Source organism: Vibrio sp. IB15, from assembly GCF_016406055.1.
Taxonomy (GTDB): Bacteria; Pseudomonadota; Gammaproteobacteria; order Enterobacterales; family Vibrionaceae; genus Vibrio; species Vibrio chagasii.
Genome location: NZ_JAEFCE010000001.1, coordinates 1 through 172,039, shown reverse-complemented (window position 1 = coordinate 172,039; position 172,039 = coordinate 1). Strand labels below are relative to the sequence as shown.

Annotated in this window: 161 protein-coding genes and 8 pseudogenes; 88 read left to right on the top strand and 81 right to left on the bottom strand. The window is 43.6% G+C overall.

Features of this window, described 5'->3' with window-relative positions:
• A partial coding sequence (locus JC606_RS00840; protein ID WP_198777602.1) for an IS110 family transposase occupies positions 1-541 on the bottom strand: 541 nt, incomplete at its 3' end.
• Between the two features lie 138 nt (positions 542-679).
• Here JC606_RS00840 and JC606_RS00835 point away from each other — a divergent pair.
• The 17 genes and pseudogenes from JC606_RS00835 to JC606_RS00760 all read left to right on the top strand — a co-directional run bounded on the left by JC606_RS00835 (position 680) and on the right by JC606_RS00760 (position 10,960).
• Positions 680-1,777: a hypothetical protein gene (locus tag JC606_RS00835; RefSeq protein WP_198777601.1), complete on the top strand. Its 1,098-nt coding sequence runs from the start codon at positions 680-682 to the stop codon at positions 1,775-1,777.
• Between the two features lie 115 nt (positions 1,778-1,892).
• A complete protein-coding gene (locus JC606_RS00830) occupies positions 1,893-2,468 on the top strand; it encodes an NADPH-dependent FMN reductase (RefSeq protein ID WP_198777600.1) in 576 nt (191 codons plus the stop codon).
• A 157-nt stretch (positions 2,469-2,625) separates the two neighbouring features.
• Complete coding sequence (locus JC606_RS00825; protein ID WP_198777599.1) at positions 2,626-2,910, top strand: MazG nucleotide pyrophosphohydrolase domain-containing protein; 285 nt, start codon at positions 2,626-2,628, stop codon at positions 2,908-2,910.
• A gap of 177 nt (positions 2,911-3,087) precedes the next feature.
• Positions 3,088-3,585 (top strand): annotated as a pseudogene (locus tag JC606_RS00815) (GNAT family N-acetyltransferase).
• Positions 3,586-3,711: 126 nt separating this feature from the next.
• Entirely contained in the window at positions 3,712-4,134 is a 423-nt protein-coding gene (locus JC606_RS00810) for a GNAT family N-acetyltransferase (protein ID WP_198777597.1), read from the top strand.
• Positions 4,135-4,533: 399 nt separating this feature from the next.
• Positions 4,534-5,271 carry an SDR family NAD(P)-dependent oxidoreductase gene (locus JC606_RS00805; RefSeq protein ID WP_137406395.1) on the top strand — a complete coding sequence of 246 codons (738 nt, stop codon included), beginning with the start codon at positions 4,534-4,536 and terminating at the stop codon, positions 5,269-5,271.
• A gap of 150 nt (positions 5,272-5,421) precedes the next feature.
• The gene (locus JC606_RS00800) at positions 5,422-6,057 is read left to right on the top strand and encodes a hypothetical protein (RefSeq protein WP_233090014.1); all 636 of its coding nucleotides are present in this window, start codon (positions 5,422-5,424) and stop codon (positions 6,055-6,057) included.
• Positions 6,058-6,189: 132 nt separating this feature from the next.
• Positions 6,190-6,723: a DUF6817 domain-containing protein gene (locus JC606_RS00795; RefSeq protein ID WP_137406397.1), complete on the top strand. Its 534-nt coding sequence runs from the start codon at positions 6,190-6,192 to the stop codon at positions 6,721-6,723.
• A gap of 145 nt (positions 6,724-6,868) precedes the next feature.
• Positions 6,869-7,324 carry a GNAT family N-acetyltransferase gene (locus tag JC606_RS00790; protein ID WP_198777595.1) on the top strand — a complete coding sequence of 152 codons (456 nt, stop codon included), beginning with the start codon at positions 6,869-6,871 and terminating at the stop codon, positions 7,322-7,324.
• A 440-nt stretch (positions 7,325-7,764) separates the two neighbouring features.
• Complete coding sequence (locus tag JC606_RS00785) at positions 7,765-8,391, top strand: LysE family translocator (RefSeq protein ID WP_198777594.1); 627 nt, start codon at positions 7,765-7,767, stop codon at positions 8,389-8,391.
• 219 nt (positions 8,392-8,610) lie between these two features.
• Positions 8,611-8,766 (top strand): hypothetical protein, encoded by a 156-nt coding sequence (locus JC606_RS23635; protein ID WP_443083676.1) that lies wholly within the window; start codon positions 8,611-8,613, stop codon positions 8,764-8,766.
• Positions 8,767-9,023, top strand: a pseudogene (locus JC606_RS23630) (RraA family protein); the annotation flags it as partial.
• Positions 9,024-9,056: 33 nt separating this feature from the next.
• Complete coding sequence (locus JC606_RS23625; RefSeq protein ID WP_004742199.1) at positions 9,057-9,248, top strand: hypothetical protein; 192 nt, start codon at positions 9,057-9,059, stop codon at positions 9,246-9,248.
• Positions 9,249-9,412: 164 nt separating this feature from the next.
• On the top strand, positions 9,413-9,835 hold the full coding sequence (locus JC606_RS00775) for a hypothetical protein (RefSeq protein WP_137406399.1): 423 nt from the start codon (positions 9,413-9,415) through the stop codon (positions 9,833-9,835).
• Positions 9,836-9,879: 44 nt separating this feature from the next.
• Positions 9,880-10,293 carry a hypothetical protein gene (locus JC606_RS00770; RefSeq protein ID WP_137406400.1) on the top strand — a complete coding sequence of 138 codons (414 nt, stop codon included), beginning with the start codon at positions 9,880-9,882 and terminating at the stop codon, positions 10,291-10,293.
• Between the two features lie 61 nt (positions 10,294-10,354).
• The gene (locus JC606_RS00765; protein ID WP_137406401.1) at positions 10,355-10,687 is read left to right on the top strand and encodes a YnfA family protein; all 333 of its coding nucleotides are present in this window, start codon (positions 10,355-10,357) and stop codon (positions 10,685-10,687) included.
• Between the two features lie 57 nt (positions 10,688-10,744).
• On the top strand, positions 10,745-10,960 hold the full coding sequence (locus JC606_RS00760; RefSeq protein ID WP_137406402.1) for a DUF6434 domain-containing protein: 216 nt from the start codon (positions 10,745-10,747) through the stop codon (positions 10,958-10,960).
• Positions 10,961-11,045: 85 nt separating this feature from the next.
• Here the strand turns inward: JC606_RS00760 and JC606_RS00755 are convergent.
• From JC606_RS00755 to JC606_RS00660, 20 genes and pseudogenes are all read right to left on the bottom strand, one after another.
• A pseudogene (locus tag JC606_RS00755) lies at positions 11,046-12,240 on the bottom strand (TolC family protein); the annotation flags it as partial.
• Positions 12,234-12,578 (bottom strand): annotated as a pseudogene (locus tag JC606_RS00750) (efflux RND transporter periplasmic adaptor subunit); the annotation flags it as partial. The pseudogenes JC606_RS00755 and JC606_RS00750, both read right to left, overlap by 7 nt.
• Positions 12,579-12,677: 99 nt before the next feature.
• Positions 12,678-13,536: pseudogene (locus JC606_RS00745) on the bottom strand (LysR family transcriptional regulator).
• Between the two features lie 177 nt (positions 13,537-13,713).
• The gene (locus JC606_RS00740) at positions 13,714-14,373 is read right to left on the bottom strand and encodes a sugar transferase (protein ID WP_102426233.1); all 660 of its coding nucleotides are present in this window, start codon (positions 14,371-14,373) and stop codon (positions 13,714-13,716) included.
• Positions 14,374-14,382: 9 nt separating this feature from the next.
• Complete coding sequence (locus JC606_RS00735) at positions 14,383-15,570, bottom strand: glycosyltransferase family 2 protein (protein WP_198777593.1); 1,188 nt, start codon at positions 15,568-15,570, stop codon at positions 14,383-14,385.
• Positions 15,567-16,667 carry a glycosyltransferase gene (locus tag JC606_RS00730; protein ID WP_137406404.1) on the bottom strand — a complete coding sequence of 367 codons (1,101 nt, stop codon included), beginning with the start codon at positions 16,665-16,667 and terminating at the stop codon, positions 15,567-15,569. Before JC606_RS00730 ends, JC606_RS00735 begins: the two co-directional genes overlap by 4 nt.
• Positions 16,668-16,945: 278 nt before the next feature.
• Positions 16,946-18,370, bottom strand: a complete 1,425-nt coding sequence (locus tag JC606_RS00725; RefSeq protein ID WP_198777592.1) for a GumC family protein — start codon at positions 18,368-18,370, stop codon at positions 16,946-16,948.
• Positions 18,367-19,485, bottom strand: coding sequence for a glycosyltransferase (locus JC606_RS00720; RefSeq protein WP_137406406.1), 1,119 nt, complete (start codon positions 19,483-19,485; stop codon positions 18,367-18,369). Before JC606_RS00720 ends, JC606_RS00725 begins: the two co-directional genes overlap by 4 nt.
• Positions 19,478-20,263: an acyltransferase gene (locus JC606_RS00715; RefSeq protein WP_102422959.1), complete on the bottom strand. Its 786-nt coding sequence runs from the start codon at positions 20,261-20,263 to the stop codon at positions 19,478-19,480. The genes JC606_RS00720 and JC606_RS00715 overlap by 8 nt, the downstream gene beginning before the upstream one ends.
• A gap of 93 nt (positions 20,264-20,356) precedes the next feature.
• Positions 20,357-21,730, bottom strand: coding sequence for an O-antigen ligase family protein (locus JC606_RS00710; RefSeq protein ID WP_198777591.1), 1,374 nt, complete (start codon positions 21,728-21,730; stop codon positions 20,357-20,359).
• 197 nt (positions 21,731-21,927) lie between these two features.
• Positions 21,928-23,058 carry a glycosyltransferase family 4 protein gene (locus tag JC606_RS00705; protein ID WP_233090011.1) on the bottom strand — a complete coding sequence of 377 codons (1,131 nt, stop codon included), beginning with the start codon at positions 23,056-23,058 and terminating at the stop codon, positions 21,928-21,930.
• Positions 23,039-24,547, bottom strand: a complete 1,509-nt coding sequence (locus JC606_RS00700) for a sigma-54-dependent transcriptional regulator (RefSeq protein WP_137406410.1) — start codon at positions 24,545-24,547, stop codon at positions 23,039-23,041. The genes JC606_RS00705 and JC606_RS00700 overlap by 20 nt, the downstream gene beginning before the upstream one ends.
• Before the next feature lie 205 nt (positions 24,548-24,752).
• The gene (locus JC606_RS00695) at positions 24,753-25,157 is read right to left on the bottom strand and encodes an Hpt domain-containing protein (RefSeq protein ID WP_137406411.1); all 405 of its coding nucleotides are present in this window, start codon (positions 25,155-25,157) and stop codon (positions 24,753-24,755) included.
• 372 nt (positions 25,158-25,529) lie between these two features.
• A complete protein-coding gene (locus JC606_RS00690; RefSeq protein ID WP_137406412.1) occupies positions 25,530-26,762 on the bottom strand; it encodes a quaternary amine ABC transporter ATP-binding protein in 1,233 nt (410 codons plus the stop codon).
• Positions 26,755-27,654, bottom strand: a complete 900-nt coding sequence (locus tag JC606_RS00685) for an ABC transporter permease (protein WP_137406413.1) — start codon at positions 27,652-27,654, stop codon at positions 26,755-26,757. The genes JC606_RS00690 and JC606_RS00685 overlap by 8 nt, the downstream gene beginning before the upstream one ends.
• 155 nt (positions 27,655-27,809) lie before the next feature.
• Complete coding sequence (locus JC606_RS00680) at positions 27,810-28,802, bottom strand: ABC transporter substrate-binding protein (protein WP_061034074.1); 993 nt, start codon at positions 28,800-28,802, stop codon at positions 27,810-27,812.
• A gap of 529 nt (positions 28,803-29,331) precedes the next feature.
• On the bottom strand, positions 29,332-30,021 hold the full coding sequence (locus JC606_RS00675) for a tyrosine-protein kinase family protein (RefSeq protein WP_061034073.1): 690 nt from the start codon (positions 30,019-30,021) through the stop codon (positions 29,332-29,334).
• A complete protein-coding gene (locus JC606_RS00670) occupies positions 30,021-32,120 on the bottom strand; it encodes an SLBB domain-containing protein (protein WP_137406414.1) in 2,100 nt (699 codons plus the stop codon). Before JC606_RS00670 ends, JC606_RS00675 begins: the two co-directional genes overlap by 1 nt.
• Positions 32,117-32,950, bottom strand: coding sequence for an OmpA family protein (locus JC606_RS00665; RefSeq protein WP_198777590.1), 834 nt, complete (start codon positions 32,948-32,950; stop codon positions 32,117-32,119). Before JC606_RS00665 ends, JC606_RS00670 begins: the two co-directional genes overlap by 4 nt.
• A gap of 63 nt (positions 32,951-33,013) precedes the next feature.
• Positions 33,014-33,343 carry an STAS domain-containing protein gene (locus tag JC606_RS00660; protein ID WP_137406416.1) on the bottom strand — a complete coding sequence of 110 codons (330 nt, stop codon included), beginning with the start codon at positions 33,341-33,343 and terminating at the stop codon, positions 33,014-33,016.
• Positions 33,344-33,673: 330 nt separating this feature from the next.
• Between JC606_RS00660 and JC606_RS00655 the strand changes: the two genes are divergently transcribed.
• On the top strand, positions 33,674-34,519 hold the full coding sequence (locus JC606_RS00655) for a DNA ligase (RefSeq protein ID WP_198777589.1): 846 nt from the start codon (positions 33,674-33,676) through the stop codon (positions 34,517-34,519).
• Positions 34,520-34,653: 134 nt separating this feature from the next.
• Here JC606_RS00655 and JC606_RS00650 read toward each other — a convergent pair whose 3' ends face one another.
• Positions 34,654-36,024: an MATE family efflux transporter gene (locus JC606_RS00650; protein WP_198777588.1), complete on the bottom strand. Its 1,371-nt coding sequence runs from the start codon at positions 36,022-36,024 to the stop codon at positions 34,654-34,656.
• A 142-nt stretch (positions 36,025-36,166) separates the two neighbouring features.
• On the opposite strand from JC606_RS00650, the gene JC606_RS00645 reads away from it, so the two are divergent.
• Positions 36,167-36,775, top strand: a complete 609-nt coding sequence (locus tag JC606_RS00645) for a riboflavin synthase subunit alpha (RefSeq protein ID WP_198777587.1) — start codon at positions 36,167-36,169, stop codon at positions 36,773-36,775.
• A gap of 100 nt (positions 36,776-36,875) precedes the next feature.
• Here the strand turns inward: JC606_RS00645 and JC606_RS00640 are convergent, their stop codons facing one another.
• Together JC606_RS00640 and JC606_RS00635 are read right to left on the bottom strand one after the other, a co-directional pair.
• Positions 36,876-37,079, bottom strand: a complete 204-nt coding sequence (locus tag JC606_RS00640; RefSeq protein WP_102422986.1) for a CPXCG motif-containing cysteine-rich protein — start codon at positions 37,077-37,079, stop codon at positions 36,876-36,878.
• A 58-nt stretch (positions 37,080-37,137) separates the two neighbouring features.
• The gene (locus JC606_RS00635) at positions 37,138-38,004 is read right to left on the bottom strand and encodes a fructosamine kinase family protein (RefSeq protein WP_137406420.1); all 867 of its coding nucleotides are present in this window, start codon (positions 38,002-38,004) and stop codon (positions 37,138-37,140) included.
• Between the two features lie 505 nt (positions 38,005-38,509).
• On the opposite strand from JC606_RS00635, the gene JC606_RS00630 reads away from it, so the two are divergent.
• A complete protein-coding gene (locus JC606_RS00630) occupies positions 38,510-38,854 on the top strand; it encodes a DUF3802 family protein (protein WP_008217871.1) in 345 nt (114 codons plus the stop codon).
• A gap of 114 nt (positions 38,855-38,968) precedes the next feature.
• Here JC606_RS00630 and JC606_RS00625 read toward each other — a convergent pair whose 3' ends face one another.
• Complete coding sequence (locus JC606_RS00625) at positions 38,969-39,454, bottom strand: C40 family peptidase (protein WP_137406421.1); 486 nt, start codon at positions 39,452-39,454, stop codon at positions 38,969-38,971.
• Positions 39,455-39,558: 104 nt separating this feature from the next.
• On the opposite strand from JC606_RS00625, the gene JC606_RS00620 reads away from it, so the two are divergent.
• On the top strand, positions 39,559-41,613 hold the full coding sequence (locus JC606_RS00620; RefSeq protein ID WP_198777586.1) for a methyl-accepting chemotaxis protein: 2,055 nt from the start codon (positions 39,559-39,561) through the stop codon (positions 41,611-41,613).
• Positions 41,614-41,734: 121 nt separating this feature from the next.
• Here the strand turns inward: JC606_RS00620 and JC606_RS00615 are convergent, their stop codons facing one another.
• Together JC606_RS00615 and JC606_RS00610 are read right to left on the bottom strand one after the other, a co-directional pair.
• A complete protein-coding gene (locus JC606_RS00615; protein WP_137406423.1) occupies positions 41,735-42,070 on the bottom strand; it encodes an AzlD domain-containing protein in 336 nt (111 codons plus the stop codon).
• Positions 42,071-42,072: 2 nt separating this feature from the next.
• On the bottom strand, positions 42,073-42,810 hold the full coding sequence (locus tag JC606_RS00610) for an AzlC family ABC transporter permease (protein WP_198777585.1): 738 nt from the start codon (positions 42,808-42,810) through the stop codon (positions 42,073-42,075).
• Positions 42,811-43,112: 302 nt separating this feature from the next.
• Here JC606_RS00610 and JC606_RS00605 point away from each other — a divergent pair, with 302 nt between their 5' ends.
• The 3 genes and pseudogenes from JC606_RS00605 to JC606_RS00595 all read left to right on the top strand — a co-directional run bounded on the left by JC606_RS00605 (position 43,113) and on the right by JC606_RS00595 (position 45,543).
• A complete protein-coding gene (locus tag JC606_RS00605; RefSeq protein ID WP_004742245.1) occupies positions 43,113-43,493 on the top strand; it encodes a RidA family protein in 381 nt (126 codons plus the stop codon).
• 40 nt (positions 43,494-43,533) lie between these two features.
• Positions 43,534-44,807 (top strand): annotated as a pseudogene (locus JC606_RS00600) (L-cysteine desulfidase family protein).
• An 88-nt stretch (positions 44,808-44,895) separates the two neighbouring features.
• Positions 44,896-45,543: a helix-turn-helix transcriptional regulator gene (locus JC606_RS00595; protein WP_198777584.1), complete on the top strand. Its 648-nt coding sequence runs from the start codon at positions 44,896-44,898 to the stop codon at positions 45,541-45,543.
• Positions 45,544-45,569: 26 nt separating this feature from the next.
• Here the strand turns inward: JC606_RS00595 and JC606_RS00590 are convergent, their stop codons facing one another.
• Entirely contained in the window at positions 45,570-46,367 is a 798-nt protein-coding gene (locus JC606_RS00590; RefSeq protein WP_137406426.1) for a sterol desaturase family protein, read from the bottom strand.
• A 68-nt stretch (positions 46,368-46,435) separates the two neighbouring features.
• Between JC606_RS00590 and JC606_RS00585 the strand changes: the two genes are divergently transcribed.
• Entirely contained in the window at positions 46,436-47,182 is a 747-nt protein-coding gene (locus JC606_RS00585) for a tRNA-uridine aminocarboxypropyltransferase (protein WP_137406427.1), read from the top strand.
• 163 nt (positions 47,183-47,345) lie between these two features.
• Positions 47,346-48,254 carry an N-acetylglucosamine kinase gene (gene nagK, locus JC606_RS00580; protein ID WP_102426447.1) on the top strand — a complete coding sequence of 303 codons (909 nt, stop codon included), beginning with the start codon at positions 47,346-47,348 and terminating at the stop codon, positions 48,252-48,254.
• A 129-nt stretch (positions 48,255-48,383) separates the two neighbouring features.
• On the opposite strand, the gene JC606_RS00575 is transcribed toward nagK, so the two are convergent.
• The 6 genes from JC606_RS00575 to JC606_RS00550 form a co-directional block, all read right to left on the bottom strand.
• Complete coding sequence (locus JC606_RS00575; RefSeq protein ID WP_137406429.1) at positions 48,384-48,650, bottom strand: DUF2960 domain-containing protein; 267 nt, start codon at positions 48,648-48,650, stop codon at positions 48,384-48,386.
• Between the two features lie 217 nt (positions 48,651-48,867).
• A complete protein-coding gene (locus JC606_RS00570) occupies positions 48,868-50,685 on the bottom strand; it encodes a bifunctional molybdopterin-guanine dinucleotide biosynthesis adaptor protein MobB/molybdopterin molybdotransferase MoeA (protein WP_198777583.1) in 1,818 nt (605 codons plus the stop codon).
• Positions 50,685-51,269: a molybdenum cofactor guanylyltransferase MobA gene (gene mobA, locus JC606_RS00565; RefSeq protein WP_017112061.1), complete on the bottom strand. Its 585-nt coding sequence runs from the start codon at positions 51,267-51,269 to the stop codon at positions 50,685-50,687. The genes JC606_RS00570 and mobA overlap by 1 nt, the downstream gene beginning before the upstream one ends.
• Positions 51,247-51,966: an energy-coupling factor ABC transporter ATP-binding protein gene (locus tag JC606_RS00560; RefSeq protein WP_198777582.1), complete on the bottom strand. Its 720-nt coding sequence runs from the start codon at positions 51,964-51,966 to the stop codon at positions 51,247-51,249. Before JC606_RS00560 ends, mobA begins: the two co-directional genes overlap by 23 nt.
• Before the next feature lie 10 nt (positions 51,967-51,976).
• Positions 51,977-52,675, bottom strand: a complete 699-nt coding sequence (locus JC606_RS00555; RefSeq protein ID WP_008217899.1) for an ABC transporter permease — start codon at positions 52,673-52,675, stop codon at positions 51,977-51,979.
• Positions 52,676-52,871: 196 nt separating this feature from the next.
• Positions 52,872-53,678, bottom strand: coding sequence for a substrate-binding domain-containing protein (locus JC606_RS00550; RefSeq protein ID WP_061034058.1), 807 nt, complete (start codon positions 53,676-53,678; stop codon positions 52,872-52,874).
• 302 nt (positions 53,679-53,980) lie between these two features.
• Here JC606_RS00550 and JC606_RS00545 point away from each other — a divergent pair, with 302 nt between their 5' ends.
• The 3 genes from JC606_RS00545 (at position 53,981) to JC606_RS00535 (ending at position 59,339) form a co-directional block, all read left to right on the top strand.
• Positions 53,981-55,444: a sigma-54-dependent transcriptional regulator gene (locus JC606_RS00545; protein ID WP_198777581.1), complete on the top strand. Its 1,464-nt coding sequence runs from the start codon at positions 53,981-53,983 to the stop codon at positions 55,442-55,444.
• Positions 55,434-57,461, top strand: a complete 2,028-nt coding sequence (locus JC606_RS00540) for a sensor histidine kinase (RefSeq protein WP_137406432.1) — start codon at positions 55,434-55,436, stop codon at positions 57,459-57,461. Before JC606_RS00545 ends, JC606_RS00540 begins: the two co-directional genes overlap by 11 nt.
• Positions 57,462-57,719: 258 nt before the next feature.
• A complete protein-coding gene (locus JC606_RS00535; protein ID WP_137406433.1) occupies positions 57,720-59,339 on the top strand; it encodes a methyl-accepting chemotaxis protein in 1,620 nt (539 codons plus the stop codon).
• A 124-nt stretch (positions 59,340-59,463) separates the two neighbouring features.
• Here the strand turns inward: JC606_RS00535 and JC606_RS00530 are convergent, their stop codons facing one another.
• A complete protein-coding gene (locus JC606_RS00530) occupies positions 59,464-60,354 on the bottom strand; it encodes a mechanosensitive ion channel family protein (protein ID WP_137406434.1) in 891 nt (296 codons plus the stop codon).
• Between the two features lies 1 nt (position 60,355).
• Positions 60,356-62,701 (bottom strand): ATP-binding protein, encoded by a 2,346-nt coding sequence (locus JC606_RS00525; protein ID WP_198777580.1) that lies wholly within the window; start codon positions 62,699-62,701, stop codon positions 60,356-60,358.
• A gap of 461 nt (positions 62,702-63,162) precedes the next feature.
• Here JC606_RS00525 and JC606_RS00520 point away from each other — a divergent pair, with 461 nt between their 5' ends.
• Positions 63,163-64,746 (top strand): ABC-F family ATPase, encoded by a 1,584-nt coding sequence (locus JC606_RS00520; protein ID WP_137406436.1) that lies wholly within the window; start codon positions 63,163-63,165, stop codon positions 64,744-64,746.
• A 173-nt stretch (positions 64,747-64,919) separates the two neighbouring features.
• Here JC606_RS00520 and JC606_RS00515 read toward each other — a convergent pair whose 3' ends face one another.
• Positions 64,920-66,809, bottom strand: coding sequence for a methyl-accepting chemotaxis protein (locus JC606_RS00515; protein WP_198777579.1), 1,890 nt, complete (start codon positions 66,807-66,809; stop codon positions 64,920-64,922).
• A gap of 278 nt (positions 66,810-67,087) precedes the next feature.
• The gene (locus JC606_RS00510; protein ID WP_137406438.1) at positions 67,088-67,912 is read right to left on the bottom strand and encodes a formate dehydrogenase accessory sulfurtransferase FdhD; all 825 of its coding nucleotides are present in this window, start codon (positions 67,910-67,912) and stop codon (positions 67,088-67,090) included.
• 397 nt (positions 67,913-68,309) lie between these two features.
• Here JC606_RS00510 and JC606_RS00505 point away from each other — a divergent pair, with 397 nt between their 5' ends.
• The 11 genes from JC606_RS00505 (at position 68,310) to cobB (ending at position 79,868) form a co-directional block, all read left to right on the top strand.
• Positions 68,310-68,771, top strand: a complete 462-nt coding sequence (locus JC606_RS00505; RefSeq protein WP_102424329.1) for a DUF3305 domain-containing protein — start codon at positions 68,310-68,312, stop codon at positions 68,769-68,771.
• Positions 68,761-69,408 (top strand): DUF3306 domain-containing protein, encoded by a 648-nt coding sequence (locus JC606_RS00500; protein ID WP_137406439.1) that lies wholly within the window; start codon positions 68,761-68,763, stop codon positions 69,406-69,408. The genes JC606_RS00505 and JC606_RS00500 overlap by 11 nt, the downstream gene beginning before the upstream one ends.
• A 301-nt stretch (positions 69,409-69,709) precedes the next feature.
• Positions 69,710-71,377 (top strand): 4Fe-4S dicluster domain-containing protein, encoded by a 1,668-nt coding sequence (locus tag JC606_RS00495; protein WP_198777578.1) that lies wholly within the window; start codon positions 69,710-69,712, stop codon positions 71,375-71,377.
• Positions 71,378-71,386: 9 nt separating this feature from the next.
• Positions 71,387-72,025, top strand: a complete 639-nt coding sequence (locus tag JC606_RS00490) for a TorD/DmsD family molecular chaperone (RefSeq protein ID WP_137406441.1) — start codon at positions 71,387-71,389, stop codon at positions 72,023-72,025.
• Positions 72,026-72,103: 78 nt separating this feature from the next.
• Positions 72,104-72,304 (top strand): twin-arginine translocation signal domain-containing protein, encoded by a 201-nt coding sequence (locus tag JC606_RS00485; protein WP_008217926.1) that lies wholly within the window; start codon positions 72,104-72,106, stop codon positions 72,302-72,304.
• A 10-nt stretch (positions 72,305-72,314) separates the two neighbouring features.
• A complete protein-coding gene (locus tag JC606_RS00480; RefSeq protein ID WP_137406443.1) occupies positions 72,315-75,170 on the top strand; it encodes a formate dehydrogenase subunit alpha in 2,856 nt (951 codons plus the stop codon).
• Between the two features lie 11 nt (positions 75,171-75,181).
• Positions 75,182-75,790: a formate dehydrogenase FDH3 subunit beta gene (gene fdh3B, locus JC606_RS00475; protein ID WP_004742271.1), complete on the top strand. Its 609-nt coding sequence runs from the start codon at positions 75,182-75,184 to the stop codon at positions 75,788-75,790.
• Between the two features lie 13 nt (positions 75,791-75,803).
• The gene (locus JC606_RS00470) at positions 75,804-76,877 is read left to right on the top strand and encodes a formate dehydrogenase subunit gamma (RefSeq protein ID WP_137406445.1); all 1,074 of its coding nucleotides are present in this window, start codon (positions 75,804-75,806) and stop codon (positions 76,875-76,877) included.
• Complete coding sequence (locus JC606_RS00465; protein WP_137406446.1) at positions 76,861-77,277, top strand: hypothetical protein; 417 nt, start codon at positions 76,861-76,863, stop codon at positions 77,275-77,277. Before JC606_RS00470 ends, JC606_RS00465 begins: the two co-directional genes overlap by 17 nt.
• Before the next feature lie 375 nt (positions 77,278-77,652).
• A complete protein-coding gene (locus tag JC606_RS00460) occupies positions 77,653-78,873 on the top strand; it encodes an ammonium transporter (RefSeq protein ID WP_198777577.1) in 1,221 nt (406 codons plus the stop codon).
• A 260-nt stretch (positions 78,874-79,133) separates the two neighbouring features.
• Positions 79,134-79,868 (top strand): Sir2 family NAD+-dependent deacetylase, encoded by a 735-nt coding sequence (cobB, locus tag JC606_RS00455; RefSeq protein ID WP_137406448.1) that lies wholly within the window; start codon positions 79,134-79,136, stop codon positions 79,866-79,868.
• 68 nt (positions 79,869-79,936) lie between these two features.
• On the opposite strand, the pseudogene JC606_RS00450 reads toward cobB, so the two are convergent.
• From JC606_RS00450 to potA, 6 genes and pseudogenes are all read right to left on the bottom strand, one after another.
• A pseudogene (locus JC606_RS00450) lies at positions 79,937-80,778 on the bottom strand (GGDEF domain-containing protein).
• 97 nt (positions 80,779-80,875) lie between these two features.
• The gene (locus JC606_RS00445; RefSeq protein WP_008217941.1) at positions 80,876-81,913 is read right to left on the bottom strand and encodes an extracellular solute-binding protein; all 1,038 of its coding nucleotides are present in this window, start codon (positions 81,911-81,913) and stop codon (positions 80,876-80,878) included.
• 180 nt (positions 81,914-82,093) lie between these two features.
• A complete protein-coding gene (locus tag JC606_RS00440; RefSeq protein ID WP_128160546.1) occupies positions 82,094-83,128 on the bottom strand; it encodes an extracellular solute-binding protein in 1,035 nt (344 codons plus the stop codon).
• Between the two features lie 149 nt (positions 83,129-83,277).
• Complete coding sequence (gene potC, locus JC606_RS00435) at positions 83,278-84,048, bottom strand: spermidine/putrescine ABC transporter permease PotC (protein ID WP_004742279.1); 771 nt, start codon at positions 84,046-84,048, stop codon at positions 83,278-83,280.
• Positions 84,048-84,905, bottom strand: a complete 858-nt coding sequence (gene potB / locus JC606_RS00430; protein ID WP_105024887.1) for a spermidine/putrescine ABC transporter permease PotB — start codon at positions 84,903-84,905, stop codon at positions 84,048-84,050. The genes potC and potB overlap by 1 nt, the downstream gene beginning before the upstream one ends.
• Positions 84,889-86,004, bottom strand: a complete 1,116-nt coding sequence (gene potA, locus JC606_RS00425; protein ID WP_137406449.1) for a spermidine/putrescine ABC transporter ATP-binding protein PotA — start codon at positions 86,002-86,004, stop codon at positions 84,889-84,891. The genes potB and potA overlap by 17 nt, the downstream gene beginning before the upstream one ends.
• Before the next feature lie 330 nt (positions 86,005-86,334).
• Between potA and JC606_RS00420 the strand changes: the two genes are divergently transcribed.
• The 4 genes from JC606_RS00420 to ttcA all read left to right on the top strand — a co-directional run bounded on the left by JC606_RS00420 (position 86,335) and on the right by ttcA (position 89,957).
• Positions 86,335-87,150, top strand: coding sequence for a membrane protein (locus JC606_RS00420; RefSeq protein WP_004742282.1), 816 nt, complete (start codon positions 86,335-86,337; stop codon positions 87,148-87,150).
• Positions 87,143-87,994 carry a glucosaminidase domain-containing protein gene (locus tag JC606_RS00415; protein WP_137406450.1) on the top strand — a complete coding sequence of 284 codons (852 nt, stop codon included), beginning with the start codon at positions 87,143-87,145 and terminating at the stop codon, positions 87,992-87,994. The genes JC606_RS00420 and JC606_RS00415 overlap by 8 nt, the downstream gene beginning before the upstream one ends.
• A 122-nt stretch (positions 87,995-88,116) precedes the next feature.
• Positions 88,117-88,767, top strand: coding sequence for a DUF2987 domain-containing protein (locus JC606_RS00410; RefSeq protein ID WP_137406451.1), 651 nt, complete (start codon positions 88,117-88,119; stop codon positions 88,765-88,767).
• A gap of 296 nt (positions 88,768-89,063) precedes the next feature.
• Positions 89,064-89,957: a tRNA 2-thiocytidine(32) synthetase TtcA gene (ttcA, locus tag JC606_RS00405; protein ID WP_008221945.1), complete on the top strand. Its 894-nt coding sequence runs from the start codon at positions 89,064-89,066 to the stop codon at positions 89,955-89,957.
• 121 nt (positions 89,958-90,078) lie between these two features.
• On the opposite strand, the gene uspE is transcribed toward ttcA, so the two are convergent.
• The 10 genes from uspE to ccoN form a co-directional block, all read right to left on the bottom strand.
• Complete coding sequence (gene uspE / locus JC606_RS00400; RefSeq protein ID WP_008221946.1) at positions 90,079-91,029, bottom strand: universal stress protein UspE; 951 nt, start codon at positions 91,027-91,029, stop codon at positions 90,079-90,081.
• Positions 91,030-91,161: 132 nt separating this feature from the next.
• Positions 91,162-91,908, bottom strand: coding sequence for an FNR family transcription factor (locus JC606_RS00395; RefSeq protein ID WP_017632474.1), 747 nt, complete (start codon positions 91,906-91,908; stop codon positions 91,162-91,164).
• A gap of 86 nt (positions 91,909-91,994) precedes the next feature.
• A complete protein-coding gene (locus JC606_RS00390; RefSeq protein WP_137406452.1) occupies positions 91,995-92,669 on the bottom strand; it encodes a sulfite exporter TauE/SafE family protein in 675 nt (224 codons plus the stop codon).
• A complete protein-coding gene (gene ccoS, locus JC606_RS00385) occupies positions 92,659-92,895 on the bottom strand; it encodes a cbb3-type cytochrome oxidase assembly protein CcoS (protein ID WP_102425549.1) in 237 nt (78 codons plus the stop codon). Before ccoS ends, JC606_RS00390 begins: the two co-directional genes overlap by 11 nt.
• Positions 92,895-95,267: a heavy metal translocating P-type ATPase gene (locus JC606_RS00380; RefSeq protein ID WP_137406453.1), complete on the bottom strand. Its 2,373-nt coding sequence runs from the start codon at positions 95,265-95,267 to the stop codon at positions 92,895-92,897. The genes ccoS and JC606_RS00380 overlap by 1 nt, the downstream gene beginning before the upstream one ends.
• A 5-nt stretch (positions 95,268-95,272) precedes the next feature.
• Complete coding sequence (locus tag JC606_RS00375; RefSeq protein ID WP_137406454.1) at positions 95,273-95,752, bottom strand: FixH family protein; 480 nt, start codon at positions 95,750-95,752, stop codon at positions 95,273-95,275.
• A gap of 85 nt (positions 95,753-95,837) precedes the next feature.
• Complete coding sequence (gene ccoP / locus JC606_RS00370) at positions 95,838-96,812, bottom strand: cytochrome-c oxidase, cbb3-type subunit III (RefSeq protein ID WP_061033419.1); 975 nt, start codon at positions 96,810-96,812, stop codon at positions 95,838-95,840.
• On the bottom strand, positions 96,812-96,988 hold the full coding sequence (locus JC606_RS00365) for a CcoQ/FixQ family Cbb3-type cytochrome c oxidase assembly chaperone (RefSeq protein WP_004742291.1): 177 nt from the start codon (positions 96,986-96,988) through the stop codon (positions 96,812-96,814). Before JC606_RS00365 ends, ccoP begins: the two co-directional genes overlap by 1 nt.
• Positions 96,989-96,997: 9 nt before the next feature.
• Complete coding sequence (gene ccoO / locus JC606_RS00360; protein WP_004742292.1) at positions 96,998-97,618, bottom strand: cytochrome-c oxidase, cbb3-type subunit II; 621 nt, start codon at positions 97,616-97,618, stop codon at positions 96,998-97,000.
• 11 nt (positions 97,619-97,629) lie between these two features.
• The gene (gene ccoN, locus JC606_RS00355) at positions 97,630-99,063 is read right to left on the bottom strand and encodes a cytochrome-c oxidase, cbb3-type subunit I (RefSeq protein ID WP_008221953.1); all 1,434 of its coding nucleotides are present in this window, start codon (positions 99,061-99,063) and stop codon (positions 97,630-97,632) included.
• A gap of 252 nt (positions 99,064-99,315) precedes the next feature.
• On the opposite strand from ccoN, the gene JC606_RS00350 reads away from it, so the two are divergent.
• From JC606_RS00350 to JC606_RS00340, 3 genes are all read left to right on the top strand, one after another.
• Complete coding sequence (locus tag JC606_RS00350; RefSeq protein WP_198777576.1) at positions 99,316-99,681, top strand: hypothetical protein; 366 nt, start codon at positions 99,316-99,318, stop codon at positions 99,679-99,681.
• Positions 99,682-99,792: 111 nt separating this feature from the next.
• Positions 99,793-100,977, top strand: a complete 1,185-nt coding sequence (locus JC606_RS00345) for an FIST signal transduction protein (RefSeq protein ID WP_137406455.1) — start codon at positions 99,793-99,795, stop codon at positions 100,975-100,977.
• Positions 100,977-102,701, top strand: a complete 1,725-nt coding sequence (locus JC606_RS00340) for an ATP-binding protein (RefSeq protein WP_198777575.1) — start codon at positions 100,977-100,979, stop codon at positions 102,699-102,701. The genes JC606_RS00345 and JC606_RS00340 overlap by 1 nt, the downstream gene beginning before the upstream one ends.
• Positions 102,702-102,948: 247 nt before the next feature.
• Here the strand turns inward: JC606_RS00340 and JC606_RS00335 are convergent, their stop codons facing one another.
• Positions 102,949-103,221: a helix-turn-helix domain-containing protein gene (locus tag JC606_RS00335; RefSeq protein ID WP_076670448.1), complete on the bottom strand. Its 273-nt coding sequence runs from the start codon at positions 103,219-103,221 to the stop codon at positions 102,949-102,951.
• A gap of 225 nt (positions 103,222-103,446) precedes the next feature.
• On the opposite strand from JC606_RS00335, the gene JC606_RS00330 reads away from it, so the two are divergent.
• From JC606_RS00330 to JC606_RS00320, 3 genes are all read left to right on the top strand, one after another.
• Entirely contained in the window at positions 103,447-103,632 is a 186-nt protein-coding gene (locus tag JC606_RS00330) for a hypothetical protein (protein WP_176681174.1), read from the top strand.
• 6 nt (positions 103,633-103,638) lie between these two features.
• Complete coding sequence (locus JC606_RS00325; protein ID WP_198777574.1) at positions 103,639-104,247, top strand: hypothetical protein; 609 nt, start codon at positions 103,639-103,641, stop codon at positions 104,245-104,247.
• Between the two features lie 952 nt (positions 104,248-105,199).
• A complete protein-coding gene (locus JC606_RS00320; RefSeq protein ID WP_198777573.1) occupies positions 105,200-105,592 on the top strand; it encodes a hypothetical protein in 393 nt (130 codons plus the stop codon).
• 72 nt (positions 105,593-105,664) lie between these two features.
• Here JC606_RS00320 and JC606_RS00315 read toward each other — a convergent pair whose 3' ends face one another.
• A complete protein-coding gene (locus JC606_RS00315) occupies positions 105,665-106,120 on the bottom strand; it encodes a hypothetical protein (protein ID WP_198777572.1) in 456 nt (151 codons plus the stop codon).
• A gap of 235 nt (positions 106,121-106,355) precedes the next feature.
• Here JC606_RS00315 and JC606_RS00310 point away from each other — a divergent pair, with 235 nt between their 5' ends.
• The 18 genes from JC606_RS00310 to JC606_RS00225 all read left to right on the top strand — a co-directional run bounded on the left by JC606_RS00310 (position 106,356) and on the right by JC606_RS00225 (position 115,289).
• Positions 106,356-106,565 carry a transcriptional regulator gene (locus tag JC606_RS00310; RefSeq protein ID WP_004737993.1) on the top strand — a complete coding sequence of 70 codons (210 nt, stop codon included), beginning with the start codon at positions 106,356-106,358 and terminating at the stop codon, positions 106,563-106,565.
• 169 nt (positions 106,566-106,734) lie between these two features.
• Positions 106,735-106,989, top strand: coding sequence for a hypothetical protein (locus tag JC606_RS00305; RefSeq protein ID WP_198777571.1), 255 nt, complete (start codon positions 106,735-106,737; stop codon positions 106,987-106,989).
• Positions 106,986-107,345: a hypothetical protein gene (locus JC606_RS00300; RefSeq protein WP_198777570.1), complete on the top strand. Its 360-nt coding sequence runs from the start codon at positions 106,986-106,988 to the stop codon at positions 107,343-107,345. The genes JC606_RS00305 and JC606_RS00300 overlap by 4 nt, the downstream gene beginning before the upstream one ends.
• A gap of 13 nt (positions 107,346-107,358) precedes the next feature.
• Positions 107,359-107,865: a hypothetical protein gene (locus JC606_RS00295; protein WP_198777569.1), complete on the top strand. Its 507-nt coding sequence runs from the start codon at positions 107,359-107,361 to the stop codon at positions 107,863-107,865.
• A 125-nt stretch (positions 107,866-107,990) separates the two neighbouring features.
• On the top strand, positions 107,991-108,647 hold the full coding sequence (locus tag JC606_RS00290) for a type IV secretory system conjugative DNA transfer family protein (RefSeq protein ID WP_198777568.1): 657 nt from the start codon (positions 107,991-107,993) through the stop codon (positions 108,645-108,647).
• 251 nt (positions 108,648-108,898) lie between these two features.
• Positions 108,899-109,702: a major capsid protein P2 gene (locus JC606_RS00285; protein WP_105023483.1), complete on the top strand. Its 804-nt coding sequence runs from the start codon at positions 108,899-108,901 to the stop codon at positions 109,700-109,702.
• Positions 109,703-109,713: 11 nt separating this feature from the next.
• Entirely contained in the window at positions 109,714-109,989 is a 276-nt protein-coding gene (locus JC606_RS00280; protein ID WP_198777567.1) for a hypothetical protein, read from the top strand.
• Positions 109,990-109,998: 9 nt separating this feature from the next.
• Positions 109,999-110,151, top strand: coding sequence for a hypothetical protein (locus JC606_RS00275; protein WP_004739082.1), 153 nt, complete (start codon positions 109,999-110,001; stop codon positions 110,149-110,151).
• Positions 110,148-110,357 carry a hypothetical protein gene (locus JC606_RS00270; RefSeq protein WP_198777566.1) on the top strand — a complete coding sequence of 70 codons (210 nt, stop codon included), beginning with the start codon at positions 110,148-110,150 and terminating at the stop codon, positions 110,355-110,357. The genes JC606_RS00275 and JC606_RS00270 overlap by 4 nt, the downstream gene beginning before the upstream one ends.
• Positions 110,339-110,770 carry a hypothetical protein gene (locus JC606_RS00265; protein WP_198777565.1) on the top strand — a complete coding sequence of 144 codons (432 nt, stop codon included), beginning with the start codon at positions 110,339-110,341 and terminating at the stop codon, positions 110,768-110,770. The genes JC606_RS00270 and JC606_RS00265 overlap by 19 nt, the downstream gene beginning before the upstream one ends.
• Positions 110,763-111,458 carry a hypothetical protein gene (locus JC606_RS00260; RefSeq protein ID WP_198777564.1) on the top strand — a complete coding sequence of 232 codons (696 nt, stop codon included), beginning with the start codon at positions 110,763-110,765 and terminating at the stop codon, positions 111,456-111,458. The genes JC606_RS00265 and JC606_RS00260 overlap by 8 nt, the downstream gene beginning before the upstream one ends.
• Positions 111,455-112,060, top strand: coding sequence for a hypothetical protein (locus JC606_RS00255; RefSeq protein ID WP_198777563.1), 606 nt, complete (start codon positions 111,455-111,457; stop codon positions 112,058-112,060). The genes JC606_RS00260 and JC606_RS00255 overlap by 4 nt, the downstream gene beginning before the upstream one ends.
• Positions 112,057-112,326 (top strand): hypothetical protein, encoded by a 270-nt coding sequence (locus JC606_RS00250; protein WP_198777562.1) that lies wholly within the window; start codon positions 112,057-112,059, stop codon positions 112,324-112,326. Before JC606_RS00255 ends, JC606_RS00250 begins: the two co-directional genes overlap by 4 nt.
• Positions 112,323-113,114 (top strand): hypothetical protein, encoded by a 792-nt coding sequence (locus JC606_RS00245; protein ID WP_198777605.1) that lies wholly within the window; start codon positions 112,323-112,325, stop codon positions 113,112-113,114. Before JC606_RS00250 ends, JC606_RS00245 begins: the two co-directional genes overlap by 4 nt.
• A 158-nt stretch (positions 113,115-113,272) precedes the next feature.
• Positions 113,273-113,437 carry a phage tail assembly chaperone gene (locus JC606_RS00240; protein ID WP_443083677.1) on the top strand — a complete coding sequence of 55 codons (165 nt, stop codon included), beginning with the start codon at positions 113,273-113,275 and terminating at the stop codon, positions 113,435-113,437.
• 17 nt (positions 113,438-113,454) lie between these two features.
• Entirely contained in the window at positions 113,455-113,874 is a 420-nt protein-coding gene (locus tag JC606_RS00235; protein WP_198777561.1) for a virion protein, read from the top strand.
• Between the two features lie 91 nt (positions 113,875-113,965).
• Complete coding sequence (locus JC606_RS00230; RefSeq protein WP_198777560.1) at positions 113,966-114,187, top strand: hypothetical protein; 222 nt, start codon at positions 113,966-113,968, stop codon at positions 114,185-114,187.
• A gap of 382 nt (positions 114,188-114,569) precedes the next feature.
• Positions 114,570-115,289, top strand: a complete 720-nt coding sequence (locus tag JC606_RS00225; RefSeq protein WP_198777559.1) for a hypothetical protein — start codon at positions 114,570-114,572, stop codon at positions 115,287-115,289.
• A gap of 8 nt (positions 115,290-115,297) precedes the next feature.
• On the opposite strand, the gene JC606_RS00220 is transcribed toward JC606_RS00225, so the two are convergent.
• A complete protein-coding gene (locus tag JC606_RS00220) occupies positions 115,298-115,711 on the bottom strand; it encodes a DUF3653 domain-containing protein (RefSeq protein WP_105023494.1) in 414 nt (137 codons plus the stop codon).
• A gap of 871 nt (positions 115,712-116,582) precedes the next feature.
• Here JC606_RS00220 and JC606_RS00215 point away from each other — a divergent pair.
• A pseudogene (locus tag JC606_RS00215) lies at positions 116,583-117,014 on the top strand (outer membrane beta-barrel protein); the annotation flags it as partial.
• Between the two features lie 315 nt (positions 117,015-117,329).
• The gene (locus JC606_RS00210; RefSeq protein ID WP_198777558.1) at positions 117,330-117,932 is read left to right on the top strand and encodes a DUF2971 domain-containing protein; all 603 of its coding nucleotides are present in this window, start codon (positions 117,330-117,332) and stop codon (positions 117,930-117,932) included.
• A gap of 93 nt (positions 117,933-118,025) precedes the next feature.
• Here JC606_RS00210 and JC606_RS00205 read toward each other — a convergent pair whose 3' ends face one another.
• The 4 genes from JC606_RS00205 to matP all read right to left on the bottom strand — a co-directional run bounded on the left by JC606_RS00205 (position 118,026) and on the right by matP (position 120,594).
• Positions 118,026-119,246, bottom strand: a complete 1,221-nt coding sequence (locus JC606_RS00205; protein ID WP_137406459.1) for a hypothetical protein — start codon at positions 119,244-119,246, stop codon at positions 118,026-118,028.
• Positions 119,247-119,389: 143 nt separating this feature from the next.
• On the bottom strand, positions 119,390-119,701 hold the full coding sequence (locus JC606_RS00200; protein WP_137406460.1) for a hypothetical protein: 312 nt from the start codon (positions 119,699-119,701) through the stop codon (positions 119,390-119,392).
• Between the two features lie 105 nt (positions 119,702-119,806).
• Positions 119,807-120,115 carry a DUF3634 family protein gene (locus JC606_RS00195; RefSeq protein ID WP_061033439.1) on the bottom strand — a complete coding sequence of 103 codons (309 nt, stop codon included), beginning with the start codon at positions 120,113-120,115 and terminating at the stop codon, positions 119,807-119,809.
• Between the two features lie 23 nt (positions 120,116-120,138).
• Positions 120,139-120,594, bottom strand: coding sequence for a macrodomain Ter protein MatP (matP, locus tag JC606_RS00190; RefSeq protein WP_137406461.1), 456 nt, complete (start codon positions 120,592-120,594; stop codon positions 120,139-120,141).
• Between the two features lie 189 nt (positions 120,595-120,783).
• Here matP and JC606_RS00185 point away from each other — a divergent pair, with 189 nt between their 5' ends.
• Together JC606_RS00185 and fabA are read left to right on the top strand one after the other, a co-directional pair.
• Positions 120,784-122,436: an AAA family ATPase gene (locus JC606_RS00185; RefSeq protein ID WP_137406462.1), complete on the top strand. Its 1,653-nt coding sequence runs from the start codon at positions 120,784-120,786 to the stop codon at positions 122,434-122,436.
• A gap of 70 nt (positions 122,437-122,506) precedes the next feature.
• Positions 122,507-123,022 (top strand): bifunctional 3-hydroxydecanoyl-ACP dehydratase/trans-2-decenoyl-ACP isomerase, encoded by a 516-nt coding sequence (gene fabA / locus JC606_RS00180; RefSeq protein WP_137406463.1) that lies wholly within the window; start codon positions 122,507-122,509, stop codon positions 123,020-123,022.
• A 251-nt stretch (positions 123,023-123,273) separates the two neighbouring features.
• Here the strand turns inward: fabA and rmf are convergent, their stop codons facing one another.
• From rmf to JC606_RS00110, 14 genes are all read right to left on the bottom strand, one after another.
• Positions 123,274-123,447: a ribosome modulation factor gene (rmf, locus tag JC606_RS00175; RefSeq protein ID WP_004742306.1), complete on the bottom strand. Its 174-nt coding sequence runs from the start codon at positions 123,445-123,447 to the stop codon at positions 123,274-123,276.
• Between the two features lie 162 nt (positions 123,448-123,609).
• The gene (locus JC606_RS00170) at positions 123,610-125,322 is read right to left on the bottom strand and encodes a DUF3466 family protein (protein ID WP_198777557.1); all 1,713 of its coding nucleotides are present in this window, start codon (positions 125,320-125,322) and stop codon (positions 123,610-123,612) included.
• Between the two features lie 9 nt (positions 125,323-125,331).
• Positions 125,332-127,248, bottom strand: coding sequence for an ABC transporter ATP-binding protein (locus JC606_RS00165; RefSeq protein ID WP_198777556.1), 1,917 nt, complete (start codon positions 127,246-127,248; stop codon positions 125,332-125,334).
• On the bottom strand, positions 127,226-127,486 hold the full coding sequence (locus JC606_RS00160; RefSeq protein ID WP_081090360.1) for a glutaredoxin family protein: 261 nt from the start codon (positions 127,484-127,486) through the stop codon (positions 127,226-127,228). The genes JC606_RS00165 and JC606_RS00160 overlap by 23 nt, the downstream gene beginning before the upstream one ends.
• A 25-nt stretch (positions 127,487-127,511) precedes the next feature.
• Positions 127,512-129,632: a bifunctional 23S rRNA (guanine(2069)-N(7))-methyltransferase RlmK/23S rRNA (guanine(2445)-N(2))-methyltransferase RlmL gene (rlmKL, locus tag JC606_RS00155; RefSeq protein ID WP_198777555.1), complete on the bottom strand. Its 2,121-nt coding sequence runs from the start codon at positions 129,630-129,632 to the stop codon at positions 127,512-127,514.
• A 507-nt stretch (positions 129,633-130,139) separates the two neighbouring features.
• The gene (locus JC606_RS00150; RefSeq protein ID WP_198777554.1) at positions 130,140-130,691 is read right to left on the bottom strand and encodes a cell division protein ZapC; all 552 of its coding nucleotides are present in this window, start codon (positions 130,689-130,691) and stop codon (positions 130,140-130,142) included.
• Positions 130,692-130,911: 220 nt separating this feature from the next.
• Positions 130,912-131,922: a quinone-dependent dihydroorotate dehydrogenase gene (pyrD, locus tag JC606_RS00145; protein WP_137406466.1), complete on the bottom strand. Its 1,011-nt coding sequence runs from the start codon at positions 131,920-131,922 to the stop codon at positions 130,912-130,914.
• 305 nt (positions 131,923-132,227) lie between these two features.
• Positions 132,228-137,069 (bottom strand): NAD-glutamate dehydrogenase, encoded by a 4,842-nt coding sequence (locus JC606_RS00140; protein ID WP_137406467.1) that lies wholly within the window; start codon positions 137,067-137,069, stop codon positions 132,228-132,230.
• Positions 137,070-137,297: 228 nt separating this feature from the next.
• On the bottom strand, positions 137,298-137,516 hold the full coding sequence (locus JC606_RS00135) for a DUF2835 domain-containing protein (RefSeq protein WP_081090361.1): 219 nt from the start codon (positions 137,514-137,516) through the stop codon (positions 137,298-137,300).
• Positions 137,517-137,722: 206 nt separating this feature from the next.
• Positions 137,723-140,329 (bottom strand): aminopeptidase N, encoded by a 2,607-nt coding sequence (gene pepN / locus JC606_RS00130; protein WP_198777553.1) that lies wholly within the window; start codon positions 140,327-140,329, stop codon positions 137,723-137,725.
• 218 nt (positions 140,330-140,547) lie between these two features.
• On the bottom strand, positions 140,548-141,231 hold the full coding sequence (locus JC606_RS00125) for a hypothetical protein (protein ID WP_198777552.1): 684 nt from the start codon (positions 141,229-141,231) through the stop codon (positions 140,548-140,550).
• 260 nt (positions 141,232-141,491) lie between these two features.
• The gene (gene prc, locus JC606_RS00120) at positions 141,492-143,486 is read right to left on the bottom strand and encodes a carboxy terminal-processing peptidase (RefSeq protein WP_198777551.1); all 1,995 of its coding nucleotides are present in this window, start codon (positions 143,484-143,486) and stop codon (positions 141,492-141,494) included.
• A gap of 17 nt (positions 143,487-143,503) precedes the next feature.
• Positions 143,504-144,127: an RNA chaperone ProQ gene (proQ, locus tag JC606_RS00115; protein ID WP_004742319.1), complete on the bottom strand. Its 624-nt coding sequence runs from the start codon at positions 144,125-144,127 to the stop codon at positions 143,504-143,506.
• A gap of 97 nt (positions 144,128-144,224) precedes the next feature.
• Entirely contained in the window at positions 144,225-144,698 is a 474-nt protein-coding gene (locus JC606_RS00110) for a GAF domain-containing protein (protein WP_008224656.1), read from the bottom strand.
• 89 nt (positions 144,699-144,787) lie between these two features.
• Between JC606_RS00110 and JC606_RS00105 the strand changes: the two genes are divergently transcribed.
• From JC606_RS00105 to rsmF, 4 genes are all read left to right on the top strand, one after another.
• Positions 144,788-146,584 carry an ABC transporter ATP-binding protein gene (locus JC606_RS00105; RefSeq protein ID WP_198777550.1) on the top strand — a complete coding sequence of 599 codons (1,797 nt, stop codon included), beginning with the start codon at positions 144,788-144,790 and terminating at the stop codon, positions 146,582-146,584.
• Between the two features lie 54 nt (positions 146,585-146,638).
• Positions 146,639-147,922, top strand: a complete 1,284-nt coding sequence (locus JC606_RS00100) for a paraquat-inducible protein A (protein ID WP_137406472.1) — start codon at positions 146,639-146,641, stop codon at positions 147,920-147,922.
• Positions 147,909-150,566, top strand: coding sequence for a PqiB family protein (locus JC606_RS00095; protein WP_198777549.1), 2,658 nt, complete (start codon positions 147,909-147,911; stop codon positions 150,564-150,566). Before JC606_RS00100 ends, JC606_RS00095 begins: the two co-directional genes overlap by 14 nt.
• Positions 150,567-150,726: 160 nt before the next feature.
• Positions 150,727-152,148 carry a 16S rRNA (cytosine(1407)-C(5))-methyltransferase RsmF gene (gene rsmF / locus JC606_RS00090; protein WP_137406474.1) on the top strand — a complete coding sequence of 474 codons (1,422 nt, stop codon included), beginning with the start codon at positions 150,727-150,729 and terminating at the stop codon, positions 152,146-152,148.
• 100 nt (positions 152,149-152,248) lie between these two features.
• On the opposite strand, the gene JC606_RS00085 is transcribed toward rsmF, so the two are convergent.
• Entirely contained in the window at positions 152,249-153,157 is a 909-nt protein-coding gene (locus JC606_RS00085) for a CvfB family protein (protein ID WP_008223483.1), read from the bottom strand.
• A gap of 28 nt (positions 153,158-153,185) precedes the next feature.
• Between JC606_RS00085 and JC606_RS00080 the strand changes: the two genes are divergently transcribed.
• Positions 153,186-154,541, top strand: coding sequence for a hypothetical protein (locus JC606_RS00080; protein ID WP_061033454.1), 1,356 nt, complete (start codon positions 153,186-153,188; stop codon positions 154,539-154,541).
• A 102-nt stretch (positions 154,542-154,643) separates the two neighbouring features.
• Here JC606_RS00080 and JC606_RS00075 read toward each other — a convergent pair whose 3' ends face one another.
• Positions 154,644-155,129 carry a PaaI family thioesterase gene (locus JC606_RS00075; RefSeq protein WP_102425695.1) on the bottom strand — a complete coding sequence of 162 codons (486 nt, stop codon included), beginning with the start codon at positions 155,127-155,129 and terminating at the stop codon, positions 154,644-154,646.
• Positions 155,130-155,304: 175 nt separating this feature from the next.
• The gene (locus JC606_RS00070; protein ID WP_137406476.1) at positions 155,305-156,192 is read right to left on the bottom strand and encodes a putative PEP-binding protein; all 888 of its coding nucleotides are present in this window, start codon (positions 156,190-156,192) and stop codon (positions 155,305-155,307) included.
• A gap of 208 nt (positions 156,193-156,400) precedes the next feature.
• Here JC606_RS00070 and JC606_RS00065 point away from each other — a divergent pair, with 208 nt between their 5' ends.
• Together JC606_RS00065 and JC606_RS00060 are read left to right on the top strand one after the other, a co-directional pair.
• Entirely contained in the window at positions 156,401-157,459 is a 1,059-nt protein-coding gene (locus tag JC606_RS00065; protein ID WP_198777548.1) for a 3-deoxy-7-phosphoheptulonate synthase, read from the top strand.
• A gap of 12 nt (positions 157,460-157,471) precedes the next feature.
• Complete coding sequence (locus JC606_RS00060) at positions 157,472-157,954, top strand: YajQ family cyclic di-GMP-binding protein (protein WP_004742331.1); 483 nt, start codon at positions 157,472-157,474, stop codon at positions 157,952-157,954.
• A gap of 157 nt (positions 157,955-158,111) precedes the next feature.
• On the opposite strand, the gene JC606_RS00055 is transcribed toward JC606_RS00060, so the two are convergent.
• On the bottom strand, positions 158,112-159,053 hold the full coding sequence (locus JC606_RS00055; protein WP_137406478.1) for a precorrin-2 dehydrogenase/sirohydrochlorin ferrochelatase family protein: 942 nt from the start codon (positions 159,051-159,053) through the stop codon (positions 158,112-158,114).
• 480 nt (positions 159,054-159,533) lie between these two features.
• Between JC606_RS00055 and JC606_RS00050 the strand changes: the two genes are divergently transcribed.
• From JC606_RS00050 to JC606_RS00025, 6 genes are all read left to right on the top strand, one after another.
• Entirely contained in the window at positions 159,534-160,562 is a 1,029-nt protein-coding gene (locus JC606_RS00050) for an amino acid ABC transporter substrate-binding protein (RefSeq protein ID WP_061033459.1), read from the top strand.
• 147 nt (positions 160,563-160,709) lie between these two features.
• On the top strand, positions 160,710-161,915 hold the full coding sequence (locus JC606_RS00045; RefSeq protein WP_137406480.1) for an amino acid ABC transporter permease: 1,206 nt from the start codon (positions 160,710-160,712) through the stop codon (positions 161,913-161,915).
• Position 161,916: 1 nt separating this feature from the next.
• Entirely contained in the window at positions 161,917-163,014 is a 1,098-nt protein-coding gene (locus JC606_RS00040) for an amino acid ABC transporter permease (RefSeq protein WP_004742335.1), read from the top strand.
• A gap of 22 nt (positions 163,015-163,036) precedes the next feature.
• Positions 163,037-163,801 (top strand): amino acid ABC transporter ATP-binding protein, encoded by a 765-nt coding sequence (locus JC606_RS00035; protein WP_004742336.1) that lies wholly within the window; start codon positions 163,037-163,039, stop codon positions 163,799-163,801.
• 221 nt (positions 163,802-164,022) lie between these two features.
• A complete protein-coding gene (locus JC606_RS00030) occupies positions 164,023-164,691 on the top strand; it encodes a Bax inhibitor-1 family protein (RefSeq protein WP_004742337.1) in 669 nt (222 codons plus the stop codon).
• A 124-nt stretch (positions 164,692-164,815) separates the two neighbouring features.
• The gene (locus JC606_RS00025; protein ID WP_008223499.1) at positions 164,816-165,145 is read left to right on the top strand and encodes a TusE/DsrC/DsvC family sulfur relay protein; all 330 of its coding nucleotides are present in this window, start codon (positions 164,816-164,818) and stop codon (positions 165,143-165,145) included.
• A 44-nt stretch (positions 165,146-165,189) separates the two neighbouring features.
• Here JC606_RS00025 and yccX read toward each other — a convergent pair whose 3' ends face one another.
• Positions 165,190-165,477, bottom strand: a complete 288-nt coding sequence (yccX, locus tag JC606_RS00020) for an acylphosphatase (RefSeq protein ID WP_198777547.1) — start codon at positions 165,475-165,477, stop codon at positions 165,190-165,192.
• Between the two features lie 88 nt (positions 165,478-165,565).
• Between yccX and JC606_RS00015 the strand changes: the two genes are divergently transcribed.
• Both JC606_RS00015 and JC606_RS00010 read left to right on the top strand, forming a co-directional pair.
• Positions 165,566-166,969, top strand: coding sequence for a methyl-accepting chemotaxis protein (locus JC606_RS00015; RefSeq protein WP_198777546.1), 1,404 nt, complete (start codon positions 165,566-165,568; stop codon positions 166,967-166,969).
• Between the two features lie 150 nt (positions 166,970-167,119).
• Positions 167,120-168,313, top strand: a complete 1,194-nt coding sequence (locus JC606_RS00010) for a class I SAM-dependent methyltransferase (RefSeq protein WP_008223506.1) — start codon at positions 167,120-167,122, stop codon at positions 168,311-168,313.
• Positions 168,314-168,368: 55 nt separating this feature from the next.
• Here JC606_RS00010 and JC606_RS00005 read toward each other — a convergent pair.
• A partial coding sequence (locus tag JC606_RS00005; RefSeq protein ID WP_198777545.1) for an Ig-like domain-containing protein occupies positions 168,369-172,039 on the bottom strand: 3,671 nt, incomplete at its 5' end.

Sequence of the window (172,039 nt, the reverse complement as noted above, 5' to 3'; positions counted from 1 at the left end):
GATCGGTCAGCCACCGTAGATGCTTTTTAGACCAGTTATCATTCACCGTCGCTTGGATATTATTGCGAAGAAGAAAGCCTTTGAGTTGGAACTTTGCGTCTTTGAGATCTTTCATAGCCGTTTCTCTGGCACGTGATAGGTCTCGAATGGCTTCATCTTCTGCTTCCGGAACATAGATGGGTGTGAGCTCTTCGGCTTTTAACAGCTTGGCGAGCTTTGCAGCATCTCGTTTGTCAGTTTTAACTCTATCGCCTGGCTTCTTAGGTATAAGTGATGGAGCGACGACATAGCAGCAGTGTCCAAGGCTCGTAATCAGGCGATAAGTCCAGTAACCACATGGTCCAGCTTCATAGACAAAGTGCAGAGTGGCTTTTGGATACTTGGATTGCAGTTGCTTGGCCAATTTAATTAGCGCGGCCTTATTGGATTTAATACGGCCTAACTGTTGTGGGTTTGCCCCTCGATGTTCTTGTAAAACAGCGTCTTGAATAAATGACTTATGCGTATCTAAGCCAATGAAAATTATGCTATCTTTACTCATGCTAGCCTCCAAATTTAGTTGTTTAACGCACTAATTATGGCTCTGGCTTTCAGCTAACCCACGATATTGGAGGCTAGCACCTTTCGTGGGGGTCATTATGTCTATGCATTTCTCATTTTCAAACATTAAGGAGGTTAAATGGCTCAAGGTATTATTTCCGATAATTGGTCTCTCGAAGATATTTCAAACTTATTCATTCGTGGTATGGAAGATATACATGCTGACGAAATAGTTGTTCAAAATGATGAACATCAGTACAAACCCGTTAGTTATCCATCGATTCAGACGGAAGCGTTGTTCGACTTTCTCACCGATTTGGTTCTACGTGATGAAATTTTAGTCGAAGAAAAGTTTGAACATGCATGGGTTAGAACACAAAGTCCAATTTTAGCGGCGAGGAGTTTAGGCGTAGTAAGAAGCTATGCGTTTTTGCAAGAGCCTCATAAGTTGGTCGAGCCGCGTAATCGCATTATTGAACATATGAGTTCGACTGAGTCTCTTAAACTTGCTCACCAAGAAAATGTTCTTAGTTGGAAAGAAGCGAATCAAGTTCAGTACCCTGTGTTATCTGCAACGATGTGGGGTGGCGCTGGAATGTGCGCAAGAAGCTTTGTCTACGAGAAAAGCTATACTCCACACCCTCTAAGAAAAAGATTCTTTGTTAATTCAGGCTTTATGTTGCCATCTGCCGATGCGCTCCATCAACTGACATCATTTCTAAATGATGAGCAGATGAAGGTATCAAAAAAGGTTTATGGTACGGATGCTTTGTATTCTTTATTTGTAAACATGCCAGCTATTCCGATCCGAGTGATTCAAGAATCAAACTCGCCTAGCCAGATGATTGCAGTTGCATTAGAAATGCGAGATGACTTTTTAAAACTAAGAGAGTGGTTAAAGTTATTTCAGAACGCACTATCTCAAGATGATGTTAAAGAAATTGCTAATTATCGTAAGCAGTTAGATTCAGTGTCAGACTATGTTAATGCAAAAATTGGATTAGGGTCTGCTCAGAAACCTGTAACAATGGAAGCTGGTATGGGTATCTTTAAAATGGTTACTCAAGCTAACCCTGTTAATACTCTAAAAAACCAGTTTGGTATTCGAGCAACCTTAAATGGTCTTATTTTCGGTTCAAATGGTAAGCCTGAGATAAAGAAATTTATCAATATGTTTGATCAACGGGGTACAGCTATTGGGTATGACATTGAGCAGAACTTTACAAAAAATGCATAACAAAGCCATCAATTTGATGCATTACACTGCGCATTCTTGGTTTGAAGTTTGGCGGGTTTTGTAAGTGCAGTGGGTGCACAACTTATGGCGGCGTTAGCATTCGGCAGGAGGTAACATGTACATTTTGGTAGTAAGTTCGAGCTTGGATCCAAACAGTCGAAGTCGTCAAATCGCTAAGCTATGTATTGATGAACTACAATCGTTGGATAGACAAGTTAAATTTGTTGATTTGGCCGAACTTAATGTGCCAAATTTTGATAACGACAAAATATATCAGACAGAACAATATAAGGCGTTACATAAGTTAACGTCTGAGGCGAGTGGTATCGTTTTATGTAGCCCAATTTATAATTGGGGGTGTTGTTCTGAGTTAAAGAAATACATTGAATATGTTGGGTCTACAACTCCTGATGGTAGTTTAACTGGCGCGCTCTTCGATAAAGTCGTGACGTTTGTAACCACAGCGGGGCTACCTCATAGTTACATGGCTGACTCTGCGCTCTCGACGTCACTAAGCATTGATTTCAAGTGTATTATCAATCCCTACAACTTGTATGTTCATAATCGTCACTGGGTCAATGATACCCTTTCGGATGAAAGGCTACCCAGGCTTGAAAAGTCAATGAAAGTAATGGACGAGCTCTGTAGTTTATTGAGTGCTAGAACATATAAGTCTGGGTGGGAACTGTGATGCATACAATCTGTTTAAAAGTGATTCGTAATGCTTGGCATTTTTGCTATGCGTAGGTATTAGTGTGTAAGGTGGTATGCGGCGGCTTCCGTATTGCGTTGCTCATACCTCAACGGGACGCTATACACTTTATGAAAGATGATACAAAAAGGATGTTATGAAGTTATCTGAGTTACAAAGTCATATAAAAGAATTCGATTATGCTCCAGAGCAATCTGAACACTATTTTTTAAAACTAATCGAAGAAGTTGGCGAATTATCGGAATCTATTCGCAAAGGTAAACCTGGGCAACCAACTCTAGAACAACTCAAAGGTTCAATCGCAGAAGAGTTATATGACGTCTTGTACTATGTTTGTGCTTTAGCCAATATTCACGATGTAAACCTTGAGAAAACGCATGAACTAAAAGAAGTTTTGAATAAGGTTAAATACAACCGATAGGACGCGTATAACAAACCGTTCAAGAATGATTTGCAACGCGTGGCATTTTTATCATGCGTTGGTTTTAGTGATTAAGGTGGGATGCGGCGGCTTCAGTGTTGCGTTGCTCACCCCTTAGCAGGGTGTTATGAAATAAGGAGAGTTCAGCAATTGAAGATACAAACAGACAGATTAGAAATGGTTCAAATTACTGCTGATGACTGGGGTTTATTCCAGTCTCTGAATCAAGACCCAGCAGTAATTAGCCTATGTTTTGATGAACCATCACCCGAGGCTATTTAGGAAAGCTTTGAGTCGAGGCTTCCTGCCTGGAATAAAAGCTCTGATCATTCGTTGTGTCTGACCATGGCTTTGAATGAGACGGGTGAAAAAATTGGCGTTACCGGTTTTCGAATAACTGAGGGTAAAGCTGAAGTTGGTTACTTAATTCTGCCTAAATATCATGGTCAAGGTTTCGGAACGGAGTCCTTAAAAGCTTTGCTTAAGTCAGCTTCAAAGGGACAAGGTATTCGAATGTTTGGCGCTATAGTGACTGAAGGAAATATAGGTTCAGAGAAAGTACTTACTAAAAGTGGATTGTCTTTGAAAGAAGTAGTGCCAGAAGCTTATAAAATAGGCGGTAAGTTGTACGTAGACCACATCTACAGCTACGAAAATGTTGTTTCATATCAATAAATTTAATAAGATTCGCAACACTTGGCACTTTAGGTTTAAATCAGCTTTAGTATTTACAGCACAATGCTTCAAGTAGGTGGTAGCGTTGCTCACTATTTAATTTGGTGTTATTCAAATGGAGAAAAAATGAGAATTTTTGAAGCCGATAGCTCTATGAAAGATGCTGTTGGTCAATTCTATAAAGAGCAGGGCTATCATAGCGCTTGGTCTAATACTGAAAGAGCATTTATCTGCCTCAACGATGGTGCGATTATCGGCTCAGTGAAAGTTGAGCTTATTAATGACGTGACGATACTCAGGGGCATGTACATTGCGAGTGAGTTTCAAGGTCAAGGTCTAGGACTTCAATTTCTTAAGCACATTGAGCCTGTTTTAAATTTGCGTACCGCCTATTGTATGCCGCTTGTTCATGTAACAGATTTCTACAAGCATATTGGCTTCAATGAGGTTGAAGAAAGTCGGTATCCTGGGTTTCTACAACAACGTTGTGAAAAGTATCGTGAAATGGGGTATGCGATTACAACGATGCGTCGTGAAAAATTTGCATAACAATCTGCTTAAGAGTGATTCACAACACTTGGCATTTTTACTATGCGTTGGTTTTAGTGTGTAAGGTGACGACAGATTGAAGGGAAGTTGGCGTTGGGTGTTTTAATACTAACAATTGGCCCAGCATTCGCTCTAGATCTAATCTTCAGCGAGTACCATCTTCCAAAGGTTGGTCATGTGGTTAGTTTTAGCTTAGGTGTTATTCTTTTATATGGTTTTCAACAACGTGGTAAAACTTGCTACTAAATTGGCGATTAAAATTGATTCACAATGCATGGCATTTTCACTATGGGCTTATTTAAGGCGTTAAGGTGGTATTCAGAAGGATCTATGTTGCGTTTTTCACCACTTAATGCAGCATGATTGGTCACTATACATATCTAGAAAAGGAGTTCAAACTTGAAAGTAGCTTTAGTAACTGGTGGTTCGAAAGGTATCGGACTAGGTCTCGTTCTACGCCTAGTAGAATTGGGTTATAGGGTTGTCACGTGCTCACGTTCTGAAGCAGGGTGGGGGAAAGTGCTTGCTATATATCCAGAATTAGACGCTGTGGATCATAGGGTTGTAGATATTGCTGACCAAGAGCAACTAGCGGGTCTATTCTCCTATATTGAATCCGAATATAAGAAACTAGATATTGCAGTAAATAACGCTTCTCCAGCGCTGGTTTCACGAGGTTATCTACATAAAGTTGACATCGAATTACTTAAAGAAACCCTCAATGTGGATTTCTTGTGTCAGGCTTTATGTCTGCGAGCAGAATTAAAGTTAATGGGGCCTGGCTCAAACATAGTGAATTTAAGTTCGGTGAATGGCCTTAGACCAACGCCAAATGCATCAATGTACAGCGCGTCTAAACATGCTTTGGAAGGATTAACGCGCTCAGTTGCACTTGAGAGTATTGGATCTGGTATTCGAATTAATGCGGTAGCGCCAGGTGTAACATGGACCCCACGTTGGGAAGAGCGCCAACTGGAAAATGAAAATATCCGCTCGGAGGTATCTCAAGCCGTTCCCATGAAGCGGTTTGGTTGTACCAATGAGATAGTAGACGCAATAGAGTTTTTACTTTCAGACAAGGCTACTTATATAGTAGGGCACACATTGGTAGTAGACGGTGGTTTGTCTTTGGCATAAATGGCGATAATCTGTTTAATATGATTCACAACATTTGGCGCTTTTCGACGCTTTGCGTGTAGTGTTGAAGGTGGTGTAGCTGAGTCCGATGACAACGTGCTCACTACCTTTGTTTACCGTTATTCAAAAATTTCGAGGGTATTGTTGACTATGTTTCCAAAGTTGAGACAGCCAGAAGGTAGTTTGTATTGTGGACCTTATTGTATTACTGCTTATTTAAAAAGTATGGATAAATTACCCCTTAACTCGCCTCTTAAGCTACATAAATTTGATGCGGTGCAGGTTTCATTCACGGGGGCTCCTGTCGAAGTTAATGGTTTAGAAGAATTGAAAGACTTCGCTTTTGAACTCTATAAGATCACGGGAATAATTACTCCCGGCGAGTACCCAGAATACATTGAACACTCCGGCTACAATTCATTAGGAGCAATGCTCTATGTTCTTCGTCAATTTGGCATAGAGTGTGAGGTACTTATTAGAGATGCACAAACGGATGAATATTTGCGGCGAGTTTTCCCTATCGAATTTGAGCTAATTGAAAAGCTGGGTGTTTCAACAAAAGTTTTGTCGTTAGGCAAGTCGACACCCAACAACACAATGTTGATATCAGTTATCAGGGTCAATGGTTCACTGCATTACGTACTTAACGATGCTAAGGGCAACTGGTTTGATTCAGGTATAACTGGTACTAGAGCCGAGTGGGACTCAATTGAGAATTGGCACACTGCAGCTAACAAGCGTGAAGGCGCTGCTTGGTTAGGGATATCAATTCGAGTCAAATATTAAGTACAAAACAAACTACCTAACAAAGATTCTCGCGCTTGGCAGTTTCAGCCTCATCTTTATGACCACACGAAATTCAGTTCAAGTGGTATGGCGTAATTATTCATTGGCTGGTTTTTAACCTTAAGGAGATTTATGGACAAATTTTTGATGCTTCAAGAACTTGGTGCGGGTGACTTTCAGCACCTTAACGGTTCATTGGAAGCACACTTGAAAGGAACTGAACAAGTTCTAATTAACTGGGGTAGTAGCGAGCTACTTCAAATCGCAGGTCTCTTCCATGCCGCGTATGGAACAGCAGGTTTCGATGAAAATATGGTGTCGTTAAGCCAGCGTCAAGACATAGCACGAATTATTGGTAATGATGAAGAAGCATTGGTTTATTTGTATTGTTCATGTGACCGAGACTATGTATTTCCTCAATTTGGTAAAGTGCCAGAAATCGAGTTTAAAGACAGATTTACTGGTTCAATATTCAAACTCGAGAGTGCAACGGTGAAGTTGTTTTGCGAGTTAACGGTCGCTAATGAGCTAGAGCTTGTCTATAACAGTGAAGAGTTCAAGCTCAAATATGGTTCTGAGCTATTTGAACTGTTCCAAGGTATGGATAGCTACTTAAGCTCCGAGGCAAGAAAGGCGTACAAATCAGCATTGTCGAATTTTGCATAACATTTGTTCAAGAGCGATTCGGCACGTATGTCATTTTCCATCCAATAGTTGAGTTCGATTTCTACGATGGTAAGGTGAAGCTTTGTCGTCGCATTGCTAATACTTAAATGCGGCGTAAGTAGTCAGAAGTAAAAAGGATTTATAGATGGAATTAAAGTATCGTTCAGCTGAATTTGAAGATTTGGAAAGCCTTGTTGCTTTGCTTTCAAATGACCTACTTGGTAGTAAACGAGAAGATGCGTCTATTCCGTTGAATCGTGGCTATATTGAAGCGTTCGAAGCGATTACCCGAGACCCAAACAACGAATTATTGGTTGTTGAACTGGAAGGCGCTCTAGTCGGGATGCTTCAACTAACCTTTATTCCGTATCTGACACATATTGGTAGTTGGCGCTGTCTTATCGAAGGTGTTCGAATCCATAGTGACTATCGTGGACAAGGTTTCGGTGAGCAAATGTTCGGACACGCTATCGAACTGGCAAAAAACAAAGGCTGTACAATCGTTCAGTTAACAAGTGACAAGCAGCGCCCTGATGCCATCAGGTTCTATGAGAAACTTGGATTCAAAGCAACACACGAAGGGTTCAAACTCGCGCTGTAGGATATCTGCTAACCAACTATTTAGTGAATTGCATCGCTTTTGATCATGCTTTGCGTTTCATTGCTTACTGTAGAATTGGCTGTTGCTTTCAAAATATAAAAATGAACCCTTTTCTCATTTTAAGTTATTGAAATTGCGATAGTGCCACGCGTTCTTTTTTCAGCCCAATTTCGTCTCTCAATTGTAGCAAAGTTTTCTAGCCACCCGTCTCACTTTTTTACTCAACCTCTTTCATATTATCTCAATTTTCAATATGTTTGCGCACATGAATTTAAGTGGTGAATTTATCGATATATTGCTTAAGAATTGTTTGTCGTGCATGAATTTTTACTTTGCGGTGTTTTATTTGATTTGGGTGCTGCCCCTTAACTTTTGTATTGTATCGTTCAAACCTTTTCGATTCGCCATACCACAATGTGCTTAAAATAAGAGGAAAAGAAATGGATTTAAATTCAGTGCTATTATTTGTGGTTGCTTGCCTGGCGATCAATATGATTCCAGGGCCTGATGTCATCTACATTGTTTCAAATACAATGAAAGGAAAGATGGTGAGTGGAATGAAAGCTGCTGTTGGCTTGGGTGTTGGTTACTTCATCCATACTTTAGCCGCATGCTTAGGCTTATCCGCAATAATTTTGAGCTCTGCTTTAGCTTTTAGTGTTGTGAAATGGCTAGGTGCTTTGTACTTGGTGTACTTGGGTATTCAGTCCCTAATCTCAATGTGGCGAGGGGGTAACAAAATTGTTGTGAGTGAAAACGCCGATACCGAGAGAAGCGTATTTGTTCAAGGTGTCATTGTTAGCGTTTTAAACCCAAAGGTTGCACTCTTTTTCCTTTCGTTTCTGCCTCAATTTATTGATACATCAGTTGGCTCTGCTTCAACACAATTATTGATACTTGGTTTGTTGTTTAGTGCGTTAGCAACACTATGTAATGTTTTATACGCCTCAGTGGGAAGCTGGGTGTTTAGTCGACCAAATTCTGAACGTTATTCTCGAACACTTGAGGGTGTATCTGGTTTTTTGCTTATTGGGTTGGCAGGTAAAGTTGCAATCAGCGAGCGCTAGTCACATAACATAAGTACCAATTCGATTTAATATACTCGGCAATCTCTGTTTGCCGAGTTCTTCTCGCTTTAATACATCAATACAAAGTTAATTTGCATAGTCGTTATCGTGTTATGCATTAACAGGTAATACGGTTTTTTCGATGACAATGGGCTAATACTAGATTCACTTTGCTTGGCATTTCTTGGGTTAAGCATGGTTCAAACAAGGAGTGTAAATATGAAGCAAGACTTTTCTACATTAGCGACAACCGAGTACGGAAACATATTGGGTAACCAGTACTTTATGGATTTCAATATTGGTCCTCTTTGGCAGGACATGCCGCGAATTTGTGGCGAAGCTTTTACGGTTCAGTTAGCTGCTGGTGATAACTGAATGCTTCATTCTGCAATATACGAAGCACCAAAAGGCTCAATCATTGTCGTCGATGGCGTTGATAGCGAATATGCAGTAGCAGGAGGCAATGTATGCGCAGTTGCTAAGAGCCGAGGCATAAAAGGCTTTATTATTGACGGTGTTATTCGGGACTTAGGTGAAATTACAGACATGAAATTCCCAGTTTTGCTAAAGGTGTTCATCCAGTTCCGGGAAAAAAAGAGGTTTATTCTGAACTAGGTACTGAAATTAGATGTGGAGGCATAAACGTCTCAACGGGAGATATCATTGTGGCTGATATCGAGGGAATTGCTGTTATTCCTCAGTCCAGAAAAGATGAGGTATTTTTAATGGCTTCAGAGAAGGCCAATAAAGAAGCCTCGTTAACATTGGCTCAGTGGGAAGAGAATCATAAGGCGAAGATCAAGCAAGCAATAATCTGTGCGAAACAAAAACAAAGCGTGCAAAATGATGTAGGTTGACCCAAAGATTTAAGGCTTACGTTACATAAGATTCACCAAAGACTGAGTCTTCTATCGAGTTGTTGAGATATAAGTGCATTTCAGATGCGCTGTTTTTGGTAATTAACGTTCCCTGTCGATTATCGACTTTTTCTTCAAGCTAATTACTAAGACAGGGAACTGAAATGAACAGATTAACATGGACTGCACTTGCGCCGCTTTTGCTATCAATGGCCATGGTGTTTAGCACTTATAGTTATGGAAGCGAGAGTGGGTTAGAAGCGTTCACTGTCTCTTTGGTGTTGTCTGCGCCTTTAATTTTTACCTTTTTGCTCGTTTTCTCATTTTGCCAAGATGGCGCTGCTGACAGGCATGCGTTACTTGGAACCATTGCCATTTGTATGCATCTATCTACGGTATTGTTACATGTTTGGTGGAATGGGTTCATGTTCACCGATGTGACCAGAAACGACGATTTAGGGCCAGCACAAGGGTACTCTGGTTTGATACTTTGGCTGGGTAGTATCAAGGCAATGATCATTGGCGTCGCTGTTGGAGTCTGCGCACATTTCGTGACTCGAATGGTTAGAAGGCTGGTCTTCAGATAAGATTACGTAGCTTACCAACACCTCTAACAAAAGGAGTTTGAAGTATGTTTTATAGCAAGGAGCTCAACAAAGGGTTGCTCTTGATCCTCATTGTGCTTAGCGTGTTTATTGTATTTGCATCTGACAACGGCTTCGGAGCCTTGTTTGCCCTGTCGACAAACGCTTTAATTGCGATTCTCTTTTTCTCCATGACGATTGAGCTAAAAGGCGACACACTGACTTGGTATTTCGGTTTTGGTTTTTGGCGTAAGGCTGTGAAGGTATCTGATATCGTCGAGACATCGTTTTATCAAACTAAGTGGTATCAAGGTATTGGTATCCGAATGTTGAGTGATGGATGGCTGTATAACGCATCAACAGGCTCAGCAATAAAGCTAAGCTTAAGCGTTGGAAAAAACATTTATATTGGTTGTAAAGACGCACAAGGTTTGAAGGTTGCGTTGAGTAAAAGCAGTTAGTCGAATGAAGTGACTAACTGTGTGAATGATCTGGGTTGGTTTTAACGGGTACAGGTAAATTGTGATTGAATTTAAAACGGTAGGTCTTTTTGTACTTACGGCGATAGCGGAAATAGTAGGGTGTTATTTACCTTACCTTTGGCTAAGGGAAGACAAGAGTGTTTGGTTACTTATTCCGGCGGCCATCAGCCTTGCCGCATTTGCTTGGTTACTCACGCTACACCCTACAGCAACAGGGCGAGTTTATGCGGCTTACGGTGGTGTGTACATCTCAGTCGCACTGGTATGGCTGTGGCTTATCGATGGTGAGAAGCCAACAACGTGGGATCTAGTTGGTGGTTCGGTGGCGCTGCTTGGTATGGCGATTATTATGTTCGCACCAAGAAACGTGTAATTAGACGCTGTTCCGGCGCAATTTGAATTGATTATTTTCAAGAAGGAATGAGAGTACATGACAAAGGTTGATTGGCACAAAAATCTTATAGATGAGAACACGTTAATCACAGATAGCTATAAAACGACTCAGAATGTCCGTCGATATTTTAAATCCCAACTTGGTGAACAGTTTAAGTTTGATCGTGATTTCATGTTTTGGATGAAAAGCTCAACGGGATTAACGATGGGTGATGCCGTACAAGAGTGGGCGAAGCGCAACCAAGCTAAGTAGTCACGTTTGTATGAATAGAAAAATACCGCTGATTGATTCAGCGGTATTTTTTGTTTATTGCTTTGGTGAATTGTGTGTCGGTCTTTTAATTTACAGCAGCTAACTCGACATTTTCTGTATTGTTAGAGACTTTCCAATCACCACCGAGTGCTTTATATACAGCGATAGTGCTGTTCGCGGTTTGTAGCTTGGCGGCCTTGCATCATCTTTGGTTGTCTTTGTGCATCTAACACAGACAAGTAATCAACAAGGCCAGCTTTGTACAAGGATTTTGCCTTATTGACGGCGTTATCGACGGCGAGGGTGGCTTCATCAATACGCTTTTGATTCTCTTGGCTGCGACCGTACGCGAACAAGCTTGAATCTACTTCAGCGAATGCGCTGTCTACCGAATGTTGGTAATTAAGTGCTGCTGAGCGGAATCTTGCTTCATTCATCTCGACCATGGCTTCACCGCGGCCACCATCAAACACATTCCAACTAATACCCGCTGACGCAGCCCAACCGAATGAGTCGCTACTGAACAAGTCGTCAAAACTTCCAGCGGTAACGCCAGGTGTACCCGTTAAGAAGAACTTTGGATAACGATTGGCAATACTCGCACCAAGTTCCTCGTTGATAGCGGCCATTTCACGTTCTGCGATGCGAATGTCTGGGCGCTGTTCCAATAAATCTGAAGGGATGCCTGTCGGGATAACGTCCTTCATTCTTGGCAGAGTATAGTCACCCGCTAAACGCTGATTAATGTTCGAAAGTGACTCACCTAGTAATACCACCATACGCTGCTTGTGAACTTGTTCTGCAATTTCTAGCTGAGGAACAATAGATTCCGTTGCAGCGAGCATCGCTTTGGCCTGTGTCAGATCTAACCCAGAGCCATAACCGCTTCGAACCACTTTGGTGACGAGTTCAAGCGTTCGTTGTTGGTCTTGTATGTTCTCCATGGCGATTGCTTTGCGTTCTTGAGCGCCACGGTATTGAAGGTAGTTGTGGATCACGTCTGCGGTGATTAACGTATTTAACCCCGATTGGAAGATTTCGGCTTGTTCGACACGAATCGAAGCTGCGTTTGCTTGTCTGTCGATGCGTCCAAACAGGTCCATTTCCCACGCGATGCTCGCGCCAAGAAAACCGCCATCGTGTTGTGCCTCCAGCAATGACATACCGGTTGCTGATTCAACCGCATCTGACGCGCCAAATACTGGGCCGAGTAGGGAGTCATTCTCACTCAGTTGATAGTTGTAGTAACCACCACCGACATTCACGGTCGGTACTCTAAAGCGCGAGCTTGCAGCTCCTCTAATGCAACTTGGTAATCGTGTGGGTCGAGTTGAGCGATAGGCTGACCTTTTTGCACTCGATCGCCCGTTTTAACGAGCAATTCTTGTATGGTGCCGAGAACACGGAATGCCACGCCTGCGGTTTCTACTGATTGAAGCTTCCCTGTGAAGGTTTTACTCGACTGTTGAGATGCAGATTCAAGTTGGATAACTTGAATTGGACGCTCTTCCGTTACTTTAGATGAATCTGCAGTTGGCTCCGTAGAAACAGAATGGTTGCAACCGAAAAGAGGGAGAAGAGTGGCTGCGAGTAGAGAGTAGCGATAGATGGACATCATGAATTGCTCCTAAATATTGATGGAGCAATTCTATCGAGATGAAGACTAGAGATAATCAGTGCTAACGTTATAACACTGTCATAAAAATCGAGACAATAGCTATAGTTTTGGTAGTTCTTGTAACAAGAAATCAATCAATAATTGACTCGTATGGCTCAACGCTTTTCGTTGTGGATAAAGAAGCCAAGCTTCTTCTTGTTGCATGGTGTGATCAGGAAAAAGGTTAATCAGTGACCCTTCTTTAAGCTCTTGCCTCACCATGAGTTGTGGCAATAACGCAATGCCTCGGTGCCGCACCGACGCTCCTTTCACAAAGCCGATACTGTCACTAACGATAGACGGCTCTACTTTGATGACTTGATTTGATATTTCCCACTCTTTATCGATGTCACCACTTGGCCAACGAAAACAGACGAACGGAAATTTCGCTAACTCCTCAAGGGTGGCTGGCCTGCCGGTTTTAGCGATGTATTCTGGGCTAGAAACGAATATACGCTGTAGATCCATTACTTTACGTGCAACTACATTTGAGTCACTTAAACGACCGCCATGCATTGCAAGGTCTAACCCTTGGCGATACATGTCGATAAAACCGTTACTGATGCTGCGAATATCGAGTTCAATTTCTGGGTAGAGATCTTGGAACTTGAATAGGGTGGCTTGGACGATACCACCGGTCTCTGGAAGCAAACCGATTTTGACTCGACCATGAGGCACTTCTAGTAAGTTTGATGCCACGTGATTGGCTTTTTCCAAAGCACCCAATGCTTTCAACAGCTCGTTGTAATACAACTCGCCAGACTTGGTAACCGATAGGCTGCGCGTTGTACGGAAAAACAACTGTATATTGAGTGATTTCTCTAAATCATTGATTCGACGACTGACGTGCGTTCGCTGCAGCGGTAAAGCTTCCAAGCTCAACGACGATAGTAAATAATTTAAGACCTTCAATTTTCATAGCAAAGCGGCATTGAATACAAAGTGGGAATGTTCACGCGGCATCGTATATTAAATGGTATCTAAAATCGAAAAAAAACAATGAGTAGTTAATGACTCATTGGTTTTGATAGGACATAAATCAAAAAGTGCAGAATTACCCGTGACCGAATCTGATAAATGACTGCAAAGTCGATTTTTAGCGACCTCGGCCATCAACCATCACAACGATCGTTTTTGTGATAATGCGTAGGTCAGTCGCAATCCAAGATTTTACAGAGCATAGGCTTAATGCGTAACTGTGGTCGAATCCAACTTTACGGCGCACGTCTTCAATACAAGTGTCATAGCCTTGATTAACTTGTGCTAGCCCTGTGATACCAGGCATAACGCCATAAGTACGGTCAGCAAAGTAAGGAATCTCGTTTTCTAACTTCGTGTAGAAAGTTGGGCGTTCTGGGCGTGGACCAATTAGAGACATTTCACCCTTTAGCACATTGAATAACTGAGGGATTTCATCAAGTCGAGTTTTTCTTAAGAAGCGACCGACCGGCGTAATTCTGGGGTCGTTTTGTGTAGCCCAAACCGCACCAGAGCGAGACTCCGCATCTTCGTACATGCTTCTGAATTTCATGATCTCAAAGATTTCCATTTTCTCTGGTGTTGATTTACCGACGCGAAGCTGCCGATAAAGCACTGGACCACGAGAAGTGAGAACAATGGCTAGAGCAATGATAGGGAACACTGGTGACAAAATAATAAGTGCAACCAATGAGACTACAAAATCGAAGGTACGCTTCGCACGAGAGACTTTGTGTTGGTATAGGTTTTGATTTGATTGTTGGTCGATATTAATCATGGTCAATCCTTAACGATTTGCACGAGTCCAAGGTGAGTTTTCTAATCCAAGTAGGTAGCGTAAGCCACCGATGAAGTTGGCATAATGACCAACCACTAAATAAGAGATTAATGAAACAGGTTTGGTGACTAGGCGTTTCGGTAATATGCAGCCAAGTAAGCCAATGATGTATATCGCAATCTGTGCCCACAGCAGTGCTTCAAACACTAAATAGTGATTTAGGAGAGCTGAGCACACTAAGCACATGATCATCAAATAGGGGGTCAGTAGGCGTAGCCCTTTACCTGAAAAGAAAGCGAAAGCGATGCCTTTGAACTTAGGACTGAACAAGCCGAATAATCGGATAGCTTGCTGCATGTTACCTGCCGAGATACGTAAGCGACGTTTGAAATCGGTTTTGAGGTTTGACTCTTCAAGCTCCAGTGCAACCATTTGAGTTTCATATTCGGCGATATAGCCTTGCTTGACGATTTGCATCGGTAAAATGAAATCATCATTAATGGTATTGAGTGGCAGTGGTTCGAAAAGTGATGTTCTAAATAAGTAGAAGGCGCCATGAGAACCTAAGCTGGACCCCAAAGATGCTTCACACTGTTTCACTGCCGTTTGATATTGCCAATAGGTGTTTTCACCTTCGTTTCCTGTCGGGCATAACAGATAAGTAGCGTTAACGACACCAACCTTGTCACTTTCGAAGTGAGCAGCGGCAATTAAAAGTGCATCCAATGATATCAGGGCTGACACGTCACTAAGTGCTGTGATGTCGCTGGTTATGTTTGTCACTTCTTCGTTTACTACTGAGACTTTACCTCGGTTCTGAGTGTGTTCATGTATCTCGAAATGGATGTCACTGCACATTGCTTCTTGAATCGTCATCTGAGCAATGTCGACAGTATTATCAGTGCAGCCATCACACGCGATAATCACTCGTAGCTTCTTTTTCGGATAGTCGAGAGAAGCTAGGTTACGGACTTTATCTGCTATCCATTGCTCTTCGTTAAATGCCGGTACAAGAATGGTGATGCTTGGTAACGTACAATCTTGTTTTTCATCTTTGTAGCAGCGATGGCTTTCTTCTACTTGACGTGCTGGATGGCCTTTCGCATACCAGCGTAAAAGGATCGGATACGCTGCATGGTGATAGACAATCAACATTCCGGAAAACAAACACAAACCGGCTAATACCCAATCAATCATGCGCAAGCTCCTTGAGAAATATTGTCGTAAGACGCGACCATTTTCACTATATCGAAGTTGTCGAGAACATATTGGCGCGGTGATAGGACGCGTTGCTGCTGGCCCTCTAGCAGAGCGTTGGCTAACTCAATAATGTTTCCTTTTTTTACCAATGTGCCACTAATTGGACATAGCGTTTCATCCACTGCACCAACATCCATGGCTACCGTAGGAATATTGCAAGCTTGCGCTTCTAACGTAGACAGGGGTAGACCTTCGTGTCGTGAAGGAAGACAGAAAGTATCGAGCGAGCCATAAAATGTGGTCATGTCTTCAACTAACCCCAGAAATATTATGCGATCTTGTAAACCAAGTTTTGTCGTTAACGCTTCTAATTGGGTTCGCTTTGAGCCGTCGCCTGCAAACGCAACAATGAAATTAGCGGGAAGAAAGGAGAGCGCTTTGATAAGTTGATCTTGTCCCTTCACATGTTCTAAGCGTCCAGCACAGCCAACAATGTGTTTATCGTTAGGTAATTCGAGCTTTTGTCGAGCAATTGCTTTGGGCGTTGGCTTGAATTTATCGCAATCGACACCGTTTTTTATAGTGATGATATTGTTGTATGAAAAAGTATGACGAAGTTGGTCATAGACACGGGTCGCGTCAGCAACTAATGTCGGTTGAGCGGCTTTTAAAGCAAGGGCTTGAAGTCTTCGGCGCTTGTTGTTTTTTAAATGCCATGCGTCGTGCTCTGTATGGATTCGGGTTGGGACCCCCGAAATTCTCGCGGCATATCCAGCGTAGAGCAATGGACCAATGTGATGCGTATGGACGACGTCCGGGCGTATGACTTTAAAAGCCTTAATGAGTTTGACGATGACGCCGATTTGAACGCCCGGTGCTTTATCTAAAAACACGATCTGGTTTTGATACGGTTGTAGTTTCGGCCAATTTTTTATCGCTTCATCTTTGGTTCCTTCTAAGCTAACGATTAGTACTTGGTCGAGTGGCTTTGCAAGACGTAACAAGTCGAGAGTGAGTGTTTCTAAACCTCCTGGCGCTAGGTGCTGAACCACATGTATGACTTTCTTACGTTGGTTTGTATTTGGCTTTTCCATAATGCGGCTCCTTGCACTGACGTTTTAAGTCTTTTTGCTAAACATATTTGTTGTTATGACTGCAAAGTTGCACGTGCCGTGCCAGAAAATAAATTAAGTTTAATCAATGGCTTAATTTGATTTGGTGTCTGTTGATTTTACATTCTCAAAATAGGAATCAAAAGACAATCGACAGCGAGAGGAATCGGCTCAAATCTCCAATGGAACAACAATGGTGTTTATCGCTAAAAAAAGAGCACCAACATCAGGTTGGTGCTCGTTTCGTTAATAGTGAGCCCTTAGTTCATTTTCGGGATTACCGTTAAAACCGAAACGCCCATGATCGCTTCAATATCACTTTTTCGTTTGATCGATGAGTCAAACAATTCGAACAGTATCGCTAACCCCGCACCCAAGCCAATGCCTGCGATCAGACCTGCTAGGATGAATATGAAGGTCGGCATATTCGATTTAATACTCGGGGTGTAAGGTAAGTCGATAATCTTCACACGTTTATTTTCTTCGAACACACCTAGCGAGCCAGTTAACTGAGCCATCTCATAACGTTCATTAAGTTCATCGAATAGTTGTCGCTTAACTTCTACATCACGCTGCAAACGGTACATTTCTTTTGCGTTGTCACCGAAGTTGTTTGCCTTGTGTTCCAATTCAAAAATCATGGTTTTAAGGCTTTTTGTCTCTTCTTTTAATGACTCATAGCGCCCCCGAACAAGTTGAAGGTTATGAAGTTGAGTCACTAAAAGAGGTTGCGTGTCGGAGAGTTTGTCTCGTGAAGTGCTACTCGCAATATCCCACAATTGGTCGCTGTTCATTCCGGGTTGCTTCTGTGCGAGCAGTGTTTTTCTTTCGTTCTCAAGACGTTCCAATTCCAGGACCTTCGCCTGTACAGCACTGTGTTTATTGGTGTACTTTGCTTTTAGTAAGGTTAACGAACTTTGTGTGTCAATAATCTGATCTTCTAATCGGCCGATAACAGGATTGGTTTTTGATAGTTGTTGGTCAATCGACCCTAGGCTTTTTTCAACACCTGATAACTCGGCTTGTTTCTCGGCTAGGGTTTGCTTTAATGAAGCCAATCGATTCAAGCTTTGGCTTTGAACCTCAGGAGTTGAGTGTACATTTTCATTAATATATCTCGCTAACTCTTCTTCCGCCTTTGCCAGTTCAGCGCTTCGTTCGTCGATGTGAACTCTAAGGAAACTACTCGAGTCTTGGATCGACGAACGTTCTGGAGCCAATATTTGCTCAATAAAATGCTCGCTGACGGAACTAAGTGTCTCTTCCATACCGATCGGCGTGTTAGAGGTAAGACTTATCTTTAAGAAATCTTTACCCATTTGAGTAACAGATAAACGTTCCGACAAATCAGTAATGATCTCTTGTTTTTGAGCTTCCGACATATTAGGTGTTGTTAGCTGAAGTTCTTCTGCCACCGAATAAAGAACGTGACGGCTGTGTAACAGGGTTCTAAGTGCGCTCATTCTGTCTTTAAGCATGGTAGAAACGGCGATGTCCTCAAGAAATGGATTCATTTTCGCGGTTTCTTGTATCAGCATACTGGTGTGCGAATCGTATTTTGTTGGCGCAAGTTTACTCACACCAAACCCCACAAATGGCAAGATAAGAATAGGGATTACAATCACGTAGCGCTGACGCCACATCCCGTTCAATATGCTTAATAAACGCAGCTTGAGATTGTTCATAATAGCTCCAGCATCCAATGTACGAAGTTGCCACGGTTTTTCCAGCTGTCTTTTTCTACGATAGAGATCGGTGAGTGAGTGAGTTGGCGAGCGTTGTTAAGTGCTTGGATCATTTCCTGGGCATTATTGATTGCTGTAACGTACTTCTGATAAGACGCCATGGCAGGGAATGGTGTTGTTACTATGGGTGTGCCTGCAGCTAAGTATTCCATCAGCTTAAGGGGGCTACACGCTTGTATTTGCTCATTGTCTACAAAGGGCAGCAAACTAATATCCCAATGTTGTGAGTAACTTGGTAAGGTGTGATGTGGTCTTGGGCCAAGGTAATGGACATTGTGTAACTTTGGTAACATTAGCGTATCAAGCTCGTTAGGCCCAATGAATACAAAATCCCATTCAGGCATTGCGTGAACAACATGTCCGATCATGTCATAGTTTAGCCACTTCGACAGGCTGCCATAAAACCCTGCAATCGGACGATGACTACTTGGCAGGTCTTCAGCTCTGGCTACTGGTGTAGAAAATAGCTCAACATCAACGCCGTGTGGAAGAAGCTGCGTTTTACATTTAGGAAACTTTTTCACTAACTCTTTACTCGCTGCGAAAATCAGATCCGCTTTATCGATAAGTTTAGATTCGTGCTCAGCGACAGTTTGGTGATCAACGCCTGCGAGCGCACTGAAATCATCGCCGCAGTAATAAACCACAGCAGACTCCCCCAGATGCCCACACAGATCAACTGCAGTAGGAAGTGATGTCCACAGGATTGGGGCTTGTAAGTTAAGCTCTTCAATTATTGGTTTTAACTGTTTCAACATCATCATTTGAGCGAGCTTGCGTGAAGTGTATGATGCAGGAGCAGGGATGGTTCTCAAGTTGACGACTTTAATGTTGCTGAGGCCCGCAGAGTCCGACATGTTCTGGGTGATTGCGTTGGTCTTACCAAACAACTTATTGAATGCACGTGTTACATCTTTCACGCTTAAGCGCGGCTGTCTGAGGCCAATAGAGTTAATCCAAAGTACTTTATGTGTTTTAGCTAGTTGGCGAACTAAGTGCTGGGTTGACGATGGAAGTCCGCCGAAGTCTTCACCGAATACGATTAAATCACGCATGGTCACCTCCGTGAGTCTCAAATGCATCAAAAACATCCGACTCTGTCACTTCTACGGATTTTATTTCCCCAACCACTCGTGCGGGATTACCTGCGGCAATAGAGAATGGGGCGATATTTTTGGTTACAACGCTACCGGCAGCAATCACGGCACCTTCACCAATTGTCACGCCGCCTTTGACAGTTACATTGGTCCCTAGCCAAACATCTCGCTCTAGTATGATGTCGCCAATCTGTTGTGGGTCATCACCTTCACCGTTTGCACGACGTGTCGCATCAAGTGGGTGGCCAGAATAACCAAAAAGAAAGGCACCGCCAGCAATTCGGACATTGTCGGAAATAATCACTCGTTTGCCTACCGCGATAGTTGATTGCCAACCCACATCAACATTATTACCAATTGACAGTAACGGATGTTCCAAACCGTCGAGCGGCTGCGTACACCCTGAAAATGTGGTGTGACCCGATATACGACAGTCATTCCCAATTGAAATTTGCAGTGGTCCACTTACGAAAGGTAGGCCTCCATACAAATATAGGCGCTTACCACACTGTGCGACTCTGCCTTTGAACGCTGGGGTCCAGTAGCAAAAACGAGTAAATCCCCCGATGACATTCACAATCAATTTGTGTGTTTGATACAGGCAACGATTGAAGATCTGAGGTGTAGGGAGCTCGGCGCTTCTGATGTTTTTCAAAATGAAAAAAACATTTCTAATTCGAGAATTAGGGTGAAACTTAAGCCAGTGTTTAAATTGATGGATGCTTGCTGACGTCATAATGAAATTCCTTCTCTGTTGTTATATAGAAGTACTTTCATATTATGTGCCATATACTAAAGCCCATATTTTCAATGAGTTAAGGTTTGGCTTTTAGATTTTCTCATTTTGACAAGCAGTTTGAGATACGTTTGAAACGCAAACTGTGAGTGCTGCAAGGATGTAAATCGGCCAGTTGAAGCCCTGAGTTAGAAAAGTGCCGGACACAATGGTACCTATCAGGCCTGCGTAGACCGCGTAGGCGACAGCATTGAGTTCTGGTGGGACATTGGAACCCGCAGTTTTAAGTCGCGCCAAAGTGGCACGAGAGGTTTTGATCAGAGATACGATAAGCCCTACGAAAATGATCAACCCAATAAATCCAGTTTCAGCTAAAACGCCAAACCAGGTGCTGTGCACAGCATGATTTAATCCATCCCAATAAGCGCTATAAAAAAAGTAGTTAGAATAGAAGTTATTTAGTCCTACGCCGGTTAATGGGTTGTCTAACGCCATTTTGAACGCCGCTTCCCACGCGTAGATTCGCCCCATGGCGGATTCATCAATCCCTTCTTCGGCGGCACCACCTGAAGCTCTGTCTGATATTCCGGCAACTAAGTAAAGGACGACTGCGGCAATTGCTCCGCCAGGCATTAACAAGAGTTTAGAGTGAACCCACTTCCAAGCAAATATACCAATCACGGCAATACACCCTAATAGTCCCCCACGGCTCTGCGTTGCGATGATAGCAGCGAGCAGTAACACACAAACGAAGCCACTTATAATTCGTTTAAACAATGGGATTCCGGAAGTGCTGGCTTGACTGATAGTAAATGCGAGAGGGAACATTAATACCAGCGCCAAATCGTTAGGGTCTCCGAGCATTGACCCAAAATCACGACCTATGGTTACGCGTGTGCCTTCAACTAAACCAATACCGTTGATTGAGTTGTAAACCGCGATGGTACTGACCAGAGCCCCCGCGTATATGATCATCATCGCCGTTTTCGCAAGATCCTCGGTGGTATTCACTAGCCACATGATCGCGAGTGTCATAACGATAATTTTCCAATAAATCCCTTTAAACTCAGCTAATGCGATCGGCCTATTCGATGCGAATACGATACCAATGATGGTAAGAACCCAAAATATGGCGAGCCAATTGAAAGAGTGATGCCAGAAGATTTTCAGCTCTTTACTGACGAACGCATGCCAGAGTAGAGCAGACAGTGCGCCTATAGAAAGCAACAAAGGGATTTTCATCGGATAGAGGACGGGAAGTGCTTCGTGAATTCTAAAGAATGAGAAGACTACGAACAGTAGAACAAAGTAAAACGCTCTGTTAACAACGAATAGAGCACCCAAAGGTATAAAAGCAAGTACTATGACAACGACCGGGTGAGGAACGAGATACCAAGCAGCACCAATAACAAGGCTTAGGAATGAGAGCCCTAAAATTAGCGGTGTTCGGTTAACTTGGTCTCTCATTGTAAATCCCTAGCGTTTTTTATTATTCAACTAAAGACATAGCAAGGTGAATGCCACATACCAACTGATACTAAGTTATTGTATTTGTGTTCAATTTAGATTTTTCTAAAACGTTGAGTTGAGGCGGGTCAAAATGAGAATCAAATTGGAAACGCGCTTGCCATTGTTATTTGGATTGAATCTATGGTGTGGCAATGTTATGCACTGTAGCAGGCTAGGATCTGGGGAATAACAGCTTGTGGAGAGTAATGCTTGCGGATGGTCGCTTTGGCTTTCATTCCCATAGTCTGCTTGTCTTGAGAAGGGAGTTCAAACCAACTCGTTAAACATGCAGTGAGTTCGCTTTCATTTGTAGCGATGTAACCATTGTCTTCATGCTGAATCAGCTGCGATAGATTACCAACGTTGGTCGCTATAACCGGTATGCCACGAGCCATGGCTTCTAATGCCGCCATAGGTAGACCTTCGTAACGAGATGGTATGACTAAAACATCAATGGTTTTCCATGCATTGTCCATACTGGTTTGGTGTCCATGGAACGTTAAGTTATTTGGTTTACTCTTTTCTAGCGTTTGCCTTTCAGGACCATCTCCAAATAGGTGAAACTTATGATTAGCCGCAAACCGTGCAAGAGCAACAAAACGGTCTGGCGCTTTTTCGTGGCTTAAACGGCCAACAAAACCTACGTGATAAATTTTGTCACTGTTGCCTGCGTCATCTAAATGTTCAGAAGTCGCTGTGCAATCAGGGATCGCAATAAAATTATTAAGCAGGGTGGTTTGCCACGGAATCTTATTTTGTATCTTGTTGCTGACAACAAAACAGTGATTAGACAGGAATCCAGTATATCTATCTAAAAAATCGTAGAGCCAAACTTTGCCTTTAGGTGTTTCGCCTGCGTGATACGTCGATATTTGACGAGGCTTACAATGGCTTGGGGTCACTAGCTTCACCAGTTTACTCACAATGCTTGCTTTGTAGCCATGAGCATGGACATGCGTGGGTTTATATTGCGTGATTGCCAGTTTAAGTTGCGAAACTGAATTGGTTTTACTTGGCGCTAAGTCGTTAAGGTGACTGTAAGGCAGGTCTAATTCTTTTAAGCGTGTTATCACTGGGGGAAGAGGAGCAAACTTGGTGAGCAGGACGACTCTAGCTTTGCGGTTATGTTTAAGTAAACCAAGGGCGAGCTCAATGACATGCGTTTCAATTCCACCAAAGGTTTGGCTATCGATGAGCAGCCAAATCTCTTCAGGTTCAGGAACTAAATGCCCCTGAACCTGAATTGGTTGAGCTTGAGTATCCAAATTAGGCTTGGTTACACTCATCTTCAGACTCCCAAGCCTGTTTCTTACGGTAAACAGTGGAAGGACTCAACTCCAATAAAACGGCAGCGTTTAACACATTTCCATCACAATGATTGATCGCATGTTGAATGGCTTCGCGTTCTATCTGCCACATTGGACGTATCGCACCGTCACTAGTGGTAAATGCCGGTGTCATTGGATCATTTGTGTCTTGAGAGACAGATGAACGCTCAAGCTCTTCTGGTGTGACTGGAGGCAGCTTACCTTCTTGAACAACTGGCGACACAGCTTCGACAACAGCGCTACGTATTGGCGTAACGCTTTTTGAGGTTGTAGCGTCTGCTTTATTGATCGGAGCAGGTAACATCTCTTTGGTTACACTGGTTTCATTGTTTAACACTACGATGTTGCGAATGATGTTTTGTAGCTGACGAACATTGCCCGGCCATGGATAGCGCTTAAGTAAACCTTGTGTCTCTTTATCGATAGACTTGAATTTCTTCTTGTCTTGTTTGGCGTAAAGTTTCAAAAAGTGGTTAGCTAGAGTGACAATGTCACTTCCTCTTTCTCTCAGCGGTGGCATCTCAATAGGCACCACATGTACACGATAGTAAAGGTCTTCACGGAATCGACCTTCTTCTACTTCGACGAGAGGGTCACGGTTAGTCGCACAGATGATTCTGACATCTACTTTGATTTCTCGGTTGCCACCTAACGGGGTAAAAGTCCCGGTTTGTAGGAATCGAAGGAGCTTTTTCTGCATTTCCGATTCCATTTCACAAAGTTCATCCAGAAACAGTGTGCCACCGTGTGCTTGCATTGCAGCACCTTTACGATCGGTTGTTGCACCGGTAAATGCGCCTTTGACATGACCGAAGATTTCGCTTTCCATTAAATCGCGGGGAATAGCACCACAGTTGATGGCAACGAATGGTTTATCACCACGCTGACTCTCTTGGTGAATAGCCTCTGCGCATACTTCTTTACCTGTCCCGCTCTCGCCATTGATGAACACACTTGCGGTTGTCGGAGCAACTGAGTCGATGATTTTATAAACGGCTTGCATCGGTAAACAAGAACCGATGAAGTTATGGAAACGGTCACGATCGAATTTGCTTTGAATATTGTCGACTAGATTTTCGAGTTTGGCTCTGCGCAGATGTAGGTTAACCGATGTTTTTAGGCGGTCGGCTTGAATTGGCTTTTCTAAGAAGTCTTCCGCACCGCGCTGAATTAGGTCAACGGCAATGTTCACTGAACCATGGGCTGTCGCGATGATTGCAGCGGTTGGGATGTCGTTATCACTGATCCAATCTAATACCTCTTCACCTGGCATATCAGGCAGTTTTAGATCGAGGATGACCAGTTGTGGGACGTGTCTCTCTATAAATGTTTTTGCTTCAGCTCCAGTTTCGACATGAAATATGTCGTATGGCTCGTCTTTTACGTACTGCTTGTAAAGTACGGCGAGGGAGGTGGAGTCTTCAACTAACAATACCTTAGGGCGCATTGTGTAATTCCTTTTGAAACTTTATCCTAACCAATCAATAACATAGTGATGTTTGAGCGTAGATACGAGTCGACTGTCTTTGTTACTTACTGGGCGCGCTGTCTTATTTGAGTTTAGTCTGTTTACGCGAACAGATGACCATGAAACGTAAATCGGTAATGACTATGTTGAGCTATTTAACTAATTTATATCTAGTGAAAGAGCGTTAACTAAAACCGGCTTCTTTTCTTTCTAATAACGCGTTGATTGAACGCTCTGCAAGTTCGATTAACTCGCCAACCTGCAGAAAGGCTTGTTCATGATGCGCTTCTAAACACTGCTGTTCTAATGCTCTTGCTAACTTACCTAAAGGCCGGTTACCTAGCGAAAGTGCGGTACTACCAAGGGTATGGACTTCAAACTCGAGCGTTTGAGCGTCGTTGTTGCTAACTGCTTCTTTAATGGTGAGTAAACGAGCCTGTGACTCTGTCACATAGTGGTCGATTAAAATTGAAATAATCTCCGGACTGGTATCTCGAACCATCTGTTCAAGTACGCTTTCATCCACAAGCTCTTCATTTTGTTGCTTATTTTCACCTGAAGGTGTGTCTGACGTTAAAGTCGAGTTCATCAAACTAAGTCCTTTTATTGAGCTGTAAATCCTTACATCATCGAGAAGTCTAATACTCGTTTGCACTCTTAAGTTTTAGTCATTTTCTGGAATAATTTCAACTGGTTGCCTTATAAACAGCAGAATAAATCGACATTAAGCCATGCTTGTGGCTATCTTTGTGATAAACCTAACGGATTGATTATACGTATTTTCACTTACAAAACATGAACTTAGGTGTGTAATAGGAGAAGGGCTTGGACTCTAGTGCTAAAAAACCTCGTTTCCTCAAAATCTAGCAAACTAAATAAAAAGGCCACCCTGTTGCTGAATAGTGGTGGCCTAAGTGTTAATAAAGTAATTGGTTACGCCTTTGTCCAAGTTGGACTTGGACTAAGACGCTTTGTCAATTTTTGGCTTTGGGATAGGTTCTACTTCTTCCTCGCTTGTTTCTGAGAAGATGTCGGCAACAGCGCTTCTCTCTAGTTCACCTTTGAGGTTCCCATCTTCGTCCACGACCGGAAGAGAATAGTCGCAAGACATGGTGTCTGGCAGAACTTCTTCAATCACTGCATCAGGTAATACCGCAGGAACTTCTTCGTAGATCTCATCACTGAAATCGTGAACCGAAGAATCTTCAACTGCGTCTTGTAAGCTCTCTTTTGTGACCAAACCTTGATAGCCATCGTCAGTAACGTGATAAGCGTAATCGTGCTTGAGCATCTTCATTTGAGCCAATGCACCTTCGATGGTCTCTGAGGTGATTCGATACAAAGGAGGCTGCATAACTGTTTCTACAGTCAAAGCACGAGCGCGATTCACGTCTTTTACGAATGCCTCAACGTAATCATCGGCAGGGTTAAGTAGGATTTCATGAGGCGTGCCTTGCTGTACTAACTCGCCATCTTTAAGGATAGCGATGCGGTCACCTAGGCGGAGGGCTTCGTCTAGATCATGGGTGATGAAGACAATGGTTTTATGGAGTTTCTCTTGAAGTTCAATTAACTGATCTTGCATTTCGCTTCGAATGAGAGGGTCGAGTGCAGAAAAGGCTTCATCCATTAACAAAATTTCAGCGTTAGTACACAGGGCGCGTGATAAGCCGACACGTTGTTGTTGACCACCGGAAAGTTGGGCAGGGTACTGATTACCATACCCTTTCAAACCTACGGTTTCCAACCACTCATTTGCTTTTGATAGGCGCTCATCTTTCTTGATACCTTGGACTTCCAAACCATAGGCGACGTTCTCAACCACAGTTCGGTGTGGCATCAACCCAAAGCGTTGAAATACCATCGACATTTTGTGACGACGAAACTCTTCCAGTTCTTTGGTATTCAAGCTCATTACGTCGATGCCTTCTACCGTGATTTTACCTTGAGTCGGGTCAATTAAGCGGTTGAAGTGACGGATGAGTGTTGATTTACCTGAGCCTGAAAGCCCCATAATCACAAAGATCTCACCGCGATTTATCTGAAGGTTAATTTCTTTAAGGCCAACGGTATGACCGGTGTCGGCGAGAATCGCATCTTTATGCTCGCCATTCTTAACGCGGTCCATTACGGACAGAGGTTTAGACCCAAACACTTTGAACAGGCCACTAATTTCGATTAATGGTTTAGTCATGTCTGAACCCTCCTAGGTGGGCATTGGTTCTACGCGCATAAGCCTGTGATGCTCGGTCAAACAGAATCGCGAGTGCAACAATGGCGAAGCCGTTCATCAAGCCTAGAGTGAAATATTGGTTGGTAATCGATTTAAGGACCGGTTGTCCTAAGCCTTTAACACCAATCATAGACGCAATAACCACCATTGATAGGGCCATCATGATGGTTTGGTTTATACCTGCCATGATGGTTGGCATTGCCAGTGGTAACTGAACGCCCCATAAACGCTGTTTCTTGCTCGCACCAAAAGCAGTCGCAGCTTCTAACACTTCTTTATCGACTAAACGAATACCTAAGTTAGTTAATCGAATCACAGGGGGGATTGCGTAAATAACCACTGCGATAAGACCTGGAATTTTACCAATACCAAGCAGCATAACCACTGGGATTAAGTAAACAAACGCAGGCATTGTCTGCATAATATCCAGCAGTGGTGTCACGATCGATTGTGCGCGATTAGAACGCGCCATGGCGATACCAATAGGAATACCTAGGAAGATAGAAACTAAGGTACACACAGTGATGATGCTGAGTGTCCGCATTGTGTCTTCCCACATACCAAAGTAGCCGATGAGAAGTAGAGATAGCACACAACCTAGAGCCAATTTCCAAGAGCGACTGGCGGCATAAACTAAGCCCGTGCAAACGCCAAGAACGATCAGCCAAGGGGTAGAGATGAGAAGTTTTTCAAACCAAACTAGGAAGGAAAGAAGAGGGTCAAATAATGATTCGATCATTTCTCCGTATTCACGGGAAAACTCACGATATGCGCCGTCTAGCGTCTTTTTAATTGCTCGCAAATCAGAGCGTTCCATTTCCGGGAAGCTCGATAACCAATTGCTGTCAGCCATTTTATATCCTTATAGTTCGGAGCCACTTGTTCAACACACTAAAATGCGATGTGAACAAGGCTCCGAATTACGAATAACATCAAGTATAGCGACGTTATTTCCATTGTATTGAAGCGTAGCCATAGACAAATATAACTACTCTCTAAGCATTGTTATTAAAGCTCAGCTTCAACCTTTTTTGCGACTTCTTCAGAAACCCATGGGTGCCATACTTCTGGGAATTCACTCAAGAAATGTATGCTCGCTTCTTCACCATCCGCTTGGTTGTCTTCCATCCAAGCTAGTAAAGCATTCATTTTTTCGTTGGTGAAACCACGCTTAGTAAAGTAGTCGTACGCTTCCGGTGCGCGCGATGCAAAACTTTCAGTGGTAATGGTGTGGACAGGAGAAGGCGGGTACATGGTTGCTTTAGGAGATTCACAGCCTTCTTGGGTCGTACAGCTGATAAATTCTTCTTTATCAACACCACTTCCAAAGTCGACTTTTACCATGTCATATTTGCCAAGAACTGCAGTTGGTGCCCAGTAGTAACCGAACCAAGCTTCTTCACGTTCATAAGCTTTCGCGATAGATCCAGATAAACCAGCACTTGAGCCAGGGTCTACGATGGTAAAACCGCTCTCTTCTAGGTTAAGTGCGTCAAACAGGTTAGCGGCACTGATTTGACAGTTCCAGCCTGCTGGACAGCTGTAAAATGCGGATGTATCTGGGTCTTCAGGGTGCTTGAACAACGCAGCGTTCTTACGTACACCTTCGATTGTTGCCATTTCTGGGTTTTGTTTAACTAGGTAAGCAGGAACCCAAAAACCCTCTTCACCACCATTTACAAGAGCTTTACCTGCGTAGCGAAGACGTTTCTCTTCAACACCTTTATCAAGAGCGTCTTTTAGGCTGTTACTCCATAGTTCCGGTGCAACATCTGGTTGGCCTTTTTCAATCATGGATGTGCCGGTTGGCATAGTGTCGCCAGGGATGAGTTCGGCATCGCAATCGTAACCATGCTCAAGGATGAATTGGTCGATGTTGGCGATAAGAGTTGCAGAGTTCCAGTTCATGTCTGCGATTGTTACGCTGCCACATTCTCCAGCGTTAGCATGACCACTGGCTGCTGCAACTAACAAAAATACGGAGCTTAACTTGTATTTCATATTGAGTTTCCTTTCTCTTTAATAATACAACCGAGCTAGTCAAAGTCTGTTGACTAACTGAATTGCTCGATGGTGATCCTTTCCATGTTTTGAACCATTTGAGCAGAAGGAGGGATGGGGGAAGTGTGTGAATCAATCAGCAAACCAATACAGCAACAAAGCATAAGTGTGATTTGCTTGATTTATCCACGGTGTTTCACCGCCATCGGATAACTTTGTCAAACTATTACAAATTCTTCAAAAACCACCTCTATTTATAATCTTAGGGACTATTCGTACGAATTCCATCTTTTACTCTATTTACATGGCACTTTAACAGGCTGTGTCACATTACCACCAAAGTTAGCCGGTTTGTGTTGATCTTTGAGGCGTTTTCAGGTGAGATGACCACTAATTATGTGCATGAAATGCATTGAATGGTCGCAAAAATCTTATTTTCTATATTAAATTCGCCAAAAATTAGAAAATACGATTAATGTGCGATTTGAGGAAGTAATTGGCATTAATTCACCTGCTAGCAGGATACATTCTACATCGGCAGGTTCAAAAACTCGTTCCGATAGAGTTTATTAGCTAGACGCTCACGTAGCTTAACTGGGATAAACTTCATTCGGTTTATCTGTCTAACCAGTTCTTGTGCAAAGCTTGGCGTATCCTTCATATTCATGATGCAGCCCGTTAAGGAGATAGTCTGAGCATCGAGAAGCTTCTTAGCTTGCTCGAGATGATGAGACGATGTATCTCCGTAAGCGACAACAAGAAGCGTTGAATCACAGGCGCTAGCTACTGATTGAGCTGGGATATTACCTTTATTTATGTTGAGTAGCGGCGAAGTATCGATGATTACGCGGTCGTATTTAACTAGCCATTGAGCAACAGCCTGCTTTAATGTCGATGGATCTTTGTATGCTAACTGCGTCGATGCGACTTGCGGTGCGGGTACCCCGATAAACGTGCGTTGTGATTCAACATGCTCAATAAGCTGACCTGATTGTTCCTCTTCAAGCATATTGAGGTTCTTAAAAGCTGGGTTGAACAGGTTAAGGTCCACATACAGTGTAGAGTGACCCGCTAACAAGAAACGCTCGGCGAGGGCAGTTGCGACCGATGTTACGCCGTCACCTGAATGACAAGCAGTAACACAGATAGAGCGTTGTTCGTTTAATTCAGACGCCAAATAGATTTGCTCAACTTCGGCATGCGTTGCTGAAATAGTCATTATAACGCTCCTATTAGTACAATCGTGGTAGTAATACGTAGTATGTCCTCTAGGCCTACACGGGCTTTTTCCATAAAACTGTCACGACGGTCTGGAATGTAAATGGTGTCTCCAGCGCGCAAAACCGGTAGGTTATAAATGTTGGCTGTTTTACTAAATTCAACCAGGTCGAAAGTGCGAGCTTGTCCTTGGCAACAAGACATATTTACAATGGTAATCTTCTCAACGTATGCATTGTCAGTAGGGCCAGCCGCTTCAGCTAAGATATCTAAAATCGTCATGTTATCGTTAAACACATAACGGCCGGGGTTATTAACTGCCCCTAGCACACGCACGGTTTCTTCTTTTGGCTTGTCTAGCCAGTTTTTGTTCTTCTCAGGGATATAGATAGTATCGCCAGTAGTGACATTCGGTAGTAACGATTCATCGCCTGTTTCAAAATACAAAGACAGATTAAGCTTGCTGACCTTGGCGTAAGGTTTATCACGATGGGTCACACGAATATTGTGTATGTCTGCATCTCCAGTAGGGCCGTCGGCCGCAGACAAGATATCTAGGAAATGCATGTCTTTAGTGAAACGGTAACGGCCCGGTGCGTTGACTTGTCCAAAAATGTAAATAGACGCATCAGAGCTTTGGCGAACCCATTGTGATTTATTGTCTGATGGGTCTTGCGGTAAATCGTGTACACGAACGATTGAGCCAGCAGAGATATAGGGCATTTGGTCTCGTGGTGCACCGTTTTTAATAAACTCATCTAAATCGAATACCACGAGCTTTCTGCCAGTCACAATCTCAATTTTTGTAGTATCAGCGCGTAGAGTTGGTCCTCCGACATGCGCGAGTAGGCCCATGAAGTTCATTTCGTCTGACCACTCAATTCGACCAGGTCGGTTTACTTCACCAATCACGTTAACGGCTCTGTCTGGAGCGATCTTCAACCAAGATTTTTCGTTCATATCCGTTTTCTCAGGAACAAAAATCGCATCACCAGCTTTAATGTTTGGTGGGTTTGAGTTCGGTAAGCCTTCGGTATAGGCGGCTAAATCGAATCGAAGTACTCGACCATCGGCTTTGATAACGCGGATTTGGCGAGACTCAGCGAAGCGAGTAGGTCCACCGGCGTTAGCCAAGATATCCATGAAGGTCGCGCCTTTTTTTCCTTCAAAGGCACCAGGTGCTGCCACTTCGCCCATTACATAAACCATGTTCGCACCGGATTTAATCTCTTCTTCCTGTTTTGGCACAAAAATGGTTGAGCCCGGGCGTAGCACTGGCAGTAGACTTTCGTCGCCAGAATCAAGGTAGCGCTTAAGGTTGAATAGCGTTGGAGTATTGTTTGAGATGACGCGGATTTGTTCGACACTGGCGTAGCGAGTTACGCCGCCAGAGCGCATTAAGACATCAACGAGATCGGTATTTTCTTTATAAGTGAATGAACCAGGTGCGTTGACCTCACCGAAGACTTTAATTGAACTTCTTGAATCCGCGCTGTCACCCGAGTTGGCAAGCTTAGCAGGATCAAATTCTTGTTCAATATTACCAACCAGTGGTGAAGCAGGGACAAATAGAGAATCAAGTGATTGCAGTGTAGGCAGGTAGTCCTCATCGCCAGAATCTAAGAAACGCTTGTAATTAAATTCTTTACGTTCTGCGCCACGCTTTAAGATTAACTTGTCCAATTGAGCCCCAGAACGTAAGCCTCCAGCCGCGTACAGCGCCATTTGGACGCTCGAGCCCAAAGCCAAGGTGTATTCACCCGGTTGCTCGACGTAACCTTGAACGTAGATAATGATCTGCTGTTCTTTCACATAAACAGAAGCATTCGACAGATCTTTATAAGCCGTCGCCAGTGACTCTAGAACGACTTTATTCAACTGTTCTTTATCGTAGCCTGCGACGAACACAGTACCCACTTCAGGTAGAGTGATTCGACCGCGTTTATCCACTTGATAGCCTTTGTTTAACTCGCTCTCTCCAGGCACATTCACTTGGATAAGATCACCGACTTGCACTGCGTCTGAAAAGTCGTCGTTGGCATGTACCAAAGTCGCAATGAACATCGATAACGTGATAAGTAACGCAATCAGTAATTTCATAGTGAGCTCCCCATCTTAGCCGCGTTTTCAGGGGAGATTACTTCGATACTCACTCTGCGATTGGTTAAGCGTGTACCTTCGGATTCACCTTCAAATAGTGGTACGGTTTCACCTACCGAGACGGCTTTGATACGGCTTGGACTTAGACCAAAGATAGTGAGATAGCGCTCAACTTGTTGCGCTCGGCCTAGGGCTAATTTGTCGTTGTATTCTTCTGAGCCTGTCGCGTCTGCATGGCCTGTCACTATTAGCTCTAGCGACTTGTTATCTTTTAAGATGTAAGACGCCTCTGCAAGCTTACCCATGTATTTGGGATTCACTTCGATAGAGTTGTGTGCGAATTGATTGTCGACGTTAAGTAGATCGTACAGTTGTTGAATTATCGACAGCTGCATACGGAATTGGTTTTCGTTCTTTGGAGGTTCACAACGCGCTTGTGAAGTTACATAGTCAAGTTGAAGCTCAAGTTCGTTTAGGCGTTTTCTTTGGATAACCAAATCGTTAGCCGCATCTAGAAGTAGGCCTCCTTGAAGCTCACGAGCGATGCGATTTTGCTTCTCGATGGCTTGGACAACCGCTGCGGGGAAGCACCAACGCACGCCTTCTTGAATCAGCGCATCCAAATGCAATTTAGCAAGTTGCCAATCAAAACGTAAGCCATGCTCTGGACCTAACGGTTCGTCAGGCATAACCGGAGAGAAGTCAGAATTCTGATAGTTCATCGAATCATAACTCTCGGCCAGTCCGCCAGTGCCGTGTTCTGGGTAACTTGTGCAACCCAGAACTAGCACAGACAGAGATAGGGCTATATAGTTTTTGATTGTATTCATGCCAACGTCCTTTGTTTTTCGCTTTTTATTATTATTCTTTGTTACTTCTAGCTTAGTGGATCTTCATGAATTTGTAGGATTTTTTGAGTTAACAGGAATAGCGTGTCCAATTCGTAGGAGGTTCATGATTTCCAGCGGTTGGCCTGAAACGTTTTCTAATCGCATATTACGTTCACGTTCAGTTAGGCGTTTGAACATGTAAACAATCGCACCCACACCTGATGAATCAAGAAATTCGACCTGACTGAAGTCGACTTCGATCTCTTGATGACCGTCATTAGAAATCACGTCATCAATGTCGGTTTGGGCATCGCGACTGCCTGCCGCGTCTAAATCACCAAAAATTGAAAGTGTAAGTGTTGTTGTGTTTAGGTCAATCCTACGTAGTTCCATAGTCTTATCTCCTTTTGTTCATGAGTTTACAAAAGCACTGAATGTGCCAACTTTTTTGCCCCTACATATCAATAACTTATAGTATTTGGTTTTTAGTGTTTCATATTGAGAAAGGTGATTTCTCAATATGAGAACTAAAAATGGTCGGATTTTTGGGAGGTGTAACGAATTGATTTTGCGAATGAAACGTCACTATGGATAAGGTTGATGTATTGATCGCATCTTAGAGCAAAGATTGAATGATGAATGGCTAGAACACCTAGGATAGAAAGTAGATTTGAGCAAAGTGCTCAATACTTCTAACCGCTCAGGTACAAAAGGAATTTTGAAATGAGGCTAACCAGCTTGGCTATAGCAACACTGTGCGCGTTTTCTACGTTTCCTTCTCATGCTTCGTATCTGCCTCCAGCACAATTGGTTTTAGCAAATACTTATAAGCAAGGTATAGATGTGTCTGAATATTGGACCAGCGAAAAGCTTGATGGCATCAGGGCTTTGTGGGATGGAAAGCATCTTTATACCCGGAATGGGAATCGAATTTATGCGCCTAAGTGGTTTGTTAAAGAGTTACCGGATGTTCACCTTGAAGGAGAACTGTGGGCCGGAAGAGACAATTTTCACTTAGTCCAAACAACAGTCTTAGACCACATTCCAAGTGATACGGCGTGGCAAGAGATCGAATTCATGCTGTTTGATATGCCAGGTGCGGCGGGCGACTATCAGAAACGTTACTACAACATCTTGCACTGGGTAAGAGTGATAAACGAACCGCACATTAGGTATGTGGAGCACACACCTATTACAAGCGAAGAGGCATTGTTTCATCAACTTGATAATGTCGATGAAATTAAAGGCGAGGGGTTGATGCTTCGTAAGATTACCAGCCGATATCAGGCGGGAAGAAGTAATGACTTGTTAAAACTAAAACGACATCACGATGCAGAAGCGACCGTTATTGGCTATAAAACAGGAACTGGTAAGTATAAGGGGATGATGGGCTCAATTTTAGTACACACAGAAGATGGTGTGGAGTTTTACATTGGAAGTGGCTTCAGCGATAAGATACGATTGTCTCCTCCTGAAATTGGCAGTCGAATTACCTTCCGTTACAATGGCTTCACTCAAAATGGTAAGCCGAAGTTCGCTAGGTTCGTTAGAGAGAAAAGTGATTATTAAACACTTGTGGATAAGCATCATGAACAAGCATTGCTGATAACTATTTTGGACACGGAAAAAGTGTGTACATGGAATAAAAAAGAGCTCTGATTATCAGAGCTCTTTTGTTTAATTAACTTGTCTTTAAGAAGCGGTTAGCGAGAGCCGAACTCCAACTGTACTCCATCACTTTGTTTGTGCATCCAGTGCAAACGCATACCAAGCATAATTGCTGCTGAAGACAAACCAATAATGAAGCCAATCCAGAAGCCGTGTGCGCCCATTGGTTTAACAATCCAATCCGTCATCCCTAAGATGTAGCCAATCGGCAGACCAAGCAGCCAGTAAGCGATAAAAGTACGATTAAAGATTGAACGCATATCTTTATAACCACGAAGTGCACCCGCAGCGATGACTTGAATTGCATCTGTACATTGGTATACCGCAGCAAAAATCAGGAGCTGCATCGCAATGGTAATTACTGCTGTGTTTTCCGTGTAAAGAAGTGACACTTGCTCTCTAAACAACACGGTGAGTGCCGCTGTGATAAATGCTGTTACCAAGCCAACAATGATACCGACGTGAGTCGCAATTTTAGCGCCTTCAGTGTTGTTCTCACCTAGCTTATGACCAACACGGATACTAACCGCAGCACCAATGCTCATCGGGATCATGAATACCAATGAAGAGAAGTTAATCGCAACTTGGTGCGCCGCTACGATCAATGAGCCGAGTGGGGCAACTAACAGCGCAACCACCGCAAACAGCGTCACCTCAAAGAAAAGTGCTGCAGCGACTGGGAAGCCGAGCTTGAATAAACGAACTTGAGCTTTTAACTGAGGTTTATGGAATTGACCGAAAATGTTGATTTTAGCCAAACGCTTAGAAGTCAGCACATAAGTAAACAGTAAGCCAAACATTATCCAATAAACGATAGCGGTTGCTACGCCACAACCAACACCGCCAAGGGCAGGAGCACCAAGCTTACCGTAAACAAACATCCAGTTAAGCGGAATGTTTAATAACAGGCCAATAAAACCAATTACCATTGCAGGCTTAGTCAAAGACATACCATCAGTGAAACTTCTTAAGGTTTGGAACAACAAGAAAGCAGGCACTGCAAACATCACCGCATTCATATAGCCGATGGTCTTTTCTGCCATTAAGGTTTCAATATCCATCAATTGCAAAATGGCTTGAGTTTGGAAGAGAACGCCAATAATTGGAAGCGAAAGTACAAGCGCTAAGAATGCACCTTGCTGAATCTCAAAAGGAATCTTTACTTGGCGACCAGAGCCATTTAGTTGTGCGACCACAGGCACTAACGCCATAAGTAATCCGACACCAAACAAAATTGAAGGAAGCCAAATACTTGCCGCTATTGATACCGCTGCCATATCGATAGCACTGACGCCACCGGCCATAACGGTATCAACGAAACTCATGCCGGTTTGCGCGATAGATGCGATCAATACTGGCGTCGCAAGTTTGATTAGATTTGAGGCTTCTTCTTTGTAACGATGCACAAATAACTCCAGATGAGACAGAAATAAGAGACAGAATGAATATTCAGAAGGAATCAGAGACACTGATCGTTAAGCTTCCATTGGACGAATCATAAAGAAATGTCACAATAACTGCCATAGTAAAATGCTAAATAGGAAACTTATGTTTACAGGTATCGTTCAAGGCATGGCAACACTGGTTGCTATCAATAAAAAAGAGTTGTTTCAGACTCATACCATTGAGTTGGTTGATGAAATGGTAGAGGGATTAGCGATTGGCGCTTCTGTTGCTCACAACGGTTGTTGTCTAACTGTGACAGAAATTTCAGGCAACCAAATTTCTTTCGACCTGATGCAAGCCACACTACGTTTAACGAATTTAGGTGCTCTAAATGTCGGCGATAAAGTGAACGTCGAGCGCGCTGCGAAATTTGGAGACGAAATTGGTGGACACAGTATGTCTGGTCACATTTCGTTAATGGCTAAGTTAGTAGAAGTCATCAAAACAGAAAACAACCGTACACTTTGGTTTGAACTACCAGAATCATCAATGAAATATGTTCTAAGTAAAGGGTACATAGGTGTTGATGGTTGCTCACTAACGATTGGTGAAGTGGAAGAGAACCGTTTCTCCGTACATTTAATCCCAGAAACGCTAAATCGCACGCTATTTGGTGGCCGTGAAGTCGGTGACGAAGTAAATATCGAGTTTGATCCTCAAACTCAAGCGATTGTTGATACTGTGGAACGCGTACTAGCAAATCAGAAGTAACTAACAGCCCCGTTCAATTTGCGTTGTTCGATTTACGCAGATCGCTAAATTAAAAAGAGCACCCATGTGCTCTTTTTTGATCTTGAGTGAAAATCTTGGATTAAAACACCTGCTCATCGTCGGCATCGATCGACAGATTGATTCTGTCTCGAACTTCGTCGATTTGCATATCTAGGTGGATGGCATTGCAACACGCAGGGCAGTCATCGTAAAAGTCTTGGCTGCCATTTGAGGCATCGAGCGTTATATTAATACCGTGCCCGCAATGAGGGCAGGAGACATGTTTCTCTGTGTATTTCTGCATGACAAATTCTCCTCAAGCTAACTTATACCACCTGACTGCTTATCTATTGTGATAAGTATTACACAGCCTGAATCTTCTGAATGCACGCTTCTGTTTGTGCCAGATATTCACCGCCAAATTGATTACAGTGATTAAGAAGGTGGTACAAATTGTAAATGTCTTTTCGATCAGTATAGCCAACGTCAAGCGGCATGACGCTTTGGTATCCTTCATAAAACTCAGGTGGGAAGCCCTGAAACAATTCAGTGAGCGCTAAATCACACTCATGGTCGCCCCAATAACAAGCAGGGTCGTAGCAAATAGGACCAAATGCTGAATTAGCCACATTACCATTCCAAAGATCACCATGAAGTAATGAAGGGCGAGGGTTGTGGCCAGCAAGTCTCATGTTCACCATCCCAACAATGTCGTCAATATCCCCGAACTCGATACCTTTCTCCTTTAGCAGCTGGAGTTGGAATCCGATGCGTTGTTCTGAAAAGAAACGGCCCCATTTTTTATGCCAGGGATTTGGTTGAAGCGTGCTGCCGATGTAATTGTCTTGGTCGCAACCAAACTCTTTTTGCTCACCCCATTGATGAAGTTTGGCAAGCTGGACACCAAAGTCATAACTGTTGTTGCCTGTCTCAAGTGGTTTGGTAGGCAGATAGTTAAGAATGATAAACGAGCACTCTTTAGTTTTACCAATCAGCACGAGCTCAGGTACGTAGACTGTTGAAGTCTCCCTTAATAAACGTAGGTTCTCAGCTTCAATCTCAAACTTAGGTAGGAACTCTCGCAGATTCACCTTAACGAAGTAACGTTCATTACCGTCGCTGATCATATAGCAATCGTTAATGTCACCATCGGGAACCTTAACGCGCTCGGTAATCTGAAAATTGAATAAGAGTGTGTCTGAAAGCTGTTGAGAAATGGCCTGCCACATAGGAAATCCTCAATGAACTGTTGGAGTGAAATACTATCGTTTGATAGCAATAGTTTAGGACAAATCTGAGTGATTTATAGACGTTCTGGTCAATGTTCTCAGCACTAGTACAAGACAGTACAGATCAATTAACAGTTTTGTGAACTCTGACTGTGTGAATGCCTTTGATAAATCAGTAACAAGTGAATTACCAATCGCAAAATAGTTGGAACAAATATCACGTGCGACACCAAATAACCTTACTTCCACTAGAAAATCAATAATAGCTTGGTATGGTTGACGCGCTATTGCTAAAGAGAGCTTTGAGATGTTGTGGTTTGAGCAGCACGGTAATTATTATTGAGTCAGCAGCTTCGCGTATTATTGATTCAATTTTGAACTTAAATACTAACAAAGATCATTTTAATCCTCGTTATAGCAATAAAATGATGACAAATGACTTCATATACATAGTATTAGCCTAATACGTATTAATCTGCCTTAGAGCTTAAAACGGAGATTTATTGTGGTTGTAGAAACCGATGGCTACCTAGCTTTGATCGAGCACTTATCATTTAACCTAGATGTATTTACTAACGGTAACGGTGATACTGGAAACGAAAGTGTCGAAGACATAGTAACTGACATGATTTCAAGCAACATTATGGCGATCTTCGAGCAAAACCCTGAGCTGCATTCAAGTGTACGTTTTCAGTTGCTTAAAGAAGCGGATGCCGTGGTTGCTGATCTAGGGGAAGTGCTTGCAGGCGTGTGGGCTAAGAAAGCGACGAACGAACAGATTGTTTTTTTGGATGAATATATCGCATTGGTGAAGAACCTGTTTGATACTGCAGTAGCAAAATACGATTAACCTCTATTCGTCTTTACTGACTATTTTTGTGGTTAGTACTCTTTATTGATGGGACTGAAAGCGTAGCACCTCTATGAGGTTGCCTTTAATTCGATTGGTGGCCTCGCAAATACACTATATGCGCCTAAAGTGCCAAAATTTAGAAGCCCAATATGGGTTATCTAGCCTAGATATAATCACACCTTTCGATGTAGAAGCATGTAGGAACTGGTTATTCCCCAAATATACACCTACATGCCTAACGGTGAAAGACGTCTTGAAAAACACCAAATCTCCACTCTTTGCTTGTTCATAAGCGATTTCAACGCCTTGTTTACTCAGATCTTTTGTTGTTCTTGGTAATGCTTGCTGTGTCGCATTTTGCACGGCAATTTGAACAAAAGCTGAACAATCCACGCCTCTGAATGAAGTTCCACCGAAGTGATAAGGTACGCCTTTCCACTGCTTGTACACACCCATATAAGCATTAGTAGTCAATTGTTCTGACTTTGATAGAGGTTTATTTGCAATTTGGCTGTTTTTAGAAGGGGATGGTGCTGAACTACAAGCGGTTAATGTTGCGAAAGTTATTGTAACTGCAAGCATTTTTCTGAATTTCATATGTAACTCTTCTGAAAGAAAACTGAAATAAAAGCGTAATGAAGGGCTTCTAGTATACCGACTAACTTAAGGATATCTCTTTTTGTAGTCAAACTGGATTTCGCATGACTGACACCAATTTATCGGTAAAACCCTCACGTTATACATTCTCGCTCATTCAAACGGTGAGTGCCGTATTTATTTCGATCCTTCTACTTGTCAGCTTTTTATCTATGGTCAGTATTCGTGGCATAGATCGAGTAGGAGGTTACTTTGATACTCTGTCTGAACAAGCTCTGCCACTCGCTCTGCATAACGCAGAATTAACACAAAGCGTATTAGAACAAGTAAAACTACTCACTTATAGCACCCAATCGACTGACTTAGATACACTAAACCAAACACGTAATTTGATCGATGAACTCGCTGTAGAGAGTAACAACACGCTCGAGGAACTCCTTTTTATCTCCCAATCTTTTCCTGATGCGATTTCTCTCGAACAAAAGCAAAGCCTTATCGACGATATGGCACGGCTACAACAAATGACCAACACGGTTCTTTCTGCACAAATTGAAATACAAAGTAAGCAAAATCTGATCGACAGTAAAATTGCTGAGTTTCGTTACGGCGTAGGTTCTATCGGTCCTGAAATGAATCGTATTAGCTCCTTCTTAGTGGAAGATAATCCAGAAGCGAGTGACGCGGCCAACCGCTTTACGTCGAGTGCATCTGCGATGGCCAATACTTTCTTAATGTTGATGATGCAAAACGACCTTGAGAAAGCAGAAGATGAATATCGTCAATTGAGGAACCGAATCGCAGGTCTTAATTTGGCCTACAGTGATTTCTCTGATTGGCATCCGGACATTGCAGAGTTCGCGAGCCTAATCGCCCCTTATGAAATGGTAAAAGAAGGCTTTACAGAAGAGGGCGTCATCAAGCAAATATTGCTTAAGCTAGAGTTAGTTAAACAGCAAGAGCAAAACTTAGCGCAAGTGATTGGACTAGCGAATACGGTGATTAATACGCTCAATCAGCTATCGTCGACAGCGTCTCAATTGATCGATGAAAGTGAACTGGTCGTAAATCAAACCATTACTAACATTGACCGCGTGTTATTCATTAGTGGCTTAGTGATTGCCATGATCATTATTACATCGTGGCTAATGCTGCGTCGTTGGATGAACAAAGGCTTAAAAAACATTACACGCCAGTTAACGTCACTTGCAGAACATGACTTTTCGAAGCAGAGCGAGTTGCTTGGCCCACTCGAACTACAAGTCATCACCTCTAAACTTAATACGGTTGTCGGTTCAACGGCCGATTCTATACGTTTAGTTACTCGAAATTGTGAAACGCTTTATCAGACCGCAGAAGTGAGTCACGACGCTGCAGAGCAAACCAACTTAAGTTTACATGAGCAGAATGAATCTCTACAGAATATGATCACCACAATCACACAACTTGAAGCGTCCATTGGCGAAATCGCTCGTATTTCAAACGCATCGAATGATGATGCTCAGGTCGCAGAAGATGAGTCGGTGAGTGGTAGCCAGGTTATTGGTTTAAACCAAGAGCGCTTACAAGCTTTAGAACATTCTTTGAATATGAACGAGCAGTCAATGGCTGATCTGGATGGACGAGTGAAGCAAATCCGTGAAATGGTCGACATGATCAGTGGTATTGCAGAAAACACCAATCTGTTGGCATTGAATGCCGCGATAGAAGCAGCGCGAGCGGGAGAACAGGGCCGTGGTTTTGCGGTAGTTGCAGATGAAGTAAGGAAATTAGCGAGTGGTACGTCCCAACAGACCACCAATATCCGCAATATGATGAATGAGCTGGTGGCGGCGGCGGATCGTTCTCGTACGTCAGTTACTGAATCACGAACTGAAATGGCGAATGCACTACAAGCGAGCTGCGATGTAAAACAAGCTTTTGAAAAGATTGAAGTTGCAGTTAACCAGATTAAAGGCCGCGTCGAGCAAATTATGGTCGCAACTGAGCAACAGGCTCGTGCAACTGTTGATGTGACACACTCAATCACGCGCGTATCCGAGCAGGGCGAAAATACTAAACTGCAACTTGAATCCATGATTGAAAGTTCTGAGCAAGTCGGTGAAATCGCAGGCCATCAACAAGCTATGCTTCATAAGTATCAATTCGACGCAGAGAAATAGCCTTGCTGCTTAAAACACCTAGCGAAGTCACAAACTGCCTCGTCCGAAAACACTAAAATCCGAAAAGCAAAAAGGCAGAGTTCACGCTCTGCCTTTTTGCTTGTACCTAGTCTTCTAATTCTTACATGAAAAAGGTAGGCATGACGTGTTTGAAAAATATTAGCGAAGCAACGCCACTGATTACCACCCAAATCAAATCGAAGCGCAGGCTCACAAGCGTACAAACAATTGCGGCCAATACTTTTGGGTTGTGTAGATCAAATTCCATATCTGGCCCTGCACCTAATATCTCGACAGCAATAATCGCAGGTAAAACCGTAACCGGAACAAAGCGCAGCGTCTTTTTGAATCGTTCCGACATCTCAAACTTACCAGCTAAACCAATCACTGAGAATCGAATAACAAAGGTTGCCGCTGCCATCGCAAGAGTAATAAGAATAAAAGTCGTAGTATTCATTGTTATGCCACTCCACGTTCTTGAGTTAATAGGTCATTTTGGATCGCTTCTTGTTCCGCTTGTTCAGTCGACAGGTCCATTCGGTAGCCTGCGTACACCCCAACAACGGCAGCAATTACAAGGCCAAGAGAGTAGGGAAGTTCTGCAAGAAGCACCCCAGTAAAGGTCGCGACAATGGCTGCAACAATACATTCACGGCTTTTAACTTGTGGAATTACGATAGCGATAAAGGCTGCGACCATCGCGAAATCCAATCCATAGTTAGCAATTTCAGGGAACGAAGAACCAATCAGTACGCCAAGGAAATCTGCCACTACCCAGTTAACCCAAAAACCACCCATTGCCGCTAAATAGAACCAGTGTCGACTTTCACCTTCTTGCTTCATCTCATTGATCGTTGCTGCATAGACCTCATCGGTAAGGCCGTAGGACATCAACATACGAACGTGAAAGGGATAGGGTTTCATGTGCTCTGACATTGAAGCGCTGTATAGCATATGGCGCAGGTTTATGATGAAGGTCGTAAACATGATGACCACAATACTTGCTGATGACTGAACTAGCCCTAACGCCACCATTTGTGATGATCCGGCAAAAACGGTGAAAGACCATAAGGTACTCTGAGTAACGCTCATCCCTGCGGTAATACTGACCGCTCCCACAATGAACGAAAATGGAAATGCACCAACGCATAAAGGGAAGATTGCTCTTAACCCTGCCTGGATTTGTTGATTATTCATGACATGCTCACCCTAGATAAAAATTCAAATTTATTTGCAAATTATGGTGGGAATCGTATTGACGAATGAAATTATTTTCAAATCAAGATTAAAATTTATTTGATTTAGATCGGTATTTTGAATTCAGTAAAATAGGAGTATGCCCTTGAGTTATTTATAATCAATAGCTTAAAATAGCTTTCATTTTTGAGATCTTTGATTGAATGATTTTTCTAGTATTTTTTGCAACTATTTTTGCATTTTATTGTTTTCAGTGTTTAAACTGTAGTTGAAATATTTGGCAAATCTGAATAGGAAGAATCATGAAAGAAATCATTACAGCAAATCAAGCGCCGGAAGCCATTGGTCCATACTCACACGGTAACGCATTCGGAAACCTTGTTTTCACATCAGGTCAATTACCTGTGTGTAAAGAGAAAGGTGGTGTTGTAGAAGGTGGCGTGAGTGAGCAATCTCGTCAGTCACTACTTAACCTCCAATATGTTTTACAGGCTGCAGGCAGCGACCTAGACCAAGTACTAAAAACAACGTGTTACTTATCAGACATTAATGACTTTGCAGCTTTCAATGAAGTGTACAAAGAGTTCTTTGAAAAAGACTGTCCTGCACGTAGCTGTTTTGCAGTGAAGGATCTTCCTCTAGGCGTGAAAATCGAAATCGAAGCGATTGCTGGTCGTAAGTAGCTGCTCGTAAATAATTGAAGAATAGTGTGAGGTCCTTACTATGAAACACCAATGGCAACAGTATAAAGAGATTTTGAATACCGTCGTGAAGCCAGCGCTTGGCTGTACAGAACCCATCTCCGCAGCTTACGCTTGTTCTGTTGCGGCCAAGATGCTTGTGGGTGCACCCGATAAAGTTCGCGTGTATGTATCGGATAATTTATACAAAAACTCTATGGGCGTGTTTGTTCCGGGGACAGGAAAAATTTGCCTACCCATAGCTGCAGCCGTGGGTGCGATTGGTGGGGACCCACACGCTGGCTTGGAAGTATTGGCGAACATCAGCGAAAAGATGTCGAAAAAGCACAAGCGTTGATTGACGCAGGCCAAGTCAGCGCACACCGTAAAGATGTAGACGAATTCATCTATTGCTATGCGGAAGTAGAATCTGAAGGTCAAATAGCGGCCGTAGAAATCAGTGGCGGTCATACTCATATCATCAAAAAAACCTTAAATGGAACCGTTCTATTCAGCCAAGATTGCGATCAAACAATACCAACAGGTTCTATCTGTGATGGAATCGATATTGATATTGGTAGCATCTACAACTTTGCCACCAGTGCGGACTTCGACGATATTGCTTTTATACTCGAAGCATCGGCTCTCAACGGCAAGCTGTCAGAAGAAGGGTTAGCTCATGCCTATGGGCTTGAAGTCGGGCGCACTATGGTACAAGGCATTCAATTAGGCCTAATGGCAGAAGACTTGATGAATAAGATCGTCATGCAAACGGCTGCCGCGTCTGATGCTCGAATGGGCGGTGCGACGCTACCTGCCATGAGTAACTTTGGTAGCGGTAACCAAGGGATAGCTGCAACAATCCCTGTCGCGGTTATTGCCGAGCACTTTAAAGCGACTCAAGAGCAATTGGCACGAGCATTAATCATGAGTCACTTAGGTGCGATTTACATTAAGTCGCATTATCCACCGTTGTCTGCATTTTGTGGGAACACAGTCACGAGCGCTTCAGCGGCTATGGCGATGGTGTATCTTGCAAAAGGATCATTTGAGCAAGGCTGCTACGCGATTCAAAATGTACTGAGTGATTGTTCAGGCATGGTGTGTGATGGCGCTAAGTCTACCTGCGCAATGAAAGTGAAAACCTCAACCAGTGCTGCAGTTAATGGTTTCTTAATGGCAATGCGTTGTAATGAGGCACACAACCAAGGCATCGTTGCTGATGATGTTGAGACCAGTATCCGCAATATTGGAAAATTGGTTACCGCTGGTATGAGTGTTACAGACTCTACGATTATTGATATAATGTCAGCGTAATCAAACGTTTTTGATTCAAACTATTTTTAAGACGAACCGCTTGGTAATTTTTACTTAGCGGTTTTCTCGCCAAAAGAGGAAGGACTCCGTGTTCGAATTATCTCAAAGTGACTATGACATCTTGCACGCAATCGAGAACATCGTTGATGGCATCGCCGCAATGTATGGCGAGCATACCGAAGTGTTACTACACAGTTTAGATGTTCGTAATCCTTCGATTATTAAAATTGCGAATAGCCACGTCACCGGGCGAGAAGTAGGGGCTCCAATTACTAATTTAGCATTGATAAAGCTCACTCAAGGTAACGATGTTTCGGGCGCTTACATGACAAAATGTCCCGATGGCAAAACCTTACGCTCAATGACGACCATCATTCGAAACCCTCAACAACAAGCCATTGGTTTGTTGTGTATCAACACCAACCTCGACGCACCATTTCAAGAAGTGATGCATTCACTTGTCCCTTGTTTGCTACCACATGTCGATCGTCCTCAAACGACGCCCGAAACCTTTGCGCGTAGTAATGAAGAGATGATGCACAGCTCAATCGAAACGGTAAGAGAACAGGTAAGTAATGACGCAGACATCGCGCCATCGAAGAAGAGCCGAGAGATTGTCACTCGATTACATGAAATGGGGATTTTCGACTTGAAAGACAGTGCCCAAATTGCGGCAAAAGGACTCGATATCTCTATCCATACCATCTACCGCTACCTGCGCGAGCTAAAAGCCTAACGTTTGTTGGTTAGCTATCTCTCATTCTATTTGTTCTGGTTGTATCTAAATGGCTGGGTAATCAGTTTATCTAGCCTCTGTTCCTTCCCATCACGTATTTCTGGCACACCAATATTGACCTTGTCGTGCCCAAGCTTGGGTTGAGCGTGATACGTTTTAAACCAGATATCCCACACCGATAAGAAGAAGCCAAAATTAGAGTGTGTCTCTTTGACAATCACAGAGTGGTGCACTCGATGCATATCTGGCGTGACAATCACTTTACGAAGCTGTTTGTCGAACCATAAAGGTAGACGACCGTTACTGTGATTAAACATTGCACTTACATTCAGAACGACCTCGAATATCACAACGGCTAGTACGGGCACACCCAATACAAAAATTAACGCGACCTTAATCAACATCGACAAAATCATCTCGATGGGGTGGAAGCGGGTACCCGTGGTTACGTCTATATCTAAATCGGCATGATGGACGCGATGAAGTTTCCACAGTACAGGGATACGGTGGAAGACTAAATGTTGAGTGTAAATGGCAAGATCTAATAACGCGACACAAAGGAACACGATGATTTCAAAGGGTAGGCTGATGTTATTGAACAGACCCAATTGGTTTTGTTCCGCAATCAGTGCCGCTTGAAATGCCGCAACAGGTACTAATGTCGCCAATAAAACACTGTTAAGCGCCATTAATGAGAAGTTATTTCCCCAACGAAACCATTTATTTTGAGTCAACGTTTTTCTTGGCGCACGATATTCCCACAACGCACACAAAACAAAAGCGCTAACAAAGAAAACAAGGCGAAGTAAGGATGGGTCTTGCATGAGAATTCCTTCTATCATTCTAACGATACTGTAAGTACAATCGGGCCACTTTTCTAGATTTACTGTTATTGTCCATGAGAATCCACGCTTTTCACCGTTTATATAAACACCGTTTGTCCCTTTCTACCAAGCCGTTCAATGCGCGCGGGTGTAAAGTGGTTCGATGTGAGTTCTGTAAAATCAAACAAGACAGCTGTATCTGTGAGCACCAACCGAACATAGATACGAATATTGCCACAATGTTGATCTTGTCAGATAACGAAATATTGAAACCAAGTAATACCGGTCGTTTGATTGTCGACACAGTAAAAGACAGCCATGTTTACCTTTGGCACCGAACAGAGCCAAACACAGAGATGCTGGATGTTCTGAAAGACGAGCAATATCAACCGGTGATTGTGTTCCCAGAAGATTATACCGATGACAAATCGCGAGTGGTTCAAGACCTGCCACAAATGCGTAATCCAAATAAAAAACTACTACTGATTTTCATCGATGGTAGCTGGCGTGAAGCAAGACGTATCTTTAGACGTTCTGAGTACTTACAAGATCTACCTGTGTTGTCGATTGAACCTGAATCCGTTTCTCAGTACATGATGCGAAAGTCAGACAATGAGCAACACCTTTCAACTGCAGAAGTCGCGAGCTTAGTATTAAAACAAGCTGGTGAAGAGCAGGGCGCCAAAACATTACAACTATGGTTTGAAGCATTTCGCGAAAGCTACATGCTAAGTAAGACTCGTTACAAGTCAGATCCGACCAAACCAAGCCTGAATGCTTTCATAGAGCACAGTAAAAATGAGATGTCACTCTAACCTTTAACCGCTTTGTGCTGACTTGTTGTTCAAACAGACTCAAACACGAGATAAGTTTGTTATCTATCACGGTTTGTAGGGGGAGTGTTATGGATAATGTTCCCCAGTTGTTTTATTTAAAGAGTTTATTTGCCCGAATTTAGGGAAAAATTGGAGAGATTTCATGTATTACGGCTTCGATGTTGGCGGCACTAAAATTGAATTTGGTGCATTCAACGAGAAACTTGAGCGAGTAGCAACAGAGCGCGTTCCAACACCAACAGATGACTATCAATTACTGCTTGATACGATCGCTGGTTTAGTAAAGAAATACGATAGCGAATTCTCTTGCGAAGGCAAAATCGGCCTTGGCCTTCCTGGTATGGAAAACGCAGACGACGGCACTATGCTGGTTGTTAATGTTCCTGCATCAACAGGTAAGCCACTACGTAAAGATTTAGAAGCGCTAATCGGTCGTAGCGTAAAAATCGAAAACGATGCGAACTGTTTCGCGCTTTCTGAAGCATGGGATGATGAGCTAAAAGACGAGCCATCGGTTGCTGGTCTAATTCTAGGTACAGGTTTTGGCGGCGGTTTAGTTTACGAAGGTAAGGTATTCTCTGGTCGGAACCACGTTGCCGGTGAACTAGGCCATATGCGTCTACCTTTGGATGCATGGTTCCACCTTGGTGACAACGCACCGCTTTTAGGTTGTGGTTGTGGTAAAAAAGGTTGTCTAGATAGCTATCTGTCGGGGCGTGGTTTCGAATTGATTTACGAGCACTACTTTGGCGAGAAGAAGAAAGCGATTGATATAATCCAAGCTTACAACGAAGGTGAGGCTAAAGCGGCTGAACACGTTGACCGCTTCATGGAGCTTTTGGCAATCTGCTTCGCGAACCTGTTTACTGGCTTAGATCCACACGTTGTTGCACTGGGTGGCGGTCTTTCAAACTTCGAGCTTATCTACGAAGAAATGCCAAAGCGCGTGCCTAAGTACTTACTGTCTGTTGCTAAGTGTCCGAAGATCATCAAAGCAAAACACGGTGATTCAGGTGGCGTTCGTGGTGCTGCATTCCTAAACATCAAATAGTGATGGCTTTCAGCTAAACACATTACGCAGAATAAATAAAAATGCCGCAATCTCGAAAGAAGTTGCGGCATTTTTTATTGTTTGGTGTTTTTGAGCTATCGACTAACAAGAGCGAAGCTCGCTAAGAACTTACTTATTCTTTTTACCAACACCAAGGTTTTCTTTTTGCTTCAGCGTAAGATTTGAAAAACCAAGCTTGCGGAAGTAATTGTCTTGGTAGTTGCGAACTGCTTTAGTATCTGAAATCAACTCAAGCTGCTGCTCTGTTTTTAAATATTCAGTGATGTCGATGCCTTCAGCATCAGCAACCGCTTCTTGGATCGTGCGGTGTTCTTGCTTTGAAAACAGTAACTCTTTGTCTTCGTCTTTGTACGTATACAGAATGGTACGAGCCATGATGCGCTCCGATAGAATTTTTACTTTGGGCGCACTGTACATAAAAACCGTACGTCGCTCAAGGTAATGGTAAGAAATCTTAAGATTAACTTAGTTAATGGGTTACTTATTAAGGTTGCTCAGAAATATAAAAGCCCCTTACGACTAAACCATCGCAGAAGGGGCTTCGAGCGTTCGAACTTTAATGCAATCAATACACCTTAGGCCGTTTTATTAATTAAACACGACCTTGCAACGGAATGATCGTCACTGTTTCACCAACTTTCACGGTATCAACCGATGGTGAAATTTCAATTAAGCAGTTTGCTTCACTCATTGAGCGCAGAATGCCTGAACCTTGTTTACCCGTTGTCTTAACTTCAAGTACGCCAGATTCGTTCATAGTGAACACACCACGGCTAAATTCAGTACGGCCTTGGCGAGAACGTAATTGCTCGGTAGCTACCGCATTCGCTTTTACTGGTGTCCAGTTTGTTTGACCTTGCAGCTTGCGAATCGCTGGCTCAACAAAGTTGATGAACGACACCATTACTGCGACTGGGTTACCTGGTAAACCGAAGAATGGTTTATCTTCAATTTTACCGTAAGCAAGAGGACGCCCCGGACGCATGTTGATGCGCCAGAAGTTAATCTCACCCAGTTTATCTAGCGCGAGTTTGATGTAGTCAGCATCACCAACAGATACACCGCCAGACGTTAATACCATGTCAGTCTCTAACGACGCAGCATGAAGGACATCCATCATCTTCTGTTCGTTATCTTCAATAATTCCGTAATCAACGATGTCACAGCCCAGTTTTTGAAGCATACCAATAATAGTAAAACGGTTTGAATCGTAGATAGAATTTGGTTTCTGCTCACTACCTGGTGCTTGAACTTCATCACCTGTCGAGAATACACCAACCTTCACTTTACGTAGAACAGGGCAGGTACCGAAACCCAGTGATGCCATCATGCCCATTTCTGGCGCTTCGATTCTCGTGCCACGAGTAAAGACAGGTTGGCCGATTTCAAGGTCTTCACCCGCCATACGGACATTTTGTCCTACCGAGATTTTCGCGTCTGGGAAACTAACTGTGTCACCTTCTTGAACGGCTTGCTCTCGCATCACAACCACATCAACACCTTCCGGCATTGGTGCACCAGTCATCATCTTAACCGCTTCACCTTGTTGAACTGTCTTGTCGTAGCTGTGTCCTGCCATAACTTCAGCAACAACGTGGTAGCTATCCAGATCCAAATCTTCACTACGAATGGCGTAACCGTCCATTGCAGAGTTCGTGTTCTGAGGTACATTGATTGGTGAAATAACATCTTCCGCCAATACGCGACCATACCCTTGTTCTAAGGCAACAGATTCCGTCAGCTCTAATGCATCAATACTATCAACAATCTTTTGCTGACCTTGAGTCACGGTAAGGCCTGCAGGAGAGAAAGAATCACAACACACAACTGGCGTGTTGTCTTTTGAAAATGCACACGAAGCGACTTTATTTGTTTTCGAAGCTGGGTCGAACGACTGAGTATAGTCGATGATGAAATCACGAATCGCTTCTAAGTCGCTGATCGCCATTTGTGGCAGGTTAGATTCGACTTTGCTGTCGGCTGCGATAGCAATGATGTTGTCATCATTTGGATAAAGCCAAGGTTTACCAACTTTATCACGGTGAAGCTCGATTTTAGGAAAAGCGATGTTCTTGCAGCCTTCAACCAAAATCAAATCCAACGTGTTGGTATCAAAACGAGTAAGCAGATAATCAAAGTCAGCTTCGGCTTCTGGCGTTTCTGTCATCATTACATGACGGTTACGAGAGCTGATCAACATTTGGTTTGCACCAGCTTTACGTAAGCGATAGCTGTCTTTGCCCGGCTTATCGACATCAAAATCGTGGTGAGCATGTTTAAGAACGCCAACTTTCAAACCTGCGTCGGTTAACAAAGGTAACAGGGCTTCAAGTACCGTTGTTTTACCTGTGCCGCTGTAGGCAGCAAAACCTAATAACGGCAGGTTAGGGCGTTGTTTTGAATCTTTCATTATTGAAGCGTTCCGAATTGGGTGAGTTCTTCTGGCGTATTAAGGTTTACAAAGCAATTTGGTGCATCGCTGAAGTCGACGTACTCAGTGACGCACTCTTTATAGAGCAAGATAATCTTGCGATCGCCACGCTCTAAAAAGGCTTCTAGCTTTGGAAGAACACGCTTGTGGAATAGGGTAAACACCGGTTGTTTGAATTCGCCATCGTGAGCCACAAGAATGTCACTGTCTTCTTTTACCGCCGCACAAAAGCGCTCTACAAGATCATCACTGATTTGTGGACTATCACATGGGACAAAACCGACCCAATCAGTGGTCGCGTTTTTAAGGCCAGCATGAATACCGCCCAATGGCCCCGGATAATCAGGGAACGAATCGGAAACAACCGGAGCGAATGCTTGGTAACTGTCGAGGTTACGGTTGGCATTGATGGTGATGCTGACATCTTGTTGTGACAGCTTGTCTATAACGTATTGAATAAGCGGGGAACCGTTGAGCTCAACGAGTCCTTTATCTTTTCCGCCCATACGGCTGGCTTGTCCGCCAGCCAAAATAACCCAACTAGTTTGCGTTGGAAGCAGCATAAATATTCTCTTGTGCTTTGTTCTTTTTAATTACTTGCAGAAGCGGTGACTCAGCTAGCGTGTTATCTTTGATCCACCATTGCTTCTTGCACAAATCGGTTAACGCGTTGGTTTGGTGACTGGTAATGACTAAACTCGCGCCTCTCTGAAGAAGATCTTCGGCCATAATCACCAATCTTTCAATAGATTCTTTGTCTAAAGAAGCACTTGGCTCGTCCATCAGCAAAATTGATGGCTTGAGAATCCAAGCTCGTGCCATTGCTACGCGTTGACGTTCACCACCAGACAACACAGAAATGTGTTCATCTGCTAGGGTTTCTAAACCTACCATCCTCAACGCATTAATTATTTGAGCTCGCTTATCTTTTTGGCTCTCTTTACTAAAGCGAATCCCATAAGCGACATTTTGGTACACAGAACCATCAAATAGGTAAGGTGTTTGATGCAGATAGATGATGTCTTTAAATTTTAGTCTAAGGAACAGGTTATGTTGCCAACTTTGTGTCGGTGACTGAATACGGCCAGAAGTCGGCTTAATCAATCCAGACAGAATTTTTAATAGAGTGGTTTTTCCTACACCGTTATCGCCCTTAAGATAAATCGCATCGTTCGGACCGATCGACAATTCAGGGATGTGGAACAAAACACGCTCTTTGTAGCGCATTGAAATTTGCTGCGTTGTTATTTTTATACTCATGACAGCGTTCCTAAGTTCTTAAATAGCCTTTTCCTCTCACACTAGAAAGGAAAAAGTTAAGGGCTAATGCCAATGCCAATAAAACCATGCCTAACGCCACACCTTGAGCGAAAGCACCTTTGTGACTTTCCATTGCAATAGCGGTAGGGATGTTTCTTGTCATTCCCATAATGTTTCCGCCAACCATCATTGAACAACCCACTTCAGTGACGATGCGAGAAAACGCAGCAATGACTGCCGCCAGTAGAGGAAAACGAGTTTCCCAAATCAAGGTGCAGGCAACGCGAGTGGTTGAAACTCCCAGAGTGCGTGCCGTTTCCACTGCTCGGCGATCACTGGCTTGCAGCGCACCGTGCATCATGGCAACTAGAATAGGAAAGCAGATCAGCATCTGACCTAGAATCATAGCCTTTTGAGTGAACAGCAATTGCCAGTCCCCCAATGGGCCAGAACGAGAGAGCATCATGTACATCAATAAGCCAATAACCACGGTTGGTATTGCTTGCAATGTGTTGATTACAGAAAGTAACGCCCATTTCCCAGGGAATTCCGTGTAGGCCAATAAGAAAGCCATGATGATAGAGGGAACAATTACCAGTGAGATGGCGGACAAAGATACGCTGAAGGACACCGCGACAATTTGCCACAGGTCGTGGTCAAAATTCACCAGTAAATTCAATGCATCTAGCGTTGTTTGCCATAAGGTCATGAAGTATCTCGTGTGAATCGATAATAGGTTTTTATCGGTAATGACTGATGTTAATCATAGCTGACACAATATTAATGAGCCTTATTGGCCAGCTATTATTTCTTTACGTGTTTGGTTTGCAGACTCGTTAAGCGTAGTGCTATTTGGCAAAGAGTGAACCTTTAACCCCATTTAGCACAACGTAGCGAGCGAAAAACTACTCAGCACTCGCAACAAACAGTTGCTTGCCGTGCAGCTTAAAGTCGTTAATCAGTTTTTGACCTTTAGGGTTAACCAACCAATCGCTGAACGTTTTTGCTGCTTGGTAGTGAATGCTTGGGTAACGCTCTGGGTTAACTAGAATCACTTGGTAAGGGTTGAATAGGTTTTCGTCACCTTGGAAAAGAATTTTTAGATCCAATTTGTTTTGGTAAGCCAGCCAAGTGCCACGGTCAGTCATTGTGTAACCTTGCATCTCTGACGCCATGTTTAGAGTAGGGCCCATGCCTTGACCAACGCTGCGGTAGCCGCCAAAGTTTGGCTCCATCTTAGTTTGAGCCCAGATACCCATCTCTTTCTTATGTGTACCTGAATCATCACCACGAGACACAAACGTTACATTGTTTGTCGCAATCGCTTTAAATACATCCGCCACTGCTTTTTGAGATTCAACTTTCGCTGGGTCGCTTTCAGGGCCAACGATCACAAAGTCGTTGTACATCAATTTACGAGGTAAAACGCCGTAGCCTTTCTCAACAAAGTTAGCTTCTGCTTTTGGTGCGTGTGTCATCACCAAATCCACATCACCGTTTTCACCCATGCGAAGTGATTTACCAGTACCCGCTGCTAAAACATCGACTTTGATACCCGAATCTTTTTCGAATTCAGGCAGTAGATAATCCAGTAAGCCAGAATGATAAGTGCTTGTCGTTGTCGCAAGCTTGATATGAGTGGTGTCTTCTGCGCTGCTAGCCGAGTAACTGACGATAGATAGAGCTGCAATAGTTAGGGGAATTGCTTTCATTATTATTATGTCCATTTTGTTAGAAATGAATGACATGTCTTCAGTTTTAAAGGGCTCAAAGAAGGACATGTGCATAAGATGCTAATTATAGTAATTAGAAATCCTCTCCCTATAAGCAATCTTAATGCCAACAATAATGCATCAAGTCTCATTAAATTGTTGTTATTTCGGACAAAACTGCGTCATTTCGCTAGATAAAATGAACCAAAACATGAGCTAGGACAAAATGTCGCACATTGTCCCTGTTGAATAAAAGGTTAATTGGTACACTCTGTCCCAACTTTCCCTTTCGGCTGATCATTATGTCTTTACCTAGTTCAAACGCCTCTAACCTCAATCCAAACACCTTGACTCAATATCAGGCGTTTTCGGTCCTGGTGGTCGATGATGAAATTGGCATGCAGGCAATTTTAAAGAAAGCACTAGGTCAGTACTTTGGCAAGGTGTCGAGTGCAGGCTCAGTAGAAGAAGCAGAAACGCTACGTTGCAATGAACACTTCGACCTGATCGTTCTCGATATTAATCTTCCTGGTCGCTCTGGTATTGAGTGGGAAGAAGCCTTCAATGATAGCGACCGAAAAGCAGATGTTATCTTTATGACTGGCTATGCCGATCTGGAGATGACCATATCAGCACTCAAGCTCGGTGCTTCAGATTTCATTTTAAAGCCATTCAACTTAGAACAGATGATTCAAGCTGTACTTCGTTGTATGGATAAGCGCCTTGACCAAAGAATGCAGTACGCGTTGAAGCGTGATGTCAGCCGCCACATCAAAACCGAGATTATTGGTAGCTCAGATAAGACCAAACAACTTAAGCTTCTGATTAGCCAATTTGCTCCGTCAAGAGCGTCCGTGTTAGTAGAAGGTGAGTCTGGTACCGGTAAAGAATTGGTTGCACGTGGTGTTCATGAAGCCAGTAAACGAACTGGGCCATTTGTCCCAATCAACTGTGGTGCGATTGCTCCAGAACTTCTTGAAAGTGAATTATTTGGCCACACCTCCGGTGCCTTTACTGGTGCGAAGAAGAGTAGAGAAGGTTTATTCAGAGTGGCTAATGGCGGTACGCTATTCCTTGATGAAATTGGCGAAATGCCACTGCCTATGCAAGCTGCACTGCTGCGAGTGCTCGAGCAACGTACCATTCGCCCCATCGGTAGCGAGAAAGAGATATCCGTAGACGTTCGTGTTGTCGCGGCAACCAACAGGAATCTTCAGGAAGAGGTCGAGAAAGGGCACTTCCGCCGCGACCTATTTTACCGACTCAATGTACTTAAGATTGATGTGACTCCGTTACGCGAACGACCATCCGATCTGATTGAGCTTGTTCCATATTTTACGCGCCTTTTATCGAGTGAATTAGGTATGCCGATACCTAATTGGGCACATGAAGATATCTTAGCGATGAATGAATACGAATGGCCGGGCAATATTCGCGAGCTTAAAAACCTCGTGGAGCGCTGCATTCTGTTAGACAAACCACCAGCTCACTATTGGCGAGAGATAAATGGCGACCCGGCACCTGCGAGCATTTCAGTGACGGTGTCACATGGTGCTGAAGTGCCGAACTTGAATACAACGGACGCTGCTGAAGGCTATCCAAACACTTGGACACTTAAAGAAGTGGAGAAAGCACATATCGAACAGCTTGTGAGTTTTCACGATGGTAATAAGTCTGCAGCGGCAAGAGACCTTGGCGTTGCTCGTAAAACCTTAGAACGCAAATACAAAGACTGGAACACAGAAGGCTCAGAATATGCCGATTAGACGTCAGTGGTGGGCAAAGTGGGCGTTCCGCTTCAAAACCATGGTGCGCTACCGTTTACTGTTTCTCACGTCAGCACCGATCTTTCTTACACTGTGCGCGCTCGTTGCGATCACCTTTTATTGGTCTGTTCACTATACGTGGCAAGGCGCTTTGATCGATGTTGATGAACGTCTCGACGTCGCAGACAACAGTATTCATCTGATTCAAAACCAACAAGCTTATAACGTGCGCGCATTTGCTGAGTCTTACAACTTTCGAATGAAGCTTGCGAACGACGTGCCTCAAGATGAACTCATTCGTTGGGTCTCAGAGAATAAGTCACGATACGAGCTCGATTTTTTACGCTGGCGCAGCGTAGAAAGCATGGAAAAGAAGCTTGAATATCTGAATCTCACACATAAATCATCGTTTTTCAGTGTGTTAGACAGTAGTGAACTCGATTACTTAGATCGTGATCTTGCAAAAAAGGCAGATGTTCCGATGCTTAATGGTCATGATGTTGAAACACGTGGCTTGGTTAGCCGTACTATCGTATCTATTAAAGATAAACATGATCATGTGATCGGCTTTCTTGATGGCGGGATCTTGTTGAATAACAGCACTCAGTTGGTCGATCAAATCAGCAACCTGATCTATCCGCAGAGAGAGGGCTTCAACCGCCATGTAGGAACCGTCACCGTATTTCTTGACGACCTTCGTGTGAGCACTAACGTGCCATTAAGCAGTGAAGACAGTGCAGGGCGTGCAATTGGTACGCGAGTTTCTCACGAGGTTCACTCTAAAGTCTTAAACGAGGGCAAAGAGTGGCTCGACAGAGCATATGTATACGATGCATGGTACATAACAGCTTATCAACCAATTCACGACCAGTTTGGCAACGTGATCGGCATGCTATATACCGGTTACCTAATCTGGCCGCTCATTGAAACCTACCTGACTAACCTTGGCGAAATCAGCATTACTATCGTTCTGTTGTTGATGGTTTCAGGTTTGATCGTTCACAGAGGTGCGCGCGACCTTTTCAACCCTATCGAACGCATTCATAAAGTGGTGAAGCTAGTACAGATGGGGCAAGACAAGCGAATTGGTACGTTAGGACTGGATGATCAACATGAGCTTACCTTACTTGCTAAACAATTCGACAAGATGTTGGATCTACTGCATGAGCGCAATCAAGAGATTCAACAAGCGGCGTTAGAACTCGAGTGTAAAGTCCATTCTCGCACCGCTAGTTTGAAAGAGAAAACCGAAGAACTCGAGCTGCATATCAAGCTGCTAAACCAAGCCAGAGATAAGCTGGTGGTCAATGAGAAACTGGCAGCGCTCGGTGAGCTAACCGCAGGTATTGCTCACGAGATCAACAATCCAACAGCGGTAATCCTTGGCAACGTTGAGTTGATGAAATTTGAACTAGGGGATGACGTAAGCCGTGTCGAAGAAGAAGTCCATGCCATCATGGAGCAAATCGACCGAATTCGAAATATTACGCGAAGCTTGCTGCAATACAGCCGACACGGTGGCGTGCAGGATGAGATCACGTGGCAACACATCAACCCGATCGTCGATGAAAGTATCACGCTCGTGAAAACTGGGGCGAAAAAGCGCGGCATGGTTTACGTTTCGAACTTAAACGCTAAAACATCGGTTGAAGTAAATCGAAACCAACTGCTGCAGATTCTGGTCAACCTACAAATGAATGCGATTCATGCGATGGACGGGCAGGGAACATTAACGATTTCGAGTGAAGATTGGGTTGAGAACGGCGTATCTCATGGTGCTATCGTACATGTTGAAGACGAAGGTTGTGGCATCAAAGAAGAGCAGTTAAAACGAATCTTCTCACCATTCTATACAACGAAACGCGACGGTACTGGCTTAGGCTTATCCGTATCTCAAAGTATCTTAAGTCAAATTGGTGGCGAGATACGCGTAGAATCAGAAGTGGGTAAAGGAAGCCGCTTTAGTATCTACCTTCAGCAAAAAGCGACACCACAGTTATTGGTGTCTAACCTCTAAACCTGCTACGGCTATCGTTCGATGGTTGTCCTAGCTCGCTTGGGCTGTTGTTTTTACATTCAGCCCAAGCACGAAAATCCCGCACTACTAAATTATCACCAATCAAACCTCAACCTCTGCCTGTTTGACCTATACCTCTTTTTGGTTATGTAACACAGTGTATATTTAGCGTTCTTGATGCATATCATCTGAACTGTACGAAATTTTGATAACTTGTCGAAAATCCATAATCAAAACAAATATTAAAGTCAGTCAGCTATGAAATTAAGTAACTTATCTATCAAGTCAAAACTCGCCTCAATTGTCGTTCTATCGGTTGTACTGCTAGTAATGGCATCTACATTTAACCTCATGCAGCAAAGAGCCAGCTCTATGGAAGAGCGGCAAGATAAGCTCAGTGCTCAAGTTGAAACCGCCGTAAGCTTAGCCGGCTATTACTACAGCCACCGTAGTGCGCTAGGTGAAGAAGTCGCAAAGGAGCGAGCGCTGCAAGCCATTAAGACGCTTCGTTATGACAACACCAATTACTTCTGGATTCTTAACCAGCAGCTCAACATTATTAGTCATCCGCTCAAACCAGAACTTAATGGTACTAACGCGGGTAATTTGAAAGACGGAGCAGGAAAGCACCATTGGCGTGAAATGGTGACGATTTCACGCTCTCCTCAAGAGAAAGGCTTTCTCGATTACCAGTGGATGAGCCCTCAAGGTGAGCTCAAAGATAAAATCTCTTACGTACAACTCTTCCCAGAATGGAACTGGATTATTGGCTCAGGAATACTGGTCGCTGATATTCAAGAGGCTTTCTACGCATTAGCACTTAAAGAAGGCATGGTCGCGGTTGTTTTATCAGGCTTACTGTTTGCGATGGGTTATGCGATTTCAAATAACATAATCGTCCCTCTTAACAAGCTTATCGACAACACGCATAAGATTGCCGATGGTGACCTTCGTGTTCGTATGAATATGACACGTAAAGATGAGTTGGGCGATATGAGCCACCAGATCGACACCATGCTCGACAAACTGCAAACAACGCTTCGTACAGCAAACGAGTCTGCAGATCTGTCGAGTAATATGGCAAGTCATATCGCTCAGGCCAGTGAAGAGGCAGCAACCAGTGTGAATTCGCAACATGCGCAGCTTGAACTGTTATCGACAGCAATGACAGAGATGAGCGCGACCATTTCAGATGTCGCGATGAATGCAGAAAACACCGCTGCGAGTACCAACAAAGTGGTCGATCACGCTAACCAAAATGATGAAAACATGAAGGTTACGGCAACGACGATATCTCAAGTATCTGAGAACATTTCAACTGCAAATAACTTGGTCAGAGATCTTCAATCTGGTGTTACAGAGATAAGCCAAGTGGTTGGGGTAATTCGCGATGTATCAGAACAAACCAATTTACTGGCACTCAACGCTGCGATTGAAGCAGCACGCGCAGGGGAACAAGGGCGCGGTTTTGCTGTAGTTGCTGATGAAGTTCGTAACCTAGCAAGTCGCACGCAGAACTCTACCAACGAAGTGCAATCGACCATTGAGAAGCTAACACAACAAGCTGAACGTACATTTAATGCTATGCAAAGTAGCAATGAGAAAGTGGACCACAGCGTGGTTGCATCTAACGAGACACGCCAGCAACTCGATGTAATTGTGAATGAGCTACACAACGCCAACGATATGGTTTCGCAAATTGCTGCAGCATCCGAGCAGCAGAGCACAGTAGCAACAGAGATGAGTGAGAGTGTCACTGGTATTCACTTGGCCGCTAACGAAGTACTACAGGCTTCACAATCGTTGGCTGAAGACAGTCAGAAGATGGCAAACACCACTGAACATCTCACTGAACAGTTGAAGTACTTTAAGGTTTAGTTCAATTAACCAAGCCGGAAAGACAACAGCGTTAAATAGGCGGAAACCATAAAAAACCACCTCCGATTCTTATTCAAGTGCGGAGGTGCTTTTGTTTCTATCAATCTAGCGATCAATCTAAAAATTAAGAGTGGGCAGCCACTGAGATTTTAGGTGGGTTGATGCTGTGTTTCTTAAACTCTTTCATGACACGAAGCGTAATATCTGTCTCGAATAGTTTCTCATAGGCTGTATCGACCACATAAGCCTTACAGGTTAACTGTATTGCTAGGTAGTTGTCAGTAATGGTCTGTTTCACCAATACCGTCACAGGCTTAGGTAGGTGGATGTAACGGCTTGATGAGGCCGCTTCCTGAATTAGATCACGGGCGAGGGTAATGTCCTCATCCATACCGACATAAAACGGGATCACCACCTGCATATCCAACGCCCCATAGTTACCACTGGTGGTCACTTCGTTTAGGAACTTGTTGTTTGGAATCGTAATGATGTCGTCGTTCAAAGTTCTCATACGTACTGAGCGTAAGCCGATAGTAATAATGTCACCATAGTTACCTTCGAACGTGACACGGTCACCTACTTGGAATGGTCTATCAATCATTACGGTGATACCCGCGATGAAAGAGGCCGCCAAGTCTTTAAGCGCAAAGCCGACCGACACCGCTAGGGTACCGCCAATCAGAGCCAAGATTTGGTCGTTGATGCGGAAACTCATCATGAACACGATAAGACCAGTGCTCACGTAAATGAAGAATTGCATGAACGATTGAAGCTTTTGCAGCAGCATTCGATATTGCACGAATTGGCTACCAAAGCTCGTCACCATTGAGTTAATGAACTTCAATAACAACCACATCGCTGCAATGACGATGATAGAGAAGAACACGCCACTCCAACGAACCAAACTCGCAATCTTAGAAATGTTTTCTACATTGGCTAACTCTTCTGTCGCGTAAGTCGGGAAACTTACCGCCGTCGCAAAGCCAACAAGTAATAGGACAAATAACTTCTTCATTTTACTTCACCAATAAATGTTGACGGTCGAGAACGTTAGTAATGTGACGGAACCAGTGATCAGAGATTCTTGCCTTATCTTCATTCCAACCAATGTAACCACGGCTCTCAAAGTAGCGAAGAATACCAGTGATTTCGGCAATACTTAGCTGAGTACATTCTGATAGCACCTCGGTAGACGCAATTTCTAACTGAACGATAGAGCGAAGGACCGCCAGCATAGGTTTTGGCATGTTCTCTAGTTCTTGCGCTTCTGGAACATGGAACAGCCTTACTACCGCTTGGTCTGTCTCTTTGTTTCTGTTCAAAGAGAGACGGAAGAAGCGCAGTGCAACGGTCGGGTTACCATCTGAGTAGTGCCACAAGATACGATAGAAACCTTGGCGTGCGCGTTCTTCTTCGCTCATGTCATCTTGATCCCACTGCTTTGGTACCACTAAACCATCAAATGATAATGGCTTCTCAAGTTCAGTATTAATGCGGCTGCTTAGCAACTCACCAACTTGTTTCTCTGTCCAACGCGGAAGGAAGCAAACCAAATCAAATAACAGACGCTCGCCACGAGCTCGATCGACAAATCGCCAGCTAGACTTAGCAATCGACATCACGATTCTGTGGTTCTTCTTCGAACGACGCAGTAAGTTAGTCAATCGAATCAGATCTGAAAGACCACCAACCATTGGTTTAACTAGGCGTTGTGCATTATCAATTGCAATCAGATAAGTCGTTTCGCTCTTACGAAGATGTGCCAAGATTTGAATCTCAGTTGCGTCTTCTTCTAAGCCGATGCTTACTGCTAGATGACACAGTAATTCTTGGTAACCCGCGTAAGGGCAACTAACGTAAATTGGTTCTGCATTCGATACCTTATGCAGCAGGGTATACAGAAGTGTTGTTGCACCCACGCCACGTTCACCCGACACGATACAAATCGCTGGACTGTCAGACATAAGATAACGAGACAGTTGTTTTACTTCGTCGCCTGCATAGTCAATCAGCTCGCTGTCGATGGATCCAGGTAGAATGTATTCGTATGTCTGATCGCCTTTAATACGCACTAAGTTTTTCTGATTCTTATCAAGGTCAGACTGCTTAGCCACTTCAATCCTAAACAGGTAAGCCAGTGCTTGACTGAATACTGTGTAGTTCGAAAGCAGCGACATGATGCGATGCTGGAAGTGATAAACACTCAACCAAGCAATACCAAGCGCAGTCGCGATGATATTAAGTAAAAAGGTATCTTGGCGATTCACGGCCCAGTTAACCCACACTGGGCGATCAGAGATATGTTCTAGGCTATTGAATACCTTCGCTCTCCATAATCGAAGTACCGAGATGGTCACCAACACAAACCAAAAGAATAGAACGCTGTAAATCCAACTGTAGATGGTGCCTCTACCCAGCGTGATGCTAGAGATTTGCAGAATCACACCAGCAACAATGAAACTCCATACGTAACGGCGAATCGTTGAAAGGCGTAGCGCAATGACTTCTTTGTTTGAGGTACGTCCCATGCGGTATGCAAACTCAAGAATGAAGCTGATTGCGATAGAGCCACCTAAAATCCACCACGTGAAGATCTCAAGGAATATCAGATGTTGCAGGCTAGGGATACTTGATAGCACACGCAGAGACAGGGTGATAGCAATTAACCAAGCAATGGCTCTATCCGCACGGCTCACATACCAAATTAGACGAATCAGGAATGGAGGGTTTGGTTTCGCTTCAAGCAGGTTAACGCGAAACAGTTCGATCAACCTTTTACTGTTCGCTAACCACCACACCAGCGCAAAATAGATGAACAGCACTTTTAACGCTGCACCAATCACAGGAACCGGCGAAATAAAAATGTCTTTAATAAGCGCTTTGAAGCTGCGTATTTGGAAATACACCAAGTATTCGACGTTTAGCTTTGTCAGTTCCCACTCTTGCTTGAACTGGGTAACACCGTAAGGACCAAAACCGGTCAAGCGTTCTCTGTTACTTGTGGTGCTTTGCTCCAATAAGTGCTGCTTGCTCACATTCAAACTGTTCAACGTGACGTAGCTAGACTCTACATCGAACCACTGTTTTGGCTCGCTGTTTTCTCGATAAGCCTTGAGTCGTTTATCGAACGTTGCGATTTGCTGATTCTGAACACGCAGCACTTCAGCGAGCAACAGATTTACCTTGCGCTTATCTGACACCTCCATAAAAAGAGGGTCGGGAAGCTCATCGATACGATTAGTCAGATCTTGGGCAATGTCAGAGACCTGAGGTTGTGATTGTAAGTCATATTCCAAGTTGGCATGACTCGGCCATGAGAGCATTGCTAATATGAGGAATAAGAAGCGCGGTAATGAACGCATAAAAGTCTCTTAGAATTATGAGGTTAGGATTACTATAGTTAGATAATCGAGCTTTGTGAAATCTCATGCATTAATGAGGGCGAGTACTTTATCCCCGAATCTTGGTGTTTTGTCATGAAACTGTCAGGCGTTAGACTAGTATTTGTGCATTAGAGGGTGTTGTGAATAGCTATATATAAAGAAGCTTTGGTTGTAACGGGTTGTTATGCGATATATTAAATTATTTATAAGAGATATGTCTTTATATAAGGCGGATTTTACTCAGTGGCTCAACACTTTATATGTTGCACAGTTTAGCTATTTATCGCTATATAAATAGAAATCAAAAATGTGAGTTATCTCAAACTATGATTTAGCTAGGTTATCGCTCACTTATTAGCGGGTAATTGCAATCAATACTTGCAGTTAAAGCCCTGAACAAGTAACGTTGCGGCGTTTTTCACATTAAAAAGGTAAAGGCATTGATCTCCACAGCAAATATCACCCAACAATTCGGCGCTAAGCCACTTTTCGAAAATATTTCAGTTAAGTTCGGCGAAGGTAACCGTTACGGTTTAATCGGCGCGAATGGCTGTGGTAAATCGACGTTCATGAAGATCCTATCTGGTGAACTAGAGCCGACTTCTGGCAATGTAAGCTACGATCCAAACGAGCGCGTAGCTAAGCTAAACCAAGACCAATTTGCTTACGAAGAATTCACGGTAATCGACACGGTTATCATGGGTCACAAAGAGCTATGGGCTATCAAACAAGAGCGTGACCGCATTTACTCTTTGCCAGAAATGAGCGAAGAAGACGGCATGAAGGTAGCTGATCTTGAAGTTCAGTTCGCTGAAATGGACGGTTACATGGCAGAAGCGAAAGCGGGTGAGCTTCTTCTTGCTGTTGGTATTGAAGAATCACAACACTTCGGTCTAATGAGCGAAGTAGCACCTGGTTGGAAACTTCGTGTGCTTCTAGCGCAAGTTCTGTTCGCAGACCCGCATATCATGCTTCTAGACGAACCAACGAACAACCTGGACATGGATACCATCAAGTGGTTGGAAGATACGCTAAACCAACGTAACTGCACAATGATCATCATTTCGCACGACCGTCACTTCCTAAACTCTGTATGTACACATATGGCTGACCTAGATTACGGTGAACTTCGCCTGTTCCCGGGTAACTACGATGAGTACATGACGGCAGCAACTCAAGCGCGTGAACGTCTACTGTCTGACAACGCTAAGAAGAAAGCACAAATTGCTGAACTTCAAACGTTCGTTTCTCGTTTCTCTGCTAACGCATCTAAAGCGAAGCAAGCAACGTCTCGTGCTAAGCAAATCGATAAGATTCAACTTGAAGAAGTGAAAGCTTCTAGCCGTCAAAACCCATTCATTCGTTTTGAACAGTCTAAAGAGCTATTCCGTAACGCACTTGTGGTTGAAAACCTATCTCAAGGCTTCGAAGAAGACCTATTCAACAAGTTCGATGCGATCTTCGAAGTAGGTGAGCGCGTTGCGATCATCGGTGAGAACGGTGTGGGTAAAACAACACTACTGAACACATTAGCTGGCGAACTTGAAGCTCGCACTGGTGGGTACAAGTGGTCTGAAAACTCAAACATCGGTTACTACGCTCAAGACCACGCACATGACTTCGAACAAGACATGAACCTGTTCGATTGGATGAGCCAATGGCGTCAAGAAGGTGAAGACGAGCAGGTGGTTCGTGGCTTCCTAGGTCGTATGCTATTTGGTCAAGACGACATTAAGAAATCAGTTAAGGTAATTTCTGGTGGTGAGCAAGGTCGTATGCTTCTTGGTAAGATCATGATGCACAAGCCAAACATCCTACTTATGGATGAACCAACTAACCACATGGATATGGAATCTATCGAAGCGCTTAACTTGGCTCTTGAGAACTACAAAGGCACATTGTTCTTCGTATCTCACGACCGTGTATTCGTAGACTCTCTAGCAACGCGTATCCTTGAAATCAAAGATGGCAAGATCAACGATTTCCGTGGTACTTACGCTGAGTTCCTAAAAGCACGTGGCTAATCTAGGCTAGTGCTTCGGACAACCGCTGTTTGTAGACATCGATAGTCTGCAGATAACAGAAAGTGTCCTTATAGAATTAAAACGCCCTTATCAGCATAAAGCGATAAGGGCGTTTTTTATTACCTACAGTGTATTCAGAGGTGGTGACAGCCCACAACAAAGTAGGCTACACATCAGTATTTAAACTGAGCCACAATCTTCTCTAGTTTCACACTCACGCTCGATACCTGTTCACTACAACGCACTGATCCTGATACTACGGTATATGTATTACTTGCTAGATGAGCGATGTCGCTAATGTTTCGGTCGATCTCCGCTGATACCATGGATTGTTCTTCTGATGCTGTCGCTATCTGACTGTTAAGGTCGAACATCTCTCCGACTTGAAAGTGGATACCTTCAATCGCATTGACCACATCTTTAGTCTGGAGCTTAACTTGTTCGGTTTGCTCCAAGCTTGCCGACATCTTAGCGACTGTCTTTGCAATGCCGGACGTTAAACCATGGATAGTCGATTCAATTTGATGGGTTGAGTCGTTAGTCATTAAAGAAAGCTCTCTCACTTCAGAGGCGACCACCGCAAAGCCTCGTCCATGATCGCCTGCACGTGCAGCTTCAATCGCCGCGTTAAGCGCGAGTAGGTTAGTTTGTTCAGCAATTCCCTGAATCGTCGTTACCACTTGATTGATTTCACGGCTCTGTTCTTCAAGCTGCACGATTAAATCTTGCGACTCTGCAATGTTCTCGACTAACACATTGATACTCGTATCTGTTAAGTGTGTTTCTTGTAATGCTTGATGGGCGTTATCTTTAATTTTCTCTGCATTAGTTGCGGCATTTTCTATATTGGCTGATACCTCGTTACTGGTCATCACCAGTTCGTTCACTGCCGTCGCGACGGACTCCGATTGTTGTTTCTGTTTCTCAGCATTACTCATGCTTTTGATCGCGGCTTCTTCAGAGCTACATGAACTCTCTGTCAACACTGTCATAACTCCCGACAACTCTTTAATGTTGCCGTGCAGCTTGTTGATGAAGGTATCAAACGAGTGAGCAAGTTGAGCGAGCTCGTCGTTACCTTTAGCGTTCATTCGCACCGTTAAATCACCATCGCCATTTGCAATCGACTCCATCATCACGTTAATCGCTTTGATACGACCCAAGATGTTGCGACCAATGAACACCAATAATAGAGAAAGCAGAGCAACAATGGCGGCGCCAAACAGATGCAACATATTTTGTGTGTGCCTAACTGCCACTGTAATCGCATGGCTTATCTCATTCTGCACTTCTTCAATGGCTTGTTCCGTTTTATGGACATTGCTACGTAAGGCGCCTCTAAGCCCCAACTCTGCAGACAAGCCTAGATTGCTGTTAGCAACCAACAGAGTTTCAACTGCAGCCTTATATTCGGAATAGGCTTGCTCAGTCGCAATCGAGGTTTGGGAGTAGGGTTCAAACTCAACAAGAGCATTGGTTAACGCCGCATTCGTTTCGCTATTAATATGTGCGAGGTAATGGAAGTCTTTTTCGATCAGCTCTAACAACGCAAGTTCCAGTGCCAAGCTTGATTCTGATTCGATTGCTGATTTCAGCGCTGTTCTTTTTCCATCAAGAGCGGCGACAAAGCCCAAAGGTGGGGTTGAACGTTCAATGTCGTTCACTTGATTGACGATCTGGTGGAACTGTTTCTGGTACTGATGAAGGGTATCGGAGATCTTGGTCATTTGCTCGGTCAGGTGAAGTTCGTGCGAGGTGAGAGTTTGGTTCAACGTCACCAATCTTTGATTCAATATGTCGGCGGTTTTATCGAAACGCTCTGCGTATTTTTGATCGTAGCGAGACAAGAAGTCTTTCTCATGTCGCCTAAGCGTTAATAAATCTACTGAGCTTCTGAGGTTTTCGGTCGCAGCGATCTCCAATGATTCCAATTTGTCTAAGCTAAGTTGCTCGTAGACGGCATAGATAAAAACACAAATAAACAGAGTGAGGTTGATTAAAATAAACTTACTGCGAATAGAAAGAGACAGCAGAGGATGCTGAGGTTCCGATGGATTACTCATGGTTAATTCCCTTTAAGCCAGTGACGTTGATATTCATCTTTAATTTGTATTAACAGATTCATTAAATTGACGAATATGTAACTAATAGCTTATTGGGGTGTTAAATCAAGATTTGTTTTAGGAAAAGCTAATTTAAGACATGATACGTGTAGGTTTAGATGGTCTGAAGCGTGAAACCTGTATCGGGAACGAATTGGGATAAAAACTGAAGAATATAAAAAAGGTGCAGCTGATACTGCACCCATAACAAATTAACTAAGCACGAGTTAACTTTACGTTTACTGCTCGCCTTTGACGTCAAAATCTATCTTGTCTGTACCTGTAAACACTTGGAAGCGCAAGCCTTTAGCACGAGCAATCGTTGTTATGCCGAACTTCTGAGCTAAATCTAAGCCCATTTGTGTAACGCCAGAGCGTGACAGTAGAACAGGGATTCCCATCTGCGCTACCTTAATCACCATTTCAGAGGTAAGACGACCTGTGGTGTAGAAGATCTTATCTCCGCCATCTTCTTTGTTGAGCCACATCTCACCCGCAAGGGTATCGACGGCATTGTGACGACCTACATCTTCCACAAACGACAACACTTGGTCATCTTTGCACACCGCACAGCCATGAACCGCACCCGCTTTCTTGTAGGTGTCGTTATAATGAGTCAGCGCTTCTAGAGCCGTATAGATTTCAGATTGCTTAATCTTGGTTTGAGGCACTTGGTAATCTTCCAATTGCTTCATCACGTTGCCATACATGGTACCTTGGCCACAGCCAGACGTTACGGTCTTCTTCTTCAGTGCTTGTTCAAGTTGGCTCGTATCTTCTTTGGTGATAACCGCTGCTGAGCTGGTTTCCCAGTCGATGATGATTGATTCAACGGCTTCTGGATCAGAAAGGAAGCTTTGGTTTTTCAAATAACCCAAGACTAATGCTTCTGGGCGTGAACCCAATGTCATTAGAGTTACGATCTCTTTCCAGTTCAACATAACGGTAAGAGGGCGCTCGCACGCAATTTGTTTCGTTAGCTTTTCGCCATATTCATCAAACACTTCAACTTCGATGGTCTGAAGTGGGTTTTCACTGGTTTTTATTATGTTTGGTTTTACCACAGTCACGTCCTACTTAATGAGATAGCGATTATAAGGGATAAGAAGTTAGGCAAGAGTCATCATACGACTCTTTAGAATACATGCGTTCTCTGTCACTTAGTCAGTCTTAGCTTTAACTCAAGCATTTAGCAATTCTCATTCCAAAATAACGGCTATTCGAGAAAACATGAAGCATTCGATTAAAATAGCGCAAAATATGAGAGTTCACCGAGACTAACTGTCTCAAACCAGCGCGATCGACTAACATTATAAAGGTAACTTTACGACAAACGCACTAAAGACTGAGCAGGACTTAAAATGTATTGGCGTGTTTATTGCTTTGTAGAGGGTATATGATTATGCGAAGTACAAAATGTCCTACGTACGATCAGAATAAAGAAAATCAATTGGGTGCAGTATGTCTGAGATAAAAGAATTCCAAGAACACTATGAAAAAACAGAATCAGCTTGGCCAATAGGTGTCCAAAGAATAGAGAAAGAGATCAAAACTGGCATTTGGGTAACGACTCAATGGGAACTCATCGGTTTTGAATTATCACCTGAAAATGAAACCCCAGACGTATGTTTGCTCCAGTTACACAAAGACGAACGTACCGACTACCGCTTTAATCTAAGCTCTCAGCAACCTAAGCTATTCTTAGTTATGGATAATGTTGACTCCGGTAAACCTATTATTCAATTACTGACAGCGTCACAAACAGTCGCAGGCCAGTACATGGACGGAGATAACCAAGTATTGTCTTACGACATGCCTTTACCGGTACAAGCGTGGATGGAAGCCTTTATCGGTCGTCATGGCGAATTATTAGAAGCAAGACGCAAGAAGCGTAAAGGGGCAGGTCGTTCTAATGGCAACTAACTTTTTTAGCCGTTGGTCTCAACGAAAGCTCGATGAATCGACTGACAAAGCGCTCGAAGCTGAACAGCCTGTTGAAGAAACCTCGGTTACTTCTTCTGAGCCTGCTTCTCAAACACCCACCTCTGCTGAAGGACTTGCACCAAATGAACCAACCTCTATCGAGCCAACTAATGCTTTAGAAGAGTCTGCTGACACTAAAGAGTCGGCATCAGAGGCGACTGAAGAGCTGTCTATGGCTCAATTATTGGTATCAGAAGCATCAGAAAGCGTAAAAAAAGCCGCATTGCGTAAATTATTTCTCTCAGAAGAGTTTAACGTACGTGATGGCTTAGACGATTACGATGACGATTATAGTAATCTTAAGTCACTTTCTGAAGATGTCGCTGAAAGCTTACGTGATTGGGTAAAAGAGAAGGCAGAAGAAGAAACGTCAAGCGAAGAAGAGCAAGTCACTGAAAATAAAGAAGAAGTTTCAGTTAACAACGCTGAAGACACGGAATCAGATCTTGTTGAAAGTGACGAAATTACGGGACAACAAAAAGGACTGTGTAGAAACACAGTATCGAATAATTTCGACACCGATGTTATCGAAAATGACCCAAAAGAGGTGGGACAAAATATACCACACAAAGAATAGGTACATTTTGACTAAACACTCAATGAACCGCTTGCGACAAAATGTCCCAAGCGGTTTTTTTATTATCAAAATCGATTTAAATTTAATCTAATCCATTGAAAATATTGAATTATTAAATTGGCACGGCATTTGCTAAAACTAGTCCATTATCGACTTTTTTGTAGATAACTCGCGTAAACTTGACGAGTAAATGAATAGTTAACGAGACCATACGTTGTTAACTGAATACTCAGCAAGTTCTCCAACGCTAACTACAATGAAGATTGAACAGATTATCCATATCCAAAAATGGAACTGAGCAATGCTTAAACAATTATTAGAACAAGCAACTTCAAATAACGCAAAGGCGAGACTGTATGCGTTTGAGAATACCGTTGAGTTAACAAACCTAATTCCACCGACAGTAAGTTATGAAAGTGGTGGTAATACGCTAATTATTGGTCCAACTGCGATCATTGAAAGTGCTGCGGCTCAATTGCCTCAGTTAACAAGCCTGACACTACTTTCAACAGACGGTGCGAAAGCGAAAAATGCTGAGTCAGAGCTTTACTACGCAAATGCTGTTCAGGTTTCTGGATTCCTTGGTACGTTCGAAGTTCTAATCGAGAACAAAGGCCTAACCAATAACCTTGCGAAAGTAGCAATCAATCATGACTGTTTTGATGTGGTTTTGGATTTATGTCTGAATAGCTGCATGACAGAAGAAGTGCCAGTTCCTGGTTATTACCCGGTAGGGCGCGGTTATCCAAAGCTGGCTGAAGCGTTAGAAGAGATTCCTACGTTAATGGGCACGTTTGATAAGCCTAAGTTCTTCCGTTTGGATACAGACCTATGTGCACACAGTTCTCGTGGTGTTAAAGGTTGTGAGCGTTGTGTTGATGCTTGTCCTGCTGGCGCACTTTCAAGTGAAGGCTCTGATAAGACGGGTCACAAGATTGAGATCAACCCTTATCTATGCCAAGGCGTAGGTACTTGTGCAACGAGCTGTCCGACAGAAGCTATCTCTTACGCATTGCCTAATCCTGATGATACTCAAAAATTCATTGAACGTACGCTAGCTAACTACGAGCAAGCGGGCGGTTTGGACCCAATTGTGCTTATCTGTAGTTCACGTCATGAAACCTACAATGTGATGGCTCTTAAAGCGCTACCAGATAACGTGATTCCTATTGTTGTCGAAGAGTTGCCATCTATTGGTATCGATACTTGGTTTGCAGCATTGGTTAATGGTGCGACTCAAGTTCTGTTTGCAGCATCTCGCTTTATGCCAGAAACGATCATTCGTGTTCTGAATAACGAAGTAGGGATTGCTCAAGAACTACTAGACCAAATCGGTATTCCGAAAGAAACCATCGATATTCTGTACTTAGAATCTCTACGTGAAGGTCCTCCAACACTTTGTGTGGATTCGTTCGACCTTGCACTTGGCGATCTTCAAGGTAATAAGCGTCAACGTCTATTCACAGCACTTGATGCAATGTCTTCAGCTCGTATTCCTGTTGAGAATATTGTTGAGCTTCCGTCAAACGCTCCATACGGAAACGTTTCGTGTGATAGCAAAGATTGTACGTTGTGTATGAGTTGTGTGGCTGTATGTCCAACACGTGCACTTCATACCGACGGAGCTTCTCCATCTCTTAAGTTTGTAGAACAAGACTGTATTCAATGTGGCCTGTGTGAGAAGGCATGTCCTGAAAATGTTCTGACTCTTACGCCTCGTATGAACTGGGTGAAAGAAGAGCGTCAGAAAGCGGTTGTGATTCATGAAGAGAAAGCAGCTGAATGTGTACGTTGCCATAAACCATTTGCGCCTCAGTCTATGATTGACATGCTACAGAACAAGTTACGCGGTCACTCTCACTTTTCAGATGAAGCAGCGATTAATCGTATTGCTATGTGTGAAGACTGCCGTGTAGTGGATATGTTTGATTCAATGGCTCAAGACCCATTGAAACAATTGAAATACTAGGAGTTAGCCTTGGAAACGAATTTGGATCAGGCACAAGAACAGACACTAAGAACTGAGATTTATTTAGTTCTATCTGCACTGTTTCGTAGCGCACCTTCTGAAGAGGTGATCGACTTTCTAAAAACGCTCGATATTGAATCGTCAGAAAGCGCAATGCAGAAAGCTTGGATTGCCATTCAACAAGCAGCAACAGAATCAAACCGCGAAGCACTGGAAGATGAATATCAAGACTTGTTCATCGGCATTGGTCGCGGAGAGGTCGTTCCATTTGGTTCTTGGCATCGCACGGGCGCCATGATGGAAAAACCATTGGCTGACATTCGTCATGATTTAGAGCTTTTAGGCATTGAACGTGATGATCAAGTGAAAGAGCCAGAAGACCACATCGCAGCGCTTTGTGAAGTGATGGCGATGCTAACGGCTGAGGAAGAAGCACTGCAACAAGCGGTATTCAATAAGCACCTTGGTCCTTGGTTTAACTCTTTCACGCGTCAGCTTGCAGGTGCAGAAAGCGCGAACTTCTACAAATCGGCCGCTCAGCTTTGTGAAGCATTCTTAACGTTAGAACAAGTGCGTTTTAGCGTGAATACAAAAAGCAGTAAGCACAAATTAAAGATTGATGTGAAAAACGTCACTGATTACGAGTAATCGAGCAGTACGCGATTATATCGATAGAGGGGCATTAAGCCTCCAAAAAAAGATCTACCGTAAGGTAAGGAAGCAATGATGAAAGATAATAAAGATATAAACACAAGCCGTAGGGATCTACTCAAAGGCTTGACGACTGCAGCCGTTGCTGGTGCCGTTGTCGCAGGTACAACTAAAGTGGCAACCGCTTCAGAAACTGTTGAAATTTCGAAAGAAGACGTGAAGAAGACTGGCTATCGTGAAACGCAACACATTCGCGATTACTACGACACACTTTAGGAGATAACGGATGAAACTTGTCAAACGCTCCGATAGTGTGAGCAAAGAAACCAATCAGCTAGGTGTGTCTCGACGTGCCTTCATGAAAAATACTTCATTAGCTGCTGGTGGCGCAGTCGTAGGCGCAAGTCTATTTGCACCAGGCATGATGAAGAAAGCACAGGCTAAATCAGTCGACCCAGAAGCGAAAACAGAAGTAAAACGTACTATCTGTTCTCACTGTTCTGTGGGCTGTGGTATCTACGCTGAAGTTCAAAACGGTGTTTGGACAGGTCAAGAGCCTGCGTTCGATCACCCATTCAACGCTGGTGGACACTGTGCGAAAGGTGCAGCACTTCGTGAGCACGGCCACGGTGAACGTCGTCTTAAGTACCCAATGAAATTGGAAGGCGGTAAGTGGAAGAAGCTTTCTTGGGAACAAGCGATTGAAGAGATCGGTGACAAAGCGCTAGAACTTCGTAAAGAGTCTGGTCCTGATTCAGTTTACTTCCTAGGTAGTGCGAAACACAGTAACGAGCAAGCTTACGCATTCCGTAAGATGGCGTCGCTTTGGGGCACGAACAACGTCGACCACCAAGCACGTATTTGTCACTCAACCACAGTAGCCGGTGTTGCGAACACTTGGGGTTACGGTGCAATGACAAACTCGTTCAATGACATGCACAACTGTAAATCGATGCTGTTCATTGGTTCAAACCCAGCAGAAGCTCACCCAGTAGCGATGCAACACATCTTGATCGCGAAAGAGAAGAACAACTGTAAGATCGTTGTTGCGGATCCTCGTCGTACGCGTACTGCTGCGAAATCAGATCACTACGTTTCTCTTCGTCCAGGTTCTGACGTTGCGTTTATCTGGGGTGTGTTATGGCACGTCTTTGCAAACCAATGGGAAGACAAAGAGTTCATTAAACAACGTGTATTCGGCATGGACGAGATCCGTGAAGAAGTAGCGAAATGGAGCCCAGCAGAAGTTGAACGTGTAACTGGTGTTAGTGAAAAAGACGTATACCACACAGCGAAACTACTTTCTGAAAACCGTCCGGGTTGTATCGTTTGGTGTATGGGTGGTACTCAGCACACGACTGGTAACAACAACACACGTGCTTACTGTGTACTTGAGCTTGCGCTAGGTAACATCGGTAAATCAGGCGGCGGTGCAAACATCTTCCGTGGTCACGATAACGTACAGGGCGCAACTGACCTTGGCGTACTTTCTGACACACTTCCAGGCTACTACGGCTTGTCTGAAGGTTCTTGGCGTCACTGGTCAAAAGTTTGGGATATCGACTTTGACTGGGTTAAAGGCCGTTTCGACGACAACGCATACGGTGGTCAAAAACCAATGAACAGTGCAGGTATTCCTGTATCTCGTTGGGTTGATGGCGTACTTGAAGACAAAGACAAGATTCGTCAACGCGAAAACATCCGCGCGATGTTCTACTGGGGTCACGCAGTGAACTCTCAGACGCGTGGTCCAGAGATGAAGAAGGCGATGCAGAAGCTGGATATGATGGTTATTGTTGACCCATACCCAACGGTTGCAGCGGTAATGAACGATCGTACAGACGGCGTTTACCTGCTACCAGCAACGACTCAATTTGAAACCTACGGCAGTGTAACGGCGTCAAACCGTTCTCTACAATGGCGTGACAAAGTCGTTGAGCCTCTGTTCGAATCTAAACCTGACCACGAAATCATGTACCTGCTTTCTAAGAAGCTTGGTTTCTCTGATCAGCTGTTCAAGAACATTCGTGTTGAGAACAACCAACCTCTGATTGAAGACATTACACGTGAATTCAACAAAGGTATGTGGACGATTGGTTACACAGGTCAAAGCCCTGAACGCTTGAAAGAGCACCAACAGAACTGGCATACGTTCCACAAAACGTCTCTAGAAGCAGAAGGCGGTCCAGCAAATGGCGAGACTTACGGTCTACCTTGGCCATGTTGGGGCACACCAGAGATGAAACACCCTGGTACACACATCCTTTACGATACCTCTAAGACGGTTGCTGAAGGTGGTGGTAACTTCCGTACTCGTTTCGGTGTTGAGTTTGAAGGTCAAAGCCTGTTGGCAGAAGACAGCTACTCGAAAGGCTGTGAGATCAAAGACGGCTACCCAGAGTTCAGTGACAAACTACTGAAACAACTGGGTTGGTGGGATGATCTAACTGCAGAAGAGAAAGCGGCTGCTGAAGGCAAAAACTGGAAGACTGACGTTTCAGGTGGTATCCAACGTGTGGCAATTAAACACGGCTGTATCCCATTTGGTAATGCGAAAGCACGTGCGATTGTTTGGACATTCCCAGACCGTGTACCACTGCACCGTGAGCCACTTTACACGCCACGTCGCGACCTAGTTGCTGATTACCCAACGTGGGACGACAAAGAAGCTATCTTCCGTGTTCCTACGCTTTACAAGTCGATTCAAGAGCAAGACAAATCTGGCGAATACCCGATTATCCTGACCTCTGGTCGTTTGGTTGAGTACGAAGGTGGTGGTGAAGAAACCCGTTCTAACCCTTGGCTAGCAGAACTACAGCAAGAGATGTTTGTTGAAGTGAACCCGAAAGATGCAAACGACATCGGCTTTAAAGACGGTGACGATGTTTGGGTTGAGGGTGCAGAGAAGGGCCGTATTAAGGTGAAAGCGATGGTTACACGTCGTGTGAAACCGGGTCTGGCATTCATCCCATTCCACTTCGGTGGTAAGTTCCAAGGCGAAGATTTGCGTTCTAAATACCCAGAAGGCACTGATCCTTACGTTATTGGTGAAGCTGCTAACACAGCAACCACTTATGGTTACGACCCTGTCACCTTGATGCAGGAAACGAAAGTAACCCTTTGTAATATTCGTAAAGCGTAAGGAGTCTTAAAATGGCTAGAATGAAATTTCTTTGTGACACCAAGCGTTGTATCGAATGTAACGGTTGTGTCACTGCATGTAAGAATGAAAATGATGATGCTCTGGAATGGGGTATTCAACGTCGTCGCGTTGTGACATTGAACGATGGCGAACCGGGTGAAAACTCAATCTCAGTAGCGTGTATGCACTGTACTGATGCACCATGTATGGCAGTGTGTCCTGCAGACTGTTTTGAACATACAGAAGACGGCATCGTGCTTCACAACAAAGATCTTTGTATCGGTTGTGGTTACTGCTTGTTTGCTTGTCCGTTTGGCGCACCTCAATTCCCTAAACAGGAAGCATTTGGTGAGCGCGGTAAGATGGACAAATGTACCTTCTGTGCTGGCGGCCCAGAAACAGAGCCAGGTTCTGTAGAAGAGCGTCAGAAGTACGGTGCGAACCGTATTGCTGAAGGTAAGCTTCCAATGTGTGCTTCACTATGTTCTACCAAAGCACTGCTTGCGGGTGACGCAGAGAAGGTTTCTGATGTTTTCCGTCAGCGTGTTGTTGAACGTGGTGCGAAAGGCGCGGGTTGGACAGACGGTAATGACCTGTCTTACGACGCAACTAAGAGCTAAGTAGGAGAGACATATGCTTACAATGTTTAAGCGTCTCTTCCTTGTTGTGCTGCCAATGTTGGCAGCACTAACAATGCTTTCTCCTATGAGTCATGCATCTGAGACGAACTCATCACAAACTCAAGCAAGCTCAGCTGAAAGAGAAGTGGTTCAACTTGCTGGTGCGGATTACTGGCGACAAGTTAGAGATGGACAATCAGGTTACACCACATCTCAGTCTCCTGAGCATGGCGTACTCATCAGTACTCCAGGTCAAACTTGGTACATACTAAAAGAGAAGTGGATGTCACCAGCCGGTGCCGTGGCTATCTTTGGCAGTATTGCTTTTGTCACTCTGATGTACTTTGTGATTGGCCCGCTAATGCTAAGTGCACCAAGAACAGGCAGTAAGATCAAACGTTGGTCTCGACTTGACCGTGCATTGCACTGGAGCATGGCGTTTACCTTCTTAACACTGGCGTTCAGTGGTTTGATGTTGGTTTACGGTAAACACTTCTTGAAACCATACATCCCAACGGATCTATGGGGCTTCATCGTTCTACTGGCTAAGCAATACCATAACTACATCGGCCCAATTTTCTATGTGCTGTTGATGGCTGTTCTTATCAAGTGGTGGCGCAAGTCGATCTTTAAGAAAGTGGATATCCAGTGGTTCTTGAAACTTGGCGGTATGGTAGGGAAGCATAAAGGTTCTCACCCGTCTGCAGAGTTCTCAAATGCCGGTGAAAAAGCGCTGTTTTGGCTACTTATCGTTATGGGTAGTGTCGCTGCAATCAGTGGTTTGGTATTGGACTTCCCAATCTTTGGTCAAACTCGCCGTGATATGGAGCTTTCAAACTTAGTTCATATGTTGGCAGCTCTGATCCTTATCTGTGGTTTTGTGTTCCATATCTATATCGGCCTGTTCGGTATGGAAGGCGCACTAGAAGGCATGGTAACCGGTGAAGTTGATGAAACCTGGGCGAAAGAGCACCATGACCTTTGGTACAACGAAGTAATGGAACAAGAGAAAAACGGTGTTGAACAAAACGCTAATGTCGCAACAGAGAAGAGTGAAGAGGTGAATAAGAATGAACAAACCTCATAAAGGTATTTGGGTTGCTTACATCCTAAGCTGTTTCACACCATTTACTTGTCTTATCTCTGGTGTGATTGCAATTATCTACGCGGGCTATCGTTTGGATAAAGGCGAAGACGGCGAAGTCGTTGATACGCATTACTATGGCTTAATCCGCTCGTTCTTCTTGAACCTAACCTTCTTTGTGGTTCTTATCGTAACGGTAGCAACCTCAAACGGCGTGTTAATCGGCGTGAACGATTACTGGTATCAAAACCATATTATCGATGATATCGCTTACTACATTCCGTACGTAGGTATTTTGTTTGGTGGTATCGCTATTGTGGTTTGGTTTATCCGTATGTATCAAGGTATGCAACGTTTAAGTCAAAACTTACCGCAAAACCCGTCTACAGGACCAAACCTGTAACGCCAGTGCATTAGCTAAAGCTTGCAAGCAAAGCCCAGTGATCGATTCACTGGGCTTTTTGTTTTAAGCCTCTCGAACCGTAAATAGTCGCAGCCACTCTCTGGTTCAGAACCTAATTATTGACCGCTTCAATATGGTGCAACTCCCTCATTTGGTGCAATTGTCGCTGTGATTTTTTCGATTTTCAAGATCCATAAAAGTGCACCTAAATATTTAGTCAATAATAATCAGTAATTTAAAAATAAAATCTGTTGCACGAAAATTACCCTTCGCACTTGGAACACATCTTGCCTTCACTGTTGAGTCTTTAATTAATTACAACATTGGATCGCACGATATCAGTGCAAATCAGATAAAGCGAAGGAGAATGCTTTAATGAGTGAAACGGTGACTCAAGTTCATAGTGCATTACAAACCCTTACCCAAAGTTCAGATACTTTATTCCTCTTACTCGGCGCGATCATGGTCTTCTTGATGCACGCTGGCTTTGCTTTTCTCGAAGTCGGTACTGTGCGAAAGAAGAACCAAGTCAACGCGCTGGTTAAGATCCTTTCAGACTTTGGTGTCTCCGCCATCGCTTATTTCTTTATCGGTTATTGGGTGGCTTACGGCGCGCACTTTTTTGCCGACGCAGAAACATTGTCCCAAGGTAATGGGTACGAATTGGTTAAGTTCTTTTTCCTAATGACCTTTGCAGCAGCAATACCTGCAATAGTTTCTGGTGGTATCGCGGAACGTGCGCGTTTCTATCCAATCCTAATTGCAACATTATTTACCGTTGGTTTCGTCTACCCATTTTTCGAAGGCATCATTTGGAACGGTAACTTTGGCTTCCAAGATTGGCTAGAAGGTCAATTTGGTTATGGATTCCATGACTTTGCGGGTTCTGTCGTGGTTCACGGCGTTGGCGGTTGGATCGCTTTGGTTGCAGTTTACTTCTTAGGAATGCGTAAAGGCCGCATTCGTGCAGGTAAACATACCAACTTCGCACCATCGAACATTCCTTTCCTAGCATTGGGCGCGTGGATCTTATGTGTCGGTTGGTTTGGGTTTAACGTAATGTCAGCACAGGCTATCAACGGTATTAGTGGCTTGGTAGCGATGAACTCACTGATGGCAATGGTCGGTGGTATTCTTGCCGCTCTTGTTGCAGGTAAAAATGACCCAGGCTTCATTCACAATGGTCCTTTGGCTGGCTTAGTAGCAATTTGTGCAGGGTCAGACTTAATGCACCCATTAGGCGCTCTGATTACTGGCGGCGTGGCGGGCGCTTTGTTTGTTTACCTATTTACTTACATGCAAAACAAAACACAGATTGATGATGTATTGGGTGTATGGCCTCTACACGGCGTATGTGGCGCCTGGGGTGGTATTGCTGCAGGTATCTTCGGCCAACAAGTTTTTTGGGGCCTAGGCGGCGTAAGCTTTGCCTCTCAGGTAGTTGGTACAGTAGCAGGTGTTGCTGTTGCTCTCATCGGCGCGTTAATCGTATACGGCGTATTGAGCAAAATGACAGGGTTGCGCTTAAACGAAGAAGACGAGTTCAACGGTGCGGATCTTTCAATCCATAAGATCTCTTCTATCAATGAAGACTAGCTTTTATGGGTTGTGTGATTTTTAAATCACTATAAGTAAATTACCTTTGAATCATTACTAAGCGGCTCCGGCCGCTTTTTTGCATTTATCGAAATCAGTGTGAGTGTGTTTTTGAGAAGAGAAGGCAAACGACAAGCGAGTTATGTCACAAATAGCTAATGAATTCAGTTGGGTAAGACTATGGTCTAATCCCCAAAACTATTGTTGGAATTTGAACAGTGCTAAGCTGTTACAAAGTGACATATTGAAAAGGACGTTATATGCATTTCCCATATCGAAATATCGTAATTCTTACTGGTGCCGGCATTTCTGCGGAGTCGGGGATACAAACATTCCGAGCACAAGACGGGCTATGGGAAAACCATAAAATCGAAGACGTCGCGACGCCTGAAGGATTCGCAAAAGATCCAGACCTTGTACAAGCCTTCTATAACAAACGTCGTCACGACTTACAAAGCGAGAGCATCTTGCCAAATGCCGCTCACAAGGCACTAGGCGAGCTTGAAGAGAAACTTGATGGCAACGTTACTATCATCACGCAAAACATCGACAACTTGCACGAGAGAGGCGGTAGTAACAACATTATTCACATGCATGGTGAATTGTTGAAAGCGCGTTGCAGTGAGTCTAATCAAGTTGTAGAGCACAAAGACGATATCGAAACGGGTGAGCTTTGTCATTGTTGCCAAATCCCGGCACAAATGCGTCCACACATCGTTTGGTTTGGTGAAATGCCGCTAAGAATGGGTGACATCTATTCAGCTCTTGAAGAAGCCGATCTGTTTATTTCGATTGGTACATCTGGTGTTGTGTATCCAGCTGCGGGGTTTGTACATGACGCTAAAATGCATGGCGCACACACGATAGAGATAAACCTTGAACCAAGTGCGGTTGAGAGTGAATTTGAAGAGAAGCGCTACGGCAAAGCCAGTATCGAAGTACCAAAACTGGTGAGTGAGCTATTGTCGGTTGAGAGAGGCTCATTAACCGCTTAATCAATACTGCCACACTGTCGAACGAACATAAAAAGGAAGCAAACACATATCTGAATGCAAATAAGCGCTCAGAAAGGTGTTTGTTTTTTGTTTTTCTGACGGTTTGAAATCTTGCCTTGTGCCAATGAAACGTCTGCAGTGACGGAGCGTCGAGCTTCCTTCATCGCATACATGGCTTTATCTGATTCTTCCAACGCTTGTTGAAAATTCTCTTGATTCGTCACTTCAATACCGTAAGAGAAAGAGATATTTTCACCATGAAGCAGATTACTGACTTGGCTCACGAACTCGCCGCCACGCCCCAATTGTGCAGTCGCGACGAACTCATCGCCACCCACACGAAATACCATTTCATCTTCTAAAACGGTTTGGCTTAATGCTTGAGAGAAGCGCACAATCATTAAGTCACCAACCTTGTGGCCTTTGCGGTCATTCACCTTTTTCAATCCATCTAAATCGAAGTAGATGAGCTCGAACTCTTTCAGTTTGATTGCATCGAACTTTTTACGATTGTATAAACCCGTTAGCTCATCTTGCTTACTTTGATCTTTCAATTGGGTAAGTTCAGTAATGCCATAGGCAAGAAGTAGGAAGGCTATCTGCAACAAGCCATCTTCTAGAAAGGTGTCGATTAACTCGTTTCTGTCAGCCATTCGTCGAGGTATTTAAGCTCAGTGGTGACATCATAAAATAGGTTAAAAATGAGTAGTAGAGCACCATAGCGAAGGATTTTGTGCGGGCGAATGGCGTGACGAGCAACGTAGTAGATATACATCGTAATCACGAGGGTGTTGGTTTCGAAAAACAGGTCGTAATTAGAATCTATGTGGATGAACGAGCTCAAGGCTAACATCAAAAATGACGCCACAAGCATCAGAGTCACAATCAGTAGAATAGGGTTCGCATTCATATTAAATCGCACCATATACGATTTAATATAATCCTATATAAAGTGTAGATAAAAATAAAGCGGCTTACGCCGCTTTAGTCACCAATCAGTAACAAACTTAGTTGTTTACTTTTAGTTTTTGGAAGTACTCGTCATAAATGACGCTCGCTTCACCAACTTCATCTTGCCATACGCCGTTATCCATCACTGATTGTGGTGGGAAAACGTTCTTGTCTTCAGCAAACTCTTTTGGAAGAAGAGGGTAAGCAGTCTTCACTGGAGTCGGGTAACCGATCTCTAGAGCAATCTTAGCTGCGTTCTCTGGGCGAAGAAGGAAGTCGATCATTTTATGAGCCGCTTCGATGTTCTTTGCACCTGAAGGAATCGCTAGGCTGTCCATCCAGAAGATAGCGCCTTTCTCTGGCCAGATGATATCAATCGTTGCGCCTTCTTGGCGTGCCATGTAAGCAGAGCCATTCCAAAGCATACCAAGAGACACTTCACCAGCAAGGTAAGGGTTCGCTGGGAAATCTGAGTTAAATACCAATACGTTTGGCATTAGCTTACGAAGTTCTTCGTAGGCTTCTTTGATCTCTTCTGGGTTAGTTGTGTTTGGAGAGTAACCCAGTTTAGATAGTGCGATGTGGAAAACCTCACGAGAGTCGTCCATCATCATCAGCTGACCTTCCCACTGTGTATCCCACAGATCGCCCCAGTTTTTCACTGAAGATTTGTCTAGCATGTCTGAGTTGATACCAATGCCCGTTGCACCCCAAATGTATGGGATAGAGTAGTTGTTGCTTGGGTCAAATGGCTTATCTAAGTAGTTTGGATCCAAATCAGCAAAGTGGCTTAGCTTGGTTTTATCAAGCTCTTGAAGCATACCTTCTTTACGCATCTTTGAAACGAAGTAAGTAGAAGGAACAACTAGGTCATAACCCGTACCTTGAGTTTTTAACTTAGCGTACATGCTTTCGTTAGACTCGTAAGTAGAGTAATAAACTTTAATGCCCGTCTCTTTTGTGAAGTCTTCTAGCACTTCATTTGGAATATATTCAGACCAGTTGTAAAAATACAGTTCTTGGTCAGCTGCGAAAGAGGGTGTAGAAAGTAAAGTAGCAGCACACAATGCGCCGGTATACAGTGTTTTTTTCATTACTGTTCCGTTCATTTGTTTGATTTGAAGCTGGGTAGTGAACCCAAAGTAAATGGATTTCGAAAAATCGCGCTATATTATAGCAGTGATGAAATAAAATAGGCAGCCTAAGCTGCCTATTCATTGATATTGTTGTTTTTAACTGATTGATTGTCGATTAAGACTAGTCAAATGAGACAGTTATTGACCCGCTTTAAGCTTCATGAAGTAATCTTCGTACTTCACTGTCTTATCGCCAACCGCAGCTTGCCATTCAACACGATCAAGGTCTTCTTGAGACGGAAACAGAGCCGGGCTGTCTTTGAACTTCTCGTTAGAAGCTTTCACTGCTGTTAGGTAGCCAGTATCACGAGAAATTTGCTCAGCGATTTCTGGGCGCAGTAGGAAGTCGATCATCTTGTGAGCCGCTTCTACGTTTGTTGCGCCAGAGCTGATTGCAAAGTTATCAACCCAACCGATGCCGCCTTCTTTAGGGAATACCAGTTTAATTGGTAGACCTTCGTTTTGAGCCGCAGCTGCAGAACCGTTCCAAAGCATACCAAGGCCAACTTCACCAGACATGTATGGTGCGCCAGGGTTGTCTGAGTTAAATACTAGAACATTTGGCATTAGCTTTTGTAGCTCAGCGTACGCTTCGTCGATCTCTTTCTCGTTAGTTGTGTTGCCTGAGTAACCTAACTTGCGTAGAGCAATGTGGAACACTTCACGAGTGTCATCCATCATCATCAGTTGACCTTCAAGCTCTGGCTTCCATAAATCAGCCCAGCTTTGAAAATCTTCTGGATCGTACATGTCTGTATTCACAGCAAGACCAGTGATCGCAACAACGTGTGGAATAGAGTAATCATTGTTCGGATCGTATGGCTTATCCAAGTAGTTTGTGTCCAGATTTTTGAAGTTGTTCAACTTCGATTTGTCGATCTTTTGTAGCATACCTTCGTCGCGCATCTTAGATACGAAGTAAGTCGACGGCACAACCAGGTCATAGCCTTTGTTGTGTGTTTTTAGCTTTGCGTACAAGGTTTCGTTCGACTCGTAAGTCGAGTAAATCACCTTGATGCCAGTTTCATCGGTGAACTTTTCTAGGATCTCACTGTTGATGTAAGGTCCCCAGTTCATGAATACCAATTCTTTGTTATCTTTCGCAAAAGACGGTGCAGATAACATTGAAAGCGCACATGCACTACCAGCTAATAGAGTAGCCCATTTTTTCATTGACGTTAGCTCCAAACTAAACGTTGCCCTCAGGCAGTAGATAGAAAAACAGAATGGCAATTTACCATTCTGTTTATGATTAACACTTTTTGTAGAACATGAAGTTTCTCAACTTCTTATCAAGTTAACCTCGTTAAAGAGTAGGAGGCTTACTTAATTTTCTCTCTCGCTAACAACTGAGAAATAATCACCAGTATTAGCGACACCACTAACATCACTGTTGCTAGGGCGTTAACCTCTGGAGAGATACCTACTTTAACCATAGAGTAAATCTTCAGTGGCAAGATTTCATACGTTGGACCGGTTACGAAAGAGCTGATGATCACATCGTCCAAAGACAGTGTGAAGCTCAACAACCAACCCGCAGCAACCGCAGGCTTAGCAAGTGGCAGGATGATCTGTTTTAGAATCGTCCATTCACTTGCACCTAAGTCTTTTGCTGCTTCAAGCATTTTCACATCAAAGCCATTCAAACGGCTGTAAACCGTTACAACAACAAACGGCAAACAGAACGTAATGTGTGCAGCAAGTAGGGTAAAGAAGCCTAGTTGCACACCCATTACCAAGAACAGAGCCAGTAACGAGATTGCCATTACGATATCTGGTGACATCATTACGATAAACAACATGCCATTGACTACGCCTTTACCTTTAAATTGGTAACGGAATAGGGCTACGGCTGTCAGGCTGCCGACAATCGTTGCGGCTGTCGCTGAGAACACCGCTACGTTAATCGAGTGCCACGCAGCCTGCATTAGGCTGTCGTTGTTAATAAGCGCGTCATACCACTTGGTGGTGAAGCCACCCCATTTCATACCAAACTTGTTGGCATTAAATGAGTTCGCAATCAATACGATAATAGGTAGGTATAGAAAAGCGTATACCAGCGCCATAAAGCTGAACTTAACTGTGCGACCCATTAGTCTAGCTCCACCTTCTTATTCAATAGCTTGCCTGCTCGGTAGTAGGCATAAAGCATAATTGCCATTGCAACCGTCAGCGCAATACTCGTTGCCGCGCCAAACGGCCAGTCTCGGGCGTTGAGTACTTGGCTCTTAATCACGTTACCAATCAGCAAGTTCTTAGCGCCGCCTAGCAAGTCAGAGATATAGAACATGCCTAACGCAGGAAGAAGTACTAATAAACAACCACCGATGATGCCAGGCATTGTTAACGGTAGAACAACTTTCAACAAGGTTTGAAGCTTGTTTGCGCCTAAGTCTTTTGCTGCTTCTAGGTACGTGTCATCAAGTTTTTCAATCGCTGAATACAACGGAAGAATCATGAATGGCAGTAGGATATACACCAAGCCGATCATCACCGCCGTTTCTGTGTACATAATACGCAGCGGCTTATCGATGATATCTAGCGCTAGTAAGCTTTTGTTCAAGACACCTTGAGTCCCCAGTACTATCTTCAAGCCGTAGGTACGAATCAAAGAGTTCGTCCAAAATGGCACAATCACCAAGAACAGCATGAAAGGGCGCCATTTCTCAGGCATTTTTGCCACGATGTAGGCAAACGGGTAGCCAATGATCAAACACAATAGCGTCGCGATAATAGCCATATAGAAAGAGTGCATCAGCACTTTAAAATACAGCGGGTCGGCCAAACGGATGTAGTTATCGAGAGTGAAGGTCATCTCGATCAAGTTTGCTTCGTCACGAGTTAAGAAGCTGGTACCGATGATCATGATGTTTGGAATCATCACGAACAGCACCAACCAACCTGTGATTAAAGCAACAATCGCGTTTTGTAAATTAAACTTCTTGCTCATCTTCTAATACCACTTCCCAGCTCTCAACCCAAGTTACTGCAACTTTTTGGCCCAGTGAGTGATCAACATCAGGGTCATCTTCGTTGAAGAATTCGCTTACCATTACGCGCATGCCGGATTCTAGTTCTACAACTGAATCTAAAGTCATGCCTTTGTAGGTACGCTCGACAATGTGGCCAACAATACCGCGTTGCTCAGACTCTTTAATCTCTTCAATACGAAGATCTTCAGGGCGAAGCAATACCTGCAGTTTTTGACCAGAAGTGATCGCCTTATCGTGGTAGATAATGGACTCTTCACCTTCAATTGTCGCAACAATGCGTTTTTCATCTAAACGAGATGTCGGTGTCGCATCGAATACGTTAATCTCACCAATGAAGCGAGCTACAAAAAGGTTCTTAGGCTCTTCGTAAATCTCTCTTGGTGTGCCATCTTGCTCAATCACGCCGTCACGCATAACAATAATACGATCAGACATAGACAGTGCTTCTTCTTGGTCGTGCGTTACAAAAATAAACGTGATACCAAGTTGGCGCTGAAGTTGCTTCAGCTCGATTTGCATCTGTTTACGAAGTTTGTAATCCAGAGCAGACAGAGATTCATCCAACAAAAGAACTTTAGGCTTATTAACAACAGCACGAGCGATTGCGATACGTTGCTGTTGACCACCAGAAAGCTGGTGTGGTTTTCTTTGTGCCATCTGCTCTAGGCGCACCATTTTTAAAGCTTCCATTACACGAGGTTCAATCTCGCTGTTTGGAACTTTCTGCATGCGTAAGCCAAATGCCACATTTTCGAAAACGGTCATATGTGGGAATAGGGCATAGCTTTGGAATACAGTGTTAACATGCCTTTGTTCAGCAGGGACGTGGGTTACGTTCTGTTCAGCTAGTAGTATTTGACCACTATCTGCCGTTTCAAAACCCGCAATCATTCTTAGTACCGTTGTTTTACCACAACCTGATGGGCCTAAAATCGTGAGAAACTCACCATGATTTACGTTTAGATCAAGATTGCCGATGACTTCCTTACCATCGAAGCTTTTACTAATACCAGTTAGCTGTACTACTGGTTTTCCTACTGATTTTTTAGCGTTCAACGTCTGTTTTTCTCCACCTTGGTTCTGTTTGAGAACCTGTTGCTATACACCTTTGAGGCGCGAATCATAATCACCAAAAACGTGAAATCAAAGCATTTTTTACCATTCGAAGATAAAAAATTTCGCAGGTAAAAGTAAACATCCTTTACCATACTGTTATTTACTGGGTTTACGCCCCAACAAGTGTCTAATTATTAACCATCAAGATACAAAAGCAAGCCTTGTTACAGATTCATATTTTAGTTTGTATCCGACATATGAGTATAATGAAGGTAATTTTTTATCAATAAGTTAGGTGGCTCAGTTTAATTGGCGCACCTAGGTATCACTATGAACAACGACATCGAAAAAGATTTTAATTTGGGCGGTAGTATCGACCGTGCACTTTCTGGCGATTATGAGCTCAAAGCAACGGCTGTATTCCAAGAGGCATGGAAACATACGGTAAGTCACTTTCTTTCGTTTTCCCCTGCGATTGTTGCTCTGATGTTCGTGCAACTGGCTATTTTTTATATCGCATTAAAACTGCAACTGGGTGACCCTGCGGTTATCTTAGACGCGGTTATCGATCCTGAGGCGTTTACTCCACAAATTGTTGAGTCCATTTTTATTGCCAACTTCAGCTATGAAGTTATCAGCGCGCCTATCTATGCAGGTATCTGTTTGATGGCGATGAGCCACGCAGCTGGTCTACAGACCAAAGTACGCCACATTGGCAAAGGCTTACAGTTTACGATTCCAGTAATTCTTGTGACTCTGTTCAGTCTGATGCTTCAAGGTATTGCAGGTATGATTCTGCCGTTTCTGTCGATTTACTTCTCGCTTGCGTTCAGCCACTCAATCCTGTTGATTTGCGATAAGAAAGTACCACCAATGCAATCGCTGCTACTTTCTCTGCGTGCTGTAAACAAGAAAATCTTCACCGTTGCTTCTATCTACCTATTAGTAATGCTGATGTTCATCGTCGCGGCAATGATGTACGGCATTGGCCTTATCTTCGTTTTACCTTTCTTCTTCCACGTGAAAGGCATTCTTTACCGTGAGATGTTTGGCATTAAACTCAAACTGATTGCGTCAGACAGACCAAAGAGCGACGACGACCACAACGGTAGCAACAACAAAGACCCACAGGTATTCGATGCATAACAACTCTAAATCAAGCGCAAGTAAATCACTTGCGCTAAAAGTGACAGCATTAGCCTTAGTTGGCTCAATCTCGTTAGTTGGCCCAATACTTTACCAACAAGAAGAAGAGCGCAGGCGAGCAGGGCAAAAGGCTCCAGACTCAGAGCAAAACTTTGGTGATTTGACCGTCTTTTCTGATAAGCCAGATTTCGCAGCGATTGAAGATGTAAATGAAAAGAAAGACACCTTCTTTTCTTATCTTCGCTCAAGTATCAACATCGAAAACAAGCGAATCACGAAAGAACGTGCGTTTCTAACCAAGCTTTCAGAAGCGGGGATGAACAATGTTGACTCTGAAGATGCGTCATACGCAAAGCGACTAGGGAAACTGTATAGCCTGCCGGTACCTTCAACGGGCATAGATGACGCTTGGCTGAAAGAAATGTTGAATCGTGTAAACGTGCTACCTGAAGCGCTTGTGTTAACTCAGGCGGCCAATGAATCGGCTTGGGGTACATCTCGTTTCGCCACTAAAGCGAATAACTATTTTGGTCATTGGTGTTACACCAAAGGTTGTGGCCTAGTTCCGCTACAACGTAACGAAGGTAGCTCACATGAAGTGGCAACATTCTCTTCAAGCCAAGAGTCTGTGCACCGTTACTTCATGAACCTAAACCGAAACCGCGCTTATGCAGACCTAAGAGCTATTCGCGCAAAACTAGCGGCACAGGGCGACGATCTGTTAACAACCGAAACCGCAACAGAGCTCACTAACGGCTTGCTAAAATATTCTGAGCGAGGTTCAGACTATGTGACTGATTTACAAGCTATGATCCGTCACAACGAGGTATACTGGAAAAAGTAACTCGATTTGATAGTCATTTGGCGAGCTTAAACGGTAAGTTTGACCAAATAACATCACATAAAGAGCAGCTCATTGGCTGCTCTTTCTATTTATAAACGCTCAACTTCGACAAGACTATAACAATGAAAAAGACAGCACTCGCTTTATTAGCTTCTCTAAGCCTAGGGATCTCTTTACCTGCTGCAGCGCAAGAATACATGTTTACCTATTCTAAGCTTTACACACAGCTTAAAAATAATACCAAAGAAGGGCATGATGACGTTAAAGTTGCAGTCTTCTTTGTCGATCAGCAAGCCCAAACAACCTGTCATATCAGCAAAGCTTGGATGGAAAAAGAAGAACACTACGAAGAGCTGAAAGTCTCTCCAGCTAACGAGCTTCTGCTACCAGTAGACCAAAACCTTCGTTCAGCAAACCCGCTTATTTTTGTGCAAACAAAAGAACAAGAGTGCGCATACTCCTTGGTTGTTATGACTAAAGCACCTTTAGCCGGAACGGTTGAGGTTGTACAGCTGGAAAACCTGTTACCACAGATGCAAGCAATGTTAGAAGACGTAAGCGGTATGTTCTCAAGCTGGTTCACCCCGGACATCCAAGGGTTAACGCTTGAGTTTGCAGACAAGCTTGAAGGTAACATAACGCTTTCTAACGGCAAGCAGCTCCCAATTACCCAAGGGCGCGCTAAGTTCACACTAGAAGAACTCAATGGAAGTGACAGCATCACGTTACCAGAAGCGACAACTCGTGTGTTACCTTACATTCCGGCTCAATAGCCTTTGTTTGGCGATTGACCACACGGCGTTAATCTAAACAAAACAATGTAAAGCAGCCAACTCAAACCAAGTTAGGCTGCTTTTCTTTTCCTACAACCAGCGTGGTTTGCGCTTTTGAAGCTCATTTTTTATGAAAGATGAGCGGTTATCACTAGATAAAGTGGCATCTTTCAACCAGTCACCTTGTTTATCCTACCGTTACTATTTCAACATGAAATAAAAATCCGTATAATCCACGCCCTAAAACAGTCCCACTAGCAATCTACAGTCGGTAATACGACGGTGTGAGAGTCGCAATGAACCAAAACGATAATAGAAAAGAAGTACTAGAATTCAACAAACTTCAGAAACGTCTGAGAAGAAATGTTGGAAATGCCATCATCGACTACAACATGATCGAAGAGAATGATGTGGTAATGGCATGTATCAGTGGCGGTAAAGATTCATTTGCGATGCTAGATATTTTGCTACGTTTACGTGAAGCAGCACCAATCAAATTTGATGTTGTTGCGGTAAACCTAGATCAAAAACAACCAGGGTTCCCTGAGCACATTCTTCCTGAATACTTTGAAACGCTGAACATTCCTTACTACATCGTAGATAAAGATACGTACTCAGTAGTTAAAGAGAAGATTCCAGAAGGTAAGACAACGTGTGGTCTATGTTCTCGTCTGCGTCGCGGTACTTTGTACTCGTTCGCTGAGAAGATTGGCGCGACTAAGATCGCTCTTGGTCACCACATGGATGACATCGTGGAAACTATGTTCCTTAACATGTTCCACGGCGCTCGTCTAAAGGCTATGCCACCTAAGCTACGTTCTGATGATGGTCGTAACGTTGTTATTCGTCCACTGACTTACTGTCGTGAAACAGACCTAATCAAATACGCTGAACACAAAGAGTTCCCAATCATTCCTTGTAACCTATGTGGTTCGCAAGAAAACCTACAACGTCAAAGCATTAAAGCAATGCTGATTGATTGGGACAAGAAAACACCAGGCCGTGTTGAAAAGATCTTTAAATCAATTCAAAACGTTAGCCCAAGCCAACTGGCTGACCGCGAACTGTTTGACTTCGTAAACCTTCCACTAGACCGTAGTGGCGAGCGTGAAGAGTACGAATTCCAAGAAGCTGAAATTTCATCTTCTAACATCGATGAGTCAATGTTCATCGACGTAACGAACGTATAATAAGAATATTCGTTATGGCGCAATAGATGCGCCTACAACAGACAAATAAAAACGCCTCAAGCAATGCTTGAGGCGTTTTTTATAAGTTGAACTCGCCGTTAAGTTCGTCTGCTTAAACACATTAACCTTTCGAAAGGTTAGGGTCGAGTGGGCTCACGTAACCAGATGGCTTAAGCGCCAAAACATCACAGTTAATCTTATCGATAACATGCTCCGCAGTATTACCGATGAACACCGCAGATAAGCCGGTACGACCGGTTGTACCCAAGATTACCATTGCAGCGTTATTTTCAGACGCGACACGTGGAATCACATCTTCTGGTAAGCCTTGCTCAACAACGGTCTGCTCTTCACACATACCGTGCTTCTGACGCAGTGCCTTCATCGCCGTTAAGTGATGACCACGAACTGCATCGGTGTAAGACGTAGGATCGAACTCAGGCAGTTCGATAGTGATATTCGCCGGAGTGACTGGGTAAGCGTTAACTAAGAAAGGTTCCGCATCCAAACGACCAGTTATCTCGAGGAGTCGATCAACCATAGTATCGTTAAGTTCTAAATGCGCTTCTGTCTCTGAGCCTACGTGAACGGACGCATAAATTTTCGCGTGCTCTGGCCAGAAATCGTTTTTAACGAGCAGTACAGGGCTAGGGCATTTTCTCAATAGGTGCCAATCAGTCGGCGTGAAGATAACCGACTCCAAGGTGTCGTGCTTGCGCGTGCCCTTAATCAAGATATCGTGACCACCACTGTATACCTCTGCAATGATGGCTTCGTAAGGGCGGTTATGCCAAACCACCTGCACATTAAATTCGATAGAATCATCTAGATAAGGCTGTGCTACTTTGTTCATCCAGATTTCACGCTGATGAATCACGCCCTTGCGCATTGCGTCTCGTTCATCGACAGAGAGCATAGATGTCATTTCATACGAGAAGTCGTAGATAGACAAAAAGAAAGTGATATGGCTTGTTGAGGTGCTTTTCTTAGCAAGTTGGATAGCACGAACTAGAGCAGGTTGCTCATCGTGATTAATGTCTGCGACAACTAAAATTTTGTTATAGATACTCATAACTAAGCCTACTTTTCAGACCGAACATATAAATAATGTAGCGTAGTTATGGGGAGATTAAGAGAAATAAAAGAGGTTTTAAGAGAGAAACATGATGTAGCTCATTATTGAACTACATCATTGATATCTAGACTATTCTTTTGAAACGCCAGCAAGTTCCATCAGCGCATCGTGATCTTCGATAGTGATATATTTGCCTTTAACGCTCAAGATGTCTGCTTTCTGGAAACGGCCTAAAAGACGGCTAATCGTTTCAACCGTTAAACCTAGGTAATTACCAATATCGCCACGAGTCATCGTTAAGCGGAACTCACGTGGGCTGAAACCACGTTGAGAGAAGCGAGTTGAAAGATTGTAAAGGAATGCAGCCAGACGCTCTTCCGCGTTCTTTTTAGAAAGAAGCAGAATCATTTCTTGGTCGCCTTTAATCTCGTTACTCATCAGGCGCATAATTTGCTGACGCAATTTCGGCATTTTTCCTGATAGGTCATCAAGAATCTCGTACGGGATTTCACATACCATAGAAGTTTCTAGTGCTTGTGCGAAACTAGGGTGTAGGTCACCAGTGATCGCGTCAAAGCCAACAAGATCGCCCGCTAGGTGGAATGCAGTAATCTGTTCGTCACCTTGCTCGGTAATCGTGTAGCTCTTGATCGTTCCAGAGCGAATAGCGTAGAGAGATTTAAGCTCGTCACCGGCTTTAAATAACTCTTGGCCTTTTTGAATAGGCTTTTTTCTCTCAATGATCTGATCAAGTTGATCAAGTTCAGATTCATTCAAAGTGAACGGAATACAAAGTTGGCTAATACTACAATCCTGGCAATGGATCGCACAGCCACCAGATTGGACACGTTTCGTTACAGGCTTTTCAGAAATCATAACAATCTTTCACTATTTGATATACGTCAATATTTTAGCATTCCTTTATCCAGTTGGGTAGTAAAAAAACCGGATTTAAAGAATGGCTATACGGTATAAATAATGAGCTGCAGTGCCATATATCCAGAGTAGAAACCGTAAATCAAGATTAAAATCGCACCGAGTTGACGAAATAAGTCAGCTTGTTGCAATTTCTTGAGGAAGCTAGCACCCATACCAACCGTCAGCATCGCAGGAAGCGTTCCTAAGCCAAATGCGAGCATGATTCCCGCTCCATTATACCAACTGCCTGAGACAGCCGCCCAAGTCAGCATAGAGTATACTAGACCACACGGTAACCAACCCCAAATGAAACCAAACGGCAGAGCGTGGCTTGGATGCTTGAGTGGAAGGAAAGACTTACCGACTGGTGAAATATAACGCCACAGCTTCTGACCGACCTTCTCAAAGAACAATAAGCCAAACCACCATTTACCGATATACAGACCCAAAATGATCATAAAGATGGCAGCAAACAAACGAAGCCAATTAAGTAGCGCGTTGAAATCGCTAAGTTGACCGATTGAAGAGATAGCACCGCCGATCACACCACCAATAACGGCATAGCTGAGTAGGCGACCAAGGTTGTAAAGTAGGGGAATAACCGAGGAAGGTTTGGTATTGCCGATTGAAAGGAGCGACGCAATGCCACCACACATTCCCATGCAGTGGCCCGCGCCGATCAGTCCGACAACAAAGGCTCCGATCCAATCAGGCGTCATCGTTCTTTTTATCTAGGTTAGTTGGGCTTTCTGTATTGGCTTTATCATTCTTAACAGGCTTGCTGTCAGAGTGAGCATGGGCCTTTTCGTCTTCATCAAACAAAATGTTGTGACCTTGACGCTCAAGGTCTTCAAACTGTTCGCTCTTAACGGCCCATAGAAAAATACCAACTGCGATACACACTAGCACAATCGCAATGGGAATCAGGATATATAAACTTTCCATTATTTACCTTGCTCTTTTAAAAGCCTTAATGAGTTAGACACAACAATAATAGAGCTTGCAGACATGCCAACTACGGCAATGTATGGGGCAACCAAACCCGCTACAGCCAATGGAAGGATGAGTAGGTTATATCCCAATGACCATGCTAGGTTTTCGCGGATTATCTTACGCGTTTTTAGCGCCAATGTACGGGACTTAAGTAATCTATCAAGCTTGTCGCCCAATAAAACCATGTCTGCAGAGGCTTTTGCTACATCTGTTCCGCCGCCCATAGCGACAGAAAGGTGAGCACCCGCAAGGATAGGCGCATCGTTAATACCGTCGCCGACCATCATGGTAATGTCTTTTTCATCACGAGAATTAAGGTAAGCAAGCTTATCCTCTGGTTTCGCGTTCGCGACAATATCGGTGATCCCAATTTCTTCAGCCACAGGCTTCGCGTTAATCAAGGAGTCTCCAGTCAACAGGGTAGTTTTAATACCCGCTTCTTTGAATTTTTGGATGAACTCGATGCTTTCTTTACGAATCGGGTCTTCATAAGTGAAGGTTGCGATATGACGTCCAGCCATCGACAAGTAGATACCGTTGCTTTGTGTTGGCTGAGCTTCACCAAGAATAAACTCGCTACTACCGATCGCAACTTCTTGACCGTTCCAGTCACCAGTAATACCTGAACCGATAACGTTGTTTACTGCATCGACTTCAACATCATCTGACACGTGAGTCTTGAATGCTTTCGCAATAGGGTGGTTAGCATGCTGTTCTAGGCTCGCAGCCACTTTTAAACACGTCTCTTTATCAAGCTCAGAGAAAGTTTCCACACGGCTGATACGAATATCACCCTCAGTCAATGTACCCGTCTTATCGATGATCAAGTGATTTACTTTACACAAGGTTTCGAATACGTGGCCTTTACGCAGTAAAATACCAAAGTTGCCCATACGGGATGTCGAACAAGTAATTGCAGTCGGTGTAGCCAGTGAGAGAGCACAAGGACAAGTCGCTACCAGTACAGATAACATGATCCAGAATGCATCTTCTGGACGAGTTTGGTGCCAGTAGAACCAAGTACCGAAAGAGATAATCAAAATAACCGCTACAAAGTAACGAGCCACAATATCTGCAATCTCCGCGATACGAGGCTTAGACAACTGTGCTTCATCTTGAAGACGAACGATATTAGAGATGACCGAGTCCGCTTTTGATGTCATCACTTCCAGTTCAAATGACTCGTCACCATTCAACGTGCCAGCGAAGACAGTATCGCCTTCGTTTTTCACGACATGGATAGATTCGCCAGTCAGCATGGATTCATCAATGTGAACTCGACCAGAAAGTACTTTACCGTCCGCAGGAATATGCTCACCCGGTAGTACGCGAATCTGATCGCCTACCTTTAAGGTTTTTACTGGAACTTGGTCGCCATCTAACGTTGTCGCCATTGCAGGAACGAGCTTAAGCAGATTACCACTCGCTGCCGCCGCTTTACGACGCGCTCTCATCTCTAAGAAACGACCAAGCAGAAGGAAGAAGGTAAACATCGAAATAGATTCGAAGAAAACTTCTCCTTTCTCTGTCACGGTTGCCACCAAGCTCGCAACGTAAGCAAACAGCAGCGCAATCGACACAGGCACATCCATACCCAGCGTTCGCCCCTTAATACTGCGCCATGCATTGATGTAGAATGGCAGAGCAGAATAAAGCAATACCGGCGTTGCAAAGATCAAGCTTACCCAGCGGAAGTAGTTTTTAAACTCAGGCTCAAGATTGCCAAATACTTCAAGGTATAGTGCGACCGCCAGCATCATCACCTGCATGGTTGCTAAACCAGCAACGCCAAGACGATAGAGGTAGTTCTTCATTGAGCGGTGATAGGCAGCTTCTTGTTGGTCAGCCTCGAAAGGCGCAGCTTTGTAACCTAAGGTATGGACCGCCGATAACAACTCACTCAATTTAACTTGCGTGTTGTCCCAGCTAAGTAGGGCGCGGTTGGTGGTGGTGTTCACCCGGATGCTACCAACACCTTGTTTTGAAGAGACTTGTTTCTCGATTAGCCATGCACATGCTGCACATGAAACACCCTCTAGTGACAATGTCACTTCAGAAACATTCTCAGAGTTCCTTACAAACTCCAATTGAACGTCTTCATTATCATAATGACTGAGTGCCAGAAGTTGTTCTGGCACTAGATCCGCTTTCTCAGCGGGAGCGGTACGGTATTGGTAGTAAGAAACCAAACCGCTATCAACGATTGTCTGAGCTACAGTCTCGCAGCCCGGACAACACATCTTACGAGGCGATCCTAAGATCTCGACTTCAAAATCCGTTTCCGCTGGTACATCTTCACCGCAGTGATAACAGGATTCACACATAAGCTTTAGTTCATTAGTTGAGTAGGAGTTTCAATGGGGAAGTTCATGCGACCTTGAACTAACCATTCTTCGTCATGCGGCGTCAACTCAATGAACCACGGACCTTCTAAGTGATGATCCAGAGTCATTGTGTAGTTGCCTCTCGCATCAGCGGTTAGTAGCTGAGTGAAATCGCGGTCTGGTAGTGTTCTGTGAACAAACATTGCACTGATAGCAGGGAAGTGATCAAGTTTGCCTTTGTCTAATGTGATGATAACAGAGTTACCTCTCTCATTGAGCGAAGCTGATAGGCCCAGCTCTCTGGCGATATTTACTTTTGAAATGTCGACATTAATGCCTTTTCCTTTTTTATAGTAATCCTCAGTCACTAGGTCTACAGAGTTCTGTGTAAACACAATAACCGTCATAATGGTCCAAATAACTACTGTCGCTGGCAACGCGATTAAGAACCACGGCCAAAACTGTTTATACCAAGGCTTTACCATAAAAAAGATCTCAAAAAAGAATAAAAAGAAGAGGTTATAAAATAAAGGAAAGACAGCCTCTTAGAAAGAGGCTGTTATTGAAATGTTACTTATTATCTGAGTTGCTCAGGCTCCACACGTAAGATGAAACCAGTTGTACTTTGTCTTCGCCTAGAATGTCTTTCCAAGCAGGCATAACGCCAGAACGTCCGTACATAACTGTTTCAGTTACGTCTGCACGAGAATCGCCAAACAACCAATCGCGGTCAGTCAGATCAGGTGCGCCAACAGCAGGGTTACCCTTACCATCAGTACCGTGACACGCTGCACACACTACAAAGCGAGCTTTACCAGCTTCTGCTTCACGTGCGTTTACGCTACGACCAGAAAGGCTAAGAGTGTAGCTAACTACTTCTTTTACGCCTTCTTCGCCAAGCGCGTCTTTCCAGCCTGGCATTTGGCCAACACGACCGTGCATAATTGTTGTAACGATAGCCTCAGGTTCACCGCCATATAGCCATGCGTCATCAGTTAGGTTAGGGAAACCTTTCTGACCACGTGCATCAGAGCCGTGACACTGAGAACAGTTTTGCAAGAATAAACGTTGACCCACTTTGATTGCGTCAGCGTCTGATGCAATGTCAGGAATTGAACGTAAACCGTTTTCGTCGTGCGCTAGCTTTCTGAATGCTTCACCGAAGTAGGTGTCTGCATCATCAAGCTCTTTCGCGTACGCATCTAACTGTTTGTTTGCTTGCGCAGCAGCAATTGCAGAGCGAGACTCTTCAACGCTACGTACCGTTTGGTCTGAACTTGTCCAACCTAAAAGGCCTTTAAAGTTACCTAGGCCAGGGTATAGAGCAAGGTAAACCGCTGCAAAAACAATCGTACTGATGAAAAGGTATGTCCACCATTTTGGTAGTGGGTTGTTAAGCTCACGAATACCATCGTATTCATGGCCCATATCTTGACCTTCTTCTACGCCTGTTTTGTCTTTAAAACACCAACGAAGTAAGACAGCACAACCAATTAGGGTACCAATCGTAATCGCACTAACCCAGATACTCCAGAATGTACTCATTACTTTGTCACTCCTTCATTTTTAGAACTTGTTGCTGGCTCGTCGTCAGCAAACACTAGGTTCGCGTCTTCGTCGAAACGTGATTTACGGTTCTTGCCGTATGCCCACCAAACGATACCGATGAAGCAAGCAAAAACAGTCACAGTCCAAACACTTTGAAATGTAATAATGTCCATAACTATTCCTTATTTCATTGCGTGGCCAAGCGATTGAAGGTAAGCGATGATTGCATCCATCTCTGTTTTTCCTTCAACATCTTGTTTAGCGTTAGCAATTTGTTCGTCTGTGTAAGGAACACCAAATTGATTACGGAAGAGTTCAAGCTTCTGTTGAGTCAATTTGCCATCAAGTACATTTTCAGCAAGCCATGGGAAACCAGGCATGTTTGATTCAGGAACAAGTTCACGTGGGTCGATAAGGTGAACACGGTGCCACTCATCTGAGTAGCGATCACCAACACGCGCTAGATCAGGACCAGTACGCTTAGAGCCCCATAGGAATGGGTGTTCCCAAACACTTTCGCCAGCTACAGAGTAGTGGCCGTAACGTTCAGTCTCAGAGCGGAAAGGACGAATCATTTGGCTGTGACATACGTTACAACCTTCACGAATGTAGATATCACGACCTTCCATTTCCAAAGCAGAGTAAACACGTAGGTTTTCTACAGGTTCAGTTGTCTGCTTTTGGAAGATAAGAGGGGTAATCTCGACTAAAGCACCAAAACTGATAGCAATAACGATCAAGATCGCTAGTAAGCCAACGTTCTTCTCTACCAACTCATGGCGATTATTTGAATTTGAGCTCATTCTAAATCTCCTTAAGCCGGTTGAGGGATAGCTTTAAGGCTATCTTTAGGTGCAGAAACAGTTTTGTACGTGTTGTATGCCAATAAGAACATACCAGATAGGAAGATGAAACCACCTAGGAAACGTACAAAGTAGAACGGGTAAGACGCTTCTACAGATTCAACGAAGCTGTAAGTTAATGTACCGTCAGAGTTAACTGCACGCCACATCAGACCTTGCATCACACCAGAGATCCACATTGCAACAATGTAGAAAACCGTACCAATCGTTGCTAACCAGAAGTGAACATTGATTAGAGATACAGAGTACATGCGCTCTTGACCAAATAGCTTAGGAACTAAGTGGTAAACCGAACCGATAGAAACCATTGCAACCCAACCTAACGCACCAGAGTGAACGTGACCGATAGTCCAGTCCGTGTAGTGAGATAGTGCGTTAACCGTTTTGATTGCCATCATTGGGCCTTCGAAAGTCGACATGCCGTAGAATGATAGAGAAACGATTAGGAAACGTAGGATAGGGTCGTAGCGAAGCTTATGCCACGCACCAGACAGAGTCATGATACCGTTGATCATGCCACCCCAAGAAGGAGCAAACAGAACCAAAGACATAACCATACCTAGAGACTGAGTCCAGTCTGGAAGTGCAGTGTAGTGTAGGTGGTGAGGACCAGCCCAGATATACAGAGACACAAGTGCCCAGAAGTGAACGATCGACAAACGGTAAGAATAAACAGGGCGACCAGCTTGTTTAGGAACGAAGTAGTACATCATACCTAGGAAACCAGCTGTCAATAGGAAGCCTACCGCATTGTGTCCGTACCACCATTGCACCATTGCATCAATTGCACCTGAGTAAATCGAGTACGACTTAAACGCAGATACAGGAACAGCTAGGCTGTTAACGATGTGCAACACGGCAACCGTGATGATGAAGGCTCCGAAGAACCAGTTTGCTACGTAAATGTGTGATGTCTTACGTTTAATCATGGTTCCGAAGAACACGACCGCATAAGCTACCCACACAAGAGTAATAGCAATATCGATTGGCCATTCTAGTTCTGCGTATTCTTTACCAGAGGTCAAACCTAACGGTAAAGTAATTGCAGCGGACAGGATAATCGCTTGCCAACCCCAAAAGGTAAAGGCTACGAGAGGGCCACCAAAGAGACGCGTCTGACAAGTACGTTGCACAACATAATATGATGTTGCAAACAGCGCACTTGTACCGAACGCAAAAATAACCGCATTAGTATGCAGGGGACGTAAACGACTGTACGTCAACCACGGCGTATCAAAGTTTAGCTGTGGCCAAACTAATTGAGCGGCAATCAAAACACCAACGCCCATACCGACAATACCCCACAAAATTGTAACCAGGGTAAATTGACGGACGACCGTATAGTTGTAGTTTTGTTCAAGCTGCTTTTCTTGGCTCATTTGCATGCTTCCAATTTCTTATTTACTACACTTTACTTCCAACACGACTCACGTCGTAATGCCACCCAAATTAGAAAAGGAAATTCAGCCTATTCAGGACCTTATTTCCACTTGCTGATTTTAAAAAAAAGTGGCATTTTCAACGCGACACTATACTTGAATTAACAAATCAATGACAGAGTAGTAACCTTACGCTTGGTCTGGAATTGGATTTTTATTTAAAAACTTTGAACTTTGTAACAAGGAGTAAAGATTATAATGGCGGCACAAAAGCTAACAAAAGGCAGGCTTGTTCAAATTATCGTCATGTTGGTTGTTTTAATAGCTGCATTTACTTGGAGAACAGTGACATACGATAATAACGAGACAATAACCTGTATCGTTTCAAAACCTTGTGAATTTGGTATTGATAATAATAATGTTTTGATTTCGGACGATAGCCAGGGGTATTCGATCGAAACATCTAAAACTGGCAAATTTATAATTAGCAATGAAGGAAGCGGAGTTTTAGAACCGAAAGGGGCTTCATCTTGGCTTTTACAAACCGATGATAAGAGCGCCTCAATAACGGTTACATTTCCACAACAGGTCATGACGTATACAGTAAACCTATCCAAAGAATAAAATGGAAAACTGAGCAACGCCTCGCTCTTTGATAGAAATATTGACTAAACCAGTGAAACCTTGTGCATTAAAGTGTTATAAAGAAGACATTAATAAAGTTTCCAGAAATCTATGAAATTTCTATCAAAAGTCTCTTATTCCCTAGACGATAAAATCGCAGTAGATGAACTGCTTCAAGGGGTAGAAAACCCTGAGAATATCGCTTGCCTCATTTGTTACTGCACAGAAGAGTACTCCACGCTCGCTGTGCAGAGATATTTCGTAGATGCGCTTCCCAACACTCCCATACACGGCTGTACCACCTGTCATGGAATAATGACGGAAACGGGCTTTCATTCAGGTCCAGCCATCGGTGTACTCATCATCTATGATTCAGGTATTAATGCCTACGGAACGGGTATTAAACACTTCAGCCAATCCATCGAGCAAAGCACCTTCGACGCGATAGATACAGCGCTTAGAAACGCAAATAGAGAAGGTGAGATCCCAGATTTAATCTTGCTTCATTCTACTCCTGGTAACGAGGAGAAAGTAATGGCAGCGATCGATACTAAGTTCGGGACTGAAGTTCCTATCATTGGTGGCAGTGCTGCCGATAATCAGGTATCTGGTAACTGGAGTATCTTTACCGAAGAGTCGCTTTCTATTAACGGGATCTCTTTAACGGTCTTTTTCGCCTCTCAATCCATCTATTCATCATTCAGTGCAGGTCACACGCCCACGCGTTACTCAGGTACCGTGACTAAAGTACGAAACAGAATCTTACTGGAGATAGACCATAGGCCAGCTGCTACGGTTTACAACGAGTGGACCAATTTCCACTTAGGGGGCAGCGCCGACGGCTATATCTTTGAAAAATCGTCTGTTTATCCTTTGGGAAGAAAAGTCGGTTCGTCTTACAACTATCCGTATTTCAAGCTTTCACACTCTATCCGAGAAACAGAGTGCGACGGAATCGAGTTATTTACCGACATCAACGAAGGCGACACCATATACTTAATGCAAGGTTCTAAGCAGCAGTTAATTAGCCGCGCCGCCAACATCATTCATTCGTCTTACTACAATGACATGGATCTGGAAGAGAAATTAGGTGCTATCAACATCTTTTGTGCTGGTCCAATGTTAAACCTTAAACAAGACATGGATGAGGTTTGTGAACAAATAAATCAAGCACTTAATGGGCTTCCTTACATATGCCCATTCACTTTTGGTGAGCAAGGAAGACTTTCTGGTGGAGAGAACGCACACGGTAACTTAATGGTGTCATCAGCAACGTTTTATAGGTTAAAAAAATAATGGGCTCTGAAGGTCAAGAAGCGCTGCAAGAAGCACGTATTGAACTACAAAAACTAAAAGCCCGTGAGAGAAAACTGGCTGAAGAGAATAGGGGGATCCTATCGACTATCTCTGCGATCAGTAAGGCGAGTAACATCTCTGAGATATTTTCTAGTCTCGAGTTTGTATTGAAAAAATACATTAAATTCGACGACTTTATCGTAGTCTCAAGAGTAGGGAATGAAGGAAATTTCAAGACTCTACTGACCAACAATAAAGTCTTTGAAGAGATGATCTGGAACGATCATGGCAAGCTATCTCGAGTCATCAATGGTGAATGCGCCATCCTTTTTGAACCCAAATCTCTGGGTGAATTTAACACTTTGCATCCCATTGTTCTCGACCAAATTAATTCTGTTTTGATTACTGGTATCGACAGCGGACTAACACAATCGGTCATTATTTTTATTCACTCGAATACCAAACATTTTAGCATCGAAACTAAAGCGACTTTGAACCGGTTCCGTCCTCTGATTGAGCGAGCGGTTTTCGACATAGAGAACAAAGAAAAGCTTGAAGCGACAGTTAGAGAACGAACCGCCGAGCTTGTCACTGCAAGGAAAGACGCAGAAAGAGCCAACAAAGCCAAGTCAGAATTCCTGGCCATGATGAGCCACGAGTTAAGAACGCCATTGAACGCCATCATTGGGCTAATCGACACCTTGAAATCGACTCAACTAACGTCAGAACAACAGTCTATACTGCTTAATATGAGCACATCGTCTGAACTTCTGTTAGCGATCATCAGTGATGTATTGGACTTTTCCAAAATTGAATCTGGTTGTTTCTCATTGGCGCCACAATGGAGCAACGTAAGAGACACTGTAACTTTTGTTTTATCAGAACAAACAAAGGCTGCAGACGACAAAGGTCTAAAGCTCACGGTGTCTAGCGATATCCCGGATGGTGAACTTCACTATATAGACCCAAGCCGCTTAGCGCAGATATTGTTTAACCTTATCGGAAATGCCATCAAGTTTACGGAGCGCGGGCACGTCCATGTTTCTATCAAATACCAGCAGAGCTCGTTCTATATAACAGTTGAAGACACCGGAATTGGAATTAGCTCACAGCAGCTATCATCGTTATTCAGTCCATTTGTGCAAGCAGATAGCACAATAACGCGAAGGTTCGGCGGCACAGGCTTAGGTTTAGCGATCACCAAGCGCTTAGTTGAGTTGATGCGTGGGCGAATCTCAGTCGAAAGTGAACCAGGAAAAGGCTCTAAGTTCGAGGTTCAATTGCCAGTGCTCACCAGAGTGACTAACAATTGCAATCAACTGGAAGATGATGTCTGCTCAAGAGAGCTCAGAAGTCGATATTCAGTGCTGGTTGTTGAAGACAACCCAACAAACCAAATGGTGATTAAGCTCATTCTAACAAGACAGGGGCATGAAGTTTTCATCGCAAGTAATGGTGAAGAAGCAATAGGCTTTATACAAGACAACAAAGATTTCATAGACATTATCCTGATGGACGTTTCAATGCCGGTCATGGATGGTTTAACCACAACCAAACATATGAGAAAGGCAAACATCCAAACACCAATCGTGGCTCTGACAGCACACACATCCGTTGAAGATAAATGTTCATGTTTAGATGTTGGTATGAATGATTTCGTGACCAAACCAGTAAGAACAAAAGAAATAACAGAAGCTATAGATAGGCTAATGCTTGAGATCTAATAAACGTATTCTTAATCGAAGATTAGGAAATATGTTTATTAGGTATTTTATGGTAAATAGTCATTATGGTTAAATACACAGTATTATTGGCTATAAAACGAAGGTAGGGCATCAGATATTGAGCTCTGCCTTATGATTACCGAACCACATTTAACATAATACACATAATACGCAGTGGGATAGGCAAAAAATAAAGGCATCTTTCTTATTTAAATCAATGAGATACCCTTATTTATTGCCTATCTAATTATGCTATTTTCTTATCTTGTAAAGCACGTTCAACTGCATTGATTACACGGTCGCTTTTAGAACGTTCCGCTATATTTGCCAGTAAGACAAAGTCCACATCTAAACCTAGTAAATCAGCCACTTCACAAGCATGTTCTTCGCTCATTGTGCCACCGTTTCGCCATTTATTGACTGTACTGTGGTGTAACTCTAAGTATTTAGCCACTTGTCTATCGCTAACTAATTGTTTTTCAACACGTAAACGATTTAGTAAGTCTAACGTAGTTATCATATAAAGCCCTCCCAATAACAGTATAGTCTAGAGCGTAGAGTGACTGTAAGCAGTAGACACCCATGTGCAAATACTCTTTAATCTATCTCGTCAAGTCGGGAGACTTTGCGAACATCCTTTAAGCCCCCTTAATTGATTCGAAGCTTTTACGGGGGCTGTCTGTAAACAAGTGATGTTCCAAGGCTTTTAAGTATTGACCAGACTTATTAAAGAAGGATCAACACCATGTCAAATCAACGTAAAACCCCTGCTGAAATCATCCAAGATCGTATGGATGTGTTACAAAAACACAGTGACGAATACCAAGCTAATCCATCACTCACTGACCAAGGTAAAGAAGCTGCTGCTCATTACTACCGTGGAGCGTTGATTGAGCTTTACCGCCTTAAAGAAACGCTAAAGGCGAGATAATCCCACATGAGCATGTACGACTTAACCAATAAACAGCGCAAAGACCGCCCCTTGGCGTGTCTGAATCGTGCTGTGTTGGATAAAATCGTACAGTGTCCATCCAGTTCAACTGCGTTTCTTACATCTAATGGCCGTGGCGTTCGTAAGAGCTTTGCTCGTGATATTGCGATCGTAATGAAAGCCCTAGTAAACGAAATGTGCCTAAGCTCGAATAAGGTTGGTGTAGCTACAAAGGACGGCTTTGCTTTACGTTCTTGGGGCTACATTGCTGATATCTGCAATTTCCCAATCTGGCGTGTTAAACAGTGCGTTAAGTTCGCGTTTAACAAAGGTTGGATCACATCCAAACAGCCTAGAGAAACCTATACAGGCAAAGACAACCTACAAAAATGGCGCGGCCTAGCGTCTATCAAACGTGTAACAGACGCTTATTTTCACGATATCGGTATCTTCGAGCAATACAAAGAAGCCAAGACAGCGTCTAAACGTTGGCTCAAAACCTTTGCTAACCGCATCGGCCGTCCAGTGAAATACATTCAAACCCCAATTACACTACTACGCAGACGCCGCAAAGAAGCCGCAGAAGCTAAAAACCCAGTCCCAATACCACAATAGAGCTAACTCCACTCTATGCGCCTTAACTGGCGTTATTTGCGATCCATCTGCATCATTCACGCCCAATATTGGCTCATTCTTGCCGTTCTAACCAGTTATTTTACTAACACTTATCCACAGACAGACGATTTTTCATGCGCTTTAGGTTTCCATTCTCTCAATTCTGTTTGGCTTGTGCAAAAGTCGCGTACATATGGATCTAAACTACTCCTAGTTCTTACTACTATTCCCCACTCTATTTACTTAGTCCGCATAGTCTTCGACTAGAACCATGACATTAAGGATAGTAATGGTATTAATGCTTTTACCCCCTCGAAACTCGGGGATAAGTTAATGAAGCGGCCTTTCTTAGTCGCAAGCGACTTGCGGCCTTTGCGTCTGTGGACGAAATACAACGAAAGAATGGTGACTCTACAGATTGGGATGAGTTGGACGTGATTCTAAGAGCCTATCGCTTCGCGATGATTCAAGTAGAAAGAAAATCGTGATCTTGTAAAGATCATTTTAGATTTAATTAATATATTTCATTCTTTAATAACAAAGCTTCTCAATGGATATACATCATGGGTGTCTAGGTGTATATTACTTTCAATCAATAATAAAGAGAGTGTTATATGGTAAGTGCAGGTATAGTTTTTGAAAATTGTAGTAATTGTTCCGTTACAGGGGGAAGCGTGACTGGTTTTGGAGCTGGTGTTATTGCGACTAACACGCGAGGGTTACAAGTAAATGGAATGACGTTTGAAACAAGCGTAGGCATAGATGCTGAAGACTGCTCAAATCTCCACTTGAGTAACAATTCCCATACAGTTCCAATGTTGATTAGCTCCTCCCCAGTAAGAAGCAAAAATACACACGGCTGGCCACAAACTTCATCAACAATGGATTACGCACTCAGCTATCTTAAGTGTACTGACTTTGATCCATTTTCATAACAATAGGGATACATTACATGGCAATGTTCAAAATGAAAAACTGTCACGATATGACGCTGATAGATAACGAGACATCTTCAACTGAATTTCTTGATGCGGAAAACACGACTAACGTTTTCGCTAAAGGTAACAAAGCGGGTGTAGATTTCACTAAATCGGAGCTTGTAGAAAAACTGGAATTAATTATCTCATCTCTAAAAAAAGAAGATGTGGATACAGTTCTTACTAGCAATATGGAAGACCTGGTTGATGAACTTCGAGAAGAACAGCCGACTCAGAGTCGCGTCAAAAAGTGGTTAGGTCGTGTTTCAGGTGCAGTACAAACAGCAAAAGTTTCTGCTGAATTATTAAATGATGTCAAAGAGGTAATTCCATATATTGAAACATTCGTTCAAAATTTAAACCAATAGTGTAATCTTAAACTTATCAGTGATAGCTATAGAAAAACAAAGGCCACATCTTGAGATATGGCCTTTGTTTTCCTAAATTGCTATTGCTCGGGACGGTTCATAGTGAATCAAATCCATTCTTTGCATGGTGACTTTCTCCCCCGCTTTTGACGCCTTGAGCTCAAGCATCTCAACGTTAACGTGAAGCTTTTCACTTGTTCTAATGCTTTCAGGGAGGTTAAACAAAACGGGAACTTGCTTGCGTTGTTGCGGGTTTAAATCACAGTCTACGATACACAAGTAACCTACCAGTGCTTCACCATTGATTAAAACTGTTTTCGGCGTTATCGAATACACGCTCAAAGGCATGTAACCTAAATTGGTGATATCGAGCTTAATTCTCAGTTGGTTTCCTCGGTTAATCTTTTCAATCTTCGCAACATCGACTCTCAGAAACCTATCTTGCTTTAGTTCTTCGCGAGCAAACCACCGCTTTATTCTTCCAAACATTAAATTAGCCACCTTAAATGCAATACCTGTCGATTCCATATATAATCCTTCATGAGGTTTCATTTTGAGACTCGGGAAAGTTTGACAAAATGAAACAGTGTATTGAAACCGCGATTCTTCGCGGTTTTTGCATTTTAGCAATCATTAAATTAGCAGAGTATTAACCCACACCATTTGTGTGAAATAAGTACCATATAGTATTTCACTATGTATAATGGCTTCGTTCGTAAAACCTCCGGCTTGTTTCTTTTAACGTCAGTTAAGGCAACGAGCTATGGAACCATCCAAATACAAGTACCCTATTACGGCCAAATTGATACGTGATGCACGTTTACGTTCTGGCCTACAACAGAAAGACTTCATTTCTCAAAACAACCTTGAAATCACTCAAGCTACCTTTTCGCGTTGGGAAACGGGACAGGCGCAAGTGCCTGCTAATGTCCTGCTAAAGCTTGGTTTAGTTAGCGAGGCCATTGTCCTATGAGCTTCCTACACCTTGGCTTATTCCTCATGTTTATGTTCGGCTTTTTATGGGGGCGCGATAATTCCCTAAATCCTATTTCACCTTGTGAGTGTCCACCTATGATTGTCTACGGTTGGGCGCTTGTTGGTTTGTTCAATTATATTGGACTTGGTATAGGAGATTTCAGCCTATGAGCCTTAAAAAACAGTTCACCCAAATAATCACCGGTATTAAGGAATCGCGCCGCGTTCTCGAGGATGCGTCCCCAGATTGGTCGAAAGTATCCCCTCTAAAACTGGTTAGCACCGTAAAAGACTACGCCATTGCCAACTTCGAAGCTGCCCGTGAAATCTTCGACAGCAAAGTGGCCGCGCTCGAAAACCTACAGCAACAAATCGATGAACTACGCGAACAGGTCAAGCAGATTCAAGGAGAAGAACAATGATTCTAGGTTATGTGAAATGCACCGCACCGAATTGCAATGAAGCGATGGAAGTCAGCCAGTGCAGCGGTAAACGTTCGGCCTACCTAAAGGGACGTTGTAACGTTTGTAAGTGTACGGAGCAGCGCAGCAATGCCAATACTCAAGACTATCTACAGCAGTACAAGCCTTTAGAAGAGCTGAACCCTCCTGCCCCTGTTGAGCAAACCGAAGAAGTCGAAGTTCTGCAGGAAGCCCCAACCGAAACCCCACAACCTGAAACAGAGCCGAAAGGCGTATCGAGTTTACTTTGCGCTGGTATCGGTGCATGCATTGGCCTAACCCTTGGTAAAGCCGTCACGATTTTAAGAGCTGTATAAGGAACCTTATCCCATGAGCAAACCAAACACTGTAGAACTCGATCAACCTGTCATCGATGTAGAAGAAGTTGAAACGCACACCGAGCAAGATAAAAACGAGTTCCTAGACGAACTGGAAACCGAGTTTGACCCGCAGGCCGCGTTAGACAAAGCAGACGAAAAAGCCGAAGCCATGAACGCTCAGAAACTGGCACTCGAAGCCACAGAGCAAACCGTTCTTGTGGGAATGGGTATGGCCGACTTTGCCGTCAAAGAAATGCTTGATGAACGTCTAGAGATTGGTGAAGAGAACGCCCACGCATTAGCAAAAGCCGCCGCGCCGGTCATTTTAAAATACAACGTTGCGCCCCCTCCCTGGGCAGTGAAATACAAGGAAGAGATTGCCTTGGGAATGGTCGCACTAGGTATTACTGCTTCCCTGTTCATGCAGTATCGCGGCCTCAAGAAAGCCGATGCGCAAGCGGCCATTGATGCCGCTAACGAAGCGCAGAAAGAAAAAGACCAACAAACCACGCATTAAGCCGTTAAGTGAGACAAATCACACTTATTGCATATCTAAGCCGCTTGCTATTAGGCATCGAAGGCACATAAAGCAGTAACACTAAGGCCGCCCACTTTCGGGCGGTCTTTTTATTAGGGTTAGATATGGAACCAATCAACAATAACAACACACTTGATAACCACCACGCCTACATTGTCGGCATGTCGGGTTCGGGTAAATCGTCCTTGGCTAAGAAATTACTCATCTCTTCGACTGACCAAGTCGCCATTTATGATCCAAAGCGTGAATATGACGGCCAAATCGTGGGTCGTAAAATCCGTGTCTATGGCAACTTACGCACGTTCGCCAGTGCGCTGATGGCCGGACGAGAAACCAAGCAAGGTTTCAAGATAGCTTATCGCCCCTCAGAGCCTTCTGCGAAAGACTTCGACCTGTTTTGTCGTGTGGTGTGGAGCTGCGGCGATGGAAAGCACAAAAAGGCACTCAAGGTTATCTGTGAAGAAGTCGCGGAGAACTCGACAAGCTCAGGTAAAGCCACGGGCTACCATGGCAAGTTGCTGCGCCTTGGACGCTCTTACAACATTCACACCATTAACCTATTCCAACGTGGCCAAGAAGTACCTAAGACCATCATCGATAACTGTGAATATGGCTACATCATGCTAACCAAGACACCCAAGAGCCGCCGATACCTTGAAGACTTGACCGGAATATGTGCCATTGAACAGTCAAAATTAGTCAAATTCGACTACTTCAAGCAATACGGCGTGGTCGTTGAAAAAGGCCGAATCCGTTGGTAAACGTGAAATAAATCACACTTAAGGCATATCTAAGGCACATAACCATTAGGTATCGAAGGCATATAAAGCAGTACCAATAAGACCGCCTAATGTTGGGCGGTTTTTTATAGGTATTTACAAATGGCAGGTTTTACACCAAAGAAACTCGCGGTTATTGCTTTCGTTGCGGCTGTTGCTGCGGCGGGTGTGGTTTGGGCGTCAAACAACGTTGACGCTGTTGAAGACACCATCGGTTAAGGGAGTTCATTACTATGTCGACTCCAACCAAATTGAACTCTTTCACAGGGACAGGCTACGGTGAGAAAGCCACGCTGACTCTACCAATCGGCCCGACTTACGAAGAGATTTTCCTTGAGACGAATCTCAGTGCCGCGCAGCTAAGACGCATCACCATCACGCTAAACGGAGATGAGATTATTGTGCTTGATGGTGAGCTGATTAAGGCACTGGAAGCGTACAAAGGTCTCGCGCAAACCGAAGGCTTTTTCACTATCCCACTGGCTGATATCAGTGCGAAAACGAAAAACGGTGTGCGCTACACAGGGCTTGTGACGGAATCGGGCGATAACATCACGCTCGAAGTCGAAGTCGCTTCCACAAATCAAGACAGTGCCCCTTCTATCCAATTGCAAGCATGGGCGACCGTGTCCGCTCGACAAGCCGTTCGTGTGCTTGTGCCGAAAATCAAAAGACAAACCATGCAAGCCTCCTCAACCGAAAACGAATTTCTCGAATTGGTTTCGGGTCCGTTGCAGTTGGTGCGCCGCATGCACTTTCTAAGTGGTGAAATTCACGCGCTGCAAATTCACCGTGATTTTGTGAAGGTGTTCGACTCTTCAAAAAGTCTCGAAGAAATGCGCGCCAAGCGTAACCGCCGTTTCTGGCAAGCCGATTGTTTCCACTTCGATCCAATTATGCGTGGTTTCTACATCGATGAGCTGTTCGCAACAATGCACAACTCAGAGCTGAAATTTACGGTGAAGACCAAAAAGCCTGTTGGCTCTATTCCTATCATCGTTGAATCGGTAGAAGTCATTCGCCCTGACTTAGTGTAAGGAGAAGCCTTTTGTCTTTTTTCGACGATTTAGGAAATTTCGGCTCAGGCATGTTGGACGATGTAGGCGAAGGTATCGGCAACATCATCAAAACCGCCACCACGAGCGACCACTCGAAGAACGCCGCGACCACCCAACAACCACAGCAGCCAATCAAAGATAACAACGGCAATGCAGTGACGGGGTCACGTCAGTTACAGGGTAATGATAAAACATTGCTCTATGTGGGCGGTGGTGTCGGTGTCGCTGTGTTGCTGACCATGCTTGTCGTGGCCGTAACAAGATAAGGAGAAGGTATGCCATTAATGCTAGTGGTTCCCTTTCTCGCGGGTGGCCTTGGGTTTGGCGTGGGATTTTGGTCAGGCTCAAGTGCCACAAAATTATTAAAAGTCGCGGCTCTAGGTGGCGGCGGTTATATGGCTTATCGAGTCATTAAGGGGAGCAAATGATACCGGATCTTAGTGGAGGTCTGACAAATTCCGGCTCAATGCCTATTGATGCCGGAGGCGGTTCAGCTGGGCCAAGTGAAGCGACAGCAACGAACTCAATCGGTGGTATTCGAAACGGCTCTATCAACTTTGGAGGCGGCGCATCTTCTTGGCTGCCTTGGGTAGCAGTAATAGTCGGGGTGGCAATGTGTCTAAGAAAAACTTAAACATTCAATTTATCCCCCGCACCCGCAGAGATATTGATTATCACCTTAAAGAGCTTAAGCAAGCGTTCGTAGGCTCACAACAGGCCAAAGCAGAATGGACTGAAATGGTGGAACGTATTAAGACGGGTCAATCTGGGTTGTACCTGATTAAAGCGCGTGGCGTGTTACTTCGCTTTGTTGGGCGTGTGATTGATGGGAGTTACCACATCAATGCCATGGCCGGAAAAGGCATGCAAGAAGCGGCGCCACTCATCATTGAGCGGTGTGAAGCCATGGGCTACATCTCAATTAGCTATAACACCTATCGCAAAGGCATGGGACGAATTTTAGCCTCATTCGGTTTTGAACTTGATGAGCGCGTGTCTCAGGTAGAAAGCAGCTACATTCTGCATCTTGGGGGGGCTCATGGGTAAAGGCGGCAAAAGTTCAAGCTCGAACACTACCAGTACCACCAACACAAACGGTACGAGTGCCATCAGTGGCGATAACCTTGGCGTTGTCCTGTCTGGTATCAATGGCAACGTAGGTAACATTTCAGTGACTGACCACGGCTCAGTAAAAGCTGCGACAGACATTGCGAAGAATGCCCTAAGCAGCAACAGTGCCGCGATGAGAGAAGCCTCAAGGCTTGGCTCAAGTGCGCTCAAAGCAAACGAGCGAACCGTAGACAAATCGCTGCGATTTGGGCGCGATGCCCTCAAGACGAACGAAAGCGTGACCAAAGAAGCGCTTCGCTCAAATGAAAGTGTCAGCAAAGACGCCTTAAAGTCGAATCAAGAGTCATTAAAACAAGCTCTAGGCTTTGGTAAGGAGTCTTTGGCGAGTGCGTTAGGGTTTGGTCGTGACTCTCTAGAGGAAAACGGTGAAATCAGCAAAAAGGCCATGGACAACATGCGACAGAACAGCGCAGACACCACAGCCGCAGTGAAAGCAATGGCGATTCAATCGGGAGAGAACGCCCGAGCCGCTTTAGCCATGGCTGAAAATACCGCTTCACGCTCTCAAACAGGCAGTGCGGGCGAAATGTCTAAAGTCGCGATTGCCGTTGCGGTGGCGTGTGGTATCGGAATGGTCGCTATGGCCTGTAAGGGGGCGCAATGAAACAGCTAACCCTTAAGGCCAATGAAGAAAAACGTTTTGGTGTCGGATCTGATAAGTGGCTCATTGTTCGTGAGTCCCAAGAGTACCTTTACGTTCGCAGTGACAACGGCGAAAAAATCCGAGTTGATGCGGGAGATACGTTAGATATCGCAAGCTTTAAAGAGCTTGAGATTATCAACCCTCATGCGTCATCGATTCGCGTGGTGTATCAGCTCACTAAACGCGATCTGAAAACCACACCACCCGCCCTTGTGAAGTTCAGCGATTCGATGGCCGTCAGTGAAATACGTTCAGTCGTGACGACTCGAACGGAAACGGCGCAACGCTTCATTAGTCGCGACCACTTGGTGATTCAACCGAACCAAAAGAAACGCTTGTTTAACGCCTCAGTGACACGGCTAGAGGCGATTATCCAAAACATTAGTGATTTGGAAGTAGAAGCCATGCTGGGTGACAGCTACGTTTCCGCTGTAGTGGGTTTACCGATTATGGGAGACAGACAAGCCCCCGCAGGAATGACCGTGACAGGTGGTGGTGAGCTTTGGGCGTATAACAACAGCAACACACCTTTAAAACTGGCAATGATGGAGATTCACCGATGAGCCACATCATGCCCCGTCGAGTGATCGTGAAATGCGATCCACTCACGGAACATCTTAAAAACTTACAGCCTGAACAAGTAGACGCCCTGCTTATGATGCAAGGTGTTTACAGCAATCAGGTGTCATTAAGTGCGGCCGTTGTATCGATACAACGCCATATTTTCGAATCAGATAATGACGTTCACGAACTGGCGGATAGTGTGGCAGCGAATACGCTCCCTCGCCTACAGAACGTTGCACAAGAAATGGAGAAACACACTCTATGAATACTAACTTTGCGGCAATCGGCCAACTGGTGACCGAAGCCCGAAACCTACTCGATAGCATCAAAGGCGGTGCTATTCGAACGATGCAAACTCAGTTTGATGCACTGATTAAAGCCAAGAAAGTGACTTTGGATAAGTTTGTTAGTGACCAATACGGACGTGTTAGTTCAGTGCTTAATGATGTGCATGGAGAGCTTCCGCATGTTTTGTTAACACGCAACCAACGAATGGAAACAGTCAACACTAAATCTATTCGCGGTTTTAAAACTATCTATTGCCAAGAGTTCGAAGTCATAAAAGAGGCAACGGTACACGGTAGTTCAGGTGTGGATCATACTGGCAATGGCGTTCTCGAAGAGTTTCGAGCGAGTGTTATAGGAAACAAAACTTATGTAAATGGATATTTCGACATTGTGCGTATTAAGTTCAAGCGTTCAGCCGATGCAACACACCCATCACGTCTAAATAACTTTTGGAATAATGGTAACCATCAAGGGGCTATGACTGGGGCTGCTTTAGTTAAAGTCATTAAAGGCAATGTTGGTGGGTGGCCTGTACAAATAAGTCATGCTAACGGTTGGGAGACTCGTGGAAGTCAAGCTCGCGCAGAAACCCGAAGTGCAAACCTTCATAGCGGTCTTGGTCATAGCTGTATCACACTTGGCTCAAACTCAATACCAAATGATGAAGGAGAGATTCTAATTTGCCTGTTTGGTGTAGCAAATGGTGTGGTTGATTTTGACCGTTGGGGGCTTTGGCCTGAACTGGATAAAAGTTGGAGAGTGTAACTGTGATTGTATTAGTAGATGGAAAACAAACGGCTGTTGTAGGTGGTCTAATTAGCAAAACTCAAGCTGTTCAAATGCTACTTGATGATATTGATATATCTCGGGTCACTTTACGCTTCACAGACTTTAATGAAGTTCGCAAAGCTCGTGAACCACTAATGAAAGAAGCCGACGACCTTATTAACAAGGTATTAGATCTGGGGCTCGATGCCACAACGTTCCGCCAATATCGCCAAGCACTCCGCGATATCCCTCAAACCTATAGTAATCCGGAAGATGTGGTATGGCCTCAAAAACCATCATTGCCGCAAGCGTCTGCGTAATTGGGGGGCTTGCCTACATGACATACAGAAAGACACTACCTCGCGGGGTGCGTAACAACAACCCGCTAAACATCCGTGAGTCTAAAGGTGATCGCACTAAGTGGGACGGCGAGCACCTTCTCGACCTCGACAAAAGCTTCGAAGAGTTCAAGCACCCTACCTATGGTTTTCGCGCAGGAGCGCGGATTCTTCGCAGCTACTCACGACAAGGTTTTCGAACCTTAAGCGAGATGATTAGCCGCTTCGCTCCATCCATTGAAAACGATACCGAGCTTTATATTAAGCACGTTAGCGAGTGGACGGGCATTGGTCGTAATCAGGTTATCGATGTGAACAACAACGAACAACTAGCCACGCTCTTACATGCAATGAGCCGTAAGGAAGTCGGCAACTATTACGGCTTGAGTATGGCGCGTGAAGGGGTTGCCATGGCATGACCAAAGCAGATTTCAAGAGCATAGCATTAACCGTGGTAGGTGGCGTTCTCGCCGCCTACACCATCAAGTTTTTAAAAGGAAACAAACTACTATGAAAAAGTTTTTGAGAGAGAACCTTTGCATTGACCTTGACCAACCTTCAACGAAGAAAGGCATTGCTTTAGTTGGTGCGGGCATTGCCCTAGCCTCTGGTCACCCTGAATTTCTGACCGCTACGGTGACAGAGACAGGGGTTCAATATGGCGGTCTTATTGGTACGGTTGTGCCATTCGCCGTGGGACTGTGGGAAGCCTTTCGCAAAGAGTGGGATTGATGGAGTATCAGACTATTTTAGTGTTTGCGCTTAGTTCGCTTTTCTCTGGAATCGGTGTAGGAATGACATTAAAAACAGACGTGAAGTGGCTAAGAGTCATGCTTGAAAAAATGGATGAGCGTGTCACAAGATTAGAGAACAAATCATGAAGCGTTCTTATCTCGTTGTGGTTCCTGTCCTTTTATTCAGTTCACTTTGCGTCTACGCCAGTACTAGGCGTAAAGCTGAACTAAAAGACTTTGATCCAAGGAAACTCCCCGACTATGAAACGCATAAGATCCCAAATTTAAAAAACTTACTGCGTAAACTATAGCTCGCACTTTGCGAGCTACACCACTCAGATGTATGCTACCAGCCTCATAAGCATAAAGAGAGAAAAACAATGAAAAACAGTGGCTTAATTTTTGGAATGGTGTTGTCTGTCGGTCTAGTTGGCTGTGGTGGCGGTGGCGGTGGCGATACCAGTGCCGGTGGCAGTAATAGTGAAGAATCTAGCGCAACAAAGTTTTCAGGCAATGGCATATATGTTAATCAACTCACTTCACAAGCAATGCTCATTGACTCTGCAAGAGCTAAGGACAACCTTGTTCTGGGAGACTTTACCGAGGATGCTGTTTTCATCGCACATAATGGAACGACAACAACAAATCAGATGAAAACCGTCGGTTTAACAGTTGTTACTAACACCATTAGCTACACCGATGAAGAACAAGAAATGACGGCTACTTTTTCGGATAAATCAGTTACATTAAATACAGTCATAGATAATAAGAACGAAATCTATTCGATGGATAAGACTTCGGATTCTTTAGAATTAGGAAAGATTGTAGGTACACATACTGACCCACAAGACGGCAGTACATGGACCATAAACGGCGACGGCTCTTTCATTATCAATTCTGATTGCACGATCTCAGGGAATCTTGTGCGTAATGGTTCATACTTCGATATAAAGGGTGCACAGGCTGTATCATGTGCAGACGCAGAGATGAATGGTTCATACGATGGTGTGTTGCTAACAGTTGAACTTAACGGGATAAACCGTATTGCAGGAATCTTAGGCAATGAAAACTATTCACTTTGGGGAAACTCACCTATTTAAGCAAAACATTATTTAATCACAGGGCGTTTAACGCCCTGCTTTCTGAGTCTAAACCGTTTCTTTTTTTTTCTTCTAAATTGAATAACATTAGAGGCGGTTTCAAGGCTCATTTTTATATCTAGCTCCATAAGATCATAAGCTGACAGCTCGCGCCCTCCTGGAGTGTATAGAACATCCCCCCGAATCTTAAAGCCTCTCCATGACTTCGAAGTCGGCAAGTATCCACGGTGGATCACTAAAAGTAATCGGATGACTGATAAAGGCCAATTACCTTTTGTTTGCCAGTTCTTAACGGTTTGAGGCGTTACACCAAAAAAGGCTGCCGCTTCATCACGCCCATCAAAATGCCATAGCAGCAGGTCATTAACTTGATTGATGTATAGGCCGTTATTGAATAGCTCTTCTTTTATCTTATTTTTCATGTGATCTAAGTCTCATTTCTTGTAAATGGACGAAAATCATATTTTTCTAGTAGTTCAGTCACAATCAACATAAGAGCTTCATATATATAAATATTTACATTTGTGAGAGACCTACCACTGACTTATTTGGCTACTACTGTTAATTCAAACACCTATGCAGCTTGTTTTACATAAGAAGCCATAATACGCATAAAATCTGGGAGACTTATTAGCCTTATACTTGGCAGATTTCACGTACAGAACCACTTAATTTATTTCGCTTAACCATTTTTATGGGTTTGACTACACGTTGAATCAAATTAACTCTTTAACTCTTTAACTCTTTAACTCTTTAACTCTTAGATGCTATCCATTCAATATTTAACTTTCTACAGCCGACGGCTACACATTGCTTGTGTAAGTTATGAAAATGTAATCCTATTGTTGTGCTTTCAGATTTTACACACGCTACATACATAACATCTAGAAACTTGGTTTCAATTGAGAATCCTGTTTCATCTTCCAACTGCAACTGATCAAGCATTCGAAAACTCCAACAGATTACTGAAACCTAATCTGATTTGCTGATGTGGACTCTTTCAAGTTGAGTTCGTTTCAAGCTCTCTCCATTAGCGTAGCTCTAGTTACTTAAGGTTCCATGAGCTTGTCTCTGAAACCCAAACGAAATTATGAACAAGCTACATTGAATTCAAAGTATGTCCGCAGCTAATTTCACAGGTTACAAGTTGACAATAAGTGACAACGCAACGCACTTCCGATTCACTACGTTCTGGAATGGTCATTACGCCTTGTCTTACAACTGAGATATTGACACTTCTATTATCTACAAGCTTTTAAAATCAGATATTTAGACAGGTTTCGTATTAACTAAGAGGATTCATCTGACCTGTCTGATCTCAGCTATAACCTAGTTGGAGGCTACGAATTCAATACTCATGATGTTGTTAAGTTAGGACTAGAAGCCGAATACCGAAAAATTGGTAAGGTAAGCTATAGCGATTCGATGGATATCGAAGGTCAGGCTTTCTTCGTCAACGTTAAGCCAAAATTCATTGTTAAAGGAGATGAGTTAGATTTATACGTATCACTATTAGCTGGTGTTGGCTCGATGGATATGGACGTAAAAATGTCCGGAACCGCGGAATCTAAATCAGAAGCAGCTTACCAAGTTGGTGCAGAGCTTGGTGCGATAGTCTCAGACAATATCGACATCCACCTTGGCTACCGAAATGCACGTGTTGAAATCTACGATGTCGATGTTTCTTCACAAACCGCTTATATTGGTGCGCGATACAAGTTTTAACCCCTTCGAATAACCGTTAGCCCACTCTAGCAAAGCCTTCCTCTCTAAAGTGGGCGTTACTCGGTCCTTTATCTTGACTAAATCGGCCTATAAAAGTTACGTTGTATCTTATTTTGTGTAGGTATAGGAAGTTTAAGGGACTACGTTTTGCAAAATAAACCACCTAAACAGCCCACTATTTCGTGTTTAAATTTTGATCTATCAAACAGTTATAATTGAAAATAAGGTGATTAAGCAATCAAATGCTGTGCATTCGGAGTTGCATTACCAATTAAAGTGTTAACATCAGGAAATGTTGTAAACTAGGTGTTTGATATGTTGCCTAAACTTTATAAGTTCAGATCGCTCCACGATAGAAACATACAATCTATATCCGAGTGTTCGTTGTGGTTTGATTACGCTAAATCCTTTAACAACCCTTTTGATTCTAACCACATCTTCAGCCAGTGCCTTCAAAATGATTTTAAGGTGATGTGTTTCTCGCAGTCCAGCGACCACCCTATACTGTGGTCTCAGTATGGTGACAACTTCAAAGGTATGTGTATTGAGTATGACCTTAACTATTATGAGGGTGACGCGAACCTAAATTGCTTTGAGGTTCAATATGAAGACCATCCAAACAATATCTGTTTGCCTTTGTTAGAGAAGTTACCGCCATTAAGCTTAGGTACCGAACTCTTTAAGGTAAAGCACTCTAATTGGCGCTATGAGCGTGAATATCGCTGGGTACTTCCTAAGGAAGAGCTCGAAGGCAATAAACTGTTTCTTAACAAACAATGCCTTACTTCAGTCATTCTCTCAGAGCATGCTCCAGCGGATAGAAAGCTTAAACTGTTAATGACATGCCAACGCCTAGGTATTCCAGTCAAACAAGCAATGGCCAAACAGGACTCATTCACGTTTGAAGTGGTTTGCTAAACAGCCACTGTTGGTAAGTCAGGCTTTGTCATAACCCACATAAAGTGACAGTGCAACTTAAAAGAAAGAGCCACACAAGTGTGGCTCTCTTCATTACATCTTATCGGTTATTTTACCTGGTACCCTATTCTGCATTTGCTCAATCGTCATCGCTGACATTTGAACATTGGAAAACCAATAGGGTCTGTGCTTAACATTGAACAAATCACTATTATCCAGCGCTTCAAAAATAGAGAACTTTCTCCCTTGGGCTAACGCAGCTCCGTAAAGGGTTCTTTCTAGCGCTGGTATGTCATTTACTTCCTCTAACAACGCTCGCTTTATAAACTGGTTGGTTGGGCTCCAGTCAATAAATTCGACAAGCTTCTTAATTAGCTTGAGTTCGAGTTGCTCTATCATCGACTCTAGAAATTGCGTATTTGGGATGACTTCAGCGCAAGCATAATACTCTTCATGCTTATCACTCGCATCACGATAGCCGATCATGGTTTTAACCAAAGCATCTTCGAATGTCGAAGAGAAATGATTACAAATCAGAAATAAAGGTAAGACTCTCAGTACACCTAAAAGAATTCCAACATTTGGATCTTTAACGGACGTTTCTTGTAACCTCATGCGCGTAGTATTCGAGGTCACCACCAAATGTTGCCAAACCTTCGGTACGATATGTTTAATGTTGTTGTCATTCCACTTAATCAGTTGCTGACTCATTAGTAATGGAAACAACAAACGGCAGTTCTCGATACCGATTTGCCTTGCCGCAACTTTGGGGTCGAGAATGATTTTAGATTTCTTACCGTACTTTTCTGTGAACTCTCGGTTAGACACAAACTCAACAAGGCTAGAGCTAAGCGCCCTGCTTTCTGATGATATTTTGTGTAACTTTGAAAAGTTTAAAGATGGAGAATACCCAACACTTGCGAACTGATTGTAATCGGGTAATTGGGTAAATAAGGAGCTTATGAGTGTGCCTTGAAGCTTCTCTAACATAAGTGCAGAGGCGGCGTCACTCACATCATCAATGACGTAACGCAGTGTCTGTTGTTTGGCCGCTACCTTCTCGCGTTTGGCATTTACTCTGTCTTGCTCACAGCGCAATAGAATGCGCTGATTATGTGAAATTCGATCCGCTTCATCAAAGATTACGCTCTCGCAATATCTATTCTCTAAGCTAAGTAGCGTGTCGACCTTTGATTGGTCGAGTTTATATTTTGTGGATATCAACCATTTAGTAAAACGAGCCTCAACGTTAATTGAAACTTTTCTAGAGATCTCTATGACTTCTGGGGTGTAATTTTTATTTGCTAACAACAACCGAGACTTTCCTTTGCCCTAATCTTCTTTTGGCAGCATATGCTGACTTTATAAGTGAGCTAAATATTAATAGAAATTAGAGATTGGTTCACGAAATTGTTTCATTAAAATTATAAATATTTAGTTATAGTGCATTAGAGCAATTATTCTGATATGTGAATACGAATGTATTTCTCAGGAAAGCTGTACTTGAACTTTTTACGTTTAGGCAGATGCTTTTTAGCTTCTTTGCAGATTTTGCTATCCCCAGAGGTTCTGATCTTTTTGATTCTTGCATAGCCTTTGGCGTGCTTCATCTCAATCATAAGATCACAATATCCTTCTAGCTCAATATGACTCTTACTAAGCCCTTTAAGGACAGAGGTCTTAATCTTCTTTGCTACTGGGTTAATCAAGGAATCGTCGGAAAGTGTTAGTGGTGACAAAAAGCACAATAAAATTACAAGATATCTCATACTGTTCTCTTTTAGTTAAAATTGAAAACAGTATGCAGATAATGGAGAGATGTTTAGGATTAACTTAGTATGATGTTGTATTGGATAACACGTAATTATCGAAAATTAAGCTTTCTTTGAGCCTTTAGACTTGAATCCGTTATGCGGGAACACATTGCGAATGCGTTGCTGTACGTTTTTAGGTACGTCCTTAGTGAACTTCAAGTTATAGCCAGAACGTTTCGCATACACTTTTAATTCGCCCTTAAACGCATTGTTGTGGCCGATCTCTTGAAGGTTGTGCTTAAAACTCGGCGGAAGATGACCTTTAACCTGCTCAATAGCGCCATCATTGAATTTAATTTTCAGGACGGGTCTATCTACAGCGACCAACCAAAATACCAACACTGCACCGATTAAGATTACATACATCATAACGTCACCACTAATATTGATGGTTACTTATCGTCAGAAAGAAGCTTGCTTAAATCTTCTTTAAGGCTCGTTACCGTTTTACTCGCCTGTTCGCTGCGTGATGCTTCACTCACCAAATATTCAATGGCGTCAGACAAGGTACAACCTAGCTCATTCGCTCTTTGGGATAGCTTTTCCCAGACGCGATAATCGAGGTCGATTGATTTCTTTTTGGTATGAACTTGTTCAGCGTTAAAGTGGCGTTTGCGCTTCGCCCTAATCGCCTGTTTGAGCTTATTGTCGAGCTCTGGAGACATGTTGTCTGATATCCACTCAAGCACACCTGTAGGTTGGTGTTCGAGCTTTAATAACGCCTGAATAGCGACGTCAGCTTCACTTGAATCAATGTGGCAGGTGATCAATTCGCCTTCTTTCCATTTTTTGACCAGATAGTTCCATTTCCAACCACATTCTAAGTTTTCAAGTTGCTGATATTTCATGTCTAATCTCGAGTGTTAATCCTAGTGACAGCGTAACCCAAAATGGGCGATTTAACAATTATTGTCTTGAAAGAATAGACCAAGATCATACTTATATTAGTCCAGTGATCGGTAACGTCCATATAGAGCTACAAGCGAGATCGGTTTTTCTATATACTCCCTACCTCATTATCATAATCAGAAACTTAAATGACTCAAGTAGATTGGCGACATGTTACGCCTCAGTACGACGAATATAGCGCTCAATTAGAGCAATTCCATGACATCTCGCCTCTCCCATTTTCAGATATTCAACACAGATTCAGAGACGCGTTGACTCGCTTTGTCCGCTTATCAAACCTTTCACGTGTTTTGTTAGTCAACTCTCCGGACAACTCGATCTATCGCCAAATGATCGTTGAGTCTTTAGTCGCTGAGCTGAATGACGATGCACAGCCCGTTATCAAAACCGAATCGTTGAATGCAATTTCTCTGTTTGACCAAGTTCAGTCTAGAGATGGAAAAGTCATCGCGACGAAACCTGGTCTACTCACCAGAGCAAACAACGGCTACTTGATCGTATCTGCAAATTTGATTCTTGCTAATCCGGGTAGCTGGTTATTATTAAAATCTGCGCTTCTTGGCGAAGCTGTCGAACCAATCAGCAGTAACCCTGAGCACTTGAATCAATCACCAACGCTTCCTCTTACATACAACATCAAATTGATTGTCGTTGGAGACAGAGCGCAACTCGGTGACCTTGATTACTTGGATAGCGATATTCAAACCGGTTTTTGTCTTTTTAGTGAAATTGAACAAGACATTAAACTTTCTGAAGAGACTTTGACTCAATATCTAGGGTATCTGAAGTGGCTTCAGCAGCGTTACGAACTGCCGAATATGACTCAACAAGCGTTGACGGCGATTTTGACCGCAGGCGCCCGAGAAACAGAAGATCAAAGTTACATTCCATTGTGTCCGATTTGGCACAACGCGCTACTGAATGAAGCGCTGATTGAAGCCAATAACGGCGAGATTGATATTCAGCATATCCAACAAGCTCAACAGCATAAATACAATCGAGAATCATACCTACCAGAGCGCGCACTTGATGATATTCGAGATGGCCAAGTCATCATCGAAACTGAAGGTGAACAAGTGGGCCAAGTGAACGGCCTAACCGTTATCGATGTTCCAGGTCACCCAATCTCTTATGGTGAACCTGCACGTATTTCGTGTGTCATTCACTTTGGCGATGGCGATATTGCCGATGTTGAACGTAAAGCTGAGCTTGGTGGCAATCTGCATGCGAAAGGCATGATGATCATGCAAGCGTTCGTTAGCAGTGCGCTAAACCTTGAAGATCCATTGCCATACGCTGCGTCTGTCGTGTTTGAACAATCGTATTGCGAAGTTGATGGCGACAGTGCTTCACTTGCTGAGCTGTGTTCTCTAGTGAGCGCACTATCTGAATACCCTATCGACCAACAAATCGCTGTAACGGGTGCTGTCGACCAATTTGGTCGTGTGCAAGCGGTTGGTGGCCTCAATGAGAAGATCGAAGGTTTCTACCATGTTTGTAAGCATCAAGGCCTAACAGGCAAACAAGGCGTGATACTTCCAAGGTCTAATTTGAGACATCTTGCACTGAAACCGGATCTTATCGAAAGCATCAAAAACGAAGAATTTCACATCTGGTCTGTGTCAAATGTAGACGAAGCTATTCCTCTAATTATGAACAAACCATTTAGAGACGATGAAGAAGAAAGCGTTCTTAGCAAAATCGCGGAACGTATTGAAAACTTTGAAAGACATGAGCACCCAATGGGAATTGTGGGACGCATCAAAAACTGGTTTGTCTAGTACTGATCGGACTTGTTTAGCGTACACCTGTTCACTAATATGCACCTATCAAAAATCGGAGTAATTGATAATGCAAAACAAACGTGATTCTTACACTCGCGAAGAGCTTCTAGCTTCAAGCCAAGGCGAACTATGGCCACAAGGCCCTCAACTACCAGCACCAAACATGTTGATGATGGACCGCATCACTAAAATGTCTGAGACTGAAGGTGATTTCGGTAAAGGTTTGGTTCTTGCTGAGCTCGATATTACTCCTGACCTATGGTTCTTTGATTGTCACTTCCCTGGTGACCCAGTAATGCCTGGTTGTCTAGGTCTAGACGCTATGTGGCAGCTGGTTGGTTTCTACCTTGGTTGGGTTGGCGGCGCAGGTAAAGGCCGTGCTCTAGGTGTTGGTGAGGTTAAATTCACAGGTCAAATCCTACCTACAGCGAAAAAAGTAACGTACGAGATCCATATGAAGCGCGTTGTTAACCGTCGTCTAGTTATGGGCCTTGCAGACGGTCGTGTGCTTGTTGATGGCAAAGAGATCTATGTTGCTAAAGATTTGAAAGTTGGCCTTTTCCAAGATACATCAGCATTCTAATTAGATAGTTAGATTCGAATAAAGCAGCCAATGGCTGCTTTATTTTTGCCTCCAAAACATTTAGTTATAGTGCATTAAGGTTCGGATTAATTGAGATATCGCGTCCACCAGCTATGAATGAAACATGAATATCATAGAAACATTGCTCTTGGCCGTTTCGCCGTTTGCAAACTTTACCCCCCCTAAAAACTAACAAGGCCCCATTGTATTTAAAACAATGGAGCCCTGACCTTGAATTCGTTGCGCTCTATCTACTTGTAGAGACCTGCTTGTTTATCATCTCTGGCATCTCGCCAGCCACCTAACCAATAAGACCGAGAATCCATTTGGCTATATGGGCAAGCTTCTTGTGACCTACCGTTTAAACCAGCTTTATAGCCTTGAGATTGTGCTCGTTCTAGTCGATCACGCTTTTGTCTCTTCATAGTGCAGTCCTCATACGGGTATTTCGATTTACTAACATACAATGATTACAACTTTGCGGAGTTTTTGTGACTCCAAGTCTAAGAATTGACCAATTTTTCGATTTTCTCAAGGCGAAAAAAAGCCCGAGTTCAGAATTGTGAACTCGGGCTCAAGAGAAAAAATTATTTAAATTTTCTACGGAACCCTAACAGACCAAGCACAGTCAAAGTTAACCAACCTAGGCTACCACCTTGACGATCGACTTTCTCTGAGTCAGCACTACGAGCTTGAATATCAGCTTGAGTTTTACCAGCGATAGGAACAAGTTTAACCGCTACAACCTCCTCTACCGCATTAGATGACGCGCCACCACAGTATGAGTTGTGAGACGTTGTATCATAAGGCTGAGCTGTTCCACCAATAGTACACTTAATCGCAGTCGCTGAAATTACACCAGCATCGTTAATGTCGGTTGCATCGATGATTCTAAACTTGTTGTTTTCACCAGAGGCATTACCATCATTGGTTAGATCATCTAGCCACCAAGCTTTGTTATCAAACAGCGCAATTCTTGACGAGTCAGTGCCATTTGCTTGATACGGGTAAATAAAACCACGATGTCTACGTTCACTACCTTCAACTTCACGAGTCGTTTCCGCATCAATCTGGCCTACAAATTCATTGTAGTTATTTACCGCTTTAGCTTCGCCACTTGAGCCACTAAAGAAAATTCCGCCAGACAAGAAAGTTGCTGTTGGGTTTGTCGCATCCGTTACAACAAAAATCTTATTACCTGCACTGCCGTTCTCCGGTACATAGCCATTACGTTTGGCATAACCAACTGCGAACAAGTTGTCGTTAATATCCGTCGCAACAGAGTTACTGTATCTCGCATCGTCGTTAGACGAGCCAGACTTAACTTCTGCACCACTAATCTCTTTAGTTGTCCATGTATTATTACTATCTGTTAGATCCAGAGACTTACTAATGAATACAGAAGCATTCATATCTTGTAGGTCACCATTACCATCAGCCGTATTATAGCCTACGCCGTAAAAAACAGAGTTAGATTCAACAATTGAACGCATGCTACCTTGAGCAAAGTAATCGCCTTGTTTGGCGTCACCGCTGCGAATCCAATCGATTTCTTTGGTTGTAGTACCGTCCCAGATCGCCGCTTTCGAACTGAACGCATTGTATGGCTTAGATGTGTCCGTTGCCCCTTGGTCTACCGACACACTACCTACATTGTAAACAGTACCATTACTTGCTGTAATCGCTTTCCATGCACGCGTTTCAGAAGTGCCCTTAGGACCAGTTGCTGTCGTAAATATCGCATTGTTGCGGATATCACCTTCAGATTTAACGCCTAATGGCTGCGCTGCATCATCAAGTGAGTTAATCACCGTATTGCGATTTTCAAATGTAGTACCACCTTCAACAAATGCCTTAGCATTGACGTAACTTGGATCATCTTTTTCTTTAATCCACGTATCGTTCCAACGATTTTTAGCCCAGCTCTCACACGTAGAATATCTAAGCTCTCGATAACAATAGTTTTCGAAATCAACAAACTCTTGGATGTATTGGAATGGAGCATCCATTGCGAAAGGCACTTCTTCGCGATAGCTTACCGCTTCAACCGTATTTCGAGTTTCACCAGCAAGTTTGAATGTAGTGTCAGCACAGTTTGTTGCCGCTGAGTCAAAACATCCTAGTGCAAGGTCATTCGTTCCGTCGGTAGCACTACCAGGCTGGATCGCTACACCGAAGATTTCAGATGCACCGGTAATCGAAGGCGTTACCTCAACTACCTTATAAAGCGCAGCGTTGGCATTAGTTGCAGCCAAAACTAGGGCTGCAACTGTCGTTAATTTAAATTTAGTACAAGTCATTATTACTTCTTAACTTTCCTGTTGTAGTGCCTCGAGCTCTTCCCAGCGCTCAAATGCAACTTCAAGCTCCTGCTCTGTCGCAGTTAGCTTATCTAAAACTGGCTGTGTCTGCTCTACAGATTTCGAAAAGAAGCTTGGATCGTTAACTTCTTCCTGAAGAGCTTCAATTTGTGTTTCCAATTCTTCTAAACGTTGTGGTAACGCTTCTAGCTCTCGCTGTAGCTTATACGATAACTTCTTAGGTTTAGCTTTAACTGGTGCAGTTTTGGGAGTTTCCTCAACTACTTTCGCTGGCTTTGATGGCTTTTCAACCTGTCGGTATTCAAGTGCCTGCTTTCTTTGTTGTTGAGCATCGTGATAGCCACCAACAAATTCTTCAATCACGCCGTTGCCTTCGAAGATCCAACTTGTCATCACTGTATTATCTACAAACTGACGATCGTGGCTTACTAAAAGAAGCGTACCCTGATAGTTGGCAAGCAAATCTTCTAAAAGTTCCAAAGTTTCGATATCTAGATCGTTGGTTGGCTCATCGAGAATCAGCAAGTTGTTCGATTTAAGGAAAATACGAGCTAATAACAGGCGGTTTTTCTCACCACCAGACAGCGCTTTAACAGGAGTACGAGCACGTTTAGGAGAGAATAAGAAATCTTGTAGGTAGCTAAGCGCATGACGCTCACGGCCACCTACTGTTACTTCTTGCTTACCATCCGCTAGGTTATCGATAACCGACTTCTCTGGGTCAAGAATTTCACGGTATTGGTCAAAGTACGCCACTTCAAGTTTCGTACCGCAATGCAAACGACCAGAATCAGGTTTTAGCTGGTCAAGAAGCAACTTAAGAACCGTACTCTTACCACAACCATTCGGACCAATCAGTGCAATACGATCGCCACGCATGATGTTGAAGCTAAAGTCTTTAACGATCTGTTTGCCTTCGAAACCAAAGTTAATGTTCTCAGCTTCAAATACAATCTTACCTGAACGCTGAGCATCATCGATTTGGATAACCGCTTTGCCCTGCACTTCACGACGATTCAAACGCTCTTCACGTAGCTTCTTAAGCGCACGTACACGACCTTCGTTACGAGTACGACGAGCTTTGATACCCTGTCGAATCCATACTTCTTCCTGAGCGAGCTTTTTATCGAATTCAGCGTTCTGCATTTCTTCAACGCGAAGCGCTTCTTCTTTCTCAACTAGGTAATTTTCGTAATCACCAGGGAAAGAACTCAATTTACCGCGATCAAGGTCGACGATACGCGTAGCCATCGACTTAATGAACGCACGGTCGTGCGAGATAAAGATGATTGAACCACGGAAGTCTTTAAGGAAGCCTTCTAACCATTCAATAGTAGCAACATCCAAGTGGTTCGTCGGTTCGTCGAGTAGAAGCACGTCAGGGTCACACACAAGCGCACGAGCAAGAGCCGCTTTACGTTGCCAACCACCAGATAAGTCCGTCAGCTTAGTTTCGGCTGTCAGCTTTAAAGCACCTAGAACATTCGTTACACGGTCTTCAAAGCGCCATGCATTAGCGTGATCCAATTGTTCTTGTACACGAGTAAGACGGTTTAGGTTCTTTTCACTAGGGTCGGTCGCGATCAGATCCAGAAGATCATGATAGATCTTTAGCTGCTCGCCGATTTCAGCAAGACCACCAGCTACATAATCATAAACTGTGCCTTCTTCGTTACGCGGCGGATCTTGTTCCAAGCGAGACACAACCACATCTTGTGTAATTTGCATCTTGCCGTCATCCATGATGATGTTGCCAGAGAGGACTTTCATCAACGTAGACTTACCAGCACCGTTGCGCCCCACTAAACAAACACGCTCGTTTTCTTGCAGCGCGAAGTCTGCACGGTCTAATAGTGGGTGGTCGCCAAATGCTAACTGCCCATTATGAATTGTAAGTAATGCCATTCTTCTTTAACCAATCATTAAGTTCTAACAAGCCAAATGGCCAGTTAAGCTCTGAGTGTTGAGAACCGTCAGAGCTTTCAAATTTGAGCACCGGAATAGTGACCCCGTAACGGGAAAAGAGCTCATCATCGAATGCGATGTCGACAACATTGATATGATGGCTAATGTTTAACTGTTCCGTGAGTTGGAATGCCATCTCACATAGATGGCACCCTTCTGTACTGTAGAGAGTCAGCACTATATATCCTTATACAATCTCTTAACTACTTATGAGTAATCAACCAGCAGTTATGAATATGCTTATTGCGAGAGAAATCTAGAGGCAATGTCTTAGCAGAGATGTTCTGAGCCTTAAGACCTAGTTCGTCTAGAGCTTCCAAGTCCATTTTGAAGTGACGCTTGTTGTTAGAGAACACAATCGTACCTTCCTCACGAAGCAGGCGTTTTAGGTTCTCCATCAATTGGATATGATCACGTTGAACATCGAAAGATTGATCCATACGCTTCGAGTTAGAGAACGTTGGTGGATCAATAAAGATCAGATCATAAGAACCCTGCTCTTTAGCCAGCCATTGTAGACAGTCAGCTTGAACAAATTGATGTTGACGACCGACACGTCCGTTAAGCTCCATGTTCTCTTTCGCCCACTCTAGGTAGGTATTCGACATGTCAACGGTGGTTGTAGCGCGTGCGCCGCCCACAGCAGCGTGTACAGATGCACTACCTGTATAAGCAAACAGGTTAAGGAAATCTTTGCCTGCTGCCATTTCACCGATACGACGACGAGTAATCTTATGATCAAGGAATAAACCTGTATCTAGGTAGTCGTGAAGGTTAACAATCAGCTTAACGCCATACTCATTTACTTCTAGGTTCGATGAATCTTGAGAAAGCTTCTGGTATTGAGAGCGCCCTTTTTGCTTCTGACGAACTTTCAGCACAACGTTATTGGCTTCAACGCCGGTCACTTGAATAGAAGCACGGATGATATCGGTTAGACGACGTTTTGCTTTCTCTTCCGGTACATCTTTAGGTGCAGCGTATTCTTGAATCACAAGGTGACCTGGGTATACGTCAATCGCTACATTGTATTCTGGTAAATCCGCATCGTAGATACGGTAACAATCTAGTTGCTCTTTCTTAGCCCACTTGCCAATTTTACCGATGTTCTTCTTAAGACGGTTCGCGAAATCAGGCGCAATCTGCTGTTCTTGCTGCTCTGTTGGGCGCTCTGACATCGGACGAGCGGAAATTGAGTAGTTCTTTTGGTGACACGGTAACGCACCGTTATTCAATTTGAACTGTTTGTCTGCACGCATACGCAAGCAGCTTAGAAGCTCGTCTGAGCTAGAGAAGATAGATGCGTGACAACCACCAAACTCAGCTTTTAGCTGCGCGCCAAACGCCGTGTATAGTGCAATCAAGCCAGGCTCAGTACCTAGACGCTCACCATAAGGTGGGTTTGATACAACCACGCCATTGTCGAATTCCGCAGGACGCTTAACAAGTGCAGCATCGCCTACTTCAAATTGAATTAAATCTTCAACACCGGCACGACGCGCATTGTCACGTGCAGTCTTGATCATTCGCTCATCGTTGTCATAGGCGTAGAACTTACACTCTACTTTCTTCACACCACGGCGACCTTGTACATTCGCCTCTGACTTAACTTCAGCCCATAGCTCTGGTTCAAAATCTTCTAGAGCTTCGAAACACCATTTCTGACGCTTAACACCCGGAGCCATGTTCGCAGCCATCATCGCCGCTTCAATCACAAGCGTACCTGAACCACACATAGGGTCTAAGAAAGGTTTTGTTGCGTCCCAGCCACTACGAAGAAGAATCGCTGCAGCAAGAGTTTCACGCAATGGTGCGCGACCTGATTCAGGACGGTAACCACGCTGGTGAAGACCGCTGCCGACCATATCAAGGCCAAGAATCGCTTTGTCACGGTGTAAACGAACGTGAATACGAACATCTGGGTTTTCTTTGCTAATAGAAGGACGAGGCAACGACTTCTTCTCAAAGCAATCGACGATAGCGTCTTTCACTTTCATCGCGCCATATTGGCTGTTGCGGATTTCGCGATTGGTACCATTAAAGTCAACCACAAAACGCTTAGAGCTATGGAATTGATTCACCCAGTTAACCGCAGTGGTCGATAGGTACAAATCCATGTCGTCCTGACAAGTGAATTCAGAAAGGACACGTACAAATCGAGAAGCCAAACGACTCCACAAACAACAACGATAAATTTGCTCATTGGTCGCTTTGAATTTAACACCTGCCTGAACAGGTTTTGCGTTTGTAATCCCTAGTTGGGTTAGTTCTTCAACTAATAAATTCTCAAGGCCGTTTGAGGTAACCGCTAGATATTGATTCATAGTGTTCTTTTATTGATAAAAATGAGCTCGATTATACCTGATTTTGTTACCAGAGCATCACTCTAAACTCGTCTTTTCATTGAATCTTTCGACTAACTGGCTAGCAAACACTCAGTACTGAAGCGGTCGCTTACCCACATCCCCTTAAAACATAAGACCTAACGAACTCACTCGTTTAACACCCAATTTCCGAGCAACTCGCCATTGTGAATTAATATTCACCCCCAAATTGGTATATACCAAATGAAAAGCAAGTGTGAAATTTAGCTACAAAAGAACAAAAACAGGGAATAAATATTGGTAAATTACGCTTTTGGGGAAGTAAACAAGGTGAAATTAACGTAAAAAAAATCGGCTTAACTTCACTATTTTAATGGTTAGCGAGTGATGCATTTATCAGGATGAGGTTTTTTAGGCACAAAAAAATCGGCTATTAAGCCGATTATTTGGAAGGTTTGGTGAGGTTGTTCTGTGCGACGTATGGCGAAATGATGTATAAAACTTGGGTTAGCCTACCATCGCAATATGATGAGATTGATGCAGAATTGCGTTAGCATCAAGCATTCTATCGTGCATCACCTTGATTGAGTCGCCAAAGCGTAATCCTTTTGAAGGAGTCAATATGAACTCTTCTAGGTCTACAAACGCGCACAAGCTCGCACACTCGCCCACTTCTAATACAATGAAGTAACCAAGGCTATGCTCGTTATTCATTTGTACAATATCCCCTTCCTGAGGATACTCATGGCCTGCACCTTGGGGAGCGAAAAACCAACTCTTTGGTTGTACAGGCTTATGGAAACGCTTCGCAGCCACGCAGTAAAGCGCCAGTTCTGCTTGACGAGGCTCAGATAGCTCTAAGCCAGAAATTTGTTCTTTGAAGGTTTGGTATGATGATGCGTCATCAACGGTGAATTCATTATCTCGAAACGCACAGTCCACCAGCTTATTGCGGACCAGATTCGTTTTGAAAATCATATCCTCTCCGAGGTTTAGCATTAATGAACATTGCTGCTCATCGTAATACCAACTCCATGTATCGCTAGGTTTAAGCATCATTTCGTCTCACACTGTTGAACCATTCCATTAGGTAAAACGCAAAATTACCTTCAATTGCAGTAATTTTACTGAGCAATAGGCAAAAAAAAAGAGGAAATGAATTCCTCTTTCTTATCGCTTTTCTCTACAACTCGGGGAGTTACAGTGTCTCTTTTAGTAAGACGATGTCAGTTTATAGATACTTTTAGATTAGTGCTCTATAACGACTATAGTTGGTGAACTACAGGTTTTTGACAATGTCAGCTACAAGGCGTGGACCTTTGTAGATGAAACCAGAGTAAACTTGAACAAGCTGAGCACCTGCCATCATTTTCTCTTTTGCAGCAACATAAGAGTCAACGCCACCTACCCCGATGATCGGCAGTTTGTCACCTAGCTCTTGGTGAAGTTTACGAACTACTTCAGTGCTACGAGATTGAACTGGACGTCCACTTAGGCCACCCGCTTCGTCGCAGTGTTTCATGCCTTCGACAATTGAACGATCCAAAGTCGTGTTTGTTGCGATCACACAATCGATCTTATTTTTGATCAATGATTCGCAAATTTGGCTGATTTCATCATCACTTAGATCCGGAGCAATCTTAAGAGCTAGAGGAACATACTTACCATGCTTCTCTTCTAGTTCCGCTTGTTTTGCTTTCAGCTCAGACAACAAATCATCAAGTGCTTCGCCGTATTGTAGAGAACGTAGCCCTGGTGTGTTTGGTGAAGAGATATTTACCGCAATGTAACCCGCGTATTGATATACCTTCTCCATACAGATCAAGTAGTCTTCTGCACCCTTTTCAATCGGCGTGTCTTTGTTTTTACCGATGTTGATACCTAAGATGCCGTCGTAGTTTGACTTCTTAACATTCTCAACCAAGTTATCTACACCTAGGTTGTTGAAACCCATTCGGTTGATGATACCTTCAGCTTCAACAAGACGGAATAAACGAGGTTTATCGTTACCCGCTTGTGGACGTGGAGTCACAGTCCCTACTTCTACAAAACCAAAACCCATCGCGCCAAATGCATCAATACATTCGCCGTTTTTATCTAGGCCAGCCGCAAGACCAACTGGGTTTTTAAAAGTAAGACCCATGCATTCTACAGGTCGATGAGGTAATTGTTGGCGATACAAAAGATCAATGGGAGTGCCGGTAAAGCGTTTGAAATTTTGAATTGCAAGATCATGTGCCTTTTCGGCATCAAGTTGGAAAAAGCCAGTTCTGGCTAGACGGTAAAGCATTGTGCCTCCGATAGAAAAAAGCCCCGTGTAAACGGGGCGATATTATTTACTTATTTACCCAACTATTCAATCTATTACTGTCTGTAAGGGTAAGATAATCGAGTTTGCTAACGAATGAGCTTCTTTATTAAGCAAACGTTACCGTTATATAGGCAGTCAGCACTCTTTAATTCACCGTCCAGTGAATCGGTTTGAGACATTGCGAATTTACGGCTACTCACTTTCCAGGGTAAGCAATAATAATCCGAAACGAAAAAGGCAGACCAAATGGCCTGCCCTTAAATCGTTTTACTTGAGTCTAATCGTTAGTCTTTCGACATGCAGTTTAGATTCAGTAGCATCAATTCACGCAACGCAACTGAGAACTTAGCAAACTCGTGAACAGAACCCACTTTGAATTCGTTCAGGATACTTTCCCAACGATGTAGAGAAACAGAATTGCTTTCCATCCAATCGTCGAGCGCCTTGATCACATCAAGATCCGAACCACAACCGCAGCTAAGTACTTGACCTGTTAATTGACGTTGTTGCCAATCCAGATCTTCTCTGAATGCAGCACGTGCCAATGCTTGCCAGTTGTTATCGACTGCTTGACCATTGATTTGCTTCAAGAACCAGTGCAGAGACAAACGGTCGCCTAGATTGAAGTAAAGCTTAGACGCTTGTTGTACTGTTTTACCCGTTTCACGGGCCACTGTGGATATATCCAGTGCTGAGTACAAGCTAGACAGACGCGCTACTGAATTCGCCAATTCTGCAGTTACGCCTTGATCAATCCATACTTGCGCCATTGCTTGATGCTCTTCTACTTCTGAAGCAACCAGGTTTTCGTCCAGTTTCTCAGTAATAGCCACTACATCGCCTTGGTAAAGTTCAACCAGTGCTTTCACAGATTGCTTACCAGTACGATTTCTTAGCAACCAACGAGTCAAACGGCGCAGTGTACGACGTACGTGGTACAGCAACTCATATTGAGCCTGTGAGCTAGAGATGTTATCCAGTTCACGGATGCTCTTAAGCACTTGACCCAAACCATAGATTTCACGTGATGCCGCGTAAGCATTAGCGATATCGACAATGTTTGCGCCCGTCTCTTCTTGCAGACGAGTGATGAAGTTACAACCCATCTCGTTAACCATTTGGTTAGCAAGAGCCGTCGCAATGATCTCTGCACGCAGTGGATGGTTATCCATGTGCTGAGAGTAGTTACGGCGTAACTCAGTTGGGAAGTATTGCATCAATTGTTGAGCATGGAACTCATCATTCGCAATATCATCGCTCACAAGATCTTCTTTCAGAACCATCTTACCGTAAGCGATCAATACAGATAGCTCTGGTCTTGTTAGGCCTTGACCTTGCTTCTCACGCTCTAGCAGAGTTTCGTCATCAGGGATGTATTCTAGGCCGCGATCCAGATACCCTGCTTTCTCCATTGTGTGAATGAAGCGGATTTGCTCTTTAACTAAGCTCACGCCTTGGTGTTCAGTTACCGAAATAGACTCAGCTTGGCAGTAGGCGTCATCAAGTACAATCTCACCAACTTCATCTTCCATAGACTCTAGAACTTGGTTACGTTGCTTAACCGTTAGATCACCATTAGACACCAAGCCGTTCAAGAAGATCTTAATGTTCACTTCGTTATCTGAACAGTCAACACCACCCACGTTATCAACAAAGTCTGTGTTCACTCGGCCGCCTGTAAGCGCATATTCAATACGACCCAATTGAGTCATACCCAAGTTACCGCCTTCGCCAACAACTTTTGCTTTCAAATCGCCGCCGTTGATACGCAACACGTCGTTAGCGCGGTCGCCAACATCAGTGTGAGTTTCACTTGAAGACTTAACGTAAGTACCGATACCACCATTCCAAAGTAGATCAACTTCCATAGACAAGACCGCTTTGATCAAATCATTTGGCGCCATTGATGCTTTCTTGGTACCCAACATTTTCTGAATTTCAGGCGTTAGAGAGATAGACTTCGCTCGACGAGAGAAGATGCCACCACCTTGAGAAATCAATTCTTTGTTGTAATCTTCCCAGCTTGAGCGAGGTAGATTGAACAAACGATCACGCTCTACCCAGCTTGATGCTGAATCTGGATTCGGATCAACGAAGATGTGCATGTGGTTAAATGCCGCTTGTAGACGGATGTGCTTAGATAGCAGCATACCGTTACCAAATACGTCACCCGCCATATCACCAACACCGATAGCAGTGAAGTCTGTAGTCTGGCAGTTAATACCCATTTCACGGAAGTGACGCTTAACCGATTCCCAACCACCTTTTGCTGTGATACCCATCGCTTTGTGGTCGTAGCCGTTAGAGCCACCCGAAGCAAACGCATCACCTAACCAGAAGTTGTACTCTTCAGATACTGAGTTCGCTAAGTCAGAGAATGTTGCTGTACCTTTATCGGCTGCAACAACCAAGTACGGGTCATCTTCATCATGACGAACAACGTTCTTAGGTGGGATTACCTCACCTTCAATGATGTTGTCTGAAACGTCTAGTAGTGCACGGATGAAGCGCTTGTAACAACGTTGCCCTTCAGCAAAGATCTCGTCACGGCCAGACATTGTGTGCTGACGTTTACAAACGAAACCACCTTTTGCACCCACTGGTACAATTACCGTGTTCTTAACTTGTTGTGCTTTAACTAGGCCCAGAATCTCGGTACGGAAATCTTCTTGACGATCTGACCAACGAAGACCACCACGAGCCACTTTACCGCCACGTAGGTGAACACCTTCAATATCTGGTGCGTATACGAAGATCTCAAATGCAGGTACTGGTGCCGGGATATCTGGAATCTCGCTTGGTCTCATTTTTAGAGCCAACCAAGGCTTCGCTTGTTTGTTGTCGTCTACTTGGTAGTAGTTAGTACGAAGCGTTGCAGTGATCATCTCCATGTAGCGACGAATGATACGATCATCATCCAAGCTTTCTACATGATCGAGCTGCTCAGTGATCTTCTTAATAAGATCTTGTTGACCCTTCGCGCTGCCCTTCAATTTCGGATCAAAACGCTTACCGAATAAGCTCACCAAACCTTTCGCTAACTCTGGGTAATGGGACAATGTGTCTTCGATATATTGTTGGCTGAATGGGAAGCCCACTTGACGCATGTAACGAGCATAAGCACGCAAAATAGAAATTTCACGACCAGAAAGACCCGCGCCCAGTACCAAGCGGTTGAAACCATCGCTGTCTAGTTCACCCGCCCAAATTGCTGCGAATGCTTGTTGGAAAAGATCACGAGCTTCACGAAGATCAATCGTTTGGTCACTCTTATGAAGCATAGAGAAATCTAAGATCCAATAGGTTGTACCGTTGGTCTTACGCACTTCGTATGGCGACTCACCGATTACGCGTAGGCCAAAGTTTTCAAGCATTGGCATCACATCAGAAAGGTGAATTGGCTCTGCACTGTGGTAGAACAGTTTTAAGCGTACTGCTTTCGAGTCTGCCGCTTCTTCCTGAGGACGGTAGAAAAGCATACCAAGTTTATTATCTTCACTTAGTGCTTCTAAACGCTCAATATCTGCAACAGCAGAACCTGGCATCATGTCTTCTTTGTACGAACGTGGGAATGCACGCATGTACTCTTTCGACAATGGAAGACCTTTGCTCTCACCGAAGTTTGCAATGATTGATTCAGATAAGCGGTCATCCCACGTAGACGATACTTCCATTAAATTTTGCTCGATTGTTTTCACGTCCACGTCCATGTTGTTGTTATCAACACGAACAATATAGTGTGTTCTTGCCAGAGGGCTTTCAGAGAAATACGTTGTAAATTCAACTTCTTCTTCACAGCCAAAGTATTGCTTCAAGATGCGCTGAGTTTGGCGACGAAGCTCGGTGTTGTAACGATCTTTTGTTACGTAAACCATACAGCTAAAGAAACGGCCAAACGGGTCTTTGCGAACGAACAGACGCAGAAGATCACGATCTTGCATCTGTACGACACCCGTTCCCACTTCAAGCAGTTCTTCTTCTCGAGCTTGAAGCAGTTCATCACGTGGGTAGTTTTCAAGAATGTTGTGCAGAGCTTTGTAAGAGTATGAACCCTCACGATAACCACTCGCGTTTAAGATACGCTCTACTTTCTCACGAACTAGAGGAATCGTTTCAACGGTTTGGTTATAAACAGCAGAAGTGTAAAGACCAGTGAAACGGTGCTCACCAATTACCTTGCCGTTCTTATCGAATTTCTTAATGCCGATGTAGTCATTGTAAGCTGGGCGGTGAATGCGTGAAGCCGTGTTGCCCTTTGTTACGATAAGTACATACGGTTTTTTTGCTTCTAAACGCGCCGAGTCAGAAAACTCAGACAACTTAACGTTACGTACACGATCTGAATTCGCAAACAAACCAAGACCTTGCTCCTTGGTCGGTTGCAGCTCAGTATCGCCGTTAACTGAAACTAGGTCATATTCCTTATAACCCATAAAGGTAAAGTTGTGTTCACCTAACCAACGAAGAAACGCCAACGTCTCATCAAAACGTTGACCATCTACTGGAATGCTTTCTTTTTGCTGTTCAACTTGGTCAGTGACTTCTTTCAGCTTTTCAACCATCGTTAACCAGTCGTTAACCACTAGGCTAGTGTCAGTGAAAATGTCTAGAAGCTCTGTCTTAAGTGCCGTCATTTCTGCTTTGCTACTTAGACGGTCAACCTCGATGTGGAACAAAGATTGGAAAACACCTTCACCACTGCTCACACCCACTACACTTCCCGAATCAGAGCGAGAGATTTGCGTTGGGTTATGCAGCATAAGGTGAGAAGAAAGGTCTAGGCGAGTCAATGCCATTTTTACAGAATCAACAAGGAAAGGACTATCCGGTACAACTATCTCAACGATAGTGTGAGTGGACTGCCAACCTTGACGACTTACCGTCGGGTTGAAAACGCGTACCGAGATTTCATCGGCTTTCTTTTCGTTGATGTGGTGCCATAAACTAACTACAGCACCATATAAATCGGATTCATTTCTCTGAGTCAGGTCGTCATGAGAAACGTTACTAAACAAGTGTTGAGCAAGTTGAGTTACGAGAGGTCGATGAGCAAGGTCAAGTTTGTCTTGAATCAGCTTGTAAACTTTTTCAAGTAAAACTGGAACCACAGTTTCACGTGCGGTCATAGTCACACTCCACAATTAGAATTATATTTTATTATTAGGGGTATCACTTAATCTGGCGTTTGAATCGCGTTTTTTAACACTTTTCTACTAACGAGTTAAGCAAAGGTAATGCATTCATTTATTGTAAAAGCATTATTGAAAAATGGTTAATTGTTTTGGAGGTGGTAAGAGGTGAAATGTTTGATTATGTGATTAAGATTCCTTTTAACTCACTAGGCATGCCAAGCTTTACAGAGCTTCTAACTTAATAAACTTATTTTTTTGGTCAGTTGTCAGCCTAAATTGCCCTCTAACCCCTATTTGTGTAAGAAAAGGTCTGAACCGAGTTGCAGGTAACTGAATACGCAATCCTGTTGTTGTCATTACTTGTACTTTACTTGCCGCACCAGAATAACTGGCCAAAAACTGCTGATATGAGATGTTAAGTTGGAAAATATAGTGATTCATACGATACCTGTATAAGTATACAGTGCCGGTGTTTTTTGGCACTTAACGATGTCTGACAGTGAGACTGAGCTTGAAACTGTTCTAGCTTATCGAAAATTCGATGAGCCAGAAACAAAAAATCAGTGGCAGATATTCTCTACCACTGATGACTTTTCTTTGGAAGTAAACAGTTTATAAGTAAACCGTTAGCCTTGAGAACGTTTAACTTAAGCTTCTAGTGCTTTCGCTACTTTCTCAAATAAGTCTTTTGCTAGGTTATCCATGTTCTTCAATGTCTCAAGTTCCTGCTTGATAAGAGCTTGGCGATCATCATCATACTTACGGAATTTAAGCAGTGGATCAATCAGACGTGAAGCCACTTGCGGGTTACTGCTGTTTAGCTCACGTAAGATCTCACCAGCAAATGCGTAGCCCTGACCTGATTTGTCATGGAACTGAACCGGGTTCATGTTTAAGAACGAACCGACCAGGTTACGAGTACGGTTTGGGTTCTTTAAGCTGAACGCTTGATGTGACATAGACTCTTTGATCACTTCAAGGGCATTTGAACTTGGGTTTGTACCTTGCAATGCAAACCACTTATCCATAACAAGACCATCGTGTTTCCACTTGTCACTGTAATCCGCCATCAAGGCTTCACGACATGGTAGTTGCGCACTGTTTGCCGCGCCCATTGCTGCCATGGTGTCAGTCATGTTGTTTGCCGTTTGATACATCTCAACTACCAAGTCGTTACCCTGCTCAGTGTGAGCTAAGTAACTTAGGCAAACTTTACGTAGAGTACGCTTACCAATCGAATCGTGATCGATCGTGTATTCCGTTAGCGCATGGGTGTGATAAACCGCCGCTAACTCGTCTTCAAGTTCTGCAGCTAGTGTTACTTTCATCGAGTTAAGGACCGATGCGACCGCATCAATATCAACACGCTCGTACCAACCCGATACTTCATTGTGGCTTGGCAGTGAAAGCATTTCTGCAATAAACGCAGGCTCTAGTGAATCACTCAGCAGTACGCCACGGAATGCGTCAATAACAGAATCAGAAAGCTCAAACGCTTGACCCTGTTGAACCTTCTCCACGTTACTGCGGATGTACTTCGCTAATAGCATTTGACCCGCATTCCAACGAGAGAACTCATTGCGAGCATTCACCATCAAGAAGATCAGCTCTTCATCTGAATAGTCGTATTCCAATTTCACTGGCGCAGAAAATTCACGCAGCAATGATGGCACTGGTTTCTCGCTTACGTTCTCGAACACAAAAGTTTGTTCCGCTTCTTTCACGTCTAACACGTTATGAACTGGCTCACCGTTACATTGTAACTCAACAACATCACCCGACGCAGTGTACAACTCGATATCTAGAGGGATATGCAAAGCCTGCTTTTCAGCTTGTTCGTGAGTTGGCGGCGTTACTTGGCGAGTTGTTAATGTGTACTGTTTCTTATCTGCGTCGTAATGGCTTTCAACAGATAGCGTCGGCGTACCAGACTGGCTGTACCATAAACGGAACTGAGACAGATCAACACCCGATGCATCTTCCATTGCGGCAACAAAATCTTCACACGTTGCTGCCGTGCCATCGTGACGTTCGAAGTACAGTTTCATGCCTTTTTGGAAACCGTCTTCACCCAACAATGTGTGGATCATACGGATCACTTCACTTCCCTTTTCGTACACGGTCAATGTATAGAAGTTATTCATTTCTATCACTTTTTCAGGACGAATTGGGTGAGACATTGGGCTTGCATCTTCGGCAAATTGTGGACCGCGAATGATACGCACATTGTTAATACGGTTTACTGCGCGAGAGCCAAGATCCGATGAGAACTCTTGGTCACGGAATACCGTTAGACCTTCTTTCAAACTCAGCTGGAACCAATCACGACAAGTCACTCGGTTACCTGTCCAGTTATGGAAGTATTCATGGCCAATTACCGCTTCAATACCTAAGTAATCGGTATCCGTTGCGGTTTGGTCGTTCGCCAAAACAAACTTAGAGTTAAATACGTTCAAGCCTTTGTTTTCCATCGCACCCATGTTGAAGAAATCTACCGCGACGATCATGTAGATATCTAGGTCGTACTCTAAGTTGAAACGCTCTTCATCCCACTTCATTGAGTTAATCAAAGACACCATTGCATGGTTTGCACGGTCTAGGTTGCCTTTATCAACAAAGATTTCTAGGTCAACTTTGCGACCCGATTGCGTGGTGTATGCGTCACGAAGTACATCGAAGTCACCGGCTACGAGTGCAAACAAGTACGCTGGTTTTGGATGCGGGTCTTGCCATTTCACCCAATGACGACCATTTTCTGCCTCGCCTTCATCAACACGGTTACCGTTACTTAATAAGAACGGGTTCTCTGCTTTGTCGGCGATAACTGTTGTTGTGAATTTCGCCAACACATCTGGACGGTCCATGTAGTAAGTAATACGACGGAAACCTTCGGCTTCACACTGAGTACAGAAAGCGCCGCCTGACTTGTATAAACCTTCTAGTGCACTGTTACCTTCTGGGTTCACTTCAGTAAAGATGGTTAACGTAAACTCCTTCGGAAGATCAGTTAACGTTAGTTGAGTTTCAGACAGCTCGTATTGCGTCCACTCGTTGCCTTCAACCAACACAGAAACCAACTTCAAGCCTTCACCATCCAGTACTAATGTTGAGCTGTCTTTTTCTTGCTTAACACTAGACACCGCAGTAATGATAGATGCTGAATCGTATAAATCGAAAGTAAGATCGATTTCAGAAATAGTGTGAGATGGTGATTGATAATCTTTACGATATTTGGCTTGAGGTGTATGTGCCATGACGAGTTCCTTTTGATCGTTATACGTAATAATTTTTTAACTGTATATATCTAAAGGTTGATCGCCAATAAAACAAGGGGAATATTAAAAAAAGGAGGCATTGTAGGAAAATGCCTCCATGTTTTGCTATTTTATCAATCAAATCAGACAGGAACGACTAAGAAATGAACTGTGCACAATATTATCAACGAGTACCACTTTACTGCTAAAACTCACGATTATCGGATGCGATTCAGCACCGCAAACATATCTCCCTCTTCACCTTGTAGCGTTAACACATCGCTGTTCAGTGTATATCGAGTGCCGTGTTCACCGTTTTCATAAAGTAACACTAGTTGGTCGCCTTCGGTGTAATACACCCCGCGACGAATAACTTCGCCACCTTCTTCATCAGACACGCGGAACATGAAGATAAAGTCAGGCTGCAAAACCAAATCCATTTTTTGGATGTTACTCGCTCTTAAATCGCTACCCGATAGCTCAGCGCTAGACCAAATACCCGCCAGTGCGTTGGGTAATGCTTTAGTAAACATCACACCATTAAGATTCAGCATGTTGTGATTACTGCTGTAAGAATAGACTTGAGGCTCAGAAGTGTTCAGACCCAGAATAATTGTGTCTTCATTGGCATTATATAAACCTTCCCAATGGTCGACACTATAGTCTTTTTTCTGGATATCGATAGTAAACGAGTAATTTGAATCGAGAGTCAGCTTTATTGCTCTAAAGTTTTCAGTGCCTTGCTCCGGATCTTGATTCATTAAATACCAGTCACCAAGCAACAAAGGAAGGTCAAAATGGGATAAGTTACTATCACTTTTTGATTGCTGACCGTTAGGAGTAACTTCACTCCCAAAAGCAGCAAAACTTAAACAAGATAAAAATAGTAGAATCCATTTCATAAGCGCCCCCTCGTTTTTCTTTAAGCTTAGGCACGTAATGAATAGAAAGCGAAAAAATATGATCCAAGTCACTAAATTTTAAATGCGAAGTAACTTAAATGTCATTATTTACCAAACAGAAATCTAGAAAACTCACAGGGCATTCGCTTACTAACTAGCAATAAAAACCAAAAGAAACATATAGATAGAGATACATCAGACCGAACAGATACAAAAAAAGCGAGCCTAAGCTCGCTTTTTAATTTCAACAGGCGGTAAGCCTATTTCTTTATCATATCTAGCATGATTGCAACCGACTCATCAAGATAAGCGTCAGGGGCTTCATAGTCGTTCGGAACATCGTCCAACGTTTTGAAAGGCTCTAACTTAGCGACTTTTTGACGTTGATTAATACGTTCTAAACGAAGTGCTTCCGCATCATCACTCTCTTGCTGGCGAACCTTTTCATTCAGAGAAAGTTCGTTGTCGTCTTTATCCGCCTTATACTTTTCAATATCTTGCGCAATAAAGCCGAATTCCATGTCTGTCGCGATACGAGCTTGGTGTTTAGCCGTTAACGCTGCGATTTTCTCATCGTTACGCTGTAACACTGAGTACTTCGCTTTGTCGATGCTATCCCAAGGTAGTGCATTATCTTCGACACTTTCACCTGTATCTGCTGGATCAATCGGCGTTGGGTAAGCAATATCAGGAACTACCCCTTTATTTTGCGTACTACCACCATTGATACGGTAGAATTTTTGGATTGTGTATTGAACATAGCCTAACTCTTTATCGAACAAATCATAGATATGATTCAAAGAGCGATGCTGTTGCACCGTTCCTTTACCGAAAGAGTTCTCACCTAGGATTATCGCACGACCATAGTCTTGCATTGCAGCGGCAAAGATCTCAGATGCTGATGCACTGTAACGATTCACCAATACCGTTAACGGACCTTGGTAACTGATCTTACCATCGGTGTCGCTGTTCACTTTGACACGACCATAGCTATCACGAACTTGGACAACAGGCCCCTCTTTGATAAATAGACCAGAGAGTTCCGTTGCTTCGGTAAGTGCACCACCACCGTTATTACGAAGATCGACAATGATACCCTCGACACCTTGCTCTTTGAGCTCAGTGATCAGTTTGTCGGTATCTTTAGAAAGGCCAACGTAGAAACTTGGCACTTCTAGTACACCAATCTTCTTACCATCTTTCTCGATAACTTCTGATTTAACAGCGCGGTCTTCTAGACGAATCTTATCACGAACAATTGTGACAACGTGACTTTTTGCATCTTTACCATCAGGTAAGATCTGCAGCTTCACTTTAGTCCCTTTCGGGCCTTTAATAAGTTGTACTACATCGTCTAAGCGCCAGCCGATAACATCAACAATCTCTTCTCCATCTTGACCAACGCCGACAATACGATCGCCATCGCTCAATTGTTTACTGTTTGACGCAGGGCCACCAGCAACTAAAGAACGGATAACGGTGTAGTCGTCTGTCATTTGAAGCACAGCACCAATCCCTTCTAGAGAAAGATTCATCTCAGATTGGAATTGCTCTGCATTTCTTGGAGAAAGGTAGCTAGTGTGAGGATCGACCTCTCGTGCAAATGCGTTCATGTAGATCTGGAAAGCATCTTCATTATGCGATTGCGTAATACGCTTCATCGCATTGTTGTAACGCTTTTCCAAAACTTCTTGAATCTCTGGCCACTCTTTACCAGTTAGTTTTAGATTCAACGCATCGTATTTAACGCGTTTTCTCCAAAGCTCATTCACTTCAGCGATATCTTTATGCCACGCTGCTTCACTACGATTAAGTTCGATAGTTTCATCGGTATCAAACTTGATTTCAGTATCGAGCAAAGACAATGCATACTGGAAACGTTCAAAACGCTTCTGCATAGACAAATTGTAAACATCGAAAGCAATCTGGTTATTGCCTGCTTTTAACTGGTCATCGATTTGCTTCGATGCCGCAGAGAAAGAGTCAATATCAGCTTGGGTGAAGATATTACGATTGTAATCCAGCATCTCTAAGTAACGATTAAAGATAGCTTGAGAGAAATCGTCGTTGAGATTGAAGTGTTTATAGTGGGAACGAGTAAATCGAGAAGTAACACGTTTACTAGCAGTTTCGTGTTGGACCTCAGGAGCGAGTAGAGGTAAATCGTCCTGATCTAATTTGGCTTCAAGAGCCTGAGCTGAAGCTGCTAGCAAAAAGCTAGCAGCAATCAGTGTCAATTTTGAACGGCATTTCATGCGTAGGAGTATCTCCTTTAAGCGCGCAAGTGCTCCGCTTTAACAACCATTTGTAGGCCGTTTGCTAACTGAACACGTACATCTTCCTTATTGATTTCAACAATGGTCGCAGCCATGTTTCCTTTACCCATGTTCACATTTACTTCTTTGCCAGCGATGAATTCGTCAGCGTTCAAAGCGCGTGTTTCTACAGGCTTTTCTACTTTTGGTGCTTTAGGCGCTTGGCGACGAGGCTGTGGAGCTTTCTTCGCCTTAGGTTTCGCTTTGCCTTCTTCGCGAGCTTTTTGTGCTTGCTCTTTACGACGAGCCTGAACTTTAGCTTTGCTTTCTGCAAGTGTAGCTTTAGCGTGCTCAACGTGCTCTTCTTCTAGTGTGCCACACGCGTTGCCGTCTAGGTCAACACGCTCTGCACCAGCTTTTACGCCGTGCAGGTAACGCCATGATGATGTGTACTGTCTTAACGCTGCACGAAGCTGAGTCTTACTTACTTTTTCGTCTTCATTTAGACGTTCAGCAAGATCTTGAAAAATACCAATTTTAAGTGGCTTCGCTTCACCTTCTAAAGTAAAGCATTTAGGGAAACATTCAGCAATATATGCGATAACTTCTTTGCTGTTTTTTAACTTTTCAGTGTTTTCCATGTGGGTTCCTGGTTTTTGCGGTTTTCCGCGAGCATTAAGAAAATATTTTTACGTATTATAGAGAGATGCTTGGGAAAAACCACAGTAAGAGAATAATTTATGCCTTGTTCGCGTGCGAATTAAGCAGCTTTTCCACTTCAGCCATGAAAAACGTCAGTCCTTCCTCGTCAATTTCGCTAAATCGACCAACATTTGGGCTATCGATATCCAGTACGCCTGCTATTTTTCCATCAATCGTAAACGGAATCACAATTTCTGAGTTACTTGCCGCGTCACAAGCAATGTGACCTTCGAACTCATGCACGTCGTATATACGTTGAACGGTATTTGTCGAAACCGCAGTTCCGCATACACCACGACCGACAGGAATACGTACACATGCAGGCTTACCCTGAAATGGACCAAGAACCAATTCATCGCCTTTCATTAAGTAAAAGCCTGCCCAGTTAAGATCGTCAAGCTCCATCGACAGTAATGCACTGATATTTGACAAATTTGCGATCATATCGGTTTCTGATTCGATTAATGCAACAGCTTGTTTGGTTAAGCGATGGTAATGTTCTATTTTCATATTAACTTCCAATTAAATTGAGACTTCCATTATTAAGAGAACACAGTAGAATGCGACCACCCACCTAAATAGGACTTATTCTCATTAAAATGACCGATTCAGATGACACTATTAGCCGTTCTTGGCTGATAACTCAAGTAAAAAAACACAAGTCCAAACTGGTGTTTGCCAACATCATCGCGGTGCTCGCGACACTAATCAGTGTCCCTATCCCGCTGCTAATGCCACTCATGGTGGATGAAGTGCTTCTCGACAAGCCAGCATCTGGGCTTGAGATGATGAACCATCTGCTGCCAACCTCAATGCAAACCCCTACTGGCTACATTGCCTTGACTCTTTTACTTGTCATCTTGATGCGTACTGTCAGCCAAGGGCTTAACATCCTTCAAGGGCGTCAGTTCACTCTAGTCTCTAAAACCATCACTTATAAGATGCGCAGCAAAATGATCGACAAACTCGGTCGCATCAGCATCAGACAATACGAGACAAAAGGCAGTGGCGGCATCAATGCTCACTTAATCACAGACATAGAGACCATCGATAAGTTTATTGGTTCAACACTGTCTAAATTCCTAATCAGCTTTTTAACTGTGTTCGGCACAGCGATCGTTCTATTGTGGCTAGAGTGGCGTTTAGGACTGTTCATTTTACTGGTCAATCCTGTTGTCATTTACTTCTCACGCAGACTAGGCAGTAAAGTTAAGCACCTGAAGAAACACGAGAACCAATCATTTGAGCGTTTTCAAAACCGATTAGTAGAGACACTAGACGGCATCTATCAACTGCGCGCAGCTAACAAAGAACGTATTTTCCTTGATGAACTCAAAGTTCAAGCGAACCAAGTAAGAATCGATGCTGACAAATACGCATGGCAATCAGAAGCCGCTGGTCGACTTTCCTTTCTACTTTTCCTACTAGGTTTTGAACTGTTCCGTGCGGTCGCGATGCTGATGGTTCTGTTCAGTGACTTAACCATTGGTCAAATCTTTGCGGTATTCGGCTACTTATGGTTTATGTTAGGACCTGTTCAAGAGCTACTCGGCATTCAATTCTCGTGGTATAGCGCTAAGGCAGCACTGCAGCGTATTAACGATCTCCTACAACTGGAAGAAGAGAGACGCCCGGTTAGTAAGGTAAATCCATTCCATGATGATAAGGAAGTGACAGTCGACATTGAAAACGTTACATTCTCTTACACATTAGAAAACACTGTTTTAAATAACCTTTCGCTACACATACCTGCTGGTAAAAAGGTGGCTTTGGTGGGCGCAAGCGGGGGTGGTAAATCCACGCTAATCCAGTTGCTGATTGGGGTTTATCAAGCTGACTCTGGGTGTATACGCTATAACGGTGAAACCACCGACGACATCAGCTTTGATATTATACGCAATCAAATTGCTGTTGTTTTACAACAACCTATACTCTTCAATGATACATTAAGGCATAATCTGACACTTGGTGCTGACTACGATGAGATGTCGTTGTGGCGTGCGCTTGAAGTCTCTCAAATGCAAGACGTAATCAAGCAGCTAAGTAACGGTTTAGATACTCAAATTGGTAGGAATGGCGTTCGCCTTTCAGGTGGTCAACGACAACGCCTAGCCATAGCCCGCATGGTGCTGAGTAATCCTAAGTTTGTTATTCTTGATGAAGCGACATCAGCACTAGATACGGCAACAGAGTCCGCTTTACACAAAGCATTGAGCGAGTTTTTGAAAGATCGCACAACTTTGATCGTGGCTCATCGATTATCAGCGGTGAAACAAGCCGATTTAATCTATGTTTTAGAAGATGGGCAAGTCACACAGACGGGAACACATGGTGAACTGGTTGAACAACAAGGACTTTATCAAACACTCTATGGCAGTGTGCAGTCGCACGCCTGATGTTTATTGTTCTACTTCCGTACACCACACTTCTAAACTGACGCACAATTCTATTTGGGAGGTCGCATGACCTCCCCATCCGTACCCCAAGACTTATCAACCGAACATCAATGCGACAGCAGCTCTGTGCGACTATGCCAAGGCTGCGAACTGCCCGTTGATAAAATGGATATCCCGTTAGGTAAGTCGGCCTATTGCCCAAGGTGCGGCACTCAACTTTACCGCGGCGGCACCCCTAGCCTATCTGGCAACCTAGCAATCGCGGTCACTTGCTTATTGCTGTTTATCCCTTCTCACTTTTTCGATTTTATTAGCATCCGCCTTATCGGGGTGATGATCCCTGCTACGCTACCTTCCGGCGTGTTTACCTTGATGGGTGAAGGCTTTCCACTACTTGGATTGCTTATCCTGTTCTGCAGTTCCATTGCCCCTTTATTGGTTTGTGGCTCTGTGCTCATTAGCCATTTTTCACTTCGTTTCGCACTTTTTACGCCGTTCCGCTACTCGCTGGCAATCATTCAAACCTTAAAACACTGGATGATGCTGGATGTATTCTTAGTCAGCGTTGCTATCTCGTGCTTTAAGCTACAAGACTATTCAGACATCTTTGTTGGCCCCGGCTTAATTGGCCTTATCTTGTTGCAGCTGTTTAGCGTTTTACTGGTGAGCCGAATTAGTGTTCGACGTTACTGGGAAGCATGGGCAAAAGAGTCGGAATACAGCTTTACCGAAAGCAAGAACGTGCACTGCCATAACTGCCATCTTTCTCAGCCCGAAGGTCACGCTTGTGTTCGTTGTCATCATGCTTTGTATCACCGCAAGCCTTACTCAATACAAAAGACATGGGTACTGCTTTTTGCTGCCGCCGTTGCGATTGTGCCAGCGAACGTGATTCCTATATCTATTCTTATTACAAACGGCCAACGACTCGAAGATACGATCATTTCCGGTGTCGCCTCTTTAATTAATAGCGACATGTACGGCATCGCTGCCATCATTTTTATTGCGAGTATTGTCGTTCCCGTGGCTAAAATTCTTGGGCTTGCTTACATACTGATTTGTATTCAAATGAAACGAGCGCTTTACCACAGACAACGCATGACCATCTATTTTATTGTGAAATGGGTGGGGAAATGGTCCGTTATGGATCTCTTCGTTATTTCGATCATGATGACATTGGTCGACCGTGGACAAATTTTAAACTTCACACCAGGTTATGGTGCAGTCGCTTTCGGCGTTGTTGTAGTTCTCACAATGCTGGCAGCGGAAAGCTTAGATCCTAGGCTAATTTGGGATAACTCTACCTCTAAAGATGAGTCAGTGAATGAACGACAATAACCAATCACAAAAATCATATTCACCGGAAGTCAGAAAAAACAAAGGCATTTCCCCTTTGTGGATTCTCCCGATCCTCACCGTCGCGCTTGCAGGCTGGCTCGTAATGAAGTCAGTCCATGATGCAGGCCAACGTGTGCAGATCTACTTCTCAGATGCGGCAGGCTTAGTCGCAGGACGCACCACAATTCGCTACCAAGGCTTAGAAGTGGGTATGGTTCGCGATATTACCCTCTCGAAAGACTTATCTAATATCTATGTTGATGCTGATATTTATCCGGAAGCGAAAAAGCTGCTGTCTAAAGGCACTCGATTTTGGTTAGTGAAGCCGACCGCAAGCTTGTCTGGTATTTCTGGGCTAGATGCACTTGTATCTGGTAACTACATTGCGATTCACCCAAGTGAGACCAAACAAGAGCCAGAAACTGTTTTCCAAGCTTTGGAGTCTGCACCTTCTGACTTGTTAGCTGCCGATGGCTTGAACATATCACTGACAACAAAAGATTTGGGTGGCGTCTCTGTTGGCTCTCAGATTGTTTATCGTAAGATCCCAATCGGTGAGGTCTACAACTACCAGCTTAACGAAAGCGGCAAGTCAGTCACGATTCAAGCGGCTATTAAAGATGAATACAGCCATATCATTACCGACCAAAGCCGTTTCTGGAATGTTAGTGGCTTAGGAGCAAGCATTGGGTTTTCAGGCGTTGATGTTCGTTTAGAGAGCCTAAGCGCTCTATTAGGTGGTTCTATCGCCGTAGACTCACCTGGAGATGGTCAGCCAGTTGAGATGAACACCAAATTCAAACTCTACCCAGATCTAAAAACTGCTGGTCGTGGTATCTCTATTAAGATCGCTGTTCCTGATGACAACAAGATCAGTGCAACTGGCGCTCCAATCATGTATCGCGGCATCGAAATCGGTCAAATTACCGACTTATCACTCAGCGAAGGCCGAGAAAACGTTGTTGCTTCAGCAGCTATCCAGCCTGCTTTCAGCGACTTCCTAAACAGTGGTAGTAAGTTCATTCTTGAGGAAGCCGAACTATCACTGACGGGTATGAAGAATATCGCGAACTTAGTAACAGGCAACTTCTTAACGCTAGTCCCTGGTGAGGGTGAAAAAGCGCGCCGCTTTACCGCGATTCGCAAAACGGAATACAGCCAAGAACAGGAAAAATCAGTAGCGATTCGCTTAACCTCCAATAACTCTTTCGGTTTAGATGTTGGTACGCAGCTACTTTACAAAGGGATTGCAGTCGGCTCTATCATCAAAGTCGGTTTAGTTGATGGCGTTGGCACAGGAAGCGATAAGCATGAAGTGTTCATGGATGCGTTGATCGATAATGAATACGCACATCTCATTAAAAGCAACAACCGCTTTTTCGTGACAGGTAGCGCGAGTGCAGAATTAACTGAGTCTGGTTTAAGCGTTACCGTTCCACCTGCAAAACAACTACTGACAGGCTCAATTAGCTTTGTGAGTGAAGGTAAGGCTCAAGCAAGACCAAGCTACCAACTGTTCCAAAGCAAATCACTCGCTGAAATTGCAAAGCTCAACCAATCGGGCTCTAAAACACTATCACTGTTCGCAAGTGAGTTACCGTCAATTTCTAAAGGCAGCCCACTACTCTACCGCAATCTTCAGGTCGGTAGCATCAGTGACTTCCAGCTTGCCGACGGTGGTGTGAGAATCCAGGTCACCATTGAAAACCGTTACACACACCTAATCAACAAACACACGGTTTTCTGGAACCGTTCAGGTGTTGAGGTTGACGCGTCTTTGTCTGGTATCAGCATCAAAGCGGCTCCGGTTAAAACTCTGATTCAAGGCGGTATCGCGTTTGATTCACTGCCAGGTATCGACAACAAACTGGGTGATGTTTGGAAACTCTATACTGATTCTAAATCTGCTCGTAAATTTGGTCGTGCCATCACGATTACTTCTTCGGGCGATCAAGAGATTAGCAAAGGTACACCAATTAAATATCAAGGCGTCAATGTCGGTGAAGTGACTTTAGTCGTTCCGAATTTCACTAAAGGTGGCATTGAGATTACGGCTCGTATCCTGCCAGAGTATGTCGATAAGATAGCTGTTGCTGGTAGCCATTTTTGGCTAGCTGAGCCGGAGATTGGGTTGAATGGGATTAAGAATGTCTCTTCTCTGATTTCCAAGCACATTAAAGTTGAACCGGGTAAAGGAAGCAAAACCACAGCATTCATGCTAAGTAATGGTCCAGTTCAACCTGAAGGCAAGATTTTCACGCTGCAAAGTGAGAGTCGCGGTTCAGTATCAGAAGGTACGCCGATTCTATTCCGCGAACTAGAAATCGGCACAGTCATTGACGTTCAACTTGGTGAGTTTGCAGATCGTATTATCTCTACCATTCAAATCAAACCAGAGTTCGCTTACTTAATTCGTGCCAACAGTGTGTTCTGGAATGTATCGGGGGTGGATGTGTCTATCGGCTTGTCCGGCGCAAACATCAAAGCAGGTACTGTCGATAGCTTAATCAGAGGAGGCATAACCTTCTCAACACCACCGACTAATGAACTGCAGCCTTTGGCACAAGAAGACCAGTCTTTCTACTTGTACCCTAAAGCGGAAGACGAATGGAAATCGTGGAGAACGGCTATCCCTCGCCCATAAACGCGCGTTATAGCCATCGGTTCTCTGAGCGAATAGCCGACAATTAACATCCAAATGCAGCCTTTGAGCTGCATTTTTATTGTTTAAAGCAAATTTGGTTTAGGACAATCTCATTTTGCTTTAAACTGCCCGCATTAACGCTATAAATCGAGATACCCTTTTGCACGCTAACGTATATATCCCAGAAGAATTCCTTACTCATATTGAAAGCATCATGCCTAGCCATTTAGATATGGCTTCGTTTGTCGCTTCTTGTCAAAAGCCACTTCGTAAAAGTATTCGCGTAAACACACTCAAGATCAGTGTTGAAGACTTTCTAGTGCGCGCGAAAGATAAAGGTTGGGAACTGGAACCAGTACCTTGGTGTGAAACGGGTTTTTGGATCACGGCCGATGAAACTGAAGCTCCACTAGGTAATACTGCCGAGCACATGTCTGGTTTGTTCTACATCCAAGAAGCGAGCTCTATGATGCCACCGTCAGCGCTTTTCCAAGGCGAAGAGAACTATCAAGCAGTTCTCGACACCGCTGCGGCTCCAGGTTCTAAAACCACTCAAATCGCAGCGTTGATGCACAACAGTGGTGTGTTGGTTGCCAATGAATATGCAGCAAGCCGAGTTAAAGTGCTTCACGCTAACATTGAACGCTGCGGCGTAAGAAATGCAGCGCTAAGTAATTTTGATGGTCGTGTGTTTGGTGGTTGGTTACCTGAACAATTCGACGCTGTATTGTTGGATGCGCCCTGCTCTGGTGAAGGCACGATTCGCAAAGATGCCGACGCAATGAAGAACTGGACGTATCAGTCGGTTGTTGAAATTGCTGACACGCAAAAAGACCTCATTGAAAGTGCATTCCACGCTCTCAAACCTAATGGTGTATTGGTCTACTCGACGTGCACGTTAAGCACAGAAGAAAACCAACAAGTGTGTCATCACTTAAAAGAGACCTTTGGTGATGCGGTTGAGTTTGAATCTTTAGAATCTCTATTCGATAACGCGAAAGCAACCACAACAGAAGAAGGCTTCCTACACATATTCCCTCAGGTTTATGACTCTGAAGGTTTCTTCGTTGCTCGCATCCGAAAATTAGCATCTGTGACACCAACAGAAGTGAAGAAGCGTTTAGGCAAGTTTCCATTCGAGAAGGCTTCGAAGAAAGCACAACAAGAAGTTGCAGAGCAGCTTTTAAGTGCATTGGACATCGAGCTACCATCAGATACTCAAGTCTGGACTCGTGACAAAGACGTCTGGCTATTTCCCGAAGCATTAGAGCCTATGATCGGTGAATTCCGTTTCTCTCGCATGGGTATCAAGATCGCTGAAACCCACAAAAAAGGCTACCGTTGGCAACACCAAGTGGCAACGACATTAGCCAAAGGCAACGAAGCTAACATCGTTGAGCTGACTATCGACGATGCTCGCGAATGGTTCATGGGTAGAGATGTTCGCCCAGAAGGCTTATCCGGCAAAGGTGAAGTGCTGGTCAAATACAATGGCGCAATCATTGGCCTTGGTAAGTGGGTCGGAAACCGAGTCAAAAACGGTCTACCACGAGAATTAGTGCGTGATAAAAACCTGTTCTAGCCAGAGTTACAGCCCTATCGCTGAATAGGCAGATAGGCGAACAAACAAAAAGCCCAAACAACGTGCGTTGCTTGGGCTTTTTTTTAACCGAGAGCTCGGCTTATTTAGCTAAGCTAATGCCTTCTTTATCGATAGAGATCTTTCCAGCTTTGTACAAACCACCGATGGTCTTTTTGAATGTACCTTTACTGGTTCTGAAAGCAGAGAAAATAGCTTCAGGTGAAGACTTATCATTCAAAGGCAAAAAGCCGCCTTTCTTCTCAAGCAAGTCTAAGATCTTAATGCTTAGGTCATCCATCTTAGCTACGCCAACTTTCTGAAGAGAAAGGTCAATCTTACCGTCTTCTTCACGAATGTTTTTAATGTAGCCTTTCAGCGTCTTACCGATAAATAATTTACCGATGATGTCTGATGGGAAAATCATGCCCCAGTGTTCGCCATTAACGATCGCTTTGTAACCTAACTGACTACGTTCAGCGATGATTAAGTCAACTTGCTGGTTGCGTTTGTAATTCGCCGGAGTGTTGTCTAACCACTTGTTAAACTTAGTTGTACCTACAATGCGACTAGATGCTTTATCAATGTACACATATACTAAGATTGACTGGCCTTCGTTTAATCGACCACGTTGTTCGCTGAAAGGAACCAATAGGTCTTTGCCTTTCACGCCCCAGTTCATGAATGCACCGGTGCTGTTTACACCTTCAACAGTCATCAAGCCAAACTGGCCAACTTGTGCGATAGGTTTTTCAGTCGTTGCAGCGATCTGGTTGTCAGAATCAATGTATAAGAACACATCTAACTTTTGACCAATTTCAACACCTTCAGGAGTAAATCGTTTCGGCAGCAACACCGTTCCATAGTCGCTAGCGTCAAGGAATACACCGAAATCTGCTTGTTTTACTACTTCTAAGTTGTTTATTTGACCAATATTTATCATCAAGATTGTCTCTACTTTAAATTTGGCGGAGATTATACGTGATCTCTGATATGCTTTCGCTAGTTTCATTCATATTTTTACATTCTAGGAGCCATCGTTGATCACCGTTGATAAACAAGATGCGATAACACTCAAAATTAACCATGCAATGGCTAAGACAAAAAAGCTCGACATGGATGTTTATCTATTCATTCCCGGTGAACTTGGACTCACTCCAGAAGTACTTTCTGAGAGCGCATTTTTCTATAGCTCAATCACTCAAAAACGCGCGTACTACAGTGATAAAACACTACTCCCCCTAGTACACAGCCGTTTAGCAAAACGGGGACGACTGTCTACCACTCAATACCGTGTAAGTTTGAGCTTGTTCGCCTACCAATATGTTATCGCTTTAGATAAAGCGGTCAGCAGCTTAAATAAAAATGATAGTGACGACGTAACGGCTGACGAAGTGGATGAGGTTATTGAACTTGCTTTAGACATATTAAAGAAGCTGCGTCGAAGTATCCCTTATGAAGAAAACCTGAAACGCTACTATGCCAATATAGACAACTACCTATCTTGGTATACCGAGCAAAAATTCCTATCGCTAGTGTCACACATGCCTCGTGGTAGCGAGTACTCAACCATCAAAGAGCGACTTTTAACCCTTTGCGATAAAGAGACCGCTCACCGCAAACTGAACCGATACAACTCAGCGAAGGTACGAGAAGACGTAACCCGCTTGAGTAACAAGATGCGATTGCTGCGTCGTTTGATTGAGCACCCTATCGTACTCAAAGAGAAAACCACCTCAATGGGTAAAAACGTTAAACGAGCAGTAAAAGGTGTTGCGACAGGTTTAGTGATGGTGGTTGTGACCACAACGGTTATCTTAGCCCGAGATTTCTTAGGAGAGATTACCGCTTCTTTCATCGTCGCAATGTCTTTCATCTATGCACTACGTGAGATATTCAAAGACGATTTAAGAGACATTCTTTGGCGCTGGCTTCGTAAAGGTAAGCCAAAGTGGAAACGCCGTTATTACGATCCAACAACCAATAAGTCAGTTGGTCATAAACTTGAGTGGTTGGACTACGCAAACTTTTCTAAGCTCGCTGACCGCATTCAGTCGATACGTAAGAAACGTGTGGTACAGCGTGAAGAGCAAATCTTGCATTACCGGTCGCACACAGAGATGTCGACATCAACCTTTATGAGTGGCTACGAGGAAACGCGTGAAACCTTGTCGATCAGTCTAAGAGCGCTGACACGCTTAATGGATAAGGGCTCGAACAAGATTTATCGATTGAATGAAGGTCAAGTGAGTCGAGAGTCCGTTGAGAAGCGTCACCTGCTCAATCTGATCATTAAAGAGAACAACCACGATAATGAACCAACTTACTATCGTTGGAAAATAGTCATGAACCGTTCAAAGATTGTCGATATCGAGCAAATCACACAAGAGTCATAGAACTACTGCGATTCGTGCTATTACGGTATGTGGATATACATTCACATACCGTTTTTGTTAGTTCGAGCCCCACCAAATACCATTCTAAGCAGATACTTGTGGTTACTTTCTAGATGGGATTTTTTTGATAGAGAGCGTGAGTGTAAATTCTGCCATGGGCTCTTCGCCATGCAGTGATGGGCAGGTTGCGATAATGGTTACTGGCTGATTTACTCGCTCTCCGGTCGACATGGTTTCTGCCAGCATAGTGTTGATCAGCTCACCGTCAGTACAAGTGAAATGCACATCGCCTTCAGGTCGCTTCAGAAAGTTACCTGTCACCTCTTTAAACGCCAAAGAGATCTTCTCACCTTGCTGTTGAGATTTACTCATAGCAAGAAAGCCACCTGCTACATCCGCACCTACAGCTAAAACTCCGAAATACATGCTATTAAGATGGTTTTTGGTGCGCCTTCTAAGCGGAATTTTCACCTCTACACGCTCGTTATCGAGTACCAGAAGCTTTGGTCGACACAGCCAGATGAGTGGGACTTTGAAAAAGCCAAACATGCTTAAATAGAAATTTGCTTTTTGTAGAGGGGTTAACATTGGAATCACCTAGCCTAATCAGTCATCAGACCAGTTAATCGACTAACGATTTAAATGTCAAAAAAATGTTACAAAAAAGAGATACATCACACAATGATATCTCTTTTATTCTCAAAGCATTAGCGCTTCGAACCAAATCATACGCCAAGTTGATAAATTACAGCAACAGACTGATTTATGCCGTCACGACGGTTTCAACACCTTCAAGGTCAGCGATGTAACCTTGTAAGCGCGGATAATCAACCAAACCTTGAGTGACAAGTAAAACGGGTTTCTTAGCGTTCTGTGTCGCCTTAACAATCATATCTAGCAGTGTAATTACCGCTTCGTTTTGTGGATCAAAAGCGTGTTGCTGCGCTTCATTCTGCTTATCAACACCAAGTGTAAAAGACGCTAGGCTGTCGACATTCACCACAACACCATCAAAGTAATGCAGTAGACGTTCACTCAGTAGAACGGCAGATGGCACATCGCATGAGAACAATACCTTCAAGCCATTCAAGCCGCGAGGCAAACCTTGCTCTGCAAGTAAATCGATGATCTTAGCCGCGTCGCTTAATGCGCGTACATAAGGAACCACGACTTCGACATTGATGCCTTGTTCGCGCAGTGTTTTAACTACCTGACACTCTAAAGCAAACGCTTTGCTGTACTCTGGCGTCGCATAACGAGCAACACCACGAACACCCAGTGCCGGGTTCACCTCTTCTACCTCGCAATTACCACCTAATAGCGAACGAAAGCCGTAGCTATCAGCATTACTTAAAGCGATACGCACAGAACTATGGTTTGGTTGAACAGCCGCTTGAATCGCCGTTACCAAGGTCGAAACGAAATGTTCATCAACGCTTTTGCCACCAAGAATCGCGTCTAGAGAGGTTTTCTCTATATCAGAAAGTGTGTCTAAATGGCTTTCAATACTTGGGTGATAGAAGACACGATCCATGACCAATTCAGAGAGAGATACGTATAAGTGGTTGGAATTATTATTATCGTTATAAGAAGGCAGCACATCGCCTAAGACCAGTTCTGGGTGCAAAGTGCTTTGATTTTCTTGAGTCATTGCTGCTCCAGCATTTTTTATGTTGTGTTCAAACGAAAATACCGATAGCTGCCTGTTAATACAAGTGAAAATCCCGTATTTAGCGTCAGGCTGCTGATAAAAATAAGAATATTAGTAATAACAGAGATAACTTTGACTTAAGAGAGTTTATTCCTCGGTTCAATTCCGTTATCTTAACCACTTCGCAATAGAATAAAAAAGCTATCACATGCCATTAAAAACTGATGAGTTGAGAACCCAAGCTCTGGGTCCTATGCCAACTCCTGCCGAATTAGGCAACGCACACCCTATTACTGACGACGTTGCTGAGCGTATTGCAAATTCTCGCCGCCAAATCGAAGATATCCTAACTGGTCGTGATAACCGCCTATTAGTTATCGTAGGCCCTTGCTCTGTTCACGATACAGAAGCGGCACTTGATTACGCTGAGCGTCTAAGCCAAATTCAAGAACAATACAAAGACGAATTGTTTGTTGTCATGAGAACCTACTTCGAGAAACCTCGTACGGTTGTAGGTTGGAAAGGCTTAATTACCGATCCAAACCTTGATGGTTCTTACGCACTTGAAACTGGCTTAAACAAAGCACGTAAGCTTCTGCTTGATATCAACAAGCTTGGCCTAGCAACTGCGACTGAATTCCTTGATATGATCACGGGCCAATACATTGCAGACCTAATCACTTGGGGCGCAATTGGTGCTCGTACTACAGAATCTCAGATTCACCGTGAAATGGCTTCAGCACTGTCTTGCCCTGTTGGCTTCAAAAACGCGACAAACGGCAACATCAAGATCGCTATTGATGCAATTCGCGCATCACAAGCTTCTCACTACTTCTACTCACCAGATAAAAATGGTCGTATGACGGTTTACCGCACTTCAGGCAACCCATACGGTCACGTCATTCTACGTGGTGGTGATAAAGGTCCAAACTTTGATGCAGAATCTGTTGATAGCGCATGTAAGCAGCTTGCTGAGTTCGACTTGCCTCAACGTTTAGTCGTAGACTTCAGCCACGCTAACTGTGAAAAGCAACACCGCAAGCAGTTAGACGTTGCAAAAGACATCTGTGAACAGATCAAATCTAACAAAAATCAAATTGCAGGCATCATGGCGGAAAGCTTCATTAAAGAAGGTAACCAGCCGATGACGGATATCAACAACCTAGAATACGGCAAGTCGATTACCGATCCGTGTCTAAGCTGGGAAGATACCGCGACAATGTTAGACATGCTTGCAACAGCAATTAAAGATAGAAACTTAGCTTAAGGAAATAAAACAATGCCATCATTTGACATTATCTCTGAAGTAGAAGCAGTAGAACTACGTAACGCTGTAGACAATGCTAACCGTGAACTATCGACTCGTTTCGATTTCCGCGGTGTTGACGCTAGCTTTGACTACAAAGATGAGTCGGTAAAACTGACTGCTCAAGACGATTTCCAGCTTAAGCAAATGCGCGATATTCTTCGTAGTAACCTAACGAAGCGCAATGTTGATCCTAACGCGATGGAAGCGAAAGCAGCAGATCAAACAGGTCGCACTTGGCACCAAACGGTTATCTTTAAGCAAGGTATCGAAACTGATGTTGCAAAGAAAATCGTTAAGCTAATTAAAGACAACAAGATTAAAGTTCAAGCGTCTATTCAAGGTGAAAAAGTACGCGTAACAGGTAAGAAGCGTGACGATCTACAAGCTGTAATGGCACTAGTTCGTAACGGTGAACTTGGTCAACCTTTCCAATTCGATAACTTCCGCGACTAATTTTGATTTAAGTAACTACGTTTATTTGTTGCTCATTGGTCGTCACGATATTGTGTTCGAAATAACAAAAAGCCACTTCCTGCGAAGTGGCTTTTTATTTATCTAGTGATATTAGCGTATTAGACACCAGTTTTACGACAGCTAGCTGGTCTGCCTTTTAGCTCAAAACCTTGGCAGAAGACAGCTTGAGGTCTTTCCCTACCAACAAATTGAATTCAACGCTCGCTGGTGGGATGAACACACATACTCTTAAGTTTTCAGCTTTTGCTTGCTCGAGCTTCGTTGAGAGCTCTCCACTGTTCGCGTAACTTTCTCTTTCCGCATCACGACGACATAGATCTACGTATTCGAATGGGCACTCTTCCGGAGACAATACCAGCTCAGCTTCCTGCATCAGACGTAACGCCTTCATAGACAGCAACTCGACATCTTGTTCAAATTCGATCCAGGTTACCTGCCCTTCACTATCAACGCCTTCTGTCAGCGCTTGCTGATAATACGTTTCTAATTGCTCTCTATCCGTTACCTGCTCGATAAAACTGGACGATAAAAAGCGTTCCCAAAACTTGCGACGTTCATCGACGGTAGGAAACGACTCTTTGATCGAGTTGCGTTTTGATGCACCAAAGTCTGCGAGAAGACCGATATTCTGTGGCAATACGGTTTCGAGTTTTTCTCTAATATTTCTCACTAAAACAGGTGATGCACCACCACTAGATATGGCAATTTGGATTCTTCCACGATTTATCATTGAAGGTGTAATGAAGTCACAGTATGGCAAATCATCAACCACATTGACTAAAATACCCAGTTTTTTTGCATCATTATACACCTGATGATTCAAGCTAGGGTTATCTGTGGTCGCCCATACTTGAAGGTATTCTTTCGAGATAATTTGTGACGAGTAAAAGTTTTGAACCCAGTGAAGTTTGTTCTCATCAACAAGCTGCTGTAAGTACGGCGCAACCTTAGGAGAAACTAACGTAACGTTAGCGCCTGCTCTTAACAAGCTATCCACTTTACGGCAAGCAACCTCACCCCCACCGACCACGAGAATCGGCTTATTCTCTACATCCAAAAACATTGGGAAATAACGCATGTTCTTCCTTGAGACGACTTCAATAACTATTCAGCCATGCTACCAAATTTGGAGCATATTAATAACTATCGAAGTGTAATAAAAATATTTATTGACCAAATTTCAATCTTTTTTAAGTTTAATGTTTCACCAACGTGAGATTCATTCAGGATTTTTATCTAGTCGATTATCAATATAAAAATCTAAATCTTGTTGCACCAACAGTGTGAACCCTTGCACTATTTACATTCAGTTAACATTTAGTCATTCTAAATGTGTTCGGATTTGTGATTTCATTCAAAATTCTTTTTAAATTATACATTTGTGAAACTACGGATCCTTTCCTAACCTTATAAACAGTTGATTAAATCGCACACAGTTTCATTTGCAAAATGCAACTCGTTTGATTTAGACAACAAGGTCATAGAAAACGCAACACATATAGAAAACTCAAATGAGCACGAGTATCAGGTGTCACCTGGTTAACAAGGAAGGATACAAATGACAAATAAACTAACACTTCTTGCTTCAGTAGTAGCTGCATCAACTGCGATGATGGCAACATCAGCATCAGCGGCAGAAAGCACTCTGGACAAAGTCACATCTCAAGGCTTCTTAACTTGTGGTGTAAGTACAGGTCTTCCAGGGTTCTCTAACCCAAACTCAAAAGGTGAATGGGAAGGAATCGATGTTGAGTATTGTCAAGCTCTTGCAGCGGCTGTACTCGGTGACAAGACTAAAGTTAAGTATGTACCTCTAACAGCAAAAGAGCGTTTTACTGCGCTTCAATCTGGCGAAATCGACGTACTGTCTCGCAACACAACATGGACACTGCATCGTGATACCGCTCTAGGTCTTAACTTCGTAGGCGTTAACTACTACGATGGTCAAGGCTTCATGGTTAAGAAAGATCTTGGCCTAACCAGCGCTTTAGAACTTGATGGCGCGTCTGTATGTGTTCAATCAGGCACAACGACTGAGCTTAACCTAGCCGATTACTTCCGTAACAACGGCATGTCTTACAAGCCAGTGGTATTTGATACAGCAGCACAAACATCTAAAGGTTTCGACGCAGGTCGTTGTGATGTGCTAACCACTGACCAATCTGGTCTATACGCGCTTCGCCTTAACCTAGCTGATCCTAAATCTGCACAAGTACTTCCTGAAATTATCTCTAAAGAGCCTCTAGGTCCAGTTGTTCGTCAAGATGATGACAAATGGTTCAACGTAGCTAAGTGGACACTTTCAGCAATGGTCAATGCGGAAGAATACGGCATCACTTCTAAAAATGCTGATGAAATGCTCAAGTCAAAAGATCCAAACATCAAACGTATTCTTGGTGTAGACGGTCCTAAAGGTAAAGGCCTTGGCATTCGTGACGACTGGGGTTATCAAGTAATCAAACAAGTTGGTAACTACGGTGAAAGTTTTGAGCGTACTGTTGGTACAGGTTCTCCACTTCAGATCGATCGTGGTGTAAATGCGTTATGGAATGCGGGTGGCTTTATGTACGCTCCACCAATCCGTTGATAGCACAGGACGTGATTACTTGTTCGTAATCGTTGCTATCGCTCTTGTTGAGGGTGATAGCAACAACCCAAAAATGAATGTTTGAGTAACACGATTTAGGGCGGTTTTTCCGCCCTAAATGTTAAATGGATTTGAGGTTATTGCAGTATGAAACCTAACAACACTCTTACTCCTTCCCAGGAAAAGCCCGAAGCTAAAAGTGCTAACCTTTTATACAACCCGACTTTTCGATCTGTCGTTTTCCAGATCATCGCCATCGGAGCACTTGGCGCTTTCTTCTATACCATCGTAAACAACGCCCTTACCAACCTTGAAGCCCGAGGCATTGCCACTGGTTTTGACTTTTTAAGTCAAGAGGCGGGGTTTGGTATCGGCCTTACCCTCGTCGAATATGACGAAACCTTCTCATATGGTCGAACATTCGTTGTCGGCTTATTAAACACCGCTTTAGTATCTGTGTTAGGTATTATCTTAGCAACGGTTCTTGGCTTCTCTATGGGTGTCGCTCGTCTGTCATCTAACTGGCTAGTGAGCCGATTTGCCGCGGTATACATTGAAATCTTCCGAAATATCCCACTACTACTTCAAATCTTCTTTTGGTATTTCGCGGTTCTTCAAGCTCTCCCCTCTGCAAGACAAAGTCTCAGTTTGGGCGAAGCGATTTTCCTAAATGTGCGTGGTCTTTATTTCCCAGCCCCTGTTCTTGAGCAAGGAAGCAGCATCGTTATTGCGTCAGTGATTGCTGGTATCGTAGCTACCATAATCATCAACATTTGGGCTAACAACAAACAGAAACTAACTGGGCAACAAACCCCTATGTTTCGAATTGCTCTTAGCTTGATCGTGGGTTTGCCTCTAGTTGTCTATTTTGTGCTTGGTATGCCGATTTCAGCTGAATACCCGGAACTGAAAGGCTTTAACTTCAGAGGTGGTATCAGCATTATTCCTGAATTAGCCGCTCTTGTATTAGCACTAAGTATCTATACGGCGTCTTTCATCGCAGAGATCGTTCGTTCTGGTATTAATGCAGTTAGCCACGGCCAAACAGAAGCTGCGATGTCTCTAGGTCTTCCTCGAGCTCGCACATTAAAGCTGGTTATTATCCCTCAAGCGTTGCGAATCATTATTCCACCGCTAACTAGCCAATACTTAAACCTCACTAAGAACTCTTCGTTAGCAATGGCTATTGGCTACCCTGACTTAGTTTCTGTGTTCGCAGGTACAACTCTCAACCAAACAGGTCAAGCTATCGAAATCATTGCCATGACCATGGGTGTATACCTAACGCTAAGCTTATTGACCTCTGCGTTAATGAATATCTATAACCGTAAAGTCGCATTGGTGGAGAGATAATATGAGCACACATCAATTTCAACCGGATCTTCCACCTCCCGCTAATACCGTTGGCGTAGTCGGCTGGTTAAGAAAGAATCTCTTTAATGGCCCAATCAATAGTATCGTTACCGTTGTTCTAGGTTACATCGCTTTTTCATTACTCTGGACAACCTTCGACTGGGCTTTCCTAAATGCAGACTGGGTCGGAACAACTCGTGATGCTTGTACTAGCGAAGGGGCTTGCTGGGTATTTATCAGCGTACGTTGGGATCAGTTCATGTATGGCTTCTACCCTGAAGCGGAACTGTGGCGCCCTCGCCTTTTCTACGCAACATTGGCTATCTTCGTCGCGCTATTAGCCTACGAGAAAACACCTAAACGCACGTGGATTTGGTTATTTTTCGTAAACATCTACCCATTCATCATTGCTGGTTTGCTATACGGCGGTGTGTTTGGATTGGAAGTTGTTGATACGCACAAATGGGGTGGCCTACTCGTTACGCTTATCATTGCATTGGTGGGTATCGTTGTATCGCTGCCGATTGGTGTAGCACTAGCGCTTGGCCGTCGCTCTGAAATGCCAATTATCCGTAGTATTTGTACTGTGTACATCGAAATTTGGCGTGGTGTTCCACTGATTACTGTGCTGTTCATGGCGTCTGTAATGCTGCCACTATTCCTTACTGCGGGTTCTGAGACCGATAAGTTATTCCGTGCGCTAGTAGGTGTTGTTCTATTTAGTGCGGCTTATATGGCCGAGGTAATTCGCGGTGGCCTGCAAGCTATTCCCAAAGGACAATATGAAGCCGCTGACGCACTGGGCTTAACCTATTGGAAAAAGATGGGGCTGATTATTCTTCCTCAAGCGCTGAAAATCACAATCCCATCAATCGTAAACACATTCATTGGCTTGTTTAAAGATACCAGTCTGGTACTTATCATTGGTATGTTCGATGTACTGGGTATTGGTCAAGCAGCGAACACCGACCCTGAGTGGTTAGGTTTCGCTACAGAAAGTTATGTATTTGTCGCGTTAGTGTTCTGGGTGTTCTGTTTTGGCATGTCGAGATACTCGATATGGCTAGAAAACAGACTTCACACCGGTCACAAACGATAGTTAAGAAGATCAAGGACGTATTATGACGCAACAACTAAATCCAGAATCGCAAGAGTTGATGATTGAACTGAAAGACATGAACAAGTGGTACGGTGAGTTCCACGTTCTTAAGAACATCAACTTAGAAGTAAAAAAAGGCGAGAAAATCGTTATCTGTGGGCCTTCTGGCTCAGGCAAATCGACTATGATTCGCTGTATCAATAGACTAGAAGAGCATCAAAAGGGACACATCTTTGTGTCTGGCAATGAGCTTACCGAAGATCTAAAAAACATCGAAGCCGTTCGTCGTGACGTTGGCATGTGTTTCCAGCACTTCAATCTATTTCCGCATCTTACGGTACTAGAAAACTGTACCTTAGCCCCTATTTGGGTGAAAAAGATGCCGAAAGAAGAAGCTGAAGCGATTGCGATGAAATATCTAGAGCGTGTAAAGATCCCTGAGCAAGCAGACAAGTTCCCAGGTCAGCTTTCTGGTGGTCAGCAACAGCGTGTAGCGATTGCACGCTCTCTATGTATGAACCCACAAGTCATGCTGTTTGATGAACCAACATCAGCGCTCGACCCAGAAATGGTTCGTGAAGTTCTAGACGTTATGGTTGAACTGGCAGAAGAAGGCATGACCATGCTTTGTGTAACGCACGAGATGGGCTTTGCTAAGGAGGTAGCCGATAGGGTTATCTTCATGGATGCCGGGGAAATCATTGAAGAGAACAACCCTGTCGACTTCTTCGAAAATCCGCAGTCCGATCGAACCCAAAACTTCTTGAGTCAGATTCTGCACCACTAGAGTACTTATCTACCTAACAGGGCAGCTATTTTTGCTGCCCTTTTTATTTTAGAGGACAAAATACCGCCGTACAGTTACATTGTGTTACACCTTGAAAAACACTTAACTCTCTATTTTGATTATCATTTTAAATAGACAAATTGAATGAAAGGCTTGATTTTTCGAACTTTCAACCCCATAAATGTACTAACAACTATTGATATCACCTTACGAGGAAGATTATGAACAGCCCTATGTTTACTCGTTCTACAAGTGCTCAGCATACACTTGAGATTAACAAAACACTCAAGAATACCTACTTCTTATTATCAATGACGCTAGTTACTAGTGCTATTGCCGCAATGGCAACAATGGCAATTGGTATCTCGCCTATCATGGCGATTGTTATGCAAGTTGCAGCTATCGGTATTCTATTCTTTGCATTACCACGTAGCATCAACTCGTCAATGGGGATTGTTTGGACATTCGTCTTCACAACACTTATGGGTGGCGCGTTAGGCCCAATGCTTAACTACTATGCATCTATCCCAAGCGGTCCATCTATCATTGCTCAAGCTCTTGGCTTAACAGGCATGGTGTTCCTTGGTCTGTCTGCTTACACAATCAGCAGCAAGAAAGACTTCTCTTTCATGCGTAACTTCCTAATTGCTGGACTTATCATTGTTATCGTTGCAGCTATTATTAATATCTTCGTTGGTTCAACAATTGGTCAACTAGCTATTAGCAGCATGTCTGCGCTAGTGTTCTCTGGCTTCATTCTTTACGATACTAGCCGCATCGTTCGTGGTGAAGAGACAAACTACGTAAGCGCAACTATCTCTATGTACCTAAACATCCTTAACCTATTTACTAGTCTGTTAAGCATCCTAGGTATTATGAACGACGATTAATTGTTCACATAATGTCAATCTAAAAGCCCGGCACGACTTGCCGGGCTTTTTCATACTTGCGATATTGTTAAATCACGGTATGCTGCGCTACCCTATTGAATATCATCACTATTAGGATCGGAAAATGTTTGAGTACAACGGAAAACAAATCGAAACCGACGCTCAAGGCTACCTATTGGATTACACACAATGGGAAGAAGGTATGATTGAAATTCTTGCACAAGATGAAGCCATTGAGCTTACGGAAGCACACCTAGAAGTCGTGCATTTTGTAAGGAGCTTTTACGAAGAGTTCAACACTTCCCCTGCAGTTCGCATGCTTGTTAAAGCGATGGAAAAAGCCCACGGCCCTGAAAAAGGCAACAGTAAATACCTGTTCAAATTATTCAAAAAAGGCCCAGCGAAACAAGCGACTAAACTCGCAGGCTTACCTAAGCCAGCAAAGTGTCTGTAACAACAGATTACTGACTAGCTCAATCAAATACTGTAGTCAGTTAGCTACAGTATTTGAAACTCCCCGATACGCACATTGCGCTTTTCATCTTCTCCCACCCTTTGCTTAACCACATTGTCTACCGATGCGCTAGCAGGACCTACTTGCAACCATTGGTATAGCTTGTCTACTTGGCCACTTTCGCCAACAGCCAACACTTCAACTCGACCATCATTTAAGTTCTTAGCGTAACCTGAAATGGCTAAATTCTGAGCTTGTCGACTGGTGTGATATCGAAAGCCAACACACTGAACTACGCCTGATACGACAAATATAGATTGTGAATTTTTCATAACGTTGCCTCATAATTTATATGAATGATATAGTTGAGAATCTATTCATTCACCGCTTATTGGTGGACTTACTTCGAGTATAACGATTATGAAAGAAATCCCATTTCGTTGGATTGATAAATATCTCATTCACCTAAAAATCCAAGAAAAGTTCTATCTCCTCTTTTTATTACCTCTTCTCGCTCTTGTTATATTAGCTCTCGTTTTAGATAGTGCAGCGGATTCATTACTAGCACACCTTTATCAAGAAGAATTACTCTTAATGAAGGGGCTTATCGAAGCTGGTCAACTCACCAAGGAGCAAGTTGCTCAACTGGTTAATAGCTCCGAAACTATCTCCCTTGGTTATGGCGCAGGCTCTGTTTCAGTTTTGAATGGTGCATTTAGTTTGGTTGCTAACCACGACCAAAACCTGTGGTCTGCGCTTTCAGCAACACAGATATCGATCATTGCGGTAACTCTAACTTTGATTGCACTTGGTGTTTACTACATCATGACTTTCATTGGCGGAGCAATGTTCTCTATGAACAAAGCTCTGAGCACACTCGCAAATGGTGACCTAACTTGTCGTATGAACTACTTCCCTGTTCGTGATGAGTTTAGTGAAATCGCAATTACTATCGACAAAGTTGCGGAACGTGAGCAAAACATGGTGCTTTCGATTCAAGAGTCCGTAGCGCTCATGCAGCAAATCAGTTCTGACCTAAATCAGTCGACGCAACAGAGTTCAGATATTTCAGGTAATCAGCAAGAACACTTGAACAGCTTAGCAAGCGCAACAGAGCAAATGGCGGCGACAATTCGTGAGGTAGCAACTTTGGCTCATGCATCGAGTTCACAGACGATAGACGCTCGTGGTGTTGCACAAAGTGGTCAAGTAAAGGTTTCAAACACGCTGGAATCTATCTCTAACCTATCTCAAGAGATTAAGTCTGCATCACAGGCCGTTGAAGAACTGGATGCTAACGCAGCGCAAATTGATGAAGTCGTCACAACAATCAATGGTATTTCAGAGCAGACCAATCTACTTGCATTGAACGCTGCTATCGAGGCGGCTCGCGCGGGCGAGCAAGGCAGAGGTTTTGCGGTTGTTGCCGATGAAGTTCGTGCACTTGCCGGTCGAACTCAACAAGCAACGGTTGAGATCCAAAGTATGATTGAATCATTACAACGTAACAGCCAGTCGCTGACAAAGCTGATGGAAGTGACGGTGAACAACGCCAATGAAGGACAAACATTGATGTCTGAAGTGAATGTTGAGATCGGCTCGCTAGCTGAAAAGAATCAATCCATTTCTGATAGCAGTACCCAAATCGCGACCGCAGCTGAAGAGCAAGGTGTTGTTGCCGATAACATTGCACAGAGCGTCGAAGAAATTCGTCATCAATCAGATAGCATCTGTGAAATGATCAGTAAGAGTAATTCTAATATTGACCAGCTTCGTAAGCAAAGTGACACCATGGAAGGCTTATTGACAGGTCTTAAAGCATAATCTTGGTCTTTCAAAGGCAGTATTTAGAATATTGCTATCTAACTGATTAAAATCATGACAAGGGCTGCTCACGCGGCCCTTTCTTATTTGCTTTTCACCTGCACTTCCCCGACAATACCCCTTCTTCAAATTCAACAAACAGAGTAAATTATGACTCCTTCTATTCATCTAGCGAAAGGCCGTGACAAATCATTACGCCGCAAACACCCATGGGTATTTTCACGCGGTATCGATAAAGTCGAGGGTGAGCCAAAACAGGGTGAAACGGTAGACGTATATGCTCAAAATGGTCAGTGGTTAGCGAAGGCTGCTTACTCACCATCTTCTCAAATTCGAGCACGTGTTTGGACATTTGAAAAAGAAGACATCAACAAAGCGTTCTTCGTAAAACGAATTCAAGACGCACAGTCATTACGCGAAGACATCATCGAACGTGACGGCCTAACAGGTTACCGCCTGACTGCAGCAGAATCAGACGGCTTACCAGGTATCACCATCGATAAATATCAAGACTACTTAGTTTGCCAACTCCTTAGTGCTGGTGCTGAATTTAACAAAAGCGTATTGGTTGAAGCGCTAATTGAGTGCTTCCCAGACTGCAATATTTACGAGCGCTCTGACGTCGCAGTTCGTAAGAAAGAAGGCTTAGAACAAGTGGTTGGCGTTCTTCACGGTGAAGAGCCACCAAAGTCTATCGTAATTGAAGAAAACGGCGTTAAGATCAGCGTAAACATCATGGAAGGTCACAAAACAGGCTTCTACATGGACCAACGTGATAGCCGTAAAGAGTCAATGAAATACGTAAAAGGCAAAGATGTCCTTAACTGTTTCTCGTACACTGGTGGTTTTGGCCTGTACGCGCTTAAAGGCGATGCAAAACGAGTCATCAACGCAGACGTATCTCAACTTGCTCTTGATACAGCCAAATTCAACGCTGAGCTTAACGAGTTTGATATCTCGAAAAAGCGCGCCGTATTCCTAAATGCTGACGTCTTCAAGCTACTTCGCGAATACCGTGACCAAGGCACTAAGTTTGACGTGGTGATCATGGACCCACCGAAGTTTGTTTCAAGTAAGAACAACCTGACGTCAGGTGCAAACGGCTATAAAGATGTAAACATGCTTGCAATGCAAATCCTAAAGCCAGGCGGTACGCTACTTACCTACTCTTGCTCTGGCCTAATGGGTACAGACCTATTCCAAAAGATCATCGCTGATGCAGCCATTGACGCTGGCAGAACCGTTAAGTTCGTCGAGCGCTTCGAGCAAGCCGCTGACCATTTAACAGACACGGCTTACCCTGAAGGCTTCTACCTAAAAGGCTTTGCTTGTAAGGTACTTTAAGCTATCTAGTTTTAAATAACTACTTAATAAAAAAGGGCCTTTCGGCCCTTTTTTGTTATTGGTCTGGTAACTGTTTGAACAACTGGTTCATCAGGTCGTTCAATTGTTGCCCAGTCACCTCTCCTGAGCTCAAGCTAGAAACCTGGTTAGCTGCCCCATCAAGGACGATCGTTTGTGTATCTCCTGTATGACCTGCCGATTCCGAAATCGTAATAACTAAGTCGTTTCCAGAAGCCTTTTCAATAACAATATGCTCTAATAGATCACTCATCGTATTCTCATTCGGTAGTAACTGAGAAATATCTAAGTGGTCTTCATCAAGGGTAAAGTCAGTTATTGTATCGACATCATTCTGGAATGGTTGATCAACCCACTGGAACAAATCGTCACCATCATCCCCTGTTAAGATATCGTCACCAATACCGCCAATAAGAATGTCGTCATCACCTTCACCTCTCAAGTGATCGTCGCCTGTTCCACCAATAACAATATCCCTGCCACTACCAGCACGAATATAATCATTTTCAGAACCACCATCCAAATAATCGTCACCAGAACCACCTGATATCAGATCGATGCCGGCTTCACCCAAAATCACATCATTACCAGAACCGCCCTGACCAACATCAGCCCAACTCGGCGCTACATAAGGTGAGTCTAGTGTGCCATCTTCAGAATCTCCTTGATAAATTTGAGAAGCATCTGCCTCTACAAACTCTTCGGCGTCTTGAACATCGAATGCCGCATTACTGCCACTATCTCCTAAGTGAATAATGTCGTTGAAATCGCCACCTTCAACATGATCATTATCGCCACCTGTTACAATTAAATCGGAGTTGTCAGTAAGCTGAGGATTTTGTTGCCCTCGCTCAACTTTTACGCCATTAACCGTTATGGAAGGTTCTGGCTGACTTTGCCAATTGTCGCCATGATTACTTGAAACAATCCCTTGTGGCATATATACCGCATTTATACCGTTTCCGTCAGATATTGTGTTACCGCTATGCGCTGTTATCGAAACCGACATAGTAGCGCTATCACTATTTCCATTTTTATCCGTTGCAGTGTATGAAATTTCAACGACATCACCGGCATTAGCATTATCACTAGGTACGAACAACACTTGTCCATCAACGATTGAAACTTGGCCGAGCGCTGGATTTAGTAATGTTACGCTTGATAGAGTCAAAATCGATGTCAAAGCATGTGGGTTGTAGTCATTTGCCAATACATCAATCAACACCGGAACCAATTCCGTAGTAGTCACGTCATCGTCATTAGCTTCCATCACCGGAGCTTTTATATTGAAAGTCATATTACTGCTACTAGTATCCCCATCGTTATCTGACAACTCATAGTCGAAATCCAACGAAATATCTGATCCCACGACTGCAGCAAAGAATTGATAAGAGCCTGTGGCCATATCCAAAACCAATGTGTGACTATCATCAATAAATATAGAAACTTGGCTTCCATCTATCGCCGTACTCACACCAGAATCAAAACCAGAAACAGAGGCCTCTACACCATTATAACTGACCGTCACCCCACCAAAGGTAACTTCAGATACGTAGCCACCATCTGCACCGAAACCACTTATGGAGCCATTGCTACCATCGTTAACCACTTGACCGGATATAGGATCGACGACCGATTGCAAAATAATAGGAGGAAGCTGAGTAATATCAGGAACTACGACAGCTCCGATCTCGCTATCGGTAGCACCATTGTATGCTATATCCTCTAGGTAAGTGATTGGCACGGCTTCACCCATACCGTAAGCAAGTGCCGTAATGTCATTGGAATCTACAAAGCTCTCCCAACTCGATTTTTCAGAATCTGTTAGGCTACCGCCAGAGTTTGGTGCACCGTCAGACAAGAAATAAGTTATGTTTGATGGATTACCATCAACCTTTCCAGTGTCATCCCAGTGATCCATAGCCGCATCAATAGCAGTGTCGTAATAAGTCGCGCCGCCAGCAGCCAAGTTATCTATCAAGTCAATAGCTTCTGTCACAGACATCCAACTCGTACCGCTTGCTCCATTTTGCGCATCAGAACTACCTGAGAATGTGACTATTTGTACTTGTGTAACACCTAAGCTTTGGTACTCGCTAAGTAACTGCTTTGCCCCATCTTGCATAATGGATAGACGAGATACATTAGTCACCGTCGAACTACCAGTTACTGAATCCCAGGCCATCGATCCAGATACATCTAAAATAAGCTGTACGTTTGCTCCCGCCTTAGCAGAAGGCTGTAAATCATTAATTATTGGCCGTGCAATTGGAGTATCGTCAGCAATAGAGAGTGATATAGTACCGGTTTGACTGCCGTTGCTGTTCGACGCAACTACCCCAATATCGATCGACATTTGGTCTAGCTGTGTATTGCCATCCAAATGATCAACGGGTCCACTCAAACTTAAGTCATAGTTACCGGCATCATCGATAGTCGCAGTTAAAATTACTGACCCGTTGACAGTACCAACAAGCGTTTGCCCAGCGTTCGAAGAAATCCAAGTAATACCATGCCCATTAGATGTGTAGCTTTCAGAAGGTTCCTGCAAAATAATACTGTCAGCGTAGAGTACGTCTATATTCCCCACAACAGATTGTGTCGCGCTAGCGTCTTCAGACACATCACGCAAGACACTAGTCACTTCAGGGGAAGGTTTCACGATAGATTCCGTCTCAATCGTAACTTGCGCTGTTGAACTCTCTAAGTCACTAGAGTCTTCTGCTTTGTAATCAATGGTCTCTGTAACTTTTGCATCAACTACCTCAACGCCTTTAAAGGTAATATTTGAATTTCTATTAGGGTTCGATGATCCATCTTGAGTTGTGAACACTCTTAGCTCAGTAAACGGAATAAAACCTCCGTTACCATCGGGAATCGAAACGTTAACAGTCGCATTACCGCTAGAATCAATAGATAAAGTATACTCGTCGCCGAAATTGGAATTGTTTTCAGTATTGAAGTTGAACGTACCAACAACGTTACCATCAGAGTCCAATGCAACAACGTTAATCTCACCGTCAGCGCTACTGTTAGGGTTGTAATTCCCATAAACGCTACCGAAATCTAGATTAGCAGACAAAATTTCCGCACCACTATTCCCAAAATCGACCGCAATGAATTCTTTCGAGGTTACGTCAAGTTCGCTACTTCCGTTCTTACTTGTTGATACACCAAAACCATCTTCTACACTATAGCCATCGTAATTCAAGTAAACCCCAGGGTTACTAACTACATCGTTACCAACAGGTGAACTTCCCGTGTATGTACCAGCAGAAATCGAAATAAGATCGTTAAAATAAGAAATCGATGTACTTCCGTTTGATGTATCAATATCAGAAGCAAGATCAGATGCACTAAAGCTAAGTTGGTCAGCAATATCTGAATCTAAAACATATTCAAAATTGTCAGCATCACCATACTCTTGTCCGACCACAACCTCAGTTTTAGTACCATCATCCGCCACTTCGTACAAAGTACCGAAAATAGGCTCACTCTCGATAATTACCGAAGTTTCGATACCAGCAGCATCATCTTCTTCATCGCTTGTATGTGGTGCGAAATCAACAGATGTTACGCAGTAGACAGTTGTTTCCGTGAAGTTATCTGCCTCTGGGCCGTCATTTTGAGCGTTATAAGTTGGTGTATCGCTGTCAACCGCCGTCGCATTGTCGCTATCGGTCGCCGTTAGGCTCACCGCTGGCAGTG

What these genes read in the sequence shown, in the direction of transcription:
- JC606_RS00245 (WP_198777605.1), top strand. Translation starts at nt 112,323, where the DNA reads ATGAATACTAACTTTGCGGCAATCGGCCAACTGGTGACCGAAGCCCGA.
- JC606_RS00675 (WP_061034073.1), bottom strand. Translation starts at nt 30,021, where the DNA reads ATGACTATTTCAGCAACGCATGCCGAAGTTGAGCAAATCTATTTGGCG.
- JC606_RS00590 (WP_137406426.1), bottom strand. Translation starts at nt 46,367, where the DNA reads ATGCAAGACCCATCCTTACTTCGCCTTGTTTTCTTTGTTAGCGCTTTT.
- JC606_RS00785 (WP_198777594.1), top strand. Translation starts at nt 7,765, where the DNA reads ATGGATTTAAATTCAGTGCTATTATTTGTGGTTGCTTGCCTGGCGATC.
- JC606_RS00040 (WP_004742335.1), top strand. Translation starts at nt 161,917, where the DNA reads ATGAGCACACATCAATTTCAACCGGATCTTCCACCTCCCGCTAATACC.
- mobA (WP_017112061.1), bottom strand. Translation starts at nt 51,269, where the DNA reads ATGCTGCTTCCAACGCAAACTAGTTGGGTTATTTTGGCTGGCGGACAA.
- JC606_RS00680 (WP_061034074.1), bottom strand. Translation starts at nt 28,802, where the DNA reads ATGAAATACAAGTTAAGCTCCGTATTTTTGTTAGTTGCAGCAGCCAGT.
- JC606_RS00050 (WP_061033459.1), top strand. Translation starts at nt 159,534, where the DNA reads ATGACAAATAAACTAACACTTCTTGCTTCAGTAGTAGCTGCATCAACT.
- JC606_RS00525 (WP_198777580.1), bottom strand. Translation starts at nt 62,701, where the DNA reads ATGCGTTCATTACCGCGCTTCTTATTCCTCATATTAGCAATGCTCTCA.
- JC606_RS00790 (WP_198777595.1), top strand. Translation starts at nt 6,869, where the DNA reads ATGGAATTAAAGTATCGTTCAGCTGAATTTGAAGATTTGGAAAGCCTT.
- JC606_RS00665 (WP_198777590.1), bottom strand. Translation starts at nt 32,950, where the DNA reads ATGAATACAATCAAAAACTATATAGCCCTATCTCTGTCTGTGCTAGTT.
- JC606_RS00515 (WP_198777579.1), bottom strand. Translation starts at nt 66,809, where the DNA reads ATGAGTAATCCATCGGAACCTCAGCATCCTCTGCTGTCTCTTTCTATT.
- JC606_RS00685 (WP_137406413.1), bottom strand. Translation starts at nt 27,654, where the DNA reads ATGGCTGACAGCAATTGGTTATCGAGCTTCCCGGAAATGGAACGCTCT.
- JC606_RS00470 (WP_137406445.1), top strand. Translation starts at nt 75,804, where the DNA reads ATGCTTACAATGTTTAAGCGTCTCTTCCTTGTTGTGCTGCCAATGTTG.
- JC606_RS00185 (WP_137406462.1), top strand. Translation starts at nt 120,784, where the DNA reads ATGACTCAAGTAGATTGGCGACATGTTACGCCTCAGTACGACGAATAT.
- JC606_RS00135 (WP_081090361.1), bottom strand. Translation starts at nt 137,516, where the DNA reads ATGAATCACTATATTTTCCAACTTAACATCTCATATCAGCAGTTTTTG.
- JC606_RS00270 (WP_198777566.1), top strand. Translation starts at nt 110,148, where the DNA reads ATGATACCGGATCTTAGTGGAGGTCTGACAAATTCCGGCTCAATGCCT.
- JC606_RS00375 (WP_137406454.1), bottom strand. Translation starts at nt 95,752, where the DNA reads ATGGTAAAGCCTTGGTATAAACAGTTTTGGCCGTGGTTCTTAATCGCG.
- JC606_RS00300 (WP_198777570.1), top strand. Translation starts at nt 106,986, where the DNA reads ATGATTCTAGGTTATGTGAAATGCACCGCACCGAATTGCAATGAAGCG.
- JC606_RS00200 (WP_137406460.1), bottom strand. Translation starts at nt 119,701, where the DNA reads ATGAGATATCTTGTAATTTTATTGTGCTTTTTGTCACCACTAACACTT.
- JC606_RS00445 (WP_008217941.1), bottom strand. Translation starts at nt 81,913, where the DNA reads ATGAAAAAAACACTGTATACCGGCGCATTGTGTGCTGCTACTTTACTT.
- JC606_RS00605 (WP_004742245.1), top strand. Translation starts at nt 43,113, where the DNA reads ATGAAAGAAATCATTACAGCAAATCAAGCGCCGGAAGCCATTGGTCCA.
- JC606_RS00560 (WP_198777582.1), bottom strand. Translation starts at nt 51,966, where the DNA reads ATGAGTATAAAAATAACAACGCAGCAAATTTCAATGCGCTACAAAGAG.
- JC606_RS23635 (WP_443083676.1), top strand. Translation starts at nt 8,611, where the DNA reads ATGAAGCAAGACTTTTCTACATTAGCGACAACCGAGTACGGAAACATA.
- ccoO (WP_004742292.1), bottom strand. Translation starts at nt 97,618, where the DNA reads ATGAGCTCAAATTCAAATAATCGCCATGAGTTGGTAGAGAAGAACGTT.
- fdh3B (WP_004742271.1), top strand. Translation starts at nt 75,182, where the DNA reads ATGGCTAGAATGAAATTTCTTTGTGACACCAAGCGTTGTATCGAATGT.
- JC606_RS00095 (WP_198777549.1), top strand. Translation starts at nt 147,909, where the DNA reads ATGAACGACAATAACCAATCACAAAAATCATATTCACCGGAAGTCAGA.
- JC606_RS00735 (WP_198777593.1), bottom strand. Translation starts at nt 15,570, where the DNA reads ATGATTGATTGGGTATTAGCCGGTTTGTGTTTGTTTTCCGGAATGTTG.
- JC606_RS00310 (WP_004737993.1), top strand. Translation starts at nt 106,356, where the DNA reads ATGGAACCATCCAAATACAAGTACCCTATTACGGCCAAATTGATACGT.
- JC606_RS00255 (WP_198777563.1), top strand. Translation starts at nt 111,455, where the DNA reads ATGAAACAGCTAACCCTTAAGGCCAATGAAGAAAAACGTTTTGGTGTC.
- rlmKL (WP_198777555.1), bottom strand. Translation starts at nt 129,632, where the DNA reads ATGAATCAATATCTAGCGGTTACCTCAAACGGCCTTGAGAATTTATTA.
- JC606_RS00575 (WP_137406429.1), bottom strand. Translation starts at nt 48,650, where the DNA reads ATGGCTCGTACCATTCTGTATACGTACAAAGACGAAGACAAAGAGTTA.
- rmf (WP_004742306.1), bottom strand. Translation starts at nt 123,447, where the DNA reads ATGAAGAGACAAAAGCGTGATCGACTAGAACGAGCACAATCTCAAGGC.
- pyrD (WP_137406466.1), bottom strand. Translation starts at nt 131,922, where the DNA reads ATGCTTTACCGTCTAGCCAGAACTGGCTTTTTCCAACTTGATGCCGAA.
- JC606_RS00285 (WP_105023483.1), top strand. Translation starts at nt 108,899, where the DNA reads ATGTCGACTCCAACCAAATTGAACTCTTTCACAGGGACAGGCTACGGT.
- JC606_RS00320 (WP_198777573.1), top strand. Translation starts at nt 105,200, where the DNA reads ATGGCAATGTTCAAAATGAAAAACTGTCACGATATGACGCTGATAGAT.
- potC (WP_004742279.1), bottom strand. Translation starts at nt 84,048, where the DNA reads ATGGGTCGCACAGTTAAGTTCAGCTTTATGGCGCTGGTATACGCTTTT.
- JC606_RS00710 (WP_198777591.1), bottom strand. Translation starts at nt 21,730, where the DNA reads ATGAGAGACCAAGTTAACCGAACACCGCTAATTTTAGGGCTCTCATTC.
- JC606_RS00125 (WP_198777552.1), bottom strand. Translation starts at nt 141,231, where the DNA reads ATGAAATGGATTCTACTATTTTTATCTTGTTTAAGTTTTGCTGCTTTT.
- cobB (WP_137406448.1), top strand. Translation starts at nt 79,134, where the DNA reads ATGCATTTCCCATATCGAAATATCGTAATTCTTACTGGTGCCGGCATT.
- JC606_RS00695 (WP_137406411.1), bottom strand. Translation starts at nt 25,157, where the DNA reads ATGAACTCGACTTTAACGTCAGACACACCTTCAGGTGAAAATAAGCAA.
- JC606_RS00610 (WP_198777585.1), bottom strand. Translation starts at nt 42,810, where the DNA reads ATGAATAATCAACAAATCCAGGCAGGGTTAAGAGCAATCTTCCCTTTA.
- JC606_RS00660 (WP_137406416.1), bottom strand. Translation starts at nt 33,343, where the DNA reads ATGGAACTACGTAGGATTGACCTAAACACAACAACACTTACACTTTCA.
- JC606_RS00165 (WP_198777556.1), bottom strand. Translation starts at nt 127,248, where the DNA reads ATGGCATTACTTACAATTCATAATGGGCAGTTAGCATTTGGCGACCAC.
- JC606_RS00500 (WP_137406439.1), top strand. Translation starts at nt 68,761, where the DNA reads ATGGCAACTAACTTTTTTAGCCGTTGGTCTCAACGAAAGCTCGATGAA.
- uspE (WP_008221946.1), bottom strand. Translation starts at nt 91,029, where the DNA reads ATGAGTATCTATAACAAAATTTTAGTTGTCGCAGACATTAATCACGAT.
- JC606_RS00315 (WP_198777572.1), bottom strand. Translation starts at nt 106,120, where the DNA reads ATGGAATCGACAGGTATTGCATTTAAGGTGGCTAATTTAATGTTTGGA.
- JC606_RS00800 (WP_233090014.1), top strand. Translation starts at nt 5,422, where the DNA reads ATGTTTCCAAAGTTGAGACAGCCAGAAGGTAGTTTGTATTGTGGACCT.
- JC606_RS00625 (WP_137406421.1), bottom strand. Translation starts at nt 39,454, where the DNA reads ATGAAATTCAGAAAAATGCTTGCAGTTACAATAACTTTCGCAACATTA.
- JC606_RS00220 (WP_105023494.1), bottom strand. Translation starts at nt 115,711, where the DNA reads ATGAAAAATAAGATAAAAGAAGAGCTATTCAATAACGGCCTATACATC.
- JC606_RS00810 (WP_198777597.1), top strand. Translation starts at nt 3,712, where the DNA reads ATGAGAATTTTTGAAGCCGATAGCTCTATGAAAGATGCTGTTGGTCAA.
- JC606_RS00440 (WP_128160546.1), bottom strand. Translation starts at nt 83,128, where the DNA reads ATGAAAAAATGGGCTACTCTATTAGCTGGTAGTGCATGTGCGCTTTCA.
- JC606_RS00345 (WP_137406455.1), top strand. Translation starts at nt 99,793, where the DNA reads ATGAAATTTCTATCAAAAGTCTCTTATTCCCTAGACGATAAAATCGCA.
- fabA (WP_137406463.1), top strand. Translation starts at nt 122,507, where the DNA reads ATGCAAAACAAACGTGATTCTTACACTCGCGAAGAGCTTCTAGCTTCA.
- JC606_RS00795 (WP_137406397.1), top strand. Translation starts at nt 6,190, where the DNA reads ATGGACAAATTTTTGATGCTTCAAGAACTTGGTGCGGGTGACTTTCAG.
- JC606_RS00690 (WP_137406412.1), bottom strand. Translation starts at nt 26,762, where the DNA reads ATGACTAAACCATTAATCGAAATTAGTGGCCTGTTCAAAGTGTTTGGG.
- matP (WP_137406461.1), bottom strand. Translation starts at nt 120,594, where the DNA reads ATGAAATATCAGCAACTTGAAAACTTAGAATGTGGTTGGAAATGGAAC.
- JC606_RS00390 (WP_137406452.1), bottom strand. Translation starts at nt 92,669, where the DNA reads ATGACGCCTGATTGGATCGGAGCCTTTGTTGTCGGACTGATCGGCGCG.
- JC606_RS00530 (WP_137406434.1), bottom strand. Translation starts at nt 60,354, where the DNA reads ATGAAGAAGTTATTTGTCCTATTACTTGTTGGCTTTGCGACGGCGGTA.
- JC606_RS00535 (WP_137406433.1), top strand. Translation starts at nt 57,720, where the DNA reads ATGAAATTAAGTAACTTATCTATCAAGTCAAAACTCGCCTCAATTGTC.
- JC606_RS00210 (WP_198777558.1), top strand. Translation starts at nt 117,330, where the DNA reads ATGTTGCCTAAACTTTATAAGTTCAGATCGCTCCACGATAGAAACATA.
- JC606_RS00835 (WP_198777601.1), top strand. Translation starts at nt 680, where the DNA reads ATGGCTCAAGGTATTATTTCCGATAATTGGTCTCTCGAAGATATTTCA.
- JC606_RS00715 (WP_102422959.1), bottom strand. Translation starts at nt 20,263, where the DNA reads ATGACGTCAGCAAGCATCCATCAATTTAAACACTGGCTTAAGTTTCAC.
- JC606_RS00365 (WP_004742291.1), bottom strand. Translation starts at nt 96,988, where the DNA reads ATGGACATTATTACATTTCAAAGTGTTTGGACTGTGACTGTTTTTGCT.
- JC606_RS00240 (WP_443083677.1), top strand. Translation starts at nt 113,273, where the DNA reads ATGAAAGAAGCCGACGACCTTATTAACAAGGTATTAGATCTGGGGCTC.
- ccoS (WP_102425549.1), bottom strand. Translation starts at nt 92,895, where the DNA reads ATGGAAAGTTTATATATCCTGATTCCCATTGCGATTGTGCTAGTGTGT.
- JC606_RS00260 (WP_198777564.1), top strand. Translation starts at nt 110,763, where the DNA reads ATGGGTAAAGGCGGCAAAAGTTCAAGCTCGAACACTACCAGTACCACC.
- JC606_RS00350 (WP_198777576.1), top strand. Translation starts at nt 99,316, where the DNA reads ATGGCGGCACAAAAGCTAACAAAAGGCAGGCTTGTTCAAATTATCGTC.
- JC606_RS00330 (WP_176681174.1), top strand. Translation starts at nt 103,447, where the DNA reads ATGTCAAATCAACGTAAAACCCCTGCTGAAATCATCCAAGATCGTATG.
- JC606_RS00045 (WP_137406480.1), top strand. Translation starts at nt 160,710, where the DNA reads ATGAAACCTAACAACACTCTTACTCCTTCCCAGGAAAAGCCCGAAGCT.
- ccoP (WP_061033419.1), bottom strand. Translation starts at nt 96,812, where the DNA reads ATGAGTACATTCTGGAGTATCTGGGTTAGTGCGATTACGATTGGTACC.
- JC606_RS00670 (WP_137406414.1), bottom strand. Translation starts at nt 32,120, where the DNA reads ATGAAATTACTGATTGCGTTACTTATCACGTTATCGATGTTCATTGCG.
- JC606_RS00105 (WP_198777550.1), top strand. Translation starts at nt 144,788, where the DNA reads ATGACCGATTCAGATGACACTATTAGCCGTTCTTGGCTGATAACTCAA.
- JC606_RS00150 (WP_198777554.1), bottom strand. Translation starts at nt 130,691, where the DNA reads ATGATGCTTAAACCTAGCGATACATGGAGTTGGTATTACGATGAGCAG.
- ttcA (WP_008221945.1), top strand. Translation starts at nt 89,064, where the DNA reads ATGAACCAAAACGATAATAGAAAAGAAGTACTAGAATTCAACAAACTT.
- JC606_RS00615 (WP_137406423.1), bottom strand. Translation starts at nt 42,070, where the DNA reads ATGAATACTACGACTTTTATTCTTATTACTCTTGCGATGGCAGCGGCA.
- JC606_RS00460 (WP_198777577.1), top strand. Translation starts at nt 77,653, where the DNA reads ATGAGTGAAACGGTGACTCAAGTTCATAGTGCATTACAAACCCTTACC.
- JC606_RS00830 (WP_198777600.1), top strand. Translation starts at nt 1,893, where the DNA reads ATGTACATTTTGGTAGTAAGTTCGAGCTTGGATCCAAACAGTCGAAGT.
- JC606_RS00140 (WP_137406467.1), bottom strand. Translation starts at nt 137,069, where the DNA reads ATGACCGCACGTGAAACTGTGGTTCCAGTTTTACTTGAAAAAGTTTAC.
- JC606_RS00635 (WP_137406420.1), bottom strand. Translation starts at nt 38,004, where the DNA reads ATGTGGCAGGCCATTTCTCAACAGCTTTCAGACACACTCTTATTCAAT.
- JC606_RS00700 (WP_137406410.1), bottom strand. Translation starts at nt 24,547, where the DNA reads ATGCGCCCTAAGGTATTGTTAGTTGAAGACTCCACCTCCCTCGCCGTA.
- JC606_RS00025 (WP_008223499.1), top strand. Translation starts at nt 164,816, where the DNA reads ATGTTTGAGTACAACGGAAAACAAATCGAAACCGACGCTCAAGGCTAC.
- JC606_RS00465 (WP_137406446.1), top strand. Translation starts at nt 76,861, where the DNA reads ATGAACAAACCTCATAAAGGTATTTGGGTTGCTTACATCCTAAGCTGT.
- JC606_RS00825 (WP_198777599.1), top strand. Translation starts at nt 2,626, where the DNA reads ATGAAGTTATCTGAGTTACAAAGTCATATAAAAGAATTCGATTATGCT.
- JC606_RS00170 (WP_198777557.1), bottom strand. Translation starts at nt 125,322, where the DNA reads ATGACTTGTACTAAATTTAAATTAACGACAGTTGCAGCCCTAGTTTTG.
- JC606_RS00070 (WP_137406476.1), bottom strand. Translation starts at nt 156,192, where the DNA reads ATGACTCAAGAAAATCAAAGCACTTTGCACCCAGAACTGGTCTTAGGC.
- JC606_RS00335 (WP_076670448.1), bottom strand. Translation starts at nt 103,221, where the DNA reads ATGATAACTACGTTAGACTTACTAAATCGTTTACGTGTTGAAAAACAA.
- JC606_RS00380 (WP_137406453.1), bottom strand. Translation starts at nt 95,267, where the DNA reads ATGTGTGAATCCTGTTATCACTGCGGTGAAGATGTACCAGCGGAAACG.
- JC606_RS00720 (WP_137406406.1), bottom strand. Translation starts at nt 19,485, where the DNA reads ATGCGTGATTTAATCGTATTCGGTGAAGACTTCGGCGGACTTCCATCG.
- JC606_RS00645 (WP_198777587.1), top strand. Translation starts at nt 36,167, where the DNA reads ATGTTTACAGGTATCGTTCAAGGCATGGCAACACTGGTTGCTATCAAT.
- nagK (WP_102426447.1), top strand. Translation starts at nt 47,346, where the DNA reads ATGTATTACGGCTTCGATGTTGGCGGCACTAAAATTGAATTTGGTGCA.
- JC606_RS00415 (WP_137406450.1), top strand. Translation starts at nt 87,143, where the DNA reads ATGCATAACAACTCTAAATCAAGCGCAAGTAAATCACTTGCGCTAAAA.
- JC606_RS00495 (WP_198777578.1), top strand. Translation starts at nt 69,710, where the DNA reads ATGCTTAAACAATTATTAGAACAAGCAACTTCAAATAACGCAAAGGCG.
- potB (WP_105024887.1), bottom strand. Translation starts at nt 84,905, where the DNA reads ATGAGCAAGAAGTTTAATTTACAAAACGCGATTGTTGCTTTAATCACA.
- yccX (WP_198777547.1), bottom strand. Translation starts at nt 165,477, where the DNA reads ATGAAAAATTCACAATCTATATTTGTCGTATCAGGCGTAGTTCAGTGT.
- JC606_RS00655 (WP_198777589.1), top strand. Translation starts at nt 33,674, where the DNA reads ATGAGGCTAACCAGCTTGGCTATAGCAACACTGTGCGCGTTTTCTACG.
- JC606_RS00395 (WP_017632474.1), bottom strand. Translation starts at nt 91,908, where the DNA reads ATGATTTCTGAAAAGCCTGTAACGAAACGTGTCCAATCTGGTGGCTGT.
- ccoN (WP_008221953.1), bottom strand. Translation starts at nt 99,063, where the DNA reads ATGCAAATGAGCCAAGAAAAGCAGCTTGAACAAAACTACAACTATACG.
- JC606_RS00705 (WP_233090011.1), bottom strand. Translation starts at nt 23,058, where the DNA reads ATGAGTGTAACCAAGCCTAATTTGGATACTCAAGCTCAACCAATTCAG.
- JC606_RS00010 (WP_008223506.1), top strand. Translation starts at nt 167,120, where the DNA reads ATGACTCCTTCTATTCATCTAGCGAAAGGCCGTGACAAATCATTACGC.
- JC606_RS00570 (WP_198777583.1), bottom strand. Translation starts at nt 50,685, where the DNA reads ATGAAAGATTCAAAACAACGCCCTAACCTGCCGTTATTAGGTTTTGCT.
- JC606_RS00110 (WP_008224656.1), bottom strand. Translation starts at nt 144,698, where the DNA reads ATGAAAATAGAACATTACCATCGCTTAACCAAACAAGCTGTTGCATTA.
- JC606_RS00065 (WP_198777548.1), top strand. Translation starts at nt 156,401, where the DNA reads ATGCCATTAAAAACTGATGAGTTGAGAACCCAAGCTCTGGGTCCTATG.
- JC606_RS00060 (WP_004742331.1), top strand. Translation starts at nt 157,472, where the DNA reads ATGCCATCATTTGACATTATCTCTGAAGTAGAAGCAGTAGAACTACGT.
- JC606_RS00775 (WP_137406399.1), top strand. Translation starts at nt 9,413, where the DNA reads ATGAACAGATTAACATGGACTGCACTTGCGCCGCTTTTGCTATCAATG.
- prc (WP_198777551.1), bottom strand. Translation starts at nt 143,486, where the DNA reads ATGAAATGCCGTTCAAAATTGACACTGATTGCTGCTAGCTTTTTGCTA.
- JC606_RS00480 (WP_137406443.1), top strand. Translation starts at nt 72,315, where the DNA reads ATGAAACTTGTCAAACGCTCCGATAGTGTGAGCAAAGAAACCAATCAG.
- JC606_RS00770 (WP_137406400.1), top strand. Translation starts at nt 9,880, where the DNA reads ATGTTTTATAGCAAGGAGCTCAACAAAGGGTTGCTCTTGATCCTCATT.
- JC606_RS00420 (WP_004742282.1), top strand. Translation starts at nt 86,335, where the DNA reads ATGAACAACGACATCGAAAAAGATTTTAATTTGGGCGGTAGTATCGAC.
- JC606_RS00230 (WP_198777560.1), top strand. Translation starts at nt 113,966, where the DNA reads ATGAAAAAGTTTTTGAGAGAGAACCTTTGCATTGACCTTGACCAACCT.
- JC606_RS00085 (WP_008223483.1), bottom strand. Translation starts at nt 153,157, where the DNA reads ATGAAACTAGCGAAAGCATATCAGAGATCACGTATAATCTCCGCCAAA.
- JC606_RS00275 (WP_004739082.1), top strand. Translation starts at nt 109,999, where the DNA reads ATGCCATTAATGCTAGTGGTTCCCTTTCTCGCGGGTGGCCTTGGGTTT.
- JC606_RS00250 (WP_198777562.1), top strand. Translation starts at nt 112,057, where the DNA reads ATGAGCCACATCATGCCCCGTCGAGTGATCGTGAAATGCGATCCACTC.
- JC606_RS00055 (WP_137406478.1), bottom strand. Translation starts at nt 159,053, where the DNA reads ATGCGTTATTTCCCAATGTTTTTGGATGTAGAGAATAAGCCGATTCTC.
- JC606_RS00225 (WP_198777559.1), top strand. Translation starts at nt 114,570, where the DNA reads ATGAAAAACAGTGGCTTAATTTTTGGAATGGTGTTGTCTGTCGGTCTA.
- JC606_RS00290 (WP_198777568.1), top strand. Translation starts at nt 107,991, where the DNA reads ATGGAACCAATCAACAATAACAACACACTTGATAACCACCACGCCTAC.
- JC606_RS00485 (WP_008217926.1), top strand. Translation starts at nt 72,104, where the DNA reads ATGAAAGATAATAAAGATATAAACACAAGCCGTAGGGATCTACTCAAA.
- JC606_RS00015 (WP_198777546.1), top strand. Translation starts at nt 165,566, where the DNA reads ATGAAAGAAATCCCATTTCGTTGGATTGATAAATATCTCATTCACCTA.
- JC606_RS00640 (WP_102422986.1), bottom strand. Translation starts at nt 37,079, where the DNA reads ATGCAGAAATACACAGAGAAACATGTCTCCTGCCCTCATTGCGGGCAC.
- JC606_RS00295 (WP_198777569.1), top strand. Translation starts at nt 107,359, where the DNA reads ATGAGCAAACCAAACACTGTAGAACTCGATCAACCTGTCATCGATGTA.
- JC606_RS00540 (WP_137406432.1), top strand. Translation starts at nt 55,434, where the DNA reads ATGCCGATTAGACGTCAGTGGTGGGCAAAGTGGGCGTTCCGCTTCAAA.
- JC606_RS00305 (WP_198777571.1), top strand. Translation starts at nt 106,735, where the DNA reads ATGAGCCTTAAAAAACAGTTCACCCAAATAATCACCGGTATTAAGGAA.
- JC606_RS00035 (WP_004742336.1), top strand. Translation starts at nt 163,037, where the DNA reads ATGACGCAACAACTAAATCCAGAATCGCAAGAGTTGATGATTGAACTG.
- JC606_RS00620 (WP_198777586.1), top strand. Translation starts at nt 39,559, where the DNA reads ATGACTGACACCAATTTATCGGTAAAACCCTCACGTTATACATTCTCG.
- JC606_RS00030 (WP_004742337.1), top strand. Translation starts at nt 164,023, where the DNA reads ATGAACAGCCCTATGTTTACTCGTTCTACAAGTGCTCAGCATACACTT.
- JC606_RS00075 (WP_102425695.1), bottom strand. Translation starts at nt 155,129, where the DNA reads ATGTTAACCCCTCTACAAAAAGCAAATTTCTATTTAAGCATGTTTGGC.
- proQ (WP_004742319.1), bottom strand. Translation starts at nt 144,127, where the DNA reads ATGGAAAACACTGAAAAGTTAAAAAACAGCAAAGAAGTTATCGCATAT.
- pepN (WP_198777553.1), bottom strand. Translation starts at nt 140,329, where the DNA reads ATGGCACATACACCTCAAGCCAAATATCGTAAAGATTATCAATCACCA.
- JC606_RS00340 (WP_198777575.1), top strand. Translation starts at nt 100,977, where the DNA reads ATGGGCTCTGAAGGTCAAGAAGCGCTGCAAGAAGCACGTATTGAACTA.
- JC606_RS00730 (WP_137406404.1), bottom strand. Translation starts at nt 16,667, where the DNA reads ATGGAAAAGCCAAATACAAACCAACGTAAGAAAGTCATACATGTGGTT.
- JC606_RS00410 (WP_137406451.1), top strand. Translation starts at nt 88,117, where the DNA reads ATGAAAAAGACAGCACTCGCTTTATTAGCTTCTCTAAGCCTAGGGATC.
- JC606_RS00195 (WP_061033439.1), bottom strand. Translation starts at nt 120,115, where the DNA reads ATGATGTATGTAATCTTAATCGGTGCAGTGTTGGTATTTTGGTTGGTC.
- JC606_RS00760 (WP_137406402.1), top strand. Translation starts at nt 10,745, where the DNA reads ATGACAAAGGTTGATTGGCACAAAAATCTTATAGATGAGAACACGTTA.
- JC606_RS00740 (WP_102426233.1), bottom strand. Translation starts at nt 14,373, where the DNA reads ATGATTAATATCGACCAACAATCAAATCAAAACCTATACCAACACAAA.
- JC606_RS00555 (WP_008217899.1), bottom strand. Translation starts at nt 52,675, where the DNA reads ATGACCTTATGGCAAACAACGCTAGATGCATTGAATTTACTGGTGAAT.
- JC606_RS00545 (WP_198777581.1), top strand. Translation starts at nt 53,981, where the DNA reads ATGTCTTTACCTAGTTCAAACGCCTCTAACCTCAATCCAAACACCTTG.
- JC606_RS00550 (WP_061034058.1), bottom strand. Translation starts at nt 53,678, where the DNA reads ATGAAAGCAATTCCCCTAACTATTGCAGCTCTATCTATCGTCAGTTAC.
- JC606_RS00505 (WP_102424329.1), top strand. Translation starts at nt 68,310, where the DNA reads ATGTCTGAGATAAAAGAATTCCAAGAACACTATGAAAAAACAGAATCA.
- JC606_RS00325 (WP_198777574.1), top strand. Translation starts at nt 103,639, where the DNA reads ATGAGCATGTACGACTTAACCAATAAACAGCGCAAAGACCGCCCCTTG.
- JC606_RS00725 (WP_198777592.1), bottom strand. Translation starts at nt 18,370, where the DNA reads ATGAACAATCTCAAGCTGCGTTTATTAAGCATATTGAACGGGATGTGG.
- JC606_RS00235 (WP_198777561.1), top strand. Translation starts at nt 113,455, where the DNA reads ATGACATACAGAAAGACACTACCTCGCGGGGTGCGTAACAACAACCCG.